General features: G+C 68.5%; 171 protein-coding genes, 3 tRNA genes and 1 pseudogene. 39 read left to right on the top strand and 136 right to left on the bottom strand.

Annotated elements, in window-relative coordinates; genetic code table 11:
• Positions 1–282: 282 nt before the first annotated feature.
• Genes ACWDTI_RS17505 through ACWDTI_RS17495 form a run of 3 tightly spaced genes read right to left on the bottom strand, consistent with a single transcriptional unit; the run spans position 283 to position 2,870 of the window.
• On the bottom strand, positions 283–1,518 hold the full coding sequence (locus tag ACWDTI_RS17505) for a winged helix-turn-helix domain-containing protein (protein ID WP_449739372.1): 1,236 nt from the start codon (positions 1,516–1,518) through the stop codon (positions 283–285).
• Positions 1,515–2,027 (bottom strand): dihydrofolate reductase, encoded by a 513-nt coding sequence (locus ACWDTI_RS17500; protein WP_449739371.1) that lies wholly within the window; start codon positions 2,025–2,027, stop codon positions 1,515–1,517. Before ACWDTI_RS17500 ends, ACWDTI_RS17505 begins: the two co-directional genes overlap by 4 nt.
• A gap of 9 nt (positions 2,028–2,036) precedes the next feature.
• A complete protein-coding gene (locus ACWDTI_RS17495; protein ID WP_449739370.1) occupies positions 2,037–2,870 on the bottom strand; it encodes a thymidylate synthase in 834 nt (277 codons plus the stop codon).
• Between the two features lie 484 nt (positions 2,871–3,354).
• On the opposite strand from ACWDTI_RS17495, the gene ACWDTI_RS17490 reads away from it, so the two are divergent.
• Complete coding sequence (locus ACWDTI_RS17490) at positions 3,355–3,717, top strand: hypothetical protein (protein ID WP_449739369.1); 363 nt, start codon at positions 3,355–3,357, stop codon at positions 3,715–3,717.
• 106 nt (positions 3,718–3,823) lie between these two features.
• Positions 3,824–5,179 (top strand): NAD(P)/FAD-dependent oxidoreductase, encoded by a 1,356-nt coding sequence (locus ACWDTI_RS17485; RefSeq protein WP_449739368.1) that lies wholly within the window; start codon positions 3,824–3,826, stop codon positions 5,177–5,179.
• Here the strand turns inward: ACWDTI_RS17485 and ACWDTI_RS17480 are convergent, their stop codons facing one another.
• The 5 genes from ACWDTI_RS17480 to ACWDTI_RS17460 all read right to left on the bottom strand — a co-directional run bounded on the left by ACWDTI_RS17480 (position 5,180) and on the right by ACWDTI_RS17460 (position 8,381).
• A complete protein-coding gene (locus ACWDTI_RS17480; protein WP_449739367.1) occupies positions 5,180–6,070 on the bottom strand; it encodes an SDR family NAD(P)-dependent oxidoreductase in 891 nt (296 codons plus the stop codon).
• Between the two features lie 75 nt (positions 6,071–6,145).
• On the bottom strand, positions 6,146–6,598 hold the full coding sequence (locus ACWDTI_RS17475; protein ID WP_449739366.1) for a flavodoxin family protein: 453 nt from the start codon (positions 6,596–6,598) through the stop codon (positions 6,146–6,148).
• On the bottom strand, positions 6,595–7,029 hold the full coding sequence (locus ACWDTI_RS17470) for a hypothetical protein (protein WP_449739382.1): 435 nt from the start codon (positions 7,027–7,029) through the stop codon (positions 6,595–6,597). Before ACWDTI_RS17470 ends, ACWDTI_RS17475 begins: the two co-directional genes overlap by 4 nt.
• Positions 7,030–7,079: 50 nt before the next feature.
• Positions 7,080–7,832, bottom strand: coding sequence for a 4-hydroxy-tetrahydrodipicolinate reductase (dapB, locus tag ACWDTI_RS17465; RefSeq protein ID WP_449739365.1), 753 nt, complete (start codon positions 7,830–7,832; stop codon positions 7,080–7,082).
• Positions 7,833–7,892: 60 nt separating this feature from the next.
• A complete protein-coding gene (locus ACWDTI_RS17460; protein ID WP_449739364.1) occupies positions 7,893–8,381 on the bottom strand; it encodes an Lrp/AsnC family transcriptional regulator in 489 nt (162 codons plus the stop codon).
• 161 nt (positions 8,382–8,542) lie between these two features.
• Here ACWDTI_RS17460 and ald point away from each other — a divergent pair, with 161 nt between their 5' ends.
• Positions 8,543–9,649: an alanine dehydrogenase gene (gene ald / locus ACWDTI_RS17455; protein WP_449739363.1), complete on the top strand. Its 1,107-nt coding sequence runs from the start codon at positions 8,543–8,545 to the stop codon at positions 9,647–9,649.
• Between the two features lie 90 nt (positions 9,650–9,739).
• On the opposite strand, the gene ACWDTI_RS17450 is transcribed toward ald, so the two are convergent.
• The 6 genes from ACWDTI_RS17450 to ACWDTI_RS17425 all read right to left on the bottom strand — a co-directional run bounded on the left by ACWDTI_RS17450 (position 9,740) and on the right by ACWDTI_RS17425 (position 17,861).
• Positions 9,740–10,978 carry an APC family permease gene (locus ACWDTI_RS17450; protein WP_449739362.1) on the bottom strand — a complete coding sequence of 413 codons (1,239 nt, stop codon included), beginning with the start codon at positions 10,976–10,978 and terminating at the stop codon, positions 9,740–9,742.
• A 28-nt stretch (positions 10,979–11,006) separates the two neighbouring features.
• Positions 11,007–11,774, bottom strand: a complete 768-nt coding sequence (locus tag ACWDTI_RS17445) for an NRDE family protein (RefSeq protein ID WP_449739361.1) — start codon at positions 11,772–11,774, stop codon at positions 11,007–11,009.
• 11 nt (positions 11,775–11,785) lie between these two features.
• Entirely contained in the window at positions 11,786–13,624 is a 1,839-nt protein-coding gene (locus ACWDTI_RS17440) for a putative nucleotidyltransferase substrate binding domain-containing protein (protein ID WP_449739360.1), read from the bottom strand.
• A 163-nt stretch (positions 13,625–13,787) separates the two neighbouring features.
• Positions 13,788–16,073, bottom strand: coding sequence for a polyribonucleotide nucleotidyltransferase (locus tag ACWDTI_RS17435; protein ID WP_449739359.1), 2,286 nt, complete (start codon positions 16,071–16,073; stop codon positions 13,788–13,790).
• Between the two features lie 431 nt (positions 16,074–16,504).
• On the bottom strand, positions 16,505–16,774 hold the full coding sequence (gene rpsO / locus ACWDTI_RS17430; protein ID WP_449739358.1) for a 30S ribosomal protein S15: 270 nt from the start codon (positions 16,772–16,774) through the stop codon (positions 16,505–16,507).
• Between the two features lie 118 nt (positions 16,775–16,892).
• Complete coding sequence (locus tag ACWDTI_RS17425; RefSeq protein ID WP_449739357.1) at positions 16,893–17,861, bottom strand: bifunctional riboflavin kinase/FAD synthetase; 969 nt, start codon at positions 17,859–17,861, stop codon at positions 16,893–16,895.
• A gap of 178 nt (positions 17,862–18,039) precedes the next feature.
• On the opposite strand from ACWDTI_RS17425, the gene ACWDTI_RS17420 reads away from it, so the two are divergent.
• A complete protein-coding gene (locus ACWDTI_RS17420; RefSeq protein ID WP_449739356.1) occupies positions 18,040–18,780 on the top strand; it encodes a metal-dependent transcriptional regulator in 741 nt (246 codons plus the stop codon).
• Between the two features lie 127 nt (positions 18,781–18,907).
• On the opposite strand, the gene truB is transcribed toward ACWDTI_RS17420, so the two are convergent.
• Genes truB through ACWDTI_RS17400 form a run of 4 tightly spaced genes read right to left on the bottom strand, consistent with a single transcriptional unit; the run spans position 18,908 to position 22,891 of the window.
• Complete coding sequence (gene truB / locus ACWDTI_RS17415) at positions 18,908–19,879, bottom strand: tRNA pseudouridine(55) synthase TruB (RefSeq protein ID WP_449739355.1); 972 nt, start codon at positions 19,877–19,879, stop codon at positions 18,908–18,910.
• A 1-nt stretch (position 19,880) separates the two neighbouring features.
• A complete protein-coding gene (locus tag ACWDTI_RS17410; protein WP_449739354.1) occupies positions 19,881–20,537 on the bottom strand; it encodes a 4'-phosphopantetheinyl transferase family protein in 657 nt (218 codons plus the stop codon).
• Positions 20,534–21,520 (bottom strand): metallophosphoesterase family protein, encoded by a 987-nt coding sequence (locus ACWDTI_RS17405; RefSeq protein ID WP_449739353.1) that lies wholly within the window; start codon positions 21,518–21,520, stop codon positions 20,534–20,536. The genes ACWDTI_RS17410 and ACWDTI_RS17405 overlap by 4 nt, the downstream gene beginning before the upstream one ends.
• Before the next feature lie 33 nt (positions 21,521–21,553).
• Positions 21,554–22,891 (bottom strand): MATE family efflux transporter, encoded by a 1,338-nt coding sequence (locus ACWDTI_RS17400; protein ID WP_449739352.1) that lies wholly within the window; start codon positions 22,889–22,891, stop codon positions 21,554–21,556.
• 169 nt (positions 22,892–23,060) lie between these two features.
• On the opposite strand from ACWDTI_RS17400, the gene ACWDTI_RS17395 reads away from it, so the two are divergent.
• The gene (locus ACWDTI_RS17395; RefSeq protein ID WP_449739351.1) at positions 23,061–23,963 is read left to right on the top strand and encodes a DUF5996 family protein; all 903 of its coding nucleotides are present in this window, start codon (positions 23,061–23,063) and stop codon (positions 23,961–23,963) included.
• A 92-nt stretch (positions 23,964–24,055) separates the two neighbouring features.
• Here the strand turns inward: ACWDTI_RS17395 and ACWDTI_RS17390 are convergent, their stop codons facing one another.
• From ACWDTI_RS17390 to rimP, 6 genes are all read right to left on the bottom strand, one after another.
• The gene (locus ACWDTI_RS17390; protein WP_449739350.1) at positions 24,056–25,012 is read right to left on the bottom strand and encodes a DHH family phosphoesterase; all 957 of its coding nucleotides are present in this window, start codon (positions 25,010–25,012) and stop codon (positions 24,056–24,058) included.
• Positions 25,009–25,467, bottom strand: a complete 459-nt coding sequence (gene rbfA, locus ACWDTI_RS17385) for a 30S ribosome-binding factor RbfA (RefSeq protein ID WP_449739349.1) — start codon at positions 25,465–25,467, stop codon at positions 25,009–25,011. The genes ACWDTI_RS17390 and rbfA overlap by 4 nt, the downstream gene beginning before the upstream one ends.
• Positions 25,468–25,573: 106 nt before the next feature.
• Positions 25,574–28,417, bottom strand: a complete 2,844-nt coding sequence (infB, locus tag ACWDTI_RS17380) for a translation initiation factor IF-2 (protein WP_449739348.1) — start codon at positions 28,415–28,417, stop codon at positions 25,574–25,576.
• Positions 28,418–28,482: 65 nt separating this feature from the next.
• Complete coding sequence (locus tag ACWDTI_RS17375) at positions 28,483–28,842, bottom strand: YlxR family protein (RefSeq protein WP_449739347.1); 360 nt, start codon at positions 28,840–28,842, stop codon at positions 28,483–28,485.
• Between the two features lie 71 nt (positions 28,843–28,913).
• Complete coding sequence (nusA, locus tag ACWDTI_RS17370) at positions 28,914–29,924, bottom strand: transcription termination factor NusA (protein ID WP_449739346.1); 1,011 nt, start codon at positions 29,922–29,924, stop codon at positions 28,914–28,916.
• 101 nt (positions 29,925–30,025) lie between these two features.
• A complete protein-coding gene (gene rimP, locus ACWDTI_RS17365; RefSeq protein WP_449739345.1) occupies positions 30,026–30,583 on the bottom strand; it encodes a ribosome maturation factor RimP in 558 nt (185 codons plus the stop codon).
• A gap of 131 nt (positions 30,584–30,714) precedes the next feature.
• Here rimP and ACWDTI_RS17360 point away from each other — a divergent pair, with 131 nt between their 5' ends.
• Together ACWDTI_RS17360 and ACWDTI_RS17355 are read left to right on the top strand one after the other, a co-directional pair.
• A complete protein-coding gene (locus tag ACWDTI_RS17360; protein WP_449739344.1) occupies positions 30,715–31,260 on the top strand; it encodes a hypothetical protein in 546 nt (181 codons plus the stop codon).
• Positions 31,257–31,688, top strand: coding sequence for a ferritin-like domain-containing protein (locus ACWDTI_RS17355; RefSeq protein WP_449739343.1), 432 nt, complete (start codon positions 31,257–31,259; stop codon positions 31,686–31,688). The genes ACWDTI_RS17360 and ACWDTI_RS17355 overlap by 4 nt, the downstream gene beginning before the upstream one ends.
• A gap of 165 nt (positions 31,689–31,853) precedes the next feature.
• Here ACWDTI_RS17355 and ACWDTI_RS17350 read toward each other — a convergent pair whose 3' ends face one another.
• The gene (locus tag ACWDTI_RS17350) at positions 31,854–33,584 is read right to left on the bottom strand and encodes a proline--tRNA ligase (protein ID WP_449739342.1); all 1,731 of its coding nucleotides are present in this window, start codon (positions 33,582–33,584) and stop codon (positions 31,854–31,856) included.
• Between the two features lie 60 nt (positions 33,585–33,644).
• On the opposite strand from ACWDTI_RS17350, the gene yaaA reads away from it, so the two are divergent.
• Complete coding sequence (yaaA, locus tag ACWDTI_RS17345) at positions 33,645–34,385, top strand: peroxide stress protein YaaA (protein ID WP_449739341.1); 741 nt, start codon at positions 33,645–33,647, stop codon at positions 34,383–34,385.
• 57 nt (positions 34,386–34,442) lie between these two features.
• Here yaaA and ACWDTI_RS17340 read toward each other — a convergent pair whose 3' ends face one another.
• The 4 genes from ACWDTI_RS17340 to ACWDTI_RS17325 form a co-directional block, all read right to left on the bottom strand.
• Complete coding sequence (locus ACWDTI_RS17340) at positions 34,443–35,966, bottom strand: MFS transporter (protein WP_449739340.1); 1,524 nt, start codon at positions 35,964–35,966, stop codon at positions 34,443–34,445.
• Between the two features lie 72 nt (positions 35,967–36,038).
• Positions 36,039–37,289, bottom strand: a complete 1,251-nt coding sequence (gene cobA, locus ACWDTI_RS17335; RefSeq protein WP_449739339.1) for a uroporphyrinogen-III C-methyltransferase — start codon at positions 37,287–37,289, stop codon at positions 36,039–36,041.
• A gap of 77 nt (positions 37,290–37,366) precedes the next feature.
• On the bottom strand, positions 37,367–37,753 hold the full coding sequence (locus ACWDTI_RS17330; RefSeq protein WP_449739338.1) for a hypothetical protein: 387 nt from the start codon (positions 37,751–37,753) through the stop codon (positions 37,367–37,369).
• Positions 37,753–38,745: an acyl-ACP desaturase gene (locus ACWDTI_RS17325; protein WP_449739337.1), complete on the bottom strand. Its 993-nt coding sequence runs from the start codon at positions 38,743–38,745 to the stop codon at positions 37,753–37,755. Before ACWDTI_RS17325 ends, ACWDTI_RS17330 begins: the two co-directional genes overlap by 1 nt.
• 252 nt (positions 38,746–38,997) lie before the next feature.
• Between ACWDTI_RS17325 and ACWDTI_RS17320 the strand changes: the two genes are divergently transcribed.
• Positions 38,998–39,681 carry a response regulator gene (locus tag ACWDTI_RS17320; protein WP_449739336.1) on the top strand — a complete coding sequence of 228 codons (684 nt, stop codon included), beginning with the start codon at positions 38,998–39,000 and terminating at the stop codon, positions 39,679–39,681.
• On the opposite strand, the gene ACWDTI_RS17315 is transcribed toward ACWDTI_RS17320, so the two are convergent.
• The 7 genes from ACWDTI_RS17315 to mqo form a co-directional block, all read right to left on the bottom strand.
• Positions 39,591–40,796 (bottom strand): hypothetical protein, encoded by a 1,206-nt coding sequence (locus tag ACWDTI_RS17315; protein ID WP_449739335.1) that lies wholly within the window; start codon positions 40,794–40,796, stop codon positions 39,591–39,593. The genes ACWDTI_RS17320 and ACWDTI_RS17315 overlap by 91 nt on opposite strands.
• A 161-nt stretch (positions 40,797–40,957) precedes the next feature.
• Positions 40,958–42,601 carry a GAF domain-containing protein gene (locus ACWDTI_RS17310; RefSeq protein WP_449739334.1) on the bottom strand — a complete coding sequence of 548 codons (1,644 nt, stop codon included), beginning with the start codon at positions 42,599–42,601 and terminating at the stop codon, positions 40,958–40,960.
• The gene (locus tag ACWDTI_RS17305) at positions 42,598–44,049 is read right to left on the bottom strand and encodes a cobyrinate a,c-diamide synthase (protein WP_449739333.1); all 1,452 of its coding nucleotides are present in this window, start codon (positions 44,047–44,049) and stop codon (positions 42,598–42,600) included. Before ACWDTI_RS17305 ends, ACWDTI_RS17310 begins: the two co-directional genes overlap by 4 nt.
• A complete protein-coding gene (gene cobO / locus ACWDTI_RS17300) occupies positions 44,043–44,660 on the bottom strand; it encodes a cob(I)yrinic acid a,c-diamide adenosyltransferase (RefSeq protein ID WP_449739332.1) in 618 nt (205 codons plus the stop codon). Before cobO ends, ACWDTI_RS17305 begins: the two co-directional genes overlap by 7 nt.
• A gap of 44 nt (positions 44,661–44,704) precedes the next feature.
• Positions 44,705–46,654 carry an AAA family ATPase gene (locus ACWDTI_RS17295; protein WP_449739331.1) on the bottom strand — a complete coding sequence of 650 codons (1,950 nt, stop codon included), beginning with the start codon at positions 46,652–46,654 and terminating at the stop codon, positions 44,705–44,707.
• A complete protein-coding gene (locus ACWDTI_RS17290) occupies positions 46,651–47,142 on the bottom strand; it encodes a GNAT family N-acetyltransferase (RefSeq protein WP_449739330.1) in 492 nt (163 codons plus the stop codon). Before ACWDTI_RS17290 ends, ACWDTI_RS17295 begins: the two co-directional genes overlap by 4 nt.
• 52 nt (positions 47,143–47,194) lie before the next feature.
• A complete protein-coding gene (gene mqo, locus ACWDTI_RS17285; RefSeq protein ID WP_449739329.1) occupies positions 47,195–48,724 on the bottom strand; it encodes a malate dehydrogenase (quinone) in 1,530 nt (509 codons plus the stop codon).
• A 125-nt stretch (positions 48,725–48,849) separates the two neighbouring features.
• On the opposite strand from mqo, the gene ACWDTI_RS17280 reads away from it, so the two are divergent.
• The 4 genes from ACWDTI_RS17280 to ACWDTI_RS17265 are packed head-to-tail and all read left to right on the top strand — an operon-like array spanning position 48,850 to position 52,695.
• Complete coding sequence (locus ACWDTI_RS17280; protein WP_449739328.1) at positions 48,850–49,989, top strand: alpha/beta hydrolase; 1,140 nt, start codon at positions 48,850–48,852, stop codon at positions 49,987–49,989.
• Complete coding sequence (locus ACWDTI_RS17275; protein WP_449739327.1) at positions 49,986–51,380, top strand: mycothione reductase; 1,395 nt, start codon at positions 49,986–49,988, stop codon at positions 51,378–51,380. The genes ACWDTI_RS17280 and ACWDTI_RS17275 overlap by 4 nt, the downstream gene beginning before the upstream one ends.
• Positions 51,381–51,383: 3 nt before the next feature.
• A complete protein-coding gene (locus ACWDTI_RS17270; protein WP_449739326.1) occupies positions 51,384–51,980 on the top strand; it encodes a sulfite oxidase-like oxidoreductase in 597 nt (198 codons plus the stop codon).
• Position 51,981: 1 nt separating this feature from the next.
• A complete protein-coding gene (locus tag ACWDTI_RS17265; protein ID WP_449739325.1) occupies positions 51,982–52,695 on the top strand; it encodes an FAD-binding oxidoreductase in 714 nt (237 codons plus the stop codon).
• An 11-nt stretch (positions 52,696–52,706) separates the two neighbouring features.
• Here the strand turns inward: ACWDTI_RS17265 and ACWDTI_RS17260 are convergent, their stop codons facing one another.
• The 13 genes from ACWDTI_RS17260 to ACWDTI_RS17200 form a co-directional block, all read right to left on the bottom strand.
• A complete protein-coding gene (locus ACWDTI_RS17260) occupies positions 52,707–53,243 on the bottom strand; it encodes a phage tail protein (RefSeq protein ID WP_449739324.1) in 537 nt (178 codons plus the stop codon).
• Positions 53,244–55,181 carry a putative baseplate assembly protein gene (locus ACWDTI_RS17255; protein ID WP_449739323.1) on the bottom strand — a complete coding sequence of 646 codons (1,938 nt, stop codon included), beginning with the start codon at positions 55,179–55,181 and terminating at the stop codon, positions 53,244–53,246.
• 6 nt (positions 55,182–55,187) lie between these two features.
• Positions 55,188–55,658 (bottom strand): GPW/gp25 family protein, encoded by a 471-nt coding sequence (locus tag ACWDTI_RS17250; RefSeq protein WP_449739322.1) that lies wholly within the window; start codon positions 55,656–55,658, stop codon positions 55,188–55,190.
• Positions 55,659–55,674: 16 nt separating this feature from the next.
• Complete coding sequence (locus tag ACWDTI_RS17245) at positions 55,675–55,956, bottom strand: PAAR domain-containing protein (protein ID WP_449739321.1); 282 nt, start codon at positions 55,954–55,956, stop codon at positions 55,675–55,677.
• A gap of 11 nt (positions 55,957–55,967) precedes the next feature.
• Complete coding sequence (locus ACWDTI_RS17240) at positions 55,968–57,686, bottom strand: VgrG-related protein (protein ID WP_449739320.1); 1,719 nt, start codon at positions 57,684–57,686, stop codon at positions 55,968–55,970.
• A gap of 4 nt (positions 57,687–57,690) precedes the next feature.
• Positions 57,691–58,455: a CIS tube protein gene (locus tag ACWDTI_RS17235; RefSeq protein ID WP_449739319.1), complete on the bottom strand. Its 765-nt coding sequence runs from the start codon at positions 58,453–58,455 to the stop codon at positions 57,691–57,693.
• Entirely contained in the window at positions 58,452–58,892 is a 441-nt protein-coding gene (locus ACWDTI_RS17230) for a phage tail protein (RefSeq protein ID WP_449739318.1), read from the bottom strand. Before ACWDTI_RS17230 ends, ACWDTI_RS17235 begins: the two co-directional genes overlap by 4 nt.
• Before the next feature lie 35 nt (positions 58,893–58,927).
• Entirely contained in the window at positions 58,928–61,522 is a 2,595-nt protein-coding gene (locus ACWDTI_RS17225; protein ID WP_449739317.1) for a hypothetical protein, read from the bottom strand.
• 25 nt (positions 61,523–61,547) lie between these two features.
• A complete protein-coding gene (locus tag ACWDTI_RS17220) occupies positions 61,548–61,694 on the bottom strand; it encodes a DUF6760 family protein (protein ID WP_449739381.1) in 147 nt (48 codons plus the stop codon).
• A complete protein-coding gene (locus ACWDTI_RS17215) occupies positions 61,691–62,056 on the bottom strand; it encodes a hypothetical protein (RefSeq protein ID WP_449739316.1) in 366 nt (121 codons plus the stop codon). The genes ACWDTI_RS17220 and ACWDTI_RS17215 overlap by 4 nt, the downstream gene beginning before the upstream one ends.
• 73 nt (positions 62,057–62,129) lie before the next feature.
• Entirely contained in the window at positions 62,130–62,582 is a 453-nt protein-coding gene (locus ACWDTI_RS17210) for a phage tail protein (protein WP_449739315.1), read from the bottom strand.
• Positions 62,583–62,620: 38 nt separating this feature from the next.
• Positions 62,621–64,153: a phage tail sheath family protein gene (locus ACWDTI_RS17205; RefSeq protein WP_449739314.1), complete on the bottom strand. Its 1,533-nt coding sequence runs from the start codon at positions 64,151–64,153 to the stop codon at positions 62,621–62,623.
• 131 nt (positions 64,154–64,284) lie between these two features.
• Positions 64,285–65,901, bottom strand: coding sequence for a hypothetical protein (locus ACWDTI_RS17200; RefSeq protein ID WP_449739313.1), 1,617 nt, complete (start codon positions 65,899–65,901; stop codon positions 64,285–64,287).
• Positions 65,902–66,225: 324 nt separating this feature from the next.
• Here ACWDTI_RS17200 and ACWDTI_RS17195 point away from each other — a divergent pair, with 324 nt between their 5' ends.
• On the top strand, positions 66,226–68,148 hold the full coding sequence (locus ACWDTI_RS17195; RefSeq protein ID WP_449739312.1) for a hypothetical protein: 1,923 nt from the start codon (positions 66,226–66,228) through the stop codon (positions 68,146–68,148).
• On the opposite strand, the gene ACWDTI_RS17190 is transcribed toward ACWDTI_RS17195, so the two are convergent.
• The 8 genes from ACWDTI_RS17190 to map all read right to left on the bottom strand — a co-directional run bounded on the left by ACWDTI_RS17190 (position 68,119) and on the right by map (position 77,500).
• Positions 68,119–70,155: an ATP-binding protein gene (locus tag ACWDTI_RS17190; RefSeq protein ID WP_449739311.1), complete on the bottom strand. Its 2,037-nt coding sequence runs from the start codon at positions 70,153–70,155 to the stop codon at positions 68,119–68,121. The two genes, ACWDTI_RS17195 and ACWDTI_RS17190, sit on opposite strands and share 30 nt — an antisense overlap.
• Positions 70,152–70,799 (bottom strand): DUF4255 domain-containing protein, encoded by a 648-nt coding sequence (locus tag ACWDTI_RS17185; RefSeq protein WP_449739310.1) that lies wholly within the window; start codon positions 70,797–70,799, stop codon positions 70,152–70,154. The genes ACWDTI_RS17190 and ACWDTI_RS17185 overlap by 4 nt, the downstream gene beginning before the upstream one ends.
• A 1-nt stretch (position 70,800) precedes the next feature.
• Positions 70,801–71,427, bottom strand: coding sequence for a LuxR C-terminal-related transcriptional regulator (locus tag ACWDTI_RS17180; RefSeq protein ID WP_449739309.1), 627 nt, complete (start codon positions 71,425–71,427; stop codon positions 70,801–70,803).
• Positions 71,428–71,475: 48 nt separating this feature from the next.
• Positions 71,476–72,780: a trypsin-like peptidase domain-containing protein gene (locus ACWDTI_RS17175; RefSeq protein WP_449739308.1), complete on the bottom strand. Its 1,305-nt coding sequence runs from the start codon at positions 72,778–72,780 to the stop codon at positions 71,476–71,478.
• A gap of 28 nt (positions 72,781–72,808) precedes the next feature.
• The gene (locus ACWDTI_RS17170; RefSeq protein ID WP_449739307.1) at positions 72,809–73,936 is read right to left on the bottom strand and encodes a DUF6777 domain-containing protein; all 1,128 of its coding nucleotides are present in this window, start codon (positions 73,934–73,936) and stop codon (positions 72,809–72,811) included.
• Positions 73,937–74,120: 184 nt separating this feature from the next.
• Positions 74,121–74,945, bottom strand: coding sequence for an alpha/beta fold hydrolase (locus tag ACWDTI_RS17165; RefSeq protein WP_449739306.1), 825 nt, complete (start codon positions 74,943–74,945; stop codon positions 74,121–74,123).
• Between the two features lie 45 nt (positions 74,946–74,990).
• On the bottom strand, positions 74,991–76,514 hold the full coding sequence (locus tag ACWDTI_RS17160; RefSeq protein WP_449739305.1) for a cobyric acid synthase: 1,524 nt from the start codon (positions 76,512–76,514) through the stop codon (positions 74,991–74,993).
• A gap of 125 nt (positions 76,515–76,639) precedes the next feature.
• Positions 76,640–77,500, bottom strand: coding sequence for a type I methionyl aminopeptidase (gene map, locus ACWDTI_RS17155; protein WP_449739304.1), 861 nt, complete (start codon positions 77,498–77,500; stop codon positions 76,640–76,642).
• A gap of 205 nt (positions 77,501–77,705) precedes the next feature.
• Here map and ACWDTI_RS17150 point away from each other — a divergent pair, with 205 nt between their 5' ends.
• Genes ACWDTI_RS17150 through ACWDTI_RS17140 form a run of 3 tightly spaced genes read left to right on the top strand, consistent with a single transcriptional unit; the run spans position 77,706 to position 80,595 of the window.
• Positions 77,706–78,737: a heme/hemin ABC transporter substrate-binding protein gene (locus ACWDTI_RS17150; protein ID WP_449739380.1), complete on the top strand. Its 1,032-nt coding sequence runs from the start codon at positions 77,706–77,708 to the stop codon at positions 78,735–78,737.
• On the top strand, positions 78,734–79,819 hold the full coding sequence (locus tag ACWDTI_RS17145) for a FecCD family ABC transporter permease (RefSeq protein WP_449739303.1): 1,086 nt from the start codon (positions 78,734–78,736) through the stop codon (positions 79,817–79,819). Before ACWDTI_RS17150 ends, ACWDTI_RS17145 begins: the two co-directional genes overlap by 4 nt.
• Entirely contained in the window at positions 79,816–80,595 is a 780-nt protein-coding gene (locus ACWDTI_RS17140; protein ID WP_449739302.1) for a heme ABC transporter ATP-binding protein, read from the top strand. Before ACWDTI_RS17145 ends, ACWDTI_RS17140 begins: the two co-directional genes overlap by 4 nt.
• A gap of 29 nt (positions 80,596–80,624) precedes the next feature.
• Here the strand turns inward: ACWDTI_RS17140 and ACWDTI_RS17135 are convergent, their stop codons facing one another.
• The 7 genes from ACWDTI_RS17135 to puuE all read right to left on the bottom strand — a co-directional run bounded on the left by ACWDTI_RS17135 (position 80,625) and on the right by puuE (position 89,122).
• Positions 80,625–81,695 (bottom strand): hypothetical protein, encoded by a 1,071-nt coding sequence (locus tag ACWDTI_RS17135; protein WP_449739301.1) that lies wholly within the window; start codon positions 81,693–81,695, stop codon positions 80,625–80,627.
• 73 nt (positions 81,696–81,768) lie between these two features.
• A complete protein-coding gene (locus ACWDTI_RS17130; RefSeq protein ID WP_449739300.1) occupies positions 81,769–83,607 on the bottom strand; it encodes a penicillin-binding transpeptidase domain-containing protein in 1,839 nt (612 codons plus the stop codon).
• 70 nt (positions 83,608–83,677) lie between these two features.
• Positions 83,678–84,514 (bottom strand): GNAT family N-acetyltransferase, encoded by an 837-nt coding sequence (locus ACWDTI_RS17125; protein ID WP_449739299.1) that lies wholly within the window; start codon positions 84,512–84,514, stop codon positions 83,678–83,680.
• 27 nt (positions 84,515–84,541) lie between these two features.
• Positions 84,542–85,714 carry a flavodoxin-dependent (E)-4-hydroxy-3-methylbut-2-enyl-diphosphate synthase gene (gene ispG, locus ACWDTI_RS17120; protein WP_449739298.1) on the bottom strand — a complete coding sequence of 391 codons (1,173 nt, stop codon included), beginning with the start codon at positions 85,712–85,714 and terminating at the stop codon, positions 84,542–84,544.
• A 66-nt stretch (positions 85,715–85,780) separates the two neighbouring features.
• Positions 85,781–86,992 carry a M50 family metallopeptidase gene (locus ACWDTI_RS17115; protein WP_449739297.1) on the bottom strand — a complete coding sequence of 404 codons (1,212 nt, stop codon included), beginning with the start codon at positions 86,990–86,992 and terminating at the stop codon, positions 85,781–85,783.
• Complete coding sequence (gene dxr, locus ACWDTI_RS17110; protein ID WP_449739296.1) at positions 86,989–88,161, bottom strand: 1-deoxy-D-xylulose-5-phosphate reductoisomerase; 1,173 nt, start codon at positions 88,159–88,161, stop codon at positions 86,989–86,991. Before dxr ends, ACWDTI_RS17115 begins: the two co-directional genes overlap by 4 nt.
• Positions 88,162–88,165: 4 nt before the next feature.
• Complete coding sequence (gene puuE, locus ACWDTI_RS17105; RefSeq protein WP_449739295.1) at positions 88,166–89,122, bottom strand: allantoinase PuuE; 957 nt, start codon at positions 89,120–89,122, stop codon at positions 88,166–88,168.
• 157 nt (positions 89,123–89,279) lie between these two features.
• On the opposite strand from puuE, the gene ACWDTI_RS17100 reads away from it, so the two are divergent.
• Positions 89,280–89,543 carry a DUF2631 domain-containing protein gene (locus ACWDTI_RS17100; protein ID WP_449739294.1) on the top strand — a complete coding sequence of 88 codons (264 nt, stop codon included), beginning with the start codon at positions 89,280–89,282 and terminating at the stop codon, positions 89,541–89,543.
• A gap of 96 nt (positions 89,544–89,639) precedes the next feature.
• On the opposite strand, the gene rlmN is transcribed toward ACWDTI_RS17100, so the two are convergent.
• Positions 89,640–90,746 (bottom strand): 23S rRNA (adenine(2503)-C(2))-methyltransferase RlmN, encoded by a 1,107-nt coding sequence (rlmN, locus tag ACWDTI_RS17095; protein ID WP_449739293.1) that lies wholly within the window; start codon positions 90,744–90,746, stop codon positions 89,640–89,642.
• A 30-nt stretch (positions 90,747–90,776) separates the two neighbouring features.
• On the opposite strand from rlmN, the gene ACWDTI_RS17090 reads away from it, so the two are divergent.
• The gene (locus ACWDTI_RS17090; protein WP_449739292.1) at positions 90,777–91,202 is read left to right on the top strand and encodes a lipopolysaccharide assembly protein LapA domain-containing protein; all 426 of its coding nucleotides are present in this window, start codon (positions 90,777–90,779) and stop codon (positions 91,200–91,202) included.
• Between the two features lie 10 nt (positions 91,203–91,212).
• On the opposite strand, the gene ACWDTI_RS17085 is transcribed toward ACWDTI_RS17090, so the two are convergent.
• The 5 genes from ACWDTI_RS17085 to rpsB form a co-directional block, all read right to left on the bottom strand.
• The gene (locus tag ACWDTI_RS17085; protein ID WP_449739291.1) at positions 91,213–92,091 is read right to left on the bottom strand and encodes a phosphatidate cytidylyltransferase; all 879 of its coding nucleotides are present in this window, start codon (positions 92,089–92,091) and stop codon (positions 91,213–91,215) included.
• Positions 92,092–92,126: 35 nt separating this feature from the next.
• On the bottom strand, positions 92,127–92,684 hold the full coding sequence (frr, locus tag ACWDTI_RS17080) for a ribosome recycling factor (RefSeq protein WP_449739290.1): 558 nt from the start codon (positions 92,682–92,684) through the stop codon (positions 92,127–92,129).
• A 78-nt stretch (positions 92,685–92,762) separates the two neighbouring features.
• The gene (gene pyrH, locus ACWDTI_RS17075) at positions 92,763–93,503 is read right to left on the bottom strand and encodes a UMP kinase (RefSeq protein WP_449739289.1); all 741 of its coding nucleotides are present in this window, start codon (positions 93,501–93,503) and stop codon (positions 92,763–92,765) included.
• Positions 93,504–93,630: 127 nt separating this feature from the next.
• Entirely contained in the window at positions 93,631–94,455 is an 825-nt protein-coding gene (gene tsf, locus ACWDTI_RS17070) for a translation elongation factor Ts (protein WP_449739288.1), read from the bottom strand.
• Positions 94,456–94,558: 103 nt separating this feature from the next.
• Positions 94,559–95,401, bottom strand: a complete 843-nt coding sequence (gene rpsB / locus ACWDTI_RS17065; protein WP_449739287.1) for a 30S ribosomal protein S2 — start codon at positions 95,399–95,401, stop codon at positions 94,559–94,561.
• A 258-nt stretch (positions 95,402–95,659) separates the two neighbouring features.
• Here rpsB and ACWDTI_RS17060 point away from each other — a divergent pair, with 258 nt between their 5' ends.
• Positions 95,660–96,259, top strand: a complete 600-nt coding sequence (locus ACWDTI_RS17060) for a M23 family metallopeptidase (RefSeq protein ID WP_449739379.1) — start codon at positions 95,660–95,662, stop codon at positions 96,257–96,259.
• Here ACWDTI_RS17060 and ACWDTI_RS17055 read toward each other — a convergent pair.
• Positions 96,207–97,127, bottom strand: a complete 921-nt coding sequence (locus ACWDTI_RS17055; protein WP_449739286.1) for a tyrosine recombinase XerC — start codon at positions 97,125–97,127, stop codon at positions 96,207–96,209. The genes ACWDTI_RS17060 and ACWDTI_RS17055 overlap by 53 nt on opposite strands.
• 69 nt (positions 97,128–97,196) lie before the next feature.
• Positions 97,197–98,108, bottom strand: coding sequence for a siderophore-interacting protein (locus ACWDTI_RS17050; RefSeq protein ID WP_449739285.1), 912 nt, complete (start codon positions 98,106–98,108; stop codon positions 97,197–97,199).
• 134 nt (positions 98,109–98,242) lie between these two features.
• On the opposite strand from ACWDTI_RS17050, the gene ACWDTI_RS17045 reads away from it, so the two are divergent.
• Positions 98,243–98,815 (top strand): TetR/AcrR family transcriptional regulator, encoded by a 573-nt coding sequence (locus ACWDTI_RS17045; protein ID WP_449739284.1) that lies wholly within the window; start codon positions 98,243–98,245, stop codon positions 98,813–98,815.
• A gap of 427 nt (positions 98,816–99,242) precedes the next feature.
• Here ACWDTI_RS17045 and dprA read toward each other — a convergent pair whose 3' ends face one another.
• The 28 genes from dprA to rsmD all read right to left on the bottom strand — a co-directional run bounded on the left by dprA (position 99,243) and on the right by rsmD (position 127,099).
• Positions 99,243–100,376, bottom strand: a complete 1,134-nt coding sequence (gene dprA / locus ACWDTI_RS17040) for a DNA-processing protein DprA (RefSeq protein WP_449739283.1) — start codon at positions 100,374–100,376, stop codon at positions 99,243–99,245.
• Positions 100,370–101,890: a YifB family Mg chelatase-like AAA ATPase gene (locus ACWDTI_RS17035; RefSeq protein WP_449739282.1), complete on the bottom strand. Its 1,521-nt coding sequence runs from the start codon at positions 101,888–101,890 to the stop codon at positions 100,370–100,372. The genes dprA and ACWDTI_RS17035 overlap by 7 nt, the downstream gene beginning before the upstream one ends.
• A gap of 2 nt (positions 101,891–101,892) precedes the next feature.
• Positions 101,893–102,312: a YraN family protein gene (locus ACWDTI_RS17030; protein ID WP_449739281.1), complete on the bottom strand. Its 420-nt coding sequence runs from the start codon at positions 102,310–102,312 to the stop codon at positions 101,893–101,895.
• 140 nt (positions 102,313–102,452) lie between these two features.
• Positions 102,453–102,764: a DUF2469 domain-containing protein gene (locus ACWDTI_RS17025; protein WP_449739280.1), complete on the bottom strand. Its 312-nt coding sequence runs from the start codon at positions 102,762–102,764 to the stop codon at positions 102,453–102,455.
• Entirely contained in the window at positions 102,754–103,446 is a 693-nt protein-coding gene (locus ACWDTI_RS17020) for a ribonuclease HII (protein WP_449739378.1), read from the bottom strand. The genes ACWDTI_RS17025 and ACWDTI_RS17020 overlap by 11 nt, the downstream gene beginning before the upstream one ends.
• A 40-nt stretch (positions 103,447–103,486) precedes the next feature.
• A complete protein-coding gene (lepB, locus tag ACWDTI_RS17015) occupies positions 103,487–104,305 on the bottom strand; it encodes a signal peptidase I (RefSeq protein WP_449739279.1) in 819 nt (272 codons plus the stop codon).
• Positions 104,306–104,323: 18 nt separating this feature from the next.
• Positions 104,324–104,665: a 50S ribosomal protein L19 gene (gene rplS / locus ACWDTI_RS17010; protein ID WP_449739278.1), complete on the bottom strand. Its 342-nt coding sequence runs from the start codon at positions 104,663–104,665 to the stop codon at positions 104,324–104,326.
• A gap of 77 nt (positions 104,666–104,742) precedes the next feature.
• Positions 104,743–105,732, bottom strand: coding sequence for a hypothetical protein (locus ACWDTI_RS17005; protein WP_449739277.1), 990 nt, complete (start codon positions 105,730–105,732; stop codon positions 104,743–104,745).
• 9 nt (positions 105,733–105,741) lie between these two features.
• Entirely contained in the window at positions 105,742–106,455 is a 714-nt protein-coding gene (gene trmD, locus ACWDTI_RS17000) for a tRNA (guanosine(37)-N1)-methyltransferase TrmD (RefSeq protein ID WP_449739276.1), read from the bottom strand.
• Between the two features lies 1 nt (position 106,456).
• Positions 106,457–106,972, bottom strand: a complete 516-nt coding sequence (gene rimM / locus ACWDTI_RS16995) for a ribosome maturation factor RimM (protein ID WP_449739275.1) — start codon at positions 106,970–106,972, stop codon at positions 106,457–106,459.
• Positions 106,973–106,987: 15 nt separating this feature from the next.
• Positions 106,988–107,230, bottom strand: a complete 243-nt coding sequence (locus ACWDTI_RS16990; protein WP_449739274.1) for an RNA-binding protein — start codon at positions 107,228–107,230, stop codon at positions 106,988–106,990.
• Complete coding sequence (rpsP, locus tag ACWDTI_RS16985) at positions 107,227–107,700, bottom strand: 30S ribosomal protein S16 (RefSeq protein ID WP_449739273.1); 474 nt, start codon at positions 107,698–107,700, stop codon at positions 107,227–107,229. The genes ACWDTI_RS16990 and rpsP overlap by 4 nt, the downstream gene beginning before the upstream one ends.
• Before the next feature lie 499 nt (positions 107,701–108,199).
• Positions 108,200–109,282, bottom strand: coding sequence for an amidohydrolase family protein (locus tag ACWDTI_RS16980; protein ID WP_449739272.1), 1,083 nt, complete (start codon positions 109,280–109,282; stop codon positions 108,200–108,202).
• Positions 109,283–109,294: 12 nt separating this feature from the next.
• Positions 109,295–110,860, bottom strand: a complete 1,566-nt coding sequence (gene ffh / locus ACWDTI_RS16975; protein ID WP_449739271.1) for a signal recognition particle protein — start codon at positions 110,858–110,860, stop codon at positions 109,295–109,297.
• Between the two features lie 49 nt (positions 110,861–110,909).
• On the bottom strand, positions 110,910–113,462 hold the full coding sequence (locus tag ACWDTI_RS16970) for a [protein-PII] uridylyltransferase (RefSeq protein WP_449739270.1): 2,553 nt from the start codon (positions 113,460–113,462) through the stop codon (positions 110,910–110,912).
• A gap of 98 nt (positions 113,463–113,560) precedes the next feature.
• Positions 113,561–113,899: a P-II family nitrogen regulator gene (locus ACWDTI_RS16965; RefSeq protein WP_004572306.1), complete on the bottom strand. Its 339-nt coding sequence runs from the start codon at positions 113,897–113,899 to the stop codon at positions 113,561–113,563.
• A gap of 6 nt (positions 113,900–113,905) precedes the next feature.
• Positions 113,906–115,282 (bottom strand): ammonium transporter, encoded by a 1,377-nt coding sequence (locus ACWDTI_RS16960; protein WP_449739377.1) that lies wholly within the window; start codon positions 115,280–115,282, stop codon positions 113,906–113,908.
• 409 nt (positions 115,283–115,691) lie between these two features.
• Positions 115,692–117,254 (bottom strand): signal recognition particle-docking protein FtsY, encoded by a 1,563-nt coding sequence (gene ftsY, locus ACWDTI_RS16955; RefSeq protein WP_449739269.1) that lies wholly within the window; start codon positions 117,252–117,254, stop codon positions 115,692–115,694.
• Complete coding sequence (gene smc / locus ACWDTI_RS16950) at positions 117,251–120,856, bottom strand: chromosome segregation protein SMC (protein ID WP_449739268.1); 3,606 nt, start codon at positions 120,854–120,856, stop codon at positions 117,251–117,253. The genes ftsY and smc overlap by 4 nt, the downstream gene beginning before the upstream one ends.
• Positions 120,857–120,927: 71 nt before the next feature.
• Positions 120,928–121,209, bottom strand: a complete 282-nt coding sequence (locus tag ACWDTI_RS16945; RefSeq protein ID WP_449739267.1) for an acylphosphatase — start codon at positions 121,207–121,209, stop codon at positions 120,928–120,930.
• A 5-nt stretch (positions 121,210–121,214) separates the two neighbouring features.
• Positions 121,215–121,688, bottom strand: coding sequence for an OsmC family protein (locus ACWDTI_RS16940; RefSeq protein WP_449739266.1), 474 nt, complete (start codon positions 121,686–121,688; stop codon positions 121,215–121,217).
• Between the two features lie 29 nt (positions 121,689–121,717).
• On the bottom strand, positions 121,718–122,638 hold the full coding sequence (gene mutM / locus ACWDTI_RS16935; protein ID WP_449739265.1) for a bifunctional DNA-formamidopyrimidine glycosylase/DNA-(apurinic or apyrimidinic site) lyase: 921 nt from the start codon (positions 122,636–122,638) through the stop codon (positions 121,718–121,720).
• Positions 122,639–122,652: 14 nt separating this feature from the next.
• The gene (gene rnc / locus ACWDTI_RS16930) at positions 122,653–123,384 is read right to left on the bottom strand and encodes a ribonuclease III (protein WP_449739264.1); all 732 of its coding nucleotides are present in this window, start codon (positions 123,382–123,384) and stop codon (positions 122,653–122,655) included.
• A gap of 6 nt (positions 123,385–123,390) precedes the next feature.
• Complete coding sequence (locus ACWDTI_RS16925; protein ID WP_449739376.1) at positions 123,391–123,975, bottom strand: YceD family protein; 585 nt, start codon at positions 123,973–123,975, stop codon at positions 123,391–123,393.
• A 62-nt stretch (positions 123,976–124,037) separates the two neighbouring features.
• A complete protein-coding gene (locus tag ACWDTI_RS16920; protein WP_449739263.1) occupies positions 124,038–124,868 on the bottom strand; it encodes a DivIVA domain-containing protein in 831 nt (276 codons plus the stop codon).
• Positions 124,869–124,978: 110 nt separating this feature from the next.
• Positions 124,979–125,467, bottom strand: a complete 489-nt coding sequence (gene coaD, locus ACWDTI_RS16915) for a pantetheine-phosphate adenylyltransferase (RefSeq protein ID WP_449739262.1) — start codon at positions 125,465–125,467, stop codon at positions 124,979–124,981.
• An 11-nt stretch (positions 125,468–125,478) separates the two neighbouring features.
• A complete protein-coding gene (locus ACWDTI_RS16910; protein WP_449739261.1) occupies positions 125,479–126,549 on the bottom strand; it encodes a nitronate monooxygenase in 1,071 nt (356 codons plus the stop codon).
• Positions 126,542–127,099 carry a 16S rRNA (guanine(966)-N(2))-methyltransferase RsmD gene (rsmD, locus tag ACWDTI_RS16905; protein ID WP_449739260.1) on the bottom strand — a complete coding sequence of 186 codons (558 nt, stop codon included), beginning with the start codon at positions 127,097–127,099 and terminating at the stop codon, positions 126,542–126,544. Before rsmD ends, ACWDTI_RS16910 begins: the two co-directional genes overlap by 8 nt.
• A 200-nt stretch (positions 127,100–127,299) precedes the next feature.
• On the opposite strand from rsmD, the gene ectA reads away from it, so the two are divergent.
• The 4 genes from ectA to ACWDTI_RS16885 all read left to right on the top strand — a co-directional run bounded on the left by ectA (position 127,300) and on the right by ACWDTI_RS16885 (position 130,761).
• Positions 127,300–127,830: a diaminobutyrate acetyltransferase gene (gene ectA, locus ACWDTI_RS16900; RefSeq protein WP_449739259.1), complete on the top strand. Its 531-nt coding sequence runs from the start codon at positions 127,300–127,302 to the stop codon at positions 127,828–127,830.
• 89 nt (positions 127,831–127,919) lie between these two features.
• The gene (gene ectB / locus ACWDTI_RS16895) at positions 127,920–129,191 is read left to right on the top strand and encodes a diaminobutyrate--2-oxoglutarate transaminase (RefSeq protein WP_449739258.1); all 1,272 of its coding nucleotides are present in this window, start codon (positions 127,920–127,922) and stop codon (positions 129,189–129,191) included.
• Entirely contained in the window at positions 129,188–129,625 is a 438-nt protein-coding gene (locus ACWDTI_RS16890) for an ectoine synthase (protein WP_449739257.1), read from the top strand. The genes ectB and ACWDTI_RS16890 overlap by 4 nt, the downstream gene beginning before the upstream one ends.
• 164 nt (positions 129,626–129,789) lie before the next feature.
• Positions 129,790–130,761 carry a Sir2 family NAD-dependent protein deacetylase gene (locus ACWDTI_RS16885; protein ID WP_449739256.1) on the top strand — a complete coding sequence of 324 codons (972 nt, stop codon included), beginning with the start codon at positions 129,790–129,792 and terminating at the stop codon, positions 130,759–130,761.
• Here the strand turns inward: ACWDTI_RS16885 and ACWDTI_RS16880 are convergent.
• A complete protein-coding gene (locus ACWDTI_RS16880; protein WP_449739255.1) occupies positions 130,670–131,842 on the bottom strand; it encodes a hypothetical protein in 1,173 nt (390 codons plus the stop codon). The two genes, ACWDTI_RS16885 and ACWDTI_RS16880, sit on opposite strands and share 92 nt — an antisense overlap.
• 186 nt (positions 131,843–132,028) lie before the next feature.
• Here ACWDTI_RS16880 and ACWDTI_RS16875 point away from each other — a divergent pair, with 186 nt between their 5' ends.
• Positions 132,029–132,814, top strand: a complete 786-nt coding sequence (locus ACWDTI_RS16875; protein WP_449739254.1) for an acetoin reductase — start codon at positions 132,029–132,031, stop codon at positions 132,812–132,814.
• 4 nt (positions 132,815–132,818) lie between these two features.
• Here the strand turns inward: ACWDTI_RS16875 and proB are convergent, their stop codons facing one another.
• From proB to ACWDTI_RS16790, 17 genes are all read right to left on the bottom strand, one after another.
• Positions 132,819–133,934, bottom strand: a complete 1,116-nt coding sequence (gene proB, locus ACWDTI_RS16870; protein ID WP_449739253.1) for a glutamate 5-kinase — start codon at positions 133,932–133,934, stop codon at positions 132,819–132,821.
• Entirely contained in the window at positions 133,931–135,400 is a 1,470-nt protein-coding gene (gene obgE, locus ACWDTI_RS16865; protein WP_449739252.1) for a GTPase ObgE, read from the bottom strand. Before obgE ends, proB begins: the two co-directional genes overlap by 4 nt.
• Positions 135,401–135,517: 117 nt before the next feature.
• Positions 135,518–135,781, bottom strand: coding sequence for a 50S ribosomal protein L27 (rpmA, locus tag ACWDTI_RS16860; RefSeq protein WP_449739251.1), 264 nt, complete (start codon positions 135,779–135,781; stop codon positions 135,518–135,520).
• A gap of 36 nt (positions 135,782–135,817) precedes the next feature.
• Positions 135,818–136,129, bottom strand: coding sequence for a 50S ribosomal protein L21 (gene rplU, locus ACWDTI_RS16855; RefSeq protein WP_449739250.1), 312 nt, complete (start codon positions 136,127–136,129; stop codon positions 135,818–135,820).
• Between the two features lie 313 nt (positions 136,130–136,442).
• Positions 136,443–139,895, bottom strand: coding sequence for a translation initiation factor IF-2 N-terminal domain-containing protein (locus ACWDTI_RS16850; protein ID WP_449739249.1), 3,453 nt, complete (start codon positions 139,893–139,895; stop codon positions 136,443–136,445).
• Positions 139,896–140,270: 375 nt separating this feature from the next.
• Positions 140,271–140,687: a nucleoside-diphosphate kinase gene (gene ndk / locus ACWDTI_RS16845; RefSeq protein ID WP_449739248.1), complete on the bottom strand. Its 417-nt coding sequence runs from the start codon at positions 140,685–140,687 to the stop codon at positions 140,271–140,273.
• A 20-nt stretch (positions 140,688–140,707) separates the two neighbouring features.
• Entirely contained in the window at positions 140,708–141,124 is a 417-nt protein-coding gene (locus ACWDTI_RS16840) for a hypothetical protein (RefSeq protein WP_449739375.1), read from the bottom strand.
• Between the two features lie 100 nt (positions 141,125–141,224).
• Positions 141,225–142,121, bottom strand: a complete 897-nt coding sequence (locus ACWDTI_RS16835) for an undecaprenyl-diphosphate phosphatase (protein ID WP_449739247.1) — start codon at positions 142,119–142,121, stop codon at positions 141,225–141,227.
• Between the two features lie 181 nt (positions 142,122–142,302).
• A complete protein-coding gene (locus tag ACWDTI_RS16830; protein WP_449739246.1) occupies positions 142,303–142,704 on the bottom strand; it encodes a DUF4233 domain-containing protein in 402 nt (133 codons plus the stop codon).
• Positions 142,701–144,077 (bottom strand): bifunctional tetrahydrofolate synthase/dihydrofolate synthase, encoded by a 1,377-nt coding sequence (gene folC / locus ACWDTI_RS16825; protein ID WP_449739374.1) that lies wholly within the window; start codon positions 144,075–144,077, stop codon positions 142,701–142,703. Before folC ends, ACWDTI_RS16830 begins: the two co-directional genes overlap by 4 nt.
• A gap of 305 nt (positions 144,078–144,382) precedes the next feature.
• Positions 144,383–147,028 (bottom strand): valine--tRNA ligase, encoded by a 2,646-nt coding sequence (locus ACWDTI_RS16820; RefSeq protein ID WP_449739245.1) that lies wholly within the window; start codon positions 147,026–147,028, stop codon positions 144,383–144,385.
• 27 nt (positions 147,029–147,055) lie between these two features.
• Complete coding sequence (locus tag ACWDTI_RS16815; RefSeq protein WP_449739244.1) at positions 147,056–147,661, bottom strand: molybdenum cofactor guanylyltransferase; 606 nt, start codon at positions 147,659–147,661, stop codon at positions 147,056–147,058.
• A 141-nt stretch (positions 147,662–147,802) separates the two neighbouring features.
• Positions 147,803–149,083 (bottom strand): ATP-dependent Clp protease ATP-binding subunit ClpX, encoded by a 1,281-nt coding sequence (gene clpX, locus ACWDTI_RS16810; protein ID WP_449739243.1) that lies wholly within the window; start codon positions 149,081–149,083, stop codon positions 147,803–147,805.
• 315 nt (positions 149,084–149,398) lie between these two features.
• On the bottom strand, positions 149,399–150,097 hold the full coding sequence (locus ACWDTI_RS16805) for an ATP-dependent Clp protease proteolytic subunit (protein ID WP_449739242.1): 699 nt from the start codon (positions 150,095–150,097) through the stop codon (positions 149,399–149,401).
• Between the two features lie 48 nt (positions 150,098–150,145).
• Entirely contained in the window at positions 150,146–150,757 is a 612-nt protein-coding gene (locus tag ACWDTI_RS16800) for an ATP-dependent Clp protease proteolytic subunit (RefSeq protein WP_449739241.1), read from the bottom strand.
• 263 nt (positions 150,758–151,020) lie between these two features.
• Entirely contained in the window at positions 151,021–152,430 is a 1,410-nt protein-coding gene (gene tig, locus ACWDTI_RS16795) for a trigger factor (RefSeq protein WP_449739240.1), read from the bottom strand.
• 67 nt (positions 152,431–152,497) lie between these two features.
• Positions 152,498–152,574, bottom strand: a tRNA-Pro gene (locus tag ACWDTI_RS16790).
• 188 nt (positions 152,575–152,762) lie between these two features.
• Between ACWDTI_RS16790 and ACWDTI_RS16785 the strand changes: the two genes are divergently transcribed.
• From ACWDTI_RS16785 to ACWDTI_RS16770, 4 genes are all read left to right on the top strand, one after another.
• A tRNA-Gly gene (locus ACWDTI_RS16785) sits at positions 152,763–152,833 on the top strand.
• Between the two features lie 127 nt (positions 152,834–152,960).
• Positions 152,961–153,146 (top strand): hypothetical protein, encoded by a 186-nt coding sequence (locus ACWDTI_RS16780; RefSeq protein ID WP_449739239.1) that lies wholly within the window; start codon positions 152,961–152,963, stop codon positions 153,144–153,146.
• Between the two features lie 173 nt (positions 153,147–153,319).
• Positions 153,320–154,555 (top strand): lipase family protein, encoded by a 1,236-nt coding sequence (locus tag ACWDTI_RS16775; protein WP_449739238.1) that lies wholly within the window; start codon positions 153,320–153,322, stop codon positions 154,553–154,555.
• A 204-nt stretch (positions 154,556–154,759) separates the two neighbouring features.
• The gene (locus ACWDTI_RS16770; RefSeq protein ID WP_449739237.1) at positions 154,760–155,470 is read left to right on the top strand and encodes a L,D-transpeptidase; all 711 of its coding nucleotides are present in this window, start codon (positions 154,760–154,762) and stop codon (positions 155,468–155,470) included.
• 278 nt (positions 155,471–155,748) lie between these two features.
• Here the strand turns inward: ACWDTI_RS16770 and sthA are convergent, their stop codons facing one another.
• From sthA to ACWDTI_RS16750, 4 genes are all read right to left on the bottom strand, one after another.
• On the bottom strand, positions 155,749–157,200 hold the full coding sequence (sthA, locus tag ACWDTI_RS16765; protein ID WP_449739236.1) for a Si-specific NAD(P)(+) transhydrogenase: 1,452 nt from the start codon (positions 157,198–157,200) through the stop codon (positions 155,749–155,751).
• Between the two features lie 28 nt (positions 157,201–157,228).
• Positions 157,229–158,173 (bottom strand): PE-PPE domain-containing protein, encoded by a 945-nt coding sequence (locus ACWDTI_RS16760; RefSeq protein ID WP_449739235.1) that lies wholly within the window; start codon positions 158,171–158,173, stop codon positions 157,229–157,231.
• Between the two features lie 89 nt (positions 158,174–158,262).
• Entirely contained in the window at positions 158,263–159,066 is an 804-nt protein-coding gene (locus ACWDTI_RS16755) for an Fpg/Nei family DNA glycosylase (protein ID WP_449739234.1), read from the bottom strand.
• A 27-nt stretch (positions 159,067–159,093) separates the two neighbouring features.
• A complete protein-coding gene (locus ACWDTI_RS16750) occupies positions 159,094–159,570 on the bottom strand; it encodes a ribose-5-phosphate isomerase (protein WP_449739233.1) in 477 nt (158 codons plus the stop codon).
• 22 nt (positions 159,571–159,592) lie between these two features.
• Between ACWDTI_RS16750 and ACWDTI_RS16745 the strand changes: the two genes are divergently transcribed.
• The gene (locus ACWDTI_RS16745) at positions 159,593–160,609 is read left to right on the top strand and encodes a M48 family metallopeptidase (RefSeq protein ID WP_449739232.1); all 1,017 of its coding nucleotides are present in this window, start codon (positions 159,593–159,595) and stop codon (positions 160,607–160,609) included.
• A gap of 49 nt (positions 160,610–160,658) precedes the next feature.
• Here the strand turns inward: ACWDTI_RS16745 and ACWDTI_RS16740 are convergent, their stop codons facing one another.
• Positions 160,659–161,225 carry a class I SAM-dependent methyltransferase gene (locus tag ACWDTI_RS16740; RefSeq protein WP_449739231.1) on the bottom strand — a complete coding sequence of 189 codons (567 nt, stop codon included), beginning with the start codon at positions 161,223–161,225 and terminating at the stop codon, positions 160,659–160,661.
• Positions 161,226–161,229: 4 nt separating this feature from the next.
• Positions 161,230–161,838, bottom strand: coding sequence for a mycothiol-dependent nitroreductase Rv2466c family protein (locus ACWDTI_RS16735; protein WP_449739230.1), 609 nt, complete (start codon positions 161,836–161,838; stop codon positions 161,230–161,232).
• A 110-nt stretch (positions 161,839–161,948) separates the two neighbouring features.
• Between ACWDTI_RS16735 and pepN the strand changes: the two genes are divergently transcribed.
• Positions 161,949–164,534, top strand: a complete 2,586-nt coding sequence (gene pepN, locus ACWDTI_RS16730) for an aminopeptidase N (protein WP_449739229.1) — start codon at positions 161,949–161,951, stop codon at positions 164,532–164,534.
• A 396-nt stretch (positions 164,535–164,930) separates the two neighbouring features.
• On the opposite strand, the gene ACWDTI_RS16725 is transcribed toward pepN, so the two are convergent.
• Positions 164,931–165,626, bottom strand: coding sequence for a response regulator (locus ACWDTI_RS16725; RefSeq protein WP_449739228.1), 696 nt, complete (start codon positions 165,624–165,626; stop codon positions 164,931–164,933).
• Positions 165,623–167,194: a sensor histidine kinase gene (locus ACWDTI_RS16720; RefSeq protein ID WP_449739227.1), complete on the bottom strand. Its 1,572-nt coding sequence runs from the start codon at positions 167,192–167,194 to the stop codon at positions 165,623–165,625. Before ACWDTI_RS16720 ends, ACWDTI_RS16725 begins: the two co-directional genes overlap by 4 nt.
• A gap of 145 nt (positions 167,195–167,339) precedes the next feature.
• Between ACWDTI_RS16720 and ACWDTI_RS16715 the strand changes: the two genes are divergently transcribed.
• A complete protein-coding gene (locus tag ACWDTI_RS16715; RefSeq protein ID WP_449739226.1) occupies positions 167,340–168,761 on the top strand; it encodes a cation:dicarboxylate symporter family transporter in 1,422 nt (473 codons plus the stop codon).
• 64 nt (positions 168,762–168,825) lie between these two features.
• Here the strand turns inward: ACWDTI_RS16715 and ACWDTI_RS16710 are convergent, their stop codons facing one another.
• The 3 genes from ACWDTI_RS16710 to ACWDTI_RS16700 form a co-directional block, all read right to left on the bottom strand.
• Positions 168,826–169,323, bottom strand: a complete 498-nt coding sequence (locus tag ACWDTI_RS16710) for a DUF5130 family protein (protein WP_449739225.1) — start codon at positions 169,321–169,323, stop codon at positions 168,826–168,828.
• Positions 169,310–169,558: an aa3-type cytochrome oxidase subunit CtaJ gene (gene ctaJ / locus ACWDTI_RS16705; protein ID WP_449739224.1), complete on the bottom strand. Its 249-nt coding sequence runs from the start codon at positions 169,556–169,558 to the stop codon at positions 169,310–169,312. The genes ACWDTI_RS16710 and ctaJ overlap by 14 nt, the downstream gene beginning before the upstream one ends.
• A 135-nt stretch (positions 169,559–169,693) precedes the next feature.
• Positions 169,694–170,356: an HNH endonuclease gene (locus ACWDTI_RS16700; RefSeq protein WP_449739223.1), complete on the bottom strand. Its 663-nt coding sequence runs from the start codon at positions 170,354–170,356 to the stop codon at positions 169,694–169,696.
• Positions 170,357–170,523: 167 nt separating this feature from the next.
• Here ACWDTI_RS16700 and ACWDTI_RS16695 point away from each other — a divergent pair, with 167 nt between their 5' ends.
• The gene (locus ACWDTI_RS16695) at positions 170,524–170,955 is read left to right on the top strand and encodes a globin (RefSeq protein ID WP_449739222.1); all 432 of its coding nucleotides are present in this window, start codon (positions 170,524–170,526) and stop codon (positions 170,953–170,955) included.
• Positions 170,956–171,299: 344 nt separating this feature from the next.
• On the top strand, positions 171,300–173,318 hold the full coding sequence (locus ACWDTI_RS16690) for a glycoside hydrolase family 13 protein (protein ID WP_449739373.1): 2,019 nt from the start codon (positions 171,300–171,302) through the stop codon (positions 173,316–173,318).
• 33 nt (positions 173,319–173,351) lie between these two features.
• Here ACWDTI_RS16690 and ACWDTI_RS16685 read toward each other — a convergent pair whose 3' ends face one another.
• From ACWDTI_RS16685 to ettA, 4 genes are all read right to left on the bottom strand, one after another.
• Positions 173,352–174,047 carry a hypothetical protein gene (locus ACWDTI_RS16685; protein WP_449739221.1) on the bottom strand — a complete coding sequence of 232 codons (696 nt, stop codon included), beginning with the start codon at positions 174,045–174,047 and terminating at the stop codon, positions 173,352–173,354.
• A gap of 13 nt (positions 174,048–174,060) precedes the next feature.
• Entirely contained in the window at positions 174,061–176,289 is a 2,229-nt protein-coding gene (locus tag ACWDTI_RS16680; protein ID WP_449739220.1) for a molybdopterin-dependent oxidoreductase, read from the bottom strand.
• A gap of 22 nt (positions 176,290–176,311) precedes the next feature.
• Positions 176,312–181,129 (bottom strand): NAD-glutamate dehydrogenase, encoded by a 4,818-nt coding sequence (locus tag ACWDTI_RS16675; protein ID WP_449739219.1) that lies wholly within the window; start codon positions 181,127–181,129, stop codon positions 176,312–176,314.
• Between the two features lie 175 nt (positions 181,130–181,304).
• Positions 181,305–182,978: an energy-dependent translational throttle protein EttA gene (gene ettA / locus ACWDTI_RS16670; protein ID WP_449739218.1), complete on the bottom strand. Its 1,674-nt coding sequence runs from the start codon at positions 182,976–182,978 to the stop codon at positions 181,305–181,307.
• Positions 182,979–183,274: 296 nt separating this feature from the next.
• Here ettA and ACWDTI_RS16665 point away from each other — a divergent pair, with 296 nt between their 5' ends.
• Both ACWDTI_RS16665 and ACWDTI_RS16660 read left to right on the top strand, forming a co-directional pair.
• Complete coding sequence (locus tag ACWDTI_RS16665) at positions 183,275–185,635, top strand: arylsulfatase (protein WP_449739217.1); 2,361 nt, start codon at positions 183,275–183,277, stop codon at positions 185,633–185,635.
• A 38-nt stretch (positions 185,636–185,673) separates the two neighbouring features.
• Complete coding sequence (locus tag ACWDTI_RS16660) at positions 185,674–186,594, top strand: hypothetical protein (protein WP_449739216.1); 921 nt, start codon at positions 185,674–185,676, stop codon at positions 186,592–186,594.
• A 239-nt stretch (positions 186,595–186,833) separates the two neighbouring features.
• Here ACWDTI_RS16660 and ACWDTI_RS16655 read toward each other — a convergent pair whose 3' ends face one another.
• Positions 186,834–187,244, bottom strand: coding sequence for a single-stranded DNA-binding protein (locus ACWDTI_RS16655; protein ID WP_449739215.1), 411 nt, complete (start codon positions 187,242–187,244; stop codon positions 186,834–186,836).
• 112 nt (positions 187,245–187,356) lie between these two features.
• Positions 187,357–189,384 carry a cytochrome c oxidase assembly protein gene (locus ACWDTI_RS16650; RefSeq protein ID WP_449739214.1) on the bottom strand — a complete coding sequence of 676 codons (2,028 nt, stop codon included), beginning with the start codon at positions 189,382–189,384 and terminating at the stop codon, positions 187,357–187,359.
• A 54-nt stretch (positions 189,385–189,438) separates the two neighbouring features.
• On the opposite strand from ACWDTI_RS16650, the gene ACWDTI_RS16645 reads away from it, so the two are divergent.
• Positions 189,439–189,512, top strand: a tRNA-Arg gene (locus ACWDTI_RS16645).
• A gap of 104 nt (positions 189,513–189,616) precedes the next feature.
• Positions 189,617–189,829 carry a three-helix bundle dimerization domain-containing protein gene (locus ACWDTI_RS16640; RefSeq protein ID WP_449739213.1) on the top strand — a complete coding sequence of 71 codons (213 nt, stop codon included), beginning with the start codon at positions 189,617–189,619 and terminating at the stop codon, positions 189,827–189,829.
• A gap of 89 nt (positions 189,830–189,918) precedes the next feature.
• Here the strand turns inward: ACWDTI_RS16640 and ACWDTI_RS16635 are convergent.
• Positions 189,919–190,272, bottom strand: a pseudogene (locus tag ACWDTI_RS16635) (HNH endonuclease); the annotation flags it as partial.

Raw genomic sequence — 190,272 nt, 5'->3', positions numbered from 1 at the left:
GGTGGTCTGCGGGATCCGTCATCGTATCGGGCGGGTGTGACAGTTCTTGAGGGCTTGTCGGAGCGGCTTGTGGTGCTGGCTTGGGTGTGAGGTGATGGTCGAGCGGTGAACGGTCGTTTGGGGTTGGGTGGCGCCCTTCGACACGCCCTCTCGTTCCTCGCGGGCTGCTCAGGGATCGAGGTGACGGTTCGCTCGTTCCTCGAGGGGTCGGGATGAGGGCACTCGTCCCCCACGGACTCCCGAAGGACCGGAGTGACCGCCCACTCGTCCCCCGCGAACTCCTCAGACCTCGGTCTGACTCACAGCGAGGCCGAGCGTGGGCGCCAGGTCGCCCCGAATCTCCACCACGACCTCGCCGAGACCGAGCCATGCGGACATCGTGTGGAGATCGGTCGCCAGCCTCTGGGCGACCCGACGCTCGTCGCGACCCGGCTCGAGGTGCGACGCCAGGACCCGGAGCACACCACCGGGACGATCGGCCTTGAGGTCCACCCGCGCCGCGATGTCATCGCCCAGCAGATACGGCAGCACGTAGTAGCCGTGCACCCGTTTGTGTTCGGGCACATAGATTTCGATGCGGTAGTGGAAGTCGAAGAGCCGCTCGGCGCGCGGGCGGAAGAACACCAGCGGGTCGAACGGCGACAGAATGGCCGAGCGATCGACGCGGCGCGGGATCTTCGCCGACGCGTGCAGGTAGGCCGGGTCCTTCCAGCCCGCGACCGCGACACTTCTGAGTTCGCCGGCGGCTACGAGATCGTCGACGGCGGGCCGCACATCCGCCGCCTTCAGGCGGTAGTAGTCGGCGATATCCGCGATCGTCGCGACGCCGAGCGACGCGGCGGCCCGGGCGGCCAATTCCCGATGTGCGTCGACCTTGTCGACATGGGTGGTCGTGCGGTCGGCGCCGACCACGCGTTCGGTGAGGTCGTAGTGACGGACGAAGCGCTCGTTGCGCACCGCGGACAGATCCCCGGCCGCGAACATCGCCTCGCACACATGCTTGACATCGCCACGGTGCCACCAGCTTCCGGCGACACCGGGTTCGCGTTCGATGCCCAGGCGCGCCTCGATCTCCCGCGGAGTGCTCGCACCCGCGTCGGTGATGACCGCACGCACGTCGGCGGCCAGAGAGCGGTTGCGCCGCATCACCTCCCGGGTGAACTGGTATCGCCCGTCGCGGAATTCGTCTCGGCGCCAACCGAACAGCGGCCAGTCGTCGATAGGGATGAGCGCGGCCTCGTGAGCCCAGTACTCGACCAGCAGACGATCGCCGCGGCGCGGTCGCCAGGCGGCGCGGTCCAGCAGCTGCTGATCGTAAGGGCCCAGCCGGCTGAACAGTGGCATGTAGTGCGCGCGGGCGGCAATGTTGACCGAGTCCATCTGGAGCAGGCGCGTACGACCCACCACGCGTCGCAGATGCACGATCGTCGGGGTGCCGCCAGGCATGGGGTCGGTGAAACCCTGTGCGCCCAAGGCAATTCGACGTACCTGGGCAGCCGACAGATCGGGTGCGGTCATCCGTGCACGAGCGCATGCCTGACGTAGTCGACGAAGCGGTACCGAACGCCCGACGACGAGGAGAGCCACTCCCCCGACTCCGCGGCGTCCCAGGCATACGGGTCGACCTCCGGAGCGAAGGCGTCTGCTCCCTCGACGAGCATGTCGATCTCGGTGAGTCGCAGATGAGTCGCGGATTCCATTGCCGCGCTGTATATTTCCGCGCCACCCATGATCACCACGGTGTCACCGGCGATGTCGAAGGCCTCGTCGAGCCCGCCGACGACATCGGCACCCTCGGCCACGAACGTGCGTGATCGGGTGATGACGACGTTGCGGCGCCCCGGCAGCGGCCGGAATCCGAGCGGCAACGACTCCCACGTCTTGCGGCCCATGACGACGGTGTGGCCCGTGGTCAGCTCGCGGAAGTGGGCCATGTCCTCGGGCACCCGCCACGGGATGGTGTTGGCCCGACCGATCGCGCCCGCCCGGTCCTGCGCCCAGACCAGGATGATGTCTCGCCGGTTCATCGTCACTCCTCAGACCGCCACGGGCGCCTTGATGCCCGGGTGGGACTCGTAGCCCTCCACGCTGATGTCGTCGAACTCGTAGTCGAAGATCGAATCGCGTCGGCGCAGCGCCAGGGTGGGATAGGGATAGGGATCACGGGACAGCTGCAGTTGCACCTGCTCCACGTGGTTGTCGTAGATGTGGCAGTCGCCACCGGTCCAGACGAACTCGCCGACGTCGAGGCCCGCCTGCTGCGCCATCATGTGCGTGAGCAGCGCATACGAGGCGATGTTGAACGGCACCCCGAGGAACAGGTCCGCGCTGCGCTGATACAGCTGACACGACAGCTTCCCGTCGGCGACGTAGAACTGGAAGAAGGCGTGGCACGGCGGCAGGGCCATCTGCAGGATCTCCCCGACATTCCACGCCGACACGATGTTGCGCCGCGAGTCGGGATTCGTCCGCAGCAAGTCGAGCGCGGCCGAGATCTGGTCGATGTGCTCACCCGACGGGGTCGGCCAGCTGCGCCACTGGACGCCGTAGACGGGACCGAGTTCGCCGTTCTCGTCGGCCCACTCGTCCCAGATGGTCACGCCGTGCTCCTGCAGCCAGCCGACGTTGGAGTCACCGCGCAGGAACCAGAGCAACTCGTAGACGATCGACTTGAGATGCACCTTCTTGGTGGTGACCAGCGGAAATCCCTGCGCCAGGTCGTAGCGCAACTGATGCCCGAACAGACTGCGGGTACCGGTGCCGGTCCGGTCCGCCTTGGGCGTGCCGGTCTCCAGTACCAGACGCAGCAGGTCCTCGTACGGGGTCGGGATGGTCGCGGTCGACGAGTAGTCGCGGATGGCCGAACTCACGGTGTCAGTGTAGTGGGCCGGTGCGGAGATGAGACGCACATCTCCGGCGGATGTCCGGTGCCGTGGTGTACTCCGACTTCATCACCCGCCTGACCTGTCGGTGATCGGCGTCTCACAGACGGGCTCGGAGGGCGGCTGCGACGGAGAAGACGATCACCGCATCGACGGCCGGTCGCGGGCCGACACCCGCACGTGCGCCGAAGCGAGCGGCGATCCCGCCAGAATCAACCACAAGCGTTGCCGCACAACATCATTCGACGTCTCCACCGAATCGTCCGCACGTACCCGGCGGCCCTGACCACAAGGAGTCGACGCGCTGCCGCGACACCGCGTCTGGACCCCAATTGTGTTGCGCGACACCGCCGCGGACGGGCTGTGAAGTGCGTTCTGTTCATCGGGTTTTCTCAGCGTCGGGGCCTACCGTGGATAGCAACGGTCAATGGTGCCCGCAGATCGAACGACCCGACAGAAAGCTTGAATCGATATGAACGACACCGCACTCGCGACCGCTCTCATCAGCGAGATCGCATACGCCAGCACCACGGCTCCGGCCCGTGCCACCGAACTCGTCCACCTGGCCCACTTCGCCCGTCTCCCCGAGCCGGCCATCAGCGCCGCGACCGACGGCAACCGCAGCCACGCACTGGAGGAGCTCAACCTCGACCCGTACCGGGTGATCACCATCGAGGACAGCAAGGCGTCGCGCTACTACGAGGTGCGCACCTCCGAGGACCACCGCCGCGTGGTGGGGTTCTACGACGCCGAGATCGCCCGCGACGCCGCTCGCATCCTCAACACCGGAATGTTCCCGGAGGCGGCCGTCTCGGTCGGTGACGCACTTCGCTGACCCACCATCGCCGGGGATCTCCCGGTGAACGCATTACCGCCAATCCGGCCCTCAGGCCCACACCGAGTGAGACCATGTTCGCAGAACGTCTCAAAGGGGTGGTCAGGTGCCGGCGACAGTCGAGAACTTCGATGCCATCGTCGTCGGAACCCGATGCGCGGGTAACGCCGCGGCCGTCGCCCTGGCCGAACGCGGACTGAGGGTCCTCGGCATCGACGCGGCGACCTTCCCGTCGGACACGCTCTCCACGCACCTCCTCTGGCCCGCCACGATGGCCGAAATCCACGCGATCGGCGCACTGGCCCGGGTCGAGGCGATCGGCGCTCCACGGATGCCGATCGCGCAGGCCGACCTCGAGGGCATCGGATTCCAGATCGGCTACTCGCCGTACAACGGATTCGACTACGCGATGTGCGCCCGGCGAACCGCCCTCGACGACGCTTTCGTCGCGACCTCCGTCGCCGCCGGCGCCGACATCAGGCCCGGCTGCCGCGCCACCGAACTCATCCATGAGCGTGGCCGGGTGGCCGGCGTCCGCTATGTCGAGACGTCGGGCGTCGAACGAGACGTCCATGCGCCGTTGATCATCGGCGCCGACGGCCGCAAGAGCCTCGTCGCCGCACAGGTGCACGCCACCGAGCCGTACCGCTCGCGCCCGAGCGGACGCGCCTGCTATTTCGCCTACTGGAGTGATCCCCGGCCCGACCTGCGGCACATCGCCGCCCAGTGGCGCGTCGGCGGCCTGCTCGGCACCGCATTCCCCTGCGACCGCGGCGATGTCCTGTGCCTGCTCCAGCCGCCGGTCGGCGTGGCACCGGAGTTCAAGGGCCGCAAGGCCAAAGATGCGTACCTGCGCGGCATCGAGGCGATCCCGGGATTGGCCGAGCGACTCGTCGGCGCCGAGCTGAAGTCGACGGTTCGCGCGTGCACCGGCATGGAGTCGTATTTCCGGCACTCGGCCGGGCCGGGGTGGGCGCTCGCCGGTGACGCGGGGCACTTCAAGGATCCGGTGACCGCACAAGGCATTCGGGACGCCCTGCGGTACGGTCGCCTGCTCGGCGAGGCCGTCGCACCGATCCTCGGCGCCCTCGGACCCGTCAACTTGGCCGCACTCGACGCGGCGACTCGCGGCTGGGCCCGACAACGCGAAATCGACTGTCTCGAGATCTATCAGTGGACCAACCTGCTGGCCGCCGGGGAGCCGCCGACCCCGATCGAGTACGAGCTGTATCGCCGGGCCGCAGCCGATCCCGAGTACGCGAACATCTTCACCGATGTGTTCTCGCGTACCCGTCGGCCCGCCGACATGACCCGACTCGGGCCTGTGTTGGGGATGACCGCTCGCGCGTTCCGACGGCCGGACAACTCCGGACGCGCGGTGCTCGCCGACCTGGTCGAACAAGGCCGTCGGACAACGTCACATTGGGTTGAACGACAACGGGTTACCCGATCTCGGGGCTGACTACTTGCCCACCGCCGCCAGATCCTGCTGATCGATCGTCGCGAACGGGGTGTGGGTCGACGGGTCCACGATGTCGTTGAGATGGTCGGCGATCAGCTCGGGAGTGAGTTCGGTGCTGGCGAATCCCTTGTTGAAACCGAGGACCAGGCGTTGCACCTCGCCGCCCTGCGCCTGGAAAACTTCGCCGTTCACCGCGCACCGGTCACTGGCGAGGTAGGCGAACACGGGGCTGACCAGTGAGGTGGGCAGGTTGTCGCGCATGAACTGCTTGAACTCCTCGGGCAGGTCGGCCTCGTCGGACATCCGGGTCGCAGCCGTCGGCGCGACGGCGTTGACCTTGATGCCCACCGGCTCACCTTCGAAGGCGAGGGTCCGGGTGAAGGCGAAGATCGCTCCTTTCGCCGCGACGTAGGGCGTCTGCTCGGGGAAGCCGATGAGTGTCGGCGACGTCGTGTTGACGACACGCCCCGACCCGCTCTCGACCAGATGCGGCCACGCCGCCGCGGTGACACCGGCGGTCCCGAAGAAGTGCACGTCCATGTGCTTGCGGATGGCCGCCATCACATCACCTTCGAACGGGTGAACCTGGTTGATCCCCGCATTGTTGATGAGGATGTCGAGCCGTCCGAACTCGTCGATCGCCGTCCGTACGATCCGCTCGGGATGCTCGGTCACCGAATCGAAGTTCGCGACCGCCCGCCCACCTGCCTCGACGATCTCGGCAACCGTCTCTTCGGCCGGGCCGTGGCTGGCCCCGGTACCCGTCGCGGTTCCGCCGAGATCGTTGATCACCACGGCAGCCCCCCGCGCGGCCAGGTACTTGGCGTGCGCGGCACCCAGACCCCGGCCCGAGCCGGTCACGATCGCTACTTTGTTGTCGAATGTCAGCATGTGCCGAGGGTCACACGGCGGTCGTGACCAGCCCAGAGGGATTATCGGTGAGCGAGAAGGAAACTCGGGGTCCGATCAGTCCATCAGACCGGCGGCGAGTGTCGCACCCAGATCCCAGCACGCCTCCAGGTCGGACTTCGCCGGAGCCCCGGACACCACCACGTACTCGGCGGCCTTCACCCAGCCGAGACCGGTGGTGATGGAGTCGACCGCCTTCTGGGCTCCTTCAGTCCCCTCGTTGCCGTGCAGGTACAGCCCGAACGGCCGTCCCCTAGTGGAGTCGAGGCACGGGTAGTAGAAGGTGTCGAAGGCGTGCTTGAGCGCACCCGAGATGTATCCGAGGTTCGCGGGCGAACCGAGCAGGTAGCCGTCGGCCGCCAGCACGTCGCTCGCGGTCACCGACAGCGCCGCCCGGCGCACCACGTCGACCCCCTCGATCTCCGGGTCGGTGGCGCCGGAGATCGCCGCCTCGAACATCGCCTGACAGTGCGGCGACGGCGTGTGGTGGATGACCAGCAGCGTGCTCATGAGTCCCGCCCGTGAAACTGGGCAACCGCCCGTTTCATCATCTGCCGTGCGCGGCTGCGGTCGCCGGCGTAGTCGTACGCGCGGGCGATCCGATAGGTGTTGTGCCAGTCGTCGGGGTCGGTTTCCCACTCCTGCTTGACCTGCGCGAACAGCTCGTCGGCGGCATCGCGCTCGATACGGCCGGACGCCCGCCGCGGCAACGCCGACACGTCGAGCTCGCGGCCCTCCTCGACCATGATGCGAGCAAGTCTCTGGTGTTCGATACCCGCGCGCAGGGTCGCGTAGATCATCCACGCGCCGATGAACGGCAAGATCAGCACGCCGATGCCGATGCCGATGCCCGCGACAGTGCCCGACGAGATGAGCGTGACGCCGCGCCAGCCGAGGATGGCGAAGTAGACGATCATCGCGACGACGAGGAAGCCGATCATCCAGACGATCGGCCGTGAGTCGCGATTGTTGTGGTCCTTGGTGCGGGCCACTAGAGGTCCATCAGTTCTTCCAGGCCGACGGTCAGGCCGGGCCGTGCGCCGATCGCGCGGACACCGAGCAGCACACCGGGTGCGAACGAGGTGCGGTCGAGTGAGTCGTGGCGGATGGTGAGCGTCTCGCCCTCGGTGCCGAGCAGCACCTCCTGATGCGCGACCAGCCCCGCCAGGCGCACCGAGTGCACGTGGACGCCGTCGACAACAGCCCCCCGAGCACCGTCGAGTTCCTCGCTGGTCGCGTCCGGACCCGGACCGACACCGGCGTTCGCCCGGGCCTCCGCGATCAATCGGGCGGTCCGATACGCCGTGCCCGACGGGGCGTCGGCCTTGTGCGGGTGATGCAGTTCGATGACCTCGACCGAGTCGTAGAACCGGGCCGCCTGCGCCGCGAAGCGCATCATCAGCACCGCACCGATGGCGAAGTTCGGCGCGATCAGCACCCCGACGCCGGGATTGTCGGCCAGCCAGCCCCGCACCTGGGCGAGCCGTTCCTCGGTGAAGCCGGTGGTGCCGACCACCGCGTGAATCCCGTTGCGGATCAAGAACTCCAGGTTGCCCATCACCACGCCGGGGTGGGTGAAGTCCACGACGACGGAGGTGTCGGCGGCGACGAAGTTCTCCAGCGGGTCGTCCTTGTCGACGCCGACGCTGAAGGTCAGATCGTCGGCGGCCTCGACCGCGGCGACGATCGCCTGCCCGACCTTGCCGTTGCTGCCGAGCACGCCCACCCGGATCTCACCTGACATCGTTTCGAACATCCCTTCATCTCGGCCGGTCCGGCCCCCGAGTCTATTCGTCCGTGCCACTCAGAAGATCGGCGCACCGCCACGACGATGCTCGAACACGAGTGAGGTCGTGGTGCCGGCCACCTCGGGACGGGCGTTGAGCGTCTCGACGAACTCGCGCAGCGCGTCGGTGTCGGCGGTGGCCACGTGCAGCAGGTAGTCGTCGGCGCCGGACAGGAAGAAGACGTCGATCACCGCGTCCTGCCGTTCGATCTCGCCGACGAACCGGCGGATCTGTCCGCGGGCGTCGGACTGCAGGCTGACCGCCACCATCGCGCGCAGGGGTCGCCCCACGGCCGCCGGATCGACGTCGGCGAAGTAGCCGCGGATCACCCCGAGATCACCGAGGCGACGGATCCGGCCGTGGCAGGTCGAGGCCGCGATTCCCGCCCGCGCCGCGAGTTCGCTGTTGGGCATGCGGGCATCGGTCTGAAGGAGCCGTAACAGGACTCGGTCGGTCTCGTCGAGCATCGGTTCTGCGCTTCGAACATCCTTCGGTTGAACCGCCATCAGAAGACTCCATTTCGAATAATTACTGCCTGATCACCCATCATAGAGAATTATCTACACAGTTATTGCGCATATTTCGACGTTCCTTCATCCTTGATGTCAGCGCAGTGTTGCGAATCACGTCTGAAGTCCACATCCCGAACTCCCCAGGAGCACCCGTCATGCGTATCGGCATCCCCACCGAGATCAAGAACCACGAGTACCGCGTCGCCATCACCCCGGCCGGTGTCGCCGAACTGCACGACCGTGGCCACGAGGTCGTCATCCAGGCCGGTGCCGGCGAGGGCTCCTCCTTCCACGACATCGACTACAAAGAGGCCGGCGCGCAGATCCTGTCCACCGCCGAGCAGGTGTGGGAACAGGCCGACATGATCCTCAAGGTCAAGGAGCCCATCGCCTCCGAATACGCGCTCATGCGCGAGGGCCAGACCCTGTTCACCTACCTGCACCTGGCGGCCAGCCGTCCGTGCACCGAAGCGCTGCTCGCCTCGAAGACCACCTCCATCGCCTACGAGACCGTGCGCGCCGCCGACGGCTCGCTGCCGCTGCTGGCCCCGATGAGCGAGGTTGCCGGACGTCTCGCCCCGCAGGTCGGCGCCTACCACCTGATGAAGTCCGAGGGTGGTCGCGGTGTGCTGATGGGCGGTGTCCCGGGCACCGAGCCGGCCAACGTCGTGGTGATCGGCGGCGGTGTCAGCGGCGTGAACGCGGCGACCATCGCGGTCGGCATGGGCGCCCAGGTCACCGTGTTCGACCTCGACATCGCCAAGCTGCGCGCCGTCGACGCGCGTTTCAACGGCCGCGTCCACACCCGCTACAGCACGTCGCTGGCCCTCGCCGAGGCGGTCCGCGAGGCCGACCTGGTGATCGGCGCCGTCCTGGTGCCCGGCGCCAAGGCCCCCGTGCTGGTCTCGAATGACCTTGTGTCGCAGATGAAGCCGGGTGCGGTCCTGGTCGACATCGCGATCGATCAGGGTGGCTGCTTCGAGGACAGCCGCCCGACCACCCACGACGACCCCACCTTTACCGTCCACGACACCGTCTTCTACTGCGTCGCGAACATGCCCGGCACCGTCGCCCGGACCTCGACGATGGCGCTGACCGGCGCGACGCTGCCGTACGTGCTGCGCCTGGCCGATCAGGGCTGGGAGCAGGCCTGCCGCACCGACGCCTCGCTCGCCGCCGGCCTGTCGACCCACGACGGCAAGCTCTTCACGCCGGAGGTCGGTGCCGCACTGGATATCCCGGTCGCACCGCTGCCGTTCTGAGCGACTAGCTTTCCTTGCCCCCGCCGGGCGTGCGCAGATCCTTCGCGCACGCCCGGCGGAAATTCGTAAGGCTCTTCCGACGATCGCCGGTCAGCGGCGGCGGACCCACCAGATCATCCAGCCGATCAGCAGGACCACCGCCCCGGCCGCCACCGACCGCCAGGGCAGGGTGACCGCCAGCAGCACACACCCGACGATCCCGGCCACCGCGACCGCCCGGGCGGGGATTCGGCCACCCAGCGTCCACGCCGACGCGTTGGCGATCGCGTAGTACACCAGAATCGTGAATGCGGAGAACCCGATCGCACCCCTGATGTCGCCGAACGCCACCAGAACGGCGATCAGCAGTCCGACGACCATCTCGGCATGCTGCGGGACGACGCGCTGATCCGATCGGGTGCTCAACGTGGCCAGATACGAGGGCAGGTGACCGTCGCGCGCCATGGCCAGCGTCGTGCGCGAGACACCCAGCACCAACGACACCAGAGCGCCGAGGGCCGCTAGTACCGCGATCACCGCGACCGTCACCTGAAGCCACGTCCACCCGAGGAGCCGGACCGCGTCGGCCAGCGGTGCATCCGACGACGACAGGCGGTCGATACCGAGCGTCGCCACGAGCGTCGCGCCGACGATGGTGTAGACGATCATCGTGCCCGCGACCGCGACGAGCACCGCCCGCGGAATCACCCGTGCCGGGTCGCGGACCTCCTCCCCCAACGTGGTGATGCGTGCGTACCCGGCGAAGGCGAAGAACATGAGCGCGGCCGCCTGGGGGACGCCCCACCACGAGTGGTCGCCGAACGTGGCGAGCTGGGTCGCCGTCGCCGCGCCGCGGGACCACAGCACGGCCACCGCGACCGCCAGCCCGCACACGACGACGGCGACGATGGCCCGGCTCAAACGCGCGGATTTCTCGACGCCCCACAGGTTCACCGCGGTCACCAGCAGCACGGCCGCGACGGCCACCAGATGCATCTCGCGAGGCCAGAGGTAGGCGCCGACGGTCAGCGCCATCGCCGCACACGACGCCGTCTTGCCGACGACGAACGCCCACCCGGCGAGGTAGCCCCAGACGTCCCCGAGCCGTTCCCGGCCGTACACGTAGGTGCCACCGGATGCCGGGTAGCGCGCGGCGAGTCGGGCCGACGAGTACGCATTCGCAGCGGCCACCGATCCGGCGAGCAGCAGGGCGACGCCCAGGGCCGCGGCCGACCCGGCCGACCCTGCGGCCGGCGCCCACACGACGAAGACTCCGGCCCCGATCATCGCCGCGAGGCCAACGACGACGGCGTCGAGGAGTCCGAGTCTGCGGGTCAGTTCTGTCGGCATGGTGCCAGACGATAGGGCCCGCAGGTGATCACCAGGTGAACGACGAGGTCCCCCGACGACGCCCGCGGTAGGTGAAGCGCCGTTCGGTGATGTCTCCGTGGCCGTCTCGGCCCAACCTCAACACCGTCGAGGCACGGGTGCCGTAACCGCGCATGGTCACGAAGATCGGCGAGAGATCCTGCTCCCGCTCGGCGGGCACCCCGGTGTCGGGCAGCCGGTCCACCGTCGGCCGTGCCCGGTCGCTCAGCAGGTCGAGATACGGCTCCACCGGCGCTCCGGGCCGATCCTCGGCCACGATCGCGGCCAGTGCCTCGCACCCGTCGGTCACCTTGGGCCAGGCGCTGTCGAGGACACCGTTGGACAGGCCGTGCACACCCGGTTCGACCCGCCGTGCGGCGGGCTCCGGAAAGTTGGTCGCCCACCACATCTCGCCGTCGTCGGCGACGAGCAGGTTCGCCGGTGCATACTCGTCGGCCAGATCGCACAGCCGCTGCGCCGCCTGCGCCGGAGTGGCGGTTCCGGTCAGAAAGTCGACCGGCAACTCGCCGCGCGACCGGGGCCCGGGTCCGGCCGGGACACCGTCGCGCACATTGGTGACCATCGCCACCCGTGTCGGCCGATCGGCGTGGACGCCCATCCAGGTGCCGCCGGCCTCCGCATCCCGACCACCGATGATCGGCAGGTCGCCCCAGCGCCCCAACGCCCGGGTGCGGCGCCGATAGAACTCGTCACGGTTGGCGGCCACGACCAGCGCGAAATCCGGATGCAAATCGTACGCGAACAGGATGAGGCACATGATGATTCGCGCTATCGCGCTTGCTCGGTCACGGACAGGTAGTGGCTCATGTTCGTCATCCGCCGCTGGACGCCGGTGATCTCGCGCACCGCCTGCGCCACCAGGCTCCGGTCGAGCGGGGACAGGCGCTTCATGTTCAGGACATCGCTGACCTGTTCGCCCCGATCGAACTGTGCCACTTGATATGTCAGCCGCACCCGCTGCAGGACGTCGAACACCTCGACGAGCGTCGCAGCGGAATCGGCGGACATCATCGGGCTGCCCGCGGCGGCCATCAGGCGCCCGCGGGTGCCGAGTTCGGTGGACCGCACCGACAACGCCGCCCAGCGCGCGATGTTCACCAGGGGCGTCAAGGCGTGGTGTTTGATGTCGAAGGTGCCGCCCCGGCGGGTGAGGACGTCGCGCATCGACCGCAGTCTCGCCTTGTGCGACAACGACTCCTGCAACAACAGGCCCAGCGTGCCGGGGTGTCCGCGGAGATCGCCGAACACCTCGCCGACCGCCGACAAGCCCTGATCGCCCCAGATCGGTCGACCGTCGAGCAACAGCGACGTGAAGATCATGCCCTTGTTCTCCAGCGGCGCGTCCAGCCACTGCTGCGCGGCCGACCGCCACTGCGCGTGGGTGCGGGCGAACAACGGCATCGACGCGATCGCCCCGTTGGTGTCGATCGCCATTCCCGCGCGCCGCAGGACGTCGTCGACCTCCGCGAAGACCGTTCGGTACGCAGCGATCTGCTCATCGGCGACGGCGTCGTCGAAGGTCACCGCCGAGTCGACGTCGGAGGTCAGGACCGGCTCGCGACGCGCATTGCTGCCCAGCGACAACCACGTCAGCGCGGCGGGATCGAGATCGGGGTGACGGCGCAGCGTGAGCTCCAGTGACCGGCGCACGATCGCGTCGTTGACCAGTGACGCGATGGCCGTCACCTCGTGCACGGGCTGCCCCCGCCGCACCAGGTCGGCCACCAGGTACGGCACCCGCCCACCGCTCGCGACGAGGTCCTCTACGGTGGCGGCACGAGATATCTGCCGACGCAGCGACATGGACGGACCTGCCGGTGCGGCAATGAAATCCGCGGGTCCCACGGCGCCGATCACGGCGCCGGAGGGATCGAGCACGGGCACCGCGGCGAGATCGTGATCGAGGATCTCGGTGAGCGCGTCCGCGGCGGCCGTCCCGCGATAGACGACGCGGGCCGGGGTGTCCACCACGTCGGACAGTGCGGTGTCCAGCGAACGCCCCGCGGCGACCACCCGTGCGCGGATGTCGGCATCGGTGACGACGCGATAGCCGTCGTCGCGGGCGAAGATGACGTACTCCTGCCGGCGGTCGGTCATCAGGCGTGCCGCCTCGGCGACCGTCATGTCCGGCGCACCGATCACCGGTGCGCTCGCGATGAGGTGGTCGACCGTGCCGTGCGCGGGTCCGGGCGCGTCGCGGCGACGGGGAACGGTCAGCTTGTCGGCGACGAACTCGGCGCCCCGGACGCTGGAGAACAGCGACCGCGCGGCGTCGCCGGGGATCAGGCAGACGGTGGCCGGACCCGCCGCCACCGCCCGTGGTCCCACCAAGGACTTCGTCAGCAGCGACGAGTAGCCGAAAACACCGCCGGGGCCCAGGGTTTCATCTGCCTCGCCCTGGTCGGGGCCGATGTTGAAGAGTTCGACCTGGCCGGCGACGACCGCGTACATGACGTCGGACGGCGTGACGAAACCATCAAAGATGGTTGCACCGGAATCGAATTCGATCATCTCGCCGGATTCCACCAGGCGAACGAACTCGTCATCGGAGACGGAATCGAAGGGCGCGTGACGGCGCAGATGATCCCACGACGGCGGAGCGCTCATCGATGATCCTTTGCCGGTAGAGGTGAACGGGTGGTCAGACTCCGAATGTACGGCCTGGCCGACACCGAGGCGAGCACGCATGCGACCTCACCGTGGTCGCCTGCAGACACGTGACCCGCCCCCGGGAGATTCCGGGAGCGGGTCAGGTGAGTGATCCGTGGGATCAGGCGTCCGCGGTGGCCTTCTCCGCGGCTGCGCCGGCGGCGGCCTCCTCGTCGACCGGGACGAGGCTGATCTTGCCGCGGTCGTCGATGTCGGCGATCTCCACGCGGAGCTTGGAGCCGACGCTCACGACGTCCTCGACCTTGTTGATCCGCTTGCCCTTGCCGAGCTTGGAGATGTGCACCAGACCGTCGCGGCCCGGCAGCAGCGAGACGAACGCGCCGAACGCGGTGGTCTTGACCACGGTGCCGAGGAACCGCTCGCCCACCTTGGGGAGCTGCGGGTTGGCGATCGCGTTGACCCGGTCGATGGCGGCCTGCGCCGACGGCCCGTCGGCCGCGCCGACGAACACGGTGCCGTCGTCCTCGATCGAGATGTTGGCGCCGGTCTCCTCGGTGATGCCGTTGATCGTCTTGCCCTTGGGGCCGATCAGCTCGCCGATCTTGTCCACCGGGATCTTGATGGTGGTGATCCGCGGCGCGTACGGGCTCATCTCGTCCGGCTCGTCGATGGCCTCGGCCATCACGTCCAGGATGGTCAGGCGCGCGTCCTTGGCCTGGCTCAACGCACCGGCCAGCACCTGGCTCGGGATGCCGTCGAGCTTGGTGTCGAGCTGCAGCGCGGTGACGAAGTCCTTGGTACCGGCGACCTTGAAGTCCATGTCGCCGAAGGCATCCTCGGCACCCAGGATGTCGGTGAGGGCGACGTAGCGCATCTCACCGTCGACCTCGTCGGAGACCAGACCCATGGCGATGCCGGCGACCGGGGCGCGCAGCGGCACACCGGCGTTGAGCAGCGACATGGTCGAAGCGCAGACCGAGCCCATCGACGTGGAACCGTTGGAGCCCAACGCTTCCGACACCTGACGGATCGCGTACGGGAAGTCCTCGACGCTCGGGATGACCGGTGCGAGGGCACGCTCGGCGAGCGCACCGTGGCCGATCTCGCGGCGCTTGGGCGACCCGACGCGGCCGGTCTCACCGGTCGAGAACGGCGGGAAGTTGTAATGGTGCATGTAGCGCTTGGAGGTGTCGGGGCCGAGCGAATCGATCTGCTGGGCCATCTTGACCATGTCGAGGGTGGTGACGCCCAGGATCTGGGTCTCGCCGCGCTCGAACAGGGCGCTACCGTGCGCCCGCGGGATGATCGCGACCTCGGCCGACAACGACCGGATGTCGGTGATGCCGCGGCCGTCGATGCGGAAGTGGTCGGTCAGGATCCGCTGTCGCACCAGCTTCTTGGTCAGCGAGCGGTAGGCCGCGCCGATCTCCTTCTCGCGGCCCTCGAACTGCTCGCCGAGCTGATCGAGGATGTCGCCCTTCAGCTCGTCGGTCCGCTCGTCGCGCTCCTGCTTGCCGGCGATGGTGAGGATCTCCGAGAGGCGATCGGTCGCGGCACCGGCGACGGCGTCGTAGGCGTCGGAGGCATACGGCGGGAACAGCGGGAACTCGCCGGTCTCCTTGGCCGCGGCCGCCGCGAGCGACTTCTGCGCTTCGCAGAGTCGGGCGATGAACGGCTTGGCGGCTTCGAGGCCCTCGGCGACGATCGCCTCGGTCGGCGCCTGCGCGCCGCCGGCGATGATGTCGATGACGTTCTCGGTGGCCTCGGCCTCGACCATCATGATCGCGACATCGGCGCCATCACCTTCACCGGAGACGATCCGGCCGGCGACGACCATGTCGAAGACCGCACCCTCGAGCTGCTCGACGGTCGGGAACGCGACCCACTGGCCCGCCCGGTTCTCCTCGGTCGGGATGAGCGCGACCCGCACGGCACCGACGGGGCCGGAGAACGGCAGGCCGGCGAGTTGGGTGGAGGCAGACGCCGCGTTGATCGCGACGACGTCGTAGAGGTCCTTGGGGTCGAGCGACAGCACGGTCACGACGACCTGGATCTCGTTGCGCAGGCCGTCGACGAAGGACGGGCGCAGCGGCCGGTCGATGAGGCGGCAGGTGAGGATCGCGTCGGTGGACGGACGGCCCTCGCGGCGGAAGAACGAGCCGGGGATGCGGCCCGCGGCGTACATCCGCTCCTCGACGTCGACGGTCAGCGGGAAGAAGTCGAAGTGCTCCTTGGGCTGCTTGGACGCGGTGGTGGTCGACAGGAGCATGGACTCCTCGTCGAGGTAGGCGGTCACCGAGCCCGCGGCCTGCAGGGCGAGGCGTCCGGTCTCGAAACGGATGGTGCGGGTGCCGAAGCTCCCGTTGTCGATGATGGCGGTCGCCTCGGTGACGGCGTCGTCGTAGTCGGCAGAATCGATGTCCTGCTCAGTGGTCACATCTGTCATGTGAGAGTTGAAATCCCTTCATATCAGCCGCCACGTCGGCGACTGCGGTGGTGGAGCGGGACGACGCTGATCGCGCACGGCGCGCTGTGCACACAGCGATGCCGTGGCGACGACTGCAGGTGCAGATGGTCGGCCCGCGACTGTGGCCGTAGAAGAATTGCCGGCGTGCGGGCGCGCGTTCATGGCGCGCCGTTGTTGTGGTACAGACGGCCTTCGATCGAAGCGGCCGGAAACGAGGCGGGTTCACCTTGGTTCCGGCGGCCACTACCGAGGACCGATCTGCTCGTTCTCACACGTCCTGCAGGACTTCACGGCAACGGTCGTTGACAATCTTATCATTGGGGCCGACCTGCATAAATACCGACCTGCACCAACAAGACGGCCGCCCCCGCGGTGCGGGGACGGCCGAGAAAGTCCGGACTCGTGGTCGATCAGCGACGCAGACCGAGGCGCTCGATCAGCGCACGGTAGCGGTTGATGTCGACCTTCGCGACGTACTTGAGCAGACGACGGCGACGACCCACGAGCAGCAGCAGACCACGACGGCTGTGGTGATCGTGCTTGTGCTCCTTGAGGTGCTCGGTCAGGTCGGTGATGCGCTTGGTGAGCAGCGCGACCTGGGCCTCGGGCGAACCGGTGTCGGTCTCGTGCAGCCCGTACTCGCTGAGGATGTCCTTCTTCTCGGCGGCAGTCAAAGCCATGGAGATACTCCTGTTTTTCAGTTCCGCGTACACAAATCTGGGCGCGCCACCGCGGACTGCAGCAACGCCGACGTGCCAATTTACCAGCGGTGCTGGTCGGGACCCAAATCGCGACCGGTCAGTGCTCCGCGGCCGCCAGCAACGACCGCGTCTTGTCCACGTCGTCGCCGATGGCGGTGATCAGGTCCTCGACATCTGCGAACGGCACCATGCCACGGATCCGGGCGACGAAGTCCACCGCGACGTGCTGTCCGTACAGATCGGCGCTGGTGTCGAGGACGAAGGCCTCCACGGTGCGGGTGCGTCCGGAGAAGGTCGGGTTGGTGCCGACCGACACCGCGGCCTGATAACGCTCCCCGGGCACCACCTGCCCGACCACCGGACCGACCCCGAGCACCGTGAACCACGCCGCGTACACGCCGTCTGCCGGGATCGCGGCGTACATCGGGGGTGCGACGTTGGCCGTCGGGTAGCCGAGTTCGCGCCCCCGGCCGTCGCCGCGGACGACGACACCTTCCACCCGGTGTGGCCGGCCGAGGGCCTCGGCGGCCAGTTCGACGTCCCCGGCGGCGACGCAGGATCGGATGTAGGTGGACGAGAAGGTCACGGCGTGTTCGCCGAACAGCGAGATCGCCTGCACCTCGAAACCGAACTTCTGGCCGAGATCGGCCAGTTTCGCCACATCACCGGCGGCCTTCTTGCCGAAGGTGAAGTTGTCGCCGACGACGACGTCGGCGGCATGCAACGTCTCCACCAGGATGTCGTGCGCGAAGTCCTTCGGCGAGCGAGACGCGAGTTCGGGCGTGAACGGCATGACGCAGAAGACGTCGATGCCGAGTTCCTCGGCGAGTTCGGCCCGCCGGGTCAGGGTGGTCAGCTGCGGAGGATGCGAGCCGGGACGGACCACCTCGGCCGGATGCGGATCGAAGGTCATCAGCACCGACGGCACCCCGCGGGCCCGGGCCGCCGTCGTCGCCGCAGTGATCAACTGGGCGTGTCCACGGTGGACGCCGTCGAAAACGCCTATGGTGACCACACATCTGCCCCAGTCCGCGGGGATGTCCTCGAGACCTCGCCAACGCAACACGCGCTTCAGCCTACGACCCACCAGCCCCACTGACCACCACCGCCCGGGCGTGGTGAATAGCGGGTTTCAGCGTCCACCGGCCGCCGTGAACAACGCGTGACCACACCGTGCGCGTGGTCCGCCGACACCACCGCAGACGCCTCGGGAGGATTCGGCCTGCATGCCCTAAGCTCGACTCATGCCCCAATCCCGAACGGTCGCCGCTGCCAAATCCGCGGCGGCCAACCCCGGATCGGGTCCCGATCGTCCGGTGACCGCGCTGTCGTCGGTCACCCAGGACTACCTCAAGGTCATCTGGACGAGCCAGGAGTGGGCGGACGTCAAGGTCACCACCAAGATGCTCGCCGAGAAGTTGGGCGTGTCGGCGTCGACGGCGTCGGAGGCGATCCGCAAGCTCGCCGATCAGGGGCTCGTCTCCCACGAACGCTATGGCGCGGTCACCCTCACCGACGAGGGCCGCACGGCGGCGATCCTGATGGTCCGCCGGCATCGCCTGCTGGAAACCTTCCTCGTGCGCGAACTCGGATACGGCTGGGACGAGGTGCACGACGAGGCGGAGATCCTCGAGCATGCGGTGTCCGACCGGTTGATGTCGCGCCTCGACGCGAAGCTCGGCTACCCGGACCGCGATCCGCACGGCGACCCGATCCCGGCGCTCGACGGCTCGGTGCCCAGCCCCGACGTCACCGCCCTGGCCGACCTCAAGGTCGACGAATCCGGCCGTGTCGCAAGGATTTCCGACACCGACCCGGAGATGCTGCGGTATTTCGACGAGGTCGGCGTCGCACTCGACTGCGAGATCACCGTCGTCGAGAAGCGCCCGTTCGCGGGAACGATCTCCATCTCCGTCGACGGCAACACCAATCTCGACCTCGGTGACGTGGCGGCCCGCGCGATCTTCCTGGTGGATCGAACCTGACCGCCCCTCGCTCAGCAACTTCCCCGCTGGTCGAGTAAGGCACCGAGCGCAGCGAGGCGCCGCATCGAGACCACTTCCCTTGGCCGACAAGTGACCTCGACCTCACTGCGACCAATACCTCACTCGATCACCGCAACGTCGCCGGGCGCACCACCATCACCGAACTGGCGCGTCTCCCCTTCTCTTGCACCAGGGCGATCGCCTGCCCGGCCGGGTCGATGACGACGTAGATCTCCTTGCGGCCGACCGGCGTGAGCCAGCGTCCCTGGCTGATCGACTCGGCCTCGTCGTCGTCGATATCGCGGTGCGGGAACGAGAGTTTCGCCGCCTCGTCGATGGACAGCGAGAGAAGGGGCGGGTCGCCGAGATCATCGAGACGGCGAGCGTGATCGAGGGTGAACGGTCCGACGGCGGTGCGCCGCAACGCCGTCAGGTGGCCGCCGACGCCGAGGGCGGCTCCGAGATCGCGTGCCAGGGAACGGATGTAGGTGCCGGCCGAGCAGTCGACCTCGACGTCGATGTCGACGTACCCTTCGAGACACTCGAAAGCCCGCTCCTCAGGGAGCGAGGGGACGCGCTCGCAAGCGGGCTCCTCAGGGACCGGGTGTCCGCGCCGGATTTCGTGAATCCCGAAGCGCGACACCGTGACCGGCCGCGCCTCGAGGTCGAACTCGGCGCCCGCCCGCACCAGGTTGTGGGCGCGCCGTCCGTCGACCTTGATGGCACTGACCTTGGCGGGCACCTGCTGGATGTCGCCGGTGAGATCGGCGATGCCGGCGGCGATCTGGTCGTCGGTGATGTGCGATGCGTTGGTCCGGGTGAGGATCTCGCCCTCGCGGTCGTCGGTGTCGGTGCTCGCGCCGAGCCGGATCGTCGCGGTGTAGGACTTCGTCGTCAGCGAGAGCAGCCCCAGCAGTTTGGTGGCTCGCTCGATACCGATCACGAGGACCCCGGTGGCCATTGGGTCCAAGGTTCCAGCATGCCCGACTCGCCTGGTGTTGAACAGCTTTCGACACTTCGACACGACGTCGTGGCTGGTCATGCCGGCGTCCTTGTCGACGATCAGGAGGCCGGCGTTCTCGATGGATGCGTCGGCCATGTCAGGTGAGCGCGATCGTGGTGGTGATGAGGCCGCGGTCGATCAGCCACCGGCCGGACAACTCGGTGAGCGGTGGTCCGCCGTCGATGGTGGCCGGGTCGATGAGAATCCGCGACCTGAACGTGCCGCCGGTGTCGGAGGTCTGGTCGAAGGTGATGTGCGCGTCCTCGAAACCGAGCCAGCGGTGCGTGACCGGGAACCACGCCTTGTACGTTGCCTCCTTGGCGCAGAACAGAAGTCGATCCCAGTGCAGGCCGGACGGGCGGGTGGCGAGGACGTCGCGTTCGGCGGCGATGCTGGTGTGGTCGAGCACCCCGTCGGGCAGTGTGTCATGCGGTTCGGCGTCGATGCCGAGCGATCTGACCTGCAGCGCATAGCCGACGATCGCCGCCCGGTAGCCGTCGCAGTGCGTGAGGCTCCCCACGACCTTCTCCGGCCACAGCGGCATCCCCTTGTCCCCCCGCATGATGGGTGTGGGCTCGAAACCCAGCTCCGACAAGGCTTGTCGCGCACAATCCCGCGCCGTGGTGAACTCCCGCCGCCGTTTCTCCACGGCACGTTCGATGAGGCTCCGCTCGGCGGGCATCGGCTCCAGACCCGGCGGGTCCTCGAACGCCTCGACTGCGGCCACCCCGGCCGGTACCAGCTGCTCGATCACCCTTGTCCCTCCGTCTTCCCGCTGCCGGATCGTTGTGCCCGCTGTTGCCGTCGTTCCTCGAGCCGCCGTGCGAACTCGCGTGCGCGTTTCTCGTAGTCGGGCGGCAACTCGAATCGGGCGCCGTGCCCGGGCAGGTCGTCCTCGGTCAGCCCGGGGTCGGGAATGATGGCCCGCAACAACGGTTCGGGCAGACCGCGGCGCTTCCACTCGCGCGGATAGCCCACGGACACCTCTTCGAACCGGACGAAGTCGTACCAGGTGGTGCGCGGGATGTGCAGATGGCCGTAGACGCAGCAGGCGGCCCGATAGCGCGTGTGCCAGTCGTCGGTCAACTCGCTGCCGCACCACAGCGCGAACTCGGGGTAGAACAGCGCGTCGGTGGGTTCCCGGCGCAGCGGCCAGTGGTTGATGAGCACCGTCGACTCGGCCGGGTCGATGGCGTCGAGGCGCTTGCGGGTGGACTCGATCCGGGCCCGGCTCCAGGCGTCCCGCGTGGGATACGGCTCGGGTGAGAGCAGGAACTCGTCGGTGGCCACCACGTTGCGTTCCCGCGCCAGGGCCAGCGCGGTCAGCTTGGTGGAGGTGCCCTCGGGGCGGAAGGTGTAGTCGTAGAGCAGGAACATCGGCACCACCCGCACCGGCGGGGTACCGTCGCCCGGGTCGAACAGCGGATAGATGTCCTCCGGGGTGACGACGCCGAGGTCGCGGCACGCCTGCACCAGATAGTCGTAGCGGGCGACGCCGAAGATCTGCAGCGGGTCCTTGGCGGTGGTGTAGAGCTCGTGGTTGCCGGGCACCCAGACGACGGTGTGGAATCGCGACCTCAGCCGGCGAAGGGTGTCGACGATGTCGTCGGTGCGTTCGGCGACGTCACCGGCGACGATCAGCCAGTCGTCACTGTGCGTCGGGCGGATCATGTCGATGATGTGCTCGTTGCCGCGGTGCGCGACGTGCAGATCGCTGATCGCCCAGAGAGTTGCCACGAGGATCCATCGTGCCAGAAGCGGCGGTGTGACTCAGTCCGTCCCCACCCGGCGCCAGCGCCCCGAGCGGATCCGCCAGACCACGCTGGCCAACCGGATCAGCATGAAGAGCATCAGACCGGTCCAGATACCCGCGAGGCCCCAGTCGAACACCAGCGACAGCCAGATCATCGGGAAGAACCCGACCAGCGCGCCGGTCAGCGTCGCGGTGCGCAGGAACGCGGCGTCGCCGCTGCCGAGCAGGACACCGTCGAGCGCGAACACCACGCCGGCGACCGGCAGCATCGCGACGAAGTACCACCACGGCACGCTGATCGCGTCGAGGATGCCCGGGTCGGAGGTGAACAGCCGCGGAATGATGCCGGCACCGACCGCGAAGACCGCCGCCGCCAGAGATGCGGCGATCAGCGACACGATCGTCACGGTGCGCGCCACGGCACCGGCCGCGGCCGCCGCTCCCGCACCGAGCGCCGCACCGACGAGGGCCTGCGCGGCGATCGCCAGCGAGTCCAGGAACAGCGACATGAACTCCCACAGCTGCAGCACCACCTGGTGGGCCGCGACGTCGGCGACCCCGAACCTTGCGGCGACCGCCGCCGCCGACAGGAAGCAGACCTGGAACGAGAGACTGCGCACCACCAGGTCGCGGGCCATCACCAGCTGCGCCCGCATGACCGGCCGGTCGGGGCGCAGCGCCCCCGGGCCGGCCTCGCGAACCAGGCGCACCGCGAAGAGCGTCCCGGTGATGCCCTGGCCGATCAGGTTCGCGATCGCGCTGCCCGGCAGTCCGAGCCGCGGGAACCCGAGCACCCCGTGGGTGAGACCGACGACCAGGACCGCCGCGACCGACAATCCGACGACGACGTAGATCACCGGACGCCGGGTGTCCTGCACGCCGCGCATCCACCCGTTGCCGGCCATCGACAGCAGGATGAGCGGCACGCCGAACATCGCGATCCGCAGCCATTCGGTGGCGTCGTCGGCCACCCGGGCGGCGTCGGGGCCGGTGCCGACGAGCAGATCCATGACGTAGGGCGTCAGCGGATACATCACCGCGACCAGCAGCACGCCGACAGCCACGGCGATCCAACTGGCCTGCACCCCCTCGTGCACGGCGCCGACGCGATCGCCGGCACCGAAGCGGCGGGCCGACCGGGCCGTCGTGCCGTACGACAAGAAGGTCAGCTGTGTGCTGATCACCGACAGCACGAGCGTCGCCACCCCGAGCGCCGCGAGCTGATGACCGCCGAGGCGACCGACCACCGCGAGGTCGAGCAGGAGGTACATCGGCGGGGCGATGAGGACGGCGAGGGCCGAGACCGTCAGGGTGGCGATCCGCAGGCCACTGGTGTCCGGGCCCGCTGTCGACATGCGGTCAACCCTATCGACGCCGGACGGGCTGACTGCCGGGCGGTGGTGTCGATGCGGTCGTCGCAAGCTCGCCCTCCTTGCTCGACCGGCAAAGGGCGCCCCGACCAGCGGAAGGGTCGCTGAAACCGGAGCGGGGCCACTTCCGGGCAAACCGTGGCAGGGTGGGGTCATGGTCGCCTCCACCTCTCCCTGGCCCGCGCTCACCGTCGACAGCTGGACCGACACCCGTGACACCGTGCACATGTGGACGCAGATCGTCGGCAAACTCCGCCTGGCGCTCGGGCCGAACATCAACCATTGGTGGGGCATCACGCTCTACGTCGATGCCCGCGGCCTGACCACCTCGCTGATGCCGGTCGACGACGGCGGGCTCGAGGTCCGATTCGATTTCGTGACTCACGAACTGGTGATGCAGCACACCGACGGTCGGTCGCGCAGCATCCAACTCGGGCCACGATCCGTTGCGGACTTCTACCGCGAGTTCCGGGCCGACCTCGACGCTCTCGGGGTGCACGCCACGATCTACCCGGTTCCCGTCGAACTTCCCGAGGTCATCCCGTTCGCCGACGACGAGGTTCACCACTCGTACGACCCGGTGGCCGTACACACGTTCTGGCAACAGCTCGTGGTGATCTCCGAGGTTTTCACCGAGTTCCGCGCGCGCTTCACCGGAAAAGTCAGTCCGGTCCACTTCTTCTGGGGCTCTTTCGATCTCGCGGTCACCCGGTTCTCCGGACGGTCCGCACCGCAGCATCCCGGTGGCGTACCCAACTGTCCGGATTTCGTCATGCACGAGGCATACGACGCGGAGTTGGCCAGCGCCGGCTTCTGGTGCGGCGGGGGTGCGGAGGGCGCGTTCTATTCCTACGCCTATCCGGTGCCGGACGGATTCAGCACGACGCCCATCGAGGTGTCCGGTGCCCGGTACGACGAGCAACTCGGCGAGTTCGTCCTGCCCTACGAGGCGGCCCGGACTTCGGCGGACCCGACCGCCACGGCGCTGGGGTTCCTCGAGCAGACCTACCGCGCGGCTGCTGATGCGGGTGGGTGGCCGGCGGGGTTGACGAAGTAGCGCTCGGACCGTCGTTTCGGCCGCTGCGGTTGCCGAGCACGCGTGCCTGCGAGCGCGACGAAAGTGTTCCCCGGCGCCGCTCAGGTGGGGTCTTACAGGGAATCGAGCAGCCGCGCGACGACCTGATCCGCGGCGCCCTCGTCGCTGTAGCCGGATGCGTGCCGGTGGCCCCCGCCGCCGTGTGAGGTCGCGATCGGGACGAGGTCGACGGTCCGCTTGGAGCGCAGCGACACCGACCAGCGGCCGGGTTCGATCTCCTTGAACACCGCCGCGATCTCCGCCTCGGCGGCGGTCCGGACGATGTCGACGACGCTCTCCGATTCCTCCCAGCTCATGCTGCGCAGCAGCGCGTTGCCGATGACCGCGTAGACCAGTCCCTCACCGCCGCACGCCTTCGGCACGAGCTTGGCGGCCCCGAGCACCGATCCGACCATCGGCAACCAGGCGAACGGGTGGGTGTCGAGCAGGATCCGGCTCCAGGTGCGGGCGTCCACGCCGGTGTCGAGGAGTCGGGCGGCGATCCGGAACGATTCGGGCCGAGCCCATTTGAACGATCCGGTGTCGGTGACCAGGCCCGCGTACAGACATGTCGCGATGTCGACGTCGATGGTCACGTCGAGCTCGTCGAGCACCGCGAGCACCAGAACGGCGGTGCAGTCGGCGGTGGCGTCGATGAGGTCGAGGTCGGCGAACCCGCCGTTGGAGGCATGGTGGTCGATGGCGATGGTGCGCTCGGCCGCGGTGAAGGTCGGCACCAGCGATTCGAGTCGGCCGAGGCCGGCGGCGTCGACCGACACCACCACCCGATGTCGCACCAGGTCGGCCTCGTCCACTAGCAGTTTGGCGCCGGGCAGCGCGCGCATGGCATCCGGCAGCGCGACGGTGCCGGGGAACGCGACCTCGACGTCGGCGCCGAGCCGATCGAGCGCGAGGCCGAGCGCCAGCCCACTGCCGATGGTGTCCGCGTCGGGGCGGACGTGGCAGCAGATGGTGACCGCAGGCACGTCGATGAGTGCCTGCGCCACCTCTGCGGCCGAGGACGCGGTCACTCGGCGGAACCGCCGTCTGCAGCGTCCTCGTCGTGGCGGTAGGGATCGGCGTCGCCGGCCGGTGTGGCGGCGGCCGCCTGGCGGGCGACCAGTTCGTCGTTGGCGCGCGCCCGCGCCACGAGCTCCTCCATGTGCCGGGCGGCGTCGGGGACGGTGTCGAGGACGAACGTCAGGGTCGGGGTGAACCGCACACCGGTGCCGGCACCCACCTTGGAGCGGAGGATGCCGGTGGCCTTGGCCAGGCCGGCGGCGGCCGCCTCGTAGTCGGGTACGGCGTCGATCGAGTCACCCATCACCGTGTAGTAGAGCGTCGCGTCGTGCAGATCGTTGGTGACCCGGGCATCGGTGATGGTGACGTATGCGAGTCGCGGGTCTTTGATCTCGGTGCCGATCGCCGACGCGACGATCGACGAGATGCGCTTGGCGAGGCGGGCTGCCCGTGCCGTATCAACCATCTCGATCCCTTTCCTTTGGGCGAAAAACTACTCCCCTTCCCGTCCACAGGTGATCCGTGGACGGAAAGGGGTAGCAGTAGTGCGGAAACCTCTCAGCTGACAGGAGTCAGTCGCGCGACTTCTCCTGCAGCTCGTAGCTCTCGATGACGTCGTCGACCTTTATGTCGCTGTAGGTCACGGTGAGACCACATTCGTAACCGTCGCGAACCTCGGTGACATCGTCCTTCTCGCGGCGCAGCGACGAGATCGTGAGATTCTCGGCGACCACGACGTTGTCGCGGAGCAGGCGTGCCTTGGCGTTGCGGCGCATGATGCCCGACTGGACCAGACAGCCGGCGATGTTGCCGACCTTCGACGACTTGAAGATCGCGCGGATCTCGGCGCGGCCGAGCTCGACCTCTTCGTAGACCGGCTTGAGCATGCCCTTGAGCGCGCTCTCGATCTCGTCGATGGCCTGGTAGATCACCGAGTAGTACCGGATGTCGACGCCCTCGCGGTTGGCCAGCTCGGTGGCCTTGCCCTCCGCACGGACGTTGAAGCCGATGATGATCGCATCCGAGGCGGCCGCCAGGTTGACGTTGGTCTCGGTGACACCACCGACACCGCGGTCGATGACGCGCAGCGAGACCTCTTCGCCCATGTCGATACCGAGCAGCGCCTCTTCGAGGGCCTCGACGGTACCGGAGTTGTCGCCCTTGAGGATCAGGTTCAGCTGGCTGGTTTCCTTCAGCGCCGAATCCAGGTCTTCCAGGCTGATCCGCTTGCGGCTGCGTGCGGCCATCGCGTTGCGCTTGCGCGCATTGCGGCGATCCGCGATCTGCCGGGCGATCCGGTCCTCCTCGACGACGAGCAGGTTGTCGCCCGCGCCGGGCACCGAGGTGAAGCCGATGACCTGCACCGGACGCGACGGGGTCGCCTCCTCGACGTCGTCGCCGTGCTCGTCGACCATGCGTCGAACGCGGCCGTAGGCGTCGCCGGCCACCACGGAGTCGCCGACCTTGAGCGTGCCGCGCTGCACCAGCACGGTCGCCACCGGGCCGCGGCCGCGGTCGAGGTGGGCCTCGATCGCGACGCCCTGGGCGTCCATGTCGGGGTTGGCCCGCAGATCGAGCGACGCGTCGGCGGTGAGCAGCACCGCTTCGAGCAACTCGTCGATGTTGGTGCCCTGCTTGGCCGAGATGTCGACGAACATGCTGTCGCCGCCGTACTCCTCGGGGATGAGGCCGTACTCGGTGAGCTGTCCGCGGATCTTCTGCGGGTCGGCGCCTTCCTTGTCGATCTTGTTGACCGCCACGACGATCGGCACGTCGGCCGCCTGCGCGTGGTTGACCGCCTCCACCGTCTGCGGCATGACGCCGTCGTCGGCCGCGACCACCAGGATCGCGATGTCGGTGGCCTTCGCACCGCGGGCACGCATGGCGGTGAACGCCTCGTGACCCGGGGTGTCGATGAAGGTGATCAGGCGGTCGTCACCGTTGAGGTGGGTGTTCACCTGGTATGCACCGATGTGCTGGGTGATGCCACCGGCCTCGGCCTCGCGGACGTTGGCCTTACGGATGGTGTCGAGCAGTCGGGTCTTGCCGTGGTCGACGTGACCCATGACGGTGACCACCGGCGGACGCTGTTCGAGATCTTCCTCGCCGCCCTCGTCCTCGCCGTAGGACAGGTCGAAGCTCTCCAGGAGCTCACGGTCCTCGTCCTCCGGGCTGACGACCTGGACGTCGTAGTTCATCTCGGAGCCGAGCAGCTCCAGCGTCTCGTCGTTGACCGACTCGGTCGCGGTGACCATCTCGCCGAGGTTGAACAGCGCCTGCACGAGCGATGCCGGGTTGGCGTCGATCTTGTCGGCGAAGTCGGACAGCGATGCGCCGCGGGCGAGCCGGATGGTCTCGCCGTTGCCACGGGGCAGCCGGACACCGCCGACTGCCGGTGCCTGCATGTTCTCGTACTCGGCGCGCTTCGCCCGCTTCGACTTACGGCCCTTGCGGGGCGCGCCGCCGGGACGACCGAAAGCGCCGGCCGCACCACCGCGGCCACGGCCACCGCCGCCACCGCCACCACCGGGACGACCGCGGAAACCGCCGCCTGTACCGGCCGGTGCGCCACCGGGCGCTCCCTGACCGCCGCCGCCACCGCGGTAGCCACCGCCACCGCCGCCACGGTTACCGCCACCTGGTCCGCCGCGGCCGGGACGGCCGGCGTCGGGACGCTGGGTACGGCTGGGCATCGCACCCGGATTGGGGCGCGGAGGCATGTTGCCGGGGTTCGGACGAGGTCCGCCCTGACCCGGAGCTGGTCGCGGACCACCCTGACCGGGGCCGGGACGACCGGATGCACCGGAACGTCCACCCGGACGCGGGCCGCCCTGGCCGGGGCCGGGACGGGGGGCCGGCGGACGCGGCGCGGGCGCCGGGGCCGACGAGTAGGGGTTGTTGCCGACCCGCGGGGCACGCGGACCGGGCTTCGGGCCGGGACGCGGACCGGGACCCGGACGCGATGCGCCACCGGACTCAGCCGGACGCGCCTCGGGTGCCGGACTTGCGGCACGGGCCGCCGGAGCCTGCGGAGTCGGGGCCGCCGGAGCGGGCTTCGACGGCGCGGGAGCCGGGGTCGGGATCTGTTGGGCTGCCGGAGCCACGGGTGCGGCCGGTGCCGGCGCGGGTGCGCTCGGTTTCGGACCGGGTCGCGCCGGGCCTGGCTTTGCCGCCGCTGCGCCGTTGGCGCCCGGCTTGGGAGCCGCGGAACCGCCAGGCTTGGCCGCCGGCTTGGCGGACTCCTTGGCTGCTCCGGGCTGGGGGAATGATTCGCGGAGACGTCGGGCGACGGGGGCTTCCACCGTCGACGACGCCGATTTGACGAACTCGCCCTGTTCCTTGAGACGTTCGAGCACTTGCTTGCTCGTCACGCCCAGTTCCTTGGCCAGTTCATGCACGCGGGCCTTGCCTGCCACTGCTCTCCTCACTTGGAGGTCGAGCGGGCTGCCCGCTTCGACCTCGGGTTACTTCCGATACGTGCTCATCGTGGGGACTTCACGGTGTGCTCATAGTCTTCTGCTACCTGTTCTGGCCGGTCATGGCCATCTCCTACGGTGATCCCGCCGATTGCTTCGGCGAGGTCGTCGGGGTCCACGGTCAGACCGGGCACCCGAAGTGCCGACCCGAACGCCTTGCGTCGCACCGCGGCGGACATGCAGTCCGTCCGCGGATGCAACCAGGCGCCTCGTCCCGGCATGGTCTTCGCGAGGTCTACGGCGATCCCCGGTCGGTCGTTTTCCTGCCGGACCACGACCCGCACCAGTTCCGCCCGATCGGCGCGTTGCCGACAGCCGACACACATCCGGACGGGGCCGGGTGCCGACAGCGCTTGCTGAACCATCGATCAGTCTAGCGCGAGAGATACGACTGGCGACAACCGGCTGGTCAGACGCCCCGTACAAGGTGCCAAAGTCATCCCCCGGCACCTGCCGGTGCCGGATCGGCGTCGGACCGGATGTCGATGCGCCAACCGGTGAGCCGGGCTGCGAGCCGCGCATTCTGCCCTTCTTTGCCGATCGCCAGCGACAGCTGGTAGTCGGGGACGACGACACGGGCCGCCTTGCCCCCGAGGTCGACGACCTCGACAGACACAACCTTCGCCGGCGACAGCGCATTCCCGACGAACTTGCCCGGGTCGGTGTCGAAGTCGATGATGTCGATCTTCTCGCCGGCGAGCTCGCTCATCACGTTGCGCACCCGCTGGCCCATCGGGCCGATACACGCGCCCTTGGCGTTGAGGCCGCTGACACCGGTATGCACCGCGATCTTCGAGCGGTGACCTGCCTCGCGGGCGACGGCGACGATCTCCACCGAGCCGTCCTCGATCTCGGGGACCTCGAGCGAGAAGAGCTTGCGGACGAGGTTCGGGTGGGTGCGCGAGAGGGTGATCTGGGGTCCGCGCGGTCCCCGCGACACCCCCACGACGTAGCACTTGATGCGGTCGCCGTGGGTGTAGGTCTCGCCGGGCACCTGCTCGGCGGGCGGGATGACGCCCTCGGCGCTGTTGGCGTCGCTGCCGATCTGGACGACGATCATGCCGCGTGCGTTGGCGCGGGCGTCCTGCTGCACGACGCCGCCGACGATCTCGCCCTCGTGTGTGACGAAGTCGCCGAAGTTCTTCTCGTTCTCGGCGTCGCGCAGCCGCTGCAGGATGACCTGCCGGGCGGTGGTGGCGGCGATCCGGCCGAAGCCTTCGGGGGTGTCGTCCCACTCGTGGACGACGTCGCCGTTCTCGTCGAGTTCCTGGGCCATCACGCGCACCGCACCGGTCTTGCGGTTGACGTCGATGCGGGCGTGCGGCGCGAAGCCCTCGGTGTGGCGGTAGGCGGTCAGCAGCGCGGTCTCGATGGCGGTGATGACGGTGTCGATCGAGATGCCCTTGTCGGCTTCGATCATGCGCAGCGCGTTGATGTCGATGTTCATGTGGGCTGGGCTCCTATTCATTTGTCGGTGTATTCACTTGTCTGCGGTGTACGTGTGGCGGCGCGTCGTGTCCGTTGTCCATGATCGCCGATGGCGGTGGGTCAGGTGTCCGATTGCGCGGCGTCGGACCGGCGGCGATCGATCTCGTCGTCGTCGAGGCCGCAGAGTCTCAGTTCGGCGGCGCTCGGCTTGCTGAAGTCGACCTGGACGACGGCCTTGACCACCGACGCCAACGCGATCTCGTCGGTGCGCATCCGGCCACGGTCGTTGTTCACCAGCGCGACGCGGCCGTCGTCGAGAGTGCCGATGCGGCCGGTCACGGTGCGGGTGGTGTCGCCCTCACGCAGCTCGACGGTGACCTTGCGCCCGCGTGCCCGCCGCCAGTGCCGTTCGGCGGTCAGCGGCCGGTCGATGCCCGGCGAGGTGACCTCGAGGGTGTATGCGGCATCGGCGGTGGCGGGGGCTTGATCGAGCACGTCGGAGACCGCGGTGGACAGATCGGCGAGCACGTCGAGCTCGCTGCCGCCGTCCCGGTCGACGACGACGGTGACCTCGTCGCGGTCGGCGACCGACCGCACGGAGACGTCTTCGAGATCGAAGCCGTTGGCGGCGACCACCGGGTCGATGACATCGCGTACCTGCTCGGCTCTGATCGCCACGACCACTCCTCCGTGTTCAGTTGTTCCGCGTGTCGGTCCGGTCGATCATCGTAGTGGATCGGGACGGGATCGGCCCGCACGGTCCGCCCCGGCGGGTGAGGCGACGAGCGTCCGACGCAGCGACTGGCATCATGTGTCGGGTGAGGACTCCCCTGACCCGGCGCGCGGTGCTGCGCGGCGGCCTGGTCGCCGCGGCCGGGACCGTCGCGCTGCCGGCAATCGCCGCCTGCGACCGCGGCCCGACCCCGGAACAGGTCACCGCGGCCGCCCTGCTGCCGATGGCCGACGCCGCACTCGCCGATCAGCTTGCTGCGCAACAACTCTCACCACAGGAACCGGAGTACTCGGCGGCCCTGACGGTGATCGCGACGCAGCGCGGTGATCACGCCCGTGCCCTGCGGGAGGAGATCACCCGCCTTGATCAGCGGACTGCCGACCGCATCGCCACGCCCGGTTCGGCATCGGGGACTGCATCGGCGACCCCGTCTGCCGACGCTTCGGCGGCGCCACCGGTTACCTCACCCACCCCGACGACGGTGTCGGGCCTGCGGGCGGCGTTGGGTGTCTCGGCCCGGAACGCGGGCGATGCCGCGGTGTCGCTGAGTGGCTATCCGGCGGGTCTCGCCGGATCGATCAGTGCCTCGGTGACGACCATGGTGGAGGTGCAGCTCGCATGACCGCCACCACCGATGCGCTGGCCGACGCGGTCGACGTGGAGAACGCGGCGATCTTCACCTACGGGGTGAGCACCGCGTTCGTGTCGGCGGCGCGGCGGGCGACCGTCGCCGAATACACTGCGGCACATCGTGCCCGCCGTGACGAGCTCGTGGCCGCGCTCACCGCGGCGAAGGCAACCGTGCCGGAACCCGCTGCGGGATACACCCTTCCGGTGCCCGTCAACGACTCGGTGAGCGCCGTGCGGGCCCTGCTGGCCGCCGAGGTCGACTGCACCGTCGCCTATCGTTCGCTCAACGAGAAGGCCGAGGACGCGGCGTCCCGACGACTCGGTCTCGACGGCAACACCGCCTCGGCCCTGCGGGCCGCGCGGTGGCGGGTGGTGTTGCGGGAATCGCCTGCGACGGTGGCGTTTCCGGGGCGGGTCTGAGGTCGCCTCCGACCGAGATGAGGTCGCAGGCGACTCGGCCGCGCTGTGCAAGCTCAGCCGGGAGGTACAAGCTCAGCCGCGCTGTGCGAGCTCAGCCGAGGTCGCGCTGTCGAATCACGTCGCGTCGCACCCCGATTCGACACCTCCTCTGCCGCGCCCGGCGCGCTATGCGCGCGCGGCCGCCACGATCTGCTCCACCGCCCCGTCGACCGGCACCTCGGTGGCCTCACCGGTGAACCGGTCACGAATCTCGATGGTGCCGTTGGCATATCCGCGGCCGACCACCACGACGGTCGGCACGCCGAGCAGTTCGGCGTCCTTGAACTTGACGCCCGGGGACGCCTTGCGGTCGTCGAGCAGGACCTCGAGCCCGGCGGCGTCGAGGTCGGCCGCGAGCTCGTTGGCGCCGGTGATGGCGGCCTCGTCCTTGTTCGCGATCACGAGGTGAACGGCGAACGGCGACACCGACTTCGGCCAGCGCAGACCCTTGTCGTCGTGGCACTGCTCGGCGATCACCGCGACCAGTCGGGACACGCCGACACCGTAGGACCCCATGGTGAGGCGGACCGGCTTGCCGCTCTCGCCGAGGACGTCGACCTCGAAGGCGTTGGTGTACTTCTGGCCGAGTTGGAAGATGTGTCCGATCTCGATGCCCTTTGCGGATACCAAGGCGCCCTTGCCATCCGGCGACGGATCGCCGTCGCGGACCTCGGCGGCCTCGATGGTGCCGTCGGCGGTGAAGTCACGCCCGGCGACCAGATCCACGACATGCTTGTTGGGGGCGTCGGCACCGGTGATCCACCGCGTGCCGTCGACCACACGCGGGTCGACGAGGTAGCGGAAACCGTTGGCGATCAACCCATTCGGTCCGACGTAGCCCTTGACGAGGCCGGGGTTGGCGGCGAAGTCCTCGTCGGTGAGCAGTTCCACCTCGGCGGGTTCCACCGCGGCTTCGAGACGTTTGAAGTCGACCTCCCGGTCGCCGGGCACGCCGACGCCGGTGATCTCCCACTCGCCGCCCGGCTGCCGGACCTTCACCAACACGTTCTTGAGGGTGTCGGCGGCGTCGTACGTGCCGCCGAGGGTGTCGTTGGCCCAGGCCACCAGGGTGGCGATGGTCGGCGTGTCCGGGGTGTCGTGCACCACGGCGGCGGGGATGTCGTCGAACGGAATCGGTTCGGGCGCAGGCGTGATCACCGCTTCGACGTTGGCCGCGTAGCCGGATTCCAGGCAGCGGACGAAGGTGTCCTCGCCGACCTCGCTCTCGGCGAGGAACTCCTCGGACGCACTGCCGCCCATCGCCCCGGAGGTGGCGGCGACGATCACGTACTTGACGGCCAACCGGGCGAAGATCTTCTGGTACGCCTCCCGGTGGGCGTGGTAGGCGGCCTTGAGTCCGTCGTCGTCGAGGTCGAAGGAGTAGGAGTCCTTCATGATGAACTCGCGGCCGCGCAGGATGCCGGCGCGCGGCCGTTCCTCGTCGCGGTACTTGGTCTGGATCTGATAGATGACCAGCGGCAGATCCTTGTACGACGAGTACTCCCCCTTGACGAGTTGCGCGAAGAGTTCCTCGTGGGTGGGGCCGAGCAGCATGTCGGCGCCCTTGCGGTCCTTGAGCCGGAACAGGCCGTCGCCGTATTCGGTCCAGCGACCGGTGGTCTCGTAGGGGTCGCGCGGCAGCAGCGCGGGCAGCAGGATCTCCTGTGCGCCGATCGCATCCATCTCCTCGCGGACGACCTTCTCCACCGCGCGCAGCACCTTGAGACCCAGCGGCAGCCAGCTGTAGACGCCCGGCGCCGCCCGGCGGACGTAGCCGGCGCGCACGAGCAGTTTGTGGCTGGGCACCTCGGCGTCGGCGGGGTCGTCGCGCAGAGTGCGCAGGAACAGGGAGGACATGCGGGTGATCACAGTTGACCAGCTTAACGACCGGCGATCGGACCTCGTTATGGTGTTGCGGTGCTCGTCATCCTGCCTCCCTCCGAGACCAAGAGCGACGGCGGCCGCGGCGCACCGCTGGACCTCGACACGCTCTCGTTCACCGAGCTGAACCCGATCCGCAAACGCATCGGGGACGTCCTCGTGGACCTCGCCCGCGACCTCGATGCGAGCCGCGAGGCGCTCGGCCTCGGCCGCACCCAGCTCGCCGAGGTGGACCGCAACGCCGACCTGTGGCTCTCCCCCACCCGGCCTGCGATCGAGCGCTACACCGGGGTGCTCTACGACGCGCTCGACCACTCCTCGCTGACCCGCGCGGGCAAGGCCAAGGCCGCCGACCGGCTGGCGATCGGGTCGGCGCTCTTCGGGGTCGTCCGCGCCGCGGACATGATTCCCGCGTATCGGCTCTCCGGCGGCTCGAAGCTGCCGGGACTGCCGACGCTAGCGTCGGTCTGGAAGCCGCACCTGTCCGATGCGCTCGACGCGGTGGACGATTTCGTCGTCGACCTGCGGTCGGGGGTGTATCACCAGCTGGGTCCGGTGCACGGCGCGGTGACGGCGACGGTGGTCACCGAGGCGGCCGACGGCTCCCGAAAAGTGGTCAGCCATTTCAACAAGCACTACAAGGGATTGATGGCGCGCGAGCTCGTGGCGACGCGCCGCACGGTCCGTGACATCAACGGGTTGGCGGCCGTGCTGTCCGACGCGGGGCAGCGGGTGGAGATCGCGCGGGCCGATCAGATCGTGGTGATCACCGACTGAACGTCAACCGCCTTGCGCAGGGCCGTTCGACGGTCGCAGTTGCCGGTCGGCGGGCGATCAGCGATGGGTCTGGCCGGCGTCCGGGTCGAGCCCGGCGTCGGCTGCCTCCTGGGCGGCCTGGCCCTCGGCGACCTCTTCGGGCGTGAACCGCATGAACAGCACGGCGACGGTGCAGATGACCGCGATACCGGCACAGCAGGCGAACGCCAGGCCGTAGCCGTTGGCCTGCGCGGCCAGCTGCGTGGGATTCATCCGCTCGACGGGTCCGGTGGTACCGCCCAGCGACAACGCGCGTGAGGTGACCAGGGCGCCGACGGCGACCAGGCCGATCGCGCCACCGAGATTCTGGGCGACCTGCGCGAGCGCGGTCAGCGGGCCGATCTCGGTCGGGGCGACGCCGGCCACCACCGAGAGGGTCAGCGGGATGACCGCGAAGCCGACGCCCACGCCGATGATGACGATGGGCAGATAGATGCTCGGGAAATACGCCGGGCTCTTCGTCGCGATCGACGACGCGTAGAGGCAACCCGCGAGGATCACCGCCCCACCGCACAGGACGAGCCAGCGCGGCTGGATGCGCAACGCGAGCTTGGAGGCGACCGCCGCGGCGATGCCGAGACCGAACGCGAACGGCACCACGGCCAGACCGCTCTGCACCGGCGTGTACTTGAGGATGCCCTGCAGGTACAGCGAGATGAACACGGCCATGCACATCATGATCATGCTGGCGAAGAAGATGGCGACGAGCGCGGCGACGCGACTGCTGTTGTCGAACAGCACGAACGGCAGGATCGGGTTGCTCGCGCGGCGCTCGACGAGGATGAACGCGATGAAGGCGAGGCCGCCCAGCACAAACGACCCGACGACGATCGGCCGGCCCCAGCCGGCCGGACCCTCGTTGACCGCCAGCACCAGCAGGGTGCAGCCGAGGGTGCCCAGCACCGCTCCCTTGATGTCGAGCGCGAGGCGGACACCCTGCGACTCCCGCAGGTACATCACGGCCCCGGCCGCCACCAGCAGCCCGATGGGCACGTTGATCAGGAACACCAGCCGCCACGACACCTGGGTCAGCAGTCCACCGAAGATCAGGCCGGCCACCGAACCGATGCCGGTCATCGCCGCATAGATCGCGAACGCCTGACTGCGTTGCTTACCGGGCGCGAAGGTGGTCGCCACCAGGGCCATCGCGGTGGGTGCGGCGACCGCCGCCGATGCCCCCTGCAGCGCGCGGCCGAGGATGAGGCTGCCCTCGTTCCAGGCCAGTCCGCACAGCAGCGAGGTGACGGTGAAGGCGGCCACGCCGAACACGAACATGCGTTTGCGCCCGAAGGTGTCGCCGAGCCGTCCGCCGAGCAGCATCAGGCCGCCGAAGGCCAGGACGTAGCTGCTGATGATCCAGTTGGAGCCCGACTCGGAGAGGTTCAGGGCGTCGCGGATCCGGGGCAGCGCGAGTGCGGCGACGGTGCCGTCGAGCACCATGAGCAACTGCATGCCGGACAGAACGAGGATCGCCGGACCGAAGACGCTGCGATACTCCGGGGCGGCGCTGTGCGCCGGCGGAGACGTTTCCGGTGCGGACATAACGTCCGACGCTACCGGTCACCGGGTGGGATTTGCCAATCCCCATTGACCAGATGCAGGGAGATGTCGAGCTCAGGACGCGAGTTCGGTGAACCCTGCCACATCGCCGATGACGACGATCGCGGGCGGTCGCAGCGCCTCACCGGCCGCGGTCTCGGCGGCGTGGGCGAGGTCGGTGCGCAGGACCCGTTGGGTCGGCAGCGATGCGTTCTCGATCATCGCCACCGGTGTGTGGCCCGGTTTGCCGCCGGCGAGCAGCGCATCGGCGAAGACGTCGACGCGTTCGACCGCCATCATCAGCACGAGGGTGCCCCGCAGTTGCGCCACTACCGACCAGTCGATGAGGGAGTCCGGGTGTCCGGGCGGCACGTGACCCGACGCGATCACCACCTCGTGGGTGACGCCGCGGTGGGTGACCGGGATGCCCGCGGCCGCGGGTGCGGCGATCGGGCTGCTGATACCCGGGACGACGGTGACCGGGACGCCGGCCGCGACACACGCCTGGACCTCCTCGAAGCCGCGGCCGTAGACGTATGGGTCGCCGCCCTTGAGCCGCACGACGAACTTCCCGGCCTGCGCGCGGTCGACGAGGATCGCGTTGATGGCCTCCTGCTTCATCGCCCGCCCGTAGGGCACCTTCGCCGCGTCGACGATCTCCACCTGGGGGCCGAGCTCGGCGAGCAGCTGCGGCGGCGCCAGGCGGTCGGCGACGACGACGTCGGCGACCTGCAGCAGTTTCTGGCCGCGGACGGTGATGAGGTCCGGGTCGCCCGGCCCGCCGCCGACGAGCGCCACACCCGGCGCGTGCGGGGCGTCGTCGTCGACGCTCAGCGACCCGTCGGCGAGGGCACGGCCGATCGCTGCCCGCAGGGCCGCGGACTGCCGGTGGTCGCCGCCGGCGAGCACCCCGAATTGCAGGTCGCGGTGCCGGCCCGAGGCCGGGGTCACGGCGGTGCCGTATCGGGCGTCGTCGGCGCGCACACAGAAGGTGTGGTGCGTTTCGGCGTCGGCGACCACCTCGGCGTTGACCGCCGGATCGTCGGTGCAGGCCATCACGTACCAGGCGCCGTCGAGGTCACCCTTCTGGTAGGCGCGTCGATGCACGGTGATCCCCGGCGTCGACTCGACCGCCGGAGTCGGGTCGAGCGCCACCACGTGAACGTGGGCACCGGCCGCGAGCAGGTTGGGCAGCCGGCGCTGCGCGACCGATCCGCCGCCGACGAGCACGACCTTGCGGTCGGTCAGGTCGAGCCCGGCCAGATAGTGATTCCGCTCGGCGGTCGAATCGGGCGTGACCGGGTCGGACGGGGTGGAGGCAGGCATGGGTGCAGATCCTACCGACGGGATCCGACTCGCCGCAGACCCCGCACACCGATCGCGGGGAGATCAGTCCTGCACGGTCAGGACGGCAGCTGACCGGTTCGGCGGACCGCCTCCCACACGTCGACCACCGGCACACCCCAACGGTGTGCCGAGGACCGGATCATCTGCGCGAGGAGCACCGACGCGGCGTATTCGCCGACGGCGGTGTCGGCCGAATGCGAGCGGATGTCGTTCCACCACGTGATGTTGCCGCAGCCGGCGGCCTCGGCCATCGCGATGGCGGTGTCGAAGCCCGGCATGCGGTCGGCCGCGGGTGCATCGGCCGATTCGCCGCTGCACGCGCACGGGGAGCAGTCACCGCAACCCGCCGGCTCGGACTCGACCATCAGGTCGAGCACCGGGCCGTTGAACCGCGGTCCACCGAATCGGTCTTCGCGGAAGAGCGGGTCGCCCAGCACGGTCATCAGGCCCCCACCTCGGCGAGGTGGCCCTTGCGGCGGGCGCGCTCCAGCGCACGCTCGCGCGACGCCTCGAACTTCTCCACCTTGACGTTCAGGTCTTCGAGGTAGGCACCGAGGAGGTCGCGATAGTGCTGGCCGAGGGGGCCGAAGTCGTCGCGTTCGAAGATGCGCCACTTGCGCAGCACCGGCATGACGACCTCCGAGAGGTGCTGCGGCAGATCGTAGATCCCACCCTTGGCGATGAGCACCGCGTTGCGGCGGAAGTTCGGCATGGTGGCGCCGGGCATCTGGAAGTTCGAGACGATGCCGTAGATCGCGGCCATGGTCTGGTCGGGCACGAGGTCGAGCGCACCGGCGACGATGTTGCGGTAGAAGAGCATGTGCAGGTTCTCGTCGGCTGCGACACGCTGCAGCATGCGGTCGGCGATGGGATCGCCGCACGCCTTGCCGGTGTTGCGGTGGCTGACGCGGGTGGCCAACTCCTGGAAGCTGACGTAGCTGACCGCGTAGAGCATGTCGAAGCTGTGGTCACGCTGGCCGTCGTCGGCGGGCAGCGGGTTGAATCCGTGGGTCATGTGTTCCATGCGGATGTTCTCCAGCTCCACCGGGTCGACACCGCGGGTGACGACCAGGTAGTCGCGCATCACTATGGAGTGACGCATCTCCTCGGCTGTCCACCGGCCGACCCAGAAGCCCCAGGCGTCGTCGAGGCTGAAGTTGTCGGCGATCACGCGGTGATACGACGGCAGGTTGTCCTCGGTGAGCAGGTTCGTGATCATCGCGGCCTTCGCCACCTCGGAGAGCTGCGACTGCTCCGGATCCCAGTCGATGCCGCCCAGCGCGGCGAAGTTACGGCCGTCGTCCCACGGCACGTAGTCGTGTGGATGCCAATCCCGGGTCATCTTCATGTGGCGCTCGACTTCGGTCTCACACACGGGGAGCAGCTCACGGAGGAGGTCGGAGCCGGTCATCTCCGAACCGATCAGACTGGTCATGTGGATCGTGTCCTCATTTCTCGGTCTTGAAGTATTCATCTGTCGTCAGGCGGTTGTCGGCACTGGCGGCCCGGGCTGCGGGCACGTCGTCGGGCCGGCACATTTCGAGGCAGATACCAACACTGCTCGGCGATCACGCTCCCGACGTGAGCCGAAAGTCCTCAATCGACCGGGACCCTAGTGCCGAATTTCGCGACCCACTTGCCGCGCGGGGAGCGCCGGAGGGGTCCGAACTGCGGTACCGTCGGACCCATGTCTGTGGATGCCACCGGGCAGGACCCCACCCCCGACACGCCGGTCCGCGTCTACCTCGTCGACGACCACGAACTGGTGCGACGCGGTCTGCGCGACCTACTCAGCACCGCGGCCGACCTGGAAGTGGTGGGCGAGGCCGCGACCGTCGGCGAGGCACGCGTCGGCATTCTGGCCGCCAAGCCGGACGTGGCGGTGCTCGATGTCCGCCTGCCCGACGGCAACGGCGTCGAGCTGTGCCGCGACGTGCGCGCCGCCGAGCCGTCGGTGCACTGCCTGATGCTCACCAGCTACGCCGACGACGACGCCCTGCTGGCCGCCGTCCTGGCCGGCGCGTCCGGCTTCGTCCTCAAACAGATCCTCGGGAACAACCTCATCGAGGCGGTCCGCACCGTGGGCCGCGGTGGATCGCTGCTCGACGACCGGAGCACCGCCGCCCTCCTGGCGAAGCTCCGCAACGGCAAGGACACGGCCGCCGATCCCCTCGCCGAACTCACGGCGCAGGAACGTGAGGTGTTCAACCTGATCGGTGACGGCCTGACGAACCGCCAGATCGCACAGAAGATGTACCTGGCGGAGAAGACCATCAAGAACTACGTGTCGCGCATCCTGGCCAAACTGGACATGCAGCGGCGCACCCAGGTCGCGGTGATGGCCACCAAACTGCGCGACGGCAAAATGTAACCTCCCCCCCTCCCAGCGACGGCGTGAGTTTCACGCGGCGGAATTGTGGTGATGCGCCACATACTTCCGTCGCACCGGACGAAAAGTGCCGCATCGAGCGCAGGGTCGCGTGGCGGGCAGGGTGGTGGCGTCACGGGCAGATGCCGTGGGCGCGGAGGGTGGCGACGACCCTGGGGTGCAGGCGCGCGACCGGATGCAGCGCGTCCGACCAGATCCACCGCACCACGCCGAGGCCGCGATCCCGGATGCCGGATGCCGTCCTCGCGCCGCTTCTCGTCGTAAATCACCTCCTCGGGTAGGCGTTCGCCGAATGGACTCGCCCGGTGGTACTTGAGCCGGCCGTCGAATTCGCCGACCACCCGCAGCACCCCGTCGTCGTCCCGCCAGCCGAAATCGCACCACACCGTTTTCGTTCGGCCCCGAACCGTGATCGAGACCTCCACCTGCAGGTCCGGCGCCGGGATCAGTGGGCACTCGCCGAGAACGAGCCGGGACAGCGACTCGCCGACGCTTTCGGACCGCCCATCCGCCAGCAGAGCGGCAGCCCGCAGCATGGCGATGCCCGGATGCCGGGCCAGTCGCCCCGCGCACTCGTCGATCTCGTCTGCCCGAACCCCCAGGTGGAGCCCGGAGTCCAAAACGCACAGCGCCTGGCGTAGATCGCCGAGCCGCGCGATGTCGCAGACCGTGCGGGTGAGCGTGGTGACGGGTATTCCGTCCATTTCGGTGATGTCGTCGCGGGCCAGACGGGAGCGATGGATGACACCGCGTGCGGTGGTTCGACCCGTGGTGGCAGAAATGAAGTGCACCAACGACAGATCGGGCCACAGCATCGGCACGCCGTGCAACACGCCGGCCGACGTGTGGCTGACGGTGCGGACGTCGGTGCCATGACGCGCCGCCGCGACGACGATCTGCCGGTGCCGTCGGAGCCGATCGGTGTATGTCGAGCCGGTCGTCGGAGACGACGTGTCCTCGGCGGGTAGGTAGGCGCCCTGCCACACCCGCTGCGCCTCATGTCGCTTGACCGCACGGCGCAGCTGCCCGTCCGTGACGCCGCGCGCCATCGCATCCGACCGGTACAGTGCGCCATCCCCGAACTCGAATCCGCTCATCCACCGATCGTGCACCGCGGCCGCCCACACCCCGCTCACCCATCCACAGGGGCGCGGACGCCTGTGGAGAAGCCAGTGAGGCGCAATTACGTTGGTGCGGCGCAATTTTCCGCCGCACCGAGCAAAGACCGCCGCATAGAGCAGCCACCCAATCCCGTCCGCTACCCCGTCAGCGGGACCGCCCACGTGAGCGTGGTACCGCCACCCGGGCGGGTGACGACACTGAACGTCCCGTCGCACTGATCGGCCCGGCGGGTCAGGTTGTCGAGCCCGCGGTAGTTCACGTCGGTGCCGATGCCGAGGCCGTCGTCGCTGATCTCCACCGACAGCACGTCGTCGTCGGCGCTCACCGACACGTCGATGTGATCGGCGTGCGCGTGCCGCAGCGCGTTGGAGAGCCCCTCGCGCAGCACCGCGTCGATGTGCGGGCCCAGCGACTCGGGCACGACGGTGTCGACCGGCCCGGCGAACTGCACGCCCGGCGAGATCGGGGCGTGCACGGCCAGTTCGGCGACGATGTCGAGCACGCGCCGGCGCAGCGTCGAGGCGTCGCTGTGGCCGGCGACGGTCTGCAGATCGAAGATCGAGGTGCGGATCTGCGCGATCGTGCGGTCGAGGTCGGTGACCACCTGATCGAGTCGCGCCGTGACCGACGGGTCGGGCTGCGACCCCGCCATCGCGGCCGCCTGCAACGTCTGCACCGACATGCCGATCGCGAACAGCCGCTGGATGACGTGATCGTGCAGGTCGCGGGCGATGCGGTGGCGGTCCTCGAGCACCTCGAGATCGCGGGCCATCTGCTGTTGTTCTGCGTAGGCGACCGCGAGGGAGGCGACCTCGGCGACGCCGGCGACACCCGATGCGTCCTCGTCGGCCCAGTCGGGCCGCTCGCGGTGGGTGATGACGATCCACCCGAATTCGCCCGCGGCACGCTGCATCGGCTGGATCGAGGCCCAGGATGCCTTGCGGCGCACCAGTTCCGACGGGATCTCGGCGGCCGGCACGACGATGAGGTGTCGGTCGGCGGCGAACGACATGTCGCCGGCGGCGACCGGCGCACCCGTGTGCCCCTGCACACTGATCGACCCGTCGTCGTCGGTGAGCAGGAACACGTCGACCGCGGAGGTCAGTTCGGCGACATCGCCACACAGTCGGGACAGTGTGTCGGACAACGCGATTCCGGCCAGCGGCTCGGAGCCGCGGCGCGCGATGACCCGTGTCCAGCGGTGCCGGGTGCGGGCACGCTCGAACAGGCGGGCGTTGTCGACGGCGATCCCGGCGGCCACCGCGAGCACTCCGACGAGGGTCTCGTCGACCTCGCTGAACTCGAGGGCGGACTGCTTCTCGGTGAGGTAGAGGCTGCCGAACACCGAGCCGCGCACGATGATCGGCGCGCCCAGGAAGGTGCTCATCGGCGGGTGTCCCTCGGGAAATCCCACGGAGGCAGGGTGCTTCGCCAGCGAGGGGATGCGCAGCACCTGCGGGTGGGCGATGAGTTCGCCGAGCACCCCGCGCCCCACCGGGAGATGATCCATCTTGGCGCGCTGCGAGGGGCTGATGCCCGTGTACACGAAGGCGCTGAGCGTGCCGTCGGGCCCGCGGACACCGAGCGCGGCATAACGGGCGTCGACCACCGCCGACGCCATCTCGACGATGCGCTGCAGCGCGTGATCGAGTTCGAGGCCCTGTCCCACGACGAGCACCGCCTCGAGGAGATCGCGCAGGATCGCGGGATCGTCGGCGCCGTGCGCGGCGAGTGCGTCGAGGGCGTCGGCGAGGCCCTTGGGGGTCAGACCCTGGTTCATCCTGCGCGCTCCTCTATTCCGGCCGGCATCGCTGCCCGGGCGTGTGTGACGAAACGTGTGACCGCCGACGGCGTTCCGGCCGGGTGCACGTGCAGATACGAGGCGTGCACCGACCCGGTGGCCACCCCGTGCGTGCCCGCGACTCCGTGGTGATCGCGCCACGCCCAAGCACTTTCGACGCCTGCGGGGCCGGCGATGACCGTCGACCGATGGAACTCGTGGCCGGTGACCCGCTCCCCCGCGACGAACGCCACCGAGTCGCCGACCGCGACCGCGTCGCGGTATCCGAGGGTCAGGGTGGGTCCGAACCGGCCCACCACGTCGAGCACACCGGCCATCGGATGACCGTCGAGTTCGGTTGCGAGATAGAGCAATCCGGCGCACTCGGCCAGGATCGGCCGACCGGCGGAGGCATGTGCGGCGAGGTCGGCGCGCAACGGCTCGTTGGCCGAGAGCGCTTCGGCGTGTTCTTCGGGGAAGCCGCCCCCGATCACCACGCCGGCCGTCCCCGGTGGCAATCGGTCGTGCAGCGGATCGAAGCCGACCACTTCGGCGCCGGCCGCGCTCAGCATTTCACGGTGCTCGGCATAGCCGAAGGTGAACGCGGCACCGCCCGCGACGGCCACCACCGGGCGTGTCCCCGAGTCGACGACGCTGTCGCCCAGCACATCCGACGCCGACCATGGTTCGGCGGGCACGCCGCGGCTGCTCTGTGCGGCCGCGACGATCGCCGGAAGGTCCAGGGCCGCACCGACGGTGGCGGTCATCGCGGCGACCGCGCGGACGGCGTCGTCGCGCCGCTCGGCGGCCGGGATCAGCCCGAGATGCCGGGACGGCACCCGCAGATCCGGATCCCTTTGCAGCACACCGAACACCGGCAGTCCGACCCGCGCGCACGCCTGCCGCAGCACCCACTCGTGGCGATCGGAGCCGACACGATTGAGGATGACCCCGGCGATGCGGATCGACGGATCGTAGGCGATGAAACCGTGCAGCAGGGCCGCGACCGACTGACTGTGTCCGGCGGCGTCGACGACGAGAATCACCGGTGCGCCGATCAGCCGTGCCACGTGGGCGGTGGAACCGTATGCGGCGGGCTCATATTCGGCGAGACCCGAATCGCCCGGCCCGGCGCCGCCGTCCCCGCCGATGATGCGGCCGTCGAACAGTCCCATCACGCCTTCCACGACGGCGATGTCGGCGCCGGCGGACCCCGCGGCGAAGAGCGGACCGATCAGGTCCGGGCCGACGAGGTTGGGATCGAGGTTGCGGCCCACGACACCGGCGGCGACCGCGTGATAGCCGGGGTCGATGTAGTCGGGTCCCACCTTGAACGGCGCCACCCGGTGCCCGGCCGCGCGCAGCGCGCCGATCAGCCCGGTCGACACGGTCGTCTTGCCGCTGCCCGAGGCGGGGGCGGCGATGACGATCGCGGGCGTGGTCACCACTCGATTCCCTTCTGGCCCTTGCGGCCGGCGTCCATCGGGTGCGCGACCTTGCGCATCTCGGTCACCAGGTCGGCCGCGTCCATCAGCGCCGCCGGAGCCCGCCGGCCGGTGATGACGACATGCTGTTTGCCCGGCCGGTCCCGCAACGCGGCGATCACCTCGTCGGTGTCGACCCACCCCCAGTCGAGCGGGTAGGTGAACTCGTCGAGCACGTAGAAGTCGTGCTCGGCCGCCGCGAGGCGCCGGGCGATCTCGGCCCAGCCGGCGCGGGCGGCGGACGCGTGGTCGGCGTCGTGGTCGGCGTTGGCGCGCAACCACGACCAGCCCTGACCCATCTTGTGCCACTCGACCGGGCCGCCGGCGCCGGTCTGCTCGTGCACGTCACCCAGCGTGGTCAGCGCGGTCTCCTCGCCGACTTTCCACTTCGCGCTCTTCACGAACTGGAATACCGCCACCCGCATCCCGGCGTTCCACGCCCGCATCGCCATGCCGAACGCCGCCGTCGACTTACCCTTGCCGTCACCGGTGTGCACCGCGAGCACGGGCAGATTGCGCCGCTGTCGGGTGGTCAATCCGTCGTCGGGTATCGCGTCGGGAACTCCTTGCGGCACTAGTGGTCCTCCTGCTGTCGCGTTGTCGTCGGGGAATCCGGACGTCAGGCCGCTCGGCCTCGACCGGTGAGTGCACCGAGGGTGAGTTCGTCCATCGGCAGACACGGTGCGCGCAGGGCCCCGGCCAGCTCGGCGGCCAGGCCCAGCCGGATCATGCCTTGCTCACAGTCGACGACGACGGCGTCGGTGCCGCGGCGACCGATGTCGGCGGCCGCCGCGCGCGCCCGGCCGGCGGCGTCGGCACCGGCGGTGGCGCGGCCGTCGGTCAGGACCACCAGGAGCGGCCGGCGGTCGGGTTCGCGGCGCAGCGCGCGCTCGATGAGGTCGGCGGCGGTGTGGAGTCCTTCGGCCAGTGGTGTCCGGCCACCGGTGCGGACGTCGGCGAGGCGCCGCACGGCGATGTCGACGGATTTGGTGGGCGGGACCGCGACGGTCGCCTGCGACCCGCGGGCGACGACGACCGCCACCCGATCGCGGCGGGTGTAGGAGTCGCGCAGCAGGGCGACGCACAGTTCGCTGACCGCGGACAGGCGGCGGCGGGCGGTCATCGATCCGGACAGGTCGACGAGGAACACGACGAGGTTTCCCTCCTGCCCGATTCGGGCGGCGGCGCGCAGATCGTCGGCGGTCACCCGGACGGTGCCCGTCGCGGGCCGGCGTTCGGCGGCCGACAGGACGGTGCCGAACAGGTGGACGGGTCGGCCGGAGTGGAATTCGACCGCATGCGTGGTGTGTCCGCGTCGCGACCGCGCCCGTGAGCGGCGTCCGGGGTCGCCGTCGCCGACACCGTCGACCCGCAGCGGACGCATCCGGCGCACCGCCGACGACGTGGGCGGGGTGCCGAACATCGCCCCCGACACCGCGTCCGACGTAGCCGGGTCGACGTCGGCCGGTTCGGCCGCAGCGTTCGCTTCCGTTGCGGCGGTGGATGATTCCGGCGTCGCGCCGCCGTCGGGCGGCGATCCCCCGTCGCCCGGGCCGGGGTCGGTCGGATCGGGATCGGTGGGATCGGGGTCGGTGGGTTCCGGCCCGGGTCCGGTGTCCGCGGCGTCACGGCCGGCGTCCATGGCTTCGTCGAGTTGCGTTGAACTCAAACCGGATTCGTCGAACGGCTGACGGCGACGACGGTGCGGCAGGGCCAGCTCGGCGGCGATCCGCACATCCTCCTCGGCGACCTCGCCGACGCCGCGCCACGCGGCATGCGCGGCCGCGGTGCGCGCAACCACGATGTCGCCGCGCAGTCCGTCCACCTCGAGATGCGCACAGATGGCCGCGACGCGGCGCAGTTCGGTGGCCGGCACCCTCACCGTGGGCATGGCCGCCCGGGCGGCGCTGATCCGGTGGGCCAGATCGGCTTCGTCGGCCGCATGACGCGCGGCGAAACCCGGTGGGTCGGCGTCGAACTCCATGCGGCGGGCGATGATCGCGACGCGTTCGTCGATGTCGCGGCCGGCGGCGACGTCGACGGCGAGACCGAATCGGTCGAGGAGTTGCGGGCGCAACTCTCCTTCTTCCGGGTTCATCGTCCCGACGAGCACGAAGTCGGCGGATTGGGTGTGCGACACGCCATCTCGTTCGATGGTCACCCGTCCGCTCGCGGCGGCGTCGAGCAGCACGTCGACGAGGTGGTCGGCGAGCAGGTTGACCTCGTCGATGTAGAGGACGCCGCCGTCGGCGCGGGCGAGCAGGCCGGGGGTGAACTCGGCGCGCCCCTCCGACAGGACGGTCGTCAGGTCGAGCGACCCGATCACCCGGTCCTCGGTCGCCCCGATGGGCAGCTCGACCACCCGGGCGCCCTCCCCGAGCAGCGGTCCGAGGCCGCGGACGATGGTCGACTTCGCGGTCCCCTTCTCCCCGCGGATGAGCACACCGCCGATTCCGGGGGCGATCGCCGAGAGGATCAACGCGAGTTTGAGGCGTTCCTGGCCGACGACGGCGCTGAACGGGTAGCGAACCGGTTCCGGCCGGGCGCCCGACACTGCCGACCGTGTCACGCCGGGGCCCCCTGGGGGTCGCGGCGCATCGTCACGTGCGGGATGCCGTCCTCGAGGTACTCCTCGCCGTCGGGCACGAATCCGAACTTGCCGTACATCTCCTTGAGGTAGGCCTGCGCCTCGATGACACACGGGGCCGACCCGATCTCCGCGAGGGCCGCGGTCATCAACCGGGCGGTGAGTCCCTGGCCACGCCGGGAGCGTTCGGTGCAGACACGACCGATGCGGAACAGCGGACTGCCGTCGCCGGCGGGCGGGTCGACGAGCACCCGCAGCGTGGCGAGCACCCGGTCGTCGGCATCGTCGATCCAGTACTGCCGCGTCTGGGGTTCGAGATCCCGGCCGTCGAGTTCCGGATACGGACACGCCTGCTCGACGACGAACACGTCGACGCGCAGCCGCAGAATCCGGTACAGGGTCGCTGCGTCGAGGTCGACCGAACGACTGTGATGCAGTTGTTCGCCACCCGGTGTGTGCCCTGCGGTCATGGTGTTGTGACTACCACAGTCGCGCTGTCGGACACCACCGGAGGGTCGTGCGTCAGACCGCGGGAGCCGGGACGCGATCGGTCGCGGCCTGCTGCGCGACGGTGCCGCGCTTGAGTTGCAGGCTCGAATTGGTCCAGTCCCACACCTGCCGGAACAGGTCGCGGTTGTCGTTGAGCTTCTGCCCGAACGACGGGATCATCTCGGTCAACGCCGACGTCCAGCCGCTGTACTCGTTCGGGAAGCACTTCTCGAGCACCTGCAGCATCGCGGGCACCGCGGTGGAGGCTCCGGGCGATGCGCCCAGCAGTCCGGCAATGGTGCCGTCACCGGCCGCGACGACCGCGGTACCGAACTCGAGCGTCCCGCCGACACCGGTCTTGCGGATCACCTGCACGCGCTGACCTGCGGTGATGAGTTCCCAGTCGCCGCCGTCGGCGCGCGGCACGAACTCCGAGAGGGTGTCGACGCGGTCGGCGCGGCTGGCGGCGAGCTCGCTGATCAGGTACTTGAGCAGGCCGAATTCCTGCGGTGCGATCGACAGCATCGGCAGCAGGTTGCCGGGCTTGATGGTGCTGGGCAGGTCGGCGGCGCTGCCGAACTTGAGGAACTTGGGCGACCACCCGGCGTACGGCCCGAACAGCAGACCGGGCTTGTGGTTGATGACGCGGGTGTCGAGGTGCGGCACCGACATCGGCGGTGCGCCGACGGCGGCCTGACCGTACACCTTGGCGTGATGCTCCCCGATCAGGTCGGGGTTGGTGCAACGGAAGAACTCGCCCGACACCGGGAACCCGCCGAAGCCCTTGGCCTCTTTGATCCCGGATTTCTGCAGCAGATGCAGGGCCCCGCCGCCGGCACCCACGAAGACGAACTTCGCGTGCACGGACACGGTCCGCCGGGTGCGCTCGTTACGCACCTTCATCATCCAGCTGCCGTCGGACTGCTTGGAGAGGTTGGTCACCTGATGCCCGAAGTAGATGTCGGCACCGGTGCGGCTGACGAAGTTGAGGAGCTGTTGGGTCAGGGCGCCGAAGTCGACGTCGGTGCCCTCGGTGAACCAGTTGAGCGAGACCGGATCGGCGAAGTCGCGTCCTGTCGACATGAGCGGGAGCCGCTCGGCGAAGGTCTCCGCGTCGTCGATGAACTCCATGCCCTCGAACAGCACCTGGCCGGCGAGCCGGTCGTACCGCGTGCGCAGGTACTCGACGCCGGCGGCGCCGTGGGTGAACGCGACGTGCGGGATCGGGTTGATGAACTCGCTGGGGTCCCCCAGAATCCCGGAGTCGACCGAGTTCGCCCAGAACTGCCGCGACACCTGGAACTGCTCGTTGATGTTGATCGCCTTGTCGATGTTGACGTCACCGTCGGCGGTCTTCGGGGTGTAGTTGAGCTCGCACAATGCCGAGTGTCCGGTACCGGCGTTGTTCCACGGATCGCTGCTCTCGGCGGCGGCGGCATCGAGCCGTTCGAACAGGCTGATCGACCAGTCCGGCTGCAGACGGCGCAGCAACGTGCCGAGGGTCGCACTCATGATTCCCGCGCCGACAAGTGCGACGTCCGTCTTGATCACCGATTGAGACACCTGGTATCTCCCATGTCAGCCGAGGTGGACGATCGACGCGGCAGACGAGGTCGGCCCTGTCCGTCGTCCCTGTCACCGGCCATTGTTCCCCATCTGGCCGCCTGCGAAAGAATCGCCTACGGCAAATGTGGGATGAACGACACTTCTCGGTCGGATTCTCGTCGTCTTCACGTCGGTCGGCGTTCTCTCGGGCACGCCCTAGAGTGGTTCTCGTGACCCAAGCCGATTCCTGGCAGCCCGACCATCTGCTCGACCGCTACGAGGTGCGCACGATCCCACTGGGCGAAGATCCCGACGGCGAGGACCCGATCACCGCGACTCTCGTGCGTAAGTCGGGTCCGGAACCGACGGAGGGCGGCGCCGGGAGCGCAGCGAGCGGGCCACGTGTACCCCGCGCGGTGCTCTACGTGCACGGATTCACCGACTATTTCTTCCACGAGCCACTCGCCGACTTCTTCCACGCCCACGGTTACGCGTTCTATGCGTTGGACCTGCGCAAGTGCGGGCGCTCCTACGCCGCGCATCACACCGCCCACTTCGTGACCGACCTTCGTGACTACGACGAGGAGCTCGGCAAGGCCCTCGACCTCGTCGTCGCCGAGACCGGGGGTCCGGTGCTGGTGGCGGCGCATTCGACGGGAGGACTGATCACGCCGCTGTGGCTGGACCGGTTGCGCACCGCCGACGCGCGTCGGCACGCGCAGGTCGCCGGGTTGCTGCTCAACAGCCCGTGGTTCGACCTGCAGGGCCGCCCCGTACTGCGGTCGGCGCCGGTGTCGCTGGTGCTGCGTGCCGGTGCGGCGATCCGCCCGCGGACGGTGATCCCGCAGGAACTGTCCGAGGGCTACGGACAGAGCATCCATGAGAGCGGCAACGGCGAGTGGGCCTACGAGTTGTCCCTCAAACCGATGGGCGGTTTCCCGGTGACGTTCGGATTCCTCCGCGCGGTACGCGCCGGCCATACGAGACTGCATCGCGGCATCGATGTCGGGGTGCCGTCGCTGGTGCTGCGGTCGGACAAGACGGTGTTCGACGAGGGCTATCCCTCGTCGCTGGACAACTCCGACGTGGTGCTCGACGTCCGCCAGATCGCGCGCTGGTCCGGTTGCCTCGGCGACCGGGTCACCTGTGTGCCGATCACCGACGCGCGCCACGACGTGTTCCTCTCGGTGAAGGCGGCGCGCGAGCGGGCCTACCGGGAGGTCGAGAACTGGTTGGGCAGCGTGCTGAGACCGACCGTCGCCGACACCGGGGTGTCCGCATGACCACGACGCAGCGGGTCGATCTCGCGATCATCGGATCGGGCAGCGGCAACTCCATCCCCGACGAACGGTTCGACGACGTCTCGATCGCCATCTTCGAGGAAGGCGTCTACGGCGGTACCTGTCTGAACGTCGGATGCATTCCGACGAAGATGTTCGTCTACGCCGCGGAGGTCGCCGACATCGCGCGCGAGGGTGCGCGGCTCGGCGTACACGCCCGGGTCGAGTCGGTGGACTGGCCGTCGATCGTCGATCGGGTGTTCGGCCGGATCGATCCGATCTCGGAGGGCGGCAAGGAGTATCGCGTCGATCGCTGTGACAATGTCACGGTCTACGCGCAGCACGTCGAGTTCGACGGCACCACCGACGACGGCCGCTATCGCCTGGTGACCGCGGATGCGGTGGTCGAGGCGTCGAACGTCGTGATCGCCGCCGGGTCGCGGGCCACCATCCCGTCGGTCATCGCCGAGTCCGGTGTCCGGTACTACACCAACGACGACGTGATGCGCCTGCCGGAACTCCCGCAGCGTCTGGTGATCGTCGGAAGCGGTTATATCGCAGCGGAATTCGCGCACGTGTTCGGGTCGCTGGGCAGCGACGTGTCGATCGTGGCGCGCGGACCGCGGCTGCTGCGCCGGCTCGACGACGAGATCGCGGTGCGGTTCACCGAGGTGGCGCGCAAATCGTGGGACGTGCACTCGTCGTCGCCGGTCACCGGCGCGTGCAACCTCGCCGGTGGTGGAATCCGCGTCAGCCTGACGGGCGGCGATCATCTCGAGGGTGATGTGCTGCTCGTCGCGACGGGCCGGCGGCCGAACGGCGATCGGCTGAACCCGGACTCGATCGGCGTGCGCCTCGACGACGAGGGGCGGGTGGTGGTGGACTCGCACGGTCGTACCGATGCCCGCAACGTGTGGGCGCTGGGTGACGTCAGTTCGCCCTATCAGCTCAAACACGTCGCCAACCACGAGGAGCGCGTCGTCCAGGCGAACCTGCTGAAGGGTTGGGACGCAGACGACCTCGACGCGTTCGATCACCGGTTCGTGCCGGCGGCGGTGTTCACCCATCCGCAGATCGCCAATGTCGGGCTCACCGAAAGGGAGGCCTACGCGCAGGGCCTCGACATCACGGTGAAGGTGCAGGACTACGGTGACGTGGCCTACGGCTGGGCGATGGAGGACACCACCGGCTTCTGCAAGATCATCGCCGAACGGGGCACCGGACGGATCCTCGGCTGCCACATCATGGGACCGCAGGCGCCCACGGTGATCCAGCCGGTCATCCAGGCGATGTCCTTCGGGCTGACCGTCCCGGACATGGCTCGCGGGCAGTACTGGATTCATCCGGCGATGCCGGAAGTGCTGGAGAATGCCCTGCTGGGGCTGGAGATCTGACGGATGGCCATCGTCAATCGCGGTTTCGTCGGGCGCCGGGATCGCGATGCCGGGCGGTTGCCGCCGGGTCAGTACCGTACCTTCGATTTCCCGGTCCTGTCGGCCGAGGCGACCCCGACGATCGGGCTCGAGACGTGGCGGCTGACGATGCAGTCGTCGGATCATCGGGCGCACACGCTCTCCTGGGACGACTTCGCGGCACTCCCGCACGCCGAGGTGGTCACCGACATCCACTGCGTCACGAGATGGTCGAAGTTCGAGACCCGTTGGCGTGGAGTGTCTTTCGACACCCTGCTGGGCGTGTTGCCGTGGCCGGCGGACACCCATGTGATGGCGCATTGCCACGGCGGCTACACCACCAACCTCGCCGTCGCCGATCTCGTCGACGGCCGCGGATGGATCGTCGACACCTACGACGGCGAACCGCTGGCCGCCGAACACGGTGGCCCGGCCCGGCTGTTCGTGCCGCACCTCTATTTCTGGAAGAGCGCCAAGTGGATTCGGCGGCTGCGGTTCATGTCGGAGGACGTGCCGGGATTCTGGGAGACCCGCGGTTACCACATGCACGGCGACCCGTGGACCGAGCAGCGATACTCGTGAGGTGACCGACTGGCTCGTGACGACAGTGGTCTCGGTGGTCCGCCACACCGCGACCGCGCATTCGCTGCGTCTCGCACTGCCGGAACGTGTTTCGGCGGTCCCCGGACAACACGTCGACATCCGCCTGACCGCCGAGGACGGGTACTCCACCGCTCGCACGTACTCGCTGTCGGACGTCCGGGAGACCCGCACCTTCGAGGTGACGGTGGAGCGCGCCCTCGACGGCGAGGTCTCCCCGTATCTGGTCGATGTCGTCGAGGTGGGCGATCCGCTGGAGGTGAGCCGCCCGCACGGCGGGTGGTTCACCTGGGACGCAACCGATCCGCGCCCGGTGCAGTTGATCGGCGGCGGGTCCGGACTGGTCCCGCTCATGTCGATGATCCGCACTCGCGAGATCACCTCACCCACCACGCCGTTCTCGTTGATCTACTCGCTGCGGTCCCCGGACCGTCTGCTGTTCGCCGACGATCTGCGCCAGGTCGCCGAGCGTCATCGGCTGCCCACGCATCTGGCCTACACCCGCGAGGCGCCGCCGGGCGGCACCCGGCCACCGGGCCGGCTCTCCGACGACGAGATCGCCCGGTTGTCCCTTGCGGCGCACCGCGATCCGACGGTCTACATCTGCGGTCCGAACCGCTTCGTGGAGCACTGCGCGGCCGCGATGATCGCCGCCGGGCACGCACCGGACCGGGTGCGTACCGAACGCTTCGGCTGATTCGATACCGATCAGCCTGCGAGAATCTCCACGCGATGCGGAACGTGCGCCGGCTTGCACTGCGCGACGACGGCGTCGAGCCGTTGCCGGTCAACGGCATCCGGGTCGGGCACGCGCAGGGTGACGGTCACCTGCACGGCAGGCGCGTCGGAGACCCGGCCGGGCTCCGGCGAGGTGCTGACCCCACCGCTCTCGGTGATGTCCGGTTCCACACCGAATGCGGCGGTCACCGCGTCACGCATCCCGCGTGGTGTCCCCCGCCACCGCAGCAACTCAGCGCCGGCGGCGATCAGTTCACGCTTGCGGGCCGGGGCCTCGTGGCCCTCGAGGACCAGACCGATCCAGCCTGCCAGCCAGGACAGGGTGTCGTCGGGGGCGGTGGCCGGATCGAGGTATGCCGGAAACGAATCCAGCACCAGGAAGACCGGCGCGAGCATGTCGTCGAACGAGTGGCACAGGCCTTGCGCGACGTCGTCGTCGAGGTAGATCGACGGCAGCGTGGCGCCGATCGGTCGTGGACTCGCCACCCCGGGTATGTCGCCGCGCATTCAGATCACCCGCACCTGATGCTGATGGGTCAGGAACAATCCGTTCGCGGGCAGCGTCAGGCGGTCGGCGGCGGGACCTCGTCGTCCGGTGGCCGGGCTGACCGCGAACAGTTGCACCATGACCTCCTGGCCCAGGTCCACGCCCGGTATCGCCGCGAGCAGCGCGGTGATGTCGGGGACGCCGAGCGGTCGCCCGAGCGGCCAGCCGGCACCGGCCGGGCCGCCGGTGACCGGGTGGAGGAATCGATGCAGGCCGTCGAGAACCGACGCCTGGACGACCGCCTTGTCGAATCCGGGTGCGGCCGACACGCCGGCCACCACGGTGACGGAGACGTATTCGGGTGGTTCGACGATCAGCCGGGTCCCGACGAGGCGACGCTCGTCGAGGTAGCCGCGGATCGTCTCCAGGGTCTGCGTCTGCGGTGTGAGGTCTTCGCGCCGGATCTGACCGGCCCGGTCGGCCGCGACGTGCGGGATGAGCAGCAGGCGCACGACCCCTGGCGCGTCGTCGTCGGCCGGGAGGCACCCGACGCGCGCGATCTCCGGCGCGGCCTGACGGGTCAGCTCCTCGAAGTCCTCGGCGGTCACCGCCCGTCCGCGCGAACGCAGGACCATCGGTCCCCGGAGCTTGAGTTCGTCGACGGTCTCCGCGTCGGCGCCACCGACGGCCGCCACCCGGTTCTCGACGCGCGAGACGAACGGGACGCTGGTCTTGAGCACGCGCAGCTGACCGATACCGACATTCCCGATGGCGCCTCCGCCGATGCGGTAGCGGTCGACACCGATGACCGACCCCTTGGGCGGCACCGCCCCGAAGCAGCGGATCGTGCCGTCGGACTCCCGGACGGCCGGCCCGAAGGCGATCTCACCGGACACGGCATCGAGGTGGAAGACCTCGTCGCCGGCGGCGCATTCCGCGAAGTCGGCGACCGCACTCCACGTCGTCGACGTCGCCTCGTCGCTGACCGACACCGTCAGGTCGGCAGAAGGCACGACAGGCAGCTGGCGAAGCGGAAAACGCTGGGCGACAGCGCCATCGGAGATGCCCAGGACCTCGCCGCTGACCACCTGCGAGTGCGCCGCGGCCACCGTGCCGCCGATGGTCTGGGCGGTGAACGCCTCGATGTGCGGAGATCGCGAGTAGGTCGCCTGATTTGGCAAGGCCTCCACCACCCGGCATCGCAACCATGCACCGCGGTTGCCGGCGACGACCGCGGTGGTGTGACCGTCCGGGACGTGCACCACGACGTCGCCCGGTTCGTTGAATCCGCCGGTGTCGTCACGGTCGAGATCGCAGGCGACCCAGCCACTCTCGGTGAGCGCCTCCCACAGCAACGGCGGTCGACGCGGATCCACGCCGACCCCGGACACCCGACAGGTCATGCGCAGCAACACCGCACACGACGGCACCGGATTCGATAGTTCGACGAGCAGCGCATCCCCGGGCAACGGTTTCTCGCCGAAGCAATCGAAGCCGCCGCGCCCGAGCGAGATGGTCCGGTCCCGCGGGTCGGTGGAGGCGGGTGCGGCGAAGACCCGTTCGCTCCGGCACGGGATGATCGAGAGATCTCGTTCCGTCGAGAACACCACCGGTTCGGAGACATCCGTGCGTACCGTGCTCACCTCCGAGTCGGCGCGGACCTCGACGGTCTGCGGTTGCGGCGCCGACAACCAGAACGTCACGCGGGTGCGCGCGCTGGCCGCGGGGCGCATCTCGAGGCCGAGCAACTCCAGGAACTTGAGGTAGTGGCGGTCGGGCACACGGTTGAGTCGGTAGATCAACTGGTCGACCATGGTCGCGACGGCCTCGATCAGGGTGATGCCGGGATCGGAGATGTTGTGATCGCTCCACTGCGGGAATCGCTCACGCACCAGTCGCCGGGCGTCGTCGACGAGTTGCTGAAATCCTCGGTCGTCGAGGTTCGGTGTGGGCAGCATCGGTACTCACCTGCCTTCGGTTCGGGTGATCTGCGACGCGGAGCGGGTCGTGGTGCCCTCCTCGTCGGGTTCGTCGGGGATGACGTAGAACGGGAAGACGAGATTGCGGATGTCGTTGCGGCCGTGGATGCGATAGCGGACGTCGATGTGGAACGTGCCCGCGTCGGCCGCCTCGAAATCCACCAGGATGTCGTCGACGTCGATGCGCGGCTCCCAGTCCTCCAGCGCCTCGCGAACGTCCCGGGCGATCGCCGAGGCGGTCGCCGCCGTCGCCGGCGCGAACACATGATCATTGATGCGGCAACCGAATTCGGGGCGCATCGGCCGCTCGCCGGGTGAGGTGCGAAGAATGATCTCGATGGCCTGCGCGACGTCGACGTCGCCGCCGGCGAGCGCGAACGCACCCGTCGGATCGCTGGCGAGGGGGAACGCCCAGCCGCGCCCGATGAAGTCCGGTGGCGTGTACGACGATTCCATGATGGCCTGGCTCCCTTCACGATCCGATGAGCACGGTGGGTGCACCGGCGACGATCGGTGCGCCGCATGCGGACATGTCGCCCACCCGGGCGGCGGGCATCCCGCCGATCAGCACCGTCGGGCAGCCCGGCGGGACGATGACGGTCGGCGGGTGCACCGCCGGCGGCGGGAACGAGCAGATGTGCGGAGTGCCGACGGTGGCCGCCGGCATGCCACCGATCAGTACGGTCGGTACTCCCGGCGGACCGATGACGCCGGGGTGTGCGGTCGGGTCGCCGACCCGTGCGGCTGGTGGCATGTCGCGACTCCTCAGTTGAGTTTGATCGGGGTGCCCGACACGGTGAGTGGCCCGTTGGCGGTCAGTTCGGCGGTCGAGGTGGCGTCCACCGTGACCCGTGCGCCACGCAGCGCCAGTGGGCCGGTGCCGGCGTCGACGGTGATGCCGTTGGCGGCGGTGATCGACACCTTCCCCGTGCTGTGGACATCGACGCTGCGCCCGACCGCGTCGAGGGTGATGCTCAGGGCGTCGTCGCCGGTGGCGATCACGACGCCTTCGGTGCGGCCGTCCTGGTCGTTGAGGTCGAGCCGATGCCCGCGACGGGACACGATCGATCGGCGGTTGATCGCTCCGGAACCGCCGTCGACGATCTCGAGTCCCTTGGCATCCGGCGTGTCGACGCCGTTGAAGAGCCCGCCGAGGACGTACGGGTGGTCACCGTCGCCCTGTTCGAAGGCGACGAGGACCTCGTCGCCGACCTCCGGCAGGATGAGCGCCCCACGGTCCTTGCCGGCCCCCGGGTGAACCGTGCGCGCCCAGCCGCTGACGTAGTCGGCGGACAGTTGGGGGAACGAGAGTTTCACGCGTCCTTGGTTCTCCGGGTCGTGAACGTCGGTGACCTGCCCGAGGACGACACCACCCGCCGGCCGACCGGCCCCCGCCGGCCGACCGCCCGAGGTCAGGCCGAGCAGGCTTCGGTCGTGGGCCGCGGACACCCCGATCGCGGTGGTGTATCCCGTTGTCGCGTCGTAGATGTGGCGGGCGGAGGTGAGGACGAACTTGCCGTCGAACGGCTCTCCGAGCTTGGTGAGGGTGACCGCGACACCGGCGCGCAGCACCGGGTTGCCGGTGCACATCGCATCGATCTCCGCGTATCCACCGGCGATGGCCGATGATCGGGCGCGGGCGGCGGCGTCGGCCTCCGACTGGGAACGCACACCGTGATCACCGACGACGTGGGTGCGGTCGCCGAAGGTCTGCGCGAGCTGCGCGGGATCGACGCCCGCGGTCTGCGCGGCGGAGGTGGCGGGCTCGGCGGTGCCCACGATCGGCTGCTTGGTGGCGGTGTCCCATCCGCGGACCTCGACCTTGCCGACCTGTTCGGCCGCGGTGATCGTGCTGCGCAGCCGGACGATGTCGGTGCCGAACTCGAGCACCAGAGGGTTCTGCGGATCGTCGGCGGGTCCGCTCTGGGCGGCGGTCGGCGGCGCGAAGTCCAGCGCCCCGTCGTGCACCGAGACGTGGTAGCCGATGCCGCGGGCCAGCGCGGAGAGGAACTCCCAATCCGTTTGGCCGCGTTGGGAGATGTGGTCGTACACGGTGGCCGATGATTCGATGTGCCCGGGCGTCAGACCCGCCCGACGCGCGCACTGCGTGGCCGCGTCCGACGCGGTGACCTGTGTGTAGGACGCGGTGTGACGGCCCCGGAACAGCCTGTGCGACTGGTCGTATCCGCGGACCGTGGTGAATGTGCCGGTGGGTGAGAACTCGGCTTCGATGGCGGTGATCTCGCCGTCGAGAAGCGTGACGGGCGCCGGGCGCGCGTGGGTGGTGACGGCGATGGTGATCGGTCCTCCGACGCGCAGGCCACCGTCGCCGAGCACCTGCCGCGCGTTGTCGCGGAAGCGGAGGGTGAAGCTGTCCGGAAGTCCGGTGTGGGTGTCGACGTGTGCCGACACCAGTTGCAGGGCAACGGTGTCCGGGATGGCGCGGCCGGCGGCCGTGATGGTCAGGCCTGCGGTTGTCGGCATGGTCTCACCGTCCTGCCACCGAGGTCTCGGCGTGGATGTCGTCGATTCCGGGCAGGCGGATGACCGTCCCGGCCGGGATGCGCATCGGGTCGTCGATCCCGTTGAACTGCGCGATGGCACGCCAGTGCACGGGATTGCCGTATTCGCGATGCGCAAGCGTGGCCAGGGATTCGCCGGCGAGGAGCACATGCATGCGCCGGGCCGACGCGGCGCGCGAGGTCGGGTTCTGTCCGCCCTTGCCCCCCGGCATCTCCTCGATGTCGACGTTGCAGGTGGCCCGCAACGGTGTGCCGTCGGCGGCGAAGAGGGTGAACTTCGCGGTGACCTTGGTGATGAAGCCCGGAAAGCTGGTGAGGCCACCCCACTTGAACACCACCAACGGCGGCATGGCCTTTGGTGTGCCCGTGGTGGATTGGGTTGGTACGCAACATGACATCAACCGGTCGACGCCCTTGACCACCGCGCTGTCGTGCTTCGCGGTGGCGTCCAGGAACATCTCGAGCGACAGGGTGCACGGTTGCGCACCCATGAACTCGGCGGCCCCGGCCTTCGCGGCGTTCTTTGCTGGTTTGCTTTCCCATTTCGCCGCTTTGGTCATCGTCACCTCACGCGGATTGAACTGGAAGGCAATCGATCCGAGCTGGCCACCGGGTTTGGCACCGCCCGGCGCCTTGGTGGCCTCGAACAGTTCGAGTTCGGCGTGCACCACCTGCTCGGCGCTGCCCGTCGACGAGCCGGCGGACTGCGCGGACAACGCCACCGCGCTCATGACCGACCGCCCGCGCTGCCACGAATGCCGTGGTGGATCAGTTCGACCGTCTCGGTGGCCACCTTCGGCGACTCCAGGTTCAGCGACGGTCCCGTCCACCGGACCGGCAGCACTCCCTGCAGCGACCATTCGGCCACCGTGTCGCCGTTGCCGTTCTTGGCGGCGATCTTGGCGGTCGTCGGGGTGTACCCGCCGATGACCGCGCTGACCCACTCGGCGAGTTTGTAGCTGTCGCCGCAGACCGGGCGCGTGAGTTTGACGGTGGAGAACTTCACCCGGCTCGGCAGCTGCCACACCATGCCGTTGTTGCCGCCCTCTTCCCGCTGTTCCATCACGATCTCGAGTCCGAGGCCCTCGCAACTGAGGAAGTCGCCGAGCGGCGCGGAATCCACCGTGACGGAGAAACAGACGCTGACCGCGGGGTCGTCGGTGGTCATCGCGGTTCCCTTCTGTGCGTGGACGGGTGCATCGGTCAGTGGTCGGTGAGGATTCCGGCGCGTTCGCGATCGAGCCAGAGTTCAGCGCGCAGCCGTGCGGAGAGCGGCTCGTAGAGTCGGCGGGCCAGTTCTTCGAGATCGCCGTACGCGGGGGCGGCGTCATGCGCGCCGCTCGACGCTGCGCCGCCGCCCGGTGCCGGTGGGTGCGCCACGGCGTCGATCGCGTTGACGACGGGGGCGGCCGCATCGTGGGCGGCGGCGACGGCCTGGTGTGCCGCCGATTCGGCAGCACCACCGACGCTGTCGGGCGTCGGGATGTCCGGGACGCTCGGGAGGTGCGGGACGCTCGGCACACTCGGGATGTGCGGGACACTCGGCACACTCGGGATGTGCGGAACGCTCGGCACACTCGGGAGGTGCGGAACGCTCGGCACACTCGGGAGGTGCGGAACGCTCGGGACGCTCGGGAGGTGCGGGGCCTCGACGGGTAATCCCAGGCGTTGCACCGGCATCGGCACCGCGGTCTCCCCGGCCGACGGCTCCGAGGCGACCTGCGCCGATCCGACATGCGTTCCGGCGGGTGCCGTCGACCGCTGGACGGTTCGAGGTGGATGCGTGCCGACCGGTGCCGCGAACATCTCGGCGAAGCTCATCGGTGGTGGCGAGGTGACCACCGACGGCGACCCGGTTTGAGTCGAGGGCGGGTATCCCTCATCGTTGATACGTTGTGCCGCAATCGGTCTGCCGACGACTACGCGCGCGACCGGTGGCGGCGACGCCGTCGATCCCGGCGCGAGACCGGTTGCGGGCACCCTGGCGACAGTCGGAATCGAGGCCGCCGGCGGCCGGCTTGCCGGTGCGTGGGTCGCCGGTGGGTCCGGCTGAACCACGGCGTGCTGTGACACCGAACGCTGAGCGACCGGGCCGTGAGTCGGGGCATGCGGTGCGAGCGGTTCGCGGGCGATCGAGACAAGCGTTGTCGAACTCGGCGTGTTGGTCGTTGTGGCTGTGGCCGATTCATACGCAGCCGATCCCGGTGTCGCCGATCCCGTTGTCGCCGAACCCTCTTCGGCTGCGCGCTGTAACGGCGTCGAGGGTGGTGCCGTCGAAGGCTGCACCGTCAGGTGCGGCGCCGTTGAGTGCGGTGCCGTCGAACGCTGCACTGTCGAGGACAGCACCGTCGCGCTCTCCGCCGTCGAATGCTGCGCTGTCGAATACTGCGCCGCCGAATACTGCGCCGCCGAGCCTTGCGCTGTCGAGTGCTGCGCGGTCGAATGTGGTGCCGTCGACCTTTGCACCGTCGACCGCTGTACCGTCGACCGCTCCCCTGCCGAACGCTCCCCTGCCGAGCTCTGCACCGTCGGACGCTGCACCATCGAACGCTGCCCTGTCGAACGCTGCGCCGTCGGCTGCGAGAAAAGCTCTGGCAATGGACGACTGGTTGCGGATGCCGGCTCGGCCGGAGCGGTCACCGTCTGCACCGCCGCTGCCGTGGACTGCTGGGTGCCGCCATCATCTGGATGGCCTACACCGATCGACGGAATCGCCTGTCGGGCATCATCCATCGGCGTCACCGTCGGCAGCTCTGTCAGACGAGACAGCGACACCCGAGTGGGTGTCGTGACCAGAGACTGCGAATCGGTCGGCGGTGTGAAAGGTGCCGGCTCGCGGGGAAGATCTGGGAGACGCCGCGAGACCGGCACCGTCTGAGGGGCGACCCGTTGGGCCGTGACGTGCGCAGGGGACGTGTGCGTTCCGGTGTCGGCCTGGACTGGCCGGCCGGACGGCGCAGCGACTCGTTGCGCCGGTAGGGAGTTCAGTGTCGAACCGGGAGCGGATGATCTCGGTGGGATCGCCGACGGTGACGGGGTGTCGATCGTCGTCGCGGCCGGCGCGGTGGCGAGCATCGACTCGGTCGCTGTCATGGCGGACGAGGTCGGTTCGATGGCCGTCGTCGACGAATCCGCCTGTTGCTGCGGGACACTCGGCGCAGCGGAGTCGGCCGGCGCGGCATCGGCCGGCGTCGTCAGCCGCTGGATGTGTCGTTGCGACGGTGCGGGTGTCGATGCTCGTGCGGACGCCAAGATCGGCGTCGCCGACGGCGGGGCGGGCGACGTCGCGGTGAGCACGGGTGGTGCCGGTGGCGGATCGAGCAGCCGACCGACGGTGGCGGGCGGCGGCGGGTCGGTCGAGATGTCAAGTGCCCGTTGCAGCAGGGGTGGACTGTCGTGGTCCTCGATGGACGGGCCCAGCACGGGCAACACCGGCGTGCGCGGCGCCCCGGCATCCGGCGGCGCCACCGTGTTCACCACGGGAGCCCCTGACCACCGTTGGATTGTGTTGCCCACGTGCAGGATCGACGAGTCCGCCAGGGTTCTCGGATCGTCGTGGGCGGCGACGGTGGAGGCGAGCGATCGCATCACCACCGGGTTCGCGCCGGTGGTGAGCGCCGATCGCATGCGGTCGGTGGTGGCCACCGGTCCGTCGATCAGGAGTTGCACCGGCGCGACCGCCGGCGGTGTCGCCCACTGCCCGGGAGGCGTGGGCACCGCCGCCGGTGCGAGACCCGATGGCGCCGGCGTGGTGCTCACGTCGTCGCGGCGGCGTGTGAGGGGCCAACGCCATCGCATCCGATCGTCTCCTTTCGCTCCGGTGTCACGGGTCGGTCAGTTCGTTGATGAGCGCGACGTAGCGGAGCCGTTCCGCATGCTCGAGGTCGAGGAGGTCGTCGCGGCCCCAGTGAAAGTTCATGGCCACGTACGAGATCTCGCGGTAGAGCCGGTCGACCTCGTACGTCGCTATTCCCCCAGGCGCCCACCCGACAGGTCGACGGCGAACTCGCCGTTGCAGTGCGGGCAGATCACGCCGGCGCGGGTGTGGCCGTCCTGGTTGACGCGGCGGTACATGTCCTGCAGGAACGCCAGATCGGAGGCGAAGAGGTTCTCGATGGTGCCGGCGTGGACGCCGTCGAGGTCACCGAGACGGGTGACCACCCGGCTGATGAGAACGACCGACAGGTAGCCGGGGTTCTCCCGGACCCGGTCGTCGCGCTGGGACACCAATTCGTCTCGGGCAGTGGCCAATCGCATCGTGCCCTGACGGTGCACCGCGCCGGCCCCGTCGACGTAGCCGCGCGGGAGCACGAAGTCGAATTCCGTACGCATCGTCTCGGTGGGCGGTTCCGCCGGTACCCCGTCGGTTGGTCGGTCGTCGAGAAGCGTTGCGCCGTTGTGTGTTCTACGCACTATCGACCTCCAGGCGCTCGTAGGTGAGGACGAGCTTCTCGGTCAGGACGCTGGTGTCGCCGGCCTTCATGGTGTTGACCTCGAGGCTCTTCGGCCATGCGTTGGTGACCTTGTACCGCTTGACCGCGCTGCCCTCGTAGTCGTAGACGACGATGGCGCCGCCCTTACGCACATCGGCCATCTTGCCGAGCTGCGAATCCTTGATCCACTTGTCGAAACTGTTGTCGCCGGTGAGCGGTCGGGTCAGCGTCACCTCGCCGGCCTTCCATCGGCCGGGGAGCTTCTTGATCGCAAACTTGCCGTCGGCCGCGGTGTTCGACTTGTACTCGATGACGTCCTGCTCCATCTTGAGCCCGTTCACCTCGGTGATGGACTTGATCTGGATGCCGTCGAACTCCAGGCCGAAGGAGTGGCCGACGCTGCTGTCGAATTCTGGGAGTGCCATTGTGTCACATCGCTTTCACGGGTTGGGGCGGTCTGAGGTCATTCGGCGACGGCGCTGGAGCCACCCGAGTACTGGGACAGCCGGAAGATGACGAACTCGGCCGGCTTGACCGGTGCGACACCGATCTGGCAGACCACCTCACCGGCATCGATGCCTTCGGCCGGGTTCGTTTCCTCGTCGCACTTCACGTAGAACGCCTCGTCGGGGGTCGTCCCGAAGAGCGCTCCGCGCCGCCATTCGTTGGTGAGGAAGGCGCTGATGGTGCGTCGCAGCCGGGCCCACAGCGCCGGGTCGTTCGGCTCGAAGACCACCCAGTTGGTGCCGTCCAGGATCGATTCCTCGAGATAGTTGAAGAGGCGGCGGATGTTGAGGTAGCGCCACGCCGGATCGGAGGAGAGGGTGCGCGCACCCCACACGCGGATGCCGCGGCCGGGGAACGCGCGGATGCAGTTGATGCCCGCCGGATTCAGCAGGTCGTGCTCGTTGCGGGTGATCTGGGTCTCCAGTTCCACCGCACCGCGGACCACCTCGTTGGCCGGTGCTTTGTGCACGCCACGGGTGTCGTCGTTGCGGCCCCAGATGCCGGCCATGAATCCCGACGGCGGTAGGTACTCGCCCCTGCCGAGACCGACCCACGGCCAGTACATCGCCGCGTACTTCGAGTCGTAGTTCGTTGTCTCGGTGCGCCATTCCTTGACCTGCTGCGCGTTGAGGCCCGGTGGCGTGTCGAGAATGGCCATCCGATCGCCCATCAGCTCGCAGTGGGCGATCATCGCGAGCTGCACCCGCTTGACCGTGTCGAGGTCGATGGTCTTCTGCGAATATGCGGTCATCAGGTCGGGGATGGCGATCATCGTGATGTCGTCGACGGCTTCGAGCCCCGAGAATCCGGTGCGCGCTCCCACATCTCCGACGTAATCGCTGGCCGAGATGGTCGCCGGGATGTCGGCGACCGGCGGCGGCACGACCAGCGTGCCCGACTGTCCCTTGACGATCTCGTCGTTGGCGTGGCCGGTGATCGCCTCGATCTTGATGAGCTTCGACTCCGCGTTCACCACCGTCTTGACGTTGGCCTGCCCGCGTCCGGTCGCCAGACCGGTGTGTTGCTCGACCACCTCGTCGCCCCGCTTGACCACCACCTTGACGCTGCCGTCGGGCGCACCCTCGTCGGCCTCGGTGATGTCCACCGACAGGGAGCGGTCGGGCGTGGAGGCCTCCAGGGCAACGACTTTCACCGGACCCACCTCCGCTTGCGGTGGGGCGGCGGCGAGTTCCCGCGGGCCGCTGCCGTTGGTGCTGGGATCGGGTCCCTGCCCGATGCGGACGATGTAGCAGTTCCCGCCACCGTTCTGGAAGTAGGCGAACACCGACTGCGCGAGGGACGTGTTCGCCAGGAACCCCCCGAACGTGTTGGTGAACTGGGTCCAATTGGTGACCAGGGTGGGCTGGTCGAACGGCCCCTTCTCGGCGAGACCGACGAAGGCCGCGACCGCGGTGCCGACACCGGCGATGGGGCGGGAGCCCGAGTCCACCTCTTCGACGTAGACGCCGGGTGACAGATACGACGGCATGGGATGCTCCTCTGACTCGATGGGATGTGTCGATCATCGCGGGCGGATTCGTTGGTGGGTATGGGCATCCGGCCGGTCACCGGGGCAGAAGTCGGAGTCCTTTCGGGCAACGACGTCTGCAGTGCGCGCGATCACTGCAGTGGCGGCAGTCCCGTGGTGGGAGCCACGGTGGTCACCGGTCCCGTTGGACCGATGATGAAGAACGTGTCGCATTTCGGTGTGGCCGGCACTGCCACCTCACCGTTGTGCCCCTCACGCCAATCCGCCGGCAGCGGCTGCGGTTTCACCCCCGACAGCACGGTCCGGCCGAGCAGGCCACCGCTGAAGCCGAAGAAGGTCTGCGCCGACAACCAGGTCAGCACGCGCGCGTCGGGTGCGGCCTGCTGGCCCGGTCGGAACGGGCCCACCGACAGTCCCCGGCCGACAAAGCCGGCCTGGATCCGCACCACTTCCGACAGTTCGGGTACCGACATGCGACCCCAGTCGGTCCAGGTCTTCCCGCCCCAGTGGACGCAGTGGGCAACGAACACGATCAGGTCGATCGGCCAACCGTCGACGACGTTCTGCGGCACGGCCGCCGCGCCGGACCCACTGGTGAGGGCCTGCCATTCCGCATCCATCCACTGCTTTCGCATGACCGGATCGTCTGCGGTGTCGAGAAACGTGTTGATCAATCCGATGTCGGCGGCCAGCACCTCGAGAGCTTCCTTGCCGCGCTTGACGCTTCGTGTGGCCGGATCGACGGCCCACCACTCGCCTCTGACCAGTGCGACCCCGGCATCGCGCAGGACCGCGGTGACCGAGGCGCCGGCCTTCGCGAGGTTGTCCATGACCCGGGTGAGCAGTCCGGTCGCCGCGAATCCCGGCCCGAACGAGAACCGTGCGGTATCCCAGGTGTTGACCGAGGCCTGAGAGCCTTCGCCGACACCGAGTTCATGCCAGATCGCTTCGTTGACGCGCTTGCGCGCGTTGTCGGGCGAGTCGAGGCCGCCCGGACGGTCTGCCGCATGTGATGGACCCACGTAGATCTTCCCGCCCGGCACATGATCTTGTGGGCGTGGTTTCACCGTCCGCAACAGATGGCCCCGCGCGAGCGCCCGGTTCCGGGCGACGGCGTCGTACATCGCAGCGATGTAGCGGGGGTCACCGCGCATGTCCGCGACACTCACACCGGCGGGTGTCTGCTCCGGCGCGGCCAGCGGCGGGTGCCACTGCTGGCCGCTGGCCGTACGTGTGAGGATGTCGGGCCAGCTGCCGACATCGTTCATGGCCGCGAGTTCGATGCGCTGATCGTCGGGAAGTCCTGCGGCATCACGAAACTCGCCGGTGACGGCCGACGCGGCGGCCACCAGTCGGGAGTTCTCGCGGAACTCCGCGGAGGCGACGATCGCGCCGTACGACGTGATGTCTCTCCGCATCACCTTCAGGGTGTCCACGATGTCACGCACCCAGAGGCCCGCGAGGGATGACCGGATCAGCCCGAAGTCGCCGAGCGACGCGGGACCGGCGAGCAACGACGACATGGTGACGGGGTCTCCCGGCCAGCGGATCAGGTGGCTCGTCCCAGCGGCGGTCGACTGGTCGGTGCGTTGGGCAACCCACGAACCGATCGCACGATTGCCGGCCGACCACGGCAGGTGGTGGCCGACGACAGAACCGGCCGCTGACAGGGCAGCCTTCGATGGTGGCCGTCGCGGGACCATCGACGTGGCGATATCGTCGGCCTGAGAGCCGGTTTCACGCATCACCGGGTCAGTATCGCGTCGGCCGTGTGGAACCGGGGAGCACTGCCGCGCAGACCAGGGTGCAGACTTGTGTGCCCGATGTGTCGCACGAAGCGAGAAACCGCTCGCCCTTTCGGGAAGCAGCAGCCGGACACGTGGCGATCGCGGGGTCCCGCCGGGGTCGGGCAGCGGTCGAGGGTTCGTCGACCTGAGTTCGGCACCAACCGTCCTCGCCGTGCCCGAAGAGGCAATCGTGCGTACCCGATCGACAATCGATTGCCCGCCAACCAGATGGAATCATCGAGAGTGCCACCCGGCCCCATACGTCACGCCCGGCGAGGACAGGACATGAACGAGATCACCTGCGAGGCTTGCGGAGCCGCGAATCCGCCGGGAACCCAGTTCTGCACCGAGTGCGACGCGTACCTGACATGGTCCAAGCCGGCCGCCCAGCCATCTCCCGGCACCGCCCCGTCGGCTTCGCCCTCGGCCACCGTGGCGACCGCCCCGACTCGGGCGACCGCCGCGGAGATGGGCAAAGTGATCGCACCCACCGTCGAGATCACCCATCCCGCAGTCACTCTCGATCCCGCCGCGCAGATCGCGGTCGAGATGCTGATGCTCAATCCCTCGTCCATCGTCGACGGCTACGCCGTGGAGATCCCGGAAGCCCCGTCCTGGCTCACCGTGCACCACGACGAGCTGCGCCTGCTCCCCAAGACCGATTCGACCATCACCCTGTCCGTCGGGATCGCCGATGGCCCGTTGCCGCCGGCGGGGACGACCGCGGTGAAACTCCTCGTCCGCTCGCTCACCGACCCGGCCAAGACGACGTCGGCCCAGATCGAGGTGACGGTGCCCCGGATCGGCGCGCCGGTCACGATCACCGCGCGCCCGACCGTGGTCCGCCTGACCGACACCACGGACGGCACCGTCCAACTGTCCCTGGACAATTCGGCCAGCAACTATCCGCAGCCGGTGTCGTTGTCGGCGTCGGACACCGAAGGGGTCGTGCAGTTCTCGATGTCGCCGGACCGGGCGACCATCCCGGCGGGGGAAACCAGCGCCGCGACCATGACATTCCGTTGTCCCGGCATAGGTTTCGGCGACGAGTGCACGCGGATGATCACCGTGGTCGCACACAGCGGCGACGACAAGACCGAGGCCTCGGTGACCGTGAACCAGTCACGCTCCGAGGCGCCGGCCCACGTACCGATCAAGCTCCGCCTCGAGCCGAGCGTCAGCCGGGTCCAGGACTTCACCATGGCCGATCTGACCTTCGTCGTGGACAACCGGCGCGGCAACGAGGACCGCACGCTCACCGTCGGCGGACGAGATCCGGAGGGCAGGGTCACCTTCACCTTCCCCACCTCGCAGGTGCACGTTCCGGCGGGCCAGATCACCGCCCTCCCGGTCACGGTCGCGGCCGCCGGCCCCGCGGAGGGAGCCGAGGTGTCGTACCCGTTCTCGATCATCGCCACCGACGAACTCGACGAGGTCGAGGCGAGCGGGACGCTGACCCTGTTGTCGTCGGCGCCCGCGATCACCACCGCCACACTGCGATTGCATCCCAGCAAGATCTCGGTGCGAAACTCGTCGCGTGGGCGGACCGCGGTGATCGTCGACAACACCGGCTCCGACCGATGGCTCAAGGTCCACCTGGCGGCCTCCGATCCTGAAGCCGCCGTTCGGATATCGATCAACCCGCCCACCGTGGACGTACCGCCCCGGCAGTCCGTGTGGGCCGAGGCGACGGTCGCGGCCGATCCGCCCGATCCGGGTGATACCAGCGAACGTCCGATCTCGTTCGTGGCGACCGACGGTCGCGCCACCATGACCTGCGACGGCAGCTTCGCCCAACGCACATCCGACTGGATGCCGATCGCGCGGGTCGTGCTCACCCTCCTCGGCGCCGCCCTCGCCGCGATCGGCGCCTTCAAGCCCTGGACGGCAAAGCAATTCGACTACTACGTGATGCAACTCGGTGCGCAGGTGCCCGAGGACGCCGACAAGGTGGTGTTCCAGACCCAGCCCGCCGCCCGGCTGGCGATCCTGGTGCTCGCCGGGGCGATGGCACTCGGGGTGTTCGCCAAGACCGGGAAGCCCACGCAGACCGCGGCGCTCGCGATGGTGGCCGCCTTGGTCGGGTACATGGTGTTTCTCGTCGTCAACCATCACGTCGGGATCGGCGGGCCGATGTACGGCGCGATCATGGTCGGCGTGGGCGCAGCGCTCGGCTTCCTAGGCGGACTGTGCATCCGAAAGCGTTGAGGGAGGCGCGAACTCCGTCCCGATCAGTCGGCCCAGCTTGCGGTACTCCTGCTCGACGCCGCGGATCAGATCCACGGTGGTGATCATTCGGCCCGACGCCGCCGCACGGTAGGCGGCGGTGACCGAGGCCGACCGGATGTTCCCGCCCGACAGCACGAAGGTCCGTGCGCAGTGATCCACGTCGATGTCGCGATCGCACGGCACGGGAGGCGCCAGGCACCGGTGCCAGAGGTCTCGCCGGGCGGCCTCGTCGGGCCGCGGGAACTCGACGACGGCGTCGAGTCGACGGGTGAACGCCTCGTCCAGATTCGAGCGCAGGTTCGTCGTCAGGATCGCCAGTCCGTCGAAGGCTTCCATCCGTTGCAGAAGGTACGCGGTCTCCACATTCGCGTACCGATCGTGCGCGTCGCGCACCTCGCTTCGCTTGCCGAACAACGCATCCGCCTCGTCGAACACGAGAACGGCGTTCACCAACTCGGCCTCGTCGAAGATCCGGTCCAGGTTCTTCTCCGTCTCCCCCACCCACTTCGACACCACCGATGACAGGCTGACGGTGTACATCTCGAGTCCCAGGTCACCGGCGAGTACCTCGGCGGCCATCGTCTTCCCGGTCCCCGACTCCCCCGCGAACAGCCCGATCACGCCGTGTCCGCGGCCGCCACCGCGCCGCATCCGCCACTCCCCGAGCACCTGCTCGCGATGCCGTGCGCGGGCCGCCAGATCGGCGAGCACCTCGACGGTGGATGACGGCAGCACCAGGTCCGCCCAGTTCACGCGTGGGGTGACCCGACGCGCCAGTCGTTCCAGCCCGGCGGAGTTGAGCATCCGCACTCCGTCGCGGACGTGACCCGCGGACAGCACCGCCCCCTCGGCGGCGGCCGCGGCCCGGGCCGTCTCAACCGCACGACGGATCTGCCTCGGCGCCAACGTGACTGCGGCGACATCGTCGGCCGCGAGTGCGCGACCCTGGTCGCCGAGGTGATCACGCCACAGGATGATCCGCTCCCGATCCGACATCCGCACGGCGTCGAGCTGCACCGGCAGGCGGTCGGCGATCTCGGGTTGCCAGAGTGCATGACCGGTCGTCACCACCGGCTGCGGTCCGTCGAACAGACGGTCCCCGCCGACGCCGAGATCCAGGGCATCGATGTGTTCGACGACGACGACCGCGTCGGTGAGCACGGATTCGCGTCGGAGCACCCCGAGAATGTGTGCGGTGGCGTCCGTGGCGATGCGTCGCGCATCGACCACCAACGGCCTCCGTCCGACGGAATCGATTGCGGCGACCGCGGCGGCCACGCCGATTCCGTTGTCCTGCTGGCGGATATGGACGAGCCCACAGCCACTGGCGAACGCCGCGGCAACTCGGTGCGCGGTCTCGCCGGGATACGCGTCGGGGGACGACAGCGCGTCGCCCAGCTCGGCGGGCGGGGTGTCTCCGCCGAGCAGATGGTCGACGACCCGGTCCGGCACCCGGATGGTGCGGGAGAGGAACGGACGGTCGGTGTCCTCGATCCGCACCAGCCCGAGCTCCACCAGCGGGCCCGTCGGCGCCATGCGCGCCCGGGCATCCGCCGCCCAGGTCGACATCCCGGCCAGGGCCAGCGCGAGGGCCGGCGTCGCGCGACGTCGGGAGACGTCGTCGTTGAGGTAGCCGTACAACCGCTCCCATCGTCCGTCGACCTCCGGCAGCATCGCGATCACCAGGATCTCGACGTCGAGATCGGACAGGCTCGCGCTCCGGGCCAACCGGCGCAGGCGAATTTCTCCCCCGTCCGCTTCCGCGGCGTCTGCCGCCTCTTCGATCTCGCCTCGCCGCGCATCGGGAGTCGCCGCCGGGTCCGCGGTCGGCGCCAGGAGCGAATCCACCGTCGCCTCGCCGACGTACAGACCCCGGAACGGGTCGTCGGGCGTCGGATCCACACTTCGACGGTGCGCCACGACCTCCCGAATCCGGCTCTCCACCAACTCCGTCCGCGCACGGTGATACCGGAGATTCGGTGTCATGAGCGCACCTCGCCGGCGGTGTCCTCCTCGATCCGGTGTCCGCGCCGGACCTCGAACGGTGTTTCTGCTGCGCCGGTCATGTCCTGGGTGGCGACCACCATCGGGCGCCGCACGGGCGGACCGACCGGGATCGGCCGGGCGACCGGCAGCGGCGCCGAGACCACCACGTCCAGTGACGGTTTCAGTTCACCGCCGAGCGCACTCCAGACGTCGGCGAACGAACGGTCCTCGGCCGGCGGCAGCGCCACGGTCATCGGAACGGGCAGACCCACATCCCGGAGACCGGGGCCGAGCCGCTCCGGCGGAATGGCCTGGTAGGTGACGAGACTCTGCAGCAGACGGGACAACAAGCCGTGCTCGTCCTCGGGTCGCTGGGTCCAGGCGGCGACCAGATACGACAGCCGGAAGTATCGAGGAGGACGGTGGCGGAAGCGGATTCGGTCTCCGTCGTACTCGTTGACGAAGCCGCTCTCCCGCCGTCGGACATCCTCGCGGATGTCGTAGAGGTAGGCGCAGATCGTGGGGCCGGTCCGTTTGGCCGCCCACTCCTTGGTGGGTGCGTCGAAGGCGACGTCGACGTCCGAACCACTCAGTGCATCGTCGGTCACGATCGTCCGCAACGCGGCATCGATGTCGGCGATCACGTCAGATGAGCCCTTCGCGAAGTGCGTAGGCCACCGCGTGCGACCGATTCCGCAGCTGCAATCTGGTGGTGACGTCGTGCAGGATGTTCTTCACGGTGCGTTCGCTGTAGGACAGTTGCTTGGCGATGCCGGCGGTGTCGAATCCCTCGGATACCAAACGGAGAACGTCGATCTCGCGGTCGGTGAGGCCGGAGAAGTGGATTCCGCGGGGTGAGAGGACCTGCCGCTGGAGGCGCCCGACCTGACCCAGCAGACTCCCGACCAGGTCGGTCGGGACGACCCCGCCGCCGTCGGCGACCTTGCGGATCTGCCGGGCGAGGGTTTCGGCCGTCGCGTCACACCGACGGACGAGGCCGCTGACCCCGGCTTCGGCGGCAGCCACGACGACGGCTTCGTCGATATCGCCGAGGATCAGCATCGTGCGTGGAACCCCGTTGCGCTGCAACGCTTTGAGATTGCAGCGCACCGCGTCGTCGAGATGATCGGCCACCACCACGGCCACCTCGGCGGTGTCGATGGCGGCGTCCCCGACCACCCTTATCTCCGGGTGCATGGACAACTGACTGGTGACCCCGGCCTGCAGGACCGGATCGTTCGAATATATGTAGGTGGCGATCTTGCGTTGCATGATGACTGTCTCCCAACGTTTCTCATGCCTGATGGTTCTGATTTCCGGCTATTCCTGAGCCTTTCCGCACCGGCCACAGAACGCCTGGCCCGGCGGGAGCTCGAAACCGCAGTTGTTGCACCGGCGAGGGGCACCGGCCGGCGGACCCGACGGCGGCGCGCCGTAGGGGACGGTCGGGGTGGCCCCGGCCTGCGCGGGAGCCGGTGGCCTGACCGATCCGGCGGGCACCGCGTCCACCGGCATGCCGGCCGCCGCACCCTTGCCGCGGTGGGTGTAGAAGTAGTAGCCCACACCGCCGATGACGGCGAGCCCGACCAGCGCACCGGCACCGGCGAGGACCCAGCCCGGCATCGATGCACCGCCGGACGGGGTGGCGGCGGCCACCGCCTGCTTGTTGGCCGCGTCGGTGCGCTTCACGGCGGCGGTCGGATAGGTCGGCGACAGGTTCAGCGCCTGATCGAACCCCTGCACCGCGGCGCCGTAGTCGCCCTGGAAGTAGGCGCCGAGCGCCTGCCGGTAGGCGGTGTCGGCGGGCGACAGTGCTGAGGTCACGCCGTTGTTCTTCATCATCTCCTGGAGTTCGCTCACCGCGGAGGAGTAGTTGAAGTTGCTGTTCAGCTGGGTGGTGAAACTGTTGATCCCGACGACCTTTCCGGCGTCGTCGATGGTGGGACCACCGCTCATGCCCGGCACCATCGCAGCGCTCACCTCGATCACCGGAGCGGCCCCGGCGGTGGTCAGGGCACTGACGGTGCCGCTCTTCAAGGTGGGTTCGAGCGACGGGTCCGGATGCCAGGACGTATCCGACGAGTCGGTCGGACCCGGATATCCGACCGCCTGAATCCCAGCGCCGACCTGCGAAGCGGCCGTCGACAGTTGCGACGAGGGCAGATTCGCGGCCGAGACCTTGAGCAGGGCGACGTCACCCTGCCCTTCGGGATGGACATCGACCACCCGCGCCGGGGTCGTCTTGAGCCCGGCCCCGATCACCGACACCGTCATACCGGTCTGCTCGATCTGGTCGAGGATCGCGTTGCTCGTCTCGGAGGTCGAGCTCATCTCGCTCTTCATGACGTGCTCGGGGTCGACACAGTGGCCGGCGGTCGCGATGTACCCGTCCGGGTTGACGACGAATCCCGTGCAGTGCGATGTCGTCCCGTCGGGCAGTGCGCTCGTCACATATACGACGGCGGGCCGGATGTAGGCTGCCGCTTGGGTTTCCGGGGACACCTGAGGTGGAGCCGCCGCCGCCGGAGCGGTCCACAGTGTGCCGGCGGCCAGCGTGCCCGCGGCACCGATGATCGCGCCGAGGCGGATCACACCGCGTCTCGTGAGGAGTGTGCTTGGTCCCATGATCTTCCTTGTCTCCCTGTCTCCGTGATCAGCCCGCGGGTACCTCGGTTGTTGTCGTCGTGATCGCGTCGCCTGCTTCGGATTGGTCACCGGACAACGAGTTCTGTTGCCCGCCCTGCCCGACGGCCCCGTCGGGCTCCTGCGCCGGTGCACCTCCGGAACCGGATTGGTCGCCGGTGTCCCCGCTGCCGCCGGTGTCCCCGCTGCCGCCGGTGCCGCCGTCGGGGCCGGACTGTTCGCCGTCGGCAGGGGCACTCGGCGGAACGGACTCCACCGAGGCGTCTCCGCCGACCGGCGACCCACCCGGCAGAACGGGCTCGGAGCTCGACGACTCGCTGCTCGATTCCGAACTGCTCGATTCCGAACTGCTCGACGACTCACTGCTCGATTCCGAGCTGCCCGACGACGAGCTGCTCGAGGAGCTCGAGGAGCTCGGGGGCGGCGCCGATACCTTTCCGGCCGGCGCCGAGGACCAGTGCGGGTCGTTCCCACTGGCCGAATAATTCAGGGCGACAACACTTCCGGTCGCAAAGTTAGGCCACGGGGTTCCCGCGTAGGTGATCGCATCGTCACCGACACCGCTCGGCGAGAGCGGGCTTCCGCTCGCGCACCGTACCCGGGGTACCCAGTCCGTATCGACGAGCACCGCCGTGCCGGCCTGGAGCACCGCGGGGATCTCGGTGGCATGGCCGGATTCGAATCCGTGATCGGTGACCATGATGTCGCGCAGGACGACGACGGGGCGCAACTCGCTCACGTAACCGCGGACGTCGTCGACGCCGAGCACCTGCTGCCAGACAGTCGACTTGGCAGGTTCGCTCTCGAGAAAGTCGATGAGCTTGACGCGGTCGCAGACGTCCCGCTGCGTGGAACCGCCATAGATACCGACCTGCGTACCGTCCGCGCCGGCCACCTGCCCGGCACCGCCGGTGGTGGTCGCATCCAGGGTCGTCACGCTGGACAGGTCCACCGGCTGGGCCACCGACCCGGTCCACGGCGACTGCCCCTGCGCGGCTGCCGCCTCGAGCAGGACCGGGGTCGACTGGGTCTGGGGCTCAACGTCTTTCGAGCACCCGGCGACGACGATGATGCCAACCGCCGCGAATGCCAGAGCTGTCTTAACCGTGGCGATCGCACGACGCCGTTCTGCAGTCATGCAGCCATGCTGTCCCGCACCACCGCGCGAAACGCGGGTAGAGGGCTACCCCTTTCCCGGCACCGCAACACCCGATCGGGGCCGCACGATACGCGAATGGGCCCGGGAACTACCTGTACCCGTCCGTACGCCTACCCCGCCGAACCGGGCCCCACGTCGGCACCCGGCCCGGTGCGTCGTTCGGTCAGAAGACCGCCGACCGCAACGCGATCTCGCTGGCCAGCGCCGCGGACGCATTCTGCGGCACCCAGTGATCGATGCCGGGCAGCTCGCAGAACCGGTACTCGGAGTAGCAGTAACGGCTACTGCCGGCGGCCTGCTCACGTCCCATGGTCGGATCGGAATCGCCCCACACCATCGTGGTGGGAATCTCCACCGGCGGGCACGACATGGTCTTGGCGATCTCGCCGGTGAAGTTGGCGCGATACCAGTTGAGTGCCGCGGTCATCGCCCCCGGCTTGGTGAGCGGGACGATCTCCTCGGCGGTCACCCCCGCGTCACGCAGCAGCGCCCCTTTGCGGGCGAGGAGTGTCTTCTCTGCCCCGTCGGCGACGAAATCCTTGATGTAGGAGGACCGTTCGCGCTGGTCGCTGGTCGCCAGCGCGTCGCGTGTCGACGACGGATGCCCGACGCTCACCGCGACATACCCGGTGAACCTGTCGGGATGCTTGGCGGCGAGATGCCAGCCGACGATCGCACCCCAGTCGTGGCCGACGAGCAGCGCGTACTGGACACCCAGTCCGTCGAGGACGCCGAGAGCGTCGGTGACCAGGTTCTCGAGCCGATAGTCCTCCACGGCGTCCGGCCGTGCGCCCGCCGAGTAGCCTCGCTGATTGAAAACCACTGTCCGCAGACCACTTTCGTGCAAGCGGGGCACGACGTCGGAGTAGCACGACCCATTGACCGGGAACCCGTGGAGCAGCAGTACCCACTTGCCGCCGTCGGGTCCACCGATCTCCACGTCAAAAGCGAGTTCCCCAACCCTGACCGTACGCTGTTCGGTATCCACCGGCCCAGGATAGGCGACGGCGCGACGCTCCGACGGACGGCGAGGTCAGGTGAGGTGGTGGGTGATCGTGGGCAGCCCGGGGTCGGCGCCCCTCTCGATGACGGTGGTGAGCGCCACGGTGTCGAGATGGGTGTCGATGAGGTCGGCGATCAGGTCGACCTGGGCGGTGCGCACATCGTCGACGACGGTGGCCTCGGCGACCACGAACCCCGGCTTTCCGGCCTCGGCGGCAACACGTCGCAGCAGGTCACGGCGGAAATCGTCGTTGGCGAGCAACCCGTGCCAGTGGGTTCCCCGAACGACGCCGTCCACCGCACCCTCCGGGCCGTGTGCGTCGTCGACGATCCAGGGTTTCTCCGACGACCCGGCGAGCAGGCCGTGGTGGATCTCATAGCCGGCGATCGCCACCCCGGCCGCATGTCCGGCGACCTGGCGGACCGTTTTGTCGGGATGGAACCTCACGTCGACGTCAAGGATGCCCAGCCCGTCCACGACTCCCCCGCCGGATTCCACCCGGTCGTCGATGCGCCGGCCGAGCATCTGGAAGCCGCCGCAGATCCCGATGACCGGCCGGCCCCGCCGGGCCCGATCGACGAGTGCGGCGCCGATCCCCCGCTCACGCACCCAGGCCAGATCCGCGACGGTCGCGCGGGTGCCCGGTAACACGGCGAGGTCGGCGGCGGTGACCGACGCCGGGTCGTCGACCCAGGTGACGTCGACGCCGGGTTCGCACGCGAGCGCCTCGACGTCGGTGGAGTTGGAGACGCGGGGCAGCCGGATCGCGGCGACGCTCAGGCGCACCGCGTCGGGTGGGCGCCGGTCCGGCGGCCCGACCCGCCGGCCGACCGGGACGGCCAGTGAGTCCTCGGCGTCGATCCACAGGTCCGAGGCGAACGGGATCACTCCCAGGGTGCTGCGCCCGGTGAGTTGTGTCAGGCGCTCGAGGCCGGGCTGCAGCAGTGCGGGGTCGCCGCGGAACTTGTTGATCACGAATCCGGCGATGAGCGCCTGGTCGTCGGGCTCGAGGATCGCGGTGGTGCCGAACAGGTGGGCCAGCGAACCGCCCCGGTCGATGTCGGTGACGAGCAGCACCGGCAGACCGGCCGCCCGGGCGAGTCCCAGGTTGGCGATGTCGGTGCCGCGCAGGTTGATCTCGGCCACCGACCCGGCGCCCTCGGCGATCACGACGTCGAATTCGTCACGGAGCGAACGGAATTCGTCGGCCACGAGACCGGCGAGCTCGGCCCGGCGGGTGTGGTAGTCGGCGGCGCCGACATCCCCGGCGGGCCGGCCGCGGACCACCACATGCGACCGTCGGTCGCTGCCCGGCTTGAGGAGCACCGGGTTGAACCGGGTCGACGGTTCCAGCCCGCAGGCGAAGGCCTGCAGCGCCTGTGCGCGACCGATCTCCCCGCCGTCGAGGGTGACCACGGAGTTGTTCGACATGTTCTGCGCCTTGAACGGCGCCACCCGGATGCCCTGTCGCGCCAGCAGGCGACACAAGCCGGTGACCACCAGGCTCTTACCGGCGTCGGAGGTGGTGCCCCCGACGAGCAGCGCGCCGCGCACCGCCTACCGACTCGCGGCAGTTCCTCCACCCCGTTTGCGTTCGTCCCCCTGCTGCAGGCGGGGGACGAACACAAACCGGGCGGAGGAACACGACTGGGCCACGGACACCGCCATCACCTCTGCCGCTAGTCCGGCAGCGTCAGGATCTCGGCACCGTCGTCGGTCACCACGAGGGTGTGCTCGAACTGGGCCGTCCACTTCTTGTCGGTGGTGACGACGGTCCAGCCGTCGTCCCAGATCTCGTACCCGAGGCCGCCCAGATTGATCATCGGCTCGATGGTGAACACCATGCCGGGCTCGAGGATCGTGTCCACGTTGGGTTGGTCGTAGTGCAGCACCACCAGGCCGTTGTGGAACGTCTCACCGATCCCGTGCCCGGTGAAGTCGCGCACCACGGAGTAGCCGAAGCGATTGGCGTAGGCCTCGATGACGCGGCCGACCACGTTGAGTTCCCGGCCCGGCTTGACCGCCTTGATGGCCCGTTGGGTGGCGATCCGGGTGCGCTCCACCAGATCGGCCGCCTCCGCCGACACGTCGCCCGCCAGGAAGGTGGCGTTGGTGTCGCCGTGCGCGCCGTCGATGTAGGCGGTGACGTCGATGTTGACGATGTCGCCGTCCTCGACGACCGTCGAGTCCGGGATGCCGTGGCAGATGACCTCGTTCAGCGACGTGCAGCAGGACTTCGGAAAACCCTTGTAGCCCAGGGTCGACGGGTACGCACCGTGATCGATCATGTACTCGTGCGCGATCCGGTCGAGTTCGTCGGTGGTCACGCCCGGGGCCACCGCCCGGCCCGCCTCGGCCAGTGCGTTGGCGGCGATCTTGCCGGCCACCCGGACCTTCTCGATGGTCTCGGGCGTCTGCACCCACGGCTCATGTCCCTCGTTGACGGTGGACTTCCACACGTACTCGGGGCGGTCGATGGAATCGGGCACGGCACGTCGCGGCGAGAGGGTGCCGGGGCTCAGGGCGGTGCGCACAGTCATGGATGCCACTGTATGCCGCGGAAGCCGGGCTGCCGAACTCCGACCGCCGAGTTGTCGGAGTCCCCGGAAGCCGCCCCGGACGAGATCGGGAACAGCACCACTAAGGTGGTCCTAAGCCGCGCAGGGCAGACTCTGCTGCGACGCATGCGGCACGAGAGATGAGGAGTGGTCAGTGCTCGGTCGGCGACGAGACCCGGGACGTGCGATCAGCCGACCCGTTTCGCTCGCGGTGGCGGTGGCCGCACTGGTGGCCGCCCTGACACTGAGCGGCTGCAGCACCGCGCCGATCCAGCAGCCGGGCGCCTCGGTGGCCGCGTCGACGCACCTGCGCGACGGACCGTCGACCGCCGAACTCCCCCGCACCGACGTCGTACCCGTCACCACCGATCCCCGACCGCAGCTGCCGGTGACGGTTGACTCCATCGGGCATCCGCGGGTGACGGTCTCCGACACCAGCCGGATCATCGCGGTCGACCGCAACGGGACGCTGGGCAACATCGTGTTCGCGCTCGGTCTCGGACCCCGCGTGGTGGGCCGGGACACGTCGACCGCCTTTCCGTCGGCGCTGGCGTTGCCGTTGGTCACCAACACCGGCCACACCCTCAACGCGGAGAAGGTCCTCGCGTTGCGGCCGACGGTGGTGCTGGTCGACGAAAACACCATTCCGCCGCAGGCGGTCGATCAGATCCGGGCGGCGCAGATCCCGGTCGTCGAGTTCAGCGCGACGCGCACCCTGGACTCCACGCCGACCCTCATCAGGTCGGTGGCCGCCGCGCTCGGCGTGCACGATGCCGGGGAAGCCCTGGTCACACGCACCGACGACGAGATCGCCGAAGCCAAGCGATCGGTGCCGTCCCCGTCCGGCGATCCGACGATCGCTTTCGTCTACATCCGCGGGCCACGGCTGGTGCTGCTCGCCGGCCCGGGTTCGGGCGCCGACGACCTGATCCGCGAACTCGGCGGCACGGATGCCGCCGACAACGCTGACCTGACCGGTGCGTACACCGCGGTCACCGCCGAGGCCATGGTGAAGGCCAACCCGGACGTCATCCTCGTGATGACCCAAGGTGCGGAATCGGTGGGCGGTGTCGACGGCGTGATCGCGTTACCCGGCATCGCCGACACCAGCGCGGGTCGCGCGCGCCGCATCGTCGCGATGGACCAGACCGAGATCCTGGCGTTCGGCCCCGACATCGGGCAGGTCCTCGGTTCGCTCGCCCAGGCGATCTACGTATGACCGCCCCGGTGAGCGAGGACTCGACGACCCGTCCGGTACGGCCCCGATCGCGCGTCGGACGCAACGTGACGGTGATCGTCGGCATGCTGGTGCTGCTGGCCGTCGTGGTGGTGGTCTCGGCCGGTGTCGGTCAGGTCGCGATCCCGCCGATCGAGGTGCTGGGCAGCCTGGCCCATCACTTCCACCTCGACGTAGGGCCGCTGCCGCATCATCCGCAGGGCGAGCACGCGCTCTGGATCATCCGCTTCCCGCGCATCGTGCTCGGTCTGCTGGTCGGCGCCGCCCTGGGCGCGGCGGGCTGTCTGTTGCAGGGAGTCCTGGCCAACCCGCTGGCCGAACCCGGGGTGATCGGGGTGTCCTCCGGCGCGGCGGTGGGCGCGTGCCTGATGATCGTCATCGGCGGTGTCGGCGTGAACGGCTGGGTACTGGCCGGCGCGGCTTTCGTGTTCGGTCTCGCCACCGCGGCCGCCGTCTACATCCTGTCGCTACGGGACGGCTCGTCGTCGGCGATCATGCTGGTGCTCACCGGGATCGCGGTCAACGCGTTCGCGCTCGGCATCATCGCGTACCTGACCTTCGTCGCATCCACCGCGGCTCGCGAGCAGATCGTGTTCTGGCAACTGGGGTCGCTGGCGGGCGCCACCTGGAGTTCGGTCTGGGTGGTGCTGCCGCTCGTGGTCGCCGGGATCGCGGCGTCCACGGTGCTGGTGTACAAACTGGATCTGCTGGCACTCGGCGAGATGCAGGCGGCGTCGCTGGGCATCAACGTGGAGAACGTGCGCCGGCAGGTCATCGTGCTGGTCGCCATCCTCACCGCGGCGGCAGTGGCGTTCACCGGCATCATCATGTTCGTCGGGCTGATCGTGCCGCATCTGATGCGGCTCATCGTCGGGCCGCGGCACGCGATCCTGTTGCCCACCAGCATCATCGGCGGGGCGATCGTGATCGCGGCAGCCGATCTGGCGTCGCGGACCGTGATGGGCGACGCCGATCTGCCGCTCGGCGTGTTCACCTCACTGGTCGGCGGCCCGGTGTTCTTCATCCTGTTGCGCCGCAGCCGTCACGCCGGCGCCGGGTGGTGACCGCCGCGGGTGGCGTTCTCGCCGAACACATCACGGTCGCCCTCGGCGGGCGCGAGGTGGTGCACGACGTCTCGCTGCGGGTCGAACCGGGCACCCTGCAGGCCCTCGTCGGGCCCAACGGATGCGGCAAGTCCACGCTGCTGTCGGTGATCGCGCATCTGCGCCGTCCCGATCACGGCACGGTGCGGATCGCCGGCCATCCGGTGACCGAACTGTCGTCGCGCGAGCTCGCCCGGCGCCGGTCGTTCATGACGCAGCAGAACCGTGGCGACACCCCGTTCACGGTCGGCGAGGTCGTCGAGATGGGGCGGTTCCCGTGGTTGCGGACGCCCGAGGCCGTCGAATCGCCGCGCATCATCGACGAGGCACTGCGCGCCTGCGATCTGCTCGACATCGTCGACCGCCCGTTCGCCCAGCTCTCCGGCGGACAACAGGCGCGAGTGTCCCTGGCGCGAGCACTGGCACAGCGGACCCCGGTGATGCTGCTCGACGAACCCACCGCGGCCCTCGACATCCACCACCAGGAGGCCGTGCTCGACATCCTCTGCGCGGCACGCGACACCGGCACTGCCGTGCTCCTCGTCGTGCACGATCTCTCGCTGGCCGCCGCCTACGCCGATCGGGTCGCGCTGATGAAGGACGGGCACATCCTGGCCGAGGGACCGACGCGGGAGGTGATGACCGCCGAACGATTGTCGAGCACCTACGACCATCCGGTGGACATCTGGGAGCACCCCGAATCCGGGCAGCCCGTCATCGTGCCGCGGCGACGCTGACGGCCGCCCGGCGCTCCGGGCTCACCGATTCAGTGCCTGGTGGTGAGCGCACCGAATCCGGGAATCGCCGCGAGTACGCCCGCCACGATGAGCACCACACCGAGAATCACGGTGAACCACAAGCCGATTCCGACGCTGAGGTCGAGGTCGGGCACATTGATCTGGAAGCCGGGCGGCATTCCCGGGATGGAGCTGGGGATGTTGTTGAGCTGATCGGACGCACTGTTCACATCGCTGATGTCGCTGAAACCGATGATCGCGACCACCAGCCCGGCGAGCACCGCCACCACCCCCGCGGCCAGACCCAGCAGCGGTTGCCGCGCCAGGAAGACGGCTGCGACGGCGACCGCCCCAGCGATCAGCGCGAGGATCAGCGTGATCACGCCGTCGGAGGCGTGGTCGTTGCCACTCATGCCGCTGTAGGACTTGCCCGCGGCCGAGACCCACGGCAGGAAGGCACTGATCATGATCAGCACCGAGATGCCCGCGATCACCCAGTAGATCACCGGGACGATCGCGGACAGCTTTCCGACCACCACGCCCGCGGGTTGCGCTGCACCGTATGGTGATCCGCCCGGCCCCGGGTACGGTGCACCGCCCTGGGGCCCGTACGGTGCGCCACCGTACGGGGGTTGACCGTAGGCGGGCTGGCCCTGGGCCGGCCCGCCGTAGGGCTCCCCGGGCTGCGGTTGGCCATGCTGCGGTTGCCCGTAAGTGGGTTGCCCGTAAGGCGGTTGCCCGTACTGGGGTTGTTGCGGCCCGCCGGGTTGGGGCTGTCCCTCGGGCGGCCGGCCGTACTGCGGTTGATCGTATTGCGGCTGGCCGTATTGCGGCTGCCCGTACTGGGGTTGACCGGGCTGCTCGCCGTACTGCGGCTGACCGTACTGGGGTTGACCGTATTGGGGCTGCCCGTGCTGAGGTTCGCCGTATTGGGACTGCCCGAACTGAGGCTCGCTGTAGTGCGGTTGACCGTGCTGCGGCTCGCCGTATTGCGGCTGGTCGTACTGGGGTTGACCGGGCGATCCGCCGGGTGGGGGCTGCCGGCCGTACGGCGACTGATCGGGTTGCGACCGGCCGTAGGGGTCCTGGGGTGTCGACATACGCCGCACCCTACCGGTATCCACCGACCCGCAGGCGGCGCCGATCGGGCGGCACGGATCAGGCGACCGCCGATCAGGAGGCCGCGCCGGTGGCGTAACCCGGTGGCAGGAACGAGAAGAAGTCCCGGGTCACGCCGACCGCGTTGTTCGAGTCGCCACCCCGCACGACGAGGGTCGCGAAGGCGATGTCGCCGCGGTATCCCGCGAACCAGGCGTGTGAACCGCCGTCGAACTCGGCCTCACCGGTCTTGCCGAGGACGTTGCCCTGGCCGCTGATGGCGGTGCCGGTGCCCTCGGTGACGACGGCCCGCATCATCGGCCGTAGTTCGGCAACCACGCCCGGCGACAACGCCGGCTGCGGCCCGGTGACGATCGTCGGTTTGCCCAGAATCAGTTGCGGCACAGGGGCTTTCCCGTTGTGCGCGACGGTGGCGGCGACCAGCGCGAGACCGAGCGGGCTGACCAGGACCTTGCCCTGGCCGAACCCGTCCTCGCTGCGCGCGACGAGTCCCGGGGCGATCGGCACCGAGCCGGACACGGCGTCGAGGCCGGCGATCTGATACTGCTGCCCGATGCCCATGGCCGCCGCGGTGTGCGCCAGATCCGACGGTCCCATCTCGCTGGCCAGATGCGCGAATGTGGTGTTGCAGGAGTTGGCGAACGCACTCAGCATCGGCACGGTGCCGAGCGAGAACTTGTCGTAGTTCGGGATCAGCCGCGGTCCGATCTGGATCTCGCCGGGACAGGGCACCGACGATCCCGGGTGGGCCAGGTTGCGGCTGATCGCCGCGGCGGCGGTGACCATCTTGAACGTCGAGCCGGGTGGGTAGAGCCCGGTGGTGGCGATCGGGCCGCTGCGGTCGGCGGCGGAGTTCTGCGCGACCGCGAGGATGTGGCCGGTCGACGGCTGGATCACCACCATGGCGATCTGGAAGCGGTTGGTCGCGTCCACGGCCTGCTGTGCGGCGTTCTGCACCTGCCGCGACAGGCTCAGCGAGATCGACGGCGCTGGTTGCGCCGCATGGTCTTCGAGCACGTCGGCGTCGAGGCCGTTCGGATTAACGGTCACGATCCGCCAGCCGACGCGGCCGTCGACCTCGGAGTCGACGACCTTCTTGACCTCGGTCAGCAACGCCGGCGCGAAATTCTTGTTCACCGGAACGAGTTCGGCCTGTTCGTTGTGCACGACCCCGGGGATCGCGAGCCGGTCCCGCAGCCGGTCGAAGGTCTGCTGGGAGAGCCGGGTGATCGGGTACTGGCCGTCGGTGGCGGTGGCCTCCTCGGCGATCGTCTGCGCCGACAGGCTCGGATCGATACCGCGTAGCGCGGTGACCAGCCGGGTGACCGAGTCGGCCACCGACCCGCCGGCCGCGGCCTGCTTGGCGTCGAAGTTGATGCCGACGACCGAGCCGTTCGTCATCACCTCCGACCCGTCGGACTCGTTGACCGCGGCGCGTGGCGCTTCCACGATCCGCAGCGAGAGTCGTTGGTTGGCACCGAGTTCCGGATGGATATCGGTCGAGGTCCAGCGGACGGTCCACCCGCTCGTGTCGGACCGGATCATCTTGACGCGGGCCGGATAGCTCCACTCCCGTCCGCGCGGCAGTCCCCATCGGTAGGTGACGTCGATGTCAGCGGTGTCCCCGTTGACCCGGGCCCGGCCCGTCGTCGCGGACAGTCTCTGTGCGTCGAGCCCGTCCCATGCGGCGGCCAGGTCGGTGCGGGCGAGCGTGGGGTTGTCGGTCAGGTCGGCGGCGCCGGCGGAGTTGTGGCTGCCGTAGGCGGCGAGGAATCGTTCGACGGCCTGCCGGGGTCCGTCGTCGACGGTGGCGCAGCCGGCCACGCCGAGGGTGACCGCGGCGCTCACCGACACACACGCCACGCTGATCATGCGCCGTCTCATCTGTAACATCAGTTACGACTTTAATGCGCAATCGTGATGGAACCGCCGCGCCACGCGCGAGTCGACGCCGGAAAAGCGATCAGTCGACGAGGATCGTCGCGAAGGTGCCCACCTCGGCGAAGCCGACCCGGTGATACACCTCGCGCGCCGGGAGGTTGAAGCTGTTGACGTACAGGCTCGGTGTCCGGCCGTGGGCGAGGATCGCCGACGCGACAGCGGCCGTCCCACCCGCGCCGAACCCTTCCCCGCGGCGCTGCGGCGCCACCCAGACACCCTGGATCTGGCCGACTCTGCGTGAGAGCGAACCGATTTCGGCCTTGAACACCACTTCGCCGCGGTCGAAACGGGCGAACACCCGTTGCGCCGAGATCAACGACGCGAGCCGGCGCCGGTAGGACCGGCCGCCGTCGCCGGCACACGGATCCACCCCCACCTCGCCGATGAACATGTCGACCGCGGCCGGGACGTAGGCGTCGAGATCGTCGAGGGTCACCAGCCGTACCGCCGGGTCGGGACGCACGGCCGGGGGTCCGGGCAGCGCCATCAACGGTTGGCAGTCGCGCACCTCACGGGCCGGACCCCAGCTCGGTTCGACCCGACCCCAGAACGGCAGTACGAGTTCGGCGCGGCCGACGACCGACGAGCACACGCGCGGTGACGACGACGCTCGGTCGGCGAAGTTCTCCATGTCGGTGGCGTTGCCGAGCAGCGGGATCAGATTGGCGCCGGAGAAACACAGTGACGTCGTGGGGTCATCGACGGTCCACAGCTCGCCCCCGAGCAGCCGGGGATTGATGCCGTGGGATTCGAAGCGCGCGGCGACCATGCACATCGCCACCGGGTCCGAGGCCATCACGCGCTCCACGACGGGAGCGTCACGCGCGCCCAGCGGGCGGTCGCCCAGCAGCTTCAGCACCACCGCTCCTCTGCACTCTTCGCAGGTTCAGCTGACCGTCACGACCGGGGAACCCGTTTCCCGGTCCTCACCAGTGTCACCCGACTCCCCGGCAATCCGCAGCGCTTCTTCGATCAAGGTCTCCACGATCTGTGCTTCGGGCACGGTCTTGATGACCTCACCCTTGACGAAGATCTGTCCCTTGCCGTTGCCCGACGCCACACCCAGGTCCGCTTCGCGCGCCTCGCCGGGACCGTTGACGACGCATCCCATTACCGCGACGCGAAGCGGCACCTCCATGCCCTCGAGCCCCGCGGTGACGGCGTCGGCGAGCTTGTAGACGTCGACCTGTGCGCGGCCGCACGACGGGCAGGAGACGATCTCGAGCTTGCGGGGCCGCAGGTTGAGCGATTGCAGGATCTGATCGCCGACCTTGACCTCCTCGGCCGGCGGTGCGGACAGGGAGACGCGGATGGTGTCGCCGATGCCCTCGCTCAGCAGGGCGCCGAACGCGACCGCCGACTTGATGGTGCCCTGGAAGGCCGGACCGGCCTCGGTGACGCCGAGGTGCAGCGGGTAGTCGCACTGGGCGGCGAGTTGCCGATACGCCTCGACCATCACCACCGGGTCGTTGTGCTTGACGGAGATCTTGATGTCGCCGAAACCGTGTTCCTCGAACAGGCTCGCCTCCCACAGCGCCGACTCGACGAGCGCCTCCGGGGTGGCCTTGCCGTACTTCTCCAGGAGCCGCTTGTCGAGGGAGCCCGCGTTGACGCCGATGCGGATCGGGATGCCGGCGTCGCCGGCCGCCTTGGCCACCTCCTTGACGCGGCCGTCGAACTCCTTGATGTTGCCGGGGTTCACGCGGACGGCCGCGCAGCCGGCGTCGATCGCCGCGAAGATGTAGCGGGGCTGGAAGTGGATGTCGGCGATCACCGGGATCTTCGACTTCTTCGCGATGATCGGCAGCGCCTCGGCGTCCTCGTTGCGCGGGCAGGCGACCCGCACGATGTCGCAGCCGGACGCGGTGAGCTCGGCGATCTGTTGCAGGGTCGCGTTGATGTCGTGCGTCTTGGTGGTGGTCATCGACTGCACCGAGATCGGGTGGTCGCTGCCGACACCGACGGACCCCACCTGGATCTGCCGGGTGGTGCGACGCGGGGCCAGGACGGGCGGCGGTGAGGCCGGCATACCGAGTCCGATCGGGACCGGGTTGTTCATCTGATTCACCTCTGATGACGAATGGCTGTGTGGTTCAACGGTTCTGGGATCTGCGGGCGGTCCGCGTCAGAAGACCTGGATGGGGTTGATGATGTCGGCGGTCAGGGTGAGCACCATGAAGCCACCCATCACGATCACCACGGCGTAGGTGATGGGCATCAGCTTGAGGTAGTCGACGGGGCCGCCGGGGGCGCGCCCGAACCAGCCACGCACGGTGTTGCGGGCCTTCTCGTAGCCGACGATGGCCATGTGCCCGCCGTCGAGCGGGAGCAGCGGCACCAGGTTGAACAGGCCGAGGAAGAAGTTGACGCTGATCAGCAGCATCAGGAACATGCTCCACGCGCCGCGTTCGGCCGCCTGGCCGCCCATCACCGACGCCCCGTACACGCTGACCGGGGTGTCGGCGGATCGTTCGCCGCCGGTGACCGCCGTCCACAGTGCGCCGATCTTCGACGGCAACGAGAGCAGGGCGTCCCAGGTGGCCACGAAGAGGTCGCCGGTGAATGCGATCGAGCCGGGGATCGCGGTCAGCACGTTGTAGTGGTTCATGCCGTCCTGCGAGAGGCCGATGCCGATCGCGCCCACCGTGACCGGCGTGAGCGCACCGTCGTCGCCCTTCTTCATGCGCTGGACCGTGGTGACCGGCACCTCGAAGGTCTGGGTCTGCCCGTCGCGCAGCACCTCGACGGTCGCCGTGCCGGTGGCCTTCCACGTCGTGGTGACGAGGTCCTCGGCGTTGGCCACCTGGTGACCGTTGATCGCGACGACCTGATCTCCCGGCTTGAGGCCGGCCTTCTCGGCGGGTCCGGTGCCGCTGCAGTCGACGGGCGCACCCTGGGCGTCGGTCGAGGATGCGACACAGGTCAGTCGATCGACGTAGACCTTGGCGGTGCCGTCGAGGTTGGGCAGTCCCCAGCCGACGGCGACGACGAACACCAGCACGAAACCGAGGATGAAGTTCTGAGCCGGACCGGCGAACAGCACGACGAGCCGCTTCCAGGCCTTCTGTGCGAACATCGCGCGGGGTTTCTCGTCGTCGGCGAGTTCCTCGTACGGCGTCATGCCGGCGATGTCGCAGAACCCGCCGAATGGCAGCGCCTTGAAGCCGTATTCGGTCTCGCCGCGCCGGGTCGACCAGAGGGTGGGTCCGAAGCCGACGAAGTAGCGGCGCACCTTCATGCCGGTGGCCTGCGCGGCCCACATGTGTCCGCATTCATGCCATGCCACCGACAGCAACAGCGCCGCGGCGAACAGCGCCACGCCGAGCGCAAAACTCACTGACTCACTCCATCTCCATATGCCGCGACCAGTTCCGCGGCGCGCGTCCGCGCCCACTGGTCGGCGGCCAGAACCTCCTCCACACTACCTGGCTCGGGGCGCCACTGATCTGCCTGAGCGAGCACCTCACGGATGATCTCTACGATGCGGGGGAATCGGATCGCGCCGGCGAAGAAGCCGTCGGCGGCGGCTTCGTTGGCCGCGTTGTAGACCGCGGTGAGCGATCCGCCACCCTGGCCCGCCGCGCGGGCGAGATCGATGGCGGGAAAGACCACGTTGTCGACCGGTTCGAAGGTCCAGGCGGACGCGGTGGAGAAATCACATGCCGACGACGAGCCGGGCACCCGGTCCGGCCAGCCCAGTGCCAGCGCGATCGGCAGTTTCATCGACGGTGGCGACGCCTTGGCGATGGTGGCGCCGTCGACGAAGGTGACCATGGAGTGCACGATCGACTGCGGATGGACGGTGACGTCGATGCGGTCGTAGTCCACCCCGAACAGCAGGTGCGCCTCGATGACCTCGAGCGCCTTGTTGACCAGGGTGGCCGAATTCAGAGTGATCAACGGGCCCATCGACCAGGTCGGATGCCGGCCCGCCTGCTCGGGGGTGACATCCTCGAGGGCCGCCGCGGACCAGCCGCGGAACGGGCCGCCGGACGCGGTGAGGATCAGCCGGTCCACCTCGTCGACGGTGCCGGCGCGCAGGCATTGCGCGAGCGCCGAGTGTTCGGAGTCGACGGGCACGATCTGCCCGGGTGCGGCGGCAGCGGTGACCAGCGATCCGCCGGCCACCAGCGACTCCTTGTTCGCCAGGGCCAGCCGGGCGCCCGAGCGCAGCGCCGCAAGACTGGGGCGCAGCCCGATGGACCCGACGACCGCGTTGAGCACCACATCGGCGTCGACGGTGTCGATGAGCTCACACAGGGCGTCCGGACCACCGAGAACACGACCACCGAGGTCGTCACCGAGGGTGCGCGCGGCTGCGGCGTCGGCGACGGCGAGTGCGCTCGGCGGGATGCGGAACGCCTTGGCCTGCTCACGCAGGAGGTCGAGGTGACCTCCGCCCGCACCGAGCCCGACGACCTGGAACCGTTGCGCGTGTTCGGCGATGACCTCGAGCGCCTGGACGCCGATCGAGCCGGTGGAACCGAGGATGAGTACGCGAGTCACTCCCCTATTGTGGCGGGTACACCTTGCGCCAGTGTTCGGCGATGTCGATCCGGCGGGCGATCCACACGTCGTCGTGGGCCTGCACGTGATCGAGGAAGCGTTGCAGCGCGGCGAGGCGCGACGGCCGGCCGACGACGCGGCAGTGCAACCCGACCGACAGCATCTTGGGTGCGCCGGCCACCCCTTCCGCGTAGAGCACGTCGAACGCGTCCCGCAGTTGGGCGTAGAACTGCTCGCCCGAACCGAAGCCGCCGGGCGAGGCGAACCGCATGTCGTTGGTGTCCATCGTGTACGGCACGACGAGGTGATCGACCGTCTCGCCGCCGAGCGGGACCTGCACCCAGTACGGCAGATCGTCGGCGTAACTGTCGGAGTCGTAGACGAACCCGCCCTGCTCGACGACGAGCCGCCGGGTGTTCGGTGAGTCGCGGCCGGTGTACCACCCCAGCGGTCGTTCGCCGGTGATCTCGGTGAGCAGCGCGATCGCGGCCCGCATGTGCTCACGTTCGACGTGCTCGTCGACCATCTGATAACTGAGCCAGCGGTAGCCGTGGCAGGCGATCTCGTCGCCCCGCTCGGCGAATGCGGCGACGACCTCCGGATTGCGGGCCATCGCCTGGGCGACGGCGAAGATCGTGAGCGGCAGACCACGCTCGGAGAAGGTGCGCAGAATCCGCCACACGCCGGCGCGCGAGCCGTACTCGTAGAGCGACTCCATGCTCATGTGCCGGTTCGGGAACGACTGAGCGCCGATCATCTCGGACAGGAAAGTCTCACTGCCACGGTCGTTTTCGAGGACGTTGTTCTCCGACCCCTCCTCGTAGTTGAGGACGAACTGCAGCGCGATCCTCGCCCCGCCCGGCCAGTGAGGGTCGGGCGGCGACGCTCCGTACCCGATCATGTCGCGGGGGTAGTTCTCTGCTCGATAGTCGGCCAGCGTGCGATGTGCGCTCTCGGACATGCGCGCATTCTGTCATCGCCGACCCGATTCGGCGCAGTATGGCGACCGGCGCGGTCACCGCATCGGACGCTGTCCTCTACCGCTATGCTGATCGAGAACTACTACCGGACGTCAGACTTCTGGCCTCCGCGTCTGCGTACGACAGTGAGGAGCCACCGTGGCAAGCACCGAGGTTGAGCCCGTTGACACCGGTTGGGTGCGCGAGCCCGCCGACGCTCCGTCCGCACGTTTCGGCTGGCACGGCCAGGCCCGCAAGAGCTTCCTGATCGCCGGCTGGTTCTTCGTCGCCTTCCTGCTGCTCATGATGATCGGTAACCACCGCGGTCACGTCGAGGACATCTGGCTCATCGCCACCGCGCTGGTGCTCGCCTACTTCCTGATCAAGGCCTCGTTCGGGCCGAAGGGCGCCTGGCGGAAGTAGCGCGGCAGTAGCTCAGCCACCCGCGTCACTGATCACGGCGGCGCAGATACTCCACCACGGCCAGCACGCGCCGGTTGCCGCCGCTGTCGAGCCGCCTCAGCGTTCCTCGGCGGCCAACTGACCGCAGGCCGCCGCGATCTCCTGCCCGCGCGTGTCGCGGACCGTGCAGGAGACCCCTTGCTCGCGCACCCGGCGGACGAACTCCCGCTCCACCGGTTTAGGACTGGCGTCCCATTCCGATCCGGGGGTCGGGTTCAGCGGGATCAGGTTGACGTGCACCAGCGATCCCAGTGCCTTGTGCAGCTTCTGGCCGAGCAGGTCGGCACGCCACGGCTGATCGTTGACGTCTCGGATCAGGGCGTATTCGATCGAGACCCGCCGGCCCGTGGTGTCGGCGTAGTAGCGCGCGGCCTCGAGCACCTCGGTGACCGACCAGCGGTTGTTCACCGGCACCAGGGTGTCGCGGAGTTCGTCGTCGGGGGTGTGCAGCGACACCGCGAGCGTGACCGAAAGTCCCTCGTCGGCCAGCCGTCGGATCGAGGGTGCGAGACCCACCGTCGACACGGTCACCGAGCGTGCCGAGATGCCGAGTCCCTCGGGTGCCGGCGAGGTGATCTGCCGGACCGCGCTGACCACGCGTTTGTAGTTGGCCAGCGGTTCACCCATCCCCATGAACACGACATTCGACAACCGGCCCGGCTCGCCGAACTCGCCGTCGCGCAGCGCGCGGGCGGCCGACCGCACCTGATCGACGATCTCGGCGGTCGACAGGTTGCGGTCGAGTCCGCCCTGACCGGTCGCGCAGAACGGGCAGGCCATGCCGCAACCCGCCTGACTGGAGATACAGAGCGTGTTCCGGTCGGGATAGCGCATCAGGACGCTCTCCAGCAGGGTGCCGTCGTGGAGCCGCCACAGCGTCTTCCGGGTGTCCCCGGCGTCGCAGGAGATATGGCGCACCGGCGTCAGCAGCGGGGGGAACAGCTTCTCCCCGACCGCGTCCCGCGCCGACGACGGCAGGTCGGTCATCTCCTCGACGTCACCGTTGAGGCGTCCGTAGTACTGCCGGGCGAGCTGGTTGGCGCGGAACTTCGGCAGCCCCAGGTCAGCCAGCGCCGCGATCCGCCCCTCGGAGTCGAGGTCGGCGAAGTGGGTCGGCGGGCGCCCGCGCTTGGGCGCGTCGAACACGAGCGGCAGTGACGGCATGGTGCCATTGTCGCATGTCATGATGGGTGCATGACGACGCCCGATCCTCAGCAGCCGCCCGTCGAGGCACCGGATCCCGGTCCTGTGCCGTCTGCCACACCCGACACCACCGCTGACGCCGACATCGCCACCGAGCCGTCGGAGGCCGAAGTCGAGCGTCAGGCGCTGCTCGACGAACGAGCCGCGCTGCGCAAGAAGGTGAAGAAGGTCGAGCACACCCGGACACGGGCGACATTCATCGGTCTGGTGATCGGCGCGGTGATCACGATCCTGCTGTTGATCTTCATCTTGCAGAACCTGGACTCGCAGCAGATCACCCTGTTCGCATGGGAGGTCAACCTCCCCCTCGGCGTGAGTCTGCTGATCGCGGCACTGGCCGGCGCGCTCATCGTGGCACTCGTCGGCGGCCTGCGCATGTTCCAGATGAACCGGGCGCTCAAGAAGGCCAAGAAGTAGCGGCCGAGCGCTACAGCAGGGCGGTCAGCACCGCCCACACGATGAACGCCGACGGCAGCAGCGAGTCCAGGCGGTCCATGATGCCACCGTGGCCGGGGAGCAACGTGCCCATGTCCTTGATGCCGAGATCCCTCTTGACCTGGGATTCCACCAGGTCGCCCAGGGTGGCACACACGACCAGGACCGGGCCGAGGACGATGCCGACCCACCAGGCGCTGTCCAGCATGAAGACCACCGAACCGACTGCGCCGGCGGTGCCGACGACGAACGACCCCGCCAGGCCCTCCCAGGATTTCTTCGGACTGATCGCGGGTGCCATCGGGTGCTTGCCGAACAGCACCCCGGCGGCGTATCCGCCGACGTCCGAGCACACCACGACGACCATCAGGGTGGCCACCCGCTGGGCGCCGTGGTCCTGCACCACCATGTAGGCGCCGAAGGAGGCGAGCAGCGGCAGCCAGGCCAGCACGAACACGCTGGCCGCGAGGTTGCGCAGGTAGTTCTGCGGTGCGTGGTTGATGCCCTGCTCCAGCAGCATCCACACCATCAGCACCAGTACGGTTCCGACGAATGCGGTCAGCACGCCGGTCTGACCCCAGGGCCAGCCCGCCCAGATGACCGCCTGCCCGCCGATCAGCAGCGGCCACAGCGCCACCTGATAGCCACCGCCGCGCAGCCGCTTGGTGACCTCCCAGGTGGCGATGGCGAATGCGACCGCAACGATGCCGTACCAGACCTTCGGCGCGAACACGAGCGTCAGGATGATGCCGATGCCGAGCGTGAGCCCGACGCCGATGGCGGCGGGAAGATCGCGGCCCGCCCGGGACTTCTTCTTCTCGGGTGGGCCGCCGGGCCCGTCGGAGGGCGACGCGGACGATTCGGTGACCATCGGTTCCGGTATAGACGTCCCGGGTTCCTCCGCGCTCACACTTCGAGCAATTCGTTCTCTTTGTGCTTGACGAGTTCGTCGACCTGCGCGACGTATTCGTGCGTGGTCTTGTCCAGTTCCTTCTCGGCGCGGGTCACCTCGTCCTCGCCGGCCTCGCCGTCCTTCTGGATGCGCTTGAGCTCGTCGGCGGCCTTGCGTCGGACGTTGCGGATGGCCACCTTGGCGTCCTCGCCCTTGCCCTTCGCCTGCTTCACCAGGTCGCGACGACGGTCCTCGGTGAGCTGCGGGATGGCGACCCGGATGATGGTGCCGTCGTTGGTGGGGTTGACGCCGAGATCGGAGTTGCGGATCGCGGTCTCGATGTCACGCAGCGTGGAGGCCTCGTACGGCTTGATCACGACGAGGCGGGCCTCCGGCGTGTTGATGCTGGCGACCTGGGTGATCGGGGTCATCGCGCCGTAGTAGTCGATGTTGACCTTGTTGAACATCGCCGGGTTCGCGCGGCCGGTGCGGATGGAACCCATGTCGTCCTTGGCGACACTGACCGCCTTTTCCATCTTCTCTTCGGCGTCCAGAAGCGCTTCGTCGATCATCGTCGTCCTACTTCTACTCGGTGAGGCGGTTCCGCCTCAGTCAGCGGGGTCGCGGTGCGGTGGCCGAACGTGCGATGGCTAGGTCGCCACCAGCGTGCCGATCCGTTCACCGGCGACCGCGCGGGCGATGTTGCCCTCCACCAGCAAATTGAACACCAGGATCGGCATCTTGTTGTCCATACACAGGCTGAACGCGGTCGCGTCGGCAACCTTGAGTTCTTTCTCGAGCACTTCGCGGTGGGTGATCTCGGTGAACATGGAGGCGTCGGGCACCACCCGTGGGTCGGCGTCGTACACCCCGTCGACGGCCTTGGCCATCAGCACGACCTCCGCGCCGATCTCCAGGGCACGCTGCGCGGCGGTGGTGTCGGTGGAGAAGTACGGCATGCCCATGCCCGCGCCGAAGATCACCACGCGGCCCTTCTCCAGGTGTCGTTGCGCACGCAGCGGGATGTACGGCTCGGCGACCTGTCCCATCGTGATCGCGGTCTGCACCCGGGTGCTGACGCCGCGCTTCTCCAGGAAGTCCTGCAGCGCCAGGCAATTCATCACCGTGCCGAGCATGCCCATGTAGTCCGAGCGCGACCGGTCGAGGCCCCGCTGCTGCAGTTCGGCACCGCGGAAGAAGTTGCCGCCGCCGATGACCACCGCGACCTGCACTCCCGACGCGACCACCTCGGCGATCTGATCGGCGACCGTACCGACCACGTCCGGATCGAGGCCGACCTCGCCGCCGCCGAACATCTCGCCGCCGAGCTTGAGAAGAACGCGATGATAACCGTGGCGCTCGGGCTGTTGGGGGTCGGCAGATTCGCTCATCAAGTCCTCACTGGTACGGCGTCGGAGTTCACGACGAACATCCGGGACCATCCTAGTGCCAACGACAAACGACCCCGCGCCACCCTTGCGGTGACACGGGGTCGTCGACGTTGAGACGTCTGTCAGGTCAGGACTGGCCGACCTCGAAGCGGGTGAATCCGTGGACGGTGACACCGGCCTCGTCGAGCAGCGCCTTGACGGTCTTCTTGGAGTCCTGCACCGACGGCTGGTCGAGCAGCACGACATCCTTGTAGAAACCGTTGACGCGGCCTTCGACGATCTTGGGCAGCGCCTGCTCGGGCTTGCCCTCGGCCTTTGCGGTCTCCTCGGCGATACGACGCTCGTTCTCCACGATGTCGGCCGGAACCTCGTCGCGGGTGGCGTAGCGCGCCTTGAGCGCGGCGACCTGCATGGCGGCACCGCGAGCAGCCTCGGCGGCGGCCTCACCCTCACCCGTGTAGGACACGAGCACACCGACGGCCGGCGGCAGATCCGACGCACGCTTGTGCAGGTAGACGGCGACGGGGCCGTCGTAGCTGGCGACGCGACGCAGTTCGAGCTTCTCCCCGATCTTGGCCGAGAGCGCCTGCACGGCGTCGGCGACGGTGCCCGAGCCCAGTGCGGCTGCCTTGAGGACCTCGACGTCGTCGGTCTTGGCGGACCCGGCGGCGGTCAGGACCTGATCGGCGAGTTCCTGGAACTCGGCGTTCTTGGCGACGAAGTCGGTCTCCGAGTTGAGCTCGACCATGACGCCGTCCTTGGCGGCCACGAGGCCTTCGGCGGTGGACCGCTCGGCACGCTTGCCGACGTCCTTCGCGCCCTTGATGCGCAGTTCCTCGACGGCCTTGTCGAAGTCGCCGTCGTTGTTCTCCAGCGCCTTCTTGCAGTCCATCATTCCTGAACCGGTGAGCTCGCGGAGCTTCTTCACATCGGCTGCGGTGTAGTTCGCCATCGTTGGCGAGCCTCCTTAGAAGAGTTGTCTGATGAGTGTTCGGCGGTACGAGGCCGGCGTCGTCACACCAGGGTGACGCGCCGGCCTCGCAATCGCGACCGAATTACTGCTCGGTGCCGGCGGCCGGGGCCTCGGTGGCCGCACCGGCAGCCGCGGCGACCTCGGTGCCCGAGGCGGCCTGGGTGAGCAGTTCCTGCTCCCACTCGGCGAGCGGCTCGCCGCCGCCGGCCTCCGGCTTGGAGTCGTCGGCGGACTGTCCGGCGCGGGCCTGCACGCCTTCGGCGACGGCCGAGGCGACCACGCGGGTCAGCAGGGCGGCGCTGCGGATGGCGTCGTCGTTGCCCGGGATCGGGTAGTCGACGAGGTCGGGATCGCAGTTGGTGTCGAGGATGGCGATCACCGGGATGTTCAGCTTGCGGGCCTCACCGACGGCGATGTGCTCCTTGTTGGTGTCGACGACCCACACGGCCGACGGAACCTTGGCCATGTCGCGGATACCGCCGAGGGTGCGCTCGAGCTTGTTCTTCTCACGCGTGAGCATGAGGATTTCCTTCTTGGTGCGACCCTCGAAACCACCGGTCTGCTCCATGGTCTCGAGTTCCTTCAGGCGCTGCAGGCGCTTGTGGACGGTCGAGAAGTTGGTGAGCATGCCACCGAGCCAACGCTGGTTGACGTACGGCATGCCGACGCGAGTGGCCTCGGCGGCGATGGACTCTTGGGCCTGCTTCTTGGTGCCGACGAACAGGATGGTGCCGCCGTGGGCGACGGTCTCCTTGACGAACTCGTACGCCTTGTCGATGTAGGTCAGCGTCTGCTGCAGGTCGATGATGTAGATGCCGTTGCGGTCGGTGAAGATGAATCGCTTCATCTTCGGGTTCCACCGGCGGGTCTGATGCCCGAAGTGTGCGCCGCTGTCGAGCAGCTGCTTCATGGTCACGACTGCCATGAGTGTCTCTATCCTTTGTGTGCAGTTGACATCGACACCGGGTTGGTGCCGATCCTGGCGCTCGTACCGCGGTGGACCCGGGTTTCCGGGACCGCCCACCGCGGGTTGTCGGACACCGCTCCACGTGGTGGTTGCGGGTCGCGTGACGGGCGCGCGAAGTCACCCCATCGGAACCGATGAGGTGCGTGAGCGAGTTTACGCCGGTCAGCGGTGGAAAACCAAAACGCGCGGGAGCCGGACGGGGCTGCGCTGCGTCTCATCTATGTGACCCCGCGACAGCTGCGCCCACTCTATGGCCTCGTCGAGATCGTCGTCGTGTTCGCCCTGCTGTGGGCGCTGCCCGCTATCGCCGCGGCGCAACCCACCCGATTCGGCTGGCCGTTGGCTCCGCCGGTGTCGGTGCTCCGGGGCTTCGACGTGCCGGAACAGCGTTGGCAACCGGGCCATCGAGGCGTCGACCTCGGCAGCTCCGCGGGCGCCTCGGTGCGATCGGCGGGCGACGGAACGGTGCAGTTCGTCGGGGAGGTCGCCGGGCGCCCGCTGGTGTCGATCCGGCACGCCGACGACCTGATCACCACCTACGAACCGGTTCACGGCTCGGTGGGCCGCGGTCAGGAGGTGCGGCGCGGCGAGGTGATCGGGGTGGTGATGGCCGGCCATCCGGGGTGTCCGGTTGCCGCGTGTCTGCATTGGGGTGCGCGCCGCGGGCGTGGCCACGATGCGGTCTACCTCGATCCGCGTGCCTTGCTCGGGGCGGTGCGGGTGCGGCTGAAGCCGCTCGACGGTGCGAGCGCCGACGCGGCGCTCAGGCGCGTGGATGCGCCTGCCGGTGCACCGCCCGCAGGCGCTCCACACTGACGTGCGTGTAGATCTGAGTCGTCGCGAGCGAGGAGTGACCGAGGAGTTCCTGCACCACGCGCAGGTCGGCGCCGCCCTCGAGCAGATGGGTGGCGGCACTGTGCCGCAGGCCGTGCGGGCCCATGTCCGGCCCGCCCGCCGCCTGCACCGCCCGATGCACGACCGTGCGGGCCATCCGCTGATCGAGCCGGCCACCGCGCGCACCGAGCAACAGGGCATCGGCCGAACGCGCGCCGGCGAGGGCGGGGCGCCCGGTGCGCAGCCACCGGTCGATCGCCCGTGCCGCCGGTTCCCCGTACGGCACGGTGCGTTGTTTGTTTCCCTTGCCGACGACGCGGAGCACGCGCCGGGCGCCGTCGACGTCGCCGATGTCGAGGCCGCACAACTCTCCGACGCGAATTCCACTGGCGTACAACAACTCCACGATGAGCCGGTCACGCATGGCGATCGGGTCGTCGTCCGCGTCCGTCGGGATCGAGCCGGCCGCGGCGGCCGCCTGCGCGGGTGCCAGCACGGCCGGCAGGGTGCGGTGCGCCTTCGGTGCCTGCAGCCGGGTCGACGGGTCGGCACCGAACACGCCCTCGCGGGCGGCCCAGGCGCAGAACGTCTTCGCCGACGAGACCTGACGGGCGATCGATGTGCGGGCCGCACCACGACGCGTGTGGTCGGCCAGCCAGGACCGCAACAGGGTCAGGTCGATGTCGCCGATCGCGACGCCGCGCGCTCCCGCATACGCGATCAGTCCGCGCACATCACCGACGTAGGCGCGCACGGTGTGCTCGCTGTGGCCCTTCTCGTAGCGGAGGTAGGCGGTGAAGTCGTCCAGGAGACCCCCGGACGACCCGTCACCGTCGGAGTGCGTCGTCATGGGGTTGACGAAACCGGCCGGCCCCCGGACCCGCAACCGGGCGCGCGGGACCGTTGCCGGATCGTGCCGTCAGCGGCCGGCGACCGACTCGACGCCGCGCCGCACGTTCTGCGCCGGACCGCCACCCTGTCCGTCCGCGCCGGACTCGGTGGCCGCGAGGTCGGCCTTCCACTCGCGGAAGCCTTCCTCGGTCCGTCCGCGTCGCCAATACCCGGAGATGGATGCGTTGCCGGCGCTCACCCCGCGTTCCTTGCGGATGTAGGCACGCAGGTTGTGCATGACGGCCTGCGCCTCTCCGTGGATGAACACGTGGGGTTCACCGTCGAGCCACTCGGCGCCCCGCACTGCCGCGATCAGCGGCGCGTTGTCGCCCGCGACGTCGTCGCCGACCTCGCCGGCACCGCCGCCGCGATGAATCCAGGTGACCGTGACGCCCTCGGGCGCGGTGAAGGCGATCTCGTCGTCGGGGCCGGCGACCTCGACGAACACCTTGCCGATCGCGCCCGCCGGGAGCGCCTCGACCGCGGCCGCGACGGCCGGGAGGCCGGCCTCGTCACCGGCGACGAGATGCCAGGGTGCGTCGACCTTGGGACGATAGCCACTGCCCGGCCCCAGGAACCGGACGTCGGTTCCCGGTTCCACCGTGGCCGCCCACGGACCGGCGATCCCCTCGTCTCCGTGCACGACGAAGTCGACGAGCACCTCACGGTTCTCGGTGTCGATCTTGCGGACCGTGTAGGTGCGCAGGACAGGTTGCTGCTCGGGCGGCAGGGTACGCAGCATGCGCCGGTCGAACTCGTCCGGGATGGTCACCCCTTCCGGCGCGAACAGCAGCTTGATGTACATGTCCGTGTCCCACGGCTGCTCGCCCACCGCGGTCATGAAGTCGTCGAATCCGGTGCCACCGAGATAGAGACGGACGAAGTGCGGGCTGAGCTGTTCGCGCCGCACCACCGTCAATGTGTTTATTCCTTTGGCCATGGAGCCCTCCTCTCGATCAACAGCGTACGCCGCGTTAGGTAAACCTAAGTTACCGAGTCGGGCGATTTGCCGCTCACGTCACGTAATCTGGGATTTCCGATCGCAAAATTTTTCCACTCCTCGAGAGGTTCGGCATGACCATGACGGAGCCATCGCCCTCGCGACGAGCGTCTCGACTGTCGGTCGACGACTGGCTCGAGGCGGCGATGCGCCTGCTCATCAGCGAGGGTGTGGGAGCGGTCAAGATCTCCCGGTTGTGTGAATTGCTGGGCGTCACCAAGGGCAGCTTCTACTGGCATTTCACCGACATCGGCGCTCTGATGTCGACGCTGGCCGACCATTGTCGCTCGGTGCAGGCCGACGCGATGCGCACCCTCGCCGGACTCGGGGCGTTGCCACCTGTCGAGCGCATCCGCGCGATGGGCGACCTGGTGAGCGACACCCGGCGGCGCTCGGTGGAGACGGCGGTGCGTGCGTGGGCCGAAACCGACGCAGCGCTGGCCCGGTCGGTGATCGCGCTCGACAACACCGTGTTCGACGTGGCGCACAAGGCCTTCATGGAACTCGGCTTCGGCGAGGTCGACGCGCACGCGCGGGCCACCACCCTTGTGTACGTCGGCATCGGGTACATGGCCGGCGGCAAGGCCTTCGACATCGCCACCGACGACGACAAGCGCATCCTGATCGAATTACTGACCCGCATCTGAGCGTCGCGCACCTTTCTTCGCTCGTCGAGTACATCTGCCAAGCACTCATACTCGTTGTCGCACAACCTCTTTCGCTGGTCGAGCAAGCCGACGAGCGCCAGCGAGGAGGCGCATCCTTCACTGGTCGAGTAAGCCGACGAGCGCCAGCGAGGAGGCGCATCCTTCGCTGGTCGAGTAAGCCGACGAGCGCCAGCGAGGAGGCGCGACGTTCGCTGGTCGAGTAAGCCGACGAGCGCCAGCGAGGAGGCGCATCTTTCGCTGGTCGAGTAAGCCGACGAGCGCCAGCGAGGAGGCGCATCGAGACCCACTTCCCTTGGCCGACAGTTGATCTCGATGCAACTACCTCGCTTCGCTCGGAGCGTCACTCGATCTGCGGGAAAACGACTCCTCAGACAGCGCTTCGCGCGCGGCATCGCTATCCGCAACGTCACGCCAGCCGCCACCGCCCGTCGACCTGCGTCACCAGCCCCGCCACGTCCATCCGGGCCAGCGCGGTCCGCACGACCGAGATGTCGAGTCCGGCCGCGAAGGCGACCTCCTCGATGGTGACCGCTCCCCGGCCCGGGATCGCGTCGTGCACGCGTTTCTCGTCGTCGGAGAGCGCATCTGTCCGCCGCGATGCGCCCCGCGCGGTATCGAGCGCGGCATCAGGAGTGGCCAGGGCCAGCACCGAGGGCACGTCGGTGACGAGCGCGGCGAGGTCGTCGGCGATCAGCCGGTGGCAGCCGACCGAGGTCGCCGAGGTGACCGGACCCGGTACCGCGCCGAGCGGTCGACCGAGCTTATGGGCCCACGCCGCGGTGTTCGCCGCGCCGGAGCGCCGCCCCGCCTCGACCACAACGACGGCCGTCGACATCGCGGCGACCAGCCGATTACGGGTGAGGAACCGATGCTTCGCGGCGGTGGTGCCCGGCGGATATTCGGACACGACGAGCCCGACCTCGGCGATCTCGGCGAGCAACCGGGCGTGCCCGGCCGGGTAGTCGCGGTCGATTCCGCACGCCATCACAGCCATCGTCGGCCCACCCGACGCCAAGGCGGCGCGATGCGCCGCGCCGTCGATGCCGTAGGCGCCTCCGGAGATCACCGCGCGGCCCTCGGTCGCCAGGCCCGAGGCCAGCGTGCCGGTGACGTGATCGCCGTATGACGACGCCGCCCGCGATCCGATCAGCGCGATCCCGGTCGCGGCCATCTCGTCGAGTCGCCCCGGCCCGCGCACCCAGAGTGCCAGCGGTTCACCGCCGCGGACCGCGGTGTCGGCCTGACTCAGCGCCAGCAGCGACCAGCCCGGCCACTCGGCGTCGTCGCGGGTGACCAGTCGGGCGCCGATCCGATCGGCGGTGTCTAGGTCGCGGGCCGAGGTGTCGGTGGCCGCGCGCGCCGCGGTGACCTCGAGTGCCGCCTCGTGTCCGGCCGGCACCGACCGCGCCCGGATCGCTGCCGCGGCCGCGACCGGACCCACGTCATCACAAAGAGATTCGACTGCGGCACAGGGCGATTCGGACACCGCGGTCAGGTACGCCCACGCCCGCCGCGTCGCATCGTCGCCGGACGTCACCATGCGGCACCCCGGTCGCGATAGAGCAGGGCTTCGGCGACGTCGGATTCGGTGGGCGCGGTGGCACCCTTCAGGTCGGACAGCGTCCAGGCGAGGCGGATGGCCCGGTCCGCGCCGCGTGCGGTCACCCGGCCGTCGCGCAGGAACAACTCGATGGGTCGCAGCGTCGCCGGCGGTAGCCGAAACCGTTGACGCAGCGCCGAACCCGGCACCTCGGCATTGGTGAGCCAGCCGTGTTCACGCCAGCGATCGGCCGCCGTGGCGCGTGCCGAGGCCACCCGTGTGCGCATGGTCTCCGACGATTCGCCGACGGTGGTCATGAGGGCGGTGTTGCCGGGCGGGTCCATGCGCACCCGGATGTCGATCCGATCCATCAGCGGGCCGGACAGCTTACCCAGATAGCGGCGGCGGGCGAGCGCCGAACACACGCAGTCGACGTCGTGGGCCGGGGCGCAGGGGCACGGGTTGGCGGCCATGATCAGCTGAAACCGGGCCGGATAGCTGGCCACGCCGTCGCGGCGCGACACCCGGACCTCGCCTTCCTCGAGGGGCTGCCGAAGCGAGTCGAGCACCTTGGGGCCCATCTCCGCGCACTCGTCGAGGAACAGCACACCGCGATGTGCCCGCGACACCGCACCGGGCCGGGCCATGCCGGTGCCACCACCGAGCAGCGCGGTGACCGAGGTGCTGTGGTGCGGCGCGATGAACGGTGCCTCCGCGATCAGCGGGTGCCCCGGCCGCAGTGTCCCGGCGATCGAGTGGATGGCGGTCACCTCCAGCGACTCCTCGTGTCCGAGCGGTGGCAGGATGCCCGGCAGCCGCCGCGCGAGCATCGTCTTGCCGATGCCGGGCGGCCCCGTCATCAGCACGTGATGCGCTCCCGCAGCAGCGATCTCGAGGGCGTGCCGGGCCTCGGTCTGCCCGACCACGTCGGCCATGTCCGCGATCTCCGGGGGCGGTACGCACTCGTCGCCGCCGACGGTGTCGAGCACGTGATCACCGTCGAGCCAGCGCGCCACCTCCGAGAGGCTCTCCGCTCCCCCGATGTCGAGGTCGGTCACCAGCGTCGCCTCGGCCACGTTGAGCCGCGGCACCACCGCGTGTGTGAACCCTGACGAACGCGCCTTCACCAACGCCGGCAGCACCCCACGCACCGGCCGCAGCCGGCCATCGAGACCCAGTTCGCCGAGAAACACCGTGCGCCGCAAGCGAGTTGCCGGCACCTGCTCGGTCGCTGTCAGGATCGCCAGTGCGATGCCCAAATCGAACGCGGACCCCGACTTCGGTACGTCCGCGGGTGCGAGCGACACCGTCACCTTCAGATCGGGAAAGCTGAACTTGGAGTTGGTGATCGCCGGCCGTAGCCGATCCTTCGCCTCCCGCAACGACGCGTCGACGTGGCCGTGGATGGTGAATCCCGGCAACCCCTGCCCCACGTTGGCCTGGATCTCTATCCCGGTGGCGGCGAACGCATTCAGTGCCACCGAATAGGTGCGGCCGAATCCCGTCTGCCGCATGGTCACTCGAAGACGCCGCGATGATGGCGGACGACGGCGGCGGCAGTGTCCTCAGGGTCGCGCGGATCGAGTTGGATCGAGATCACATCGAAGCGTATCCGTTCCCACCCGTGACCGTTCTCGGCCAGCCACACAGCCGCCAGACGTCGCATCCGGGCGAGCTTGAGCGGCGTGACCGCGGTGACCGGATCGATGAACACCCGCGACGCGCGGGTCTTCACCTCGACCACGACCAGCGTCGACCCGTCGGCCGCGATCAGATCGAGTTCGCCGTATCGGTTGCGCCAATTGCGGTCCAGCACCCGCCAGCCCAGCCCGGTGACGTGCGCGGCGGCCAGGTCCTCGCCGAGCCGCCCGATGCCGGCGGTCTGCCTGCCGGTTCGCCGTGTCCGAGAGTTCATCCGAGGCGTGTTGTCGCTCATGGGTTGCAGCATCACCCGACGGCACGCGAATCGAGTCCGGCAGCACCGCGTTATCCCCAGGGCGAGCGGAGATGCGCGCGATGTGAACTGCTCCGGAGATCATCGCGCCCAACTGCCCGGCTCGCGCCTCACCTCCCGGCTCAGGGCTCGTCGGGCAGACGCAACTCCGGCTTCTCCAGTTCTTCGATGTTGACGTCCTTGAACGTGATCACCCGGACCTGCTTGACGAACCGCGCCGGCCGGTACATGTCCCACACCCACGCGTCGCTCATGCGCAGTTCGAAGTAGACCTCGCCGTCGGTGTTGCGGGGCACCAGCTCCACCGCATTGGCGAGGTAGAAGCGGCGTTCGGTCTCGACGACGTACGTGAACTGGCCGACGATGTCCTTGTACTCGCGGTACAGGGAGAGTTCCATCTCGGTTTCGTACTTCTCGAGATCCTCAGCACTCATTGGTCAAGCCTATCTGGTCGGGTTCTCCGTCGGTGGTCACGCGGGCGGCGACATTCCGGTAGGACATGCGGTGTTGAACGGACGGGCCGTGCCGGTCGATGCAGGCCATGTGCCCGGCGGTGCTGTATCCCTTGTGAACCGCGAAATCGTAGCCGGGCAGGTCGGCGTCCATGGCCACCATGATGCGGTCCCGGGTGACCTTGGCGATGATGCTGGCGGCGGCGATACACGCGGCCGCCCCGTCGCCGCCGATCACCGGCAGCGATGGCACGGTCAGGCCCGGCACGGCAAAGCCATCGGAGAGTACATAGCCGGGGGTGACGTCGAGGCCGGCGACCGCGCGGCGCATGCCCTCGATGTTCGCGACGTGGATGCCGATCCGGTCGATCTCGTCGGAGTCGATGACCACCGCACTCCAACTGAGCGCGTATCGGGTCACCGCCGCATACAGCGTCTCCCGCACCGATTCGGTGAGCCTCTTGGAGTCGTCGAGGTCGGCGAGCGAGACGAGCTGGGTGGGTTTGAGCACGCAGGCGGCGACCACCAGGGGTCCGGCACACGCCCCGCGACCGGCCTCGTCGACACCGGCGACGGGCCCGAGTCCGTTGCGCTGCAGCGCGAACTCGAAGGTCCGCAGACTCGCCGCCTTGCGTACCGGTGATCGTGGGGGCCAGCGGTCCACCGACGGCCGGCCGAAAGCTGTCGAACTCATGTGTGCCGGCTCATGTCTGGGGGTTGTCCGAGGACACACCACCGATCCGCGAGAAGGGATAGATGATGAACCGGACCTTGCCGCGGATGTCGCTCACCGGGACCGTGCCGTGGTACTCGTCCTCCATGTGGAAACGGGAGTCCGCCGAGTTGGCACGGTTGTCGCCCATCACCCAGACGTTGCCGTCGGGCACCTTCACCGGACCGAAATCGGGTCCGTAGCAGGCATTCGGTTTGCCGTCCGGACCGGCGGCGAGTTCGTTGCCGGCCGCCACGTCTTGTGCTTGCAGCTCTTTGTCGATGTACGGCTCGGTGAGTGGCTTGCCGTCGACCTTGACGCCGACGCCTTCGGCGTTATGACATTCGACGGTCTGACCGCCGGTCGCGATCACCCGCTTGACCAGGTCGTTCTCGTCGGGCGGCGCGAATCCGAACCACGACAGCCCGTCCTGGATGGAGGCGAAGACGGCGTTGTCGGAGCGCGGCGAGAGCCACGCCCCGTCCCACGACTCGGTCGGTGCCTTGAAGACGACGACGTCGCCGGGATGCGGCTCGCCGAACCGGTAGGTCAGCTTGTCGATGATGATCCGGTCGTTGGTGCAGCCGGCGCAGCCGTGCAATGTCTGCTCCATCGATTCCGACGGGATCACGTACTGCCGGCCGACAAACGTCTGCAGCAGCCAGGTCAACAGCAACACGCAGCCGATGATGATGACGGCCTCGCGCAGCAGGGACCCGCCGCGCTTCTCCGGCTTGTCATCCTTGGTGTGCCAGGGCCGCTCTTCCGCGGTCGGGTCGGACTCGTTGTCCGTCGAGTGTGTGTCGGCCACGTGGTCAGGGTAGACGCGTCAGCGCTTTTCCTTGATCTTGGCCGCCTTGCCGCGCAGGTCACGGAGGTAGTACAGCTTCGCGCGACGGACGTCACCGCGGGTGACGACGTCGATCTTGGCGATGTTGGGGCTGTGCACCGGGAAGGTACGCTCCACGCCGACACCGAAGGACACCTTGCGCACGGTGAAGGTCTCGCGAACACCGCCACCCTGGCGGCGGATCACGACGCCCTTGAACACCTGGACGCGTTCCTTGGAGCCTTCGATGACCTTGACGTGGACGTCGAGGGTGTCACCGGGGGCGAATTCAGGGATGTCGTCGCGCAGCGATTGCTGGTCGAGAGAGTCGAGGGTGTTCATCGTGGTCGGTCCAATCTGCATGTGGCGTGAACAGAGGAACCTGGCGGCCACACCGCGGCCCCCGAGTGATCGGGTGGTCACATGTGAGGTTCGACCGGTTCGTGCTCCGAGTCAGGGTGTTTCCCGCGATGACGTCCGGATCTGTCGGGCATGACAGGTCCGACATCGTCGCCAGGCAACCCGACTATTGTGCCAGACAGACCCCGGTGCGGCGAAATCGCCGGTGGCGGGGGTGCCGGATGCACCACCACGTCGAGCCGATCCTCGGTCGCGGCCCTCACATGCGGCAACACGTCGGGGGTGCCGGCGATCAGATCCTGCACGAAGATCTTCGCCCGGATGAACGGCCGCCGCCACCGACGTTCCCGCTCGATCGCCCGGTTCAGCTTCTTGGGCCGGGACAGATAGCGCCACCGCGCCCAGGGCGAGGTGGGCCGTGCCAATCGCAGGACACCGACGATGAGCAGCGGCCAGGCGAACACCCCCACGACCCCGGTCCACACCTTGCCCTTGAGGACGACGACCGCCGCGAGCAGCAGGTTGAGGACCGCCGCACCGACGTCGACGACGTGGGTGCGTCCGATCTGCAGGTCGTGCAGCGCGTCGAAGTACAGATCGAGCGGGCGGAATCCGAGCAGGATCATCCCGGTCGCGGCCACCGCGACGAACACGGCGTCGACCGATGTGCGGCCCTCGTGCGACCAGTAGACGTCGCGCAGGTAGAAGATCAGCGCGAACTCGTCGAGGATGAGCGCCGCACCGATGCCGAACAGCCCGGCCAGCAGCGACATCATCGCCTGGTCGTCGGACAGGCCGAACACGATCAGCCCCAGCCCGGACAGCAGGGTGAGCACGACGCCGAACACGACGTGGTGGATGTGGGTGTCGCCGGCGGTCACGTTGGAGAACCACCAGCGCGCGTCGGCGCGGATGAGTCGCACACTGATCCGGATGCCGACGAAGCCGATGATCAGACCACCGAAGAACACCAGCAGGGGCAATCGGCCGCGGTCGATGATGTCCTGATTGAGCCAATCCGCGGCCCGGTGCGAGAGCCAGTGGTGCACGTGCCCAGCCTAGGGCGTTTCGCTGCCGGGGGTGTCCGCGCCGGGGTGGTCGAGCAGATCGGGCCGCCGTTCGCGGGTGCGTGCCAGCGACTGTTCACGTCGCCACGCGGCCACCTTGGCGTGATCTCCGGAGAGCAGCACCGGGGGGACGTCGAGGCCGCGCCAGGACACCGGCCGCGTGTAGCTGGGACCTTCGAGGAGTCCGTCTTGAAACGAATCCTCTTGGTGGGATTGAGGATTGCCGAGCACCCCGGGCAGCAGCCGCACGGTGGCCTCGATCATCGCCATCGTCGCGACCTCGCCGCCGATGAGCACGAAGTCGCCGAGCGAGACCTCCTCGACCCGCACCCGGCGGGCGGCGTCGTCGAACACCCGCTGGTCGATGCCCTCGTACCGGCCGCACGCGAAGACCAGATGGTGCTCGGCACTCCACCGGTGGGCAGTGCTTTGGGTGAACGGCACACCGGCCGGCGTCGGCACCACGAGCAACGCGTCGTCGGGGCACACGGTGTCGAGGCACGGGCCCCACACCTGCGGTTTCATGACCATCCCGGGGCCGCCGCCGTAGGGCGAGTCGTCGACACTTCGATGCACATCGTGCGTCCAGTCCCGGAGGTCGTGAACGTCGACGCTGATGCGGCCGGCATCAATGGCCTTGCCCAGCAACGCAACTCGGAGTGGATCGAGATACTCGGGGAAGATCGAGACGATGTCGATGCGCACGTCAACCCTCGTCGAGCAGGCCGTCGGGCGGGTCGATCACGATGCCGTCACCACTCACGGTCGGCACGATCTCCCGAACGAACGGGATCAGCACCTCACGGCCGTCGGGGGTGCGCACCGAGAGGACCTCACCACCCGGCAGGTGTAACACCGACTCGAGCACACCGACGTCCGTGCCGTCGATGTGGGTCACCGGCAGCCCCTCGAGTTCGTGGTCGTAGAACTCGTCGGGGTCGTCGCCGGAGTCGACGTCGTCGCTGCCGATGAGAAACAGGGTGCCGCGCAACGCATCTGCCGCCGTCCGGTCACCGACCCCGTCCAGGGACAGCAACAGCCGCCCGGCATGCTGCCGGGCGGCTGTCACGGTGAACGTCTTCTCCCCCGAGCCCTTGGGCAGGCGGCCGCGCAGGACGGTGCCCCGCGCGAACCGGGCTTCAGGATCGTCGGTTCGGATATCGACGACGAGCTCGCCACGGACGCCGTGCGACTTGGCCACACGGCCCACCACGAGATCCATCGCGGTCGATGCTTCTCAGCGGTCGGTGTCGACGATGTCAACCCGCATCCCACGACCGCCGATGCCGGCGACGAGGGTACGCAGGGCGGTCGCGGTTCGGCCGTTGCGGCCGATGACCTTGCCGAGGTCCTCCGGGTTGACGTGGACCTCGACGAGGCGCCCGCGACGACCGGTGATCAGTTCCACCCGGACGTCGTCGGGGTTGGCGACGATTCCGCGGACGAGGTGCTCGACCGCATCGGCGACGACTGCGCTCACGCGTCGGCCTTGGTGTCACCCTCGGCTGCCTCGGCGGCCGGCGCGTCGGCGGCCGGAGCCTCGTCGGCGGCGTCGTCCTTCTTGGCGGCCTTCTTCTTCGGGGTGACGGCCTCGGCGACCGGCGCGCTGTCGGCGGCGGCGAGCGCGGCGTTGAACAGGTCGAGCTTGGACGGCTTGGGCTCGGCGACCTTCAGGGTGCCCTCGGCGCCCGGCAGGCCCTTGAACTTCTGCCAGTCACCCGTGACCTTGAGGATCGCGGCCACCGGCTCGGTCGGCTGCGCGCCGACACCCAGCCAGTACTGAGCGCGGTCCGAATCGACCTCGATCAGGCTCGGCTCTTCCTTCGGGTGGTACTTGCCGATGGTCTCGATCACCCGGCCGTTGCGGCGGGTCCGAGAATCGGCGACGACGATGCGGTACTGCGGGTTGCGGATCTTGCCGAGCCGCGTGAGCTTGATCTTGACAGACATGTCTACTTCTTTCTCAGTTGTCACTGCGCAATTCAGCGGCCCACCCGGTGTGGTGGACCCGGTTTTGCGTTCTCTTTCGGGGTGACCGTCGGTCGGTACGTAACCGGCTCCGACGAACCAGCGTGTCATTCTGCCAGATCGGCGACCGCGAGTGGAAATCGGTGATCGGGGTATCCGCAGATCAGCCCTGCCGGCGCACCGAATCGCAGCAGTGGTGGGTCGGCATGTGGTTACCCACCCCGCAGAAGGCAACCACATGCCGGCGCGCCAGGTCGATGACATTCACCCCCCGCGTCGCCTCGCCCGCGCGCGGCCCTCCCCCGGCCGCTGCATCGGACGCCGCGACGGATACCCCGCGAATTCATCGACAAGACCCGTGCAACGCAACCGCTACATTACCATGCAGTAAGTTAGCGTCACAGAGCCCCGGCAGTGGTTTACATCACATCTTTGCCAGTGTGAATCCAGGTTTGAACTGGCATTATGTCGGTTTCGTCGGTCAAACGACCGTTAGCCCCGAGCAAACGATCTCGCGCGGCCGCCGCAGGGTGGTCAGATCGGCGGTCGGGTCGGCGTCGAGAACGATGAAGTCGGCGCGATCGCCCTCGGCGAGCTGTCCGGCGCCGAGCCACTCGCGCGGACCGGTGGAGGCGGCCGCCAGCGCATCGGCCGCGCCGAAGCCGAGGGCGGCCAGCGCGTCGATCTCGTCGACGATGCGGCCGTGCTCGACGAAGCCCCCGGCGTCGGTTCCGGCGAACATCGCCACCCCGGCCTCGCGGGCGGCCGCGAACACGCCAGCCGCGTTCTGGTGGAGCTTGCGCATGTTCGACGCATAGGCCGGGAACCGTTCGGCGCCGTCGGCGATGCCCGGGAAGTTCTCCACCTGGATCATCGTGGGCACCAGCGCGATCGACCGCTCGACGAGCTGATCCATCTGGTCGAGACTCAGTCCGGTGCCGTGTTCGATGCAGTCCACGCCGGCGTCGATCAGGTCGCCCAGCGCGTCGGACCCGAAGACGTGCGCGGTGATCCGTGCGCCCTCGGCATGTGCGGCCGCGACGGCCGCGTCGAGCTGGGTGCGGGTCCACAGCGGGGCCAGATCACCGACGTCCCGGTCGATCCAGTCGCCGACGATCTTCACCCAGCCATCACCGGCACGTGCCTGCCGGGTGACCTCGGCGGCGAGGTCGTCGGGGTTCTCCAGGTCGATCCCGTAGTCGCGCAGATACCGCTTGGGTCGGGCGATGTGCTTGCCCGACCGCACGAATCGTGGGCAGGTCGGGTCGTCGTCGAGCGGATGGGTGTCCAGGGGCGACCCGACCTCGCGGATCAGCAGGGTCCCCGCACGCGCGTCGGCTCGGGCGAACTCACGCGCCCGGTCGACGGTGACGCCGAGTCCGGGGGCGATGCCGACGTGATTGTGGGCGTCCACCAACCCGGGAATGATCCAGACGTCGTCGGCGACGGTCGTCGCGCCCGCGACGGGTTCGCGACTGATCCGGTCACCGACCACCCAGAGGTCGAGCTGTTCGCCGGTGAACGGGTCTCGTCCCCGGTAGTGCCGTGCGTCGCCGTCGGCCATCTCGGGCGGGCCCTAAGGCTTCTTGGGCTTCTGGAACTGCGAGACGTCGATGCCTTCGAGCCCCGGCGGCAACTCGTTCAGCCCGGCGGGCATGTTGGACAGGTCCGGGAATCCGGCCGGCATGCCGGGCATGCCCGGCATCCCGGGCAGACCGGCGCGGGCCGCCTTCGGCGGTGTGGGTCCGCGTCCCTTGCCCTTCTTGCCCTTGCCCTTCTTCCGGTTGGACTTGCGCCCCGGACCCATGCCCATCCGGCCGGACATCTGCGCCATCATCTTGCGGGCCTCGAAGAACCGGTCGACGAGCTGGTTGACCTCGCTGACCGTCACGCCGGAACCGTTCGCGATGCGCAGCCGGCGTGACGCGTTGATGATCTTCGGATTCTCCCGCTCGGCGGGCGTCATGCCGCGGATGATCGCCTGGACCCGGTCGAGTTGTTTGTCGTCGACCTGCGAGAGGGCGTCCTTCATCTGCCCGGCGCCCGGCAGCATCCCGAGGATGTTCCCGATCGGGCCCATCTTGCGGATCATCAGCATCTGCTCGAGGAAGTCCTCGAGGGTGAGATCGCCCTGGGTGATCTTGGCGGCGGCCTCCTCGGCCTGCTGCGCATCCCAGTGCTGTTCGGCCTGTTCGATGAGGGACAGCACGTCGCCCATGCCGAGGATGCGGCTGGCCATCCGGTCGGGGTGGAAGACGTCGAAGTCGTCGAGCTTCTCCCCCGACGACGCGAACATGATCGGTTTGCCGGTGACCTCGCGCACCGAGAGTGCCGCACCGCCGCGGGCGTCGCCGTCGAGCTTGGTGAGCACGACACCGGTGAATCCGACGCCGGACTGGAAGGCCTCGGCGGTGGTGACGGCGTCCTGGCCGATCATCGCGTCGACGACGAAGAGGACCTCGTCGGGGCCGGTGGCCTCGCGGATGTCGGCGGCCTGGCGCATGAGCTCTTCGTCGATGCCGAGTCGGCCGGCGGTGTCGATCACGACCACGTCGTACTGCTGGGCCATCGCCTCGAACTTGCCCGCACGGGCGACTGCGACGGGATCGCCGGCGGTGACGCCGAGCGTGCCCTCGCCGCCGATGTCGGTTCCGGGGTGCGGTGCGAACACCTTGACCCCGGCACGCTCGCCGACGATCTTCAACTGCGACACCGCGCCCGGGCGCTGCAGGTCACACGCGACCAGCAGTGGCGTGTGCCCCTGCTTCTTGAGCCAGTGGCCGAGCTTGCCGGCCAGGGTGGTCTTACCGGCACCCTGCAGACCGGCGAGCATGATGACCGTCGGCGGTTTCTTGGCGAACGTGATGCGCCGGGTCTCGCCACCCAGGATGTTGACGAGTTCGTCGTTGACGATCTTGACGACCTGCTGTGCGGGGTTCAGGGCCCCGGACACCTCGGCACCCTTGGCCCGCTCCTTGATGCGGGCGATGAAACTGCGGACGACCGGCAGCGACACATCCGCCTCGAGCAACGCCAGGCGGATCTCACGGCACGTGCGGTCGATGTCGGCGTCGGAGAGTCGGCCCTTGCCGCGCAGGTCCTTGAGCGCGCCGGCCAACCGATCGGAGAGCGAATCGAACATTCCTCTAGTCTTCCATGCCCCTGCGACAGGGCGTCGGGTCCGGTCGGGGTCAGCTGATCGGCACGCCGGAGCGGTTGGTGCCGCCGGAGTGTTGGCCTCCGCCGTCGCCCTCGCCGTCGGCGACCGGCTGTGGTGGCGGACACACCGCGATCACGTCGTCGGCCAGTGCGGCCCGCGCCTCGTCGCTGTCGGTGTCGAGCTGGAGACTGAACGTGTCGATGACCGTGCCGCCCAGGGTGGTGACCTTGGCCCAGCGCACCTGCGCACCGTGGCGTTCGATGACCGCGCTGACGCGGCTGAGCAGCCCGATGCGGTCGCCGGCGCGCAATTCCATGAGCACCTCGGCCTCGGCCGACTCCTCGGGGGCGAATTTGTTCTCCACCCACAGCACGCGCGGCGGCGCGACAGCGAACAGTGCGGGTACCGCATTCTTCGGATGGCCGGCGCCGTCGACGGCTGGGTCGGTGCTGCCCGCCGACGCACCCGCGTTCGCCGCGGTGCCGGGCCCGGTTCCGACGGTGCCGATCGTCGGGATCGGTGACTCCGCCTCGCGGGCGTCGAGCCGCGCGATCACGTTGATCTTGCCGTCGATCGCGGCGATGAGTTGCTGGCGCATCAGCCCGGCCTCGGGCGGGCTGCCGAACACGGGGATGACGATGAAGGTGTTCACCGCACTCCCCCCGTGACACTGCACGGTCGCCTTGAGCGACCGCAGACCGTTGAGGGCCACCACACCGGCCATCATCGACAGCAGACCGGGCTGATCGGGCGCGACCATCGTCAGCCGGTAGGTGTGTGCGCCGTCGGCCGGGGTGAGGCTGACGGCGAAGCCGCCGGCTTCGGCGAGTTCGATCTGTTCGGGGGTCAGCGGCTCGGGTCGGGCCAGTTCGCCGCCATCGATCAACCGCATCGCGCGCCGCACGAGTTCGTTGATCAGCGACGCCTTCCACTCCCCCCAGACGCCCGGACCGGTTGCCAGCGAGTCGGCCTCGGCCAACGCGGCCAACAGTTCCAGCAGGTCTCGGTTGTAACCGAGGGTGGCCGCCACGTGTTCGGCGGTCGCCGGGTCGTCGAGGTCGCGCCGCGTCGCGACGGTCGCCAGCAGCAGGTGATGGCGCACCATCTCGGAGAGGGTGGTGACGTCCTGCGGCCACAGCCCGAATCTGTTGCCCACCTGGATGGCCAGTTCGGCGCCCACGATGCTGTGATCGGCTCCGCGTCCCTTGCCGAGGTCGTGGATGAGGGCGCCGAGGACCAGCAGGTCGGGCCGCGCTACCCGGGTCGTCATCGATCCCGCGTGGGCGGCGGTTTCCACGAGGTGCCGGTCGACGGTCCACGTGTGGATCGCGTCGCGGGGCGGCAGGTCACGGACCGCCCCCCACTCGGGGAGCAGCCGGCCCCACAGCCCGGTGCGGTCGAGCGCCTCGATGGGATCGACCATGTGGTGGCCGGCCCCCAGCAGCACCAGCAGGTCACTGAGCGCCTCGGCGGGCCACGGTTCGCGGAGTTCGGGGGCGTAGTCGGCGAGCCGGCTCAGCGTCGACGCGCTGATCGGCAGTCCCGAGCGTGCCGACGCCGACGCCACCCGTAGGATCAGGCCGGGATCCTTGCTGGGAATCGCGTTGCGCGCCAACACGATTTCCCCATTGTGTTCGACGACGCCCTCGTCGAGCGGACGCCGGATGGGCGAGCGCCGCAGCTTGGCGAGTCCGCGCCGCGGCAAGGCGTTGCCGGCCGTCCGCAGTCCGACGTCGATCGAGTAGCTGATGGTGCGGGCGGCGTCGCTGATCACCCGGGCGAGGTCGAAGCGGTCCCCGATGCGCAGTGCGGCGCCGATCTCGTCGGCGTCCTGTGCGCGCACCTGTTCCCGCGGGCGGCCCGCGATCCGGTGCAATTCGGTACGGATGTCCAACAACCGCTGGTACGCGACCTGTGGGCCGGCCCCCGGTGAATCCGGTCGGAGACTTGCCATTCCATCGGTGAGTTGGGCAATCGCCAACGCGCCCAACAGCTGGACGTCGCGTAGTCCACCGCGGCCGTTCTTGAGGTCGGGTTCGGCACGGTGCGCGATGTCACCGGCGCGACGCCACCGGTCCTGTGCGGCCGTCACCACGGCCGGGAACCGATCGCGGATCTCGCTGCGCCACTGCTGGCGGATGCCACCGATCAGGAGCGTGGACAGATCCTCGTCGCCGACGATGTGCCGTGCCTCAAGCAGTCCGAGCGCGGCGCTGACGTCCTCGCGGGCGACCTGCAGCGCCTGCGGAACCGTCCGCACGCTGTGATCGAGCGGGATGTTGGCGTCCCACAACGGATACCAGAGACCGTCGGCGACCTCCGACACGCGCTCCGAGGGCAGGTCGTCGTGCAGCAGGATCAGATCGAGATCCGAGTATGGCAACAGTTCACCGCGACCGAGTCCGCCGACCGCCACGATCGACAGACCGCTGTCGGATTTGATCCCCAGTTCGGCGCCCTTGCTCGTCAGCCAGAACTCGTGGAGATCCACCAGGACCTGACGCAGTCCGGCCGCGTCGAGCTTGCCGGCCCTGGAGGTTTCCAGGATCTGCCGACGGGTTGCTGCGAGATCTGTTGCGGTCACGGGACTTTCCGAATCGGGGTGATGGACGCGGCCCCGCGCCTGAAATCGTTCAGACGCGGGGCCGCAGGAATGTCAAAGCGAAATGGTCACTCGCTCACTTACAGCGCGTCGCCGCCACGCTCTCCGGTGCGGACCCGCACCACCGACTCGACCGGCGAGACCCAGACCTTCCCGTCACCGATCTTTCCGGTGCGTGCCGCCTCGACGATGACGTCGACGACCTTGTCGACGGCGGCATCGTCGACGACGACCTCCACCCGTACCTTGGGCACGAAGTCGACGGAGTATTCGGCGCCGCGATAGACCTCGGTGTGGCCCTTCTGCCGTCCGTACCCCTGGACCTCACTGACGGTCATACCCAGGATGCCTGCCTGCTCGAGGCCGGCCTTGACATCCTCGAGGGTGAACGGCTTGACGATTGCGGTGATCAGTTTCACTGTGGATCATGCCTCCTTGCCGAGGGTAACGCCGGTCTGGGCCAGTGCGGACCCTCCGCCGATGGGTGCCAAATCGTATCCGGACTCTGCGTGCTGCGATTCGTCGAGACCCGTGGCCTCGTCCTCGGCGTCGGCGCGCAGACCGATTGTGTACTTCAACACAAGTGCGATTATTGCAGTGGCCACGGCCGAGTATGCGAGCACCGCACCCGCGCCGACGATCTGCCGCCACAATTGGTCGAATCCACCGCCGTAGAACAGGCCGTCGACACCCGCCGGCGCCTTCGCATCGGCCAGGAAACCGATGAGCACGGTGCCCAGGATACCGCCGACCATGTGGACGCCGACGACGTCGAGCGCGTCGTCGTAGCCGAGCTTGTACTTCAGGCCCACCGCCAGGGCACAGACGACACCGGCGCAGGCGCCGATGATGAGCGCACCCCAGACATCGACCGACGAACAGGACGGGGTGATGGCGACCAGGCCCGCGACGATGCCCGACGCGGCACCCAGGCTGGTGGCGTGTCCGTCACGGATACGCTCGGTGAGCAGCCAGAACAGCATCGCGGTACCGGTGGCCACCGTGGTGGTCATGAAGGTCGCCGCGGCCGTACCGTTTGCCGACGTGGCCGAACCGGCGTTGAAGCCGTACCAGCCGAACCACAGCAGACCGGCACCGAGCATGGTGAACGGCAGGTTGTGCGGACGCATCGGGGCGGTCGGCCAGCCCTTGCGCTTGCCCAGGAACAGCACCAGGATCAGGCCGGCCACACCTGAGTTGATGTGCACCGCGGTACCACCCGCGAAGTCGATGGCCTTGAGCTTGTTGGCGATCCAGCCGCCGGTCTCGGCGGTGACGCCGTCGAACGAGAACACCCAGTGGGCGACCGGGAAGTACACGATCGTCGACCACAGCACCGTGAACGCGGTCCAGGCGCCGAACTTCATGCGGTCGGCGACCGCGCCGGAGACGAGGGCGACGGTGATGATGGCGAACATCAACTGGAACGCGACGAAGACCATCGACGGAATCGTTCCGAACAACGGGATGTTCACCGCTTCTGCGGCCTGGGTCCCGGTCGCCGGATCGGCCGCGACCGCAGCGGAGCCGTTGGCCGACAGCAGATCCTTGAGCCCGAAATACTGGGCGGGATTGCCGACGACCCCGCCCTCATCGTCACCGAAGGCCATCGAAAAGCCGTAGATGCTCCACAACACCGTGACGATGCCCATGGCCATCGCACTCATCATGATGGTGTTCAGCACGTTCTTCGAACGGACCATGCCGCCGTAGAAAAATGCCAGACCCGGCAACGTCATACACAGCACCAGCGCGGAGCTGGCCAGCATCCACGCCGTGTCTCCGGTGTCCGGCACACCCATAGTGGGGAAATCCGCCACTCGTATCCCTCCTCATCCATGCCACGACATGGCGCCGCGGCGTGACCTGTCGTGAAGGGTGCTTTGTCGATGTTTCAGCGGCGGCTACTACATGTTTCGTATGCGTGAACTCGGACGGCGGAAATGTTTCTCGGCGGTAACGTCGCAGGTCGTTGTGACGCACCGACCGGCTCGTGTCGAAGCATCCTCGATGCGGAAATAGCAATCGACAAACTGCCGATTCGCCACCTGATCAGAGTTACTGGGGCGCAGCCGGTTACAACCGCGGTGCCGGCAGCGCGGTGACACCCGCGGTCACGGCAGCACGGTGACAACCGCGACAGCGGCAACACGATCGCCACCGCGACAGCGGCAGCACGATCACGACGGCCCGCGACAGCCGGCAGCCCGATTACAGCAGCGCGTCGACGAAGGCTTCGGGTTCGAACGGCGCCAGGTCGTCGGCGCCCTCCCCCAGCCCGACCAGCTTGACCGGCACCCCGAGTTCCTCCTGGACGTGGAAGACGATGCCGCCCTTGGCCGTGCCGTCGAGCTTGGTGAGAACGACGCCGGTGATGTCGACGACCTCGGCGAACACGCGCGCCTGGGTCAGCCCGTTCTGCCCGACGGTGGCGTCGAGAACCAGGAGCACCTCGTCGACCGGCGCCTTCTTCTCCACCACGCGCTTGACCTTGCCGAGCTCGTCCATCAGGCCGGTCTTGGTGTGCAGACGGCCGGCGGTGTCGATCATGACGACGTCCACGCCGTTCTCGATCCCCTTATTGACCGCGTCGAACGCGACCGACGCGGGGTCGGCCTGCTCCTTGCCGCGCACCACGTCGGCGCCGACCCGCTCACCCCACGTCTGCAGCTGGTCGGCGGCCGCGGCGCGGAACGTGTCGGCGGCGCCGAGCGTCACACGACGGCCGTCGGCGACCAGCACGCGTGCGAGTTTGCCGGTGGTGGTGGTCTTTCCGGTCCCGTTGACGCCGACCACGAGCACCACCGCGGGACGGTCGCCGTGCGGCAGCGCCCGCACCGAACGGTCGAGCTCGGGATGCAGTTGTTCGACGAGGGTGCGGCGCAGCAGCGCCCTGGCGTCGTCGGCGGTCCGAACGGGGTTGGTGGCCAGTTCGGTCCGCAGCCGTTCCACGACCGCGTTGGTGGAGGTGGTGCCGAGGTCGGCCATCACCAGCGTGTCCTCGATCTCCTCCCACGAGTCCTCGTCGAGGTCGCCGGCGCCGAGCAGCCCGAGCACACCCTTGCCGATCGCCCCCTGCGACCGGGCGAGCCGGCCCCGCAATCGGCCCAGCCGGCCGGCCGTCGGGGCGATCACGTCGAGCGGGGGCGCGGTCAGCGACGACGCGTCGTCGGGGACGACGATGGCGGGTTCGGTCTCGGTGACCGGCGTGTCGACGGGCGCTGTCGCCGTGTCGACCTCCGCGTCGACGGGCCGGGCCTCGACCACCGGCTCGGCCTGAGCGGCCGGCTCGGCCTCAGCGGCCGGCTCGGCTTCGACGGCCGGCTCGGCCTCCGCGGCGGGCTCGGCTTCGACGGCCGGTTCGGCTTCCACCACCGGCGGGGTCTCCACCGCCGGCTCGGTCTCCATGTCCGGCAGCGTGACTTCCTGGATGCCCCGCTGCGCCGAGTCGCGGGGCACCGACGCGTCGTCGCCGACTCCGGGCTGGCCGTCGACCTCGGTGCGTTCGACCGGCGGCGTCGGCGGTTGTGGCCGGCTGGGCGGTTCGGCGAGCGCGGTGCCCGAGCCGCCGCCCTGGCTGAACGTGAATCCGGAGCCGGCCTGGTACCCGCCGGACTTGTCGACCTGCGGTGTGGTGCCGTCGATCGGTTTCTGCGCGGTCGGGGGTTCGGACAACGAGATCCGCCGACGGCGCGAGAGTCCCACGCCGAGCGCGACGAGCGCGATCAGCACGAGTACGGCGATGACGATGCCGATGATGATTCCGGTGTTCACTGTCGGGTTCCTTCTCTGTTGACCGGGATGTCGACCCCGCGCAGGCGCTGGGAGATCACGGTGGTGATGCCGTCGCCGCGCATGCTGACGCCGTAGAGCGCGTCGGCGACCTCCATGGTCGGCTTCTGGTGGGTGATCACGATCAGCTGGGAGCGCTCGCGGAGTTGTTCGAACAGCGCGATCAGCCGCCGCAGGTTGGTGTCGTCGAGTGCGGCCTCGACCTCGTCCATGACGTAGAACGGCGACGGGCGGGCACGGAAGATGGCGACCAGCATAGCGACGGCGGTCAGCGATTTCTCGCCACCGGACAGCAGCGAGAGCCGCTTGACCTTCTTGCCGGGCGGTCGCGCCTCCACCTCGATGCCGGTGGTCAGCATGTCGTCGGGGTTGGTCAGCACCAGGCGGCCCTCGCCGCCCGGGAACAGCGTGGTGAAGACCTCCGCGAACTCCCGCTCGACGTCGGCGTAGGCCTCGGTGAACACCTGCAGGATGCGGGCGTCGACCTCGTCGACGACGGCGAGCAGGTCGCGCCGGGCGGCCTTGACGTCCTCGAGCTGTGCGGACAGGAAGTTGTAGCGCTCCTCGAGCGCGGCGAACTCCTCGAGCGCCAGCGGATTGACCTTGCCGAGGGTGTTGAGATCCTTCTGCGCCTTCTTCGCGCGCATCTCCTGGGTGGCGCGGTCGAACGGCATGGGCGCAGGCGCGACGACCTGCTCGCCGCGCTCCTTGGCCTGCTCGTACTCGTGGATCTCGAGCGCCGACGGCGGCATCGGGACGTCGGGACCGTATTCGGCGATCAGGTCGTCGGGGGTGATCGCGAACGAGTCGAGGATCTGCTCCTCGAGCTGCTCGATGCGCAGCACGACCTGGGCGCGGGCGACCTCGTCGCGGTGGACGGTGTCGCGCAAGGCGTTGAGTCGGGTGGTCAGCTCGGCCGCCTGCCGTTTGCATTCGTCGAGCGCGGCGGTGCGTTCCACCCGCACCTGCTCGAGTTCGTCACGGCCTGCCTGCGCCGCTGCGACGGCGAGCGAAAGTCGTTGCGAGACTTCGGCTCCCGCCTCGGCTACGGCGGCGGCCACCACGGCCGCCCGACGGCGCGCACGATCGGCCTGTTCGGCCCGGACGCGCGATTCCCGCTCCCGCTGCGCGGCTCGGCGCAGCGAGTCGGCCCTGCCGCGCACCGACGCGAGTCGTTCCTCGGCGGTGCGCAGTTGCAGCCGCGCCTCCATCTCGGCCGAGCGGGCGGCGGTCAGCGCCTCGCCAGCCGCCGCGCGAGGCGCGTCGTCGGCGGCCTGTTCGGGTGTGACCTCGGATTCGTCGCGCGCCAGACGCAGTCGGTCGGTGAGTTCCTGGAGTTTCTCCATGGTCTCGGCGCGGCCCTTCTCGACGAAGTCCCGCTGGCGGGCCAGCCGATCGGCCTCGGCACGCGCCGAGCGGATCTCGTGCCCGAGGCGGGCCATGTGCTCGTAGGTGCCGCCGACGTTGGCGTCGGACTCGTGCAGGGCGGCCAGCGCTTCCTCCGCGGCTTCGCGCCGGTCGTGCTGGTCGGCCAGCGCGCCGTCCAGAGCGGCCGCAATTTCCTCCGAATATCGTTGTGCCCCTGCGAGTTCGACGGTCGCCGCGTCGATGGCTGATTGCACCTCGAGGGTGGACGGCCGGTGCGCCGATCCGCCTTCGACCGATCCGGGCGAGATGCGGTCGCCGTCCCGGGTCACCGTTCGCAGCCGATGCGCCCGGCTGAGCTCGAGACCCTGTTCGGCGCTGTCCACCAGCACGGTGTCGGCCAGGACCAACTCGACGGCGGTGCGGATCTCCGGCGGGCAGGAGACCACCGACGTCGCCCAGTGCGCCCCGTCGGGCAGGTCGATCTGCGGCCTCGTCGTGGGGTCGGACAGCCCGCCGAGGATGAGTGCGGCGTGGCCGCCGTCACCGGACTTGAGGGCGGCCAGCGCCCGGACCGCGGTGATCGCGTCCACGGTGGCGATCGCGTCGACCGCCGGACCCAGCGCACCGGCGATGGCCGTTTCGTAGCCGGCCTGCACGGTGAGCAGCTCCGACATGGGCGCCACCAGACCGTCCGGGGCGTTCTCCATGAGCCACGCGCCGCCGTCGTTGCGTTCGAGCCCGACCGACAACGCGTCGATACGGGCGGTGAGCGAGGCGATCTTCTGCTCGGTCTCGCGCTGGGCGGTCTGCAGCGACGCGACCCGCTCGTTGGACTGGTTGAGCGCGGTCACCGACCGTTCGTGATGCTCGTCGAGTCCATGCTCGGCGGACTCGAACTGTCCCAGCGTCGCCGCGGTGGTGTCTTGCTGCGCCTGCTGCCCCTCGGCACGTTCGGTGGCCGCCGCGATCGCGGCGGTCAGCCGCGCTGCCTCGGCGTCCACCGACTCGGCCTTGGTGCGGAGGTTGGTGACCTGCCCTTCGAGGCGGGCAAGGCCCTCACGCCGATCGGCGATCGCGCGCACCGCCGCGAGGTGGGCCGCTTCGGCGGCGTCGGCGTCGTGTTCGGCGCGGGCGAGTTCTCCCTTGGCGGCGTCGAGATAGTCGGCGGCCGTGTTCACCGCCTCGGTGAGTTCGGCTTCGGTGAGCGCCGCCTCCTCGGCCTGCCGGTCGAGGGCATCGGGGTCGGGTCCGGTGCTCTGCGCGGCCGGTTCACGCAGGTAGCGGCTGCGTTCGGATGCGACGCGACAGGTCGCGTCGACGCGTTCGGCGAGCGCCGAGAGCCGGAACCAGACCTGCCCGGCCTCACTGGCCGCCGGGGTCACCGCGGCCAGCCGCTGCTCGTGATCGGCGAGTTCGGCGGTGACCGTGTCCAGGGCCGCACTCACCTCGTCCTGCTGCGCGCGGACCTCGTCTTCCACCGCGGAATGCTCGGCCATCTCCGCCCGGCGGGTGACCAGGTCGTCGGCGGCCAGCCGCAGCCGGGCGTCGCGCAGGTCGGCCTGCACGGTCGCCGCACGGCGCGCCACCTCCGCCTGGCGGCCCAGCGGTTTGAGTTGGCGGCGCAGTTCGGCGGTCAGGTCACTGAGCCGGGCCAGGTTGGCCTGCATCGAGTCGAGCTTGCGAACCGCCTTCTCTTTGCGTTTCCGGTGTTTGAGGACGCCTGCGGCCTCCTCGATGAACGCGCGGCGCTCTTCCGGCCGGGATTCGAGGATCGCGGCGAGACGTCCCTGCCCGACGATCACGTGCATCTCGCGGCCGATACCCGAGTCGCTGAGCAGTTCCTGGACGTCCATCAGCCGGCACGAGCTGCCGTTGATCTCGTACTCCCCCGCGCCGTCGCGGAACATCCGGCGCGTGATGGACACCTCGGAGTATTCGATCGGCAGCGCGCCGTCCGCGTTGTCGATGGTCAGTGTGACCTCGGCACGTCCGAGCGGTGGACGCCCCGACGTGCCCGCGAAGATGACGTCCTCCATCTTCCCGCCGCGCAGCGCCTTGGCACCCTGCTCGCCCATCACCCAGGTCAGCGCGTCGACGACGTTCGATTTGCCCGAGCCGTTGGGACCGACGACACACGTGATCCCCGGCTCGAAACGCAGGGTCGTCGCCGACGCGAAGGACTTGAAGCCCTTCAGGGTCAGGCTCTTGAGGTGCACGACGGTAGAGAATACTCAGGATCTACGACGAAGCCGCGCATACCGACCCGTCCGGCACCGTCGACCATCGTCTACCACTCGCGGAATCCGTTGAGGTCACCGCGCGCATCGTCGAACCGTTCCACGACCTGGTCGACCCGGCCGGGCGTGTCGCCGGACCGCAACGCCGCCAGAAGTGCCTCGACGGACGACTGTGGTCCTTCGGCGACCACGAGCACCCGGCCGTCGGTCTGGTTCGAGGCGTACCCGACCAGCCCCAGTTCCTGCGCCCGCGATCGGGTCCACCAGCGGAATCCGACACCCTGCACACGACCGGTGACGTAGGCGGTCAGGCGGACCGGGGCGTCGGGCATGGTGATCAGTCCTTTTCGATGGTGACGTTGACGGTGGCGCCGGCCTTCAGGGTGCGGCCGACGGTGCACACGGCGTCGATCGCCCGTTCGACGACGACGATCAGCCGCTCCTGGGCATCGTCGTCGAGCTCGGACAGGTCCACCTCGAGGACCTCGTCGAGTACGGGGTAGACCTCGTTCTCGCGGTCGGCGGCGCCGCTCACGCGGATGGTGGCGTCGTAGTCGTCACCGAGGCGCCGCGACAGCGGCCGGTCCGACGACAGGCCGGTACACGCCGCGAGGGCGATCTTGAGCAGCTCGCCCGGCGTGAACACGCCTTCGACATCCTCCGACCCGACGAGCACCTCGGCGCCCCGCGAACTGCGGCCGGTATAGCGGCGGGTGCCCGTGCGCTCCACCCAGAGCTCGGTGTGCGGGTGGCCGCCATCGGGCTGTGCGGTCGCCGTGTGTGATTCGGTTGTCCCCGATTCGATCGTCATGGTCGGTCCATCGGTCCTTTGTTCGTGAGTCACCGCGTCGTGGCGGTCGTGTCGGCGGTAACGCGCCCCGGCACGGTTTGCTTCCGGACCCGGTCGCGGCGTTGGCATCGGGGGCAATAGTACGAGCTGCGGTTCATGAACTGTTCGCGGCGCATGATGGTGCCGCAGCGGCGGCACGGCTGCCCCTCACGGCCGTACGCGTTGAGCGATCGTTCGAAGTAGCCGGACTGCCCGTTGACGTTGACGTAGAGCGAGTCGAACGATGTGCCACCGACCTTCAGGGCGTCGTTCATGACCGCGGTGACCGCGTCGATCAGTTCGGTCAGCTTGGCCCGGCTGAGCCCACCGGTGCTCCGGGTGCCGTGAATTCGGCTGCGCCACAACGCCTCATCCGCATAGATGTTGCCCACCCCGGAGATCACCGTCTGATCGAGCAGGGCCCGTTTGATCTCGGTGCGGCGTGACCGGATCCGCGTGATCGCCGCCTCGGCGTCGAAGGCCGGATCGAACGGGTCCGGTGCGATGTGGGCGACCGATTCGGGGATCGGGTCGCCGGTCGCGGTGTGCACGTACTCGTCGACGTGCCAGCCGCCGAAGGTGCGTTGATCGACGAACCGCAGCTCGTTCCCGTCGTCGAGGCTCGCCCGGATCCGCAGGTGGAGGTGATCGGGCGCGCCGTCCGACGCGATGAGCATCTGCCCGCTCATGCCCAGATGCACCACGACCGGGAACTCGTCGTCGCCGTGCCGGACGTCGAGCCACAGGTATTTGCCGCGACGGTGCACACCGACGACCTCGGCGCCGGTGAGACGGCCGGTCAGATCGGTCGCGCCCCCGACGTGGCGTCGCACCGACCGCGGATGGGCGACCTCGACGGCGACGATGCGCCGCCCGACGACATGGTCGACAAGCCCGCTGCGCACGGTCTCGACCTCGGGGAGTTCGGGCACCTCGGCGCCTTCGCTCAGCTCGACGCAGGACGATCGGTGATCGCCTGCCAGGCCAGTGCCGCCGCCTTCTGTTCGGCTTCCTTCTTGGTGCGGCCGGCCCCCTCGCCGAGGCTCTCGCCGGCGACGACGGCCACCGCGGTGAACTCCTTGTTGTGATCGGGGCCGGTCGAGCTGATCTGATAGTGCGGCGGACCGTAGCCGCGTTCGGCGGAGAGCTCCTGCAGGGAGGTCTTCCAGTCGAGGCCGGCGCCGAGATCGCCTGCGCGCCCGATGATCTCGTCGAACAAGCCGAGGATTGTCTCTTTGCAGTAGGCCAGGCCGTGCTGCAGGTACAGGGCGCCGAAGACCGATTCCAGTCCGTCGGCGAGGATCGAATCCTTGTCGCGTCCACCCGTGAGTTCCTCGCCGCGGCCCAGGAAGAGATGCCGTCCGAGCCCTCCGGGCCCGAGGTCGCGCGCGACGGCGGCCAGCGCGTGCATGTTCACCACGCTGGCCCGGATCTTGGCCAGATCCCCTTCGGACCGTTCGGGATACCGCAGGTAGAGACGCTCGGTGATGATCACGCCGAGGACCGAGTCACCCAGGAACTCCAGCCGCTCGTTCGTGGGCAGCCCACCGTTCTCGTACGCGTACGAACGATGGGTCAGAGCCAGGGTCAGCAGATCGGTGGACAGTTCCGCGCGCAGCGCGGTCAGCAAGTCGGCAAAGGGGTCGGGAGTTGTGATATCGGCTTCCGGATCGCTCACGTCGGCTCAGTCACCGCCTCGGTTCTCCGACGCACCGTCGGCCTCCGGCGTCTCGAGTCGGTCGCGCAGGGCCGCCCAGCGCGGGTCGATGACCTCGTGCGAGTGCCCGGGTTCGGCCACCGCGAGACGCACCCCGCATTCCGTGCACAGTCCGGGGCAGTCGTCGGAACACAAGGGCGACAACGGCAATTCCATCGCCACCGCGTCGATGATGGATTGCTCGAGATCGATCCGGTCGTCGACGAGCCGGTGGATGTCCTCGGCGTCGGTCGTCTGCTCGGTCTCGCTGTCGGGGTACGCGAACAGTTCGGTCAGGAAGACGGTGACGGTGCCGTCGAGCGGTTCGAGGCACCGTGCGCACTGTCCGTCGGTCTCGCCACTGACCGTTCCCGTCACGAGGACACCCTCGGTGACGGACTCGAGTCGCAGATCGAGATCGATCTCGGATCCGGCAGGGATTCCGATCATCTCGACGCCCACCCGCTCGGGAGCGGTCACCGTGCGGTGCACCTCGGACATGGTGCCCGCCCGGCGGCCCAGGGACCGGACGTCGATGACGTACGGGTAGCGCACGGTGTCGTCGGCGGTCATTGCGTGATCAGCCACAGTTGCACGATACGCCGGAGTCACCCGGCCCTCGCGTCTGCCCGAGATCACACGGCCAGGGGCGTCCCGTGGTCGTCGGCACGGTCGCGGGCGTGGTGGCCGGTCGGGCCGCGCTGACCGGCCGGATCGTCGACGCTCCGCGGGTATTCGACGTAGTCGTGCATGCCCGCACCGGTACGCAGCTGATGGCGGCCACGATTCACCGAACGCAGTGTGCCGGTGAGGATTTCCTCGAATCCGGCGAGCTTCTCGTCGACGTAGACGTCGCAGTCGCCACGCAGGCGGTCGGCCTCGGCGTGGGCTGCGTCGATGATCCGCTCGGCCTCCGACTTGGCCGCGGTGACCACCTCGGCCTCCGAGACCAGGCGCTGCTGCTCGGCGATGCCGTCGGCGACCGACTTCTCGTAGGTGTTGTTGCCGGCGTCGATCGCGCGCTGCGCCTCGGCGCGCGCCCGCCCGGTGACCGCCTCGAATTCGCGTGCCGCACTGGCGGACAGACGGTGCGCCTCCCCCGTCGCCTCGTCGACGAGCTGGCGGCCGTGGGCCCCGGCCTCGTCCACCATGCGGTCGGCGTGCGCCTTCGCCTCGGCGAGAATGCGGTCCGCCTCGGCGCGGGCGTGCGCGAGCACGGCCTCGGCTTCCGAGTCGGCCTTGGTGATCACGGTGTCGGCGTGGTGCCGGGCGTTGCCGACCAGCGAATCGCGCTGATCGAGGACGTCCTGCGCGTCGTCGAGCTCGCCGGGGAGCGAATCCTTGATGTCGTCGAGGAGTTCGAGGACATCTCCGCGCGGAACGACGCAGCCCGCGGTCATCGGGACGCTTCGTGCCTCTTCGACGATGGCGACGAGTTCATCGAGAGCTTCAAATACCCGGTACACAGCTACCCCAATCCGGCTGACGCCTTCGGAACGGTTCGGTGAAACAGTTGTGACTATTGTGCCGAATGGTGTGCCTGTGATTGATGAGGCGCGATGGTTTGGGCGTGTCGTCAGACGTTCCGCTCCCCCGCCAGGATCGCGGTGACCCGCTCGTAGATGTGTGGCGCAAGGAAGGGTTTGACGTCGCCACCCAGTTTGGCGACCTCCTTGACCAGCGAACTCGAGACATGCGCATACTTCGGGTCGGTGAGCAGGAACATGGTCTCGACGTCGGCGAGCTCACGATTCATCTGGGCCATCGGCACCTCGTAGTCGAAGTCGACGCCCGAGCGGAGGCCCTTGACCATCGTGGCGATGCCCTCGTTGCGCAGGTAGTCGACCAGCAGGCCCGTCCAGCGGTCGACCCGCACGTTGGGTAGGTCGGCGCAGTCCTCCCGGATCAGGGCGATGCGCTCGTCGACGCCGAGCAGACCGCGCTTGTTGGGATTCACCACCACGGTGATCACCAGGTGATCGAATCGGGCGGCGGCGCGCTCGACGACGTAGCGGTGGCCGATGGTGAACGGATCGAACGAGCCAGGAAAGACTGCGGTGGTCATACGCGCAAAATCTACGCGAGCGCGTCGCGACAGTCGGCCGCCAGGCGAGCCATCAGCGCCGCGACCGGTTGGGCGGTCACCGACCGCCAGTTCGTCCCGGCCCAGAGGTTGATGTCGTCGGCGTCGCCGGCCGCGGTCGCCGCGGCGCGCAGCGGCTTGGTCAGGTGATGCACGTGCGGGTAGAGCGCCGGTGCGTCGGGATGCCGGTCGGCGAATCCGTTTCGCAGGGTACGTGCGGAGCGGCCGGAGAATGCTCGGGTCACGATCGTGTCCGCGTAGGTCTGCGACAGCAGCGCGCGGCGGTAGGGCTCTGACGTCCCCGCCTCGTCACAGCACAGCAGGGCGGTCCCGAGTTGCGCCGCCACCGCACCTGACCGGATGACCGCGGCGATGCCGGCGCCGTCGGCGATGCCACCCGCGGCGATCACCGGGAGATCCGTCATCGAGGTGATCTCGGCGGTCAATTCGGCTGTCGGCGTGGCATTTCCGCCCGATTGCCGGTCGGGGTCGTCGAACCAGAGACCGCGGTGACCACCCGCCTCGATGCCTTGGGCCACCAGCGCGTCGGCGCCGGCCGCCGCCGCGCCGCCCGCCTCCTCGACCGAGGTGACCGTCACGGCGACCGGAATGTCGCGCTCCCGATGGATCCGGGCGATCCGATCCGCGCCGGGATCGCCGAAGGTGAAGCTCACCAACGACGGCGAGCGCCGCGTCAGTACGTCGATCTTGGCGTCGACCTCTTCGTCGGTCCATCTGGGCTCACCGAGTGTGGCGCCGAGTCGGCGCGCATCATCGGCCAGCTCCGCCCGATAGCGGTCGAGTTCGTCGGCGCGTCCGGCCGCCGGATCGGGGCCGGAGAGGAAGATGTTGACGCCGTACGGCCGAGTGGTGCGGTTCTCGACGTCGGCCATCAGCCCGTCGAGCGCATCGGCCGTCAGGTAGCCCGCTGCCAGCATGCCGAGGCCACCCGCTGCGGACACGCCCGCGACCAGCGCCGGAGTGGTCGGTCCGCCGGCCATCGGCGCCCCCACGATGGGCAGTGGGATCTCGAGGGAACCGATCCGCCAACCGACCTCAGGCACGCGCCGCCACCTCCACCCGGGTGTCCCCGTAGTTCTTCGTCACCAGCACCTCCAGTTCGTCGGGCCACTCGGTCTCCGGGGCGCGCACCGCACGCTCGACGACGACGATGCCGTCGGCGGCCAGCCATTCGGGCGCCGCGAGCGCGCTCAACGTCTGGGCGATCTCGGAGTCGGCGATGTCGTAGGGCGGATCGAGCAGGATCAGGCCGAAACCGGCCGTGGGTGGGGTGGACAGGAACGCCGCGACCGGACGCGTCACGGCCGTGACGCGGTCGACGACCCCACACCCGCGCGCGTTGGCGACGATCGCCGAGGTGGCCGCCCGTCGCGAATCCACCAGGACAGCCGTCGCCGCCCCCCGCGACAGTGCTTCGAGTCCCAGCGCGCCGGAGCCGGCGTACAGGTCGAGGACACGGGCGGCGTCGAGGTCCGTGCGGGCCTCGAGGATGTTGAAGACGGCCTCGCGGACGCGGTCGGAGGTGGGCCGTGTGCCCTGCTCGGGCACCTTCAGTCGGCGGCCGCCGAACTCACCCGCGATGATCCTCGTCACCGGGCCCATTGTGCTCTTCGGCGACGAGTCGACCGCGCCTGACCTGCACCCCCGCCACTCGCCCGACCCATCAGCACCCCGAGCTCGGGCGTGTCCCACGTCACAACACCCCGATGAGCAGGCGGAAAGCGGACATGACGGCGGTCGATCTCGGAAGCTGCATGACTTCGCCGACACGCGTTGTTAACGTCGATCGAGTCATGAGCCCGTACCGAACAAGCACGACCCCAACAACCACCGTCACCGTCGACTACCGTCCGCCCACCGCTGCCGACGGCGCCCGACTCTGGGAAATCGCTTCCGACACCGAAGTTCTCGACGTCAATTCGAGTTACGCCTATGTGCTGTGGTGCCACGACTTCGCCACCACGTCCATCGTGGCCGAGATCGATGGCTGCCCAGCCGGTTTCGTCACCGGCTATCGTCGCCAGACCGATCCCTCCACCCTGATGGTCTGGCAGGTCGCCGTCGACGACGCCTACCGCGGACACGGCATCGCCGCGACCATGCTGCACCGCCTCTTCGATCGCGCCCAACGCACCGGCGTGGTGGCAATGCACACCACGATCAGTCCCGACAACGTTGCCTCGCAGCGACTTTTCGAATCGGTCGCCAACGCCCGCGGATTGCGGTTCGATCGCCGCGATCTGTTCGCGGCCGAGGTCTTCGGCGGCGATTCCCACCAGCCCGAGCAGTTGTACATGCTCGAGCCCCCCATCCCCCAGATGTGATGCTGTGGGAGCGAGATACGTTCCCCCGCAGTTCATTCCATACATCAGATCAATCATCTCTCGATCGACACGACGAAAGGGAGTGCCTCATGCACCTTCTCGAGTCCACCATCGACGACTCCGTCTTCACCCGGCACGAATCCGCGGTGCGCAGCTACAGCCGCGGCTGGCCGACCGTGTTCAGCCGGGCGACCGGTTCCTGGCTCACCGACACGTCGGGCCGCGAGTACCTCGACTTCTTTGCCGGCGCCGGTGCGCTCAACTACGGCCACAACAACCCGGTGATGAAGTCCGCCCTGATCGACTACATCGAAGACGACGGCATCACCCATGGTCTCGACATGGCCACCGTCGCCAAGGGCCGTTTCATCGAGGAATTCACCTCGACGATCATCGAACCGCGCGGACTGGACTACAAGATCCAGTTCCCCGGCCCCACCGGCACCAACGCCGTCGAGTCGGCGCTGAAGCTGGCCCGCAAGGTGACCGGCCGCGAGTCGATCATCAGCTTCACCAACGCTTTTCACGGCATGACCCTCGGATCGCTCTCGGTCACCGGCAATTCCATGAAGCGTGCCGGGGCCGGCGTCCCGCTGGTCCACGCGACCCCGATGCCGTTCGACAACTACTTCGGCGGCGTGATGGAGGACTTCGCCTGGTTCGAGCGGGTCCTCGACGACTCGGGCAGCGGACTCAACCGTCCGGCCGCGGTCATCGTCGAGACCGTCCAGGGCGAGGGCGGCGTGAACGTCGCACGCGGGGAATGGCTTCGCGCACTGGAGGATCTGTGCCGCCGACGCGACATCCTGCTGATCGTCGACGACGTGCAGATGGGCTGCGGCCGCACCGGCGAGTTCTTCTCGTTCGAGGAAGCCGGCATCAAGCCCGACATCGTCACCCTGTCGAAGTCGATCAGCGGCTACGGACTTCCCATGGCGCTCACCCTGTTCCGGCCCGACCTCGACGTCTGGACGCCCGGTGAGCACAACGGAACCTTCCGCGGCAACAATCCCGCCTTCGTGACCGCCACCAAGACCATCGAGCACTACTGGCGCAACGACGCGCTCACGCTCGACGTGCTCGCCAAGGGCGACCGGATCGATGAGGCGTTCACCGAGCTCGGCAACCGTTTCGACGGGCTGAGCACCCGCGGGCGCGGCATGGTGCGCGGTCTGGTGTTCGACGACGAGACCGCGGCCGGCAAGGTCTGCGCCCGTGCGTTCGAATCCGGGTTGCTCGCCGAGACCTCGGGGCCATCTGACGAGGTCGTGAAACTCCTTCCCCCGCTCACCATTTCGCATGAGGACCTGGACCAGGGCCTGGCCATCCTGACCGATTCCGTCAAGGAGGTGATCGGATGATCGTCCGAACCACAGCAGAGATCACCGGAACCGAGCGCGACGTCGCCGACCCGCTGGGCAACTGGCGTTCCAAGCGCATCGTCCTCGGCGGCGACCAGGTGGGCTTCTCGTTCCACGAGACCACCATCCACGCCGGCTCGGTGAACAATTTCCACTACGCCAACCACATCGAGGCCGTCTGGCTCGTCGAGGGCGAGGGCACACTCACCGACCGGGAGACCGGCGAAACCTACCCGCTGGCACCCGGCACCATGTACCTGCTCAACGGCCACGAGCGCCACACCGTGCAAGCCGACACGCAGATGCGCATGCTATGCGTGTTCAATCCGCCGGTCGTCGGCACCGAGGTGCACGACGAGAACGGTGTCTATCCGCTGGTCACCGTCCCGGAACCGGCCGGAAAGCATGCCACGGCGGCCACCACCTCCAGCTGAGCCGAGGATCCCTCTCCTCTGGTGCCCTCCCTCCGCTGGTCGAGTTGGGCGCGACGAAGGAGCGACCGTATCGAGACCACCACTGCTGCAAGTGATCTCGATGCGCTTCGTCGCTCCGCTCCTCGCTTACTCGATCGGCGGCAAGGGGCGCTATCCTGGACAGGGTGCGCACGCGTTTGCAGATCGGCTGGTCCCCCGCCGAACCGACGCCGATCGACGCCGACCTGCCCGCACAACTCGAACGGATGCGCGCCCTGCTCGACGGACGCCGCATCGTCGCGCTGACCGGCGCCGGGATCTCCACCGATTCGGGTATCCCCGACTACCGCAGTCCCGGTGCCCCGGTCCGTACGCCGATGACCCTGGAGATGTTCCTGTCGTCGCCGGACTTCCGTCGCCACTATTGGGCCCGCAACCACCTCGGCTGGCGCCACATGGACGCCGCGCAGCCCAACGCGGCGCATCGGGCGCTGACGCAGCTCCAGCGCCAAGGCCGGCTGACCGGGGTGATCACCCAGAACGTCGACATGCTGCACACCAAGGCCGGCACGCGCCGCGTCCTGGAGCTCCACGGCTGTTATGGCCGGGTCCGCTGCCTGCAGTGCGGCTGGTACATCTCCCGGCACCGCCTGGCCCGGCAGCTCGAGGACATCAACACCGCATTCGCGCAGCGGGTCCGCGGCCGGGGCGCCATCGAGGTCGCGCCGGACGCCGACGCCGCGCTCGACGACACCGCCGACTTCACCATGATCGATTGCCCCGACTGCGGCGGCATCATCAAGCCCGACATCGTCTACTTCGGCGAGTCCGTCCCGAAACCAACCGTGCAGCAGGCATTTTCGATGGTCGACGAGGCCGATGCGCTGCTCGTCGTCGGATCGTCGCTGACCGTGATGAGCGGTCTGCGGTTCGCCCGGCACGCGCACCGCACCGGCAAGACCCTGGTGATCGTGAACCGGGGCGCCACCCGCGCCGACGACATCGCCGACCTCAAGGTCGACCACCTCGCGTCGGAGGTGCTGCCGGATCTGGCCCTCGGCGCTCTTACACCGGCCTCGGCCGACGGAACCGGTCGAGCCCCAGCGACTCGAAACCGACCACGTACCACAACGTCCACAGCACCCACCAGTCGATGAACCCGAGCGCATTGCCCGCGATTCCCGGCGCCGCGGCGGGTTCGTGCAGAATGTGCTGCGCGGCGAATCGGTAGTAGAACACGAACGTCAGCACCGCCAGCCCAAAGGTGACGACCACCCGGACCGCCATGTTGGCACGGTTGCTCAGGTGCGTCGGTCGGTTGCCGAAGGCGTTGGCCCAGAAGATCATCCAGAACGCCCAGCACACACCCAACTGCGCGGGATACTGGTGGATGGTGTCACCGAGCGAGGCGGTCGTCACCGGCCCGAGCAGCAGCCTGATAAGCGGGAGCGCCGCAAAGTACAGTGCGGTGCCGAGGACGACGTTGCAGATGGTGGACGTGAGCGCGATGCGTCCGGGTCCTCCGGCACGTCGCCAGGGCCAGTTCTCCAGGGTCTGCCCGGTGAGGATGACGGCGACGATCACCGCATAGAACCACCCGAGCACGGTGTCCACGGACATCAGCGGGTGCATCTGCGCCTGCGACACCGACGGTAGTCCGAGGACGAAATAGGCGATCATCGTCGGACCGGCGATCGCGGCGATCTCGGCGAGGCCGATGTGCGGTTGGCGCAACCCCAGTTGGGGCCACGGCCAGTGCTGCCAGTTGAGCACCGCCATGACGAACGTCCCGAACCCGAACAGGACGAACAGTGCTCCGGTGAAATAGCCGAGCCCGCCGCTGCGCCCGGCCGCGAAGTCGGGGTCGATACGGCCCAGGCCATTGGCGAGCACCCAGGTGACCGCAACCGCGAAAACGGTGCTGGTGAGCACGATCGCCAGCCCCCGCCACGGTTGCCATAGACGGTTGAACCCGGTGAACTCGGCGTTGAAGCCGATGAACACCACGAACAGGATGGCCCAGAACAGCGCGGCATTGAACGGCAGCGGATAGAAGTGCCACGGGCTCACCACCGGGTCGGCGAGCAGGTACCAGCTGCCGACCGCGAGGACGGTGACGACGATGAGGTTGGCCACGCCGAAACCCACCCATCGCGGCGGGCCGGCGCCGATGACCTCGTCGGGAGCCGGCAGAGTGGGCGATACTGTTGCGGCCGCGGTTGTTTCAGTTGATTCCATGTGTCCGGGTCTCCTTCGACGAACGATGGTCGAGGTGACTATGAGGCCGATCACACTCCCGGTGACAGAGTTGCGGAGGGTTGCGGCGGCGACCCACTCTGCAACTCTCGGCAACCCTGTCGGACAGTGCGCCGGCTCACATACATTCGGCCGAGTGGCGACCGCCACCCGAGATTAGGAGTGATCATGGCAGCTGGCATCGAAGGAAAGGTCGCGCTGGTAACCGGCGCCGGTCAAGGGATCGGCCGGGGTATCGCCTTGCGACTCGCGCGCGATGGCGCCGACATCGGCATCGTCGACGTCAATGAGGTTGCCGCCGAAAAGGTTGCCGCCGAAGTCCGAGAGATCGGCCGGCAGGCCGTTGCGCTGACCGCCGATGTGGCCGACCGTGACGAGGTCTTTGCGGCGGTCGACTCGGTGAGCGGCACGCTCGGCGGCCTCGACATCATGGTCAACAACGCCGGCATCGCCCAGGTGTCCTCGATCGACGACGCAGGACCCGCCGATGTCGCGAAGCTGTGGGCGATCAACGTCGACGGCGTGCTGTGGGGGATGCAGGCCGCGGCCGCCACCTTCCGGGCGTTGGGACACGGCGGCAAGATCATCAATGCGTCCTCGATCGCCGGGCATGAGGGCTTCGCGATGCTCGGCCCCTACAGTGCCACCAAGTTCGCGGTGCGGGCGTTGACGCAGGCAGCCGCCAAAGAGTATGCCGCAGAACAGATCACGGTGAACGCATACTGCCCCGGCGTGGTGGGCACGGACATGTGGACGACCATCGATCAACGATTCGCGGACCTGACCGGAGCCCCGGTCGGTGCGACGTATGCGAAGTTCGTGGAGGGAATCGCGGTGGGGCGGGCCGAGACTCCCGACGATGTGGCGTCGTTCGTCTCGTATCTCGCGAGCCCCGATGCCGATTACATGACCGGGCAGTCGGTCATGATCGACGGCGGTCTGGTGTACCGCTGATCGCTCAGAGCGCGACCAGATCGTCGGCGTGGATGACGGGTCGGCGCAGTTCGGCGGGCAGCTCCGACGTCGATCGACCGATCATCGGCGCGATCTCGTCCGAGTCGTAGCTCACCACTCCCCGCGCCCGCACCTCACCGGCGGCGTCGACGAGTTCGACGACGTCCCCGTCGTGGAAGCGGCCGCGGATGTCGACGATGCCGGCCGCGAGCAACGATCGCCGACGACGCGCCACCGCCGCCACGGCGCCGTCGTCGAGGACCAGCTGTCCGCGGGCGTCGGCGGCGTGGCGGACCCAGAATCGTCTGGCGGACAAGCGTTCCGGCCGTGCCGCAAAGACAGTGCCCACCGACGCGTCGGCCAGGGCCTGTGCGGCCTGGTCGGCGGCGGCCAGCAGTACCGGCACCCCGGCATCCGCCGAAAGGCGCGCAGCGGCGAGCTTGGAGGCCATGCCGCCGGTGCCGAGCGCGCCACCCGAACCCGCGATGACCCCGTCGAGGTCCTCGGGCCCGTGCACCTCCGGGATGAACTGGGCGCGCCGGCCATCCGCACTCACCTTGCGGGGGTCGCCGTCGTAGAGGCCGTCGACGTCGGACAGGAGCACGAGTGCATCGGCACCCGCCAGGTGGGCGACGAGCGCGGCGAGTCGGTCGTTGTCGCCGAACCGGATCTCGGTGGTCGCCACGGTGTCGTTCTCGTTGACCACCGCGACCGCACCGAGCGAGCGCAAACGGTCCAGTGTCCGTTGGGCATTGGCGTGATGGGCGCGGTTGGAGATGTCCGAGGCGGTCAGCAGCACCTGTCCGACGACGCGACCGTACCGGTGAAACGAGGTGCCCCAGGCGTGTGCGAGGACCAGCTGACCGACACTGGCCGCGGCCTGTTTGGTGGCCAGGTCCGTGGGCCGCTTCTTCAGGCCCAGCGGCGCGATGCCCGCGCCGATGGCACCGGACGACACGACGATGACATCCGATCCCGCCCGCATGCGCGCCTCCAGGGCGTCGGCGAGCCGGTCGAGGCGGCCTCGGTCGAGGCCGTCGTGCAGGTCGGTGAGCGCCGACGAACCGATCTTGACCACGATGCTGCGCGCATGGGCGATCCGCTCGCGGACGTCGCTCACGACAGGTGCTCGGTGTCGTCGGGGTCGACGGGCAGCCCACGGCGCAGACGACGTGCCTGCTTGCGCTCGGCGGCACCGATGCGGTCGTTGCGGTCGAGCCGAATGTCGGTGCCGCGACCCGTGATCGGGACGTCGTCACCCATCGGGGTCGTCGGCTCCCAGTCGAAGGTCATGTCCCCGATGGTGACCGGCGCGCCCGGCTGCGCACCGAGTCGCACCAGTTCGTCCTCCACGCCGAGACGGTTGAGCCGATCCGCGAGATAGCCGACGGCCTCGTCGTTGTCGAACTGGGTCTGCGCGATCCACCGTTCGGGGCGAGCGCCGCGGACGATGAACCCGCCGTCGGCCTCGGGATCGGCGACGACGCTGAACTCGGCCTCGTCGACGGCCTTGGGCCGGATGACCTGTCGGCGTGCCTGCGGTTTCGGATGGATCTCGCGGTAGTCGTGCACCAACTTCGCGAGCGCGTAGGTGAGCTCCTTGAGGCCCTGGTGGGTGACGGCGGAGATCCGGAAGATCGGCCAGCCGCGTTGTGCCAGTTCTGGTTCCACGAGGTCGGCGAGATCGGCGGCGTCGGGCACGTCGATCTTGTTGAGGATGACGACCCGAGGTCGCGACGCCAGGTCGCCCAGGCCGTGGTCGGCGTCGAGCGCGGGCTTGTATGCGGCGAGTTCGGCTTCCAGCGCGTCGATGTCGGAGACCGGATCCCGGCCGGGTTCCAGAGTGGCACAGTCGACGACGTGTGCGAGCACCGCACATCGCTCGAGATGCCGGAGGAACTCCAGGCCGAGGCCGCGTCCCTCCGACGCACCCGGAATCAGTCCGGGGACATCGGCGATGGTGAAGACCTCATCCGCGCTCTGCACGACCCCGAGGTTCGGCGCGAGGGTGGTGAACGGGTAGTCGGCGATCTTCGGCTTGGCGGCCGACAGTACCGACACCAACGACGACTTGCCGGCGGACGGGAAGCCAACCAGGCCCACGTCGGCGACGGATTTCAGCTCGAGGACGAGGTCGCGATGCTGCCCCTCCTCGCCGAGCAGCGCGAAACCGGGCGCCTTGCGCGCACGTGACGCCAGCGCGGCATTGCCCAGTCCCCCACGGCCGCCCTGAGCGGCCTCGAAGGTCGTGCCGTCGCCAACCAGATCGGCCAGGATCATGCCCTTGCTGTCCAGGACGACGGTCCCGTCGGGCACCTTGAGTACGAGATCGTCGCCGGTCGCGCCGTCGCGGTTGTCGCCCATCCCGGGTTTTCCGTTGGAGGCCTTGGCATGCGGACGGAAGTGGAAGTCCAGCAGGGTGTGCACCTGCGGGTCCACGACGAGGCGCACCGAGCCACCGTTGCCGCCGTCGCCGCCATCGGGTCCGCCGAGGGGCTTGAACTTCTCGCGGTGCACCGACGAACAGCCGTGGCCGCCGTTACCCGCCGCGACGTGGATCGTCACGCGGTCGACGAACCGGGACACGAGGTCACTTCCTTTCGGGCCGAGAAAAAGCTGGAGAAAAAGCAAACAGGGCGAGCCGGGTACATGATGACCCTGCCCGCCCTGTGTAGAGCTGTGGTGTTGGGAGAACCGCCCGGGTCAGACCGACGCGGTCTCCGGGACGATGTTCACCGTCTTGCGGCCACGCTTGGTGCCGAACTCGACGGCCCCCGCGGCCAGCGCGAACAGGGTGTCGTCGCCACCGCGACCGACGTTGACGCCCGGGTGGAACTTGGTTCCGCGCTGGCGGACGAGGATCTCGCCGGCGCTGACCTGCTGGCCACCGAAACGCTTCACGCCCAGTCGCTGGGCGTTGGAATCACGACCGTTGCGCGAGCTGGACGCGCCCTTCTTGTGTGCCATTTCTGCAGTCCTCCTGAGATAGGTTCGGGAATCGAATTACTTGATGCCGGTGACCTTGAGGACCGTCAGCTTCTGACGGTGACCCTGGCGCTTGTGGTAGCCGGTCTTGTTCTTGAACTTGTGGATGCGGATCTTCGGACCCTTGACGTGCTCGACGACCTCACCGGTCACCGAGATCGCCGCGAGCTTGTCCGCGTCGGTGGTGAGGGTCGCGCCGTCGACGACCAGCGCCACGGGCAGGCTGACGGTGCTGCCGGGCTCGCTGTCGATCTTCTCGACCTTCACAATGTCGCCCTCAGCGACCTTGTACTGCTTACCGCCGGTCTTGACGATCGCGTACGTTGCCATCGAAGCTGTCCTCTTTAACTCGTCTGTCGGACCCGCGGTGCCGTTGTCGAGCACCCGGGTGTGTGGGTGGTGCGTGCCTGATGCGGGCCGCAGGGCAACCCGTTCTCAACGTCCGGGGAGTCACCACGGTTCACACCAGAGGGGCCTGCCGACGGGTTTCACGTGGCCGATCGGACATCCGGGGCGAACCCTCGGTGTTCCGGGCACAGCGCAAACCCTCCGCGGAAGGCGACCAATCAAGATTACGGGACCGTGTCCGGTCAGGTCAAACCAGCGTCAACGCGGGTTCGAGCCGCAGACACGGCCGCCGACCTCACTGATCGGCGGGCGGCGGACCGGCAGGTCGGCCGGCGGCGCGTCGCCGGGGCCGGCGCCGCACGGGCGCAGCCGCTTCCGCAGTCGTCGAACCGCCCACCGGACCGAACGTGGTGAGTGGCCGGTGCGGCTCCCCATCCTGTCCGGGTCCACCGTCGACGGTCATCACCACCGGCTCGGAATGCACCGTCGGCGACGCCGCCCGACGCACGGCACGCCGGTGCCGTCGGGCGGAGGGCCGTGAGCCGTCCGGCGCGGCCTCGGGCTCGGTCGCAGCGATCGGCTGCTCGGTGGCCGCCTCGGCCGATGCCGCCTCGGGCTCGCCGGCCGCGGGCTCGGACACCGTCGGCTCCGAGGCGGGGATCTCCGCCTCGGCCGTGGGGGCCTCGGGCCCCTCGGACTCCGACCCCTCGGACTGGGAAGCCTCGGACGCAGCAGCCTCGGCGACAGTCGACTCGGTCACCGACGTGTCCGGCACGGTCTCGACCCCGGCCGACACCGTCTCCGCCTCGGTTGCCTCGACCAGCACGACCTCGTCGTCGTGGTCATGGTCGTGATCGTGCGCGTGCGCCGCCATCGCCCGGAACATCGGATGCTCGGCCGGGTTGTGCAGCGGCTTGTGCGGTTCCGGCGCGGATTCCGGCTTCCGGCGGCCGCGTCGGGATCGCTTCGATGACCCGTTGTCGCGCGCGGTGTCCTCCGGGGTGACCTCGACCGGATTGGCGTGCACGAGGATGCCGCGACCACCGCAGTGGGTGCAGGTCGTCGAGAACGCCTCCAGCAGACCGGTACCGAGACGCTTCCGCGTCATCTGCACCAGACCAAGCGAGGTGACCTCGGAGACCTGGTGGCGGGTGCGGTCGCGGGCCAGGGCCTCGGTGAGCCGGCGCAGCACCAGGTCGCGGTTGGATTCGAGGACCATGTCGATGAAGTCGACGATGATCATGCCGCCGATGTCGCGCAGGCGCATCTGCCGCACGATCTCCTCGGCGGCCTCGAGGTTGTTGCGGGTGACCGTCTCCTCGAGGTTGCCGCCGGAACCGGTGAACTTGCCGGTGTTGACGTCGATGACCGTCATCGCCTCGGTGTGCTCGATGATCAGCGTGCCGCCCGACGGCAGCCAGACCTTGCGGTCGAGAGCCTTGGCGAGTTGCTCGTCGATCCGGTGCACCACGAACGAGTCCGGCGCGTCGGCGTGCGGCCTGTCGAACTTCTCGACACGGTCCATCAGGTCGGGTGCCACGGCGTTGATATAGCGCTCGACGAGGTCCCACGCCTTGGGCCCCTCGACGACGAGCTTGCGGAAGTCCTCGTTGAACAGGTCACGGACGACCCGCACGAGCAGATCGGGCTCCTCGTAGAGGGCTTGCGGCGCAGTCGATCCCGACCCGTTGGCCTTGGTGACCGCGGCGTCGATGTCCTTCCACTTCTTCTCGAGACGCTCGATGTCGGCGCCGAGATCCTCCGCGCTGACACCTTCCGACGCCGTGCGGATGATGACGCCGGCGTCCTCGGGAACCAGCTTGCCGAGGATGGTCTTGAGCCGTTTGCGCTCCACGTCGGGCAACTTGCGGCTGATCCCGGTGGACGACCCACCGGGCACATACACCAGGTAGCGGCCGGCCAGGGAGATCTGGGTGGTCAGCCGGGCACCCTTGTGTCCGACCGGGTCCTTGCTGACCTGGACGAGCACGTTGTCGCCGGGCTTGAGTGCCTGCTCGATCTTGCGCGAACCGCCGTCGAGTCCCGCGGCATCCCAGTTGACCTCGCCCGCGTAGAGCACACCGTTGCGCCCACGACCGATGTCGACGAAGGCTGCCTCCATGCCCGGCAGCACGTTCTGCACGCGGCCGAGATAGATGTTGCCGACCATCGACGACGACGTCTCGGTGGTCACGAAGTGTTCGACGAGGACACCGTCCTCGAGCACGGCGACCTGCGTGTAGTCCTCGACCGGCGTGCCGTCGGTGGTGGTGGCGCCGTCGCCGTCGATCGCGATCTTGCTGTTGGCGCTGCGTTCGCGCACCACCATGACCCGGTCGACGGCCTCGCGGCGCGCGAGGAACTCCGACTCGCTCAGGATCGGCGGGCGTCGGCGTCCGGCGTCGCGGCCGTCACGCCGCCGCTGCCGCTTGGCCTCGAGTCGGGTGGAGCCGGAGATGCCCTGGACCTCGTCGCGCGCCCGCTTGCTGCGGGGTTCGCGCTCGTGGACCACGGTGTTCGGCGGATCGTCCGGGGAGGCCTCGTCACTCTCGGCGCCGCCCTTGCGGCGACGACGCCGGCGACGGCGCTTCGACGACGCTTGATCGCCGTCATCCGAGGCCGACTCGTCGGACTCCTCGGCCGATTCCTCGTCGGACTCGGACTCCTCGGCGGACTCGCCGGTGTCGGCGTCCGACTCCGGCGCATGCTTCTTCTTGGACTTCTTGCCCTTCTTGCCCGACGGGCGCGTCGCGTCCTCGTCGCGGTCCTCATCGGACTCTTCGTCGGTGGTGGCGGTCTCGTCCGCCGACGTCTCCGCCTGATCCCCCCGTCCACGGCCGCGGCCACGGCGGCCGCGGCGCCGCCGACGCGACGATTTCTCGCCGTCACCCGACAAGTCGTCACCGGCGGTGTCGGCTTCTTCGGTGGCGCCGTCGGTGGTCTCCAAGGCCTTCGGTGCGTGCTCAGCCGTGGACTCGTCGGCACCCGGGGTGGCCGGGCCACGGCCCGCGGCGGCGGGTCCCTGCTGGGCGGGACGGGCAGAACGCGCCGAGGGTTCCGGTGCCTGTGGCTGCAGGAACAGCGGACCGGAGGCGGCGACCTCCGGATTCGGCACGATCGGTTGGTGCTGGATCTCTTCGACCGCCGAGAACAACGTCGGCATCGCCTGCTCGTCGGCGAACTCCTCGACGGTGGACTCCTCGACGGCCCACTCCGGAGCAGCGGGCTCCGGCGCGGCCGACTCGGCAGCTGCGGCCTCGGGGGCTGCCGACTCCGGCTCAACCGGCGCGGCAGTGGTCTCGCCCTCCGGCTCGGCCACGACCGGTTCGACGGCCTCGACCGGTTCGACAGCCTCAGCGGCCTCGGCGACCTCGCCGGCCGACGGCTCGGGTGCGGCCGACTCGGCGACCTCGCCGGCCGACGGCTCCGGCGCGGGTGGGATCTCGCTCGCCGGCTCGGCGGGCGGCGCGACCTCGGTGGCGGCGGCTTCGGGCGCCGCGACCTCGACGGCGGCTTCGTCGACTTCGACGTGGGCACGCACGCGGTCGGCGACCGCACGCGCGATGTCGCGGTCGACACTCGATTGCGGACTCCGTGCCTCGATGCCGAGGTCGGAGAGATGTGCGAGCACCTGGCGGCTGGTCAGGCCCAGCAACCGGGCCAGAGCGTGCACACGAAGTTTGGTGGGGAATTCTTCCGCCGATCCTGAAGCTGCGTTCGCGTCAGTCGGCGACCCGTTGTCGGTCACTCAGTCTCCTCGAGCCCCCGGGCGCGTCGTGCTGACGCGGCCACGCGAGGGCTTCCATTGTGTCCCGGTCGCTCACCGACCGGTGTTATGTGGTCTTCGCGTCTCCTCTGCGATCGGAGAACTCCCGGTCGCGAGTCGGCGCCTTGCGTGGTGATGACCTGGCCCGGCCGACGTCTTCCACACCGCCGGGCGAACCTCGGCGGGGAAGACGGTCATCGGGGTTCCGATGCCGGACGTTCATCTGAGTTGACGGAAGCAAAGTGTGCCACCGACAACTGTGCAAGTATCCCACACCACCACGCGATCCCCGCACACTATGCGGGTTTGACTGTCCGCGCCGCATGGCGCACACGGATCGTGAGGGGTACCCGGACGTCAGGCGTCCAGGTCAGGGAACCACAGGGCGATTTCGCGCTCGGCCGATTCGGGTGAGTCCGAACCGTGGACCAGATTGTTCTGCGTGCTCAACGCGAAATCGCCGCGGATCGTTCCCGGCACCGCCTTCTCGACCGGATCGGTGCCGCCGGCGATCTGCCGGAATGCCGCCACGGCCCGCGGGCCCTCGAGCACCGCCGCGACGAGCGGCCCGGAGGTGATGAACTCCAGCAGAGACGGGTAGAACGGCTTGCCCTCGTGCTCGGCGTAATGGCCGCTCGCCAACTCGTCGCTGACGGCCTTGAGCTCCAGCGCCACGAGGCGCAGGCCCTTGCGTTCGATCCGGCTGATGATGTCTCCGACCAGGGCACGGGCCACGCCGTCGGGCTTGATGAGGACGAGAGTGCGTTCAGTCACGAGCACACCTTAACGTCCGGTCACGGGCAGTAGCGGGCCGCGACCGGGAAGAAGCCGTAGTTGAACAGATTGCCGTCGCGCGAACGCGGATCGACGATCACCTGCAGGCAGCCCCCGGGAGAGCGCAGCGCGCTGGTCAGTGCGACGTCGAACTGGGCGGCCAGGGCGAGATTCGCCGGACGGAACTGGGCCGGGACCGGCAGCGAGGCGATGGCGTCCGGGATCTTCATGGCAGCGGCCTGCTTCGTGACGGCGTGGGTCGCGAGGTAGCTGTATTCGCCGTCGCCCGGGGCTACGGGCGCGTCGGCGACGGGCAGGTCGTCGGGCGGCAGGACCGGCGCCGCGGCGGCGGCCCCGACGGCAGAGGCCCCGACCGCCACGGTGGCGGCAACGATCGCGACGGTTCGACTGATGGAATTCGCGGCAGACAAGAACATCCTCACGTCGGAAGTGATCACGGCACCCGGCATTGTCACAGTCGTCGGCTCGTCATTGCTACCGGTTGTCGGGTCACAGTTCCGCAACGACTGCCGGGCCTCAGGCGAAGTGCACGATGCTGATCGCGCCCGCCACCAGACAGTAGATCACGAAGGGATACAGGCTCCGGGAGTGGAACCACCGCGCCAGAAACGCGACGGCGACCAGCGCCGCACCGAAGGCGCACACCGATCCGACGATCACCTGACCGCCGATGCCGTGGCCCTCGGGACCGAACAGCTCCGGGATCTTCAGCAGTCCCGCGGCCAGGATGACCGGGGTGGCCAGCAGGAACGCGAACTTCGCGGAGTCCTCGTGATCGAGCCGGGACAGCAGTCCGGCGGAGATGGTGGCCCCGGATCGCGAGATGCCCGGAAACAGCGCCAGGATCTGCGCACTGCCGATCACCGCCCCGTCACGCAAGGACAACCCGGGGATCGGACGGTCGCTGCGGTCCCGACGATGTCGGCCGCCGTCGTCGTGCCCGGCGATCTGCCAGCGCCGCAGCAGTTCCGCGGCCAACAACACAAAGCCGTTGAGAAACAGGAAGATAGCCGCGGCCAGCGGCGTGGCGAACACCACCCGCAGCGGCTTCTCGAGGAGTAGTCCGACGACGCCGACCGGAATGGTGCCCGCGATGATCAGCCAGCCCAGGCGCGCGTCGTCGGAGTCGATCCGCCGCCGTCGGATCGACGAGATGAGGCCCGCGATGATCCGCACCCAATCGCGTCGGTAGAACAGGACGAGCGCGAGTGCGGTCGCCACGTGCAGCGCGACGATGAACGCGAGAAATGGCGTGTGGCCGACGCTGTTCGACTGGGTGACCAACGTCTCCCAGGACCCGCCGATCCACGCGGGCAGCAAGATCGAATGCCCGAGGCTCGACACCGGGAACAACTCGGTCACGCCCTGCAACAGCCCCATCACGACCGCCTGCGGGTAGGTCAGATCGCTCATCGGCGATGCCGCTCGTCACTGGTGATCACGGCCGCCACCGTAGCGGAAACCGTTGCGGCACGCCCTAATCCGACAAGTCGGACGCCTCGAACAGCGTGTGCCGGCGGCCGGATCCCGCTGTTCGGTCCTGCCGCGCGAGGCGATGGCCGAGCCACGACGGCTCCGCCCTCGTCGCCCGTGCTCAGCTCTCGACGGGCCGCTGCCCGGGCAGCATCCCCCGCTCGATCCGCTTCTCGACGTCGCTCTTGATGTAGGCGATGTACACCCAGACGCAGCCGAAGATCACCCCGATGACCGCGATCGACCAATGCAGGAAGCCGCCCGCAATGACGAACAGCTGCAGGATCAGGTCGAGTTTGATCGCGTAGGGGCGGCCCTGCATCCCGGCGGCGACGATGTGCGCGAGGATCACCAGACCGAGGTAGCCACCGGAGAGCCAGGTGATGCCGCCGCCGATCTTGGCGACGATGGGGAACGCCAACCCGAGCACGATGACCTCCAGGATCAGCGTGCCCGCCATGACGCCACGCAACCCTTTCCAGGGGTCGTTCGTCGGTGGGGTGAACCGGGTCGATTCGGTCATGACGGCTCCTTGCCGAACAGGGTGCGGGCCGCGCCCGCGGTGACCACCGATCCCGTGATCACCACGCCCGCACCGGATACCGGCTCACCGTCGGACTCCTCGGCCAGGCCGATCGCGGTCTCGACCGCGTCGGGCAGGAACGGCTTGAGCACCACGCGGTCCTCACCGTAGATCGGCAGCGCGATCTCGGCGAGACTCTCGGTGTCCATTGCGCGGGGCGATCCGTTGTTCGTGAGGACGACGATGTCGAGCACGGGTTCGAGGGCCTCGAGGACACCCTCGACGTCCTTGTCGCCCAGCACACCGATCACCCCGACCAGTCGACGGAAGTCGAACTCCTCGGTCAGCGCCTGCGCGAGAGCCATTGCGCCGTGCGGATTGTGCGCGGCGTCGAGGAACACGGTCGGCGCGCTGCGCACCCGCTCGAGCCGGCCGGGGCTCGTCACCGATGCGAAACCCGCACGGATCGCGTCGATGTCGAGCTGGCGGTCGGCTCCGGCACCGAAGAACGCCTCGACCGCGGCCAGCGCGAGGGATGCGTTGGCGGCCTGGTGCGCTCCGTGCAGCGGCAGGAAGATCTCGTCGTAGATGCCGCCGAGCCCTTGGAGACGGAGCAGCTGCCCACCCACCGCGGTCACCGAATCCAGCACCGCGAACTCCGAGTTCTGGCGGGCCACAACGGTTCCCGATTCGACGGTCTGCCGCAGCAGCACGTCGAGCACTTCGGACTCCTGGTTGGCGATGATCGTCACCGGGTCGATCGGCACGAGGTCGTCGGTGCGGGCGGCCTTGATGATCCCCGCCTTCTCCCCCGCGATCGCCGCCAGCGAATCACCCAGGTAGTCGGCGTGATCCATGGCGATCGGCGTGATCACCGCGACCGTCGCGTCGACGACGTTGGTCGCGTCCCACCGGCCGCCCATCCCGGTCTCCACCACCGCGACGTCGACCGGCGCCTCCGCGAAGGCCGCGTAGGACATGGCGACGAGCACCTCGAACTTGCTCATGCGCGGACCACCGGCGGCGGTCGACGAGTCGTCGACCATGGTGATGTACGGCTCGAGCTCGCGATAGGTGTCGATGTAGGTGCGCGCGCTGATCGGCTTGCCGTCCACCGAGATCCGCTCGGTGACGCGCTGCAGGTGCGGGCTGGTGATCCGGCCGGTACGACGGTGCAGCGCGATGAGCAGCGCGTCGATCATCCGGGTCACCGATGTCTTGCCGTTGGTGCCCGCGATGTGGATCGCCGGATAGTTGCGCTGCGGCGAGCCCAGCAGGTCCATCAGGAGATTGATGCGCGTCAACGACGGCTCGATCTTGGTCTCCGGCCAGCGGGTGTCGAGTTCGGCCTCGACCTCGACAAGCTCGGCCAGCGAGGCGGCGTCGTCGGCCGGCGAGGCGGCGTCGTCGCGCGAGGCGGCGTCGTCGCGCGAGGCGGCGTCGTCGTGCGACGCGGCGTCGTCGGCCGGCGTGGAAGCGTCGTCCTCGTCGTCGGCCCACCGGTCACCGGTGGTGACGGTCTCACCAGTCCCGCCGAGCAGATCCGCCAGGTCCGCGGATTCGACGCCGTCGAACACCGATGGTCGGGCCTCGTCGAAGCCGTCATCCCCGAGGTGATCCCGATCGAGGTCGTCGACGTCCTCGTCGTCGAAGCCGCCGTGTCCGAGATCGCGCGGACTCACGCGCTTCCCAGCGCCGCGAGAGCGGCGGTGAGCCGCTCGACCTCTTCGGTGGCCACCTGCTGGCGGCTGCGGATCTTGGCGACCACTTTCTCCGGGGCTTTGGCGAGGAATTGCTCGTTGCCGAGTTTGCCGGTGGTCTGGGCGAGTTCCTTCTCGGCCGCCGTGAGGTCCTTGGCCAGCCGCTTGCGTTCCGCAGCCACGTCGACGGTCCCGGAGGTGTCGATGCGCACGGTGACCGTCGCCGACGACAACCGCACGTCGATGGTCGCGGTGGCGGCGAAGCCGTCGTCGGCGCCCTCGAGACGTGCCAGCGAATCGAGGTAGGCGCGCGACGCCGTCAGTCCCGCGTCGTCGAGTCCGTCGACCTCGGCGGCAACCCGCTGTCCCGGCCGCAGTCCCTGGTCGCTGCGGAAGCGACGCACCTCGGTGATGAGGCGCTGCAGATCGTCGATGTGTTGTGCGGCCGCGGTGTCGACGGCCGCCTCGGTGATCTCGGGCCAGTCGGCGACGACCAGCGACTCGCCGCCGGTCAGCGCCTTCCACAGCACCTCGGTGACAAACGGCATCACCGGCGCCAGCAGCCGCAGAAGCTCGTCGAGCACCGTTCCCAAGACCACCGACGTTGCCCGCGAACGACTTTCGTCGTTCTCGGCGAACTGCACCTTCGCCAGCTCGAGGTACCAGTCGCACACCTCGTCCCACGCGAAGTGGTAGAGCGCCTCACACGCCTTGGAGAACTCGTACGACTCGAAGCCGGCGTCCACCTCGGCACGCACCTGCGCGAGCCGGTCCAGGATCCATCGGTCGGCCTCGGTCAGGTCCGCGCGGTCCGGCAGTGCGCCGCAGACGGCCCCGTTCATCATGGCGAACTTCGTCGCGTTGTAGAGCTTGGTCGCGAAGTTACGCGACGACGACGCGTGGTCCTCGCCGACCGAGATGTCGCTGCCGGGATTGGCGCCACGGGCCAGGGTGAACCGCAGCGCGTCGGCGCCGAAACGTTCCACCCAGTCCAGCGGGTCGATGCCGTTGCCGCGCGACTTGGACATCTTGCGGCCGTGCTCGTCACGCACCAGACCGTGCAGGAACAGGTCACCGAACGGCACCTTCTTGTCGTCGCCGAGCTGCGGGCCGACGTAGGTGCCGAACATCATCATCCGGGCCACCCAAAAGAACAGGATGTCGTATCCGGTAACGAGAACCGATGTGGGATAGAACTTTTCGAGATCGGTGGTCTTTTCCGGCCAGCCGAGGGTGGAAAACGGCCACAGACCCGACGAGAACCACGTGTCGAGCACGTCGGTCTCCTGGGTGTACCCGGCCGGCGGCTCCTCCTCGGGTCCGACGCACACCACCTCGCCGTCGGGTCCGTACCAGATCGGGATGCGATGCCCCCACCACAGCTGACGCGAAATGCACCAGTCGTGCATGTCGTCGACCCAGGCGAACCAGCGCGGCTCCATGGATTTCGGGTGGATGACGGTGTCGCCGTTGCGCACGGCGTCACCGGCGGCCTGCGCGAGGGAGGCCACCTCGACCCACCACTGCATCGACAGTCGCGGTTCGATCGGTTCGCCGGTGCGCTCGGAGTGTCCGACGCTGTGCAGGTAGGGCCGGACCTCCTTGACGATGCGCCCCTGCTCGGCGAGTGCCTCACGGACCTTGACACGCGCTTCGAAACGGTCCATGCCGTCGAATTGTGTTCCGGTGTAGGCGATCCGGGCCTCGTCATCCATGATCGTCGGCATCGGCAGGTTGTGCCGCTGCCCGATCGCGAAGTCGTTCGGGTCGTGCGCCGGCGTGATCTTCACTGCGCCGCTACCGAATTCGGGATCGACGTAGTCGTCGGCGACGACCGGGATGGTGCGGTCCACGAACGGATGAGCGAGCTCGGTGCCGATCAGGTGCGTGTAGCGCTCGTCGTCGGGATGCACCGCGATCGCGGTGTCGCCGAGCATCGTCTCCATCCGGGTGGTGGCCACGACGATGTGCGGCTCGGCATCGTTGAGGCTGCCGTAGCGGAAGCTGACCAGTTCCCCTTCGACATCGGCGTAGCTGACCTCGATATCGCTGATGGCGGTCTTGAGCACCGGCGACCAGTTGACGAGCCGCTCGGCCCGGTAGATGAGGCCGTCGTCGAACATCTGCTTGAACACGGTGTGCACGGCGCGGGACAGACCCTCGTCCATGGTGAAGCGTTCGCGGCTCCAGTCGACGCTGTCGCCCAGGCGCCGCATCTGCTCACCGATGTTGCCGCCGATCTCGGCCTTCTCGGCCCAGACCCGGTCGATGAAGCCGTCGCGCCCGAGGTCGTCGCGGGTCAGTCCCTCGGTGGCGAGTTTGCGCTCGACCATCGTCTGCATGGCGATGGCCGCGTGATCCATGCCGGGCAGCCACAGGACCTCGTAGCCCTGCATCCGCCGGCGACGCGACAGCGCGTCCATCAGCACGTGCTCGTACGCGTGCCCCATGTGCAGGGAGCCGTTCACGTTGGGCGGCGGGATGACGATGGAGAACGCGGGCTTGTCGCTGGTCGCGTCGGCGGTGAAATAGCCGGCATCCACCCAGCCCTGATACAGGCGACCCTCGTGTTCGGCAGGGTCCCAGGACTTCGGGAGTTCGCGGGTGGGATCGGGTGTCGTCACACAGGCGATTTTAGTGAATGCCGATCGTCACACGTGCAGCCGGTGCAGGTCCTCGGGGGCGTTGACGTTGGTCAGCCAGTCGGGCCGGCTCACCGCCACCCGGTGGGTCGTCACCGCGTCGAGCACCGCGAGCATCCGTCGCTCACCGGCGGCCGTCAGCTCGGCGACGACCGGCGCCACATCCGTGCGGTAGAGCGCGGCCATCGGGTGGTCGCGCTGAGTGTCGTTGGCGATGACGGCCTGCGTCGACGGCGTCACGCCGCGCAGCAACTCCTCGACGAGTTCGGTGGAGATGAGCGGCATGTCGGTGGCGCAGACGAAGGCCCACGTCGCTCCCCCGGCACCGGCCGCCGCCAGCCCCGCCGCAAGCCCGGCCAGCGGCCCGTTCCCCGGCTCCTCGTCGGTGACCCAGGTGGCCTCCGGTCCCCCGGTGCCGAACAGGCCCTGATAGGCCGCGGACTCTTCGGGCGCCACCACGTACACCGGTTGACAGCGTTCGCCCACGATGCGCACGACCCGCGCCAGCAACGGCTCCCCGTCCCAGTCCATCGCCGCCTTGTCGGTCCCCATGCGGACGGAACGTCCGCCCGCCAGCACGATTCCGGCGACCTGCTCTGCATCCTGTTGCGTCATGGGTCCAGTGTCGACGAACATCCCGCGCCGCGTCCCCGGTTCGGCGATGGTTCGTCCCCCCGAAATACGTTCGTCCCCCGCACGCATGCGGGGACGAACACAATTCGGGGGGAGGAACCGCGGTAGACGCGGTCGACGGAACTACGCGCTCTTGTCGCGCCGCTCGGAGCGGCTCTCCTTGCGGGGCACGATTGTCGGAAGGACGTTGTCGCGCACCGTTTCTCCCGTCACGACGACCTTCTCGACGTCGTCGCGGCTGGGGATGTCGTACATCACCGGCAGCAGCACTTCCTCCATGATCGCGCGCAGACCGCGCGCGCCGGTGCCGCGATGGATCGCCTGATCGGCGACCGCCTCGAGCGCGTCGGTGGTGAACTCGAGTTCGACGTTGTCCATCTCGAACAGCTTGGTGTACTGCTTGACCAGCGCGTTCTTCGGCTGCGACAGGATCGACACCAGCGATTCCTTGTCCAGGTTCGTCACCGACGCGACCACCGGCAGACGCCCGATGAACTCCGGGATCAGACCGAACTTGATGAGGTCCTCGGGCATCACCTCGGCGAAGTGATCGGTGGTGTCGACGTCGTCGCGGCTGGCGACCTCGTTGCCGAAACCGATGCCGCGCTTGCCGATTCGCTCCGACACGATCTTCTCGAGGCCGGCGAAGGCACCGGCGACGATGAACAGCACGTTGGTGGTGTCGATCTGGATGAACTCCTGATGCGGATGCTTGCGCCCGCCCTGCGGCGGCACCGACGCCTGCGTGCCCTCGAGGATCTTCAGCAGCGCCTGCTGCACACCCTCACCGGAGACGTCGCGGGTGATCGACGGGTTCTCGCTCTTGCGGGCGATCTTGTCGACCTCGTCGATGTAGATGATGCCGGTCTCGGCCCGCTTGACGTCGTAGTCGGCGGCCTGAATGAGCTTGAGCAGGATGTTCTCGACGTCCTCGCCGACGTAGCCGGCCTCGGTGAGCGCGGTGGCGTCGGCGATGGCGAACGGCACGTTCAGCATCTTGGCGAGGGTCTGCGCGAGGTAGGTCTTGCCGCAGCCGGTCGGGCCGAGCATCAGGATGTTCGACTTGGCCAGCTCGACGGTCTCACCGGTGCGCGAGTCCTTCTTCTCCCCGGCCTGGATGCGCTTGTAGTGGTTGTAGACGGCGACGGCGAGGGTCCGCTTGGCGGTGTCCTGGCCGATGACGTAGTTCTCCAGGAAGTCGCGGATCTCGGCGGGCTTGGGCAACTCGTCGAGTTTCACGTCGCCGTTCTCGGCGAGCTCCTCCTCGATGATCTCGTTGCACAGGTCGATGCACTCGTCGCAGATGTACACGCCGGGCCCGGCGATCAGCTTCTTGACCTGCTTCTGACTCTTTCCGCAGAAAGAGCACTTCAGCAGATCGCCACCGTCTCCGATTCGTGCCATCGCCAGCTGTACCTTCCTTGTTGCTCGGTCGTCCCGCCGGACCGTGGTGTCCGCGGGCACCCGGGCATGGATCACCGATCGACACCGGCTCATCCAATACTCCGACGGTACCCGCGTGCCGCTCGAACTTCGACCGATAAGCGCAAATGTCGCGCCTCTAGTTTATCGGTCGCCGCCCGCTTTGCAGTTGTTGTCACGCCCTGCACGTGCCGCCGGGGGCGACATCGATGACGCAGAAGTCAAGGATGACCCTTGGCGACGACGTTGAGCACGCACATCGACCGGCGTGTCGAGGCCGATGCGCGCGCCGCGCGGTCAGGATGCCGCGTGCTTCAACGACTTCTTGCGGTACTCGAACACCTCGTCCACGATGCCGTACTCCTTGGCCTGCGCGGCGGTGAGGATGTTGTCGCGGTCGGTGTCCTTGCGGATCTTCGCCGGGTCCTGACCGGTGTGGTTCGCGAGGATCTCGTCGAGCCGGTTGCGGATGCGCTCGATCTCCGCCGCCTGGATCTCGAGGTCGGAGACCTGGCCCTGGTAGGCGCCGCCGGTCCGCGGCTGATGGATGAGGATCGTCGCGTTCGGCAGGGCGGCGCGCTTGCCTGGGGTGCCACCGGCCAGCAGGATCGCGGCGGCCGACGCGGCCTCGCCGAGGCACACGGTGACGATGTCGCAGTGCACGTACTGCATGGTGTCGTAGATCGCGAGCATGTCCGGGACGCTGCCACCGGGCGAGTTGATGTACATGGTGATGTCGCGGTCGGGATCCTGCGATTCGAGCACCAGCAGCTGGGCCATCACGTCGTTGGCGACGGTCTGGTCGATCGGCGTGCCGACGAACACGATGCGCTCCTCGAAGAGCTTCGCGTACGGGTCGTACTGGCGCTGCCCGTTCGGGGTGTGCTCGATGAACTGCGGCAGGATGTAGCGCGCCTCGATGTTCTTCATCGCGACCGCCGAGGCCGGGATGCCGGCGGCGACGTCGGCGGGCAGTGACTCGAGAGAGTAGGTCATCTGGTTACTCCGTTGCTCTGGAAGTCGTGGGTCGGGTGGCCGGGAGGATCAGGACGCCGGGGTGACCGACGCGCGCGTCACGACGTGGTCGACGAGTCCGTAGTCCTTGGCCTGGTCCGCGGTGAACCACTTGTCGCGGTCGGCGTCGGCCTCGATCTTCTCGAGCGTCTGCCCGGTGTGCAGCGCGTTGAGCTCGTTCATCTGCTTCTTGGTGGCGGCGAACTGCTCGGCCTGGATGGCGATGTCGGCCGCGGTACCGCCGATACCCGCCGACGGCTGATGCATCATCACGCGGCAGTGCGGCAGCGCATGCCGCTTGCCCTTGGCGCCGGCCGTCAGCAGGAACTGGCCCATCGACGCGGCCATGCCCATCGCGTAGGTCGCGACGTCGCACTCGGCGAGCTGCATGGTGTCGAAGATGGCCATGCCCGCGGTCACCGATCCGCCCGGCGAGTTGATGTACAGGTTGATGTCGCGGGTGGGATCCTCGGCGGCAAGCAGCAAGATCTGCGCGCACAGCCGATTGGCGATGTCGTCGTCGACCTGGGTGCCGAGGAAGATGATGCGCTCACGCAGCAGGCGTTCGAACACCGAATCGGTCAGGTTCAGCCCGGCCGCTCCCGAACTCAGGGTTGGTGTGTGGATGGTCGGCTCACTCACGGTTCCTACCTTTGCCTGTCGTGGTGACATGCGGCGCGGGGCCGCGTCAACCGGTTTCGGGGACTTCCTGTCATGTCGTTCGATGCCCGCTCGCCGATGGTCCTCACCAGGGCCACCGAGCCGCCGGGCGTCGTGACGTCCTCACCGACACTAACCAATGCCGGGGTGCGGACAGTCCTGTTGGCACCCCTATTCGCTGAGAGCAGAACGGCCGGTGCGGGCAGCGCCCGGCACCGGCCGTCTCCCAACGGTGGGGGTTCCGATCAGTTCTCGGTGTTGTCGTCGGACGCCTCGGCGTCGGCCTCGGCGGCCTCCACCGTGTCGGTGTCCTCGTCCTCGGCGGCCTCGTCATCGGCACCGCCGAAGAACTCGGAGGTGTCAACCGCGTCGCCGTTGTTGTCGGTGACGGTCACGTCGCCGACGATCCCGGCGAGCGCCTTGCCACGACGGACGTCGGCGTAGACCGCGCCGACCTGGTTGGCCTGGGTCAGCTGCGAGATGAAGTCCTGCGGCTGCATGCCGTACCGCTGAGCCTGGAACAGGATCTGCTGGGTCAGCTCGTCCTGGCTGACCTCGGTCTCGGCGGCATCGGCGATGGCGTCGAGCAGCAGCTGGGTCTTGACCGACTTCTCGGCGGCCTCCCGGGCCTCGGTGTCCCACTCCTCGCGGGTCTTGCCCTGCGCCTCGAGGAACTTCGCGACCTGCTCGTCGTCGTGACCGAGCGCGTGGATGATCTGGTGCTGCTGGCCTTCCACCTCGTCGGCGACGACCTTCTCCGGCAACGGGATCTCGACGGTCTCCAGCAGCTGCTCGAGCACCTTGTCGCGGATGGCGTTGGCCTGTTCGATCTTCTTGGAGTCCTTGACGCGGTCGGCGAGGCTCGCACGCAGCTCGTCGACGGTGTCGAACTCGCTGGCCATCTGCGCGAACTCGTCGTCGAGCTCGGGCAGCTCGCGCTCCTTGACCGAGTTCACGGTCACGGTGACCTGGGCTTCCTTGCCCGCATGCTCGCCGGCGACGAGCGTGGTGGTGAACTCCTTGGTGTCGCCGTCGGTCAGACCGACGAGGGCCTCGTCGAGACCGTCGATCAGATCCCCCGCGCCGACCTCGTGGGACAGGCCCTCGGTCGAAGCCTCCTCGACGGCCTCGCCGTCGACGGTGGCGGCCAGGTCGATCGAGACCATGTCGCCGTCCTGGGCGCCGCGCTCGACGCCCTTCAGGGTGCCGAAGCGGGCACGCAGACCCTCCAGCTGCTCATCGACCGCGTCATCGTCGATCTCGATGGCGTCGACCTGCACCGACAAGGTGGAGAAATCGGGCAGTTCGATGTCGGGACGGACGTCGACCTCGGCGGTGAAGGTGACCGGGCTGCCGTAGACGAGCTCGGCCAGGTCGATCTCCGGCTGCCCGAGGGCCTTGGTCTCGGTCTCGTCGACGGCCTGCGAGTACTTCGCCGGCAGGACATCGTTGACCACCTGCGCAAGGATCGAATCGCGACCGACGCGCGCCTCGATCAGCTTGGCCGGCGCCTTGCCCGGACGGAAACCCGGAATCCGGATCTGCTGGGCCAGCGTCTTGTAGGTCCGGTCGAACTCGCCCGACAGTTCCTCGAACGGGACCTCGACATTGAGCTTGACCCGGGTCGGGCTCAGCTGCTCGACGGTGCTCTTCACGCCTCGTGCTCCTTACATCTGCATCTCTGCATCGACAAACGTTCTCTCGCCTGCGTCACTTCGCCAGTGGTCGGGATGACAGGATTTGAACCTGCGACCCTCCGCTCCCAAAGCGGATGCGCTACCAAGCTGCGCCACATCCCGGTCGGCCCTCCGGCCGCGCACGCCGGGGCGAACACGCAGAGCAGAGCCAACAGACGATAGTACGTGGCAGCCCTGCAACCACCTAAACCGGGACGACCGTCGGGGTGATTTCTTGGATCGGCCGGTCACCGGGTACAGTCGTCAAGCGCATGCGCCACCGGGGTCGAAGACGCCGGCGGTCGCGCCACGCGGGTGTAGCTCAATGGTAGAGCCCTAGTCTTCCAAACTAGCTACGCGGGTTCGATTCCCGTCACCCGCTCTCCCAGGTCAGAGGGTGTTTTCACCCTCTGACCTTTTGCTTTGCGGCACGGCCGAGCGCCGAGGGCACCCGGCACGGGCGGTCGCGCTTCCTGTGATGCGCGCCACACGCGGCGTAGGGTGAGGTCATGTCCTCCAGCCATACGAAAAGCCAGCGCAAATGCCCCAGCTGTGGGGCGAATCTGTACGTCCGCAAGGACGTCGCCCACTCCGACGACGGACCTGGGCGCGTCGACGTGATGCTCGTGTGCCGGGACGAGGCGTGCTCCGAGCCCGCCCGACACCTGCGCACGGAGCATCCGCAGCCCGCCTGAGACGCCGCCGCATCGCCACGACGACGCGGAACACATGATTCTCCTCACCCCCGCCGCCGATTGCTTTTCGGGCCGGGTCGTTCATCATTGGTAACGAGCGCCCGACAACGCCGCGGGGAGCGGCCTGTTGCGACGCCGGCACATTTCAAGTGCGGCCATCCGTGGGGGGAAGAATGCATTTCAGAAGGCGTCATGTCCGTGTCCTGGTGACCGCGATCGCGGCGCTGACGCTGGTCGGCGGATCCACCGTCGTGGGAGGCGGCCTCGCCCGAGCGGAACCCGTGTCGTTGCCGACGCCGCTGCCCGACACCTTCTACTCGCCGCCGAAGAACATCGCCGCATATGAACCCGGCGCCATCATCGAGTCCCGGGCTCGTGCCAATCCGCCCGCATTCTTCGACGTGCGGACCTTCCAACTCAAGTTCCGGTCGACCGACAGCCAGGGCAAACCGATCGCCGCGGTGACCACACTGCTGGTCCCCAACCACAAGCGTCCCAACGGGCCGTTGCTGACGTTTCAGCACATCATCAACGCGACCGGCCTGGAATGCGCGCCGTCGCAGGCGCTGTGGACCCAGGACCCGAACCTCACGATCCGCGAGGCGCCCGCGCTGAATGTTGTTCTCCAGCAAGGCTGGACGGTCGCGATCCCCGATCATCTCGGACCTCGCAGCTCGTATGGCGCCGCGAAACTGGGCGGACAGATCGCACTCGACGGGATTCGCGCCGCCCAGCGGTTCGCGCCCGCGGGGGTGGCCCACAGTTCGGTCGGCATGGCCGGCTACTCCGGTGGTGGCATGGCGACGGCCTGGGCCGCCGCGCTGGCCCGCACCTACGCACCGGAACTGCACATCGTCGGCGCCGCGTACGGCGGGGTCCCGATGAACCTCATCAAGATGGCCGAAGGACTCGGCTACGCCAATCCCCATCCGGCCTTCGGTCTGGCGTTCGCGGCGGCCATCGGACTGTCCCGCGAGTATCCCGCCCAGATCCCGATGCTGAGGTATCTGTCGCCGCTCGGCTGGCAGATGTACCTGGGCATGCGTAACGCCTGCACGAACGACATCCTGCGGCTGGGCGCCGGGCACGACGCCCAACAGGTGTCGACCGGCGGCCGGGCCATCTTCGACGATCCCACCGCCCGACGGGTCGTCGAGGAGAACAGCCTCTCGCTGTATCCCGGCATCCCGTCGATGCCCGTCTTCGAGTGGCACAGTCCCACCGACGTGCTAATCCCCGTGTCCTCGATCGACTACACGCTGAACCGCTATTGCCGTGCCGGCGCCCGGATCGAGCGGCTGCGCACCCCGGCGCCGGACCATCTGTCGGCCGCGGTGATCGGCATGCTCCCGGCTCTGCGGTATCTCTCCGACCGGTTCGCTCAGCTCCCGGCGCCGAGCAATTGCTGAGACTGTGACTGTTGTCACAGCGAGTGGGTCGGGAGTCCCGCCGACCCCGCTCACCACGAGGTTCGGCGTCGCGCCCGGCCGGTGCCGCGGGCGTTGTGTGTCGTCGAGGCGGCGACCTTTGGCCCAAAGGCAACGTTTGTGTAACGATGGTTGCGCGCTCCCGGGGGTGCGCTTCAGTAACCCAAACTTGTAAAGGTTATCTCCGTGCTGACAACGAAGCCTTGTCGTCGTGCCCGTCGTGGCGCGACCCGTCGGGTCGTGGCCGCCGTCATCGGTGTGCTCGCCGTGATGCTCGCGCTGCCCGTCGCGGCGAGCGCGACGCCGATCACCGTGATCCCCGGCCTCCCGCCGATCACCCTGCCGGACGGCGTGATCCCGGAGATCCCCGGCGTGCCGACCCCGCCGGCGCCGAAGCCGACACCCAAGCCCACCCCGAAGCCTGCCCCGGAGACCACGCAGAACCCGGGTGTCCCCGCGGTGCCGAACGTGCCGACGTCCACCGGCTGGGTCGCCCTGGCGCAGGACTCGTCGCACCAGATCTTCTGGTACCGCAACGGTCAGTTCGTCAAGCAGATGCCGATCTCGATGGGCTCGGCGGCGCACCCGACCCCGAACGGCGTGTACCACACCAAGGAGAAGTACCGCGACATGTACATGGATTCGTCCACGTACGGTGTGCCGGTCGACTCCGCCGAGGGTTACCGCACCTACGTCGAGTACGCGACCCGCATGTCCTGGGACGGCATCTTCATCCACGCCGCACCGTGGTCGGTCGCCCAGCAGGGCTCGAGCAACGTGAGCCACGGCTGCATCAACGTGAGCACTTCCAACGGCAAGTGGGTGTACGACACCATCCCGCAGGGCACGCCGATCGTGGTGCGCGGCACCGTCGGTGGCGCCTACCAGGGCACGTAGTCACCGCACCGATACTCAGCACGAAGGGCCCGTCCGTCGGACGGGCCCTTCGTCGTCTCCCACCGTTCCATGAAGCGCCCTCGCGAACGCCCTTTGACGAGCCCGTTCCTCGCCTACCAGGGACACCGGGGTGTCTCCCACCGCTCCCTGAAGCGCACGAGCGTGAGGTCACCGGGGCGTCTCCCCCAACCGGCCCCTAAGGCGCCCTCGAGCCGCCACGCGCCTACGACCGTCGCTCGTTCCTCGCTTGCTCTGGACCCGCGAGGCAACCCGACGGGTCAGTGCAGCACCGGCGTGCCCTCGTCGAGGTCGAGACGTTTACCCTGCGCGCGGACCCGGGCGATCGCGCGCATCTTGTTCGACGCGTCAAGCGCGGCCACCTTGTAGCCCTCGGCCAGCGTCGGGTAGTTGAACACGGCGTCGACGAGGTAGTCGATGGTGCCGCCGAGGCCCATCACCGTCTGTCCGATGTGCACGAGTTCGGCGGCGTTGCTGCCGAAGGCGTGGACGCCCAGCAGGGTGCGCTCCTCGGCGTGGACGAGCAGTTTCAGCAGTCCGTAGGAGTCGCCCATGATGGCGCCGCGCGCCAGTTCGCGGTAGCGCGCCACCCCCACCTCGAACGGCACGTTCGCCGCGGTCAGGTGTTCCTCGGTCTGTCCGACGTAGCTGAGTTCGGGGATCGCGTAGATGCCGATGGGCTGCAGATGATCGTCGGAATTGCCGACCGGCTCTTCGAACGCGTGGTAGACGGCGCGGCGCCCCTGCTCCATCGACGTCGCGGCGAGCGCGGGGAACCCGATGATGTCGCCGACGGCGAAGATGTGGCCCACCTCGGTGCGGAACTGTTCGTCGACCTTCAGCCGGCCGCGCGCGTCGGCGGTCAGCCCCGCGGCCTCGACCTTCAGTTCGTCCGAAACCCCCTGTCGCCCAGCTGAATACAAGACAGTGTCGGCGGGGATCTTCTTCCCCGATTCGAGCAGGGTGAGGGTGCCCGACGGATGCCGTTCGACGGTGTGCACCGTCTCCCCGAAGCGGAAGGTCACCCCGCGCTCCCGGAGTTGGTACTGCAGCGCCTCGACGATCTCGCGGTCGCAGAAGTCGAGCATCGCCGGACGCTGTTCGATGACGGTCACCTTGGTTCCGAGCGCGGCGAACATGGAGGCGTACTCGATGCCGATCACGCCCGCCCCGACGACGACCATCGACGCCGGGACCCGTTCCATGTCCAGGATCTGATCCGAGTCGACGACCGTGTGGCCGTCGAACTCCACCGTTGACGGCCGCGCCGGACGTGTGCCCACCGCGATCACGAAGTGGTCGGCGGTCACCCGCTTCAGATCGCCGGTGGCATCCTCGACGGCGATCTCGTGGGGCGACACGAAGTACGCGCTGCCGATGAGCATGGTGACCCCGTTGCGGGACAGCTGGCTGGCGATGACGTCGATCTCTTTGCCGACCACGTGCATGGTGCGGGCGGAGAGGTCGGTGACCGTGATGTCGGATTTCAGGCGGTACGACTGGCCGTACAGCTCGCGCTGGTTGAGCCCGGTGAGGTAGAGGACCGCTTCGCGCAGCGTTTTCGACGGAATGGTGCCGGTGTTGATGCAGACGCCGCCGACCATGTCCCGACGCTCGACGATCGCGGCACGCTTCCCGAGTTTTGCGGCCGCGATGGCAGCCTTCTGTCCGGCCGGGCCGGAACCGATCACGACGACATCGAAGTTCTCCACGATGGCAAGTGTCGCCTATCGGTGGAGGTCAAACGGCGTGAGATGCACAGTGTTCCACGGGATGTAACACTCCGGAAGCATATGGTCGGTCGCGCCGCATGAACGTCGCGCACACCTGCATCCACGCGGCGAGATCCTGGCAGCCGGTGGTGTCCGGGTCGGTCCGTGACCTGCGCCGGTACGGTTCGCCGGCATAGGACGTGTGCCGCCCGCCGTGCCGGTTGTGTATCACCACGCCGCGCCACCGGATCACCGTCGGCAGATACCCCGTCACCTCTCGCGCCGCCGAGTGCAGACGGCCGATGTCGCGCCGGACCTGCGACAACCCGATCGAGGTCCGCCCGGCGTTCTGAAAGGTGTTCTTCCGCAACACCATCCACATCTGCCGCAGCCATTCACGAGGTCGCCCCAGGGCCATCGACGACGTGAGGTCGGCGACGTCCCGGATGACGGAGTCCGCGCCGGCGTTGCAGATAACGTCGTCGGCGGCACCCACCCAGTGGGCGGCGAGACCTGGCGGCAACTGTTCTCCCGGCCCGGCGACACCCCACCCGTCGCAGCCCGCGACCACCCCGGGCGGCTGGTGGGGGTCGGCGATGAAACCGACCGCCATCACGTGCTCGAGGAGCGGGCTTCTCGTCCGGTCCAGTTCGTGGAGCAGAGACCGGATCACCACTGCGCCCTGCGAGTAGCCGATGAGCATGACGGGTCCGGTCGTGCGGTGCAGTGCGGCCCCCAGCTGTCGCATCCCGGCGACGAGGCTGCGGCGGTAGCTCATGCCGTCGGCGCGCGGCGTCGGGCCGTAGCTCGCCGGATATCCGACCCAGCGACAGACGAAGCGGGCGTCGAGGCAGTCCGTGACACCGGCCAGCAGACCCGTCACGTCGGTCCGGTCGTCACCGTCGAAGGATTCACCGGTGCCACCCACCACCAGCACGGTGATCCACTCGTCCGGGTGCGCCTCGACCTCCATGACCCCAGGATGCTGACGCCAGGTGTGAAATCGTGTGGGCCGTGCTGAGGTTTCGCTGTGAGGTCTCGCCTCGCTGAAGGGCAAGCCTTTCAGCGCTGGCAGACCGGGCACCAGTAGAGGTTGCGTCCGTCCAGTTCGGCCGTCGTGATGGCGGTCCCGCAGATCCGGCACGGTTCCCCGGCACGACGGTAGACGTAGGTGCGCGGCCGGTCCGCGGCATACGACGGTGCGCCGTGATCGTGGTCGGCCCGCACCACGTGAATTCGGCCGCGCCGCACCCCGATTCGCATCAATTCGACGAGATCGGTCCAGATGCCGTCGAATTCGTCGGCGGTGATCGACCGCCCCTCGCGGTACGGGTCGATCCCGGCGCGGAACAACACCTCCGCTCGGTAGACGTTGCCGACGCCGGCCATCACACGCTGGTCCATCAGCAGGGCGCCGACCGGGCGCTTCGAGCGGGAGATCGCGCGGAATGCCGCCGACGGATCGGCGTCACGCCGCAGCGGGTCCGGACCGATCCGCGCCACGAGCGCGTCGAGGTCGGCCGGGGTGAACAGTTCACAGGCCGTCGGTCCCCGCAGTTCGGCGCCCATCTCGGTGCCTTCGATGCGCATCCGCACCTGTCCGACGGGCTCGCCCAACGGCATCGGCGATTCGGTGAACGTGCCGTACAGCCCGAGATGGATGTGGACCATGCGCCGCCGGGCACGATCCCCGTAGTGCTGGACGAGATGTTTCCCCCACGCCTCGGCCTTGGCGAAGACCAGTCCGTCGACGGCGGCGGCGCCCTCGGCGAACCGCCCCTGCGGGCTGGTCACCCGAACGATCTGACCACCGAAAAGGCGTTGCTGTCGACGTGCGAGGCGGTGGAGGGTATGGCCTTCGGGCACGGGTCCGGTGGAGCCGCCGCGCCGAGGTCAGTTCTGGTCGGGAACCGGCGGTGCCTCGTGCGTGCGTTCGTACTCGGCGAGGATGTCGATCCGCCGCTGATGGCGGGGTTCCTCCGACCACGGGGTGGAGACGAACGCGTCGACGATCGCGAGCGCCTCGTCGGTGGAGTGCATCCGGCCGCCGATCCCGATGAGCTGGGCATTGTTGTGCTGCCGCGCCAGCTGTGCGGTCTCCACGCTCCAGGCCAGCGCGCAGCGGGCACCCGGTACCTTGTTGGCCGCGATCTGTTCGCCATTTCCGCTGCCGCCCAGCACGATTCCCAGGCTGCCCGGATCGGCGACGGTCTTGGCGGCGGCGGCGATGCAGAACGCCGGATAGTCGTCGGCGGCGTCGTAGACGTGGGCGCCGCAATCGACGACCTCATGCCCCGCGGCCCTCAGGTGATCGGCGATCTGGTTCTTGATTTCGAATCCGGCATGGTCGGCACCGAGGTAGACACGCATGGCGCCACTATAGATTGGTCGGGTGGACGCTCAATCGCCGATCCCCAATGTGCCCGGTGTGACCGACCCGGCCTTCGGTGTCGAGGACGCGGCGACGGCCGCGGGCACCGTCGGTTATTGGTTGCCGCCGGCCCGGTTCGCCCTGGAACCGAGACGGCATCCGTGGGAGATACCGATGCTCGTCGTCGTCATCCTGCTGACCCTGCTCGTGTATGCGGTGATCGTGCTCCTGGTGCTGACCGGCGAGTTCAGCGACTACTTCCTGACCCTGCTCGCGGCCCCGCTGCTGTTGCTGTTCCTGCGCGGCGTCGTGTACGCGCAACCGCGGGTCAACGGCGTCCAGATGACCCCGAGCCAGTTCCCGGAGGGCCACCGCATGGTGGTGGAGGCCGCGGCCCGGTACGGATTGGAGTACGTCCCCGATGCCTACGTGGTGCTCGGCAACGGCCAGATCAACGCGATGGCGTCCGGGCACGGATTCCGGCGCTACGTCATCGTCTACTCGGATCTGTTCGAGATCGGCGGGCGCGCCCGGGACCCGCAGGCACTCGAATTCGTGATCGGCCACGAGGTGGGGCACATCGCGGCCGGGCACACCTCGTACTGGCGACAACTCGCGACGGTGGTCGGATTGAACATCCCGGTCATCGGATCGGCGCTGTCCCGCGCGCAGGAGTACACGGCCGACAACTTCGGCTATTACACGCGGCCGGCCGGCGCCCCCGGCACGATCGGGGTGCTGGCGGCCGGCAAGTACATGCTGTCGGGTGTCGACTTCGATCAGTTCGCCGACCGCGCCACCCATGAGACCGGCTTCTTCACGTGGGCGGTCAACGCGTTGGCCTCCCACCCGGTCCTCACCTGGCGGGCCGCCGCACTCCGCGACCGCACCCGCCCCGGTGCGATGCTCTTCCGGCCGAAGACGATCGTCCGCGGCGTCGGCAGCGGGAACGTGATACCGATCCCGCCGCCCGCCCATCCGGCGGCCATCCCGCCCGGGGTGCTGCCCAACGGATTGGGGATGCCACCGCGCATCTGACCCCCGCGATCACATCGGCGTTCCCGACACGGGTGCCGGTGTGCCACCGTCAGGGACGGAACGCGCGAAAGCGCACCGCCCACTCGTTGACGTCCACGGTGGCATCGGCGAAACCGGCCGCCAGCAGCCGCTCGGCGAGCGTGTCCGGCGGGACCGGTACGCACACGTCACCCCGGTGGAACTCGCGGAATTCGTCCGAGTCGAGATTGTCCGAACCGGCGAAGACACCACCCGGCGCGAGGAGTCGGTGGGCCTCGGCGAACAACGCGTCCTGCAGGTCTCGCGATGGCACGTGATGCAGCATCGTCATACAGACGACGGAGGTGAACTCCCCGTCGGCCATTCCGGTGCGGGTCGCATCGGCCTCGACGACCCGAACGCCCGACGTATCGGCGAACTTGGCCCGCAATCGCGCCGCCAGATCCGGATCGATCTCGACGGCGACGAGCGAGGTGGCACGCTCGGCCAGCACCGTCGTCGTCGCTCCCGGCCCCGGACCGAACTCGACGGTCCGGATGCCGAGATCGATGCCCTCGAGGGTCCACGGCACGATCCATCGGCGGATCGCGTCGGCCCATTCATCGCTGGCGCACAGCGCGAGATGATCGGGATTCATCTCATCAGTCGAACTCGGGTGCCTCGGTGCGCGAACGCTTCAGCTCGTAGAAGTGCGGGTACGACGCCAACGCGACGGCCCCGTCCCACACGGTGCCGGCGGTCTCGCCTCGCGGAATCCGGGACAGCACCGGACCGAAGAACGCCGCGCCGTTGACGTGGATCGTGGGAGTGCCGACGTCGTCGCCGACCTTGTCCATGCCCTCGTGGTGGCTGGTGCGGATCGCGTCGTCGAACTCGGTGGAATCGGCCGCTTTCGCGAGTTCCGGGTCGAGGTCGAGTTCGGCGAGCGATTCGACGATGACCTGATCGAGGTCCTTCACCTGCTTGTTGTGGATCAGGGTGCCCATCGCGGTGTAGAGGGGATCGAGGATCTCGTCGCCCTTCTGCGCGGCCGCCGCGGCGACGACCCGGACGGGGCGCCAGGCGGCGGCGAGGCGCGCGCGGTAATCGTCCGGGATGTCCTTGTCCTCGTTGAGCACGGCCAGGCTCATGAGATGAAAGTTGACGTCGATGTCGCGGACCATCTCCGCCTCGAGAATCCAGCGCGAGGTGATCCAGCACCATGGGCACAGCGGGTCGAACCAGAAATCCACACGATCTTTCGTCGACATCCATTCGTCCTTTCGTTAGTTCCGGGCGCAAAAGGCACACCACCGTATTACAACTCCGTATGCGTCTCGTTGATTCCGACCACGGTCGGACACCACTACAGTGGGTGAACGTGACTGCTCCGAACCTCACGAGGGACCAAGCACGCGCACGTGCCGCCACCCTCGACGTCAGCAACTACACCATCGACCTCGATCTGACCGACGGCTCCGGCAAACCCGGCGCCAAAACCTTCCGCTCGGTCACCACGGTGACCTTCACCGCCACCGAGGGCACCGACAGCTTCATCGACCTCGTCGCACCCACGCTGATCTCGGCCACCCTCAACGGCACCGACCTCGACGTCAGCGACTTCGACGAGTCGGTCGGCATCCCGCTCCCCGGACTCGCCGCCGACAACACCCTCACCGTGGTCGCCGACTGCGCGTACTCCAACACCGGCGAGGGTCTGCACCGGTTCGCCGATCAGAGCGACGATTCGGTCTACCTGTACTCCCAGTTCGAAACCGCGGACGCCAAGCGCATGTTCGCCTGCTTCGACCAGCCGGATCTCAAGGCGACCTACACCATCACGGTGACCGCTCCCGAGGACTGGAAGGTCATCTCCAACGCGGCGGTGGTCAACGACCTCAAGGCCGAGCCGGGCGTGCACCGCTTCCGTGAGACCCCGGTGCTGAGTACGTATCTGGTGGCGCTCATCGCCGGCCCGTACACCGAGTGGACCGACACCTACACCGACGATCACGGCACCATTCCGCTCGGCATCTACTGCCGTGCATCGCTGGCCGAGCACATGGATGCCGAACGCCTGTTCACCGAGACCAAACAGGGATTCGCTTTCTACCACAACAACTTCGGCGTCCCTTACGCGTTCGGCAAGTACGACCAGCTGTTCGTGCCGGAGTTCAACGCCGGCGCGATGGAGAACGCCGGCGCCGTCACCTTCCTCGAGGACTACGTCTTCCGGTCCCGCGTCACCAAGTACCTCTACGAGCGTCGCGCCGAGACCGTGCTGCACGAGATGGCACACATGTGGTTCGGCGATCTCGTCACCATGCAGTGGTGGGATGACCTGTGGCTCAACGAATCCTTCGCCACCTTCGCGTCCGTGCTGTGCCAGTCGGAGGCCACCGAGTACGTCAACGCGTGGACCACCTTCGCCAACGTCGAGAAGTCCTGGGCCTACCGACAGGATCAGCTGCCGTCGACCCACCCGGTGGCCGCCGACATCCCGGACATCGCTGCGGTCGAGGTCAACTTCGACGGCATCACCTACGCCAAGGGTGCGTCGGTGCTCAAGCAGTTGGTGGCTTATGTCGGCCTCGAGGACTTCCTGTCCGGTCTGCGCGACTACTTCTCCGCGCACCAGTTCGGGAACGCGACGTTCTCGGATCTGCTTGCCGCGCTGGAGAAGTCGTCGGGCCGCGACCTCTCGGACTGGGGCAGCCAGTGGCTTAAGACCACCGGCATCAACGTGATGCGCCCCGACTTCGAACTCGACTCCGACGGCAAGTTCACCCGCTTCACCGTCGTGCAGGACGGCGCCGCCCCGGGTGCCGGCGAGACGCGCGTGCACCGGCTGAAGGTGGGCGTCTACGACGACAACGGTGCGGGCAAGCTCGAACGGGTCCACAGTGTCGAGCTCGACGTCGAGGGTGAGCGCACCGACGTCGACAAGCTGGTCGGAGTGGGACGCGGGAAGCTCGTCATCATCAACGACGACGACCTCACCTACGCGTCGGTGCGGCTCGACGCCGAGTCGCTCGCGACCGCGACCGCGCGGATCGGCGACATCACCGATCCGATGCCTCGAACCCTGGTGTGGTCGGCGACGTGGGAGATGACCCGGCAAGCCGAGATGGCCGCCCGCGACTTCGCCGCACTGGTGCAGCGCGGTATCGCCGCCGAGTCCGAAATCGGTGTGGTGCAACGGGTTCTGATGCAGGCCTCGAGCGCGATCGAGGCCTACGCCGAACCCGGCTGGGCGGCGGAGACCGGCCGGCCCGCGTTCAGCGCCCGGCTCCTGGAGCTGGCCCGCGCCGCGGACGCCGGATCGGATCACCAGCTCGCCTTCGTCAACACCCTGCTCGCCGGCAAGGTCAACGACGATCAGATTCCGGTCATCCAGGGTCTGCTCGACGGCGACGATCCCGCCGATCACGGGCTCGCGGGCCTGGTCGTCGACACCGACATGCGGTGGAAGCTGGTGCGTGCACTGGCATCTGCCGGAGCCATCGACACGGAGTTCGGTTCGACCCCGGTGATCGACGCCGAGGAGAAGCGCGACAACAGTGCCGCCGGTACGCGGCAGGCCGCCGCGGCCCGGGCATCCCGTCCGCTGGCCGAAGCGAAGGCCGACACGTGGGCGAAGGCCATCGATGACGACTCGCTGTCGAACATCTTCACCCGCACCATGATCGAGGGTTTCGCCCGGCCGGGGCAGGGTGATCTGCTCACCGAGTACATCGCGAAGTACTTCGAGGCCATCCCCGAGGTGTGGGCGCGACGGTCGAGCGAGGTCGCGCAGACCGTCGTCGTCGGGCTGTACCCGCACTGGGCCGTCAACGACGCCGGCCTCGCCGCCGCCGACGAGTTCCTGGCCGGCGACCACCCTCCCGCCCTGAAACGCCTTGTCTCCGAAGGCCGCGACACGGTCGCCCGATCGCTGCGCGCGAGGGAGTTCGACGCCTCACGGTGATCCGCCCGGAGAGTCCGCCTCTCGCTGGTCTGCGTGACCCGCGAGAGACTCCTCCTCGCTGGTCTACGTGACCGGCGAGAGACTCCTCCCCGCTGGTCTGCGTGACCCGCGAGAGACTCCTCCTCGCTGGTCTACGTGACCGGCGAGAGACTCCTCCCCGCTGGTCTGCGTGACCGGGGAGAGACTCCTCCCCCGCTGGTCTACGTGACCGGGGAGAGACTCCTCCCCGCTGGTCTACGTGACCGGGCGAGAGACTCCTCCCCGCTGGTCGAGTAAGCGCTCCTCGCTGATCCGGCGAGAGGCTCCTCCCCGCTGCTCTACGTGACCGGCGAGAGGCTCCTCCCCGCTGGTCGAGTAAGCGACCGAGCGAAGCGAGGCCGCGCATCGAGACCCCCCTCAGCGCACCCGCCACTGGTAGCGGACCCGCGGCCGCCCGGCCTTGCCGTATTCGGTGACACGTTCCACGGTGCCGTCGTCGGCGAGGCGTTCGAGGTAACGCCACGCGGTCACCCGCGAGGAACCCAGCGCCGCAGCGACTTCCGAGGCGGTGAGGCCGCCGTCGCTGTCCCGGATGGCTCGCGCGATGGCGTCCTCGGTCTCGGGAGCCGCGCCCTTCTTCGCGGTACGTCGGGTATCCGAGGTGCGCAGTTCGGCAAGCGCGCGGTCCACCTCGCGCTGGCTGACCGCGTCCGTCCCATCGGCAAGCGCGTCGCGGTAGCCCAGGTACTGCCGGATCTTCTCGGCGAACGCACCAAAGGTGAACGGCTTCAACAAATAGAGCAGTACGCCGTGGGACATCGCGCTGCGCACGGTGGCCAGATCGCGCTGAGCGGTGATCGCGATGATGTCCGGCCCGGGCTGGACGCCGGACAACGCGGCCGCGAGGTCGACGCCCCGCGCATCCGGCAGACCCAGGTCCAGCAGCACCAGGTCGATCGGGTTTCCCTCCGACGCCGAGCGCGTCGCGACGCGCACCGCCTGCTGTGCGGTGCCGACCGCACCGACGACCTCGAAACCGCCCAGTCTGGCGAGATATTCGCGATGTGCCTCGGCGATGAGCGGTTCGTCCTCGACGATGAGCACGCGGATCATCGGTTCTCCTCCTGCGTTGCTCCGTCGATCACGACAGTGACCACCGATCCGTAGGTGTTCTCCGCCGTGAGTCTGCCGTGATGGCGCGCCACCACCTGCGCGACCAGCGCCAGCCCGAGGCCCCGGCCGGCGGCGTCACCACCCTCTTTTGTGGACCAGCCGCGAATCTGGGCCTGCCGGAACAACTCCGGTTCCATTCCGGCTCCGCTGTCGGCGACGATGACCTCCAGGTGTGTGGCATCTCCGGTCACCGTGACCTCCACCCAGGGATCGTCCGGATCGCACGCGTCGAGCGCGTTGTCGATCAGGTTGCCCACGACGGTGATCATCTCACCCGCCGAAAGCAGTTGTGTGGCGTCATCTCCCAGTTGGGTGTCCTCGGTGAGGGTCAGCGCCACGCCCCGCTCGGAGGCCTGCGCCGTCTTGCCGAGCAGCAGCGCGGCCAACGCGGGCTCGTTCACCGCCTCGGTCATCCGATCGATGAGTCGTTGCGAGACTTCGAGTTCCGTGGTGGCGAGATGAGCGGCCTCGTCACCACGGCCCATCTCGATCAGCGCGATGATGGTGTGCAGGCGGTTGGCCGTCTCGTGCGCCTGGGAGCGCAGCGCCTCGGCGAACCGGGTCATCGAGTCCAATTCCCCCATCGCCTCGGCCAATTCGGTGCGATCCCGGATGGTGACGACGGCGGCATCGCGCTCCCCGGCCACCGGCGAGCGGCTGACCAACAGCGTGCGCCCGCCCTGCACGTACAGCGCGTCGACCACTGATTCCCTTCCGGTGGTGAGGAACTCCGGTAACACGACGGATTCCTCCGGGTCGGCCCGGTCCTCGGTCAGCAGGCGTTTCGCCTCGTCGTTGACCAGCGCGACCTGCCCGCCCTCGGTGACGACGAGGCCCTCGCGCACCGAATGGAGCACGGCGTCGTGATGTTCGTACATCAGCCGCAGTTCGTCGGGCGCGAGTCCACCCGTCTGGCCCAATAGCCGGCGCCGGACCAGCCACAGTCCCAACGTTGCCGTGAGGAGCGCGGCGACAGCGATCGCGACGATCAGCGGGAGCTGCGCCAACCAGCTGGCGGTCAGGGTCTCGAGGGTGATGCCGGCGGCCACCATGCCCACGATCCGTCCGTCGGTACTGCGTACCGGCGCGATCGTGCGGATCGACGGCCCCAGGGTACCGGTGTAGGTCTCGGTGTAGACCTGACCGCGCAGTGCCTCCTCCATCGATCCGAGATACTTCCGTCCGATCAGTGCCGGCGTCGTGTGGGTGTAGCGCGTGCCCTGCGGATTCATGATCGTGATGAACGCGATCCCGGTCGCCTGCCGCACCTGCTCGGTGACCGGCTGCAGCACCGCGGTGGGGTTGGGTCCCTCCAGCGCCACCGCGGTCGACGGCGAGTCGGCGAGACTGACCGCGACCGCGGTGGTCTCCTCGCGTGCCGCGCGGTTGCCGTCGACCCGCGCATCGATCGCGGCCAGCACGCTGCCGGCGACGACGATCACCGCGACCAGCACCAGCAGCCATGCCACCGCCTGACCGGCGAGGCTGCGGGGCGCAACCCTGCGCATGATCGCCTCCCATCCCGGCACTCGCAGCCGACGCGTTCACTGAACGAAATGAACTCAACGGTGACCCGAATCACCTCTACACCCAACAATCCATACACCGTCACATCTCGATCCCACGCGACGACGCCACGAGAAAGGCACTGCGATGAACCTCCGACGAGACCCCGGCGGATCGCCCGACGATCCCGGACAGCCCGTGTCGACCACCGATCTCCCGGCGGTCGCCCGCAAACGCGATCGCACGCATTGGCTGTATGTCGGCGTCATCGTCGCGGTTGTCGCGGGTGCCGCGGTCGGCCTGATCTGGCCCGAGGTCGGCAAGGACCTCGGCGTGCTGGGCACCATGTTCGTCAGCCTGATCAAGATGATGATCGCGCCGGTCATCTTCTGCACGATCGTGCTGGGCATCGGCTCGGTGCGCAAGGCCGCCACGGTCGGCAAGGTGGGCGGCCTGGCCTTCGTCTACTTCTTGGCGATGTCGACGGTCGCGCTGGCGATCGGCCTGGTGGTGGGCAATCTCATCAAGCCCGGTGACGGTCTCAACATCAGCTCGGTGTCGGGCAAGGGCGCCGAACTCGCCGAGAAGGCACACGCTTCCGGCGGCACCATGGACTTCATCCAGGGCATCATCCCGACCTCGATGCTGTCGGCGCTGACCGAGGGCAGCGTGCTGCAGGCCCTGTTCGTCGCGCTGCTGGTCGGTTTCGCCATCCAGGCGATGGGCCGCACCGGTGAGCCGGTCCTGGTGGCCGTCTCCTACTTCCAGAAGCTCGTCTTCAAGGTGCTGACCATGATCCTGTGGATCGCGCCGATCGGTGCGTTCGGCGCGATCGCCAACGTCGTCGGCCAGACCGGCTGGGCGGCGATCCAACAGCTGCTGATCCTGATGCTCGCGTTCTACATCACCTGTGCGCTCTTCGTGTTCGGTGTGCTCGGTGTCCTGCTGCGCACCGTCGCCGGGGTCTCGATCTTCCGTCTGGTTCGCTACCTGGCCCGTGAGTACCTGCTGATCTTCGCGACGTCCTCGTCGGAGTCCGCGCTGCCGCGTCTCATCGCCAAGATGGAGCACCTGGGCGTAGAGAAGACCACCGTGGGCGTGGTGGTCCCGACCGGCTACTCGTTCAATCTGGACGGCACCGCGATCTACCTGACGATGGCCTCGCTGTTCATCGCCGACGCGATGGGTGACCCGCTGTCGATCAGCGAGCAGATCGGTCTGCTGGCGTTCATGATCATCGCGTCCAAGGGCGCAGCGGGCGTCAGCGGCGCCGGACTGGCCACGCTGGCCGGCGGCCTGCAGGCCCACCGCCCCGAGATGCTCGACGGCGTCGGCCTGATCGTCGGCATCGATCGGTTCATGTCGGAGGCCCGCGCGGTCACCAACTTCTCCGGCAACGCCGTCGCCACCCTGCTCGTCGGGTCGTGGACCAAGACGGTCGACAAGAACCAGGTCGACGACGTGCTGTCCGGCCGGGACCCGTTCAACGAACTCGACATGGTCGACGACGACGTGCTCGACGATCGCGCCGAGAGCTCGGGTCGGTCACGGCAGCTCGTCGATCACTGACCATCGACGGCAACGGCCGCTCACCAATCTGGTGAGCGGCCGTTGCCGTGTTCGGATGTGCGGGTCAGGACACGGCGGCTGCGGTCGACATGACGCGCAGAGCGGCGACCAGTCCGTCGATCAGGTCGCCCTGACGAAAGCCGGTCACGGCCGCGGTGACACCGAGCTGTGCGACCCGGTCGTTGACCCGATCGGCCACCTTGACGCCGGAGACCACGACCACGTCGTGGGTGTTGGGCGAGACCGCGATCAGGGTTCCGTGGGCCGGTTCGGGCGCGCGCAGCAGGATCTCGCGGGCATCCGCGGTCGCATCCGAGCCGAGTTCGCCGATGTAGACCGAGAACCGGACGTAGGCCTTCTCGCTCGCGTCCTTGAGGGCGTTGTCGAGGCCGACGAGCTCATCGCGCGTGAACGGCGGCGTCGTGGGCGCGTCGCCCGGGAACCGGGTGGCCGACACACGTCCGCCGTTGGTGACGACCGTGCCGATCGGCAGCGAACTCGCGGCCGCTGATGTGACGGCGACGTCGCCGTGCTGTCCGTGGACCACCTCACCACTTGCCACTTGCCGAACCTCCGTCCACGTCGGTCGCCTCCGCATGGTGAGCCAGGGTCATCGGCTCGATGTCGGTGGCGCTGAACAGCAGCGGTGCGTGTTCCCACTGCTGATCGAGGGTGTAGTTCTGCACCTTCGGGTATTTCAGGCCGTGCGAGAACGCCATGGAGATCACACAGGCCAGGACGGACACGACGACGAGGATCGTGACCGGCACTCCGATGGCGACGATCAGGTTGTCCATGTCACCCTTTCGATCGGTTGGCGCGGGCCTGCAGGCGGCTGCGGTGCAGGTCGTGTGATCAATCTAGCCCACGGAATCGGGCCGCGGGCAGTGACCCCTACAACGTGTCGTAGACGTGCTGCGCGGCGGCTAGCGTCACGCCGCGCCCTCGCCGATGTACTGCGACCACGCCGGATCGATCTCCTTGACGGTGGCCAGTAGTCGCCAGTGCCGGCCCTTCGGCGGTGTCGGGTTGACGTGCAGCGTCCAGCCCAATTCGCTGAGCAGATGGTCGGCCTTACGGTGGTTGCAACTCGCACAGCAGGCGACGCAGTTCTCCCACGTGTGCGACCCGCCGCGGCTGCGTGGCACGACATGGTCGATCGTCGTCGCCTTGGCGGCGCAGTAGCCGCAGCGGAATCGGTCGCGGTGCATCAGGGCGGCCCGGGTCATCGGGATGACGGCGCGATACGGCACCTTGACGTAGCTCCGCAGCCGGATCACCGACGGCACCGGCACCGCGAGTTCGGCGGAGTGGACCGACATGCCGGTGTCGTCGGCATGGATCACGTCGGCCCGTTCCCGGAGGACGAGCACGATCGCGCGCCGCAGCGACACGGCGGTCAGCGGCTCGTAGGTGGCGTTGAGGAGCAGGACCCGGCGGCGACCCCAGAGCGACCCGGTGTGGGACGTCGTCGGCGACGGGGGCAAGGACGAGACGGCGTCGGATTCGCGGCCGCCGGGCACGGGGGTGAGGGCATGGACACGCTGACGGGCACCCTCGGCCGATGCCGTCTTTCGTACGCCCCTACTCGTCATACGCGTCTCCCGCCTGCAACCGACGACGTCAAGTTGACCACGGAACACCTGCCTTTGCACGACAAATCTGCGTGTCAACGCAGGTCGGCCACGTGAACAGCCGATGACGTTCACGTCGCCGACACCACGATGTTGAGGACCGTCGCGCTCGTCGGGACAATGGTGGCGTGAGCACAGACATCCCCGGCGGCATCTCGTCGAGCATCCCCGCGACCCAGCCGACCTTCTACGACGAGGTCGGCGGTGCCGAGACGTTTCACAAGCTCACCGCTCGCTTCTACGAGGAGGTCGCGGCCGACGAGGTCCTGCGGCCGCTGTATCCCGAGGAGGACCTCGGGCCCGCCGAGCGACGGCTCCGCATGTTTCTCGAGCAGTACTGGGGCGGCCCGCGCACCTACTCCGAGGAGCGCGGCCACCCGCGGCTGCGGATGCGTCATCACCCGTTCCGCATCGGGCCCATCGAGCGTGACGCCTGGTTGCGCTGCATGCACACCGCCATCGCGTCGATCGACGCGCAGACGCTCGACGACCCTCATCGTCAGGCCTTGGTGGACTACATGGAGATGGCCGCGAATTCGATGATGAACTCCCCGTTCTGACACGCCGGGCGTCACGGAGACGCGCCGATCCGACCAGTAGTTCTCACCGAAAACACAGGTAAGGCACAATGACGACGGTGAGCGACGAGACATCGGACGTTGTCCCCGCCGACCCGGATCCCCAAGGCGCCCACGAGGCATCCCCCGCCGACGACAACGACAACAGTGTGCCGCCCGCGGACGAATCCTCGGACGAGGTTGCCGGTGACCCCTCAGATGACGCCTCGGATGATGCATCGGCGACAACAGATTCGGTCGACAACTCCGACGACGAGCACGCCGACACCACAGAAGACGACACCACAGCAGGCGACGCCACGGCGAACGACGAAGCAGCAGACGACATCGCAGCAGACGACGACACCGGCCAAGATGACGCGGACCCCACAGCAGACGACGCCGGGCAGGACGACGCCGGGCACGATGACGTAGACGCCACGGCAGACAACGCCGTTGACGAAGCAGCCGGTGACGAACCAGCCGTTGACGAAGCAGCCGACACCGACACCGCCGAAGCCCAGCCCGACACCGACGAGGCTGCGGTGCCCGACGCCGAGGACACCGCTGACGCGGACGCCGACGCCGACGCCGAGACCACCGACGCCGAGACCACCGACGCCGAGACCACCGACGCCGACACCATCGCGGACGCCGCCGAGTTGGACGCCGAGGACACGGTCGATACGGACGAGACACCCACAGACGCCGAGACACCCACAGACGACGCCGAACAGCCGGCACCCGTGCCGGCTTCGGCGGCCACCCAGCTCGATCCCGACGACAACACCTGGTGGCAGTCGGCGATCTTCTATCAGATCTATCCCCGGTCGTTCTCGGATCTCAACGGCGACGGGGTCGGGGACCTCGCCGGCATCATCGAACGGCTGGGGTATCTCGAACTGCTCGGTGTCGACGCCATCTGGCTGAGCCCGATCATGCGCTCCCCCATGGCCGATCACGGCTACGACGTGTCCGATCCGCGTGACATCGATCCCGTGTTCGGCGACATCGCACTGTTCGATCAGCTCATCGCGGACGCACACGACCGCGACATCCGGGTCACGATGGACCTGGTCCCGAACCACACCAGCAGCGAGCATCCCTGGTTCGTCGAGGCACTGGCCGCCGAGCCGGGCAGTCCGGAACGGGCGCGCTACATCTTCCGCGACGGTGTCGGCGAGAACGGTGACGAGCCCCCCAACAACTGGCGCAGCGTGTTCGGCGGGCCGGCGTGGACCCGCGTCCCGTCCCCCGACGGCACCCCCGGCCAGTGGTACATGCACATCTTCGCCGAGGAACAACCCGATCTGAACTGGGAAAACCCGGAGGTGTTCGACGACCTGGAGAAGACTCTCCGATTCTGGCTCGACCGCGGCGTCGACGGATTCCGGATCGACGTCGCGCACGGCATGGCAAAACCCGCCGACCTCCCGGACATGGATCTCGAATCGGTCGGCCTGCTGGAGAACAAGGACGACGACCCGCGATTCAACAACTATGCGGTCCACGACATCCACCGCAAGATCCGGAAGGTGATCGACGAGTACCCGGGTGCGGCGAATGTCGGCGAGATCTGGGTCGACGACAACGAACGATTCGCGGAGTACCTGCGACCCGACGAACTGCACCTCGGATTCAACTTCCGTCTGGCGAAGGCCACGTTCGACCCGGAGTCGATCCGCGCGGCGATCGAGAACTCGTTGGAAGCCGTCCTGTCGGTCAGCGGCACCCCCACGTGGACGTTGTCCAACCACGATGTCGACCGTGAGGTGACACGGTACGGGCGGGTGTCCGACGACGGCGTCGACATCGATCTGGGCATCTTGCGCGCCCGCGCGATGCTCCTCGTCGAACTCGCGCTGCCGGGCACCGTATTCATCTACAACGGCGCCGAACTGGGGCTGCCGAATGCGGAGCTGCCCGACGAGGCGCTGCAGGATCCGGTGTGGGAGCGGTCCGGCCACACCGAACGCGGCCGCGACGGATGCCGGGTTCCGTTGCCCTGGGAGGGATTCGAGCCGCCGTTCGGGTTCAGCACCAACCCCGACACCTGGTTGCCGATCCCCGACTCGTGGACGAGGTTCACCGTCGAGGCACAGCTCGAGGATGTCGGTTCCACTCTGTCGCTCTACCGTCAGGCCATCGAACTGCGTTATGCCCGGCCGGAATTCGCTGGTGAAACGGTCGATTGGTACGGCGCGCCGGAGGGCTGCCTGGCGTTCCGGCGGTCCGAGGGACGCCTCATCTGCGCGTTGAACGCCGGCGACGTGCCGGTCTCGTTGCCGCCGGGCGAGATCCTGCTGACCAGCTACCCGCTGGTCGACGGACAGTTGCCCGCGAACTCGGCCGCCTGGCTGGTCTGATCAGCGGTTCCGACGGCTCGGCCCGGCTACGGGTCAGACCACCCGCATCGCGATGCGCTCGCGACGCGCGAACACCGAGCCGTAGCGGGCGTCGGCGCGAATCCACGCCCCCGACAACCGGATTCGGACCGGCTCGGCGGCGTCGATGAGGTCGACCGGTGACGTCTCGGTGACCTCGCGCCCGGCGGCGTCGCGGATGAATCCCATGGCGGTCAGCGCGAAGAGCGACCGCAGAGACACCGACGCGCGCCGCGTTCCGTCCGCCGAGGACACGTCGAGGACGTCCTGGTCGAGCAGCCCGGTCGCCGGGCCGTGTGCACTGCCCTCGTCCCGGGCCAATTGTGCTCCACCCCTGGATAATTCGACGACGGTGCGGGCGGGGACGTCGTCGAGGTGGGTGAAACCGGTCGTCGGCGGCAACGCTCCGCGCCAAGCGCTGTCGAGGCCGAATCCCGGGTCGACGGGCACACCCGGTAACGCCGAGGCCAGCGCCGCGCGCAAAGTGGTTGCATCACAGACGATGTCGTCGGGTCGCATCGAACCGAACACGGACCGGCCGGCCAGGACGTCGAATCCGGTGTTCACCCACAGCCCGAGCAGACCGTCCGGCCGCGCAGCGATGCGGATCACCGCAGTGTCGTCGAGTCGCACCGCGCGGGCCAGAAATGCGGTCGCATCGGTCCGGTCACCGGGCCCGGTGAGCGTGATGTGGCGTTCGGGTGCGGTCACTGCACCACCGACATCACGCCGGACCGACCTGCACCGGAAGCCCGTTCAACACGGCCGTGCCCGACAGCGGATCGAGCACCGATCCGTCGTTGAGCTGGTTGACGTTCACCCCGGGATGTTCGGCGGCGACGGCGAGTCGGGTGCCGGCGACATCGTGGCCCCACCCGTGCGGCAGCGATGCCACCCCGGGACGGATGTCCGGCGTGATCTCGATCGGCACCCGCAGTTCGCCGGCCGGTCCCTTCACGATCGCGATGTCGTCGAGGCCGAGGCGGGCGGCGTCGTCGGGGTGGATCTGCAGGGTGCATTGATTGGTGCCGCCGGACAGGGCGGTGAGATTGTGCATCCAGCTGTTGTTGGAGCGCAGGTGCCGTCGACCGATGAGTACTAGGTCGGCGGGCCCGCGATCGAGTGCGCTGCGCAGCCGGTCGACGTCGGCGACCAGGTCGTCGGCGGCGAGTTCGACGGTCCCCGAGGCGGTCCGCAGGACGCCGGGCAGACGGGGTTGCATCGGGCCGAGGTCGATCCCGTGCGGTGCGTCGAGCAGTCGGCTCAGCGTCAGGCCGTCGGGCCGGGTCCCGAAGGCATCCCCGTACACGCCGAGGCGCAGCATCATGTCCAGGCGCCGTTCGTAGCCGGGCCCGTCGGCCACCATGCTCTTCAATTCGTCGACGTCACGGCCGGCCACCGGCGAATGCGGATCCGACACCTCCTTGGACAAGGTCATCCCGATCACCTGGTCGTCGACCAGCGCGGGATCGGAGTGCACGCCGAAACCGTAGATGGCCAACACGATTCGCGACAGGATCTCGCACTCGTCGGGTCGGCCGGTCGTGTCGAACACGGGCGGCGTGTAGCGGGCGGTGGCCCGGATCGCGAGGTTGTCGAGGACGAAGTCGTGGTGGGGCGCCTGCGACGGTGGTGGCGGAGGCAGGATCACGTCGGCGTGGCGGGTGGTCTCGTTGAGGTAGGGGTCGATGGCGAGCATGAAGTCGAGGCCGCCGAGGGCCGCGGCCAGCCGGTGACCGTCGGGCGCCGACAGCACCGGGTTGCCGGCGACGGTGATCAACGCGTGGAGTTGGCCGTCGCCCGGGGTGTCGATCTCCTCAGCGAGTGCCACGGCGGGCAGTTCTGCCGCGACCTCGGGGTGGCCCGACACCCGGCTGCGCCACCGTCCGGTGCGGAAACCCTTGCCCGGCTTCGGCGCTCGAGGCGCGGCGGCGGTCGCCGAGAGCGGGAACATGACCCCGCCGGGGCGGTCGAGGTTGCCGGTGAGGATGTTGATGGCGTCGATGAGCCAACTGCCGAGCGTGCCGAATTCCACCGTGGTGGTGCCCATCCGGCCGTAGACCGCAGTGGTCGGCGACTCGGCGATCGAGTGCGCCAGTTCCCGGATCTGCGCGGCGTCGAGGTCACAGTGGCCAGCCACCCGCTCCGGTGTGAAATCGGCAGCGAGGGAGCGTAATTCGTCGACTCCGGTGACATGGCGGCCGATGCCGCCGAGGTCGGGTGCGATCAGGTCGTCGGCGAACAGGACATGCACGACGGCGAACAGCAGGGCGGCGTCGCTCCCCGGCCGCGGCGCCAGATGCACGTCGGCGAGTTTGGCGGTGCGTGTGCGGGCGGGATCGATGACGGTCAGCCGCCCACCCCGCTTCTTCAGCGCGGCGAGCCGTCCCGGGAAGTCCGGGGCGGTGGCCAGACTGCCGTTGGAGACAACGGGATTCGCGCCGATGATCACCAGGTGGTCGGTGCGGTCGACATCGGGGACGGTGAACGTCGCCGCGTGACCGTAGAGGTACCCCTGAGCCACCTGCTTGGGCATCTGGTCGAGCGTGCTCGCGCTGAAGACGCTCTTGGTGCCCAGGGCGCGCGCCACCAGCGGGCCGTACAACGCGCCGGCCACGGTGTGCGCGTTGGGGTTACCGAGATAGAGCCCCACCGCCGAGCCGCCGTGCTCATCGATCACCGCCCGTAGCCGTTGCTCGACGACGTCGAACGCCTCGGCCCAATCCACCTCGACCAGTTCCCCGTCGCGGCGGACCAGGGGTGCGCCGAGCCGGTCGGGGTCGTTGTCGAGTTCGGGCAGGCTGGCGCCCTTCGGGCACAGGTAGCCGTGGCTGAACACGTCCTCGGCATCGCCGCGGGCCGAGAGCACCCGGCCGCGGTCGTCGTCGACCTGCAGGGTCAACCCGCAGGTCGCCTCGCACAGTGGGCAGATACGCAACGCCGTCCGGGCCATGGTTCACCATAACCCGCGTGCGTCAGCGGATGACACTGCGCAGTTGCCGCGCCGCGACCGACAGGGTGGCGAGGTCCATCGTGCCGCCCTCCTCGATCTCGGTGAGCGTCGCACGCACGCGCGAGAGCCGCGACGAATGCGACAGCTCCCACTCCTCGATCTTCTCCGCCGCGGACTCCTCGGGCTCTCCGACCTCGAGGACCTTCAGCGTCAACGCCCGCAAGGCACCCTGCATGTCGTCGCGAAGGGCCAACCGCGCCAGCGCATGCCACCGGTCGCCGTACTCCAGTTCGGACACCGCGGTGAGCAGCTCCTCGATGCCGAAATGTTCCATCACCGCGAAGTAGGTCTCGCCGACCTCCACCGGGTCCCGATCGGCGATCTCGGCGGCGTCGATGATGTCGAGCAGACAGAACCGGTGCAGACTGACCGCCGCGTCGTGTGCGAGGTCCTGCGGCACCCCGGCCTCCTGGTAGTGCCGGGTCCGTCGGTCGACGTCGAGCGCCGAACTGGCCCCGAACCAGCTGTCGATCAGCGCCGTCAGGTCGGCCACCCGGTCGCGGTAGCGGGTGATCTCGGCGGCCATCGCGAGCGGTTGCGGGCGGAACGCCAGGAGCCATCGCGATGCGCGGAACAGCAACCGCCGCGAGTAGAGCATCATCTCGTCGATCGCCGGTACCGCCGCCGGTGCGTTCTGGATACGGGCGAACAGCTCATCCATGCCGAACGCCGCGCTCGCCACGACGTAGGCGCGGACCCCCTCCTCGGTCGAGGAGCTCGCCCCCTCACCCAGCCGGAACAGGTGGGTGGTGCCTGCCTTGTCGATGACGTCGTTGACCAGGGTGGTGGTGACGATCTCGCGGCGCAGACGATGAGACCGGATACCGGAGGAGAACCGTTCGCGCAGCGGCACGGGGAAATAGTCCGCGAGTCGGTCGTCGAACACCTCGTTGTCGGGGGTGTCGGTGGCCAGCAGATCCGCTTTGGTCGCCAGCTTCACCTGCGCCATCAGCGTCGCCAACTCGGGCGAGGTCAGGCCGCGGTGCAGTTCGCCATGAATCCGCTTCTGCAGTTGCGCGGGTTCCGGCAGCGCCTCGAGCTTCAGATCCACACCGTGGACGCGGGACAGGTAGCCGAGCAACCGCGCGTGGACGTCGACCCGCTCCAGTGAGTACTGCCGGCAGAAACCGAGTTCGGCGTTCTGTGCCACGTTGTCGGTCAGCACGAGGTCGGCGACCTCGTCGGTCATCGACCCGAGCAGCGGATTGCGTTCGGCGCCCGCCAGATTCCCCGACGACACCATCGAGTCGAGCAGGATCTTGATGTTCACCTCGTGGTCGGAGCAGTCCACGCCGGCCGAGTTGTCCATCGCGTCGGTGTTGACCCGGCCACCGCAGAGGTCGAACTCGATGCGCCCGCGCAGCGTCACACCGAGGTTGCCGCCCTCCCCGATCACCTTGGCCCGCAGCTGATTTCCGTCGACGCGGATCGCGTCGTTGGCCTTGTCGCCGACCTCGGCGTCGGATTCGGTGGACGCCTTCACATAGGTGCCGATGCCGCCGTTCCACAGCAGGTCGACCGGTGCGAGGAGCACCGCGCGGATCAGTTCCGGCGGCGACAGCGCGGTGACGCCGGTGGCGAGGCCGAGGGCGGCGGCCATCTCGTCGCTGATCGGGATCGACTTCTGGTCCCGCGGCCACACGCCACCCCCGGGACTGATCAACGACTTGTCGTAGTCGGCCCACGACGAGCGGGGCAGCGCGAACATGCGCGCGCGTTCGGCGAACGACGTCGCCGCAACCGGATTCGGGTCGACGAACACGTGCCGGTGATCGAAGGCGGCGACCAGTCGGATGTGTTCGGAGAGCAGCATGCCGTTGCCGAACACGTCGCCGCTCATGTCGCCGATGCCGACGACGGTGAAGTCCTCGGTCTGGGTGTCGGTGCCCATCTCCCGGAAATGGCGTTTGACCGACTCCCACGCACCGCGGGCGGTGATGCCCATGGCCTTGTGGTCGTAGCCGGCCGACCCGCCCGACGCGAAGGCGTCGCCTAGCCAGAATCCGTAATGTGCGGCAACGTCATTGGCGATGTCGGAGAAGGCCGCGGTGCCCTTGTCGGCGGCCACCACCAGGTACGGGTCGTCTCCGTCGCGGCGCACCACCGAGTGCGCCGGCACCACGGCGCCGGACTGCCGGTCGATGTTGTCGGTCACGTCGAGCAACCCGGCGATGAATCGGCGGTAGCACGCGATGCCCTCGGAGCGCTGTGCCTCACGGTCGGTGACCGGGTCGCCGGTGGGCGCCGGTGGCCGCTTGACGATGAATCCGCCCTTGGCGCCGACCGGCACGATGACGGCGTTCTTCACCGCCTGCGCCTTCACCAGTCCGAGGATCTCGGTGCGGAAGTCCTCACGCCGGTCCGACCACCGCAAGCCGCCGCGCGCGACCATGCCGAACCGCAGGTGCACACCCTCCACCCGCGGCGAGTACACGAAGATCTCGTGCAGCGGTCTCGGTTGCGGCGCCTGCGGAATCTCTCGCGTGCGGAGTTTGAACGACATCATCGGCTGGTGCCCGGACTCGTCGGTCACGTAGAAGTTGGTCCGCGACGTCGCGGTCAGCACCGCGACAAAGGCGGACAGGATGCGGTCGGCGTCCAGGCTGATCACCGCCCCGACGTCGTCGCGCAGCCGGTCGAGGACCGCGTTGCGTCGGTCCTCGTCGGCGGCGGCCGGGTCGAACGACGCCGCGAACAGGTCGACGAGTCCGCGGGTGACCGACCGGTGCTCACCCAGCACCGCGGCGACATGGCTTGTGGTGTAGGAGAATCCGCATTGGCGTAAGTAACGCCCGTAGGCCCGGAGCATGGCCGCCGACCGCCAGTCGAGCCCGCAGCGGATGACGAGTTCGTTGTAGTCATCCACCTCGGCGAACCGCCGCCAGATCTGCCGGAACGCATCGGTGAACCGGTTTTCCAGGTCATGCTGCGACTCGGCGTCGACGGACATGCCCGGAGCCAGCGTGACGCCGAATTCGTATGCCCAGCAAGATAATCCGTCCGGCCGGACGAGGTGGTAGGGATGCTCGTCCAGCACGTCGAGACCGAGGCTGTGCAGCACCGGCAGCACATCGGTCAGGGTCGCGCTCTCCCCACCCAGATAGAGCGTGAACACCCAACGGGCACCGGACAATTCGTCCGTGATCGGGGCGGCGTCGGCCGGATCGTCGATGAACCGGCTCAGCGCGACGGTCACGCCGCCCTCGTCCAGACCCGCGACATGGATCAGGTCACCGAGCGCGGCGCGGGGCGAGCGGAGCTCCTTGTACTCCTCCGGCAGCCCCGGCAGCATCCGCAGCAGGGTGTCGAGGCCGCCGGCCGGCCAGTGCGCCAGCATCTGCTCGGGCGTCATCTCCATCGCGGTCGCACGGCCGAGGGCGCGGACACGTTCGTCCCAACTGCGGATCGCCTCGGACAGGTGGGTCTGCATCTCCTCGTGCCGGGCGCTACCGGTGTCCAGCGGACCGAGGGCACGAGTGATCTCGGTGTCGACGCGCATCAGGACCTGCAACAACGCCAACGGCATCTCGCTGACCCGCGCGGTGTACTCGACCTCGGAACCGCCGAGCAGTTTCCGCAGCTCGTCCTGCAGCGTGAGTCGGGCGCGCGTGTTGTAGCGGTCACGCGGCAGATAGATGAGCGCGGAGGCCATCTGCCCGTCGGGGTTGGCGCGGACGAACAGTCGCAACGATCGGGTGGCGACCGCGTCGAGCATCTCGTCGACGCGGCGACGGAGCTCGTCCACGGTGGCCGCGAACATCTCCACCAGTGGATAGTTCTGCAGCAGTTCGAGCATCGACTGGCCGGCGTAGGAGTCGTCCTCGACGCCGGACTGTTCCAGCACGGTCTCGACCTTCCGGCGCAGCACCGGCACGTCCAGAACCGTCTGATGCAGGCCGGAGGAGGTGAACGAACCCAGGAATCGGTACTCGCCGTCGGCTCTGCCGTGTGCGTCGAAGGCCGGCACCTGCAGCAGGCACGGGAAGTTGGATCGCTGGATGCCGGTCTCCAGGAAGACCCGCGTCACACGCGGCACCAGCGGCAGCTCGGTGACCAGCGGGAAAGCACTGGGGACGGCGCCGGTGCGCCAGATGCCGAGGCGGTCGTCGGTGGAGCCGTCGGCCGCGACGTGCAGATAGCCCAGGGGCACGAAGTGGTTGCCCGCGAACCACTCGAGCAGCAGCGCGTACTCGGCACTCTGCTCCGGCGTGATACCGGTCGAGGCACTGACGGGGATGGCCATACAGTGACCCGCCAGCATCGTCATCCGGGAGCGCATCTCGGTGACGTCACGCTCCACGTCGGCCACGCGGCCGATGACCTCGGCGATGTCGGTGCGCAGTCCCGCGAGATCCACGTCGGGTTGATGCGAGAGTGCGGTGACGAAGATCCACGATTCCACCGTCGCGGATTCCGCGTCTGCGGCGAAGTCGGACAGCGTGCCGTCGCCGGTGCGGATCACCGGCAGCACCGGATGATCCATCCGACTCACGGTGAGGCCGTGCGCCTCGACGGTGGTGAGGACCGCCTCCACGAGGTGCGGCATATCGTCGTTGACCGCCACCACCTCGATCCCACCGGAGTGGGTCGTGACGACGTCGATGAGCCGCGCGCCCGGGTCACGCCGATGCGCGACCTCGAGGTGGCGACGCACACGCTCGACCTCTTCGGGATCGAGGCTGTCCGGGTCCGGCAGCTCGGCGTCGTCGTCACCGTTGATCGACGACGAACTGAAGTAGCGCGCAATCGCTTGTGGCAGAAGCGATGTCGTGTTCGACAACCGTATTCACCCCATTGTGACAAACGTCGGGGCCACGGGGGACCCGCGGCATTTCCCCCGTCGATACTAGTGACTGATCACGCCTCGTATGCGCGACATGACGTCGCCACGCGCCGGCCGGCCACTGCGGGCGGGTCGGCCACTCCGGGCCGGCCTGCCACGCGGGCGGCTCGGCTCAGTCGCGGGTGAGTTTGCGGTGGGTGACGCGGTGCGGGCGGGCGGCGTCGGCGCCGAGGCGTTCGACCTTGTTGGCCTCGTAGGCCTCGAAGTTGCCCTCGAACCAGAACCACTTGCCCTCTTCGACATTGCCCTCCCACGCCAGGATGTGCGTACAGGTGCGGTCGAGGAACCAGCGGTCGTGGCTGATCACCACGGCGCAGCCGGGGAATTGCTCCAGCGCGTTCTCCAGCGAGCCGAGGGTCTCCACGTCCAGGTCGTTCGTCGGCTCGTCGAGCAGGATCAGGTTGCCGCCCTCTTTCAGGGTGAGCGCGAGGTTCAGGCGGTTGCGCTCACCACCGGAGAGCACCTCTGAACGCTTCTGCTGATCGGGCCCCTTGAAGCCGAAAGCGCTGACGTAGGCGCGCGAGGGCATTTCGTTCTGGCCGACCTCGATGTAGTCGAGCCCGTCGGAGACGACTTCCCACACCGACTTCTTCGGGTCGATGTTGGCCCGGTTCTGGTCGACGTAGCTGAGCTTGACCGTCTCGCCGACCTTCACATTGCCCGAGTCGGGCTGTTCGAGGCCGACGATGGTCTTGAACAGCGTCGTCTTCCCGACACCGTTCGGGCCGATGACACCGACGATGCCGTTACGCGGCAGGGTGAACGAGAGATCCTTGATGAGGACCCGGCCTTCGAAGCCCTTGTCGAGGTGATCGACCTCGACCACCACGTCACCGAGGCGCGGCGGGGTCGGGATCTGGATCTCCTCGAAGTCGAGCTTGCGTGTCTTCTCGGCCTCGGCGGCCATCTCCTCGTAGCGGGCCAGGCGCGCCTTGTTCTTGGTCTGCCGCGCCTTGGCGCCGGAACGGACCCAGGCGAGTTCCTCCTTCAGCCGCTTCTGCAGCTTCTGGTCCTTCTTGCCCTGCACCTCGAGGCGTTCGGCCTTCTTCTCCAGGTAGGTGGAGTAGTTGCCCTCGTAGGGGATCAGCTTTCCGCGGTCGACCTCGCAGATCCATTCCGCGACGTGGTCGAGGAAGTAGCGGTCGTGGGTGACGGCCAGGACGGCGCCCGGGTAGCTGGCGAGGAATTGCTCGAGCCACAGGACGCTCTCCGCGTCGAGGTGGTTGGTCGGCTCGTCGAGCAGCAGCAGATCCGGCTTGGACAGCAGCAGCTTGCACAACGCCACGCGGCGGCGTTCGCCACCGGACAGATGGGTGACCGGGGAATCGCCGGGCGGGCAGCGCAGCGCGTCCATGGCCTGCTCGAGCTGCGAATCGAGATCCCACGCGTCGGCGTTGTCCAGATCCTCCTGCAGCTTGCCCATCTCCTCCATGAGCTCGTCGGAGTAATCGGTGGCCATCAGTTCGGCGATCTCGTTGAAGCGGTCGAGCTTCAGCTTGGTCTCGCCCATGCCCTCTTCGACGTTCTGCTTGACCGTCTTGTCCTCGGTCAGCGGCGGCTCCTGCAGCAGGATGCCGACCGTCGCGCCCGGATCGAGGAACGCCTCACCGTTGGAGGGTTGGTCGATGCCGGCCATGATCTTCAGGATCGACGACTTGCCGGCGCCGTTGGGGCCGACGACGCCGATCTTGGCGCCGGGGAAGAACGACATGGTGACGTCGTCCAGAATCACCTTGTCGCCGTGCGCCTTACGCACCTTCTTCATGGTGTAGATGAACTCGCTCACGCTCTCGCCTCTCTACCGCGATGTTCGGGTCTGTTGTCAGCTATGGGCCTGCCGTCGAGCACTCGGCGATCGCCTGCCTCGCCTGAGCGGCGGTGCGATCGGGTGATCACGACACAACGACAGCCAAGTCTAGTCGCTCCCCATTCGCCCGGGCTGCCGCCTCACCCGACACCTATTCACCCGATCCGGATGACGACGCCGGACCGGAATGTCGCGACCGTGGAGATCGTCGCGCGCGCCCTCCCCCGCGCCGCGCCCGTCCGTCCGTCCGTCCGTCCGTCCGACGAGGAGAGCCGATGAGCCGTCCGAGCAACGCCCAGATCGAACTCGACATTCGGGATTCCACCCCGGACTGGGACCCGTATCTGCCGCCGAAGGCTCCCGATGGCGCGCCGAACGTGCTCTTCCTGGCGTGGGATGACCTCGGCTACGCGACGATGGACATCTTCGGCGGGCCGGTAGAGACCCCGAACATGAAGCGCATCGCAGACCGCGGCGTGAAGTTCGCCAACTTCCACACCACCGCGCTGTGCTCGCCGACCCGCGCTTCTCTGCTCACCGGCCGCAACGCGACGAGTTGCGGCATGGCCACGATCGCCGAGTTCTCCTCCGGCTTCCCCGGCATCTCCACCCGGATCCCGTTCGAGAACGGGTTCATCTCCGAGGTGCTCGCCGAACGTGGCTACAACACCTACTGCGTCGGCAAATGGCACCTCACCCCCGGAGAAGAATGCAACCTCTCGGCCTACAAGGGACGCTGGCCGCTCGGTCGCGGCTTCGAACGGTTCTACGGCTGGCTCGGCGGCGAGACCAACAACTGGTACCCCGACCTCGTCCACGACAACCATCAGGTGGAGGCGCCCGGCCGTCCCGAGGACGGCTATCACGTGGCGCCGGATCTCGCCGATCGGGCGATCGAGTTCGTGCGTGATGCCAAGGTCATCGACCCTGAGAAGCCCTTCTTCCTCTATCTGGCGCCGCAGGCCGGGCATGCCCCGCATCAGGCACCCGAGGAGTGGATCGACAAGTATCGGGGCCGCTTCGACGAGGGTTATGAGGCCATTCGGGCGGGCATCCTGGCCAAGCAGATCGAGCTCGGACTGCTGCCCGAGGGCACCGAGCTCTCCGACATCAACCCGCACGGTGAACCGCAGCGCACCGGCCCCGACGGGCAACCGTGGCCGCTGCTGGACACCGTGCGACCCTGGGACACCCTGAGCGACGACGAGACACGACTGTTCGCCCGGATGGCGGAGGTCTTCGCCGGCTACATCTCGTACTGGGACCATCACATGGGTCGGGTGCTCGACTATCTGGAGGAGTCCGGTCAACTCGACAACACCCTGATCGTGGTCATCTCGGACAACGGGGCCAGTGGCGAGGGCGGCCCGAACGGCGAGTTCAACGAGTGGCGTTTCTTCAACGGCCTGCCCAGCGACACCGCGGCGACCATGTCGCACATCGACGACCTCGGCGGGCCGAACTCGTACAACCACTACCCCACTGGTTGGGCCTGGGCGCTGGACACACCCTTCCCCTATTGGAAGCGATGGGCGGGCGCCGAAGGTGGCGTCGCCGACATGTGCCTGATGTCGTGGCCGGCGAAGATTCCCGCCTCGCCGACGCCCCACCAGCAGTACGTGCACGCCGTCGACATCGTGCCGACGGTGTACGAACTGCTCGACATCGAGCCACCGGAGACCATCAAGGGTTACCTGCAGTCACCCATCGAGGGCGAGAGTTTCGCCGCGGCGCTCACCGATCCCGACGCCCCCGGCAAGAAGACACAGTTCTACACCATGCTCGGGCAGCGCTCCCTCTACCACGACGGCTGGCTCGCCTCGACCGTGCATCCCCCCTTGTCGGGATGGGGACATTTCGACAAGGACGAGTGGGAGCTCTACCACCTCGAGACCGACCGGGCGCAGAAGTACAACGTCGCCGACGATCACCCCGATCGCCTCGAACGGCTCAAGCAACTGTGGTTCTACTACGCAGGCATCTACAACGGTCTGCCGCTCGACGACCGCAGCGCACTGGAGCAGGTCCTCGCCGAGCGACCGAAGGGAGCTCCTCCACGTGCCCGGTACGAGTACTTCCCCGGCATTGCCGATGTTCCGGAGTCGGCGGGCGCCGCGATCAACGGTCGCTCGTACACGATCGTCGCGGGAGTGGAGGTCGCCTCGGCCGACGCCGAGGGTGTGCTCTACGCACATGGGGGCGTCGCCGGCGGGCACAGCTTGTATGTCAAGGACCACCGACTGACCTATGTCTTCAACTGGGTGGGAACACATCTGCAGACCGTCACCGCCGACCGCGATATCACCCCGGGCCGGCACACGTTCTCCGCGGAGTTCCAGGTCGACGGACCGCACCAGGATCCGGCCATGCCCGGGTTCGCCGGCTCGCTGACGCTCTACATCGACGACGAGCAGGTCGGAGCCGGTCAGATCGTCACCCAGCCCGGTAACTTCTGTCTCGTCGGCGACGGGATCTGCGTGGGTCGCGACAGTGCCTCTCCCGTCACCCCCGACTACGCCGACCGAGGGGCATTCGAGTTCACCGGTGGCACAATCGACAAGGTGATCGTCGACGTGTCCGGTGACCGCTTCGTCGACCACGAGGCGCAGATCAGGGCCTGGCTGTCGATCGACTGAACAGGGATCGCCAGCCGAGAGTCCCTATCATCGTTCCTATGCCCGGCGACGACGGCCCGCTCGACGAGATCGCCGACGCGTTGTACGCACTGACGCCTGCCGAGTTCGTCGCGGCCCGCACCGAGTTCGCGAAGGCGGCGCGCACCGACGGGGACCGCGAACTCGCCCAACGAGTCGGTAAGCTCCGACGACCCACCCAGGTCGCCTGGGCCATCAACGCGTGGTCCCGCACCCACCCCGACGACGTCGACGACCTTGCCGAACTCGCCCGCGAACTGACCGACGCACAACGCCGGTCCGCCGCCGACCGGCTGCGCACGTTGTCGGCGCGACGGCAGGACCTGATCGCGACCGCGACCCGGGCGGTCTCCGCAGCGGCCGCCGATCAGGGCGCTCGACTCTCGGAGAACGCCCTCCGCGAGACCGGACAGACACTGCGCGCGGCGCTCGCCGACGAGGCCGTCCTCGCCGACCTGCGCCGCGGCCGGTTGGTCACCGCCGCCGAGTACAGCGGCTTCGGCCCCAGCGGGCTGTTCCTCGTTCCCGAGGCCGCGGCCCCGTCGCCGCCGCCAGATGCCGCTCCCCCGCCGGCCGACGGCTCCGACGTCGATGCAGCGGAGCGGCAACGCATCCGGGCCCAGATGCTCGCCGAGGCCGAGGCCCGGCTCGCCGACGCCCAGACCGCCGAGACGCACGCACGGGACGCCGAACAGCACCACGCCGGCGGGCTCGCCGATCTGGGTCGTCAGGTCACCGACCTCGAGGCGCGGATCGAGACGCTCACCGCCGAGCTCGCGCGCGGCGAGGACGAACTGCGCTTCCTCCACCGCCAGGTCACCGCCGCCGAGGCCGAGCACGCCACCGCCCGTGAGGCACTCACCTCTGCCCAGGAACGCACCGCGAGGGAACGGGAGGTCGTCGACGAGCTCCGCCGCCAGGCACCCCCGGCGGTCGAGTGAGTAGCCAACACCACGCGGATCGACGCCACTTCCTTTGTCCGACAGGTGATCTCGCTGCGCTCGGAGCCTGATCCGAACAGTCGTCCCCGCTGATCGAGTACGTAACCCTGGGCCGCCGCAGGCGGCCGGCGTGGACCGCGAAGAGCCGCAGCCCTTTTCGCTGATCGAGTAAGCCCGCGAGCTTGCGAGCGAGCGCATCGAGATCAACGGTGAACGAGATCTCGATGCGGACCCTCGCGTCAGGCCGCCGCGGGCTCGTCGTCGGCGATCTCCGGGACCGGCCGCACCGTCTCGGACTCCACATACCGCGCCACGCAGCGGCTGAGGTCGAGCCCGACGGCGACGGCGGTCATCTCCAGATCCGATCGCTTCTGCCCGTCGCCGGTCACGTACTCGTTGGTCTTGATCTGGCCGTGCGCGATGACGGGCCGGCCTTTCGCGATGGCCGCGCCCACACCGGCCAGCAGTCGGCGCCAACAACTCACGGTCAGGTAGAGCGTCGGACCGTCGGTCCACTCCTGCGTGCGTTTGTCCAGGCGCCGCGAGTTGCACGCGACGCGGAACGAGATCACCTCCTCGCCGGTCGTCGTCTGGCGACGACGCGGATCACTCACGACGCTGCCGATAACGGTGGTGTACGTCTCGAACATGCTTCACTCCTTGGGTTTTCCCGGCGCCACCTGCAATCGTGGCTGGAGTCAGCATCGGCCAGAAATCAACCCACGGACGAGGGAAGGCGCGATCTGTGGACAACTCGGTGGATCAGTTGCGCTTGTTGAGTTCCCTGAGCATCTTGTTGTAGTTCTCGAGGTCGGCGTCGTGATCGCGCACGGCCTTGCGGTCGTACCGGCGAGCCTGTTTCTCATCCTGCCGCCGCCACTGCACCAGCAAGGCCAGCATGATGACCACGAGCGGGATTTCGCCTGCCGCCCAGGCGATTCCACCGCCGGTTCGCTGATCGTCGAAGAGACTGTACTGCCATGGCAGGTTCAGCCCACGGTAGTAGGTCTCGGCGATGATCGCGCTCGTCATCATCAGCGCGACCCCGAAGAAGGCGTGGAAAGGCAATGAGCCCCAGACGATTCCGAGCTTGGCGACCGGTGACACCTGCCGTGGTGCGGGATCGATGCCGATGACGATCCAGTAGAACAGATAGCCGCTGACCAGGAAATGAGCGTTCATGACGATGTGCGCGGCGTGATACGGCACCACCGTCTCGAACAGCCCGCCGAGGTAGAGCGCGTAGAAGCTGCCGACGAACAGGATTGCGGCGACCACCGGGTGCGTGAGGAACCGTGAGAGCGGACTGTGGATCGCCGACTGAAGCCATTCGCGAGGGCCGGGCGGATTCCCGCGACCGGCCGGCGGCAGCGCCCGCAACGCCAAGGTCACCGGACCACCGAGGACGAGCAGAACGGGGACCATCATCGACATGAGCATGTGGGTGATCATGTGGATGCTGAACATCGCCGGCGCATATCGTCCGAGGCCCGACGACGTGGTGAACAACAACGCCGCACACCCGATGAGCCACGCGGCGCTCCGCCCGACCGGCCACGCATCACCCCGCCGCCGCAGTCTGACGACGCCGCGCACGTAGACGACGGCGAGGACGATCGCAAGCGTTCCGAACAGCGGATCGAATCGCCAGTCGAACAGGACTCGGCCGAGGGTGGGCGGCGCGTCGATGCGGTAGCCGATCGCGGCCTCGGCGGCGCTGAAATCCGCGCTTCCGGTGGCCGGCGGCGGGGTGCGCGAGAGCCCGACCGCCAGCCCGAATGTGGCTGCGAACACCAGGGTCTCGGCGATGCCGAATCGGACGAACACCGACCGGGTGGCGGGTTCGCTCTCGAGTCGGGCGATCGTGACCCGGCGATGCCAGGCGCCGAACGCTCCGAGCACCAGGAGCGCTGCCATTTTGGCCAGCACCAGTAGGCCGTAGGTGTCGGAGAACAGGTCGCCGACGGGGACCCGGACCAGCGCGTTGATCACACCGCTGACACCGACCACGACGATGCACCAGAAGGCGACCCGCGAGAACCGCCTCACGGCGAGGACTCGCCAGCGTCCGTCGGCCAGCGCGTAAGCGACGACGGTGAACAGACCGCCCATCCACACCGTCGCACCCAGGATGTGCAGGATCAGGCTGTTGGTGGCGATGTCGTGGTTGCCGCCGGTCGACGAATGCCCCGCCAGGGCCACCGGCATCAGACTCAGCACCGCGAAATAGAGCACCAGGAAGGTCCAACCCCAGGACAGGACCACCCGGGCCGCGGCCGCCGCGGCGATCGCGAAGATCGCCGTCCACATCCAGGTTCGCGCGTCGGCGACCTGCGAGTAGGCGGTGATCAGATTCGACGGCATGATCGACACCGACAGGGGCTGACCGCTGACGTCGGAGATCGACAGTGGGACGAGCAGCACCGCGCAGATCGCCCAGATCAGCGACGACGTCGCCGCGATCCGGATGGCCCGGAACCCGCCGACATCGAGGACCCCGTCGGATTGCGGCGGCACGAAGAACGCGGCGAAGATGGTCGAGCCCACCGCGATCGCGGCGGCGACCTCTCCCACCGCGGTGACGGTGGGCAGCCCAAAGCTGGTCGCCCACCCCGGATCGGGGACACCGGCCAGCTGCAGCTTCGACGACGCCGACATCGCGGTCACTGCGACGGCCACGATCGCCGCCAGCCACATGAGCGCCCACAGGAGACCGGCGACCACGCCGGGCCGTTCTCGCATCTGGTCCCGTCCGAACTCCTCCGGGGTCGCCGGGGACGCGCTGATCATGGAATCACTCTAGGCGGGATATACTCGCCCACGCTGCCGCCCCGAGCGGCATCAGCCTCCGTAGCTCAGGTGGATAGAGCAAGGGCCTTCTAATCCCTAGGTCGCAGGTTCGAATCCTGCCGGGGGCGCTCACCTCGACGGTGCCGCCGGACCGCCGGGACCAACGGCCTAGGTCCGGCATCACACCGCTTGCATACCCGCACTGACCTGCATAGATCGTAGAATCGAAGGTATGAACGGGGAAAAGAGCGAACAGCAGCAAATCGACGCGGTCCGCGACCGACTGGCCGCCCGCTTCATCGACCACACCACCGACGAAGTCGCCGCCAGCGTGGATACGGCCTATCACCGATTCGACGGGATCGTCATCCGGGATTTCGTACCGCTGCTGGTCGAGCGGCGTGCGATCAACGCCCTTCGCGATCCCGCCACCATCACCGCCTGAGTCCGCACCCGACCCGAGTGCCCTATCGAAGCCGGGACACGTGCGCCCTGAGATCAGGCACGGCTCACATCGCCCCGCGTCAGTCGGGTTCAGAAGGGTGGTGGTGGTCCGTCGTGGTGGCGTTTGTGGTTGCGGTTGCGTTCTGCTCGTCGGCGGGCGTGTTTGTTCGCCGTCCGACTGTGGGTGCGTGTCGGGCGGTCGATCGGTGGCGCCTGGGTGGGCGGTGCTTGCGGGGTCGCGGTGTAGCGGATGCGGCGCAGGCCGGGGAACAGTTCCTCCATGGTCTCGGCCTCACCCGGGATGACCAGTCCCTCGGGGGTGACCGTCTCGGTACGCAGCCGACCCTCGTCGTCGCGCCACATGTAATCGAGCCAGCCGGAGAACGTTTTCAGCAAGTGCCACGGCCGGCATTTCGGGTTCATGTTCTCCGAGGTGGTCTGACC

The organism is Gordonia sp. NPDC003424, from assembly GCF_053588655.1.
This window is presented reverse-complemented; position numbering and strand designations above follow the sequence as displayed.

Coding starts and splice junctions, on each gene's coding strand:
- ACWDTI_RS16875 (WP_449739254.1), top strand. CDS start 132,029: ATGGCAGCTGGCATCGAAGGAAAGGTCGCGCTGGTAACCGGCGCCGGT.
- ACWDTI_RS17505 (WP_449739372.1), bottom strand. CDS start 1,518: ATGACCGCACCCGATCTGTCGGCTGCCCAGGTACGTCGAATTGCCTTG.
- rpsB (WP_449739287.1), bottom strand. CDS start 95,401: ATGGCAGTCGTGACCATGAAGCAGCTGCTCGACAGCGGCGCACACTTC.
- ACWDTI_RS17090 (WP_449739292.1), top strand. CDS start 90,777: ATGACGACGCCCGATCCTCAGCAGCCGCCCGTCGAGGCACCGGATCCC.
- rimM (WP_449739275.1), bottom strand. CDS start 106,972: ATGGATCTCGTGGTGGGCCGTGTGGCCAAGTCGCACGGCGTCCGTGGC.
- ACWDTI_RS17235 (WP_449739319.1), bottom strand. CDS start 58,455: ATGAGCGCGGTGGCGTTGTCCGCGCAGTCCGCCGGCTCGTCGACGGGC.
- ACWDTI_RS16760 (WP_449739235.1), bottom strand. CDS start 158,173: ATGGAGGTCGAGGCGCACCCGGACGAGTGGATCACCGTGCTGGTGGTG.
- ACWDTI_RS16650 (WP_449739214.1), bottom strand. CDS start 189,384: ATGATCAGCGCGTCCCCGGCGACCCCGGAGGAGTTCGGACGGGACCAG.
- puuE (WP_449739295.1), bottom strand. CDS start 89,122: ATGTCCGAGAGCGCACATCGCACGCTGGCCGACTATCGAGCAGAGAAC.
- coaD (WP_449739262.1), bottom strand. CDS start 125,467: ATGACCACCGCAGTCTTTCCTGGCTCGTTCGATCCGTTCACCATCGGC.
- ACWDTI_RS17400 (WP_449739352.1), bottom strand. CDS start 22,891: ATGTCGACAGCGGGCCCGGACACCAGTGGCCTGCGGATCGCCACCCTG.
- ACWDTI_RS17290 (WP_449739330.1), bottom strand. CDS start 47,142: ATGACCGCAGGGCACACACCGGGTGGCGAACAACTGCATCACAGTCGT.
- ACWDTI_RS16815 (WP_449739244.1), bottom strand. CDS start 147,661: ATGACGCAACAGGATGCAGAGCAGGTCGCCGGAATCGTGCTGGCGGGC.
- dapB (WP_449739365.1), bottom strand. CDS start 7,832: ATGTCAGGTGAGATCCGGGTGGGCGTGCTCGGCAGCAACGGCAAGGTC.
- ACWDTI_RS17470 (WP_449739382.1), bottom strand. CDS start 7,029: ATGATCGGCTTCCTCGTCGTCGCGATGATCGTCTACTTCGCCATCCTC.
- ACWDTI_RS17450 (WP_449739362.1), bottom strand. CDS start 10,978: ATGCCGACAGAACTGACCCGCAGACTCGGACTCCTCGACGCCGTCGTC.
- rplS (WP_449739278.1), bottom strand. CDS start 104,665: ATGAACACCCTCGACTCTCTCGACCAGCAATCGCTGCGCGACGACATC.
- ACWDTI_RS17420 (WP_449739356.1), top strand. CDS start 18,040: ATGCCCCAATCCCGAACGGTCGCCGCTGCCAAATCCGCGGCGGCCAAC.
- ACWDTI_RS17130 (WP_449739300.1), bottom strand. CDS start 83,607: ATGTTACAGATGAGACGGCGCATGATCAGCGTGGCGTGTGTGTCGGTG.
- ACWDTI_RS16740 (WP_449739231.1), bottom strand. CDS start 161,225: ATGAATCCCGATCATCTCGCGCTGTGCGCCAGCGATGAATGGGCCGAC.
- ACWDTI_RS17245 (WP_449739321.1), bottom strand. CDS start 55,956: ATGCCACCAGCCGCACGGGTCGGCGACCCGACCGCACACCCCGGCGTC.
- ACWDTI_RS17445 (WP_449739361.1), bottom strand. CDS start 11,774: ATGTGCCTCATCCTGTTCGCGTACGATTTGCATCCGGATTTCGCGCTG.
- ACWDTI_RS17355 (WP_449739343.1), top strand. CDS start 31,257: ATGACCGCCACCACCGATGCGCTGGCCGACGCGGTCGACGTGGAGAAC.
- ACWDTI_RS17175 (WP_449739308.1), bottom strand. CDS start 72,780: ATGGGACCAAGCACACTCCTCACGAGACGCGGTGTGATCCGCCTCGGC.
- ACWDTI_RS17170 (WP_449739307.1), bottom strand. CDS start 73,936: ATGACTGCAGAACGGCGTCGTGCGATCGCCACGGTTAAGACAGCTCTG.
- rbfA (WP_449739349.1), bottom strand. CDS start 25,467: ATGGTTGATACGGCACGGGCAGCCCGCCTCGCCAAGCGCATCTCGTCG.
- ACWDTI_RS17490 (WP_449739369.1), top strand. CDS start 3,355: ATGAACGACACCGCACTCGCGACCGCTCTCATCAGCGAGATCGCATAC.
- ACWDTI_RS17050 (WP_449739285.1), bottom strand. CDS start 98,108: ATGGCCAAAGGAATAAACACATTGACGGTGGTGCGGCGCGAACAGCTC.
- ACWDTI_RS16700 (WP_449739223.1), bottom strand. CDS start 170,356: ATGACGAGTAGGGGCGTACGAAAGACGGCATCGGCCGAGGGTGCCCGT.
- tsf (WP_449739288.1), bottom strand. CDS start 94,455: ATGGCGAACTACACCGCAGCCGATGTGAAGAAGCTCCGCGAGCTCACC.
- ACWDTI_RS17275 (WP_449739327.1), top strand. CDS start 49,986: ATGACCACGACGCAGCGGGTCGATCTCGCGATCATCGGATCGGGCAGC.
- ACWDTI_RS17250 (WP_449739322.1), bottom strand. CDS start 55,658: ATGGAATCGTCGTACACGCCACCGGACTTCATCGGGCGCGGCTGGGCG.
- ACWDTI_RS16880 (WP_449739255.1), bottom strand. CDS start 131,842: ATGGAATCAACTGAAACAACCGCGGCCGCAACAGTATCGCCCACTCTG.
- rpsP (WP_449739273.1), bottom strand. CDS start 107,700: ATGTCTGTCAAGATCAAGCTCACGCGGCTCGGCAAGATCCGCAACCCG.
- ACWDTI_RS16925 (WP_449739376.1), bottom strand. CDS start 123,975: ATGACCGCCGACGACACCGTGCGCTACCCGTACGTCATCGACGTCCGG.
- ACWDTI_RS16840 (WP_449739375.1), bottom strand. CDS start 141,124: ATGTTCTTGTCTGCCGCGAATTCCATCAGTCGAACCGTCGCGATCGTT.
- cobA (WP_449739339.1), bottom strand. CDS start 37,289: ATGCCTGCCTCCACCCCGTCCGACCCGGTCACGCCCGATTCGACCGCC.
- ACWDTI_RS16725 (WP_449739228.1), bottom strand. CDS start 165,626: ATGATCCGCGTGCTCATCGTCGAGGACGAACCGCTCATCGCCGAGGCA.
- ACWDTI_RS16940 (WP_449739266.1), bottom strand. CDS start 121,688: ATGACGATCGAATCGGGGACAACCGAATCACACACGGCGACCGCACAG.
- rplU (WP_449739250.1), bottom strand. CDS start 136,129: ATGGCAACGTACGCGATCGTCAAGACCGGCGGTAAGCAGTACAAGGTC.
- ectA (WP_449739259.1), top strand. CDS start 127,300: ATGAGCCCGTACCGAACAAGCACGACCCCAACAACCACCGTCACCGTC.
- ACWDTI_RS17135 (WP_449739301.1), bottom strand. CDS start 81,695: ATGTCGACACCCCAGGACCCCTACGGCCGGTCGCAACCCGATCAGTCG.
- ACWDTI_RS17500 (WP_449739371.1), bottom strand. CDS start 2,027: ATGAACCGGCGAGACATCATCCTGGTCTGGGCGCAGGACCGGGCGGGC.
- ACWDTI_RS17270 (WP_449739326.1), top strand. CDS start 51,384: ATGGCCATCGTCAATCGCGGTTTCGTCGGGCGCCGGGATCGCGATGCC.
- ACWDTI_RS16715 (WP_449739226.1), top strand. CDS start 167,340: ATGAACCTCCGACGAGACCCCGGCGGATCGCCCGACGATCCCGGACAG.
- ACWDTI_RS17280 (WP_449739328.1), top strand. CDS start 48,850: ATGTGGGATGAACGACACTTCTCGGTCGGATTCTCGTCGTCTTCACGT.
- ACWDTI_RS16775 (WP_449739238.1), top strand. CDS start 153,320: ATGCATTTCAGAAGGCGTCATGTCCGTGTCCTGGTGACCGCGATCGCG.
- rpsO (WP_449739358.1), bottom strand. CDS start 16,774: ATGGCTTTGACTGCCGCCGAGAAGAAGGACATCCTCAGCGAGTACGGG.
- ACWDTI_RS17215 (WP_449739316.1), bottom strand. CDS start 62,056: ATGCGTACGGAATTCGACTTCGTGCTCCCGCGCGGCTACGTCGACGGG.
- ACWDTI_RS17210 (WP_449739315.1), bottom strand. CDS start 62,582: ATGGCACTCCCAGAATTCGACAGCAGCGTCGGCCACTCCTTCGGCCTG.
- ACWDTI_RS17395 (WP_449739351.1), top strand. CDS start 23,061: ATGGTCGCCTCCACCTCTCCCTGGCCCGCGCTCACCGTCGACAGCTGG.
- ACWDTI_RS17230 (WP_449739318.1), bottom strand. CDS start 58,892: ATGACCACCGACGACCCCGCGGTCAGCGTCTGTTTCTCCGTCACGGTG.
- ald (WP_449739363.1), top strand. CDS start 8,543: ATGCGTATCGGCATCCCCACCGAGATCAAGAACCACGAGTACCGCGTC.
- ACWDTI_RS17480 (WP_449739367.1), bottom strand. CDS start 6,070: ATGCTGACATTCGACAACAAAGTAGCGATCGTGACCGGCTCGGGCCGG.
- ACWDTI_RS16720 (WP_449739227.1), bottom strand. CDS start 167,194: ATGCGCAGGGTTGCGCCCCGCAGCCTCGCCGGTCAGGCGGTGGCATGG.
- ACWDTI_RS17035 (WP_449739282.1), bottom strand. CDS start 101,890: ATGCGGCAGACGGGATTCGGCCGCACCTATTCGGTGGCACTGAATGCG.
- ACWDTI_RS17045 (WP_449739284.1), top strand. CDS start 98,243: ATGACCATGACGGAGCCATCGCCCTCGCGACGAGCGTCTCGACTGTCG.
- ACWDTI_RS17190 (WP_449739311.1), bottom strand. CDS start 70,155: ATGACACCGAATCTCCGGTATCACCGTGCGCGGACGGAGTTGGTGGAG.
- ACWDTI_RS16655 (WP_449739215.1), bottom strand. CDS start 187,244: ATGTTCGAGACGTACACCACCGTTATCGGCAGCGTCGTGAGTGATCCG.
- ACWDTI_RS17330 (WP_449739338.1), bottom strand. CDS start 37,753: ATGACCGTGCTGGGCGACCCGCTCTTCCGCGAAGACCGATTCGGTGGA.
- ffh (WP_449739271.1), bottom strand. CDS start 110,860: ATGTTCGATTCGCTCTCCGATCGGTTGGCCGGCGCGCTCAAGGACCTG.
- ACWDTI_RS17320 (WP_449739336.1), top strand. CDS start 38,998: ATGTCTGTGGATGCCACCGGGCAGGACCCCACCCCCGACACGCCGGTC.
- ACWDTI_RS17195 (WP_449739312.1), top strand. CDS start 66,226: ATGAACGAGATCACCTGCGAGGCTTGCGGAGCCGCGAATCCGCCGGGA.
- ctaJ (WP_449739224.1), bottom strand. CDS start 169,558: ATGGACAACCTGATCGTCGCCATCGGAGTGCCGGTCACGATCCTCGTC.
- clpX (WP_449739243.1), bottom strand. CDS start 149,083: ATGGCACGAATCGGAGACGGTGGCGATCTGCTGAAGTGCTCTTTCTGC.
- rlmN (WP_449739293.1), bottom strand. CDS start 90,746: ATGCCGTCACTGCCGCTCGTGTTCGACGCGCCCAAGCGCGGGCGCCCG.
- ACWDTI_RS17240 (WP_449739320.1), bottom strand. CDS start 57,686: ATGCCGACAACCGCAGGCCTGACCATCACGGCCGCCGGCCGCGCCATC.
- ACWDTI_RS17205 (WP_449739314.1), bottom strand. CDS start 64,153: ATGCCGTCGTATCTGTCACCCGGCGTCTACGTCGAAGAGGTGGACTCG.
- ACWDTI_RS17145 (WP_449739303.1), top strand. CDS start 78,734: ATGACCGCCCCGGTGAGCGAGGACTCGACGACCCGTCCGGTACGGCCC.
- ACWDTI_RS16665 (WP_449739217.1), top strand. CDS start 183,275: ATGAGCCGTCCGAGCAACGCCCAGATCGAACTCGACATTCGGGATTCC.
- ACWDTI_RS17350 (WP_449739342.1), bottom strand. CDS start 33,584: ATGTCCTCCCTGTTCCTGCGCACTCTGCGCGACGACCCCGCCGACGCC.
- ACWDTI_RS17360 (WP_449739344.1), top strand. CDS start 30,715: ATGTGTCGGGTGAGGACTCCCCTGACCCGGCGCGCGGTGCTGCGCGGC.
- ectB (WP_449739258.1), top strand. CDS start 127,920: ATGCACCTTCTCGAGTCCACCATCGACGACTCCGTCTTCACCCGGCAC.
- ACWDTI_RS17475 (WP_449739366.1), bottom strand. CDS start 6,598: ATGAGCACGCTGCTGGTCATCCACCACACGCCGTCGCCGCACTGTCAG.
- ACWDTI_RS16830 (WP_449739246.1), bottom strand. CDS start 142,704: ATGACCGAATCGACCCGGTTCACCCCACCGACGAACGACCCCTGGAAA.
- ACWDTI_RS16640 (WP_449739213.1), top strand. CDS start 189,617: ATGAACGGGGAAAAGAGCGAACAGCAGCAAATCGACGCGGTCCGCGAC.
- ACWDTI_RS16980 (WP_449739272.1), bottom strand. CDS start 109,282: ATGGCCGACGGCGACGCACGGCACTACCGGGGACGAGACCCGTTCACC.
- rpmA (WP_449739251.1), bottom strand. CDS start 135,781: ATGGCACACAAGAAGGGCGCGTCCAGCTCGCGCAACGGTCGTGATTCC.
- ACWDTI_RS17375 (WP_449739347.1), bottom strand. CDS start 28,842: ATGGTTCAGCAAGCGCTGTCGGCACCCGGCCCCGTCCGGATGTGTGTC.
- ACWDTI_RS17440 (WP_449739360.1), bottom strand. CDS start 13,624: ATGAGCGCTCCGCCGTCGTGGGATCATCTGCGCCGTCACGCGCCCTTC.
- nusA (WP_449739346.1), bottom strand. CDS start 29,924: ATGAACATCGACATCAACGCGCTGCGCATGATCGAAGCCGACAAGGGC.
- ACWDTI_RS17030 (WP_449739281.1), bottom strand. CDS start 102,312: ATGAGCGACAACACGCCTCGGATGAACTCTCGGACACGGCGAACCGGC.
- ACWDTI_RS17180 (WP_449739309.1), bottom strand. CDS start 71,427: ATGCAACGCAAGATCGCCACCTACATATATTCGAACGATCCGGTCCTG.
- ACWDTI_RS16735 (WP_449739230.1), bottom strand. CDS start 161,838: ATGTCGACGAAAGATCGTGTGGATTTCTGGTTCGACCCGCTGTGCCCA.
- ACWDTI_RS16960 (WP_449739377.1), bottom strand. CDS start 115,282: ATGGGTGTGCCGGACACCGGAGACACGGCGTGGATGCTGGCCAGCTCC.
- ACWDTI_RS16890 (WP_449739257.1), top strand. CDS start 129,188: ATGATCGTCCGAACCACAGCAGAGATCACCGGAACCGAGCGCGACGTC.
- ACWDTI_RS17340 (WP_449739340.1), bottom strand. CDS start 35,966: ATGTCCGCACCGGAAACGTCTCCGCCGGCGCACAGCGCCGCCCCGGAG.
- truB (WP_449739355.1), bottom strand. CDS start 19,879: ATGGCCGACGCATCCATCGAGAACGCCGGCCTCCTGATCGTCGACAAG.
- frr (WP_449739290.1), bottom strand. CDS start 92,684: ATGATCGACGAAGCGCTTCTGGACGCCGAAGAGAAGATGGAAAAGGCG.
- ACWDTI_RS17255 (WP_449739323.1), bottom strand. CDS start 55,181: ATGCTGCCCACACCGAACCTCGACGACCGAGGATTTCAGCAACTCGTC.
- ACWDTI_RS16805 (WP_449739242.1), bottom strand. CDS start 150,097: ATGACCTACTCTCTCGAGTCACTGCCCGCCGACGTCGCCGCCGGCATC.
- ACWDTI_RS17085 (WP_449739291.1), bottom strand. CDS start 92,091: ATGGTCACCGAATCGTCCGCGTCGCCCTCCGACGGGCCCGGCGGCCCA.
- ACWDTI_RS17435 (WP_449739359.1), bottom strand. CDS start 16,073: ATGACAGATGTGACCACTGAGCAGGACATCGATTCTGCCGACTACGAC.
- ACWDTI_RS17315 (WP_449739335.1), bottom strand. CDS start 40,796: ATGAGCGGATTCGAGTTCGGGGATGGCGCACTGTACCGGTCGGATGCG.
- ACWDTI_RS17460 (WP_449739364.1), bottom strand. CDS start 8,381: ATGGCGGTTCAACCGAAGGATGTTCGAAGCGCAGAACCGATGCTCGAC.
- ACWDTI_RS17325 (WP_449739337.1), bottom strand. CDS start 38,745: ATGACCAGTCTGATCGGTTCGGAGATGACCGGCTCCGACCTCCTCCGT.
- ACWDTI_RS17055 (WP_449739286.1), bottom strand. CDS start 97,127: ATGACGACGCACTCCGACGGTGACGGGTCGTCCGGGGGTCTCCTGGAC.
- ACWDTI_RS17310 (WP_449739334.1), bottom strand. CDS start 42,601: ATGAACCAGGGTCTGACCCCCAAGGGCCTCGCCGACGCCCTCGACGCA.
- ACWDTI_RS16835 (WP_449739247.1), bottom strand. CDS start 142,121: ATGAGCGATCTGACCTACCCGCAGGCGGTCGTGATGGGGCTGTTGCAG.
- ispG (WP_449739298.1), bottom strand. CDS start 85,714: ATGAACAACCCGGTCCCGATCGGACTCGGTATGCCGGCCTCACCGCCG.
- ACWDTI_RS17260 (WP_449739324.1), bottom strand. CDS start 53,243: ATGCGCGGCGACATACCCGGGGTGGCGAGTCCACGACCGATCGGCGCC.
- ACWDTI_RS16945 (WP_449739267.1), bottom strand. CDS start 121,209: ATGCCCGACGCCCCGGTCCGCCTGACCGCCTACGTCACCGGTCGTGTG.
- pyrH (WP_449739289.1), bottom strand. CDS start 93,503: ATGAGCGAATCTGCCGACCCCCAACAGCCCGAGCGCCACGGTTATCAT.
- ACWDTI_RS16780 (WP_449739239.1), top strand. CDS start 152,961: ATGTCCTCCAGCCATACGAAAAGCCAGCGCAAATGCCCCAGCTGTGGG.
- ACWDTI_RS17025 (WP_449739280.1), bottom strand. CDS start 102,764: ATGAGTGCTGAGGATCTCGAGAAGTACGAAACCGAGATGGAACTCTCC.
- ACWDTI_RS17225 (WP_449739317.1), bottom strand. CDS start 61,522: ATGCGATGGCGTTGGCCCCTCACACGCCGCCGCGACGACGTGAGCACC.
- ACWDTI_RS16660 (WP_449739216.1), top strand. CDS start 185,674: ATGCCCGGCGACGACGGCCCGCTCGACGAGATCGCCGACGCGTTGTAC.
- ACWDTI_RS16680 (WP_449739220.1), bottom strand. CDS start 176,289: ATGGCCCGGACGGCGTTGCGTATCTGCCCACTGTGCGAGGCGACCTGC.
- dprA (WP_449739283.1), bottom strand. CDS start 100,376: ATGGTGACGTCCGGCGACGATGCGACGCGGCGGGCGTGGGCGTACCTG.
- map (WP_449739304.1), bottom strand. CDS start 77,500: ATGACTGTGCGCACCGCCCTGAGCCCCGGCACCCTCTCGCCGCGACGT.
- ACWDTI_RS16750 (WP_449739233.1), bottom strand. CDS start 159,570: ATGCGTGTCTACCTCGGTGCCGACCATGCCGGATTCGAAATCAAGAAC.